Origin of the sequence: Bradyrhizobium sp. CCBAU 11434 (genome assembly GCF_028128895.1) — a bacterium.
In the GTDB taxonomy this organism is placed as follows: Bacteria; Pseudomonadota; Alphaproteobacteria; order Rhizobiales; family Xanthobacteraceae; genus Bradyrhizobium; species Bradyrhizobium zhengyangense.
The window spans coordinates 57,672-285,630 of record NZ_LBJX01000001.1; the positions used below are offsets into that span (position 1 = coordinate 57,672).

Consider the following 227,959-nt stretch of genomic DNA (forward strand, 5'->3'; position numbering starts at 1 on the left):
GGTACGACGCTGCGGCTCACGGCCAATCTGTCCGACAAAGACATCGCGCATTCCAACAACGATGCAGGCACGCCGATCTGGGGCGGCGCGGCCGGCGACCGACTTCCGCCCTGGTCGGTGGTTTGGCATCTCGGAGGTTGATATGCCTTCCGCGATTCCTCTTGCGACCTACCGGCTTCAGCTCACCGCGGATTTCGACTTCGACAAGGCCGCTGCGGTCGTGCCTTACCTCAAGGCGCTCGGGATCACGCATCTCTACGCCTCTCCGGTGATGAAGGCACGCAAAGGCTCGACCCATGGCTACGACACCGTCGATCACAGCCAGTTCAATCCCGAGCTCGGTGGCGAGGCCGGCTTTGCGCGGCTGAGCGAGACGCTCGCTAAGCACGATCTCGGCCTCATCATCGACTTCGTGCCCAATCATGTCGGCGTGCATTTCGCCGACAATCCCTGGTGGCTGGACGTGTTGGAATGGGGCCAAGCCTCGCCGCACGCCGTTTCCTTCGACATCGATTGGGATCAATTGCCCTATCGTGCCCGCGGCGGCGTGCTGCTGCCGATCCTCGGTACGTCTTATGGCGAGGCGCTGGAACGCGGCGACATTGAGCTGCGCTACGATCCGGATGAGGGCAGTTTTTCTGCCTGGTATTTCGAGCACCGCCTGCCGATCGCGCCGGAACGCTATGGCGAGATCCTGCGGATGATCGTGAAGGAGGCGGATGCCGCCGATACCGTCGCCGGCAAACGCCTGCTCTCGCTCGCCGCGCACACCACCGGCCTGCGCCGGCCGAACCGCAAGGAAGCGCCGGGCTTCAAGGCGGAGTTGAAGGAGATCACAGGCAGCGCCGACATCATCATCCACGGCCTCGCCGCCTATCGCCCGGCAAAAGATCGCCCGGCGCAGACGCTGGCGCTGCATCACTTGCTGGAACGGCAGAACTACAAGCTGGGCCATTGGCGGCTGGCGTCCAGCGACATCAACTATCGCCGTTTCTTCGACGTCAACGGGCTCGCGGGCCTCCGCGTCGAGGACGCGAGCACGTTTGCCGCCACGCACCGGCTGGTGAAGCAGCTCGTCACCGACGGGAAGCTGCAAGGCATCCGCCTCGATCACATCGACGGCCTGCGCGACCCCGCGCAATATTGCCAGCGGCTACGCCGGCTGGTGCGCGACGCGCAAGGCAATGCAAAGCCGTTCTACACCGTGATCGAAAAGATCCTGTGCGAGCACGAGAAGTTGCCGCACTTTGCCGGCGTCCAGGGCACCACCGGCTATGAATGGATGAACGCGATCACCCAGGTGCTGGTCGATGCCAGGGGGCTGGAGGCGCTGGACGAAACCTGGCGCCAGATCAGCAACCGGCCGCCGCGGCTCGCGCCTTACGTGAAGGATGCCAAGAGGCGCGTGCTGGAGACGCTGCTGACCAGCGAATTCATCGTGCTGACGCGTCTGCTTGCCCGGATCGCCAACGGGCACTATTCGACCCGCGACTTCTCCGCCGACAGCCTGCGGCAGGCACTCGAGCTCTACGTGCTGCACTTCCCGGTCTATCGCACTTACCTGACCCATAGCGGCCCGACCGCGCTGGACCGCAAACTGATCGACGACACCATCGCGCGTGCCCGCGCAGAGTGGTTCGCTGCGGATGAAGGCATTTTCGACTTCCTGCGCGATGCGCTGACCATGGACCTGCTCAAACCCGGCCGCCCGCCGCACAGCGCGCCGCGCGTGCGCCGGTTTGCGCTGAAGGTGCAGCAATTCACCGGACCGATGATGGCGAAATCGCTGGAGGACACCGCGTTCTACCAGTTCCATAGGCTGCTGGCGCTGAACGAGGTCGGCGGCGATCCCGCCAGCAAAGGCCTCACCGTACCCGCCTTTCACGAGGCGATGCGAGCCCGCGCCAGGGAATGGCCGCAGGGGATGACGGCAACGGCCACCCACGACACCAAGCGCGGCGAGGATGCGCGGGCGCGGATCGCGGCGCTCAGCGAGATCTCAGGCGAATGGACCAGCGCGGTTTCGCGCTGGAAGGTGCTGAACGCGCCGCACCTTGCGCTCCACGCCAATCTGCGCGCGCCATCGGCAACGTTCGAATACATGCTCTACCAGGCCCTGCTTGGCGCCTGGCCGCTACAGGGGATGGATGCCAGTTTCGTCGAGCGCATCCAGGCCTATGCGCTCAAGGCGGCTCGCGAGGGCAAGGAAGAGACAAGCTGGCTCAATCCGCATGAAGCGTATGAAAATGGCGTCAAGAGCTTCATCGAGAAGATTCTCGATCCAGCACTGTCAGTCGAATTCCTGGAAGCGCTTGCCACTCTGGCTCGCCGCGTCGCGCTGCTTGGCGCGCTGAATTCGCTGAGCCAGCTCACGCTGAAGGCGACACTGCCGGGCGTGCCCGATTTCTACCAGGGCACCGAATATTGGGACCTGTCGCTGGTCGATCCCGACAACCGCCGCCCGGTGGATTTTGCCGCAAGGCAAGCGGCGCTGGATTCGCTGGAAACGCCGGACTGGGGCGGGCTGATCAAGACCTGGCCGGACGGCCGGCTCAAGCTGGCGTGGACGCGGCACCTTCTCAAGCTCCGTACTGAGCTTGCCGACGTTTTTGCGCAAGGCGGTTATCAGCCGCTGGAGGTGCGCGGCGCGCACGCCGATCATGTGATCTCTTTTGTCCGCCACCACGGCCGCGCTGCAGCCATCGTCGTGGTTGCGCGACAATTCGCGCCCTTCACGCAGGCGGGCCGCGAGTGGCCCGCGCTCGAAGCTTTTGACGCAACCGTCGACGTCAGCGGCTACGCCGCGCCGGGCCTTGCGGGCAACGAATTGCCGCTCGCGCAGGCGTTCGGTGATTTTCCCGCCGCTGTCATCGAGGCCCGCACGGCAAGCTCCATCAAGCCTGGACGAGAGCGCGTGCGCGCCTGACGCTCATTTCCCCTCATCCTTGGTCAGCAGCAATTGTCCGCGCTTGTGGATGGTCGCCTGCGCCATCTCGGCGAAGCGCTGCAGCAGCCACGGCAGCACCACCTCGACCTTCACATGATCGTCGGCGACATCAACCTGACCGCTCGCGATCTGGCCGAGGGCGCGGATGCGAAAGTTCATGGTGTCGCCGCTCCAGCGCTCCTCCTCGACCTGCATCACGGGAATGCTGGCGGCGGCGCGGCCGAGCCCGGTCTTGAGCCGGCGCACCGCCTCCTCGCGGCCGAGACGATGCGGAATGGAGACGACAAGCGGTGCTGACATGGCCCTGCCCTGTGGTGACTGATCCTCACATAGTGATGCCGGATGGAGACGCAAAGGTTCCATGCAAGTTGGAGCCGTCGCCCCGTTTCAAATCCGGAACTTTAAAACCCTGGGCAAGTTGCCCTCCGCACAACGGGACAGGTTGCAACGACCCTTTCGACAAAGGGCTGGAGGAGATTCTCATGTCTATCGGTACGATCATTCTGATCATCCTGGTTATCGCGCTGCTCGGCGGCTTCAGCGGCATCGGCGGCGGCCCGTTCTACGGCACCGGCTATTACGGCGGCGGCGGCCTTGGGCTCGTCATCGTCATTCTGCTGATCCTGCTGCTGATGGGCCGGATCTAGCACGAGATCGCGTAGGGTGGGCAAAGGCGCACTTGCGCCGTGCCCACCTTCCCTCTCCGTAACAGGCAGATGGTGGGCACGCGCCGCTTTGCCCACCTTACGGGAGTTGCGCCCGTAGCTCCGGCCTACTTCGTTTTCCCCGCCAGCTTCTTGATCGCCGCCTTGATCGACGCGGCCGCATCATCATAGCCCTCCCACGCCTTCGATCGCGCCAAAAGGCCCGGCACAGTCCGCACCGTGTAGCGCTTCGGATCGAGATCGCCCTTCACCTGGGCCCAGGTCACCGGCATCGACACGGTCGCACCATCGCGCGCACGCGGCGACAGCGGCGCCACCGCGGTGGACAGACGATCATTGCGTAGATAGTCCAGAAAGATCTTCCCGTTGCGCAGCTTCTTGGACATGTTGAGCAGGTAGCGCTCGGGATCGTCATCGGCCATCCGCCGGCAAACGCCTTGCGCGAAGGCTTTAGCTTCTTTCCAGCTCACTTTGTCGCGCGCGCCGTGGAGCAGCGGCACCACGACGTGGAGACCCTTACCGCCGGTGGTCTTGCAAAAGCTCTCCATGCCGACGTCGGCGAGCCGCTTCCTCATCTCCTTGGCCGCCTCGACGACATCGGCGAACTTCACATCCGGTGCCGGATCGAGGTCGAACACCAGGCGGCCCGGGGTATCATAGGCGTCAGGCGCGCAATTCCAGGGATGCAGTTCGACGCCGCCTATCTGCGCGACCGCAGCGAGCCCCTCGACGCGGTCGATCTGCAAATAGGGCTTGCGATCGCCCGAGACCTTGGCGAGCTCGAGCAGGTTCGATGTGCCCTGCATGGCGTGGCGCTGAAAGAACTTCTCGCCGGAGATGCCGTCGGGTGCGCGCAGGATCGAGCAGGGACGGCCCTTCAGATGTTCGATCATCCAGGCGCCGACGGCCTCGAAATAGCGCGCGAGATCGAGCTTCGTCACGCCCTCACCGTCGCCGCCGTCAGGCCACAGCTCCTTGTCCGGCTTCGAGATGACGACGCCCATGACCTCGGCAGTGCCGGAGTCCTTTCGCTTGTCGGCCTTCGGCGCGGCGCGCTTCCGGGCCGAGGGTTTTGCCAGATTGGTATCCACGGGCGTCTCCGCCTCGACCTCCGCGGCCGGCTTGTCCTGCCGCAGGCCCTTGAAGGCAGCCTGGCGGATATTGCCATCGGCCGTAAAGCCGGCGAACTCGATTTCGGCGACGAGCTCGGGCTTCAGCCAGTGCACGTCGCGAGTTTTCCTCGGCGCATTCTTGCCGCCGAAGGGACTTTCCTTGGCCTCCAGGGTCTTCAGCGACGGCATGATGCGCTTGACCTTGTCCGCACCAAAGCCGGTCCCGACCATTCCGACGAAGGCGAGATGATCGCCCCGATGCACGCCCGCCATCAGAGAGCGGAATTTTCCATTGGTGGTCTTGTAGCCGCCGATGACGACCTCGTGCCCGGCGCGACATTTGGCCTTCGTCCAGCTCTCGGTGCGGCCCGAACGATATGGCGCGTCCAGCTTCTTCGACACCACGCCTTCAAGCTCGAGCTTGCAGGCCGATTGCAACACCGCCTCGCCGCCGCTCTCGAAATGCTCGACATAACGGATTTGGCTCGCCTTCGTCTTGCGCGTCTCCAGCAATTCCTTGAGGCGTTCCTTGCGCTCGCCGAGCGGCAGGCGGCGATAGTCGAGGCCCTCGGCGAAAAGCAGATCGAAGGCGAAGAAGATCAGCTCCTCGGTCTTGCCGTCCGACAGGGCGGCCTGCAGCGAGGAAAAGTTCGGCGCGCCATTGTGGTCGAGGGCGACGATCTCGCCGTCGATCAGCGCGTCGGGCAACCCGTTCGCCTCCTTGGCGATCGATGCGAACTTCTCGGTCCAGTCGAGGCCCTTGCGCGTCTTCAGCGTCGCCTCGCCGTCCTCGACGCGCAGCTGAACACGGTAGCCGTCGAACTTGATCTCGTGGCACCAGCCATCCGACGCCGGCGGCCGCTCTACCGGGGTACAGAGCTGCGGCTCCACGAAGTCAGGCATCTCCGAGGCCTTCTTGGCCGTCGTCGCAGTCGTCGCTTTCTTCTTCAACGTTTTGCCGCTCTTCAGCGCCGCGCGGGGCGCAGGCTTGACCGTGCGCCCTTTCGTCTCTTCGGCCCGGTTGGATTGCCAGACCGCATCGGCCTTGCCCTTGCTCTTCGCCAGCATGAACGGTTTTGGCGCGCGCCCCTTCCCGCCTGCGATCTGTTCCATCGCACGGCCGGAGGCCACGGACTTGTCCTCCGCCAAAATATCCTCGTCCTCGCTGGCATAGTCGTCGCGGTGCTTGATCAGCAGCCAGTTGGTGCGCTTCTCGCCGCTGCGATTGCGCATGCGAACCAGCACCCAGCTGCCGTGCAGCTTGTCGCCATGCAGGGTGAATTTGAGGTCGCCCTTTTTGAAGCCGGCTTCGGGATCATCGGATTCCCAGGTGCCGCGGTCCCACAGCATCACGGTGCCGCCGCCATACTGCCCTTCGGGGATCGTTCCTTCGAAATCGCCATAGTCGAGCGGATGGTCCTCGACTTCCACCGCCAGCCGCTTGTCCTGCGGATTGAGCGAGGGTCCTTTGGTTACCGCCCAGGACTTGAACACGCCGTCGAATTCGAGCCTAAGGTCGTAATGCAGCCGGGTCGCATCATGTTTCTGGATCACGAAGCGCCGTTGCTTTGACGGCGCGACCGCTGCCTTGCCCGACGGTTCGGGCGTCTTTTCGAAGTCACGCTTCTTTCGATAGGTGGAGAGTTTTTGCAGCACGACCGGTCCCACATCCTCTAATCGCGTTGAAGCCTATCACGGCAAAAGTCCCACCCGGAACCAAAACCCTGGCGGGTGGTTGGAGTTCCAAAACGCGTTGAAATCACTGGAGAATGGAATGGCCCCGCGCGCCTATTGGAAGGGAACGTTGAAACTCTCGCTGGTCAGTTGCCCGGTCGTGCTCTATCCGGCGACCACGGCTGCCGAGAAGACACGGTTTCACATGATCAACCGCGAGACCGGCAACCGGCTCAAGCAGCAGATGGTGGATGCCGAGACCGGCGACGTCGTCGAGAGCGACCAGAAAGGCCGCGGCTACGAGTTGCGCAAGGGCAAATATGTCGAGATCGAGCCGGAGGAGCTCGAGGCCGTGCAGATCGAGAGCAACCACACCATCGACATCGAGAGCTTCGTGCCGAGCGAGGAGATCGATCAGCGCTATCTCAACCACCCCTATTACATTGCGCCCGAAGGCAAGGCTGCGATCGACGCCTTTGCCGTGATCCGCGACGCCATGAAGGACCAGGATCGCGTGGCGCTCGCCAAGATCGTGCTGACCAATCGCGAGCACATCATCGCGATCGAGCCGCTCGGCAAGGGCCTGCTCGGCACCACGCTGCGCTTTCCTTACGAGCTGCGCGACGAGGACGCGTTTTTCGACAACATCAAGAGCCCGAAGATCACCAAGGACATGGTCGAGCTCGCCGGCCACATCCTGCATACCAAGGCCGCGCATTTCGATCCCAGTAAGTTTAAGGACGACTACGAAACCGCGCTGAAGGCGCTGGTGAAGCGCAAGGCCAGCGGTAAGAAGATCGAATTGCCGGAGCCCGAGGAGCGGCCGAGCAATGTTGTCAGCCTGATGGATGCGCTGAAGCAGAGCTTGAAGGGGCGCGGCGGGAAGAAAACCGCGGCGAAGTCGCATGCGCGACGGGCGACGGGGCGGCGGCACGCTGCCAAGAAGACGCACCGATCCACAGCGCGGCAGAGGAAGGCGGGTTGATTTGCTCCGTCATTGTGAGCGCAGCGAAGCAATCCAGGATCGTTCCGCGGAGGGACTCTGGATTGCTTCGCTGCGCTCGCAATGACGATATGGAAGCAGAATCGCGTCCCAACAGGAAGTCAATCCCCCGCCTTCAGCCGGTACCCGATCCCCGTCTCCGTCAGCACATATTGCGGGCGCTCCGGATCGGCTTCGATCTTCTGGCGGAGCTGGCGGACGTAGACGCGCAGATATTGCGCGTCGGTCAGCTCGTCCCAGAGCTCCTTGAGCAGGAATCTGTGGGTCAGCACCTTGCCGGCATGCTGGACCAGCACGCGCAGGAGATCGTATTCCTTCGGCGATAGCTTGATTTCGCGCTCGCCGAGCTTGACGATGCGGCGGACGAGATCGACCGAGAGATCCCCAGTGCGAAACACCGGACGCTCACCCTGCACCTGCAACTGATGCCGTAGTGCGGCGCGCAGGCGCGCCAGAAGCTCGTCCATGCCGAACGGCTTGGTCAGATAATCATCGGCGCCGAGATCGAGCGCCTGCACCTTGCCGGCCTCGTCGCCGCGGCTCGACAGCACCACGATCGGCACGCTCTCGTTGCGGGCGCGGATGGTGCGCAGCAGCTCATGGCCCTGGATGTCGGGCAGGCCGAGATCGAGAATGATCAGCGCGGGCTCTTCGCTGAGCTTCTCCAGCGCGACCTTGCCGTTCGACGCCTCCAGGATCTCGTAGCCCTGCGTCGATAGCCCCATCCGCAACAGCTTGCGGATCGGCGGCTCGTCGTCGATCACCAAAACCTTGATCGGGGCAGCACTCATGCGGCGGTATCCAATGCTTTGGTCTGCGCCGGAACCGGCAGACGAATGGTGAGGATGGCGCCGCTGCGGTCGCTGCGATTGGCAGCCGAGATCGTGCCGCGCATGGCTTCGACGAAACCGCGCGAGATGGCAAGCCCGAGCCCGGTGCCGGGACGGACATGGTCGCCTTTCTGCACGCGATAGAACTTGTCGAACACGCTTTCGAGCTCAATGGGCGGAATGCCGGCACCCTCGTCCACGATATCAAGCACCACCTGGTCGCCCTCGCGCCGGCTCTTGATTGCAATGGTGGTCTCAGCCGGTGAATATTTTGCCGCATTGTCGAGCAGGTTGAACAGCACCTGCTCGAACAACACCGCGTCGAGCTCGAGCATCGGCAGATCGGCAGCCAGGATCAGCTCCACCTTGTGAGCTGTCAGGATCTTCGAGGCCCTCCGCAGTGCGCTGCCGACGATCTCGCCGAGATCGTGCAGCGCCGTGTTGGGCACGATGGCGCCGGATTCGAGCTTGGTCATGTCGAGCAGATTGGCAATGAAGCGGTTGAGCCGCTCGGACTCGTCGATCACGGTCGCCAGCAGATCGCGCTTCTCGGTGTCGGACAGCGCGCCGGCGAGATCGCGCATGGTCGAGGCCGCCCCCAGCACAGACGCGAGCGGCGTTTTCAGATCGTGGGAAATCGAGGTCAGCAAAGCCGAGCGAAGTCGTTCGGACTCGACGGTGCGCTTGACCCGGTCCATGTCCTCGACCAGCAGCACGCGCTCGATCGCGAGCGCGCCCTGGTCGACCAGCGCGTCCAGCAGCCGGCGCTGGTCCGGCGTCAGCAGCGGGCCGGTGCGATCATTGTCGATGCCGATCACGCCGATCGGACCGCGCCCGGTGCGCATCGGCAGGAACAGCCGCTTGGCGCCCGGCAACGTATCCGAGCCACGGCCGGCGGGGCGGTCATTGCTCCAGGCCCAGTTGGCGGCGGCAAGATCGGCCTGGTCGAGCTGGTCCTCGGGCGGATAGCCTGATTTCACCGTCAACAGGCCATCCTCCGGCAGCAGGAGCACCACGCGAACTTTCAGCATTAGCGCGATCTGATAGGCCGAGGCCCACAGCACGTCATCGAGCGTGGCCGTGCCGGCGAGCTTGCGGCTGAAGGCGTAAAGCTGCTCAGTGGTCCTGATGCGGCCGATCGCGGTGTCGGCCTGCGTGCGCACGCGCGCCGCCACATTGGACACCAGGATCGCGATCAGCATGAAGAAAAAGAACGCCGCGACATTGGTCGGATCGGTGATGGTGAAGGTGTAGACCGGCGGCAGGAAGAAGAAATTATAGGCCAATGAGGCTGCGATGCTCGCAAGCAGCGACGGCCACAAGCCGTAGCGCACCGCGACCGCGACCACCGCGGTGAGCAGCACGAGGTCAACATTCTCGATGCCGAACCGCGGTTGAAGCAGCTCTGCGGCGCCGAGGCCGACCAGCACGACACCGAGCGATTTGAGATAGGGCAGCGGATTGAACGGTTCGGTCCGCGCGGCGGTCTGCACGGCCGTCTTCGGCGCCGCCTCGTCCAACAGCTCGTCGCCGGGGATGACATGAACGCTGATATTGCCGGCACGGCGCACCAGATCGTGCACGACAGAGCCGCGCGCCATCTCGAACCAGCGCGAGCGGGTCGACTTGCCGATCACGATCTGGGTGACGTTGTTGCCTTGCGCGAAATTGATGACGTCGTCGGCGATGCGGCGGCCGACCGCGGGAATCGTCAGCGCCTCGCCGCCCAGCGATTCCGCAAGCCGCAGCGTGTCCGCCAGCCGGTCACGCTCCTGGTCCGAGAGCTGGAGCGAGCGTCGCGTCTCGATCGAGATCGCGGTGAATTGCGCATGCAGCCGATCGGCCAGCCGCTTGGTATAACGCACGAGCCCGGCCGCGCGCGGATCCTCGCTGACGCAGACGAGGATGCGCTCGCCCGCGGCCCACGGGCCTGCGATGGCGTTCGCCTGCATGTGATTGAGCAGCTGCTCGTCGACGCGCTCTGCCGTGCGCCGCAGCGCCAGTTCGCGCAGCGCAGTCAGGTTGCCCGGCGAAAAGTAATGCTCCAGCGCCCGCTCGGCCTGCTTGGGAACGTAGACCTTGCCTTCACGCAGGCGCTGGATCAGGTCGTCGGGCGTGAGGTCGATCAGCTCGATCGCATCGGCGCGGTCGAAGATCGAATCCGGCACGGTCTCGCGGACCCGGACATGGGTGATCTGGGCGACGACGTCGTTCAGGCTCTCGATATGCTGGATGTTGACGGCGGTATAGACGTCGATGCCGTGGGAGAGCAGCTCCTCGACGTCGAGATAGCGCTTGGGATGACGGCTGCCGGGGGCATTGGTGTGCGCGAGCTCGTCGACCAATGCGATCTTCGGCCGCCGCGCGATCACGGCATCGAGGTCCATCTCCTCGACGATCTGGCCGCGATAGTCGAGCCGCTTGCGCGGGACGACCTCCAGTCCCCGCACCAGCGCCTCGGTCTCGGCGCGGCCATGGGTCTCGACGAAGCCGACCACGACGTCGATGCCGGCCTTGCGCCGGGCATGGGCGCTCTGCAGCATCTCGTAGGTCTTGCCGACGCCGGGGGCGGCGCCGACGAAGATCTTCAGCTTGCCGCTCGCGCTCTCCTCCCGGCGCGCGGCTTCCAGCAGCGCCTCGGGCGATGGACGTTGTTCGGGATCGCGGCGCTGCTGAACCATCAGGCCAATATAATCATCCTGATATTGCCGGCCTAGACGCTACTTCGCGGACGCACGATCCAGCGCGAGATTCAGCGCCAGAACGTTAACCCTGGGTTCGCCGAGCAGGCCGAGCCAACGGCCCTCGGTGTTGGCGGCGACGAGTGTCTTAAGCGACTCTTCCGGAATATTGCGCGCCTTTGCCACCCGCGGCACCTGGAATTGCGCGGCCTCAGGCGAAATGTCGGGGTCGAGACCGCTCGCCGAGGTCGTGACCAGATCGACCGGAACGGGGGCATTCGGGTTCTCGGCCTTAAGCTTGTCCACATCCTCCTTCAGCCGGTCGGCCAGCGCCTTGCTGGTCGGGCCGAGATTGGAGCCGCCGGAATTGGCCGCGTTGTAGGGCGCGGACACTGTCTTGGTCGAATCATTGGGGTCCGGCGCCAGCGTCGCCGAGGGGCGGCCATGGAAATATTTATCGTCCTTGAACTCCTGCCCGATCAGGGCGGAGCCGATCACCTTGCCGTCCTTCTCGATCAGGCTGCCTTGCGCCTTGGCGGGGAAGATCGCGCCGGCGATGCCGGTCATGGCGAGCGGATAGGCCAGGCCTGTGATGGCGGTGAGCACCAGCAGAAGGACGATGGCGGGGCGGATTTCTCTGAGCATGTATTTTCTCCAGTTTCTCTCGTCATCGCGAGGAGCGAAGCGACGAAGCAATCCAGGCTGTCAACCGCGGAGACATTTCTGGATTGCTTCACTTCGCTCGCAATGACGAACTCAAGCCAGGTGCAAGGCAACGACGACGAGGTCGATTGCCTTGATGCCGATAAAGGGAATGACGATGCCGCCGAGGCCGTAGATCAAGAGGTTACGCCGAAGCAACGCGCCGGCGCCGACCGCGCGATAGGCGACGCCCTTCAGAGCCAGAGGAATCAGGCCGATGATGATAAGCGCGTTGAAGATGATCGCCGACAGGATCGCGCTCCGCGGGCTCGACAGGTTCATGACGTTCAGCACGTTGAGCTGCGGGTAGAACGCCAGGAACATCGCCGGGATGATCGCAAAATACTTTGCGACGTCGTTGGCGATCGAGAACGTCGTCAGCGCACCGCGCGTCATCAGAAGCTGCTTGCCGATCTCGACCACCTCGATCAGCTTGGTTGGGTTGGAATCGAGATCGACCATGTTGCCAGCCTCGCGGGCGGCTTGCGTGCCGGTGTTCATGGCGACACCGACGTCGGCCTGCGCCAGCGCCGGCGCATCGTTGGTACCGTCGCCGCACATGGCGACCAGCTTGCCCTTGGCCTGTTCCTCGCGGATCAGCTTGAGCTTGTCCTCGGGCGTAGCCTGCGCCAGGAAATCGTCGACGCCGGCTTCCGCTGCGATCGCGGCAGCCGTCATCGGATTATCGCCTGTGATCATGATGGTGCGAATGCCCATGCGGCGCAGTTCGGCAAAGCGCTCACGGATGCCGCCCTTGACGATGTCCTTGAGTTGGATCACGCCGAGCAGACGGCCGTCCTTCGCAACGGCAAGCGGCGTGCCGCCGGCCTTTGCGATCTCGTCGGAAATCGTCTGGATCTCCCGCGCGGTGTCCGAGTTGAGCGAAGGCTGAACGGCACGAACGGCATTGCCAGTTGCGACGGCCTGTGCTGCTCCGCCACCGATGTAGTTCAAGATTGCATCGACAGCGCCCTTGCGCACCGACGAGCCACCGGCATCAACGCCGCTCATACGGGTCTGCGCCGTGAACGGAACGAAGGTCGCGCCAAGCTCGGCCATGTCGCGACCGCGGATGCCGTACTTCTCCTTCGCCAGCACGACGATTGAACGACCTTCAGGGGTCTCGTCGGCGAGCGAGGCAAGCTGGCCGGCATCCGCCAGTTCCTGCTCGGTCACGCCGCGAACGGGACGGAACGCCGTCGCCTGGCGGTTGCCGAGGGTGATGGTGCCGGTCTTGTCGAGCAGCAGAGTGTCGACGTCGCCAGCGGCCTCGACCGCGCGGCCCGACATTGCCAGCACGTTGAAGCGCACCAGGCGGTCCATGCCGGCGATGCCGATCGCCGAGAGCAGCGCACCGATCGTGGTCGGGATCAGCGTCACGAACAGCGCGACCAGCACGATGATCGAGATCGAGCCGCCGGCATAAGCCGCATAGCTCGGGATGGTGACGGTGGCGAACACGAAGATGATGGTGAGGCCGGCGAGCAGGATGTTGAGCGCGATCTCGTTCGGCGTCTTCTGCCGCTCGGCACCCTCGACCAGCTTGATCATGCGGTCGATGAAGGTCGAGCCCTGTGCCGCGGTGATGCGGACGCGGATCCAGTCGGACAGCACCTGCGTGCCGCCCGTGACCGCCGAACGGTCGCCACCGGACTCGCGGATGACAGGCGCGGACTCACCGGTGATGGCGGCCTCGTTGACGGAAGCAACGCCCTCGATCACCTCGCCATCGGACGGAATCGTATCTCCCGCCTCGACCAGCACGATGTCACCGACCTTCAAGCTCGTGCCCGGCACAAGCTTGAAGTCATGACCTGCACCGTTAAGGAGCTTGGCCTGGCTTTCGGTGCGGGTCTTGCGCAGCGAATCCGCCTGCGCCTTGCCGCGGCCCTCGGCCACCGCCTCGGCGAAGTTCGCGAACAGCACCGTGAACCAGAGCCAGAGAATGATTTGAAAAGTGAAGCCGAGGTTCATCCCGCCCGTGACGAGGTCGCGCAAGAAGATCACCGTGGTGAGCGCAGCCACGACCTCGACCACGAACATGACGGGGTTCTTCACCATCAGCCGCGGATTGAGTTTGGCGAAGGACGCGCGGATCGCGGGCAGCACGATTTTCGGATCGAGCATTGCCGACATCGGGGCACGCTTTTGCAGTTTCATCGTATCCATGGAGGTCACTCCGGAAATCAGAAGAGGTTGCCGGCGTTCATCGCGAGATGCTCGACGATCGGGCCGAGCGCGAGCGCCGGGAAGAAGGTCAGGCCGCCCATGATGAGAATCACGCCGACGACGAGGCCGACGAACAGCCCGCCCGTAGTCGGGAACGTGCCCATGGACGGCGGGATCGATTTCTTCCCTGCAAGCGAGCCCGCGATCGCCATCGCCGGCACGATCATGAAGAAGCGGCCGACGAACATCGCGCAGCCCAGCGTGAGGTTGTAGAAGAAGGTGTTGCCGGTGAGGCCCGCAAAGGCCGAGCCGTTGTTGCCGGTTCCCGAGGTGTAAGCGTAGAGCACCTCGGTGAAGCCGTGCGGGCCGGCGTTCGCCATCGAGGCGACCGCCGCCGGATAGACCACGCCGACGGCGGTCCAGCCAAGGATCATCAGCGGCAGCACCAGGATGGCCAGCATCGCCATCTTGACCTCGCGCGCCTCGATCTTCTTGCCGACATATTCGGGCGTGCGGCCGACCATCAGGCCGGCGACGAAGATCGCCAGAATGACGAAAAGGAGCATGCCGTACATGCCGGCGCCGACGCCGCCGACGATGATTTCGCCGAGCTCGATGTTGATCAGCGGGATCATGCCGCCGAGCGCGGTAAAACTGTCATGCATGGCGTTGACCGCGCCGCAGGAGGCGGCGGTGGTGATCACGGCGAACAGCGAGGACGCGACGATGCCGAAGCGGACTTCCTTGCCCTCCATGTTGCCGCCGGTGAGGCCGAGCGCCTGCAGCGTCGAGGTGCCGCTTGCTTCCGCCCAATAGGTGACGGTGACGCCGGCGATGAACAGCACGCCCATCACGGCGAGGATGGCCCAGCCCTGGCGCTGGTTGCCAACCATGCGGCCGAACACGTTGGTCAGCGCGGCGCCCAGCGCGAAGATCGACAGCATCTGCACGAAGTTCGACAGCGCGGTCGGGTTCTCGAACGGGTGTGCTGCATTGGCATTGAAGAAGCCGCCGCCATTGGTGCCCAGCATCTTGATCGCGACCTGCGATGCCACCGGGCCGACCGCGATGGTCTGCTTGGCGCCTTCGAGAGCCGTCGCCTCGACATAGTCGCCGAGCGTCTGCGGCATGCCCTGCGAGACCAGGAACAGCGTGTAGACGACGCAGATCGGCAGCAGCACGTAGAGCGTACAGCGGGTGACGTCGACCCAGAAATTTCCGACCGTGCGCATCGAGGCACGCGAGAAACCACGGATCAGCGCCACGGCAAGCGCGATGCCGGTCGCGGCCGACAGGAAGTTCTGATGAGTCAGGCCCACCATCTGCACGAGATAAGAGATCGTGCTTTCGCCCCCATAGTTCTGCCAGTTGGTGTTGGTGATGAAGGAGATCGCGGTGTTGAAGGAGAGATCCTCGGCCACGGCGACCTGCCCGGCCGGGTTGAAGGGCAGCACAGCCTGCAAGCGCATTACGCCGTAGATGATGAGGAAGCCGCCGACATGGAACAGCAGCATGGCGACCGTGTAGGTCAACCAATGCTGCTCGCGCTTCTCGTCGACGCCCGAAATCCAGTAGATGCCGGCCTCGATCGGACGCAACACCGGCGAGAGAAACGTCTTCTCGCCATTGAACACGCGCGTCATGTAATAGCCGAGCGGCTTGGTCAGCGCGACGATGACAACGCAGAACAGAACGATCTGGAGCCAACCGATCACAGTCATGGCATTAACCCTTCAGGCTTGGTGTCCGGCGCAACAGCGGCAGCAGCACCGCAAGCAAGCAGCCGACGAGCGCAACGTCGGCCAGCAGCAATTCGACAAGCAGCAGCACGGCTCAGAATCGTTCCGGCCGCAGCAGCGCATAGGTGAGGTAGAACAGGAGCCCCAGCGAAACGACCCCAGCGAGCGAATAATCGAAGATCATGGTCCGCTCCCTCAAAGCCGTTCGCAAGCGTAGGTATAACCGATCGCGAGCGCGAAGAAGCCGAAGCCCAGCGCCAGCATCAGAATGTCCATCATGGGAAAACTCCTCGTTGCGCCCTGTTCAGGAGGCAACCATGTCTCTCTTTCCCGGCAGACAGCTTGCGTTGTATCAAGTGCAACGCATGTGCAACAGTTGCCAGCCGGGACCTTTCACCGCATTGAAGTGCCACCACGGACATAGGTTTTCGAGACGAGGGCTATGGCGAAGTTATAGGAATCTCATAAAGGGCGGACGGTGCGGTCGACTCGTAGTCGCACGGCAACCTCCGCTATCGTCCCGGACAAGCGAAGCGCAGATCCGCAACCCATACCCCAGGGAGATGTCTGGCGAGGACTCGTAGTGACCAGCCTGGTCCCACAACATCTCCCCTGTGGTTATGGATTCCCGCGTTCGCGGGGATGACGGCGGGGTATGGAAGCGCATTGCACCCCTCACCGCTCGTATCCCACCTTTATGAGATTCCTATATCTCCCACCCGCGCCCCATCTCGTTTTCCAATGCTCATCCCGCCATCCTGAAGAGGCCGGCCGACTGACCGACACCACTTCCAGGAGGCCTGACATGACCGTCGCTTTCCGACACTACGATTTCCCTTCGCTCAGCGACCATTTGCGCAATGCGCAAGGCATGACCGGTCCGCTGATGCGCGAGATCATGGACAAGGCCTGCCGACGAATCCCCTCGCTCCGCCAAAGCGAGCGCACCGCTCGCCTGATGCAGCTGATCGACGCCGAGGCCTGGACCGATGTCGCGCTTGCGCTGATGGAGCTCGAGCTACCGCTGTGGCACGTCCGCCGCATCGCCTATGACGAGGGTGAGTGGCATTGCGCGCTGTCGCGTGAACGCGAACTGCCGGACTGGCTCGATGCGGCCGTCGAGGGCTGCCATGGCGATCTCGCAATCGCGCTGATGTCGGCTTTCGTGGAAGTGCAGGCGCTGGCCGTGGAAGCCTCACGGCCAAGCGTTCCCAGCGTGCGCCCTGCCATCGACCCCCTCTATGAGCCGGTCGCCTGCGAGAATGTTAGCTGAACTGCTCGCGAGTCTTATGGCGTTCCTATGAGATCGCCGCGCGCTCTCTCTCGAAATCCTATCCATTGAGAAAGATATTGATCGGGCGATCAGCGGGACGAGATCCCGCTGCGCCCGTCAATTGGAAGGACCACCTCCGTGAAACTCGTCGAACCTCCTTCGTGCAGCTCCCTCTCCAGCATTGTCTTCATCGGCAAGAACCGTCGCGGTCAGTGGATCGCGCAGGAGCAGCACGGCCTCTATGGCGGCCTGTTCGTCAGCCGCGCAGAGGCCCTCAAATACGCCCTGTTCGAGAACGGACAGCACCCCGAGACCAACGTCGAGTTGCCGCGCGAGATCGAGCTCGAGATGGGCAAGAACCCCGGCGTCTCGCAGCGCGCCGCCTAAGCCGGCGCCTTCAGGCGACTCATCATGTTCATCCCTCCATCAGCCTGGTTCACCGGCTTCATTCCGGATCTGCCGACGCCGTTCGATGCGTCGGGTGCAATTGATCTGAAGGCGTTCGCCGCACTATGCGAGCGCCAGGTCGCGGCCGGTGTTCCCGCGCTCGTGGTCTGCGAGACGGCGGGCGAAGCGCCAACGCTTTCGCCCGCCGAGCGGGAGCTCGTCATTCGCACCGCGGTCGACGTCGCCCGTGGTCGCGTGCGAGTCATCGCGGGCGCGATGTCGAATGCGACCAGCCGCGCCGTCGAGCTCGCGCGCCGCGCGGAGGCCGCCGGTGCCGATGCCATCATGTCGGTGGTGCCCGCCTACAACAAGCCGATGCAGGAGGGCATGCTCGCGCATTTCCGCACGATTGCCGCCTCGACAGGACTGCCCGTGATCTTGCACGATGTTCCGTCCCGCACGCTGCGCCCGCTCGCCGACGAGACGCTGCTGCGTCTGGTCGAATCCCGCCAGTTCGTCGGCTTGCGTGACGGCAGCGGCGATGTCACCCGGCCGATGCGCCTGAACCGGCTGCTGCCGGCGGGCTTTCGGTTGCTGTCCGGCGACGATGCCACCGCCTTCGCCCATATCGCCGGCGGCGGCGACGGCGCAATCTCGGAGGTCTCCAACATTGCGCCGGATCTCTGCCGCACGATTTTCTCGCAAGTCAGGCAGGGCCGTCTGCAAACCGCGCGCTACCTGTATAAGCGCCTCGTTCCGCTGATCGCGTGCCTCAGCAAGGAGAGCCCGGCGGCACTCAAATATGCGCTGAACACGCTGGGCCTGATGTCGCCGGCGACCAGGCTGCCGATCGTACCGCTGGATGACGCAGCTCGGGCCGAGGTCATCAGGGCCTTCGTGGCGATTGCCGATGAAGAGCTGATCGACGGCATCGGCGCATAGGGGCGCCTTTATGACGCTCCTATACGACTACACCGCCGCCCGTCTCGCATTCCTATGCTGCAATGCGCATCATGTGAGGCAGGTTGGGGCGACTGTCGCGTCGCTCCTAAGACAAGGACTTCTGACATGTCGATGTTGACTCAGGGCTTTGAACGGCCCTCCGGCTGGGCTGAACGCCCGGCGCTGATCTCCAGGGAACGCAAGGCCCAGCTCAAGCATTTCGCACTGCGTGCGCTAGCCGTGCTCACGATGGGCGGTGTCCTAGCCGCGTTCATCGCGCTGAAGACCGCCATTTATGTTTGGCACCTCCACGCCTGACGGCAATGGAGACCACCAATGACCTTGCAGATGTGTGAGGAGGCCGCCATGGCCGCGATTGCTCTTCAAGCTGATCATCGCCAGCCGCGGCGGTGGGCTGCGACGGAGCTCAAGCCGCTGGACCCCGACATCGTCAGCGACGCCATTCCGGCCTTCTTCATCGGCCGCAATGCCGCTGGCCTCTGGGTCGCACGCGAGGCGCGCGGACGCATCGGCGGCCTGTTCCTGTTCAAGAGCTCGGCCGTCGACTTTGCCAACCGTCAGAGCGCGCCGGCACGATGCGCGCTGGTGTTTCCCGTCGAGACCTTCGAGCTCGATATCGAGAATCGCGGCAATACGCTTATCGCGCTTGCGGAACATGCCGGGCGGCTTCTGGCGCGCTTGGCTGCGAGGTAACGCGATATGATCGAGCTCAAGATCGCCGTGCTGCTCGTGCTGATGGCCGCGCTGCTGCTCGGCCTGCGCGCCACCGCTGCGCCCGCCTCGGACAGCTAGCATGCCGCTTCTCAAGGGACATCTCGAGCACGCGGTCACCACGACGATCCTGATCATGACGCTGAGCCTGATCTGGGGCGCGATCTTGACGATCGTGATCACGCTCGCGGCACGCGGGCTCGGCGTCTAGATCCGAATTGACCATGGCTGCCCACGAGGGGGGCAACATGGCACATACCGCAGTCGCACAGCCCGGCGAGGCCGTTTCGTCCCCTGCGGAAAACGCCCCGGCCGATCTGGCGCCGCTTCGCGGAACCGTGTTAGATCGGCCGCATGAGCACAAGCAGCGTCAACGTCGTCGCCCACCCCCTGGTCCAGCACAAGCTCTCGCTGATGCGGGAGAAGGACCGCTCGACCAAGAGCTTTCGCGAGATCCTGAACGAGATCGGGATGCTGCTCGGTTACGAGGTGACGCGCGATCTGCCGCTCGAACTGGTCGACATCGAGACGCCGATCGCCCCGATGCAGGCGCCCAAGATCGCCGGCAAGAAGCTCACGCTGGCGCCGATCCTGCGCGCCGGCGTCGGCTTTCTCGACGGCATGCTGGCGCTGATGCCCTCGGCCCGCATCGCCCATATCGGGCTCTACCGCGACCCTGAGACCTTGCAGGCCGTGGAATATTACTTCAAGGCTCCGCAGGACCTATCCGACCGTACTGTGATCCTGATGGACCCGATGCTGGCGACCGGCAACTCGGCCTGCGCCGGCGCCTCCCTGCTGAAGGATCGCGGCGCCCGAGACATCCGCTTCGTCTGCCTGCTGGCGGCCCCGGAGGGTATCGCGCAGTTCGAGAGCGAGCATCCCGACGTGCCGATCTGGACCGCCGCGATCGACGAGCGGCTCAACGATCACGGCTACATCGTGCCGGGTCTCGGCGATGCCGGCGACCGGATGTTCGGCACCAAGTAGACAGGTTTGCGCGATCGGGCTACTCCGGTGGCCATGCATGATGACGGTGTTTCACTGCATTCGCTGATCGGATCGGACACTACAGCCGATCCCGCCTTCGTGTTTGACGGTAGGCCGGTCTCGCGCGCGGAATTTGCTCGGAAGGTCGAGCAGACCACAGCCTGGCTTGCCGCGCAGGGTATCGGCAAGGGCGACGTCGTGGCGGTCTGGCTGGTCAACCGCGTCGAATGGATTGCACTGCTGTTTGCCGCCGCCAGGCTCGGTGCGATCGTCGCCGCCGTCAATACGCGCTATCGCAGCGCGGAAGTCTCGCATCTCCTGAAGCTATCGGGAGCAAAGCTGTTGGTGATCGAGACGGCGTTCCGCTCGATCGATTTCGCCGCCATTCTCGCCGATATCGCCGGGGACGATGTGCCCGCCCTGCAAAAGCTCGCGGTGGTCGGCGCGGATGCGATCCCTGCGCAATGGCCCTGTGTACGCTTCGACGCCTTCGACAAGCCTTGCCCCCCGGCTCCATCTCAGGATGACGTCGATCTGCCCGTGCTGCTCTACACGACATCGGGCACGACCAAAGGGCCAAAGCTGGTCGCGCATTCGCAGCGGACGCTTGCGACCCACGCCCACTCCGTTGCCACGGCGCTCCAGCTTTCGGCGCAACGTCACGCGCTGCTGGCGATGCTACCGTTCTGCGGCACCTTCGGCATGACGAGCCTGCTCGGCTTCTTTGCCGCCGGCGCCACCGTCCACGTGCTCGACGCCTTCGAGGCGGCGCCGGCGCTGAAGATCCTTGGCGAGCACAAGATCACCCACACCTTCGGCTCCGACGAGATGTTTCGCCGCATCCTTGCGCTGACCGACGCGCCGTTCCCGCATCTGGAAATCTGCGGCTTCGCGGCGTTCCAGCCTGGCTGGCGCGAGCTGGCTGCGGAGGCCGAGGCACGCGGCCTGCCGCTGTACGGCCTCTACGGATCGAGCGAGGTGCAGGCGCTGTTCTCGATCGGCCGCGCCAGCGACGCCTTCGCCGACCGCATCGAGGGCGGCGGCTGGCCGATGTCACCGGACGCAAAGGTCCGCGTGCGCGACACCGAGACCGGCGAGCTCACAGTCCCCGGCATATCCGGCGAGATCGAGATCAGCGCGCCGTCGCGCTTCCTCGGATATTTCGGCAATCCCGAGGCGACGCGCGATGCCATCAGCGCGGACGGCTTCTTCCGCACCGGCGATATCGGTCGCCTGCGCGGCGGCGCTTTTGTCTACGAGACCCGCGCAGGCGATGCCATGCGGCTCGGCGGCTTCCTGGTCGCGCCCGGCGAGATCGAGGACGAGCTCAAGTCCTGCGCCGGCGTTGCCGACGCGCAGGTCGTCGCGGTCGATCTGAAGGGCCAGGCGCGCTGCGTCGCCTTCGTCATTCCTGCAGGCACCTCGCCGCGTCAGGAGGTGCTGACAGCACACCTGCGCGAGCGGCTTGCCGGCTACAAGATTCCGGCGCGGATCTACGTCGTGGACGCCTTCCCCGTTACTGACAGCGCCAATGGCGTCAAGATCCAGCGCGCAAAACTCCGCGCCATGGCGATGGAGCGGATCGCGGCCGAACTAAGCTAGCGCCTGGCGTCCTCTGGTACGACTTGTTTTTAGTACGATTTGGCGAGCCCCAGCACCTTTTCCGCGATGAAGCTCAGTGCGAGCTGCGGACTGACCGGCGCGATGCGCGGGATCAGGATCTCGCGCAAATAGCGTTCGACGTGAAATTCCTTGGCATAGCCGAAGCCGCCATGGGTCATCACCGCCTGCTCGCAGGCGGAGAAGCCAGCCTCGCCCGCAAGATATTTGGCGGCATTGGCTGCCGCGCCGCAGGGCATGCCCTTGTCGTATTGCCAGGCCGCCGACATCACCATCAGCCAGGCCGCCTCGAGCTCGACCCAGTTTATCGCGAGCGGATGCTGAATACCTTGATTCTTGCCGATCGGACGATTGAACACAACGCGCGTCTTGGCGTATTCGGTCGCGCGCGACAGCGCGAGCTTGCCGAGGCCAACCGCTTCGGCTGCGATCAGGATGCGCTCGGGATTCATGCCTTCCAGGATATATTCGAAGCCGCGGCCTTCTTCGCCGATGCGGTCCTCCATCGGAATCTCAAAATCCTCGAAGAACAGCTCGTTGGAATCGACCATCTTGCGGCCCATCTTCTCGATCTCGTGGACCTTGATCTTCTTGCGGTCGAAGTCCGTGTAGAACAGGCTGAGGCCGTGGGTCGGCGAACGCACTTCCTCCAGCGGCGTGGTGCGCGCGAGCAGCAAAATCTTGTGCGCGACCTGCGCGGTCGAGATCCACACCTTCTGGCCGTTGACGATGTAGCGGTCGTTCTTGGCGACGGCGCGGGTTTTGAGCTGGGTGGTGTTGAGCCCGGTGTTCGGCTCGGTGACGGCGAAGCACGCCTTCTCGCGGCCCTCGACCATCGGCGGCAGCATGCGCTTGCGCTGCTCCTCGGTGCCGAACACGACGACGGGGTTGAGACCGAACACGTTGATATGCACCGCGGAGGCGCCGGACATGCCGGCACCTGACTCTGCGATGGTGCGCATCATGATCGCAGCTTCAGTGATGCCGAGGCCCGAGCCGCCATATTCTTCCGGAACGCAGATGCCGAGCCAGCCGGCGTCGGCCAGCGCCTTGTGGAAGTCGTGCGGGAAGCCGCCGTCGTGATCCTTCTTCAGCCAATAGGCGTCGGGAAAGCCTTCGCAGATCTTGGCGATGGCGTCGCGAATGGCTTCCTGCTGATCGGTGAGCGCGAAATCCATAGTCTTGGTCTCCTTGTTGGGAGCCGCGATGGCGCCATCTCCCGATCGCGTTCCCCGCGTAAAGGCCATGGCCGCCTGCCGCGCCCGACATGCCTTCGCTTCTCGTTCTTTAGCTCGAAAAACCGCATGCAGATACGTGAATTTGTCTATCAACTGTGTCTAACATGCATAGCGTCATGCGGCGCAAAGCTACGCGCGCGCCGTTATTTCGCAGGGAGGGAAACCGCGATGGCCGGACTCTATTTCGAAGACTTTTCCGTGGGCCAGGAGTTCAGGCATCCGCTGGCCCGGACCGTCACGGAAATGGACAACACCCTATTCAGCCTGCTGACGCTCAATCCGCAGCCGCTGCACATCGACGCGCATTTCGCCGAAAAGACCGAATTCGGCCAGCGCATTTTCAACAGCCTTTACACCCTCGGCATCATGATCGGCATGACGGTCTATGATACGACCTTGGGCACCACCGTCGCCAATCTCGGCATGACCGACGTGACTTTTCCAAAGCCGGTCTTCCATGGCGACACCTTGCGGGCGACGACGAAGGTGCTGTCGTTGAGAGAATCCAAATCGCGCCCGAAAGCGGGCATCGTCGAGTTCGAGCACCACGCCTTGAACCAGAACGACGAGATCGTCGGCAAATGCCGCCGCATGGCGATGATGCACAAGAGGCCAGTTTGATGCGTTCGATGCTGTTCGTACCGGGCGATTCCCCGCGCAAATTCGAGAAGGCCAGCGAAGGCAAGGCCGACGCGCTGATCATCGACCTCGAAGACTCCGTCGTCGCCGACAAGAAGCCGGAGGCGCGCAACCTGACGCTTGCGATGCTCAACAGCCGCCCCGGCCCGCACCAGCTCTATGTCCGCGTCAACGCGCTCGATACCGGCATGACGCTCACCGACCTTGCCGCGGTAATGCCCGGCAAGCCCGACGGCATCGTGCTGCCGAAATCGCAAGGCGGCGACGACGTGCGCCAGGTCGCGACTTGGCTTGAAGCGCTGGAAGCAGCATCCGGCATCACATCAGGCGCGACGCGCATCGTTTGTGTCGCGACGGAAACCGCCAGCTCGATCTTCGGGCTCGGCAGCTACAAGGGCTGCTCCCCGCGCCTTGCCGGCTTGATGTGGGGCGCGGAAGATCTTTCGGCCTCGCTGGGCGCCACCGAAAAAGCCTCGGGTGGCGTGTTCCACAGCCCCTATCGCCTCGCGCGCGATCTCTGCCTGATGGCGGCGGCCGCGGCGGAAGTGGCGCCGATCGACACTGTCTATACCGACATCGACAATCTCGCAGGCCTCGAGCAGGAAACCCGCGCCGCGCGGCGCGACGGCTTTTCGGCGAAGGCGCTGATCCATCCCAAGCATGTCGACATCGTCAATGCGGCATTCGCGCCAACGGACGCCGAGCGGACATGGGCGGAGAAGGTGATCGCGGCGTTCGCGAGCAATCCGAACTCCGGCACGCTGCGGCTCGACGGCCAGATGATCGACAAGCCGCATCTTCGCGCCGCGAAGAAGATCCTCGGCCAACTCTAGAGGATTGGTCGCGCGGACGGTGGACCGGCTGCGGCCGAAGATCGCCGCGGCCCTGGAGTCGTTTCAGTCGAACCCCTGAATGGGTGGCGTCGTGGTCGCCGCCGGCGCAACTTGAGCCGGTTGCACCACGGGAGCGGCTTGAACCGGCGGATTGCCGGCCGCCCTCATCTGACCGTTGGCCTCCATCGCCTCGCGCGTGCGTTGCGAGGAAGTGGTGGCGGCGGTCCCGTACGCCTCGCGGCGTGGCGGCTGCCGGTGTCTTGGCGAGCGCGAACCTCTCACGCCCCATGACCGGGCGATGGAAGGACCGGCGGTATAGCCGATCACCGCGCCCGCAACAGCACCGACCGGCCCCAGCACGACCGCGCCGGACACGGCTCCGAGCGCCGCAGAGCCCGCGCGCTCCTGCGCAACGGCGCTTGCTGGTACACCAGCCAGCATCACGATGGCAGTGATCAGAACTTTTTTCATCAGAGCGCCTCCCTCACCGAAGATCACTCTGACTCAAATATGGCCGCTTGAGGTTTGTTCGTTGCCCAACACAGGGCAGCGGCCGATGGAACTCGGGCAATTCAAAGGCCTCCGCCGTCCATCGTGGGGTCCAGCGGAGGCCGTCAACGTAGCGCAATCCGCGCTTCTCCCCGCAGGCGGGAAGAAGCAAGAAGTCAGACGATCCTGATCGACATGTCAGGCAAGCCCTCGAGCTTGCACAGGAGCACGTCGCCCTTCACGACCGGGCCGACATTCTCCGGCGTGCCGGAATAGATGATGTCGCCGGCCTTGAGCTCGAACGCTTCCGACAGTTTTGCGATCTGCTCGGCGACGCTCCAGATCATCTTGCCGAGATCGGAGCTCTGGCGCACGGTGCCATTCACCGCGAGCGAAATGGCGCCCTTCTCGAAATGGCCGGTCTTGCTCGCCGGGTGGATCGGGCCGAGCACCGCGGCATGGTCGAAGCTCTTGCCGATCTCCCAGGGCTTCTTCTCTGCGGCCATGCCGTTCTGGAGATCGCGCCGGGTCATATCGAGGCCGAGGGCGTAGCCATAGACGTGATCGAGCGCCTTCTCGGGCGCGATGTTGGTGCCGCCGGATTTCAATGCGGCGACCAGCTCGACCTCGTGGTGGTAGTTCTTGGTCAATGACGGGTAGGGGTGATCGGCGACCTCGCCGAGCGCGACATTCTGGATCGCGTCGGTCGGCTTCTGAAAGAAGAACGGCGGCTCGCGGTTCGGATCCGAGCCGCGCTCGATCGCATGCGCGGCATAGTTGCGACCGATGCAGTAGATACGGCGGACCTGGAACACATCCGTTTCGCCGACGATCGGAATCGTGACCATCGGCACCGCGAAGATCGGCTTGGGCGCGGCCTGTGCAGCGGCGGGCGCCGCTTCAGCAAGACCTGCGGCGGTCATCGCGGCCGCGGCCGTAAGCACGCTGCGTCGGGTGGTTTCTGTCATGGTTCTCTTCCCCCTCTGGCATTCTTGGGCGACGTCGTGCGCGCCATCTTGGCAGATAGCCGATATTCATTATGCCAGCAACGTCGCGGCCGGACATGCCCCGCCATCTTGCGAACCGCGCCATCGGCCCTAGCATGGAACTTGCATAAATTCTGGGCGATATGGACACCGCATGAACCTCATCAGTCTCGACATCCGCATGCTCCGGTCGCTGATCTCGGTGGTCGAGACCGGCAGCATCACCGAGACCGCGCGACGGCTGGGCCGCACCCAGCCTGCGATCACGCTGCAATTGCAGCGGCTCGAGGAGCTCACCGGCAAGCAGCTGTTCGAGCATGGCGGCCGCAGGCTGATACTGACGGACGACGGCACCACCGTCCTCACCTACGCCAAATCCATCCTCAGGTTGCATGACGAGCTGATCTCCCAGCTGGCCTCGCAGGAGATCGAAGGCCAGGTCGTGCTCGGCACGCCCGACCTCTATGCGGCGTTCATGCTGCCGCAAATCCTGAGCGTGTTCCGAAAGTCCTTTCCGCGCGTGCAGGTCGAGCTCAACTGCGCGCTGTCGACGCCGCTGGTCGGGCTCGTCAAGCGCGGCGATGTCGACATCGCGCTCGTCACCCGCATGAACGACTTTACGGGCGGCCAGGTAGTACGGCGCGAACAACTGGTGTGGATGACGGGCGAGCAATCCTCAGCGCATCAGGAACGCCCGATCCCTCTTGCACTCTTGCCGCCGGGCAACATCTATCGCGACTACGCCATCGACACACTGGAGCGCGCCAATTTGCGCTGGCGCATCGCCTGCGTCAGCGAGAGCGTGGGTGGATTGCAAGCCGCGTCCTTCGCCGGCATGGCCGTCACCGTGCTCGGCCGCAGCGCGCTGGTGCCGGCGATGCGCGAGATCGGCCCGAATGAAGGACTGCCGCCGCTGCCGAAGATCGAGCTGCTGCTCTACAAGTCCAGCGGCGCCACCTCGAAGGCCGCGACCGCGCTGCACGATTATCTCGCGCACTATCTGCGCCTCGACGAAGAGCTCAGCGGCCGCGGCGCACCGATCGAGCTATCATAGCTCCTGCGGGATCAGCGACGCTCGCCAGCGCCTCGCAAATCTCTTGACACGCAATTCCGGCTGCATATTTTCGTGTCGAGAAGACACGTTCTCACCCTCGAAAATTAAAGGATCTAACGCGACCGTCTGGAGAGACGACGATGCTCGACGAGAATTTGGCCCGCATTCGTGCACACCGAAACAACATCCACCGCTATCGGCGCCTTCTGAATACCAAGCTCTCTGAGCTCGAGCGCCAGTTCATCGAGAGACGCCTCACGGAAGAACGGTCGGCGCTCGAAAGCCTGACCGCAGCGACCTTCCCGCTCGCTCTCTCTGCCACCCAGGCGCCGATCGATATGAGGGGAGCAATGCAATGATCAGCCAGCGAGAACTGCTCATTCGCGGCAGCGAAAAGGTGATCGGCCACTACGAACGCCTCCTTGCAAGCGCAAAGACCGAGCAAGAGCGCGAGCTCTATCTTCAGCGGATCGAGCGTGAGCGACGGCTGATCCGCGACTTGCAAGGCGAGCAGGATCACCGCGCGGCTTGAACCGCAGTCATGCGGCTCGCCAACCTCGCAGGACCGGGCTATCGCCGCAGGGAAACCGGTCTCATAGTTGCCATGCCTAGGGGATACACCGCCGATGCTTCGGGGCCTCCCTTGCGACCGCTTCAACGAACGAGGCGATTGGGCCCTGCGAGGGCACTGCTGGATTCGCTCGCCGGCGCGATCCTGACGCTCACGGTGAGCGGAACGCCGCTACGCAAGACCGAGAGCCTCACATCTTCGCCGACGCGGGCAAGGCCGATGGTGTTGCGGAGCTGGGCGGCGGTGCGGATCGGGCGGTCGTCGGCTCCGGTGACCACATCCCCCTTGCGCAAACCTGCCCTTTCTGCGGGCGAATCCGCGGCCACTTCGGCAATGACGGCACCTTGAATCACTCCCTTGTTAGCCGACGGATGCACGTCGTTCAGCGAGATGCCGATACGGCCACGCTCGACGCGGCCGTTGGCGATGATCTGCTCCATCACCTTGCGTGCCATGTTGACCGGAATGGCAAAGCCGATGCCGACATTGCCGCCGGCGGGCGAGATGATCGCCGAGTTGATGCCGACGAGTTCTCCGCGCAGGCTGACCAGCGCCCCGCCGGAATTGCCCGGATTGATTGCGGCGTCGGTCTGGATGAAATCCTCATAGCCTTGCTTGCCGAGACCGGTCCGGCCCAAAGCGCTGACGAGTCCAGACGTCACGGTTTGACCGAGCCCGAACGGATTTCCGATCGCAAGCACGAAGTCGCCGACTTCGAGCGCGTCGCTGTCACCGAAGGCGAGCGCCTTGAGCCCGGTCGGGTTCTGAACCTGGAGCACAGCAACATCCGTAGGCGGATCCCGGCCGACGACCTTCGCGGAAAACTGCCGGCCGTCCTTGGTCGTGATCTGCACGGCGGAAGTACCCTCGACCACGTGATTGTTGGTCAAGACGTAGCCGCGCTGGGCATCGACAATAACCCCGGAGCCGGTCGCGCTGACCTCCTTTTCGATCTGCCGGGGGACTTCGAAGAACTCGCGGAACAGCGGGTCGCGGTAGAGCGGATTATCCTCCCGCACCCGCCCGTGTACGGAGATGTTGACCACAGCGGGCGTCACTTGGCGCACGAGCGGCGCGAGGGTCGGCAGCGAGCCACCCGTCTTCAGGTCGGGAATTTGGCCGGCAGCAGGCTGCGACGCCGTGAGCGTCAGCACCAGCATCGCCAGCGAGAGCCATCGTACAGCACGCATCTTCAGTACCTGCCACATCGTCTCGGAACGTGGAAACTCTGGCCTCAGATCTCGGCACGCGGCCCAATGATGAGGCCTTGCAGCGCCAGAAACGGAACGACGCAGACAGCCGAGGCCTGGCCAAGCAGCACGACTCCCAGAACCGTCTGCGTGAGCATCATGCGCCTTGCCCCTCTGCGGCGGCCCATGGCCGCCGCAGCCGCATCGGAACGCCGCCGCCGCGCGGCGGGTCGTCATTGTCGTTGTCCCCGTCGAGCCTGCGCAGGGCAGCCAAAATATCGGTGAGCCGAACCGTGTGGCTCATGCCGGGGATCTCGCGCAAGGCGGGACAGGATTCGACGGCGTACATGTCGGACGCCCAGGACGACAGGATGATCCGCTTCTCTGATGGAGAGAGCTCCTGTGCATTCAGAACGTCGGCAGGCGAGTCGTAGTGGGCCGCGGGATGAAACAGCGGATTGAGAGTGCCGGAATTGATATTCATCTTGGTCATTGGTGGTGCCTCCCTCATGCTCCTTTCCAAGGGACGGTTTTGTTGACGATGGGACGCCGGCAACCGCCGCCGCCCCGGTTGATGCTAGTGCGTGTTGATTGCGATGCGTTTGACGCCTTCGCGCGCCTTCTCGGACTTCGGCAGTGACACGGTCAGGACACCGTTCCTGAACGACGCCTCGGCCTTGTCCTCCTCGACGCCCTCCAGCGGGATCTGCCGCTCGAACGCGCCATAGTAGCGCTCAGTGAAGTACCGGCCCTCGCCGTTGCGCTCCGCCTTCTTCTCGCCGCGGACGGTCAGGACGCCATTGGCGATCTCAACCTGGACGTCCTTCTCGGTGAGGCCGGGAAGCTCGGCCGAGATGGTCAGCGTCTTGTCGGTCTCGCTCAGTTCGACCTTGGGCCAGCCAAAGCGGCCTTCCATCAGCGGCGACAGGCTGGTCGCACTGATGCCGCGGAAGATGTCGTCGAATAGACGGTTCATCTCGCGGTGAAGCTTCAGGAACGGATCGAAATTCTCGCGCGGCGGCGCAAGCTCCTGGTTTCTGGACCAGGGAATCAGATCACGAATAGCCATGGTTCTCTCCTTATGCATCGGGAGCGCGGCGCGCATCCGCACGCCGCGTTCCAGCACTGAACCGATCGAGCGCTTAAGCTGCTTTCTTCTGCTCGATCTGCGATGCCGCAGGAGGGCCGCCCGCGATCGGAATCCGGCGCGGCTTCATGGCCTCGGGAACTTCCCGGACGAGGTCGATGATCAGGAGACCGTCCTGGAAGGAGGCCTGCTTCACCTGGACATAGTCGGCAAGGTTGAACACGCGCCGGAATGGCCTGGCGGCGATGCCCTGATACAGGTACTCGCGCGCGGCGGTCTCGGGCTTCTTGCCCTCGATGGTAAGCGCGTTCTGCTCGGCCGTCACGTTGATATCGCCGGGACTGAAACCTGCCACAGCAAGGCTGATCCGGTAGTGATCTTCACTAGAACGTTCGATGTTGTAGGGGGGATAGTTATCCTCGGTCGCCTGGCGTAGCGTGCTATCGACGAGGTCGGCCAGGTGATCGAAGCCGATGGTGGAGCGCCACAGGGGCGCGAAGTCAAAACTGGTCCTCATAACCAAGTCCTCCAAAGAGCAAGATGGATACGAAGGAGCGCAGGACAGGGTCAGACGGGTCCGACGACCGGTCCGGCGCCCGCGCCGGGCCCGATCTGGCGCCCGGCACACCGCTCTCGCGGCGAAAAACGAATTATAAAAACGGCTGCTGATTTCAAGAGGGCGGCTCGAAAAATTTTTCGAACCGCGGCCGATAAGAGGCCGACCGGTTCCAGCCCTACGCCCTGGGCCACCCACGCAACGCAACCTGCGGCCAGAATTTGGCCCAGGGCTGCGCCTGCTCGAAGGCTGCGGCGATACGGAAGATCGTGGCCTCGTCGAGCCAAGGCGCAATGATCTGAAGCCCGATCGGCATGCCGTCGCGATCGAAGCCGCAGGGCAGCGTCGCCGCCGGAAGACCGGCGAGATTAATCGGCCAGGTGAAGGGCGACCAGCCGAGATGCGGATCGACCTCCTTGCCATCGACACTCTCGACGCCGATCTGCCCGGCCTCGAAGGCGGTTACCGCGACCGTCGGCGTCACCAGCACATCGACGCGCTCGAACAGTTTGACGAACGCATTGCGCGCCTGGCCGCGGCGGTAACTCGCTTCGATATAATCCGTACCGCTGTAGCGGCGGCCGGCGTTGACGACATTGCGATAGTCCGCCTCCGAGCCGGCGAGATCGGCGGCCGTCTTGGTCGCGACCGCGGCGGCCTGCTCCGTGAACGCGATCGGCTTCAACGTATGCTCGAGGATATCAGGGTCGAGACCTGGCCCATCCATGGTGACCTGCGCGCCGCAGGAATCGAGAATGGCGAGTGCCTTGCCAAAGGCCGCGCAGACATCAGGGCTGACAGCGGCATAGCCGAGATCGGCGCTGGCGCCGATACGAATGCCATCCAGCCGCCCGGGGTTGGTGTCGAACCGGCGCGCGGACACGGGAAGGCTTGCGGCGTCACGGAGATCGTAGCCAGCAATGATCTCCAATGTCAGCGCGGCATCCGCAACGGTGCGCGTGATCGGCCCGGTATGGGCGAGTGAGGCCCAGGACGGCGGCGAGAAGCCGGGCGAGCGCGGCACGAGGCCGAAGGTCGGCTTCAACCCGAAGACGCCGCAGAAGGACGATGGCACGCGGATCGAGCCGACGCCGTCGGTGCCGATCGCAATCGGACCGCAGCCGGCGGCCACACCGGCCGCCGCGCCGCCGCTCGATCCACCGCTGGTGCGACGGGGATTCCAGGGATTGCGCGTGATCCCGGTCACGGGGCTATCGGCCGTCAGCTTGTAGCCGGATTCGCAGGTCGTGGTCTTGCAGGTGATAATCGCGCCTGACGCTTTCAGCGCGGACACCACCGCGGCATCGGCCTCGGGCACAAAGCTCTTGTTCATCGGCGAGCCGGCATAGGCCGGCACGCCCGCAACAAAGACGAGGTCCTTGATCGTGACGGGCACACCCGCGAGCGGTCCCTTGGCCTCGCCCGCCCGCATCTCCTTTGTGACGCGGTCAGCATCCGCCCTCGCCTGCTCATACATCGGCGTGACCAACGCATTGCAGGTCTCGTTCGTTGCCTCCAGCGCGGCGATGGTGTCGTCGACCACATCGCGCGGGGTGAACGCCTTGCGCCGGTAGCCGGCCATGATCTCGGTTGCAGAAAGCGCGCCAAGGCCACTCGGCGCCGGCGGGACGGCCGCTCGGCCGGAACCATCAGTCATCATCAACCCTAACGAGCTAGCTGAGCGCCGCGTCGACGGCGCGCTTGGCCATCACCGTGACGAGATGCGCACGGTAATCGGCTTCGGCGTGGATATCGGAGGTGAGGCCATCATTGTCGATCTTGATCGCCGCGATGGCGGACGGCTCGAAGTTCTCCGACAGCGCCGCCTCCATCGGCGGAACGCGGAACACGCCGGGACCCGCGCCGGTTACGGCGACGCGGACAGCATCGGCGAATTTCGCGACGAACACGCCGACCAGCGCATAACGCGACGCCGGCGCCTTGAACTTTGCGTAACCCGCTTTCAGCGGGACGGGGAAACGGATCGCGGTGATGATCTCGCCCGGCTCTAGCGCAGTCTCGAACAGGCCGAGGAAGAACTTGTCGGCCGCGATCTCCCGCGTGCTGGTGATGACAGTGGCGCCGAGACCGAGCACACCGGCCGGATAATCCGCCGCGGGATCGTTGTTGGCGACGGAGCCGCCGATGGTGCCGCGGCTGCGCACGGCGGGGTCGCCGATCATCGAAGCCAGCGCAGCCAGCCCCGGGATTTTCGTTTGCACGAGCTTCGAGGCGGCCACCACGGCATGCGGCGTCATCGCGCCGATGGTGATGGTGGCACCGTCGTCGGTGATGCCCTTCAGGGAGCCGAGTTTGGAGAGATCAACCAGCGCAGGCGGGCTCGCCAACCGCTGCTTCAATGTCGGGATCAGCGTCATGCCGCCGGCGACGAGCTTGCTGTCCTCGATCGTGGTCAGAAGCTTGGCCGCGTCGGGAATCTGGTCGGGCTGGTGATAGGCAAATGGTTTCATCGTTGTTGTCCTCCCTATTCCGCGGCGACCGGCAGCGACGCGTTTTGCAGCAGCCGCCAGATCCGGTTCGGCGTCGCCGGCATGTCGACATGGGTGACGCCGAGATGCGACAGCGCATCGACCACGGCATTGATGACGGCGGCCGGCGAGCCGATGGTGCCGACCTCGCCGCAGCCCTTCACGCCCATCGGCGTATGCGTGCAGAGCGTCGAATGGGTCGCGACCTTCATCATCGGCAGATGGTCGGCGCGCGGCATGCAGTAATCCATCAGCGAGCCCGACAGCAGCTGGCCGGAGCCTTCGTCATAGACCGCATTCTCGAACAGCGCCTGACCGACACCCTGCACGATGCCGCCATGCAGCTGGCCCTCGACGATCATCGGGTTGATGACCGTGCCGACATCGTCGACCGCGGTGTAGTTGACCAGCGTCACCGTGCCGGTTTCGGGATCGACCTCGACCTCGGCGATATGGCAGCCGCCGGGATAGGTGAAATTGACGGGGTCGTAATAGGCCTGTTCCTCCAGCCCCGGCTCCAGCACTTCGAGCGGATAATTATGCGGCACATAGGCCGCGCCCGCGATCTCCTCGAAGGTCTTCATGCGGTCGGTGCCGGCAACGGAGAATTTGCCGCTCTCGAAATGGATGTCGACTTCAGCCGCCTCGAGCAGATGGGACGCGATCTTCTTGCCCTTGGCGATGACCTTGTCGGTCGCCTTGGAGAGCGCGGCGCCACCGACCACCAGGGAGCGCGAGCCATAGGTGCCCATGCCGAACTGTACGCGGTCGGTATCGCCGAACACGATGTCGACATTCTCAAAGGCGACGCCAAGCTTGTCCGAGACGATCTGCGCAAAGGTCGTCTCATGGCCCTGGCCATGATTGTGCGTGCCGATCATGACCGTCACCTGGCCGGTCGGATGCACCCGCACCGTGGCGCTTTCGTAGAGACCGCCGCGCGCGCCGAGCCGGCCCGCAAAGCGCGACGGCGCCAGGCCGCAGGCCTCGACATAGGTGGAGTGACCGAGCCCACGAAATTTGCCCTTGCTGGCGGAGGCCGCCTTGCGCACGCCAAAGTTCTTCACGTCGGCGGCCACCAGCGCACCGTCGAGGCAACCCATGGGATCGCCGGAATCGTACTGCACCAGCACCGGCGTCTGGTACGGATAGGCCTCCTTCGGGATCATGTTGCGGCGGCGAATCTCGACGCGGTCGATACCCATCTCGCTGGCGGCGACATCGACGATGCGCTCCAGCACGAAGGTCGCCTCGGGCCGGCCTGCACCGCGATAGGCGTCGACAGGCACGGTGTTGGTAAAAACCACCTTTACATTGCAGTAGATCGCCGGCGTGGTGTAGACGCCGCCGAGCAGCGGACCATACAGATTGGTCGGGATGTTCGGCCCGAAGGTCGAGAGATAGCCACCCATATTCGCGAGCGTGTTGACGCGGAAGGCGAGGAATTTTCCGTTTTCATCGAGCGCAAGTTCGGCCTCGGTAACGTGATCGCGGCCGTGGCGATCGGAGACGTAACCCTCGGAGCGGCTGGCCACCCATTTCACCGGCCGCTTCACGCGCTTGGCGGCCCAGGTGATCACGGCCTCCTCACCGTAATGGAACTGCTTGACGCCGAAGCCGCCGCCAACGTCGGGCGCGACCACGCGCAGCTTGTGCTGCGGGATGTTCAGCACCAGCGCCCCCATCAGGAACCGCACCACATGCGGGAACTGGCTGGTGGTCCATAGCGTGAAACGGTCCGTGCCCGGCTCGTATTCCGCGATCGCCGCACGCGGCTCCATGGGATTGCCGATCAGGCGGTTGTTGACGAGGCTGAGTTTTGCCACATGCGCGGCCTTGCGAAAGGCCGTTTCCACCGCGGCCTTGTCGCCAAGCTCCCAGTCGCAGCAGATGTTGTTCGGGACGTCGTCGAACAATTGCGGCGCGCCGGGCCTGACGGCTTCGAGCACGCCGACCACGGAGGGCAGCACCTCGTAGTCGATCTTCAACAGTTCGGCCCCGGCATTGGCCTGCTCCGGTGTTTCCGCGATGACGAAGGCCACCATGTCGCCGACGAAGCGCACCTTGCCCTGGGCCAGCATCGGAAACGGAGGTTCTTTCATCGGCACACCCTTGGCGTCCGAAATGCCCCAGCCGCAGGGTAACGAACCCAGCTTATCCGCTGCGGTATCCTCGCCGGTCAGCACGGCGATCACGCCCGGTGATGCCAGAGCCGCCGCCTTGTCGATGCCGCGCAAGACTGCATGCCCGTGCGGCGAACGCACGAACACGCCCGCCGTCATGCCGGGGCGCTTGATATCGGAGACGTAATTGCCGCGGCCAGTCAGGAAGCGCTGGTCTTCCTTGCGTTTCGGTGAGGCGCCGATGCCGATCACATTGCTCATGGTCAGTCTCCCTTGGCGGCGTTCATGGCGGCAGCCCCGGCCAATACCGAGACGACGATGTTCTGGTAGCCGGTGCAGCGGCAGATATTGCCTTCGAGGCCGTGACGGACATCGGCTTCAGTCAGGTCCGGCTTCTCCGCCGCGAGCGCCACCGCGGTCATCAGCATGCCGGGCGTGCAGAAGCCGCATTGCAGGCCATGATGCTCGCGAAACGCCTCCTGCATCGGATGCATCAGGTTCGAACCGGGCGCGCCTTGCAGGCCTTCGATGGTGAGCAGCGTCGCGCCGTCGAGTGCGGGAGCGAGCAGCGCGCAGCTCTTCACGGGAAGACCATCCAGATGCACCACGCAGGCGCCGCACTGGCTAGTATCGCATCCGATATGCGTGCCGGTGAGGCTCAGTTGCTCGCGCAGCAGCTCGGTGACGAGCGTTGCCGGCTCGACATCGACAGTGGTTAGCCGGCCGTTGAGTGTGAAGGATATCTGCACGGTCATACTCCTGTGCGCGACGGGTGATTAGGCGAGGGGAAGCGCGCTGCCGGTGGCCCATGTGGCCATGACGACATCGCCGACGGTGAAAGGATCCGCAAAGAAGGTCTTTTCCGGCACGTAGGCGACGAACTCGTCGTCCGGCACGGTGTCGAGCATGACCTTGACGAAATAGCCCTGGTATTCGATCGCGAGCACGCGGCTCGGCAGCGAGGTTGTATAGCCCGGCGGCAGGTCCCTGCCCGGCCTGACAAGTGCGACATCGTCGCGGCGCACGGCGATATCGACCTGGTCGCCGACGTTGATAGTGGGTCGTGCCTGAAGCGGCACCTCGATGCCGGAAGGTGCTGCGAGCGTGAAGCTCGCGCCATTGACCTTCTCGACGCGGCCCGACAGCACGTTCTGACCACCCATGAACTCGGCGACGTAGCGGTCGTGCGGATGGGCGTAGACATCGCGCGCCGCGCCGGCTTGCTTGATCTTGCCCTGCTCCATCACCACAACGAGATCGGCCAGCGCAATCGCCTCGAGCTGGGTGTGGGTGACATGGATGAAGGTGATGCCGAGCTCCTGCTGCATCCGCCTGAGCTCCTGCCGCATCTGGACGCGAAGCTGCTCGTCCAGCGCCGACAGCGGCTCGTCGAGCAGCAGCACCCGCGGCTCGGTGATCGCAGCACGCGCCAGCGCGACGCGCTGCTGCTGACCGCCGGAGAGCTGCGCCGGCAGACGGTCGGCGAACTGGGTCAGCCGCACCTTTTCAATCATGGCGTCCGCCGCACGCAAGCGGTCGGCCTTGGACTGGCCGCGGACGCGCAAGGCGAAGGCGATGTTCTCGCGGACGGTCAGGTGCGGGAACAGGGCGTAGGACTGGAACATCATCGCGGTGCGGCGCTGCACCGGCGCCAAGCCGACAACGTTCTGGCCACCGATCACGATCTCGCCGGCGGTCGGGTCCTCGTGGCCGGCAATCATGCGCAGGATCGTGGTCTTGCCGCAGCCGGAGGGGCCGATGAAGCAGCAATAGGCACCGTCGTCGATCCTGAGGTTGACGCCGTCGACCACATTCGTCACGCCGTCAAAGCTCTTGCAGACGCCAGCCAGTTCGATATCGCCGCGATCGCTTTTCATTCCAGTCAACCCTTGCTCAACCCTTGCTCAAACCCTTGGCCTGGCTGCCGCGCTTCTTCTGAATCAGCACGATGGTGCCGAGGCTTGCGCCGATGACGACGAAGGAGACGACGGTAGTCACCGTGCCCAGCGCGTAGAGCGAGGGCGAGGTGACGTTCAGCGTCATGCTCCAGATCTCCAGCGGCAGCGTGTTCAGCGAGCCCGCCGTCTGGAGGCTGCGTGCGAATTCGTCGTAGGAGAGCGTGAATCCGAACAGCGCAACCGCGACGAGGCCTGGCGCCAGAACCGGGATCATCACCAACCAGATCGACTGCCAGCGGCTGGCACCCAGATCATAGGCCGCTTCCTCCCAGACATGATTGAAGCGCGACATCACCGCGAACATGACCAGCACGCCGAACGGCAGCGTCCAGGACAGCTGCGCGCCGAGCGCCGAGGTGTACCAGCTCGCATTGAGCCCGAGTGCCTGGAACAACAGGCCCGTGCCGAGGCCGAGCACGAGGCCGGGCGCCACCAGGCTGCCGATCATCATGTAGAAGACGACGGTGTCACCGCGGAAGCGCTTGCGGAAGCCGAGCCCGGCCAGGAACGAGACCACGACGGTGATGATGGTGACGATGACGGCCAGCTTGATCGAACGGTCGAACGAGCCCTTGACGTCGCCGGTCCGCACCTGGGTGAAGAGATCGACGAACCAATGCAGCGATTGTCCCTTCATCGGGAACACGAGGCCACCGCGGATGTCCTGGAACGACAGGATGTAGATGCAGAACATCGGACCGTAGAGCGCGATCACGTAGGCCGCGAACAGCGTTGCCAGCACGTAGAACGTCCAGGGACGGCTACCTTTGCTTGGCGCGATCGCCTTGGTCGATGCAGGCGCCCCCATCTTGGAGGTTTCGGTTTTGGGCATGTCAGCGAGCACCGCGCTCATTGCGTGATCTCCTGCCTGATATCGACGGTGCGCAGGATCAGCGAGACGATTGCGACCAGCACCAGCGTCAGCAGCACGGCGCTGGCCGCCGCGGTCGGATATTGCAGCACACCGACGTCCTCGTAGAAGGCGCTCACCACCGAGGCCGAGCCGCCGCCGGACATCACCTTGACCACGAAGAAGTCGCCCATCACGATCGAGACCACGAAGATGGTGCCGAGCGCGATGCCGCTCTTGGACATCGGCACCACGATCAGGCGCATGATGTCGAAACGGCTGGCACCGGCATCGATCGCGGCCTCGATCAACTTCTTGTCGATCCGCGCCATGGAATTGAAGATCGGCACGATCATGAAGATCGTGAGCTGGTGGACATAGGCGATGACCACGGCGAGGTCGGAGAACAGCAGAATTTCCAGCGGCTGATGGATCACGCCCATGGCGAGCAGCGCCTGGTTGATCAGGCCTTCCTTGCCCAGCAGCGGGATCCAGGAAATCATTCTGATGATGTTCGAGGTCCAGAACGGCACGGTGCACAACAGGAACAGGCCGATCGCCAGCAGCTGGTTGCGGACGTGAAACACCAGGAAATAGGCGACGAAGAAGCCGATGATCAGCGTGAAGATCCAAGTCAGCACGGTGAACTTGATGGTCGCCAGATACAGCTTCAGCGTCAGCGCCGAATGCAGCACCTCGATATAGCTTGCCGGCGTGAAGCCGGGCGTCAACCCGCCAAAACCATCGGTGGCAAAGAAGCTCGCGGTCAGCACGACCAGGATCGGCGCCACGAAGAATGGCACGAGCACCAGAACCAGCGGCGAGACGTAAAGCCAGCCGGCGAGATTGGAGCGCGAGGAACCTAATTGTGGACTTGGACTGGGCTGCATATCAGCAATGGCCTCGAAGTCGGTCTTATCGGCACCGGCGCGTGACGGCGCCGGCGCCTCTTGACGTCAGGGAAAAGCAGGTTTTAGGCCACCTTGAAGTCGTTCCAGCGCTTGTTCATGTAGGCGGCCTCATCCATCAGCGTGTTCCAGCACGAGATGTTCTTGACGCGGTCAAGGAACGAGCCGCCGTCACGCTTGGTGCCGGCCTTCTCCATCGGCACGCCGTAGGGATCATTGACCACCTCCGGCGCGGGCTGGCCCTCGTACCAGAACGCCCATTCGGCCGGGGTGAGGAATTTCTTCGCGGTCGACGGCACCGGGCTGTAATAGCCGTAGCGCGCGACAAAGCCGCCCTGCCAGCCGGAGAGGTACCAGTTGAGATATTCGTAGGCAGCGTCGAGCTTCTTGCCGGAGAGGTGCTTCATCAGGCCCATGCCGTTGCACCAGCCGCGATAGCCTTCCTTGCCGTTCTTGACATTGACGGGCGCGTAGACGCAGGGGATCTCCTTGACGCGCACCGCGGCGACCGCCGGCGACCACATCGACTGGATCACAACTTCGCCTGCGGCCATCAGTTGCACCGACTGGTCGAAGGTGGTCCAGGTCGCGCGGAACTGGCCTTCCTTCTTCAGCTCGATCAGCTTGTTGCAGGTGAAGTCGATCTCCTCCTTGGTCATGTTGCCCTTGTTGCCGTACTTGATCAGTCCGGCACTCTCGAAGCAGAGCGCCGCGTCCATGATGCCGATCGCGGGCACGTCGAGGATCGCGGCCTTGCCCTTGAACTTGGGATCGATCAGGTCCTTCCACTCGGTCACTTCATGGCCGACGAGATCGGGCCGATAGCCGATGGAATCGGCGTTGTAGACCTGCGGCAGGAAGGTCGCCCATTCGGTGACGCCGTCGTTCAGATCGGTCGCATCAGGCTTGGCGATGTACATGGCCTCATAGGGCGAGATGCCCTGGCGCGGAATCTTGTGGCCGTCGATCTCGCCCTTGGTGAAGATCGGCAGGATATTGTCGAACTCCTTGATCTTCTTGACCTCGATGCCCTGGATCACGGAGCGCTTGGCTGCGAGCTTGGCCTGCCAGCCCTCCAGGTCGGCGATGTCGACCGTATTAGGCTGGCTTATGAAGCGGTTGATGGCGGCCGAGGTGTCGAGGTTCTGCATCGTCACCTTGAAGCCGAGATCCTTGGCGGCCTGGTCGCCGATCGCCTTCACCACCGAATAGGACACGCCGACATGGCGGAGCTCGATGTCCTTGATCTCCTGCGCCCAGATGGTCGGGAATCCGCGGATCGCATCCGACCCTGCGGCCGCGCCCGCGACGGCGGCCGCACCCTTTAACAGCGTGCGCCGGCTCAGCTTTTTCACAGGCTTCGCCGCCGTTCCCGCCGGATCGGAAGTGAATGTCCCCTTCGTCTCATCAGACATGGCAACCCTCGTTGGTTACGATGAACGCTCGCACCGATCGCCATTGATCGGCTGCGGATGTGATCCATACGTGCGAGGCTAGGGTCGGGATTTTGCGAAGTAAAATTGGAAGTAAAAATTCGCCACATAAACGCGGCTAATGGTTCTGCCGGCTGCATTCGCTTTTGGCAGCGCGCATAAGAAGGCGTCAGGACGTGCATACAAGGCGATGGCTTCAAACATGCGACCACATGCACGCGCTCGTTGCGGCGATGATGGCGCTATTCATTGCTGTCACGCCGCGCGCGGCCGGCGCTGGCGATCTCTCCATCGCGCCGACGGACATGAAGGCGATCGGCACGGTCGATGCGCGCTTTCAATCCTACAACGTCGAGATGGTGGAAGTGACGGGCGGACGGTTCTGGAAACCCTATGCGCGAACGCGACGCGCCTTCGACGAACGAGATCGCTATAGCGAAAGAGCGCCGATCGATCTTGCCAATGCACGCCTGCGCAGGCTGGCAGCAGCATTATCGCCCGCTTATCTGCGCGTGAGCGGTACCTGGGCCAACACCACGTTCTTTGCCGATGCGCCGCGCAAACCGCCGCCGGGTTTCGACTCCGTGCTCAGCCGCGACCAATGGCGCGGCGTCATCGACTTCGCGCGCGCGGTCGATGCGGAGATCCTCACCTCCTTCGCGATCAGCTCCGGCAGCCGCGACGCCAATGGCCTGTGGAGGCCGGACCAGGCGCAGCACCTCATTGATGTCACGCGCGCGTTGGGTGGCCGCATCGCCGCTGCCGAATTCATGAACGAGCCGACGCTTTCCGCCAGCAATGGCGCACCAGCAGGATACGATGCGAACGGCTATGGCCGCGACTTCGGGGTGTTTCGCGACTGGATGAGTCGCGCTGCGCCGGAGACTCTGATTGTCGGTCCCAGCTCGGCCGGCGATGTGGCGTCACCGTCCGGGTCGGGCATCACCACACGCGACCTGCTCGCCGCCTCCGGCCCCGGTCTCGACCGCTTCTCCTATCATCACTACAACGCAGTCTCGCCGCGCTGCGGCGGCCGCGATGATCCATCGCAAGTACTGTCCGAGAAATGGCTCGCCCGCACCGACGCGACGCTCGCAATCTACCGGGACTTGCGCGACGAATTCGAGCCCGGCAAACCGATCTGGCTGACGGAGACCGCGGACGCGGCCTGTGGCGGCAACCCCTGGGACAAGACGTTTCTCGACACGTTCCGCTATCTCGACCAGCTCGGACGCCTGTCTAGGGCCGGCGTGCAGGCGGTGATGCACAACACGCTCGCCGCCAGCGACTACGGCCTGCTCGACGAGAAGACCTTCCGCCCTCGCCCGAATTACTGGGGCGCGCTGCTCTGGCACCGGCTGATGGGTACGACAGTACTCGACGCGAGTGTAGCCGCCGCGTCCGGTTTCCACGTCTACGCCCATTGCCATCCGGCACTTCACGGCGCGGTCACGCTGCTCGCGATCAACATCTCGCATGACGCCTCGCACTCGCTCGCTGTGCCGCTTCCCTCGAGTCGTTACACGCTCGGCTCGACCCGGCTACAGGCCCCGACAGTGCAATTGAACGGCCACACGCTCGCGCTCACGGCCAGCGGCAAGATGCCGAATCTCATCGATCGCCCGATGGCGGCTGGCTCGGTCCGTCTTGCGCCGGAAACTATCACGTTCCTCGTGATTCCCGCCGCCGCGAACGCCGCATGCTTCTGACGGCTCACGACCTCAGCGTGTCGCGCGCCGTCTCCGGCGTCATCAAGGTCGCGACGATGGTGATGACCGAGAGCGCGATGATGTAGAGCGACACCGGCCAGTACGTACCGGCCCAGGCGAGCAATGCGGTTGCGATCAACGGCGAGAAGCCACCGCTGAGCGCAGCCGCGACATTGGCCCCGAGCGAAGCGCCGCTGTAGCGCACCTGGGTGCGGAACAACTCCGGCATGAATGCCGCCTTCGGCCCGAACAGCAGCGCATGCGTCAGCGTCATGGTGACGACGAGCGCGAGCGTGATCAGCGCCGGCTCCCTGGTATCGAGGAACCAGAACAGGGGAAACGCCAGCGCCACCGTGAACACGCCGCCGGCAAGATACAGCGGCTTGCGGCCGAAAATGTCGGAGAGCCAGCCGGCGAGCGGCAGCGTCGCGAATTCGACGACCGCGGCATAGACCACCGCATTCAGGATCACCTGGCGCGGGACGCCGAGCTTGGCCGTGGCATAGACCACGACGAAGACGGTGAGGAGATAAGCGAGCCCCACTTCCGACACCGTGATGCCGATCGCCAGAAGAAAGCTGCGCCAATCGCTCCGCAGCACTTCCCACACCGGCTGCGCCAGAACCTCCTTGCGCTCGACGACCTCCTTGAAGTGCGGCGTCTCCGCGAGCTTGAGACGCACGATGAAGCCGATGCCGACCAGCAAAATGCTGATCCAGAACGGCACGCGCCAGCCCCAACTGAGGAAGTCGGCTTCAGGTAGTTGCGTCATCAGTCCGAAGATGCCGGTGGACGCGGCGACGCCGACGGGAAAGCCTATTTGCACCAGGCTGCCGTAGAAGCCGCGCCTGTTACCGGCGTGCTCGGCCACCATGACGACCGCGCCGCTCCATTCGCCGCCAAGACCGATGCCCTGGATGAACCGCAGGATGACGAGCAGGATCGGCGCCCAGACGCCGATCTGGCCGTAGGTCGGCAGGCAGCCGATCAGGAAGGTGCCGAGCCCCATCGCGATCATGGTCGCGACCAGCATCCTTTTGCGACCGAGCCGGTCGCCATAATGTCCGATGATGGCGCCGCCGATCGGCCGCGCGACGAAGCCGACCGCGTAGGTCGAGAAGGCCGCGAGCGTGCCCACGAAGGGGTCGAAGCTCGGGAAGAACAGCTTGTTGAGCACGAGCGCGGCCGCGGTGCCGTAGATCAGGAAGTCGTACCACTCGATCGCCGTACCAAGCGCACTGGCCCACACCACATGCGCCGTCGTCGATCGCTCCGTTGTGCCGGAGACTCCTGTCGCTGCCGTCATGCCATCCGCCCCTTATTCCAGTGGGCATCATGGCCAATCACGGGTGTGGTTGCAACTTGCGGGAGTGCCACTTCTCCCCAAGATCACCATGCGAGATTTTGGCGCTGCTCCTCCCACGCCCGTCATGCGAGAAGCTCGCGACAAAATTGCGCAGCAATTTTGCGCTGATGCGACGAAGCAATCCAGAGTTTCTCCGCGGAAACATTCTGGATTGCTTCGCTGCGCTCGCAATGACGGTGTTGGGACAGTTGCGCACACGTCTTGCGGATGTCGTCGCGCGACCCCGGAACCCCAGGCTGCGCCTCAATTCATTATTGACAAACCTATTAGCTAATATCTAATTTGCTGCCAGAACAAACGGTCGCGCCAAGCGGCCCAAAAAGAGAGGAAACTTCGATGAGAGGGCTTTTGGCCTGCGCCGTGCTCGCGGCCACGATGTCGGCTGCCATGACCACTGCCGCAAGCGCGCAAGTCTCCGACGACGTGGTGCGGATCGGCGTGCTGACGGATCTGTCGAGCTGGGGCCGCGACAATTCCGGGCCGGGCTCGGTCGAGGCCGCCAAGATGGCGGTGGAGGAGTTCGGGCCGACCGTGCTCGGCAAGCCGATCGAGATCATCAGCGCCGACCACCAGATGAAGACCGACGTCGGCGTCAATATCGTGCGCGGCTGGTTCGACAACAGCAAGGTCGATGCCGTCGTCGACATCCCCAATTCCGGCATCGCCATCGCCGTGCACAACATGGTGCGCGAGCGCAACAAGATCGCGCTGCTCTCCGGGCCCGGCGCGAGCTCGCTGACTGACGAGCTGTGCAGCCCGAACACCGTGCATTTCACCTACGACACCTACGCGCTGTCCAAGGTGACGGCGTCCGCCGTGATCAAGGAAGGTGGCAAATCCTGGTACTTCATCACCGCGGACTACGCCTTCGGCCAGCAGCTCGAGAAGGACGCCACGCGCTTCATCAACGAGATGGGCGGCAAGGTGCTGGGCGGCGTCAAGCATCCGACCAACACCGCGGATTTTTCGTCGTTTGCACTGCAGGCACAGAGCTCCAAGGCAGACGTCGTCGCTTTCGCCAACGCCGGCCAGGATACCGATAACGCCATCAAGCAGTCCGGGGAGTTCGGCCTGGTGCAAGGCGGCCAGAAGCTCGTCGGGCTCCTGATGTTCGACACCGACGTGCACGCGATCGGGCTCAAGTCCGCGCAGGGCACCTACATGACCACGGCGTCGTACTGGAACATGGACGAGCAGACCCGCGCCTGGTCGAAGAAGTTCTTTGCGCGCGCCAACGTGATGCCGACCATGATCCACACCGGCGTCTACGGCTCGGTGCTGCATTATCTCAAGGCCATCAAGGCCGCCGGCACCGATGATCCCGCCAAGGTGATGGCCAAGATGCGCGAGCTGCCGATCGAGGATACCTTCGTCCATGGCGGCAGGTTGCGCGAGGACGGCCGCGTCATCCGCGACATGTACCTCGCCAGGGTGAAGTCGCCCGAGCAGTCCAAGGAACCCTGGGATTATCTGGACATCATCAAGACGGTGAAGGGCGAGGACGCCTATCGCCCGGTCTCCGAATCCAAATGTCCGCTGCTGAAGAAGTGAGGTGAGACATGGCCGGCAACGAGCATAGCGCAAGCGAAACCTACGAGTGCGACGTGCTCGTGGCCGGATCGGGCTGCTCCGGCATGTCGGCCGCGATCACCGCGAGGTATCGCGGTCTCGACGTGCTGATGGTCGAGAAGGAGCCGCGCTTCGGCGGCACTACCGCGCGCTCCGGCGGCTGGCTCTGGATCCCCGGCACGTCGCTGGCGAAGGCTTACGGTATCGAGGAGGCGCCGGACCAGGCGCGCACTTACTTGCGGCACGAAGCCGGCAACAATTTTGACGCGGCACGCGTGGAGGCGTTCCTCAGCGCTGGTCCCGAGGCCGTCGATTTCTTCACCACCAACACGGCGCTGCGCTTCGACATGCCGCTCGTGTTCCCGGACTATCATGCCGAGGCGCCCGGCGGCGCGCAGGGCGGCCGCTCCATGGTGACGCGCCCGTTCGACGGCCGCGAGCTCGGTGATCTCATCAAGACGCTCGGCATGCCCCTGCCCGAACTTACCGTGTTCGGCATGATGCTGGGGTCAGGCAAGGAGATCATCCATTTCATGCGCGTGACGAAGTCGCTGACTTCGGCGGTCTATGTCGCCAAGCGCCTGTCGCGGCATCTGATGGATGTGCTCCGCTACGGCCGCGGCATGACGCTCACCAACGGCAATGCGCTGGCCGGTCGCCTCGCCAAATCCGCGCAGGATCTGAAGATCCCGATGTGGCTGTCCTCGCCGGTGCGCGAGCTGACGGTCGAGAACGGCGCAGTCACCGGTGCGATCATCTCGCGGGAGGGGCATGACGTGCGCGTCCGCGCAAGACAAGGCGTCGTGCTCGCCTGCGGCGGCTTTCCGCATGACGTTGAGCGGCGCAAGAAGATGTTTCCGCATGCACCGACCGGCGCTGAGCATTTCTCGCCCGGCCCAGCCGGCAACACCGGCGATGGCCTGCGCCTCGCCGAGGGTGCCGGGGGCCACATCGAGGATCGCCTGCCGAACGCGGCGGCCTGGGTGCCGGTGTCGCTGACCACGCGCAAGGACGGCTCGAAGGGCGTAATGCCGCATTTCATCGATCGCGCCAAGCCGGGCGTGATCGCCGTGATGCGTGACGGTAAGCGCTTTGCCAATGAAGGCAATTCCTATCACGATTTCGTCCAGGCCATGATCAAGGCCGCCAAGACCGGCGAGGAGATCGCGGCCTATCTCGTCTGCGATCACAAGACGTTGCGCAAATACGGCCTCGGCTGCGTGCCGCCGTTCCCGATGCCGCTCGGCCATCACCTTGCGAGCGGCTATCTCATGCGCGGCGACACGCTGGAGGCGCTGGCGGCGAAGGCCGGTATCGACGCCAAGGCATTCGCGGAGACCGTCAAGCAATTCAATGCGACGGCGCCGCTGGGTCACGACGCCGCCTTCGGCAAGGGATCGAAGGCCTATAACCGCTATCAGGGCGACGCCATGCATGGCCCCAACCCTTGCATCGCGCCGATCGAGAACGGCCCATTCTATGCCATCAAGATGGTGATCGGCGATCTCGGCACCTATGCCGGCATCGTCACCGACGAGAACGCCCGGGCGCTCGACGCCGAGGGCCGGGTGATTCCCGGGCTCTATGCCGCCGGCAACGACATGGCGAGCATCATGGGCGGCAATTATCCCGGCGCAGGCATCACGCTTGGGCCGGCGCTGACCTTCGGCTACATTGCCGGCCGTCATCTCGCCGATAGCGCCGCCAAGCGCGACGCGGCGTAATCCCAGCGCATCGGAGGCGCATGAAGAAAGAAAGCCGCGGCATCCAGTCGATCGAGGTCGGCGGAGAATTGCTCCGTGCGCTCGCCAAAACCGGCGAGCCGATGATGCTGCGCGATCTCGCGCGCGAGGCCGGCATGACCCCGGCCAAGGCGCATCCTTATCTCGCTAGCTTCTCCCGCATCGGGCTGATCGAACAGGACGAGACCACCGGCCGCTACGAGATCGGCGCACTCGCGCTGGAGCTCGGCCTGATCAGTCTGCGCCGCCTCTCCGGCGTCCGCATCGCGCAGCCGAAGATCGCCGCGCTCGCGAGCCAGATCGGACACGCCGTCTCGCTCGCGGTGTGGGGCACGCACGGCCCGACCGTAGTGCAGCTGGAAGAGCCCGGCCAGCCCGTCCACATCGTGATGCGCGCCGGCTCGGTGATGGCGCTGCTGGAAACCGCCACGGGGCGTGCCTTTGCAGCGTTTCTGCCGGAGAAGACCATCAACGCCGCGCTCGAAAGCGGGCTTGACCGTCAGGGCGTCGGCTACAATCCGAAGCGCCCGGTGAAAGGCGCCAAGATCGCCGAGATGCTCACGGAGGTCCGCAAGCACGGCCTCGCCCGCGCGCTCGGCGATCCCCTGCCCGGCGTCAACGCGTTCTCCGCACCAGTGTTCGATCATGCCGGCCACGTCGCGCTTGTGATCACCGCGATGGGGCCGGAAGGCACGTTCGACGCGCGCTGGGACAGCCCGATCGCGCATGCGCTGCGGGATTGTGCTGGCGGCATCTCGAAGCGGCTCGGCTATGGGATGACGGTGGCGGCGGAGTGATAGGCAAGTTGCCTCCCTCACAACAGGTGTCATGCCCCGCGCAGGCGGGGCATCCAGCACGCCGCGTCCTATCGATTCTATCGCTGCTGTCTCGGCGTACTGGATCGCCCGCCTTCGCGGGCGATGACAGCGAGTGTGTGATGACCTCCTCCGCTCCTACTTGTCCTTCACCGGCACCGTATAGTTCAGGATCAACCGGCCACCATCCGGATAGATGGTCTGTCCGGTGATGTAGGACGCATCGTCGCTGGCGAGAAACGCGACGACGGAGGCGACCTCGCTCGGCTCGCCACCGCGCCCCGCGGGCGTACGCGACATCACCGTCTTGCGCGCATCCTCCGAGGTGTAGATCGACGACGCCACCATGTCGGTCAAAATCGTGCCGGGGCCGACTGCGACGACGCGGATGTTGTGCGGGGCGAGCGCGACGGCCGCGACCGACGTCAGCTGCTTCATGCCGCCCTTGGACATGGCGTAGGTCGCAAGCGCCGGGATCGCCAGCAGCGCATTCACCGAGGACATGTTGATGATGACCCCGCCGCCGCCCTGCGCGATCATCTGCTTGGCCGCGGCCTGCACGCCGAAGAACGCGCCCTTCAGATTGATGCCGATGATCTCGTCGAATTCCGCTTCGGTAATTTCGAGGATGTCCCGGTTGCGCGCGACGCCGGCATTGTTGACCATGATGTCGAGCCGGCCGAATTCGCGGACCGCAGTCGCGACGGCACGATCCACGTCAGCGCGCCGCGCGACGTGACACGGCACGGCGTAGAAATCCTTGGGCTTGCCCAGCTCGTTGACCGTCTTCTCGAGCGCGTCCGTATCGACGTCCGAGATGACCACCTTGACGCCGTCGTCGAGAAACCGCTTTGCGCAGGCCTTGCCGATGCCGCGCGCTGCGCCGGTGATGACGGCGACCTTGCCGGATAGTTTCATGGGTCTCACTCCAGGATAGCTGCTTAACGCAGCGAGCTATCCCGAAGTGGACTCCGGTTCAAGCCGCCGCGAAGCCGAGATGAGCACGGAACCGGTTCTTGATAAAGACGGCATCGCGCGAGGGCAGCGAGCGCGGCGGATTTTCGGCCCTGACCTTGATGACAAACAGCCGCGGGCCAGCGGCCGGCTCGGCGATTTGTCCCGCGAGGCGCTGCACCTCCTCGAGCGTCCGCACCGTCGCGGTGGCCGCAAAGCCGCAGGCCGTGGCGATGGCAGTGAGATCGACACCGCGGCCGGTATGGCTCGCCTGCATCCCGGTCTCGCCAAAATGCTGGTTGTCGATCACGACGATGTCGAGATTGCGCGGCTGCGCGACGCCGATGGTGGCGATGCCGCCGAGGCCCATCAGCTGCTCGCCGTCACCGGTGAGCGCGAGCACGCGCTTGCCTCGCTGCGCCTGCGCAAGACCAAGACCGATCAGCGCAGCACCGCCCATGGCGCCCCAGAGATAAAAATTGTCGTCGCGGTCGCCAGTTGCATGCAGATCGTAGGTTGGCGAGCCCAAGCCGGAGACGACCAGCAAATCGCCGCGATCTTTCAGCAGGGCCGCGACGGCGGCGCGGCGATCGAGTTGGGACTCAACGGTCATTGCACTCACCACTTCTTCATGCCGATCAGGCGCTGCCCGATCAGCACCGCGATCTGCTGATCGGACTCATACGCGAGCGCTGCCGCGGCTTCGACAGTCTCGACCAGATCGTCCGCCGTCTCCGCCCGCATCACCTTCAGCCCGATCGCTTCCAGCGACGGCTGCGTGGCCCGGCTCATCGGCACCTGCCAGGGATTGAACTCGGCCCACTCGCCGCGCATCGTCACCAGCATCAGAAGCGGAAAGCGGCCGATCGCAGACAGCGACAGCATGTTAATGCAATTGCCGACCCCGCTCGACTGCATCAGCAGCACGCTGCGCTGACCGCCGAGCCAGGCGCCCGCGGCAACGGCTATACCCTCTTCCTCGGTCGTCAGCACGTTGGTGTTGACGTCGGCGTCGGCGGAGAACAGCCCGATCAGCTGGCTGTGGCCAGCGTCGGGCACGTAGGACATCTGCTTGACGTCGGCGGCTTTGAGGATGCGATAGAGTTCGCTCGGCCAGTCGATGTCGGGATTGGGCTTCGAATTGGGCTTGGGGCTATGCACCAGACGTCTCCGTGAAATTCAAGCAGCACGCTAGCGACGTTCGCGCGCGAGGGCTCTGACCATCTGGCACGAGCAGGTATTGAAGGATTGTATAGCTGGCTTTTGCTGGCCCAGAAACGCGATGGGAATGACTGCGTCCTCTCCCACAAGGGGCCCCTCCCCTGGTCGAGGGGCTAAATGGCATCGAAGGCATGGACTTCTGCCGCGGAAAGCGTATGCGGGTCCTTGATCGCGCACGGGTTGAGCGCTACGCTATCTCGCAATTTAGCTGATCTTAGAACCGCAACATCCCACTGATTGCGGAAGAATTGATTTTGCCGGCTATTGGAGCAGTCAGAAATCCGCGCCCGGCAGCGGGCGACACGGCGGCACAGCCGGGTCGCCAGTTCTCCTGGATACTTGGAACTGAAGTTTTGCTCGAAATGCGGATTTTTTCGCAGCTGGCTGGGTTGTTCAAACAGGGGCATTAGGCTTTACAGACATCAACTTTTGAATGTGCTCTCCGGACTTAACAATCCCACATTAACGCGATCGGTGTCGGCATTATTGGCATGACATCGATGGTGATAGGCCCCTGCGGTAGCTACTTCCCGGCCGTTTGGCTCTTAATGGGAGTGAGATCGTATGAGCAGAGATCATTTGGTCACGACCGGAATTGCGACAGGAGAGACTGCGGCAGAAGTTGTTGCCCTTTCCCGCGCCAACATCGGCATTCAATGGACTGCTAACGGATGTACGGATTTTGCGTGGGGAATATCAAATCTGGCGGGTGTTCCTTTTTTTGACCTGGAGGACAAGACCACCTCAGGTGATCCTACGTTACCACAGGATGTGGTCTACACGGTGCCACACGCCGACGGTACGTTCTCCGGCGCCAACACGTCGGGCGATGGCTGGACAACCCTGACATCAAACGGTTCGGACAACATCAATTCTGTTGCGACCTTGAGCGGCCTGCTACAGCCGGGAGACATTGTTCGAGTCTACGCTGCCGGCAACACGACTGAAACTTCCCTTCCTGTAAATGGGAAATTTCTTGCTCACGAGTTCATCGTCGTTAGCAACTCTGGGGGAAATATCCAGGTTGTAGATAATTGGTCGACTTCGACGTTTAACACGCAAGATAAGATCGTCCAGCATTCCTTTTCTGACATTACGGCGGCGTTTGCACCTTCTGGATTCTTTTACTCGGCTTACGTCTCACGTATCGATCCCACCTTTGTGACAACGAACTTCGATCAAACATCGCTTAGAGGGCATGGGTTCGGGGATTTCAGCGGCATCACGACAACCTCACCCCAGCCTGATCTGGTGATCGGGAGCTTGTCAGTCAGTTTACCTTCCGTCGCCGCCGGTGGCTCGGAGGCTATCAATTTCAGCGTCGCCAACGTCAACGGCACAGGGGCGACAGCCGCAGCCACCACTACCAAACTCTATTTGTCCCACGATGCATTTATAGACGGGAGCGATACACTCATCGGTACGTTTTCGACGCCGCAGCTGCTCGCAAATCAATCGTCAAGCGGCAGCCTCACGACAACTATTCCCGCGAATCTGGCGCCCGGCACCTACTATATCGTTATCGGTGCCGACACGGCGAATGTGGTGACCAACGAGGTTAGCGAGACCAACAACGTCTTCGCTCAATCCTTTACGGTCACGTCCGTCCCCCAGCCTGATCTGGTGATCGGGAGCTTGTCAGTCAGTTCGCCTTCCGTTGCCGCCGGTGGCTCGGAGACTATCAATTTCAGCGTCGCCAACGTCAACGGCACGGGGGCGGCGGCCGCGGCCACCACCACCAAGCTCTATTTGTCCCAAGATGCATTTATAGACGGAAGCGACACACTCATCGGTACGTTTTCGACGCCGCAGCTGCTCGCAAATCAATCGTCAAGCGGCAGCCTCACGACAACTATTCCCGCGAATCTGGCGCCCGGCACCTACTATGTCGTTATCGGTGCCGATACGGCGAATGTGGTGACCAACGAGGTTAGCGAGACCAACAACGTCTTCGCTCAATCCTTCACCGTCACACCTTCGCGGCCCGACCTCTCGGAATATGTGAGCGTCGCCAACACCACCGTCGCGGCAGGCCACAGCGTCACCGTCGATGCCTATGCAATGGATATAGGAGCCGGCCCATCGGGAGCCTCGACCGCAGGCATTTACCTGTCGAGTGACGCCACGATCACCACCTCCGATACACTGCTGACGACGGTCAGCTCCGGCGCACTGACCAGCGTCGGCCAGACCGGCTATTATGACCATCAGAGCCTGTCGGTCATGCTTCCGGGCAACCTCGCGCCCGGCACCTACTATCTCGGCGGCATCGCCGACTACAACAACCATGTCAGTGAGAGCAACGAAACCAACAACACCTACAACACCGTCAAGATCACGGTCACCGCGCCAGCCCAGCCTGATCTCTCGGAATATCTCGGCGTCGCCAACACCACCGTCGCGGCAGGCAACAACGTCAGCGTCGATGCCTATGCGATGGATATAGGAGCCGGTCCGTCGGGGGCCTCGACCGCGGGGATTTACCTGTCGAGCGACGCGACGATCACCACCTCCGATACACTGCTGACGACGGTCAGCTCCGGCGCACTGACCAGCGTCGGCCTGACCGGCTACTACGACCATCAGAGCCTGTCGGTCATGCTTCCGGGCAACTTCGCGCCTGGCACCTACTATCTCGGTGGCATCGCCGACTACAACAACCAGGTCAGTGAGATCAACGAAGCCAACAACACCTACAATACCGTTAAGATCACGGTCACCGCGCCAGTCCAGCCTGACCTCTCGGAATATCTCAGCGTCGCAAACACCACCGTCGCGGCAGGCCACAACGTCACCGTCGATGCCTATGACATGGACATCGGCAATGGTCCCGCCGGGGCCTCGATCGCTGGGATTTACCTGTCGAGCGACGCCACCATCACCACCTCCGACACGCTGCTGACGACGGTCAACTCCGGCGCACTGACCAGTGTCGGCCAGACCGGCTATTACGACCATCAAACCCTGTCGGTCATGCTTCCGGGCAACCTCGCGCCCGGCACCTACTATCTCGGCGGCATCGCCGACTACAACAACCAGGTCAGCGAGAGCAACGAAGCCAACAACACCTACAATACCGTCAAGATTACGGTGACCGCGCCAGTCCAGCCTGACCTCTCGGAGTATCTCGGCGTCGCCAACACCACCGTCGCGGCAGGCCACAGCGTCACCGTCGATGCCTATGCGATGGATATAGGAGCCGGGCCGTCGGGGGCCTCGACCGCAGGGATTTACCTGTCGAGCGACGCCACCATCACCACCTCCGACACGCTGCTGACGACGGTCAACTCCGGCGCACTGACCAGTGTCGGTCAGACCGGCTATTACGACCATCAAACCCTGTCGGTCATGCTTTCGGGCAACCTCACGCCCGGCACCTACTATCTCGGCGGCATCGCCGACTACAACAACCAGGTCAGTGAGAGCAACGAAGCCAACAACACCTACAATACCGTCAAGATCACGGTCGGCGCGCCAGTCCAGCCTGACCTCTCGGAATATCTCGGCGTCGCCAACACCACCGTCGCGGCAGGCAACAGCGTCACCGTCGATGCCTATGCGATGGATATAGGAGCCGGTCCGTCGGGGGCCTCGACCGCAGGCATTTACCTGTCGAGCGACGCAAACATCACCACCTCCGACACGCTGCTGACGACGGTCAGCTCCGGCGCACTGACCAGCGTCGGTCTGACCGGCTATTACGACCATCAAACCCTGTCGGTCACGCTCCCGGGCAACCTCGCGCCTGGCACCTACTATCTCGGCGGCATCGCCGACTACAACAACCAGGTCAGCGAGAGCAACGAAACCAACAACACCTACAATACCGTCAGGATCACGGTCGGCGCGCCGGTATCAATCACTCTTAACGATGACAATCTATGGAGCTCTGGCGCTCTCAACGTGGTCAACACGTTCACAAGCAATGGGGGCACCCTGACTTACTACGGTCCGATCACTGCGAGCGGATTCAGTATCACCAACGTTAATCGGACAGACTTTGCCGTGACGTCTCTCGACAAAACTTTTGCCGACAATTTCAACTATTTTTTCCACGAGACGCACACCCTCACTGTACCAGCGGGCGGGAGCGTTCCGACGGCAGATACTCTGCTTATTCAAGGTCAGAACGGTGGATTGTTCTCAGCGCAATCAATCGACCTGGATACTCTCTTCGCAGCAGCTGGGCAAATCGCAACCTTCACCGGTGTCAAAGCCGACAACAGCACGGTCACACAAACGTTTTCTCTTGATGGCGGTCAGGGGATGCAGAGTTTCCGTTTCGATACGACTTTTGTGGGCCTCAAATCCCTCCAGTTCGCACCAAGCATGAACGAGTATTTTGATAACTTGGTGCTTACACCCCCGCTCCTACAGAGCGACTATCACCTGGCATAGCGGGTGCGTGGAATAGTGGCTGCGATTAGCAAGCGCCGTCTCCATCCGGCGCTTCGCGCCACCTTCTCCCGCATCCGCCTTCGCCAAGGCTTCGGCGGACATGAGGGGAGAAGGGAAGAGAACTCAATTCGTCGCCAATCTCGCCGCCGCCGGCATATAGATCTGCGCGTAGCCTTCCTTGATCGCGGAGGTGATACGATCGAGACGGCGGTCGATGTGCTTCTCCAGCACCGAGACGCAAACCGCCTCATCGCGCGCCTTCAGGCCCTCGATCACCGCGCGGTGTTCGGCCTGGGTGTTGGAACGGTTTATGCTGTCCATGTCGATCCAGCGCACGAAGCGGATACGCGCGTTGACATTACGCAGCACGCGCAGCATCTCGGCATTGTTCGACATCGCCATCAGCCGCTCGTGGAAGGTCTCGTCCAGCTCGACGAGCTCCACCGACGTGCGGTCGCCAGGATCTGGGCCGGTGGCTTCGAGGAATTTCAGCAGCGCGTCGATATCCTCATCCTTGGCGCGCTTGATGGCGAGGCGGACGGAAGCGACCTCAATCGACTTGCGCAGCTCATAGAGGTCGAAGATCTCGTGGGCGTCGAGCTCGCGGCAGAAGAAGCCCTTGCCCGGGGTAAAGCGCAGAAAACCTTCGGTGTTGAGACGGTTGAGCGCTTCGCGCAGCGGCGTCCGGCTGACGCCCAGGCGTTTGGCCAGTTCGCCCTCGTTGAGCCGTTCGCCTGGCTTGAACTCATAGCTCACGGCCATCGCCTTGAGCTGTTCATAGACGCGATCGACGATACTGTCAGAGGCCAGTTCCACGTTGCTCATATCAACTGCATTCATGCCCGAACACAGCCCAATATACCGGGGCTGCCAGCGCGATTGCAATGCAAACAACAGCGGAGGTTGTGCGAGCCGTGGAATCAGCTGAAGGCGCGCGGGCGCAGTCCAGCATGAAACCAGGTGATCATGGAATAGATGTCGTAGACCGGCAACCCGACTTCGGCCTGCAACGCCGCCGCGTAAGGCGGCATGTTGGTGCATTCGAGCACGATGGCGCCGACGTCGGGGTTCTTAGCAACAAGCTCCTTGCCCGCCTCGACCACGTCACGTTCGGCCTGGGCCACATCCATGTCGTCCTTCTCAGCCTTGATCAGGACACGGAAGAATTCCTTGCCGTGCTCGGTGCCGACCAGCGGCGTATCGAGCGGCACGCCGGCACCTTCGAGATGAGCCGGCGTCAGGGTCGACCCTGATACCGTGACGAGGCCGACGCGCCTGCCGGGCGGCAGGGTCGCCTGCACCCACGGCACCTGCATCAGCGACGAGGTCGCGACGGGCACGCCGACCGCCGCCGCGATCTCCTTCTGGAACAGCGAGAGGAAGCCGCAATTGGTGGTGATCGCTTCGGCCCCGAGCCGCACCAGGTCCTTCGCCGCATCGATGAAGTCGGGCAGCAACCCCGCCGCGCCCTTCAGCACCACCTTCTCGGGCGACGCCCCACTCACCACGCGATAGAGCACGGGGAATGGCCAGGTCGTGCCGTTGCCCATGTCGCCGGGGATGCGCGGAAAGCGTGCTTCCAGCATCAAAATACCGAGCGGCGCGCCATAGATGGCCTTGCCGCCACGGGCGATGCGCGAGGACGAGTTGGCTGAAATGGTCATGGTACGATCTCAGAGGAAGCGATTGGGCGAAAACGGCGCAAGCGGAATTTCGGGCGGCTTGCCGCTCAGAAGCTGGGCGACGAGACGGCCGGTGCGAGCCGAACCGACCAGGCCGACATGACCATGGCCGAAGGCATAGACGATATCGCGCGAGGCGCGAGAGTAGCCAATGCAGGGACGTCCGTCCGGCATGCTAGGGCGATGGCCGAACCACATCTTGATGCGCGAGGCCGGAATGTCCCGCGGCAGTTTCGGGAACATGCTGAGAAGATGGTCGCGCAAAATTTCGGCGCGCTGCCAGTTCGGCGCAGCCTCAAGGCCCGCGATCTCGACCGTGCCGGCGGCGCGCAAGCCTTTATTGGTCCAGTTCGCCACCATCTTGGCGTCGGAGGCCATCATCGAACTGCGCGGACCTGACTCCGGGTTCTCGATCATGACGTGATAGCCACGCTCGGTTTCGAGCGGAAGGGAATCGCCCACCGATGCGGTCAGCCGTTTCGAATGCGCGCCGGCCGCAACGACGGCGGCATCGCAAGCGATCTCCCCGGTTTCAGTGACGACCGCGACAAGCTTGTTGCCGGAAAGCTTGAGACCGGTCGCCTTGGCATGAACCAGCCTGGCACCGCTCGCCAGCGCGTGCTGCGCAAGCGCTGCGACATAGGCGCCGGGATCGCGGCAGCGACCGGCCTCTTCCACCACGACGCCAAAGGTGTAGCGCGGATGCAGATCCGGCTCGCGCTGACGCATCTCGTCGGCGTTCAGCTCCATCCATTCGACGCCGACCTTCTTGCGCAGCCGCCAGCCGAGATCGTTGTCGAAATTGCCGCGCGAGGGAAATACATGCATCACGCCGTTGCGCTCGACCAGCTCGGGCACGCCGGCCTCTTCCGCGAGCTTCCGGTGCAAGAGCGGCGCGTCCTTCAACAGATCGCGCAGCGCGAACGCCGTCTTCTCGACCCGCGCCTCGGTCCAGCCGGAGAGCAGGTACTTGATCAGCCAAGGCAGTGCCTTCGGCAAATACGACCAGCGGATCGCGAGCGGGCCGAGCGGATCCATCAGATAACCCGGCACCTTCTTCCAGACGCCGGGCTCGGCCGGCGGGATCACCGAATGCGACGAGAGCCAGCCGGCATTGCCGTAGCTCGCCGCCTGCTCGCCACCGGGCTCGCCCGCGTCGATCAGCGTGACGCGATGCCCCTCGCGCAGCGCCTCGATGGCGCTGATCACGCCGACCGCACCGGCTCCGATGATGGCGACGTGGCAGCCCTGCGACATCGCTTACGCCTTCACCGCCGGGGTGAAATCCTTGCCGACCGAGATCGCGCGGGGATCGATGATGCAATGGAGGATCGACGGCTTGCCCGAGGCGAGCGCCCGCTCGAATGCCGGCGCGAACTCCTCAGTGCGCTCGACGCGCTCGCCATGGCCGCCGAACGCCTTTGCGTACATTGCGAAGTCGGGGTTTTTCAGCTGAGTGCCGACCACGCGGCCGGGATAGTCGCGCTCCTGATGCATGCGGATGGTGCCGTATTGCGAGTTATCGACGACGATCACGACGAGCGGCGCGTCATACTGCACGGCGGTCGCGAACTCCTGGCCGTTCATCAGGAAGCAGCCGTCACCAGCAAACGCGACGACGACACGGTCGGGATATTGCCGCTTGGCCAGCACGCCGGCCGGCACGCCATAGCCCATCGAGCCCGAGGTCGGCGCGAGCTGCGAGGCAAAGCTGTGGAAGCGGTGATGGCGATGGATCCAGCCGGCATAATTGCCGGCGCCGTTGCAGACGATCGCGTCCTTGGGCAGGCGATCACGCAGCCAGGTCATGACCTGGCCGTACTGGAACGTGCCCGGCAGCTCGCGCGCCTTGTCGGTCCAGGCGAGGTAATCGGCATGCGCCTTGGCCGCTTCGCCCTTCCAGGCAACGGCACCAACGGGCTTCAGGGTCTCCACAGCAGCCGCGAACGCAGCCGGCGTCGCCTGGATCGCAAGCTCCGGCTGATAGATGCGGCCGAGCTCTTCGGCGCCCGGATGTATATGGATCAGCTTCTGCTTCGGCGAGGGAATGTCGAGCAGCGTGTAGGACGAGGACGGCATCTCCGACATGCGGCCGCCGATCAGCAGAATGACATCGGCGTTGTCGATGCGCGCCTTCAGGCTCGGGCTTGGCCCGATGCCGAGGTCGCCGGCATAATGCGAATGGTCGGCGTCGATCAGCGAGGCGCGACGGAACGAGGTCGCGACCGGCAGGTCGAAGCGTTCGGCAAAGCGCGCGATGCTCTTGGTGGCCTCATCGGTCCAGCGCGAGCCGCCGAGGATGACCAGCGGCGCCCTGGCGCTCGCAAGCAGCGCACCGACGCGCTCGAGATCAGCAGGCGCCGGCCAGCTCACCGCCGGCTCGATGCGCATGGCATCCGCAACGGCGGCGGTCTCGGTCAGCATGTTCTCCGGCAGTGCGATGACCACCGGACCGGGGCGGCCCTGCATGGCGACGCGGAAGGCGCGCGCGACCAGCTCGGGGATGCGGTCGGGACGATCGATCTCGACGGCCCATTTCGCCATCGAGCCGAACACCGCCTTGTAGTCGAGCTCCTGGAACGCCTCGCGTTCGCGCATGCCGGTATCGACCTGGCCGACGAACAGGATCATCGGCGTGGAGTCCTGCATCGCGATGTGGACACCGTGGCTGGCATTGGTGGCGCCGGGACCGCGGGTGACGAAGCAGACGCCCGGGCGTCCGGTGAGCTTGCCGTAAGCTTCCGCCATCATCGCGGCGCCGCCTTCGGCACGGCAGATCACGACGTCGATTGGGCTGTCATGCAGCGCATCGAGCGCCGCCAGATAGCTCTCGCCCGGCACACAGGTGACGCGCTCGACGCCCTGCGCGACCAGTTGGTCGATCAGGATCTGGCCCCCGGTGCGGGTGTTTCTGATGGTCATGACAGCTCCCTGCAGGCTTTAGCGAATGCGCTTTTGTTCCGGGGTGGCGTAGGACAGGCGGACATCAGGTGCAAGGCCGATGCTGACAGTGCAGAGGCCATCGGTGCGCATGTCAGCGCCGCGCCGCGATTGCGATCACCTCGATGCGATAAGCAGGGTCGGCGAGCTCGACCTTGCCGCAAGCACGGCACGGCGTGTTGCCTGGCACGACCCAGGCATCATAGACCGCGTTCATCGCATCAAAATCGTCCATGGTCTTGAGCCAGAGCTGGACGCTGAGCAGCCGCGACTTGTCGGTGCCGGCACGCGCCAGCATGTCGTCGACTTTTGCCAATGCTTCGCGGGTCTGCAGGGTGATGTCAGCGGTCTTGGTGTCAGCCACCTGGCCTGCGAGGAAAACAAGGTCGCCGTAAACGGAGGCGCGGCTGCGGCGGGTGTTCTGGTCGATGCGGGTGATATCCGACATGGATGTCCTTTACTTGCCGGTGGCGATGATGCGGCGGCAATGATCGAGCGCAGCGCCAATGAGATTGTCGCTCGCCTCGGGCGTGCGGAACGCCGAATGCGCCGACAGCGTCACGTTGGGCAGTTTTGTCAGGGGATGGCCTGATGGCAGCGGCTCGATAGTGAAAACGTCGAGGCCGGCATGGGCGATGTGGCCGGAGCGGAGCGCGTCCAGCATCGCGTCCTCGTCGACGATGGCGCCGCGCGCGGTGTTGATCAGGATGCTGCCTTTGCGCATCTGCGCGATGCGTTCGCGCGACAGAAAACCCTTGGTCTCGTCGTTGAGCAGGAGATGCAGCGAGACGACGTGGCTCTCTGCCAGCAGTCTCTCCAGCGAGACGAACTCAACGCCCGGATGCGTCTTCGGCGTCCTGTTCCAGGCGATCACCTTCATGCCGCAGCCGGCCGCCATGCGCGCGGCTTCCGCGGCGATACCGCCGAAGCCGATCAGGCCGAGCGTCTTGCCGGTGAGCTGCACGGCATCGCAACGCAGCCAGTTGCCCTCGCGCATGCCGCGGTCCATCTCGCCGAAGCTTTTGGCCGACGTCCACATCAGCGCGATCGCGCACTCGGCCACCGCCGTATCGCCGTAGCCCTTGATGGTGTGGACGGCGATGCCGCGCTCGCTAAGCTCTTCCGGATTCATGTAGCTGCGCGCGCCGGTGCCCAGGAAGACCACGTGCTTCAGCGCCTTGCATTTCTTGGCGATCGCTGATGGCACCGCCGTGTGGTCGACGATCATGATCTCGGCGTCGCCGAGCAGGCCGGGGAGATCGTCGGGCGCGATAGAGGGGTTGCTGACGATGCTGACCGGCAGCTTCGCGGCACCCAGCAGCCTCTCGGTGACCGCGGCCAGGGTGTCGTTGGCATCGACGAAAACAGCACGCACGGACTTCCTCCTCTTATTTCCAAGCACCCGCCGGCCGGTCCACTATCCGGCCCGGCTTCACGGAATTTTCTCTCGCTTTGCCAAAGGATTAGGCTCTAACCTGCCTCATCGCTCAAATCCCCGGCAAAGCTGCAATACCATATTGCATTATGAGCTGAATACAGAAATAGTCCACCAGCCGGAGCCGATGGATCCCCATTCCTCAGGGAGTACTGACGATGAACCGCAGGGACGCACTCACCACCGTGGCACTGGCGGGCGCCGCAATGGCCGCGACCGCGCCAGTCAAGGCCGATACCGCGCCGACCTCCACGCTCGATCGCATCAAGAAGAGCGGCGTGCTCCGCATCGCGGTGATCGCCGGCCAGGATCCCTATTTCCACAAGGACCTCGCCACCAATCAATGGTCGGGCGCCTGCATCGACATGGCGAACGACATCGCTGGCAAGCTGGGCGCAAAGGTCGAGATGCTGGAATCGACCTGGGGCAACCAGATCCTCGATCTTCAGGCCGACAAGGTCGACCTCGCCTTCGCCGTGAACCCGACGCCCGAGCGTTCGCTCGTCATCGACTTCTCGACGCCGATCCTGGTGCACTCCTTCACCGTCATCACCAAGAAGGGCTTTGCCAAGCCGCAGACCTGGTCCGAGCTGAACAAGCCCGAGGTCAAGATCGCCGTCGACATCGGCTCGACGCACGAGACCATCGCGCGCCGTTACTGCCCGAAGGCTGATATTCTCGGCTTCAAGACCCGCGACGAGGCGATCCTGGCGGTGTCGACCGGCCGCGCCGACTGCAACATCTCGCTGGCGGTGCTGTCGATCTTCACACTGAAGAGGAATCCGACGCTCGGCGAACTCGCGATCCCGCGGCCGATCCTGACGCTGCCGACCAATCTCGGCATCCGCGCCGAGGCCGACCGCCGCTACAAGGATTTCCTCAGCGCCTGGGCCGACTACAACCGTTCGCTGGGCCAGACCCGTGAATGGCTGCTGAAGGCCTATCAAACCGTCGGCCTCAGTGCCGACGACATCCCCGGCGAAGTGCAGTTCTGATCGTCATTTTGGTCTTGGACGTCTCCAGCCGTGCAACAAGCCGCTGGAGACGTTTTGAGTCGATGTCACGAGACAGATTGACGCGGATGCCCTGAGCAAACCGGGACGCTGATATGCGCGCCGCCTTACGTGGGCCTTCCGGTGTTGACGCTGACACATGCGCGTTTAAGTAGGTGAGACAAAGACTGCAGGGATGGCGACGTTTGCTGGGCTGGTTCCCGTTGCCGTCACCTAAGCAGGACACATGACGACCTCGCCTCACGCGACCTCACCTCGCAATTCAGCGCCCCCTCATCTCGCCATCGTCCTGTTCTCGCTCGCAATGGGCGGCTTTGCGATCGGGACCACCGAATTCGCATCGATGAGCCTGTTGCCGTTCTTCGCGGCCGACCTTCATATCGACGAGCCCACGGCCGGACACGCGATCAGCGCCTATGCGCTCGGCGTGGTGCTCGGCGCGCCGCTGATCGCGGTGCTCGGCGCGAAGTTCGCGCGGCGCACGCAGCTCTTGGCGCTGATGGCCGTGTTCGCGCTCGGCAACGCCCTCACCGCGCTGGCGCCCGGCTTTGGTTCGATGGTCGCGGCCCGCTTCCTTTCGGGCCTGCCCCACGGCGCCTATTTCGGCATCGCCGCGCTGGTCGCCGCTTCGCTCGTTCCGCAACATCGCCGCTCGCAGGTGGTTGGACAGGTGATGCTGGGCCTGACCGTCGCCACCATCATCGGCGTGCCCCTGGCCAATCTGATCGGCCAGGCCGTCGGCTGGCGCGCGAGCTTTGGCCTCGTGTCGGTGCTGGCCCTGCTCACGGTTCTGCTCTGTGCGCTGTTCGCACCACGCGACCAGGCCGGCCGGTCGGACCCGCTGCGCGAGCTCGGCGCGCTCAAAAGCCGCCGTGTCTGGACGACGCTCGCGATCAGCGCCATCGGCTTCGGCGGCATGTTCGCCGTCTACACCTATCTGGCGACGACATTGATCGAGGTCACCAAGGTCAGCACCGAGGTCATTCCGTTCTTCCTGGCGATCTTCGGCATCGGCGCCACGCTCGGCAATTTGTTCGTGCCGCGCTTCGCCGACCGCGCCTTGATGCCGACGGCGGGCTGCATCCTGGTGTTTGCCACAATGGCGCTGCTGGCGTTTCCGGTTGTCGCCGGCAACCCCTGGCTGCTCGCGATCGACATCTTTGCGATCGGCGCCAGCGTCGCGCTGGGTGCCGTCCTGCAGACGCGGCTGATGGACGTCGCCGGAGACGCGCAGGCGCTCGCCGCCGCGCTCAATCATTCGGCGTTCAACACGGCCAATGCGCTCGGCCCCTTCCTCGGCGGCCTCGCCATTCGCCAGGGGCTCGGCTGGACCTCGACCCGTCCGGTCGGCGCGGGGCTCGCGGTCCTCGGCTTGCTGATCTGGTTCATCGCCTGGCGCGACAGCGGCCCTGCACCGGTCGAACACGTCTCAGGCAGCGACGCCGCGCCACGCGAGGCAGCTCCGCTGAAGCAGGCACCGCCGCTGGCGCCGCGTGAGCGGAGCCGTCCCAAGGAGCCGGTGGCCTGATTGCAACCCGCTCAGAACAGAGCGGCGTTGAGAGCCTGCCCGTAGATCATCGCGGCGACGAGCGAGACCAGTAGGCCCGCGCCCGAGAAGATCACGAGGATCTTCAGAGTTTCGACGTCGACATTGGTTCCCGTCGCGCGGGATATTGCTCTTGCCAGTGCAGCAATCATCGCCAGCTCCGAAGTCGGCCGCGTGGACACGGGGCCTGACTTCATCTAGCGCAGATTGGCGAGGCCGCCTGTGAAGCAGATTACAGGTGTTTTTGGCGATCGACCGGAACCTCAATGAGATCGCCGACGCGGAAGTAAGCCATGTGCGCGACCGCTTCGGCACTGTGGTAGTCCCCAAATTCCGCCGTGGCTTCCTTGCCGGCATACATTCGGGCAATTCCGGCGCCGCCGGGGTGATGGGGTGCCCACTCGGTAATGTCATAAACTTTCCCCGAGATGATGACCCAGCAATCGTCTCGGGTGTTGTGCCTGGCGACCTCTTCGCGCGTGACGCGGCGCGGAGCGCTGGCGGGAGAAGCTGGCTTCCATAGCGCGCCGGTCACCGTGGCGTAGTTGGTCTTGGCGGCGCGGCGGAAATCCCACGGCCCCAATCTCTTGTAAGGCAGCTCAGTGCCGATATTGCGGGCATCATAGGCGTAGATCCAGGAATCGTCCTCGCCGCCTCGCTTGTCGTGAGCAAACGCCGGGCTCACCCGCTCGTCCAGCTTCTCGAGCAGTGCCTTCTGCTCGGCGGTGTCCTTTGCTCGCAGATGATCGAAGGCGAATTTGGAGCCGAGTTGGAAGCGGGTGGCGCGGTAATGCCGCACGCGCTCGTAATGCAACAACGCTGTCGCGACATCGCCCTTGTGCAGCGTGAAGGCGCTGGCGAGCGCAGCCGCGTCCTCAAAGGATTGCGCAGCGCCCTGGCCGAAAGTTGGAAGCATTGGGTGCGCCGCATCGCCGAGAAGACAGATGCGGCCCTGGACCCAGGTTTCGAGGGCATCGCGATCGTAGAGGCCCCACTTGGTCGGGCGAACGATCGCCCCTGCAAGAGCGAGCAGGTCCTCGCGACTGGGGCTCCCCTCGAATGCCTCGCCCACCTCGCGAAGGATCTCTTCCCGACCGACGGGAAACCAGTCGCCCTCCTCTCGCTCGAACGCGGCCGAGTCGGGCTCGTAGCGGGCGATCCACACGTTCAACAACTCACCGCCGCGCACCCAATATGTCGTTGCCCCGCTCCTGTCATTGCGGTGGCGGTCCATGCTGAAAGAGTCGATCGGATTGTGGTCCAGCGCGCTGCCATCGGCCTTGCGGAGCGAGGCGACGACGGCTCGCGGAATGAGGCCACGAAAGCAGGTCACCTCGGTCCAGCGCTTGGGACGCGGGTTCGGCCACGCCAGTTGCAGCGTGCCGGAGTTGATGCCGTCCGCACCGACCAGGACCTCTCCGGTCGCGGTTTGGCCGTTCGAAAACGTCGCCGTGACCTCGCCGTCGGTCTGACGTAACTCGGTGAGCCGACAATCCATGTGCACAGTGATCGGGCACGGTGCCCCGCTATCCGGGCCGAATTCGAACACGCGCTTGTAGAGGCACATCAACAAGTCCAGCCTGTGCATGTGATGAAACCCGGCGCCGTCGCCCGCAGCGGTAACGTGATCGAACGGCCGCTTTGTCACGCTGCCATCCGCGTTGAACTGCCGTGTGGATTCCAGAATAGCCGCCCGGCCGCCGTCGATCGCCCCATCGGGGCCCTTGGGATCTCCCCCATCGAGGTCGACGCCCAGCCAACGGCATATCCGGGCCCCGTTGGGTGGAATGTTCAACCCGGCACCCGCGGTGCTCGGCACTTTCGTTTGCTCATAGACATGGATCGACGCGAACACGCCGGATTGTCGCAGTGCCAATGCCGACATCAACCCGCCCATCCCCGCACCGACGATGACAGCGCGCATCCTGTCTCCCTTCCGGGTTAAGCGACGCACCGATGTCCTGCCTCTCGGCGAGGGCAACGCGGATGCCGTCAAAACAGACGAGCAAGACTAGCCGCGAGCGAACCGGCGATAAAGCGGCTTCTCGCGTCGGCAGCGTATGCGCGCGCTGCACAATTGCGAAGGGTCAAATCCGGCTGAACGTCCGTCTCGGGGGACATCCTCCAGGGATCTGTGAGCCCCGCGCTAGTCGCGCGAAATCCGCGGCGTCGACGGCGTGACGTTGCCGGGCGTGTGGAACTCGAGCCGCGCCCGGTTCTCTTCGCGCACGCCCGAGATGTCGCCGAACTCGACATAGGTTTGCGCGTCCTGCTTCCATTGCGGCCATGGCGTTGCCGGCGTCGCGGGATTGCCTGATCGCGCGAAGGTCACGAGCGTATCCATCATGCGCTCGGACAACGCACGATCGAACTCGGTCCAGTTGCGCGTGGTGCGGAATTTGTTGAAGGCGTCCAGCGTTCCGAACCAGTAGGGCACATCAGAGGTGTGATAGGCGCCGATCCTCTGCGGGCTGTCGAAGAATTCGACACCCGGCGCGAAGGGATGCACGCGCGAGAACATGTACATGTAGAACGGCGCCTTTCCGGTCCTCGCCTGGGCCTCGGCCCAGTTGCGCGTACCGATCTCGACCAAGCCCTCGCGCGCGGCGAGCAGGCCCATGGCCTTCGCCTCGGCGTCCGTCTTGGCTGGATAGAGCGCGAGGAAACGATCGGCCTGATCGCCGTAGAGTTTTTTCGCAGCGGCGACGTAGGCCTCGAGCGTGCCGGCAGTGCGAAGGTCGTTCGAGCTCTCGTCGCTCGTGAAGCCTGCGACGGTCGCCACATCGTTCTGCTTGCCGGCCGCAAAGATGTTCGGGACGGTGTCAGGCAGCACGTAGCCGTCAATATCGAGCGGGACCGAGATCGTTCCGGCGCAGCCGAGCTGGCAATCCTTCTGGACCGCCAGGATCTTGTCAGCCTGGATCAGCCGCATCTCGGCCAGCGAGGACGCGCCGAGCGCCGACTGCACCTCGAGACCGATTTTCTCCGCGGCAGGAAGCGCCGGGAATTTAAACCTGACGTCGAACATGCTCAGACTCATCGCGAAGCCGCGATTGAACAAGCCCTTGGCCAGCGGGCTTGCCTCCAGCGCCGACACCGACATCGCGCCGGCCGACTGGCCGGTGATGGTGACGTTGTCAGGGTCGCCGCCGAACTGCGCGATGTTACGCTTGACCCATTGCAACGCCGCGACCTGGTCCATCAGGCCGTAATTGCCGGACGCGTGATTTTGCGATTCCGCTGTGAGTTCCGGATGGGCAAGATTACCCAGGATGCCGACGCGATAATTGAAGCTGACGAAGATCGTGCCCTTCTTCGCAACGTTCTCGCCGTCATACATCGCCATGCCGCTGGAGCCGAGCGTGAAACCGCCGCCGTAGATCCAGACCACCACTGGCAGCTTGGCGCCGGGCTTGGCATCCGCGCTCGCCCAGATGTTCAGATAAAGGCAGTTCTCGCTGGTCGCTTCCTCGCCGAAATAATGATTGAGATTGTGCCGGCGAAGCACCTGGATGCATTCCGGTGCCAGCCGGTCGGCATGATAGACGCCCTTCCACGCCTCGACCTTCTGCGGCGCGCGCCACCGGAGATCGCCGAGCGGCGGCGCGGCAAAGGGAATGCCGAAATAGGCCTTTACATTCGACGGCAGCACCTTGCCGGACACGGCGCCGCTGTCGATGCTGACGGGGTCGCCGGGAACGGGCGTCGCGACGATCTGCGCGGCGACGGGCGAAGCCACCAATATTGTCAGGAGCGAAGCGATCGAGATCGCGGACCACGGAGCGTTCTTGTTCAAAATGCTCATACGGCCTCCCTGATGTTCTTTTTATCGTTGTCGCCATTGCTCAGTTCCGCCCACAGGCGGGAGCGCACGCCTTCGTTGAGGGGAATAATATGAAACGGCTGGCCGAAAATGGCGAGCGGCTCCTTGCTCAGCTCGAACCGTGGCCAGGCTTCCGCGACATCGGGCTGGCCCGACGTCACGAAGCGCAGCAGGCTGGTTTGAAAGCGCGCCGCGACGTCTATATCGGCAGGTGTCATCGAGCCGCCCTTGCGCTTCAGGATCGGGCGGTCGATGAACTCAGGCAGATGCGCCCAGAGGCAGGCATTGTCGGCGCCATGCGTCGGTCCTTGCGACAGGAACGGCTCCAGCGCCGGGCGATGGTCGAACCGGCTGAGCCACACCATGCCGCCGGCGGCCGCGTGGCTCCGCGCGAGATCGGCCATCGGGCGATGCCAGAACGCGTCCGATAGCAGCGCCTCGTACGGATCTTCATCGGGACGCGCCGAGCCGCGATAGCAGGCCAGCAACCGTTCCCAGCCGGCATCACTGAGCGCGACACGCACGTTTCGCTCGGTGGTGCGGATCATCGCGGCCGGAGGCGTGCTCTTCAGGAACATCACCATCTCGTCGCGGCAGGAGCCGAGCCAGAGTGGAATGTCGCGCAAGGCGCCCCTGGCAAAGACTTCGCGCGGCTCGCGCGGAATCACGAGGCCATCGAGCACCGGACCGAACACGGTGCCGGAATCAGTTTCCTCCGCGATGCTGCGGCCGACGCGTTCGACGGCTGCGAAGAGTTTTGGCAGCGGCACGGATTCGATCGCACGCGGGTCTTGCTCGAGCTCGAGCGCGGCCAGCACGCGGCGCGCGACGATGTCGGCATGGTCGGCGCTCATGATGTTGCGGCCGGGCGCGCTCAGCGCCAGCGCGCGGGCGAACTTGCCCTTGGCCTGCGGCAGTGTCGCCAGCGCGATCACCATGGACGCGCCGGCGGATTGGCCCGACAGCGTCACATTGTCAGGATCGCCGCCGAAATTGGCGATGTTGGCGTGGACCCAATCGAGCGCAGCAAGTGAATCCGAGATCGCAAGATTGTTGGCCTCGGGCAAGCCGTGGCGATGCAGCTGCAGGAAGCCGAGCGGGCCGAGCCGATAATTGATGGTGACGATGACGGCCGGGCCGTGCGCGGCGAGGAAGCTGCCGTCATAATCAGCGCCGCCGCCGGTGACGAAGGCGCCGCCATGGATGAAGAACAGCACCGGGAGCAGGCGATCGGCGCCGACAGGTGTCCAGATATTGAGGCTGAGACAGGATTGCTCCGGCAGATCGAGATGTCCGGGCTGCGGCGCGTAGGGGCCGTAGTCGGTGCAACGGCGCGGCTCCGTCCAAACAATCGGCGGCGTCGCCTTGGCGAAGCGCCGCGCGATTGCGAACGGCACGCCCTTGAAAGCGCGGACGTGGCCCTGCTCGGCCCCGATAACAGGGCCGAGCGCGGTGGGAACAGCGTTGGTCAACATCGATCTCTGTCCCGTCATGCGCTCACGCGCGCCGCCTGCCGAGATCGGCGATGTCGACCTTGTGGGTCTCGCGCGCGGTTGATGCGGCCGCGGCCGAAGCAACGCAGCAGCCTGCGACGAAGATCGCAACCGGGATCCAGCCGTTCGGGCCTTCGCCGACGAGACTCGCGCTCACCAGCGGCGTGAAGCCCGCGGCGAGGAAGCCGAGCTGGGTGCCGATCGCCGTGCCGGAATAGCGCACGCGCGCTTCGAACATCTCCGCATAGAACGACGGCCAGATCGCGTTCGGCGCGGAATAGATGATGTAGAGGCCGATCGCGGCGGCGAAGATCGCAGGCGTGCTGCCTGACGTCACCAGCATGAAGTAAGGGAACAGCAGCACGGCGCAGCCGAGCACGCCGCCGATGAACACCGGCTTGCGGCCGATCCTGTCGGCGAGCAACGCCCAGAGCGGTTGCGCGAACAGCGCCACGACATTGCCGAGCACGCCGGCCCACAGCATGGTCGGACGCGCGACGCCGAACTTGCTGGTGGCATAGCCGAGCGTAAACACCGCGGTCATGGTGCTGACGGTCGCGATCAGCGCGCAGACGATGACGCGCAGCACATCGGGCCAGTAGTCACGCAGCAGCGCGACGACGGGAAAGCGCGCCACTTGCGCCTTGTCCTTGATCTCCTCGAACACGGGCGTTTCCGGCATGGTCCGGCGCACGAGGTAAGCGACCAGCAGCACCAGCGCCGAGAGCAGGAACGGAATGCGCCAGCCCCAGCTCAGCAGCTGATCTTCCGGCATGCTGGCGACGGGAATGAACACCAGCGTCGCCAGGATCGCGCCGGCCTGGGTGCCGCTCAAGGTCCAGCTCGTGAAGAAGGCGCGGTTGGAATTGGCGGAATGCTCCAGCGTCAGCGAGTTCGCCCCGCTCTGCTCGCCGGCCGCCGACAGGCCCTGCAACAGGCGCAGCAGCGTCAGGATGATGGGCGCGGCGTTGCCGATCGTCTTGGCGTCGGGCAACAGGCCGATCGCCAGCGTCGAGAAGCCCATCACCACCAGCGTGAACAACAGCACCGTCTTGCGGCCGATGCGGTCGCCGAAATGACCGAGGATGACGGCGCCGACCGGACGCGCGATGTAGCCGATGCCGAACGACAGCAGCGCGAGCAGAGTCCCGGTCGACGGATCGACATTGGCGAAGAACACTTTTGGGAAGATCAGCGCCGCCGCTGTGCCGTAGATGAAGAAGTCGTAGTATTCGAGCATGCTGCCGACGAAGCTGACCAGCGCGGCGCGCTTCGGCAGCTTATTTTGCGAAACGCCCGCGCTATCGGGCGCGTGCAGCGATGCAGTTGAGGTCAAGCTCATCAATCGTCCTCCCCGTGTGGCGGTCGCGGCTCGCGTCGTGCCCGTCCGGCTTTGCGCGCGTTTTTGCTTTTGGTTGCCGCAACCTTAGTTTCGATCCATAATGTACGAACTAGTACGTTTATGCAAGATCGCATCGAAAAACGTCGGATTGGGCGAAATTTGCCTTCACCTTCAAGGTGATCCATAGAAACGGGCGGGAGAAACAGTGATGCTCAAGCGCATGCCGGCCCCATCCAAGCGCACCAACGACCCCGAGCGCACCAAGCGCGACATCCTCGAAGTGGCGATGGCCGAATTCGCCTCGGAGGGTTATTCCGGCGCCCGCGTCGATGCGATCGCGGCGCGGACGCGCACGTCCAAGCGCATGATCTATTATTATTTCGGCGGCAAGGAGCAGCTCTATCTTGCGGTGCTGGAAGAAGCCTATCGCAGCATCCGCGCGCTGGAGGACCAGCTCGATATCGAAAGCTGCGACGCGCGCGAGGGCCTGCGCCGGCTGATCGAGGCGACCTTCGACCACGACGAGCGCAATCCGAATTTCATCCGCCTCGTCTCGATCGAGAACATCCACCACGGCAAGCATCTGAAGCAGAATTTGCAGCTGCGCCAACTCAACGCCAGCGTGATCGCGACGCTCGACAGCATCCTCAAGCGCGGCCGCAGCGAGGGCGTCTTCCGCGACGACGTCGACGCCATCGATTTGCATCTGGCCATCTCCTCCTACTGCTTCTTCCGCGTCGCCAACCGGCATACGTTCGGTGCGCTGTTCGATCGCGATTTGAGCGAGCCCAAGGTGCTGGCGAGGAGCAGGAGCCAGATCGTGGAGATGATTTTGGCGTGGCTGGAGAAGAAGTGAGCGCTTTGCAAAGACCTACGCGTTGAGACGCTGGTCGCCACACAATCTATGTCATGCCCCGGCTTGACCGGGGCATCCAGTACGCCGCGGCCGCTCGGTTCGACTACAACTGTCTCTGGAATACTGGATCGCCCGCCTTCGCGGGCGATGACACCGAGAATGGAGCCCTCACCCGCTCCTCTTCTGCCGCGCACTCGCCGCGAGCACCAGCAGGAACGACACCGCCGTCATCAGTGTCGAGATCGCCGCGATCGTGGGATCGATCTCGTCGCGGAGCGCGGTGAACATGCGCTTGGTCAGCGGCTGGTATTGGCCACCGGAGATGAACAGAGCGACGATGGTCTCATCCATCGCCGAGATGAAGGCGAAGATGCCCCCCGCAACCACGCTGGACTTGATCTGCGGCAGCGTCACCGCGAAGAAGCTGCGCAGCCGGTTCATGCCGAGGCTGCGCGCCACCATCTCCTGCGCGGGATCGAAGCTTTGCATACCCGCGAGCACCGAGATGACGACGTAAGGCAAGCCCAGCATCACGTTGGCCAGCACGAGGCTGGGCATGGTCGCGACCAGGCCGACCTTGGCATAGACGAAGAAGATGCCGATCGCGGTGATGATAACAGGCACCACCAGCGGCAGCAGCAATGCCATGTGGATGATCCGCGTGATGCGCAATTTCGACTGGCTGATGGCGTAGGCAGCGGCGACACCGCACGGCGTTGCGATCACCACGGTGAACAGCGCCACCGTCAGCGTCACGCGCGTCGCCTGCATCCAGGCGGGATTCGAGAAATACTGCTGGTACCAGCGCGTCGAGAACGACGGCGGCGGGAAGGTCAGGAAGCGCGCGCTGGAGAACGAGATCGGCGCGATGATCAGCACAGGCAGGATCAGATAGAGCAGCACCAGCGCGCTGATCACATAGAGGGCAATCCGAGCGGGCGAGATGCGTGTCATTTCTGCCCCAACACGCGATCGAGCGAGATGAACCGGCTGACGACGAAGAAGATCGCGAGCACGCCGAGGAGCAGAACCACCGCAACCGCGCTCGCCGCCCCGAACTGGTTGTAGAGCTCGACATTGCGGCTCACCAGCATCGACACCATCACGGTGCGGCCGCCGCCCAGCAATTCCGGCGTGATGTAGAAGCCGAGGCAGAGCACGAACACCATGGTGCAGCCGGCGAGCACGCCGGGCAGCGACAGCGGCAGGAACACGCGGAAGAATGTCAGCGACGGACTCGCGCCCAGGCTGGCGCCAGCCTGCATGAGATCGCCCGGGATCTTCTGCATGGTGGCGTAGAGCGGCAGCACCATGAATGGCAGCAGGATGTGCACGGTTGCGACCACCGTGCCGAAAGTGTTGTGGACCAGCGCCAGCGGCTCGGAGATCACGTCGAGATAGCGCAGGAATTGGTTGATCACGCCGGTGCGCTGGAGCAGCGCCAGCCACGCATAGGCCCGCACCAGCACTGAGGTCCAGAACGGCAGCACCACCAGCGACAGGATCAGGATGCTCCAGCCCTTCGGCACCGAATTGGCCAGATAGGCTACGGGATAGCCCAGCAGCAGTGCGATCACCGTCACTGCGAGGCTGATCTCGAAGGTCAGCGCGAAGCTGCGCCAGTAGATGTCCTCGGTGAAGACGCGGCGATAATTCTCCAGGGTAAAACCATCATGGTAGATCGACTGCCAGGCCAGCCAGCCGACCGGCAGCACGATCAGAGCCAGGATCACCAGCAGCGCGGGCGACACCAGCGCGAGCATCAGGCCGTGTTCGCGGCGCTGATGCTTTTGCGATGGATCTGGCACGGAAGTCGCCAAGGCTGACCTCGCCTACTTCTGCATGAACGACGCCCAGCGCTTCTCGGCAGCTTCACCCGCGGGCGAGGACCACCAGGCGTAGGACATCAACGCCTGCTTCGCCGCATTGGCCGGTTCGCTCGGCAATTGCGCGGCGCGCTCGGGCTTGATCACGTTGGTCTCGAACGCCTTGGGATTGCCCGGACCATAATCGATTTGCAGCGGCAGATTGGCCTGGTGTACGGGATCGACGGCCTCGTTGAGGAACTTGACGGCAGTGTCGAGGTTCGGCGCGCCCTTGAGGATGCAGAGCGAGGTGCTCTGCAAAATGCCCTGGTTGTAGGTGAAGGCGACCTTGGCGCCTTCCTTGGCGACGGCGCTGACGCGGCCATTCCAGGCCATCTCCATGTCGACCTCGCCGTCATTGAGCAGCTGCGCCGACTGCGCGCCAGAGGTCCACCACACCGTGATGGCAGGCTTGATTTCCTCCAGCTTCTTGAAGGCGCGGTCGACATCGAGCGGATAGAGCTTGTCGGGCGCAACACCGTCGGCCATCAGCGCCGCCTCCAGCGTCGCGAAGGGATGGTTGCGCAGTGCACGGCGGCCCGGGAATTTCTTCACGTCCCAGAAATCGGCCCAACTGTTCGGCGCGTCCTTCGGAAACGTCTTTTGGCTGTAGGACAGTACGCTGGAATAGAACTCATAGGAGACCGAATAGGGACTGCGATAAGACTCCGGCATCGCCCCGCCGTTTGGAATCTTCGAGAAGTCGAGCTTCTCGATCAGCCCCTGCTCGCCGCCACGCAGGCAGTTGCCGGTCGGAGTATCGACGACGTCCCAGATCGGCTTGCCGCTGCCGACCTGGGTCTTGATCGCGGGCCAGGCGTCGGGAATGGAATCCTGGTTGATGGTGATGCCGAGCTTCTTGGCAGAGGGATCGAGGATCGCCACCGTCTGCGCCTCTTGATAGGCGCCGCCTTGCGAGACGAAGGTGATCTGCTCGGCCGCGCTTGCCGAAGTGACCAATCCGATTGCGCTCAACAACGCACACCCAAATCCAAAACTCTGCTTCGTCATCATCCTCGCCTCCTTCAAAGTGATCTCACCGACCGATCGCATCGAGAAATTGGTACCAGCCGGCGACCATGCGCACGGCGGGCTCGCGCAGCGGATAGAACGGAATGGCCTTCATGCGGCTGACGTCGAGCAGTCCGACGTCGGGCGTCTCGCCGCGTGCGAAGGCGGCGAGATAGCGGCCCATCAGGCTCGACATCGCAACGCCCGCACCGTTGTAGCCCATCGAGACCAGCGTGCGATCGTCGATCCGGCCGATATGCGGCACCGAGTCCAGCGTCATCGCGACGAGGCCCGACCATTTGTATTCGAGCGGAACGTCGGCCAAATCAGGGAAGATGCCGACCATCGCCCTGCGCAGCGCGCCGAAGGCGGCTTGCGAGTCCTGCTTGCCGAAGGCGCCACGGCCGCCAAAGATGACGCGATTGTCGACCATGCGGAACCAGCGCATCATGCGCTTGGTCTCAGTGTAGGTGCGTCCCGTCGGCATCAGTTGCCCCGCGAGATTGCGCGGCAACTGCTCGGTCGCAATGAGGGCGCTGCGGAACGGGATCAGCGTGCGCTGCAGACGCGCGGTTGCATTGATCAGATCGGAATAGCTGTTGGTGGCGATGATCGCCTGTTTGGCGCGCACCGCGCCTTGTGGCGTTTCGGCGACGATGCCGCCCTGCTCGCGCCGGAGCCTGATCGCCGGCGATTCCTGGAAGATGGGAACGCCGCGGCGCGCCACGCCGTCGGCGAGACCGCGCAGGTAATTCAGCGGATGGATGCCGCCCGAGCCGGGATTGAGCACGCCGCCCACGAAGATGTCGGAGCCGGTCTCCTCACGCACGCCGTGCTTGTCGAGGATACGGACCTCGGCCGAGCCCATCTCGCGCGTCATCCAGATGGCTTCGTCGATCGCAGCCTTCAGCGTCGTCTCGTTATGCGCGGCCTTGACCTGGCCGGTGCGGGTCAGGTTGGCAATGGCAATGCCGTATTCGGAGACCAGCTCTTCGACCATGTCGGTCGATTCATGCGCGATCTCGTACATGCGCCTGGCCATGGCGCGGCCATGCGCGGCGTCGATCTCGCGGAACGACAGGCGAAACTTTGCGGTGATCACACCGCCGTTGCGGCCACTCGCGCCCCAGCCCGGCCTGACGGCCTCAAGCACAACAGGCGCGAGCCCGCTCTTGGCGATGTGGTGCGCGGCGGAGAGGCCCGTATAGCCCGCGCCGATGATCACCACATCCGCCTTGTGCTCGCCGGACAGCACCGGAAAGGCGCGCGCCGGCTCCGCTGTGGCTTCCCACAACGAGTTGGCCGATGGCAATGCGCTCCAGTCCCGTGTCATGCCGGCACTCATCCCTTACGCCGGCCCGATGGCGGCGTCAGCCAACGCCTTCAACGTCGGAAAGTGGAAGTCCGGCTTGGTCAGCGTTTCGACCGCGGGCGTACCGCCGAAACCAGCGATGCCCTGGCGGCGCTCGATCCAGCACACCTTATAGCCGAGTTTCCGCGCGATCCCGATGTCGTGGTACTGGCTCTGCGCCACGTGCAGGATGTCGGACTGCTTGTAGCCGAAGGCCGACTGACGGCCCCTGTTGTAGGCGAAGAATTCCGGGTTCGGCTTTGCCACGCCGGTGTCGTCAGCGCAGACGGTGTCGTCGAAGGGATTGCCGAGCGCATGCGCGTAAGCTGACAGCGCAACGCGGTCGGCATTGGTCATCGCCACCAGGCGGAATTTCGTGCGCAGGCGCTTCAGCGCCTCGACCGAATCCGAGAACGGCCCCCAGCGCAGCACCGAGAGCTGGAACATTTCGCAGGACGCATCATCCGCCGGCAGCCCGAGCTCGGTGGCGAGATGGCGATAGACGTGGAACATGACTTCGCTGGAGCGCTCGTAATGCTTGTCGCGGCCGCGCTTGTATGGCTCGAAGATCTGCTCGTCGCCAAGCTCGGCGGGGGTCTTGCCCGAGATCTTGCGCACCGCGTTGAGCACGCCGGTCTCGAAATCGATCAAGGTGCCGACGACGTCGAAGGTGAGAACCTTGAAATTGCTGAACGCGGCTTGGGTCGACATGTGCTTCTTCTCTCAGGTTGCAACAAGGTTTCAGTCCACCCGGGGCACGACGATGGTGTCCTCGGGGTGGAGAGTGACGGTGAGGCTGCCGCCGAGCGGCGGAATGCGGCCATAGGCCTGGTGATAGCTGGGCTGGCGCAGGCTGAGCGCGATCCCGTCGGCGAGCGCCAGGAAGATGCGCAGGCTCTCGCCCTGATAGATGATGTCGGTGACCGTTCCGGTCAGCCGGTTGCAGGCGGCATCCTGTGCGCCGTCGTCGATCAGCAGCTTTTCGCTGTGTACGGCGAGCATCAGTGCGTCGCCATTGGGAATGGCGCGGGCACTGCGCAGCAGCGCGTTGCCGAGCGCGACGCTTGTGGCGTCGACGCGGCGTACCGGCAGCATCGTCGCTTCGCCGATGAAACTGGCGACGAAGGAATCGGCGGGGTGGTCGTGCAGGCGCGCCGGCTCGTCGATCTGAATCAGCCTTCCGTCCTTCATCACGGCGACGCGGTCGCTCATGGTCAGCGCCTCGCGCTGGTCATGGGTGACGTAGATGATGGTCGCGCCGATGCGCTTGTGCAGCGTGCGCAGCTCGATCTGCATGGTCTCGCGCAGCTGCTTGTCGAGCGCCGAGAGGGGCTCGTCCATCAGGATCAGGCGCGGCTCGAAGATCATGGCGCGCGCCAGGGCCACGCGCTGGCGCTGGCCGCCGGAGAGCTGCGCGATGCCGCGTTCCTCGTAGCCGCCAAGGCCGACCATGCTGAGCGCCGCGCGCACCTTGTCAGGCCAGCTCGCTTTCGGCAGGCGGCGTGCGCGCAGGGGGAAGGCGACGTTCTCGCCGACGCTCATATGCGGGAACAGCGCGTAGTTCTGGAACACCACGCCGATGTCGCGCTTGTGCGGCGCCATGTAGGTGACGTCGCGGCCACCGAAGAGAATCGTGCCCGAGGTCGGCAGGATGAAGCCGCCCAAGATTCCAAGCAGCGTGGTCTTGCCGGAACCGGAGGGACCGAGCAGCGAGACGAACTCGCCGGCGCCGACATTGAGGGACACATCGTCGAGGGCGCGAACGGCACCATAGGCCTTGCTGGCCGACCTGATCTCGACGCTTTCCGCTCGTTTGTCCAACGATCGACCTCGCGCAATCCCGCAATGGCGTGCCTCACTGCACGCCATAAGCCTGCTTTATAGACAGGGTTTTGGAGCATTCGGAGGCGCGGCGTGCACCGCACCAAATCTGCTCTCACAGGCCCTGTGTTTAGGCTGTCAGGTCAATGACACCAGACTTGCGAAAATCCGGCAATTGCCAAATTCTCACGCGCCTCATAACATGACGTTATGCCTGAGCTCCGCCGCATGCTGCCCTCCAGCAACGCCCTGTTCGTCTTCGACGCGGCGGCGCGCAATGGCAGCTTCACGGCTGCCGCCGCCGAATTGAACGTGACGCAGCCGGCGGTGAGCCGCATGCTCGGGCAATTCGAGGAGCATCTCGGGGTCCGCCTGTTCGACCGAAAAGCGGGCCGCGCGGTGCTCACCGAGGAAGGCGAATTACTCTATCGCCGCGTGCTCGAGGGCTTTCGCAGCATCGAGACCGGGCTCACCGAGATCGAGCGGCGCCGCAAGGGCACCGAGACGGTGACGCTGTCGGTCTCCTCCGCCTTCACCACGCATTGGCTGATGCCGCGCATCGACAAGCTGCAGAAGCAGTTTCCGCAAGTCGATCTGCGCTTCCAGCTCATCTCCGGCGCGCTGCGCGGCGCGGTCGAGAATGTCGATCTCGGCATGCGCTTTCGCGATCGCGACGAGCCGTCCTCAGGCGGCATGCTGGTGATGAAGGAGGTGATGCTGCCGATGTGCAGCCCTGCCTATCTCGGCGAGACCGATCCCGCCGAGGGCAACACCATCATCCGCCTCGCCGAGACGCCGGGCGACTGGGCCGCGGATTACGCATCGCTGCTCACCGGACGCCGCGGCGCGGCCAAGGGGCTGAGCTTCACCGATTATGCCGTCGTGGTGCAGGCCGCCCTGCTCGGCCAGGGCATCGCGCTCGGCTGGCTCACGGTCGCCTCGCACTGGCTTTTGACCGGCGCGCTGGTGCCGGCCTCCGACAGGCTCACCACCACGCGCCGCATCTGCGAATTCCTGCCGCCGCGCAACCGCCCGATGCGCCCCATCGCCGCCGAGATCCGCGACTGGATCATCGACCAGATGCACAGCGAGATCGCGGCGATCGACAAGCTCTATCCCGAGCTCGGCGCGATGGCGGCGTGCTATTGAGAGCAACCGGCTGGTGGTCCGCTCGCGGACCGCAGCGACTTTCTCGCCCGAAGCGCGATGAGATTAGGATGGCCCGCCGGGTACTCTCGGCGCCGTCCTTCAGCTCGCATCCAGCGGCCATTTCGGGCGCCGGATCTTGCGGTATGGCAGCGAAGTGATGTCGCGGGCCACGACGCCGGGCGCGTCGACCATGATGACGCGCGTGGCAATCGGCTCGAAGGACGCGCGGAAATGCTGCGATGACTTGACGACGACGATCTTGCGCTGCGCGGGATCGAGCCCGAGCTGGGTGAAAAGGTCGACGCCGAATGCCTGGCAGCGGTAGGTCGAGAGCACGACCTCGACGCCGTCAGAGGCGATCAGCGCGCAGTCGCCGAGCTTCGCCGGCGTTCCCGCAAGTCCCGTCATGACCATGTCCGGCTTGAGCGCGCGGATCTCCCAGACGGCATCGACAGGATCGCCCGACAATGGCCCGATCTTGCCGCCGATGCGTAAAGCGAGGCGCGCGCCGACGCCGGCATCGAAGGCGATCCGGACCGCGCCCGGATCCCACAGCGGCCCGAGACAAGCGCTCGCGACGTTGCGATCGATGAGCCGCCGCAGGATATAGGTCGAATCGCCGGGTGCGCCGCCGCCCGGATTGTCGCTGCCATCGCCGAGCACCACCGTGCCATCAGCGGCGAGCGCGGCGTCGATCGCGGCATCGATTCCGGTCGGCCGCTCGTTCAGCGCCTCGCGCAGGTTGCACAGCTCGCGTGCCAGGCGCCGCGCCACGTCTTGTCCCCGTGCGCCGTCCGGATCGACGGCGGCATCGCTATAGACCAGCATCTTGGTGCCCATGTCAGGCACGTCGCCCGATGCAAAGCCGTGCACGGGGGAGATGGAGACGATGCCGTCCTTGCCCTCGCGTGCGCGCACGCGGTTCACAAAACTCTTGCCCGGCTCGCGCGTGGTGTGCAGCGACGCGATCATCCCGGTGTCGATAACAGCGACGCGCAGCTCGAGGCGCTTCTCGGCCAGCGCCGCGCAGAATTCGACGAGTTCCCGCGCCCGCTCCAGGATGTCCGTGTGCGGATACTCCTTCCAGCAGATCAGGAGGTCGGCATTTCCAACCATCGCGTCGCTGAGATGGGTATGCGGATCGAGCGTGCCGCCAACGACCGTATCCGGTCCCACGATCTGCCGGACGCGCGCCAGGAGGTCCCCTTCGCAATCGTCATAGCCGTCGGCGACCATGGCGCCGTGCATGCCGAGCAGAACCATGTCGACGGGAAGCGCCGCCTTGAGATCCCCGAGGAGCTGGTCGCGGAGACTTTCATAGGCTGCGCGCGTCACGATGCCGTTCGGCACGGCTGCCGCCACCAGACCCTCGATCAGCGTCCAGCCGCGCGACGGCCCGACCTCCCGCGCGGCCCAGAGCGGGCCGCCATGCATCTGCATCGCATCGGGATGCTTCCCCGCCGGATAATAGGCGCGCTCGTGAAACGCCGACACGCCCGTCGGCATCGGCGCAAAGGTGTTCGTCTCGGTGGCAAGGGCGGCGGAAAAGACGCGCATGGGATGTCACTTCTCACATTGAGAAGCGCAATAACGCCCGCTATGGCGGCCCGGCGCAACCGTCTTTAATGCATGATCGCCCGGATGGCGCCGCGCAACTCAGCAAGGCCGCGCAGGCGGCCGATTGCGGTGTAGGGGGACCGCTCTCTCCACGTCATTGCGAGCGCAGCGACCTGTCCGCCGAAGCCTTGGCGAAGGCGGAAGCAATCCAGAGTCGTTCCGCGGAGAGATTCTGGATTGCTACGCTGCGCAGGGGAAAGGTAGGTTCGAGGTTGGACAGGCAGTCCCTTTTCGCTGGTGCGCCACAGAGGACCTGAGATGCTCAACCAAAGACTCAACGCTCACTATTCGGTTCTTGCGTTGCTGAGTCGCGTGGGCTTCTGCGGCGGCCTTGCAGTGATGCTTTGGTTTGTTGCCGCCCAGATGAGGAGCCAAAACTGGTTCACCGTGACCAGCTACATTGTGGCTGCAGCGATGGCATGTGCAGCCCTTGCGTTTTCTTATCTGTTGCTAACGGCGAGGGGCCAAGTCGTCGTTTCGATCGACGAGACGGGGTTCAGGGACGAGCGACTAACGTCCACAGCCATACCCTGGAACGTGATCCAGTCGGTGTCGCCGTACATTCCCAGCAGATCAAGGAGCGCAACCGGAATCGAGCTTGTGATAGAGCCCAAATTCAGGCAAACGATTCTTATGCGGCCGGCCGGTAGGCTCTTCGGGTGGGTGACCCGCTACAGTATTTCGGGGCCAGCCATTTGTTTGGACACGAGCATCTTAGATGCTGAGTGCGACGAAATTTCTCGCATTGCAAACTCTTACATGTCGGGCCGATCCTAAGCGAAGAGCCCTCATCCTTGCGCGGTGCCGGGCTGGACGAGACAATCAGTTCTGCATGCCCGCTGTTTGCTTATCGCTGCCGCAGCCCACGGCTGAGGATGTGTCGGCTGTCAGGGGTAGACCGGACCTAACGTAAACCGAGCCAAAACGTCGCTCATGACCCAAAGCGGATCTTTGCGCTGGCAGTTCTCGGCAGCTATGATGCCAGCCCATGAAGACAGCATCTGACATAGCAACGAGGCTTGTCGTCGATGAGACTAGTGTGCGTGTTCCTGTTGCTTGCATCGATGCAGTCCGTCGGTGCGCAGCAGCAAAGCTCGAAAATAACTTTACGCTGCACTGGAACGAGTAGGTTGGTGGGTAAGCCCGGAGCAGAGTTGGAATTTACGCCCCTCTCCAATCTCAGCATCATTGTGAGCGACGTCGATCGAACAGTGTCGTTCCAGGATAACATCGTACCGATCACGAAGATTACTCCCTTGCTTGTCGGGTTCAGCAGCCAATACGCGAATGGGAGGCCGACCATCTCTGGCCGGATCGATCGGCTGACCAAGAGCGTCGAAATCGATTGGACGTACGAAAACGTCGGCGAGAACACCCATTGGGAGCTTAAATGCCGTCCCGAAGGTCCCTTTCGTGATTGGGGATGAGCAGCTTTACCTAGTGAGTCGGTTCATCCTGACCGGGCATCATAGGGCGCGGCTTATCGATGATATCTGGGCCGACGTGCCACTTTCCGTTTCTGGCCCATCGCAACATATTGCGCTACCGCACGAACTTGTCGCTATAGGGGGCAAAGCGGACGCTGCTTTCGTCGCATCAAGCCGCCGCGTTTATGGGTCCGCGGCCTACATTCTCCCTCTCCCCGTTCTTACGGGGCCGGGACGAGCTCCGCTCGCCCTGAGAGGGTTGGGGTGAGGGGCTGCTTCCGCAATCATGGTGAGAGATGGACTCGCGGAGAGTCCCCCTCACCCGGAATCCGCGCTTTCAGCGCGCATTCCTCTCCCCACACGCGGGGAGAGGCGAAGTTCACCGATGCCCGATCGCCCTGATCGCGCCGCGCAGCTCAGCAAGACCGCGAAGGCGGCCGATTGCGGTGTAGCCGGGATTGGTGCGTTTGGTCGCAACGAGATCGTCCAGCATGCGGTGGCCGTGGTCGGGCCGAAACACGATCCTCTGATCGGCTGGGCGCCGCGCGTTCTCCTTCAGGAGGGCCTTCAGCACCGCAATCATATCGACGTCGCCGTCGAGATGATCTGACTCGCGGAATGAGAGCCCGTCGGCCTCGCGCCTGGTCGCGCGCAGATGGGCAAAGGCGATGCGCGCGCCGAAACGCTCGGCCATCTCAGGCAGGTTGTTCTCCGCGCGCACGCCGAGCGAGCCCGTGCACAGGCAGATGCCGTTGGCCCTGGACGGAACGGCGTCGAACAGCGCCTGATAATCCTCGGCAGTCGAGGCGATCCGGGGCAGGCCGAACAGCGGCCGCGGGGGATCGTCGGGGTGCAGCGTCAGCGAGACGCCGAGTTGCTCGGCGACCGGCGCGACGCGGGTGAGGAATTCGACGAGATGCTGCCGCAGGATTTTTGGCGTGATGTCGCGATAGGCATCCAGCCGGTCGCGGAATTGCGGAATGGTCAGCGGCTCGGTGGTCGAGCCGGGCAGCGCGCTGGCAATGACCATGATGAGATAGTCGATATCGGCCTGGCTCATCTTGTCGAACAGCGCTTTTGCGCGCGCCTGCTGCGCAGGTGAATATTCCTGCGGCGCCGCCGGGCGCTTCAGGATATGCAGCTCGAACGCCGCAAACCGGTCCTGATCAAAGCGCAGGGCGCGGGCACCATTCGGCAGCTCCCATTCGAGATCGGTCCGGCACCAGTCGACCACGGGCATGAAATTGTAGCAGATGATCTTGATGCCGCAGGCGGCCACCGCCTCCAGGCTGGCGATCCAGGCGTCGATGGATTTGGTCGCCTTAGCCCCGAGCCGCTTGACGTCGTCAGGGATCGGAATCGATTCCACCACCGACCAGATCAATTGCGAACGGCCCGGCTGGCCGTTCTCGATAAAATTCTTGCGCTCCTCGACGGCCTTGCGTGTCCAGGCCTCGCCGATCGGCACCTGATGCAATGCCGAGACGATATCGCTCGCGCCGGCCTGCCTGACATCGTCCAGCGACACGGGATCGTTGGGCCCGTACCAGCGCCATCCCTCGCGCATCATGCGTTGTCTCCAATCAGTTGGCGGTCAACACGACCTTGACGCTCTGCGAGCGGTCGAGCGCCAAGCGCAGGGCGTCGGGCGCGGTCGACAGCGGCCGCTCGGCGGTGACCAGCGACAGCACGTCGACGCTGCCCGCGCCGATCAGTTCCACCGCGGTCAAGAATTCGAGCCCGAAGCGGAATGAGCCGCGCAAATCGATTTCCTTCGCCATCACGGCATTCGACGGCGTCGGAATCTGGCCACCCGGCAGATTGCCGATCTGCACCACGACACCGCCGCGCCTGACGATGCCGATGGCGCTGGCAAGACCCGCGGCGGTGCCCGAAACTTCGAAGGCAACGTCATACGGACGTGACGCGGCCTGCGCCTTTAGGTCCTCTTCGCCGCCAGAGACGTTCTCGACATGGGACGCCCCGAGCCTGGTCGCAAAAGCCAACGGCGCTGGCGCGATGTCGGCCACCGTGATGTCGGCCATGCCGGCGCGGCGGGCGGCGAGCATGGTCAGAAGCCCGATCGGGCCGGCACCAAAGATGATGCCACGCTTGCCCTGGACGTTGCCGGCGCGCGCAACGGCGTGCAGGCAGACCGCGAGCGGCTCGGCGAGAGCCGCAGCCTGATAGGAGACGTGATCGGGGATCTTCACGCACTGCGCCGGAACCGCGTCGAAATAGTTGGCAAAGCCGCCCTGCATGTGCGGCGTCTTCGAGGCCGATCCCATGAAGTAGATATTTTCGCAGAGATTCTGCCGGCCCTCGCGGCAAGCTGTGCAATGGCCGCACCAGCGCGACGGATTGACGGCGACACGATCCCCGACCTTCAGGTTCGCGGCCGTGCCTGCGATCTCGACGACCTCGCCCGAGATCTCGTGACCGAGCACCAGCGGCGACTTCACCACGAAATCACCGGTCCGGGCGTGGCGGAAGTAATGCATGTCCGAGCCGCAGATGCCGCCGGCGCCGAAACGGATGCGCACCATGCCGTCGGCAAGTTTATCGAGCGGATGCTCGATCATGCGCAGATCTTCAGGTCCGAACAGGGTTGCGGCGAGAGCGGTCGAGGTCATCGATCAAATCCCATTGTGTCTGCAGCTTCGTTCACCCGTCCCGAAAATGAGACGAGCCATCTCATCGTCGCCGCGCGCTGCCGTTCTTGGGCTGCACGCCAGACGGTCGTTTTGGCTTCGCCGGCTGACCTTCGGATCGCGCCGCCCGCTTCCGTGCCGATGGCGCTCCTGCTGATGCCTCGGCACCAAAGCTCTGCGCAAAGCGCTCCTGCGAATGCGCGAGATGATCGCGCATGGCGTCGTGAGCCGACATTGGCCGGCGCGCCGCGATGGCGTCGCGCACGGCGCGATGCTCGCTCAGCGCCGCGAGCCAGGTGCCGGGGTTTTCGAAATAATGCGCAAGCTGCGTGAAGTAGGGATTGAGCCGCTGGTCGAACATCTCGCCGACCACGCGCACCAGCACGGCGTTGCCGAGGCATTCGGCGATCGCGACATGGAAGGCGCGGTCGTGGACCATCGAGGCTTCGCTGGGATGCTCGACGTCAGCCATTGCGACAAGGGCCGCGTCGATGCGGGCGACATCGTCGCTGGTCGCCACGCGGGCGGCCTGCTCGGCGATGGCGCTTTCCAGGAATTCGCGGGCGCGCAGCAGCTCGAACGGCCCCTCGAGGACGGCCGAGGGCACCGGCGCGGCGTCGACGGGCTCGGTCACATAGATGCCGGAGCCGACGCGAATGCGAACGCGCCCCTCCACTTCAAGGGCAATCAGGGCCTCGCGCACTGTCGGCCGCGAGATCTTGAGCTGCTCGGCGAGATCGCGCTCGGTCGGCAAGCGGCTGCCGACCGCGTACTCGCCGCTGTCGATCAGGCTTCGCAATTGATCGGCGACCTGGCGGTAAAGCCGTCTCGCCTCCACAGCTTCCAGCGGCACGCTGGCCTCCCCGTAGGGTCTCGCCGGGAAGGGTTGCTGCCCGGCGGCCCCGCCCATTTTGGATAATTGGCCTTACCAATTGACCTGATACGGCCGCCATGTCAAGCAGCGGCCACACAGAGGGGAGATGACCATGCGGCTTGGCCACGCCAATCTCGACCGGATGCCGCCGGCCATCCGTCGCCCGGCCTATGACCGTTCCCTGATCACGCCAGGCATCGTGCATCTTGGTCTCGGCGCGTTTCATCGCGCCCACCAGGCTGTCGTCATCGACGATTGCCTTGCCGCGGGTAGCAACTCATCGGTCAGCTCTTGGGGCATCGTCGGCGCGAGCCTGCGCAGCCCCGATACGCGCGACGCCCTCGCCCCGCAGGATCATCTCTACACGGTCGCCGCGCGCGCCGCCGAAGGCACCGCGCATCGCGTCGTCGGGGCACTGCTGGACAGCGTCGTCGCGCGCGAGAAGCCGGCCGCGCTGGTCGAGCGGATGGCCGATCCCGCCATTCGCATCGTCTCGCTGACGGTGACCGAAAAGGGCTATTGCCACACGCCTCAGTCAGGCGATCTCGACGAGCGCCATGCCGATGTCGTGCACGACCTCAACAATCTCGACGCGCCGCGCTCGGCGCCGGGCTTCATCGTGGCGGCGCTGGCCCGCCGGCGAGTGCTGGGCATTGCACCCTTCACCGTGCTGTGCTGCGACAATCTCGCCGCCAACGGCCAAACCGTGCAGCGGATCGTGACGCAATTCGCCGCGCTCCGCTCAAAGGAGCTCAGTCAATGGATCGCTGATACGGTCACCTTCCCCTGCACCATGGTCGACCGCATCGTGCCCGAGACAACCAATGCCGATCGTGACGCGGTCGCTACGGCGCTCGGGATGCGTGACGCCTGGCCCGTGATGACCGAGCCGTTCACGCAATGGGTGGTCGAGGATCGCTTTGCCGCAGGCCGGCCTGATCTCGCCGCAGCGGGCGTCGAGCTCGTCAGCGACGTCAAGCCGTTCGAGCTGATGAAGCTGCGGCTGCTCAATGCCAGCCATTCAGCGCTCGCCTATCTCGGTTACCTCGCCGGGTACGAGACCATCGCCGACACCATGCAGGATCCGCATTTCGCGCGCCTCGCCGCACAAACGATGGAAGACGCCGCAGTGACGTTGACGATGCCAGAAGGCACCGATCTTCCCGCCTATCGCGCCTCCCTGCTCAAGCGTTTTGCCAATCCGGCGCTGCATCACCGCACCTGGCAGATCGCGATGGACGGTTCGCAAAAACTGCCTCAGCGCCTGCTCGGGGCGATGCAGGATCGTCTCGCCAAAAACCTGCCGATCGCGACGCATGCGCTCGCGGTGGCCGGCTGGATGCGCTACGTCACCGCGTCCGACGAGCAGGGTCGCACCATCGACGTGCGCGATCCCCTCGCCGCCGAGCTGGCGGCGCTGGCGCGCGAGGCAGGTCCCGTCGCGGAACGGCTTGCACCCGCGTTGCTCGGCGTCACAAAAGTGTTCGGGCCGCTTGGTGGCGAGCCGCGCCTGCGCGAGGCTGTGACCGCAGCGCTCGGACGTCTCTACGCGGAAGGTGCGCGGCGCGCGGTGGAGACGCAGATTTCGGCGTGACCAGAAAGTGGGCAGCGATGTTGCGCTGCGTTCAAAGTCGGACTGAAGTCGCGCTTGATTTTTGCCTCCCATTGCCCCACCCGAGAGATATGGCAAAGGACAACAAGGTCATCGCCGCGAACGCGGCTTTCTACGCCGCCTTTTCGACGGGCGATTTTGACGGCATGAAGCGGATGTGGGCGGATGACGATGCCATTTCCTGCATTCATCCTGGCTGGCCCGCGATCGTCGGCCACGCCACGGTGATCGGAAGCTGGCGCGACATCCTGCAAAACCCTGAGAGGCCGCAGATCGTCTGCGCCGAGCCGCAGGCGATCGTCGACGGCGACAGCGCCCGCGTGCTCTGCATCGAGATCGTCGACGGAACCGCGCTGGCCGCCGCCAACCATTTTCGCCGCGTCGGTGACGACTGGCGCATGGTGCATCACCAGTCGAGCCCGATCGCACAGATTGTCGAGCAGGCTGAGGACGATAGAGCAAGCCACCGGGTGCACTGACGGCAACCTTCACGCCGGCGTGATGTACTGTGCATGGGGTTGTTTTTCAGTGTCGTGTTCGTCGGTGAGTTCCGACAGCTCGTCCAGCACGAACCGCGCCGCGCTGAAATCATCATCCCTGAAGTAGATGCTGCGCGTGATGAGTACGGGAATGTGGGCTCGCGAGGCCGCGACCAGCCCGTTGGCGGAATCCTCGATCGCGACGCAATCCGAAGGCGCCAGCCTCAGCCGCGCCTGGACCTCGAGATAGACATCCGGCGCCGGCTTCTTGTGCCTGACATCATCGCCGGCAACGATCGCCTCGAAATCAAGAGCCCAGCCCGCCCCCAGCGCACGCGACAGCAGCGCATCGATATTGCCGTGCGAGGTCGTCGTCGCAATCGCGATCTGCTGCCTACGCGCCTTTGCAGCCGTGAGCAGCTCCGCCACGCCGGGCCTTAAGGGGCAGCAGCCGGTTTCGATCAGCTCGGCGTAATGCGCGGTCTTGATGCGGTGAAGCTCGGCGATATCGGCGTCCGACAAGGGCGGGGCGACCTGTTGCCTGGCGTGGAAGGCGCGGATGCGCTCCTTACCGCCGGTCACCCGCAGCAGATCGCGGTAGGCGGCACGGTCCCAGTGCCAGTCGAGACCATGACGGGCGAAGGCGTGGTTGAAGGCGCGCCGGTGCAGTTCCTCGGTCTCGGCAAGCGTCCCGTCGACATCGAAGATCAGCGCGACCGCGTTCCGGATCAGTTCTGCTGCGCCCGCTGGAGCGATCGCTTCCGCCTGCATGGTCGACGCCTCCCGTGAACGGATGAGCATCGCCTGCACCGGCGGTCGCGTAAAATCGCAATATCTTTTGCCGGACCCAAAAATCTCTTATGAGCGAGGACGCGCGGGCTCGCGCGAACGGAACTCGGACCACGGAAGACGCATGCGGCTCTTTATCCTCGGCCTCGGCTATAGCGCCCGGCACTTCATCCGCAGGTTCAGCGGCAACTTCTCGCATGTCGCCGGCACGGTGCGCGATCCGGCCACGCGAGACGACCTCGTCGGCATCGAGCTGCATGGCTTTGCCGGCAGCCGCCCCGCTGACGCGACGGTCGACCTCATCCGCGAGGCCGATATCCTGCTCGTCTGCATCCCGCCCGGCAGCAGCGGCGACCCCGCACTCGCGGCGTTCGGCGATGTGCTGGCGGAGGGCCGCCGCAAGGTCATCTATCTCTCCACCATCGGCGTCTATGGCGATCACGCCGGCGGATGGGTCGACGAGAGCACGCCGCCGCAATCTTCCCTCGATCGCGCGCGGATGCGCGTCGCGGCGGAGCAGGCATGGACGGAGACGGTGCACGGCAATGTTGCGATCCTACGGCTTGCCGGCATCTACGGACCTGGCCGCAACGCGCTGGTGACGCTGCATGGCGGCACCGCCCGGCGCATCATCAAGCCCGGCCAGGTCTTCAACCGCATCCATGTCGATGACATCGCGAGCGCCATCATGGCCGCGATCAACCACAGAAATGGCGGCACCTGGAACATCTGCGACGACGAGCCCGCACCGCCGCAGGACGTGATCGCCTATGCCGCGCAGCTGATGGGCATTGCACCGCCGGCCGAAGAAGCGTTCGCAACGGCCGACATGTCGGCAATGGCGCGCAGCTTCTATGCCAGCAGCGCCCGCGTCTCCAATGCGAAACTGAAGCGCCAGCTCGGCGTCACGCTGGCCTATCCGACCTATCGGCACGGCCTCGATGCGCTGTGGCGCGATGACGAATTGCGAAAGTAAGAGGGCGGCCAATCGGCCGCCCTCTTCGAATTCGGCGTCAGCTCAGGACGCCATATTTCTTGAACCAGGCTTGCGCCTGCGCCCAGGCATCTTCCGCCGCTTCCTTGCGATAGCTGCCGCGATAGTCGGCATGGAAGCCGTGCGGCGCTTCCGGATAGATCTTGAACTCGGCCGTCTTCTTGTTCTCCGCGAGCGCGGCCTTGAGCTGCTCGACCTGGGCGACCGGAATGCCGGTGTCGGCGCCGCCATAGAGGCCGAGCACCGGCGCCTTCATCTCGGGCGCAAGCTGCATCGGGCTCTTCGGCCACAGCGGATTGGGCGCATCGACCGGCGGACCGTAGAAGGCGACGCCGGCCTTGAGCGTGCCACTATGGGCGGCATATTCCCAAACCGTGCGGCCACCGCGGCAGAATCCGATGATGCCGAGCTTGGCAGTGTCGCCGCCCTGCGATCCCGCCCAGGCCACCGTCGCATCGAGATCGGACAACAGCTCGGCGTCCGGCTTGGCGTTGACGATCGGCAGCAAGTCTTTGATGTCGGTGATCTTGGTGAGGTCCGTGCCCTTGCGGAAGTAATAGTCGGGCGCAACCGCAAAGGCGCCGAGCTTGGCGAGGCGCCGCGTCACATCCTTGATGTATTCGTGCAGGCCAAAGATCTCCATCGCGACGATGATCACCGGCGCCTTGGTGTTGCCGGCGGGCCGGGCAAAATAGGCCGGCATCTCCTCGGAACCGACCTTGATCTTGGCGTCGCCGGCCTGGAGGCCGCTGGTGTCGGTCGTGATCACCTCGGCGCGGACGGGACCTGCCGCAAGCGTGTAGCCGGCGGCGACGGCCGCGGTGGCGCTCATGAATCCGCGACGCGAGACCGGGGCGACTTTCGTCAACCCGACCACGTCGGCCGTCATGGTGGGTTCAATGCTCATTGGTCGATCCTTCCTGATGCCTTGCCCTGGTATCTTGCCCTGATCCTTCAGGCGACGCATTCGCCGACAATTGCCGCCGAAACGCAAATCACCAGCCTGCGAGCTTTCGCCCGGTCAGGTTCTCCGGGTCTTCGCCGGCGCGGTCTCGGGCATCAGGCTCATCGCCACAAGCCCGACGATCCCCGCGAGCAGCAGGTACCAGGCCGGCGCCAGCGGATCTCCGGTGACATGGAGCAACCAGGTGACCACGAGTTGCGCCGTGCCGCCAAAGCTTGCGATCGCAACCGCATAGACGGTAGCGAATACGCCGCCACGGATGTTCTGAGGCAGCGCCTCGGAGAACGTCGCATAGAAGGCCGTGAACGGCAGCGAGCCGATGACGGAGAGCAGGCCGAAGCCAGCCAGCAGCGACAATGTGCCGGGCACATGGACGATCCAAAGGAAGACCGGATAGGTCAGCAGCAGCGCTGCGAGCTGCGGCCAGATCATCACCGGCTTGCGGCCGAGACGATCAGCCAGCCCGCCGCCAACCAGCGCGCCCACGAACTGAATGCCGTTGCTGACGAGCGAAACCGCAAACGCCAGGGTCGACGAGACATGCAGCGTGTTCTGCGCATAGGTCGTCATGTATTGCGTGACATAGGTCGAGATCGTGCCGCTGGCCAGAACCATCAGCGCCAGCATGATCAGGCCGATGTGACGGCGGGCCAGCGAGAGATGGCCCGTGCTTTCCTTCGCCACGATTCCGGCTTCCGCCTGCGGGATGGTCTCCGGCAAGGTCCGACGCATCCAGACGCCGAACGGCAGGCAGACCGCGCCGATCAGAAAGGCCACCCGCCAGCCATAGAGGTCGAGCATCTCCGGTGCCATGGTCTTGCTGAGGATCACACCGACCAGGGCGCCTGCCGTCGCCGCGATCTCCTGGCTCGCCGGCTGCCATGCCACCACCAGCGCCCGATGTTCAGGCGGCGCGATCTCGATCAGATAGGCGGTGGTGGGCCCGACCTCGCCGCCGAGTGCAAAACCCTGCACCAAGCGGGCCGCGATCACGATGACCGGCGCAGCAAGCCCGATCGAATTGTAGGACGGCGTGAACGTGATGGTCAGGATCGCAACCCCCATCAGCGCGAAGCTCAGCAGCATGGCCGGCCGCCGGCCGACCCGGTCGGAATAGATCCCAAGCACGATGCCGCCGATCGGCCGCGTCAAGAAGCCCGCGCCGAAGGTCGCCAATGACAACATCAGGCTGCCGTACTCGCTGCCGGTTGGGAAAAAGGTGTGGCCAATCTGGATCGCGAAGAAGCTGTACGTGATGAAGTCGTAGAACTCGAGCATGTTGCCGACAGTGGCAGCCAGCGCGGCGCGTCTAACGCTGAACGGTTCGATTTGCTCTGTTCCTAACGACACTTGTGAATTTCCCGGTACGATTGTGTGCCCGATTTAACCGGGTAGCCGCATTGCGTCGCAACATCCATTAACCGAAAAAAGGGGTTCTCGCGCCCCTCACCGTCCCGTCCCGAGTTGCACATTGTGTGCATCTTCGCGCAATTCGAAACGTTTCAATGCAAAAAACGGGCGCGATCGTGGCCACAGCGACACATGATGTTGCCCGAAGACAGCGGGCCCGCGCCATTTGACTGAAATTTTCGGATCAGTCGAGCCTTGCAGTTTACTCGAACTTTCTTTGTGACGATCTAGTTCCACTCGCGAATGTTCCATCTCCAGAACGGAGAGAACCAAGCGCGGCATGTCATTCGTCTCGCGCGAATCAACGCTCATTCTGACCTGCAGCGATTGCGCCCTCGAACGCTCAATTGAATAAAGCTTTATCCGATCTGGCATTGAAATGAATTTGGCTCGCGAAGCGATTGAATTGTTGGGACAGGTGGCGCGGATCCTGTGGTTTGAAGGCACCAAGCATGGCATGCGCGATCGCGAGTGGATGGCGCTGCGTTTCCTCTCCCGTGCGAACCGGTTCTCACGGACGCCTTCGGCGCTGGCAAGCTATGTCGGTACGACGCGCGGCACCGCCTCGTTCATCATCGGCGAGCTCGAACGTCTCGGTTACGTGGAGCGAACACGCTCGTCCAAGGACAAGCGCTCGGTCATGCTGAGCGTGACGCAGCAGGGCAAGAAGTTTCTTGCGCGCGATCCGGTCAACGGCTTGGCCGACGCCTTCGCCGTCCTCGATGACGACAGCAAGCTCCGCTTTCGCGACACGTTGCGACACCTGCTCGATCAGGCGGATGCCGCCGAACAGAGGCATCATACCGACGTCTGCAAGCGATGCATCTTCCTGCGGGAGGATCGCACCGCTTCCGAGATCAAGTCGACAGTCGAGTTCACCTGCCGGCTGTTTCGTGCCTCGATCGCCGAGGCCGAGATCGAGCTGCTATGCACCAGCTTCGAGCATCACCGACAATAGAAGCGTCCGCCGCTTACTTGCGCGCCGAATAGACGACACCCCCGCCGCTGGTTTCCACCACGAGACGGCCGTTCTCGTTCCTGATCTCCTCGATCCGACCGAGATTTGGGACCTGCTGGCCGAGCACGGCCTCGACGACGCCGTTCGGGCCCTGCAAGATCGCAATGCCCTCATAGGCCTGGCGGACCGACCAGCCCTTGACAACCTTCCGCGGCGCTGAGCTCCGCTCGACCGGAGCCACCGAGCCCGTGGTCTCCGGCGCGGCAACCGACGCCATCACCGGCATCGCTGGCGACGGCTGCGCGGCGACTTGCACCGGCGCCTGGATTTGGGCCTGAGCAAGCCGGTCGAGCTTCGCCGTCGAAGACGAGCTGACCCGCTCGATACGATCCAGATTCTCGGCAAACCGGCCGAAACGATCGCTGGTTGCCTTGCTCGACTGATCGACCGCGGTGCGCAGGCCATCGAGATTCTCCGATACGCCGGACAATTGCTTGCGCAGCTGGGCGACCGTGTCGCGCAGATTCCTGATCTCCGCATTGGCCGCGACATTGGTCTGGCCCGGCTGCGTCGTGAGATAGGCGATGACGCCGGTGCACGCGCAAACCACCAGAATGGCGGCAACCGCCAATGTCGCGAGCGGCGCGACCCATGTGGGGCGCGGCGGCGGCGGCTTGGCCACGATCACCGCCGGCTTGATCACCACCGGCGCAGGTTTCGGTATTGCCATCTTATCAAGGCGCGCCTTGGCACGAATGCGCTTCAATCCCTCGAGCGCCTCTTTCGCTGCGGCTTCGTCGCTCGACACTGATGCAGGCTTCGCCCCTGCCGCGGGCTTGGCCGCGCGCGCATTACTATTGGGCTTTGTATCGCGTGTTTCCGGAGCAGGCTTCGCCGCAGCGGTCAAATCCGCCGCTTCAGCGGGACGCGTTTTTCCATCGGACAACATTTGAAAATGCTCCGTTCGTTTCGATCCGTCGAACGAAGCTAGTTGGCGAAGCTTGCCTGAAACGTGCGCATCGGAAATCTTTCGTCGCGCATGATGCACGCGCGAGCCTGACGCATCATGCGTGAGTCAAAAGTGCGACTCGAAAGACACACACTCGCCAAGATTTTGCCAAGCTGGAGTCTCGCCGCCATACGTGAGTCGAATTGTCGCACGTGAGTGCATGGCCAAGAGAGTCAATCCGGGGTTGAAAATCCTCGGTATGACGGCGCGGTGACACGACTCAAAATGGCTTTATTTATACGGGTATAGGAACTTTATAACCGCCACAGTGCAAACTGGTTCGGATTTTAAATCAACTGATACGTTCGAACATACAAAGAAACAACTGGAAACAAACCAACAGCATCAAGCACACGTAGCAAACGCTTTGTTCCGCACGCTTGATCGGAAATCGGCAATTGTTACGGTCTGTCTCAAGTGATTCTCGCCCGTTGGCGAGGAGATCGACTGAGTTCAGTGGCGTTCGGACGCGATGAGCAACGTAACGCAACTGTACCAGGTCGCGGTCTCAATTCGCCCCGCAAGGTGATCCGTAAGACACCCGCCGGGCTTCACGCAGTAAGCGTTCAGTATCGAGTCGAAGTAGCAGGCCCACACACGTGGGCACTGAATGCGTAGGGCTGCCCGCGAATATCGAAACCACAATAACGGTTCGCGGGAGGGAATATCGTCAAACAGCATGGCTGCCGAGCCGGGGCATCACAACAAACCTCCCGGCCACAGCAAGTGCGAAACAGGGGCGAAAGACTGATGTATATTATCGTTGATGATCGCGAGAGCGTCACGAACAGCTACGTAGGAGGGCTCGTTCGCGAAGGCGTATCGTCGATCGGCTTCTCCTCCGGAGAATTCTGGGACTGGCTGCAATCCGCGAGTGAATCGGACCTGGCAGCCGTCGATGCCTTCCTTCTGGGGGACTGCGATGCCCGCGGAAGCCTGCCACGGGCGATGCGCAAGCGGTCTACGGCTCCGATCATCGCCATGAGTGGCCAGAAGATGCTCAAGAACACGCTGGAGCTGTTCGAATCCGGCGTGGACGACGTCGTCCACGTTCCGATCCATCTGCGTGAGATCCTCGCCCGAACGGCCGCGATCGCTCGCCGCCGGGTGGGCGAGTTGCCGAGGCCCTGCGAGACCAGGATCCAGGTCTTCTTCAACGGACGTGACCCCGAGATCGCGGGCCACGCCCTGACGCTGCCCCGCCGCGAACTGCGCATTCTCGAATATATGGTCAGCAACCACGGCAGGTGGATCACCAAGACGCAGATCTTCAACGCGGTCTATGGCATCTTTGAATCCACCTTCGACGAGAGCGTGATCGAGAGTCACGTCAGCAAGCTGCGCAAGAAGCTCCGCGACCGCCTCGGTTTCGATGCGATCGTGGCACGCCGCTATGTCGGATACCGGCTCAACATCCCGGCCAATGAGACCATCGACGAGCCGATGCAGGAGCTCGACGAAGTCGGCATCCTCCTGAACCGGGCCCATGCCGCCCCGGCGGCCTACCCGGCCGGCAACTGAAGCAGCGAGCCCGGCTCACAAACGACCACCGGCCCCTGCGGGACGCTCCCGCAGGGGCCGGTTTGCTTTTAACGGCAGAGATGTCGTGCTGCCGGCGCGACTTCGCGGACCAGCGCACTACGGCTTTTGCTGGAATTCTTCCTTGGAGACGTAGTTGAAGTCCTCGACCAGGACGTCCTGGACGACGTCGGCCTGCATGCGCTCGTTGACGCGCTGCTTGATCGCCGAGGTGAGGCCGGAGAGATCGTAACGGGCAAGCTTCCTGAAATCGAGCTTGTCGTCAGCGTAGATCCTGCGGAAGGCCTCGTCGACCACGAACGGCTCCGGCGGGACGGTCAGCTGGTGCATAGTCTTCGCCTCGACGGTGTAGACGAAGCGCGCGACAATGTAGCCCTGCACGGCGCCGCCCTCGACCATGGGCACGCTCAGCGCCCGCGTCTTCTGGTATTGCAGTCCGTCGAGATATTCGTCCTTCGCGGGCAGCAGGCTGCCATTTTCCTTCCAATAGGCAACGCCGTAGCTCGTGCCCGCGGTAAGGATGCATACCCAGAGCCCGGCCAGCACCAGCTTGATCATTTTCCGTCCTGCGCTGCGCGACCGGTGTACGTGCCGTCGGATTCAGCCTCCTTGATCGCCCTGACGATGATGCTCGCGACCTCGCGCACGGCGTCGTAGTGCATCTCGAGCAGAGAGCGGTTTCGCTCGAGTTTCTCGCGCAGCCGCTGGATCTCCTCGGTGATTTCGATTTCTCGGCCGAGATGCATCCGCGCCCGCATCAGCCGGACGAATTCCAGCATGCTCCGGCTCTTGCGCGCGCTGAAATCGTCGAAATCGACCTTCTGCCCCGTCGCGAGCGCAGTGGTCTCCTCCTCGATGATGTCTTCGAGCCGGCGAATGGCGACCAGCAATCCGGCGACCTCTTCGGACCGCATCGCCTCCAACCTTGCCGCATCGGCATCGTCGGGCGTCATGCCGCTGCCGACATCAGGCAGGAGCGCCGGCAACAGAACGTCGCGCGGCTCAGCCTCCGTCACGGCCTCGATGTCCAGGACGTGTTGCTCAACGACCGGCTGCTCCATCACCTGGGTCGTCGCGCCTTGTTCTACCTGCATAGCAAATTCACCCCTCAAATTTCGTCACCCATGTCCCAGATTCATCAGCCCGACTTGCCCGCGACCTCCGGGCCTGCCGGATGCGCAGAGGCGAGTTGCTTGGCAATTCCGATCCCCTTGCCCTTCGCCAGCTGGGCGCCGAGCTGCTCGGCCAGCATCGATTTCCAGATGCCGCCCGCGGTGCCCTTGCCAAACACCTCCTCCGACTCCTTCGGCAGCATCGTCTCGACGAAGGTCTGGAGGACGAATGCCTCGAACTTGCGATAGACCTCGTCCGGGCCCGGCTTCTTGATCACCTGCACCGGCGGTCCGTTCACCACGCCCGATTGCGCCTCGGCCACCCTCGTCGCGGCTTGATCGGCCGCCTTGCTGGCCGCCGCATCCATCGTCGCAGCAAAATCGGCGTCCGACGATTTCAGCGACTCGAGCTTCGCAGTCGCCGTCCGCTGCGCAACCGGATCGGCGGCATCGAGGACATCGAGAACGAGGTCGGATGTCGGTGTCACAATCATGTCTTGGTCCGCCTGGCTGGCCGCGGCGTCAGATCGCGCGCGGCGGCGTGTGTTCCCACCATGTCTTCGAGCGAGCGCTTCTCGGCGTCGCGCAGCTTGTCGGCGAGCGCCGCCTTGGCGACGTCCTCGAGCTGCTTCACGCGCCGGGTCTCCGAGCGGACCTTGTCGAGCTGCATCGCAGCGCGCTCCTGCACGGCGCGAGCGCCTACGCTCGTCCTGTTGAGGCGCCGCGCGATCGAATCGCTCGACGAGCCCGCCGGCGCCTTGCCTTCGTTCAAGGTCCCCACCAGCCATGCCTGTTCATCTTGCATGGCCTGCTCCTCCTGGCGCATTTGCGCGAGCTGCCATTCGGACAGCCGGAGCTGAAGCTTCACCAGCGAGACGATGCGACTGAGCTTGTCGGCGCGCGAGGTCATGTTTCGTCATCCCGCCAGCCATGACGACAGGCCGAGCATGAACTGCGCCAGCAGTTCGTCGCTGGTCAGGTAAAGCAGCAGAAAACCACCGAACAGGACGAATGGCACCGAGACGAAATACACCGGTATAGCCGGGGTCAGCTTGTTGATGAGACCGACCGAGAAATTGACGATGACGGAATAAACGATGAAGGGGCTGGTGATCCGCAGCGTCAGCACGAACGCGTCGGCGAGACGGCTCACCAGCTGGTTCAGGGCCATCTCGCTGGTCAGCTTCTCGCCGGGATGCCAGACGTCGTAGGAGTTCATCAGCCCGCGCAACACCTGCCAGTGCTGGTCGGTCAGAAAGAACAGCGTGGTGACGGCGGCCATGATCAGCGGCACCACGGGCGGCGCCGGATCGGTGTCGCCGACAGGCGTGCCCGGGATGCTGCTGAGCCCGATCGCGCTCGCCATCACGGTGAGCATGGTCTGGAGTGCGAGGAAGAACACCCGCCCGCCGAGGCCGATGACGCTGCCGACCAGAAGCTCTGTGCCGATCAGCAGCGCCAGCGTCAGCGGCGAGGCGCCGTCGACGAGCGGTTTCAGGATGGCGATAAGGATCGGCGTCAGTGCGAAGGTCGTGACCAGGGCAACGAACAGGCGGATCTGCGGCGGAACGTTCACGCTGGAATAGCCGGGCACCAGCATCAGGCAGGCGCCGATACGGCAGAACACGATGAACGTGGCGAGCACGTTGTCGGTGAGGCCGCCGATCACGAAATGGCTCCAAGCGCGCGGATCTCGGCGCTGCGAGCGACCTCGACATGCGACAGGATTGGCAAGGTGGGGAACACCCGCTCCAGAATCATGCGGACATAGGGCCTGGCTTCCGGCGTGACCGCCAACACCACGCTGGTGCCGTCCTCGGTGAACTTCCGGACCGCGGCGCTGACTTCGGTCGCGAACTGCTCGATCAGCCGCGGGTCGGCATCGAACTCGACGACGTCGCCCTTGGCGTCGCGTTTCAGACTCTGATGGAAGGCAAGGTCCCAGCGATTGCCGAGGCGAAGGACGTTGAGCACGCCGTTGTCGGAGAGGTCGCCGCAGATCTGCTGGGCAAGACGCATCCGCACGTGCTCGGCGACTTGCTCGGACCGCCGCACATGCGGCGCGATCTCGGCGATCGCTTCGAGGATCAGATGCAGGTTCCGGATCGAAACCCGCTCACCCAGCAGGATCTTCAGGATCGCCAGCAGGCCGGAATAGGAGATCTGCGATGGGCAGAGATCGTCGACCAGGCGCTTGTACTCGGGCTCGAGCCGGTCGAGAAGCCCGCGCATGTCCTTGTAGGACAGCAGCTGCGATAGGTTAGCCCTCAGCACTTCGCTTAAGTGCGTGAGCAGGACCGACAGATTGTCGACCGGCTTGCAGCCCTGCCGCTTGACCTCTTCGGTGAAGGCTTCCGTCACCCACAGCGCCTTCATGCCGAACGCGGGTTCGATCACCTCGTCGCCGGGCACGTCCGGTTTGCCGTCCTTGTCCACCAGCACCATCACCTCGCCGATGCGGAGCTCGCCATGGGCGACGCGCGTATCGTGGATCCGGATCTGGTATCCCTTGGGGTCGATCGACAGATTGTCAGACAGCTTGATCTCGGGAATGACGAAGCCGTACTGCTTGGCGAACTTCTTGCGGATCTTGGCGACGCGATGGGCAAGCTCGTTGCGCGAACCGAGCAGGTGAACCGACAGATGGCTCCCGAGCGACAGCTCGATCTCGGCGGTCTTGAGCGATTCCTTGACCGATTCCTTGGCCTCGTTCTGGGCGCGCTCTTCCGCCTTGCGCGCGTCTTCTTTCCGCTCGCGCGCTGCCTGCCGCTTCGGCAGCGAATAGCCGACGAAAGCCATGACGCCGCCCAGCAGCACGAACGGTGCCATCGGCAGCCCCGGCATCAGGGCAAGCACGAACATCATCAAGGAGGCCGCCGACACCGCGCGCGGATAGCCACCGAGCTGCCGCAGCACCGCCTGCTCGGCGGAGCCCCTGGTGCCGCCCTTGGACACCAGGAGGCCCGCCGACAGCGACACGATCAGCGCCGGCATCTGCGTGACCAGACCGTCGCCGACCGAGAGTTTTGTGTAGACGTCAGCGGCGCGCGACAGGGTCAATCCGTGATGAGTTACGCCGATGATGATGCCGCCGAAGATGTTGATCGCCGTGATGATCAGGCCGGCGATGGCATCGCCGCGCACGAATTTCGAGGCACCATCCATCGCGCCGAAGAAGGAGCTCTCCTCCTCGAGCTCGCGGCGCCGGCGCTGGGCTTCCTTGTCGTCGATCAGGCCCGCGGAAAGGTCCGCGTCGATCGCCATCTGCTTGCCGGGAATGGCATCCAGGGTGAAGCGGGCGCCGACTTCGGCGATACGCGTGGCGCCCTTGGTGATCACGACGAAATTCACCGTGACCAGGATCGCGAAGATGATCAGACCGATGACGAAGTCGCCGCCCATGACGAACTTGGAGAAGCCGGCGACAACGTGGCCGGCAGCGGTCTCGCCCTCCCCGCCGCGCGACAGGATCAGGCGGGTGGTCGCGACGTTGAGCGCGAGCCGCAGGATCGTCGCGATCAGGAGCACTGTCGGGAAGGCGGAAAAATCCAGCGGTCGCTGGATCCACAACGCGACCATCAGGATCAGCGCCGCCAGCGCGATCGAGAAGGCGAGGCCGAGGTCGATCAGAACAGGGGGAATCGGCAGGAACAGGATCGTGAGCATGGTCACGATACCGCCAGCGAAGAAGGCGTCCGCACCAAAGCGTCGCGGGTTCGGCAGGCTAGCAGCTAATGTATCGGCCATAGGTCACCGGGCGGCAGGGTCCGCCCTGCAATCTGCCCCGCAAAGCTTACGCGAGGGTGGTGGCCGGGCCTGGCCTGCGGATCAGAAGCCGTGCTCGATCCGCGAATAGACCATCTCCGTGAAAGTGGAGAGATGGGCGCCGATGAAGGAGCCGGAGATGGCCACGACCACCAGGATGACGATGATCTTCGGAACAAAGGTCAGCGTCGCCTCCTGGATCTGGGTCAGGGCCTGGATCAGCGCGATGACAATGCCGACCAGCATCGCCGCGCCGACTGCGGGTCCGCACGCAACGAGGATGGTCCAGATCGCTGCCTGGACGAGGTCGAGGGCGTCCCGCTCGTTCATGGCTAGTTGCTGATCGTCAGACCAGGGCCGACCGCGACCTTGGTGCCGTCCTGGAGGGTCGCGACGGAGCCGTTGCTGTTGATCGAGATCGACGCGACCTTGCCGGTGAAAGTCGCGCCGGTCGAGTCGGTGAAGCTGACGTTCTTTCCGATCAGCCCGTCCGCCTGCGACAGCGATTGGGAGGACAGCAGCGAATCCAGCTTCGTGTTGGTTTGCATGGCCTGCTCGACCGTCGACAGCTGGGCGAACTGGCTCATATATTGCGACGTATCCGTCGGATTGGTCGGATCCTGGTTCTTCATCTCGGCGATGAGGAGCTGAAGGAAAGTGTTGTAGTCGACACCGCTGCTCGACGGCGTCGAACCGGACGAGGTCGAGCTGGTCGAATTGGTGCTTGTGGTATCGGTCACGCTGGGAACGTTCATGAGCCTCTCCGCTGTCAGGCAGCCTTGATTGGAGATTCGGTGGTGGTGCCGGCCAGGATCGCCTCCTCCAGAGGGAACAGCGCCCGGATGCGCTTGAGCGCCTCGAAGTAGCGGGATCCGCCGACCATCTCGTCGATCGCAGCGAGCCCGTCGAGCATCTCGCGGTTCTCGCACACGGCCAGCAGGGCTGCGTGGTGCTGCCCATAGAGCGAAGCGGCGGCAGCCACGTCCGTCGGATTCATCAGCATGAGCTGAACGATGAAATAGAGCTGGCGCATCGCCGTGGTGGCGTCGGCGGCCTGCATCACCTGCCCTTCCAGCAGGAACATCACGTCATTGACGAGCTCCAGCGAGACCTTGCGGTCCACGCGCAGCACCGCGCCGTTGATGTAGACCCGTTCGCCGGCCCGCAAGGAGATCTTCATTAAAGCGCGTCTCGGATCAGGCGGTTGATTTCGACGAGCTGCATCACGTCGTTCGATCGTTCCTCGCGAAGGCGATCGGCTTCCTTGACGACCCACAGCCCGATCGAGATGATGTCGGCGCGCAGCTGCTCGGGCAGCCCGTTCTCGGGATGCGCGAGGTCCTCGATGAAGATGGTCCACAGCCGCCGAACGTAGAGCAGGCTCTGGACCTGATCCTCGATGCTGAAGCGCTGCTCCTTCTGGAGCCGCTCCAGCCGGTCGATGCCGAGGCTGAGCGCCTGGCGCTCGCGCCCTCGCGCCTCGTAGCCGCTGTCTTCAACAACCGTCTCATAGGCTTCAAAAGTCATCCGTAATACTCTGCGCAGGAAATTGCAGGAAACTGAAAGCGAACGCGACCGCCCTTGGGCTCAGAGATAGTTGATGAGGCTGATCTTCTGGAGCTGCGAGGTCAGTGCGAGTGCCGTCTGGATCTGGGTCTGCAGCGTGTTGACGCGCACAGACGCTTCGGTCGGATCGACCTTCTCCATGCCGACGATCTGATTGTTCAGAATGTCCTTCTGGGTCTTCAGCTTGTCGGTCGCGTTGGTGATCCGCTGCTGGACCGTGCCGACGTCGCCGCCGAGCGTCGCAAGGTCCGTGATGGCGCTGCCGACGAGGCCGATGGCCTTGTCCACCACCACCTGGAACGTCGACTGGTCGAGGTTCGCGTTCCCGAGATCGGCCATCATGGTGTAGGCCTCGGCGAGCTTGCGAAAACCGGTCTGGTTGGCGCTGACGGACGTATCGGCGATCTCGGTCGTCGAGATGCGGCTTTGCATGACCTGGTCAGTGGCCGACGACCAATTGGTGTTCCAGGCCGGGCTTGCGAACTCGGCGTCGAACGGGCCGTTGAGGAATGTCTGCATCTGAGCAGGCGTAATGGTGTTCACGCTGGCCGAGGATTGCGTGAAGCCGAAGGCCGCAACGAAATCGGCATCGACTTTGTTCTTGCTGGCCGAGCCGGCCTGGTAGGCCGTGATCGGCTGGTTCTGCGTGTTGATGCCCGAGAACAGGTACGAGCCGTTATAAGAAATGTTCAACGCGCCGATCAGGTCCTGGAGATTGGAGGACGCCGGCGGCAGGATGATCCGCCCGCCACCGTCGGTGCTGCGGGCCGCGATCAGGTCCTTGAGGAAGTCAGTTGCGGTCGTGCTGAGCTGGGTGATGCGGTCCTGGGTCACGTCCAGGCGCCCCCCGACGAGGCCGTTGGTGTCGACGAGCTGATCGCCGAAGCTCAGGTCCGCCCGCAGGGTGACGTCGCCACCCGTCGTCGCACCGAGCTGGAGGCCGACATCGGCGAAGCGGCCGGTGGTCGCTTCCGTCGACGCCTTGCTCAGCGCAGCCTGATTGTTCGTGATCGAATACCTCAAGGACGAGTGTAGCACGAGGGTGGAAATGTAGTTGGCGCTCATCATCACGGATTCCCCACGGCGGCTAGCAAGGCTTGCAACATTTGGTCGACGGTCGAGATGATCTTCGACGACGCCGAATAGGTACGCTCGACCTGGAGCATCAACGACATTTCGTCGTCCATGTTGACGCCGTTGACGTTCGACAGCGCTGTCGTGCTGCGGTCCAGCAACGTGTTCTGGTACTGGGAATTGTCGTTGGCGGTCTTGCGCTGGTTCTCGATCCAGCTCGTCGATGACGACGCGTAGTCGATCAGGCTGCCGTTCGGCTTGCCCTGCGTTGTGGCATCGAACGGCTGCGACGCATCCATGTTGCCGATGAGCTGCTGAAGCCGGGCCGAAAAGCCGCCGCTACCTGCCGTGTTATAGTTATAGGCCGGGCTTCCGCTGATCGCGCCGTCGCGCAGCAGATTCGGGTTGCCGCCCTGGGCGGGATCGACCGACGCGGCGACCGAAATCGTGCCGGCCAGGCCAACCGAAACGGTGGCGCTGGCGGGCATCGTCGGTGAGCCAGGATAAGTGAAGAGACCGGGAACGTCGGGCAGCGCCGCGCCGGATTGGTCGCTTTCCTTGAAACTGTTGATCAGGCCGCGCGCGATCTCGTCGAGCTGGCTCTGATAGGTGACCGTATCGGTGTCGCGCAATTGGGCCAGGCCGGCGAGCTTGCCTGATTTGATCGGCATCACCGAATTGGCACCAGTCACGGGCACGCCGTCGATGAAGACCGCGTTACCCGTTGTGCTCGCCGAATAGGCGTTGGTCGGAGCGAAAGTCACCGCCCGCGCCGTCTTGTCGAAGAGCACCGCGCCGCTGTCGGCGTAGAGGGCAGCATCGCCGTTGGTGCGGATCGCCATCGTGACGCCGACCTCCTGCGACATTTGCGAGACGATGCTGTCGCGCTGGTCGAGATAGTCGGTCACGTCGTCACCGGCGATCGTACCCTTCACGATCGCAGTGTTGACTGTCTGGAACTGGGAGAGCAGCTGGTTGATGTTCTGGACCGACGTTTTCATGTCGGCGTCCGCGCCCTCGCGCACCGACTGCACGGTCTGGGTCGCCTGGTTGAGCGCGGTCGCCATGTCTTTGGCGGACGTCACGGCGGCCTGCGCCAGCGTGGTGTTATCAGGCGCGTTGGCATATTGCTGCAGCGCCTGCTTCAGCGCATTAAGCTGCGCCGTCGGTGACTGGTCGAGCTGCGGATCGTCCACCGTGGCAGCGGCGATCTTCTGGAGACCGGTATAGATCGCGCTCTGCGTGGCGGCTGCCGAGGTCGCGGTCAGAACGTTGCTGTACAAGCCCGAAGAGGCGGCGCGCTGGATCGCCGCGACATAAACGCCAGCGCCGGGAAGATTATCCAGCTCGGTGATCTTGCGCGAATAGCCGGTCGAACCGGCACCGGCGATATTGCGCGAGATCGTCGACGACTGGATGCCCGACGCCATGAGCGAGTTGCGGGCGGAGTCGAGCGCTGAGGTAAGGGACATGGCGTGCTCTTGAACGTTCTCTTGCCCGGGATCGGCGCCGCAGGACTCAGCGCTTCAGGTTGACGACGACGTCAAGCAGATCGGCGCCGGTCTGGAACGACTTCGAGTTCGCGGTGAAGCCGCGCTGCGCCGAGATCATGTCGGTCAGCTCGCTCGCAAGATCGACGTTGGAGTCTTCGAGAGCGCCGGACTGGATGGTTCCGAGGCCACCCTGCCCGGCCAGACCGACCTGCACGTTTCCGGATTCGAGGTTCGGCGAATAGACATTGCCGACCTCCGGCGTCAGGTGATCCGGGCTCGGCACGGTGGCGAGCGCAACCTGGAAACTTGGCAGCTGGGTGCCGTTCTTGAGCACGGCGGTCACCACGCCCTTGCTGTCGATATTGACTTTCTCGACAGCGGACGGCGCGTTGCCATCGACGGTCGCCTTGAAGTCGAAGCTGGAGGCGACCTGGGTCATGACCGAGAGGTCCATGGTGAAGGCCGAGCCGCCGGGAACGTTGAACGCGAGCGTCTTGGGGCTCGCTGCAGCCAGCGCGCCCTTGCCGGCCGCGGTGACGTCGAAGCTGAATGCGGTCGCGGCTGAGGGACCGCCCGTCAGCAGGCTGGCGCCGTTGTAGACTTCAATGTCCCAGGTGTTCGCGCCAGTTTTCGCCGCATAGACGTCGAGCGTTACGGCGTTGCCGATGTTGTCGTAGGTCACCATCGACGTTTTCGAGGTGTAATTGCTCGGACCAGCTGCAGCAAGCGGGGAAGCGACATTCGCAGCGCTCGGGTCAAGATTGGCGGCCACGGTCGCCTTGGTCGAGGGCGAGGCCTGCAGTGCCATCTGGTTGACGTTGATAACCTGGAGACCGCCGAAGCCGTTAGCGGCAACGTTGGGCGCGGCACCGTTCTGGATGTTGTAGCCCATCAGCTGGAAGCCGGCGGTGTTGACGAGATTGCCGGTGCTGTCGGGCACAAATGAGCCGGCACGCGTGATGAAGTTGTTGCCGTTCGCATCCTGCACGACGAAGAAGCCGTTGCCCTGAACCGCGAGGTCCGTCGTCGAGGTCGTGAACTGAAGATTGCCGGGATCGGTGATGGCGTAGCGGACCGTGGTCTCGACCGCACCGGAGTCGTAGTTGCCGGAGCCGCTCTTCAGGATCAGCGAGGAAAATTCCGTCGAAGCGCGCTTGTAGCCGACCGTGTTGACGTTCGCGATGTTGTCCGAGACCGTCGACAGCTTGTTGGATTGCGCATTCATCCCGGAAACGCCGGTGCGCATAACACCATACAGGCTCATGTAGTAGGCTCCTTTGGTAGATTGTCGTTACAATGGGGGGTCTTGCTTGCGCGGGGCTGATGGTTGGCGGCGATGCACAACTTCATACGATGGCTTCGTCAGCTCACGTCGTCTTCGGCTGGCAGAACGAGCGCGCCTTGTCGGTCCACGCGCCGAAGCCGCTGGAGACGAGATGCGCAACGATGTGGCAGACGTAGCGCTTCTGCGCCGGTTGATTGTTCGGACCGGCATTGTAGCGGGCGACCGCCATGGTCCAGCTTCCCTCGCGCTGCTTCAGCTCTTTCAGGAAGCGCGCGGCGTAGTCGACATTCTTCGCCGGATCGAACATCGCCCGCACCGATGTGAACTTGTCGCCGTGAAAATAATGGTTGATCTGCATGCAGCCGAGATCGATCAACTTGATGCCCCTGGCCCGCATCGCCTCGAAATTCGCGATCGCATCGTCCATGTCCTTGGCGAACACGGTCTGGCCTTCGGCACCGAGCGCGTAGGGATAGAGCGCGCCGCGACGGCCGGTCTCGGTGAGGCCGACGGCATAGAGAATGCCGAGCGGAATTCCGTGCTGCTGCGAGGCGCGCGCCATCTCGCGCTCGCAAGGTCGCACGGTGTCCGTCGCCGCCGCGGCGGCGCCGACGTCACAGATAAACAGGGCCGCGACGAGACTGCGGCGCCACGTCCTGGTCATGGCGTGCCTCCTGGTTGGGCTGCTGGTTCTGCCGGGCTTGCCTGGGGCCGCTGTCGGACTGACCGGCCGACGTGCCCGCACCGCCGAACGCGCTTTGCGACTGCGATGATTGCTGTTGTTGGCCCGAGAGTTGCTGCTGCGACTGGCCCGACCCGGCCTGGAATCCGTCGAGCGAACCGTGCTGCACCGGCGCGACGTCGGCGACATAACCCGCCGACTGCATCAGGTCGCGGATCTGGTCGCGCTGCTGATCCAGCATCGTGCTGGTGTCCTTGCGTTCGGCGGCAAGCTGAACCGACACCTCGTTGCCGACGAGACGAAGACGCACGGTGACATTGCCGAGATCAGGCGGCTCGAGATTGACGGTGAGGATCTTGAGCGGCCGATCCGGAGAATTGTTCTGTGCGCCCGCGAGATCTGTCGCGGCGGACGCCGCCGGCGCGGGCGCGTCCTTGAGCTCCGACACGACAGCGTTTGCGACCTGCTGGGTCGCGCTCAACTGTCCCACGGGAGGCAGATGGGTCTCCTGCTGAACCACCGTGACCTTGGTCGTCTCAGGCAAGGCGTCGCGGCCCGCAGACTTTGCGGCACGCTCGACATTCGCTGCGACGGCTTCGAAGCCCGGTGTTGCCGGTATGGCATTCATCTGAACGGCGCTTCCCTGTGACATCGGCGCAGCCTGTGCGCCTGCGGCTGGCTGTCCGTGCGCGTGGGACGTATCGCCGCCGGAACGTGCCATAGCCGAAGGAGCGGAGGCGAATTGGCCGACGTCTGCCGCCGCCTTTGCGTCGCCAATACCTTGCTTCGCCACCGAGGGACGCTCGTCCCGGGTCGACGCCTCCCTCTTTTCGCCGGACGGCCGTGGTGTCTGCACTGTCACCGCCTGCGCGGCGGCAAGCTCCTGCCCCATGATCGCCGGAAGGCCCAATCTGGTCGAGACATCCGACTTCGCGACCTGATCGACCTGCTCATGCTTGTTCGACGATTTGGTCTCCTCGGTGCGTTCATGCACCGGTTCGTCCTTCGACGTGTCACGCTCGGTCAACTGGGTCACGCGCGGGCGTGCTGGGGCAGCCTTCGCGGTCGTGTCAGCTCCCTGATCGTCCAAGGCCCGCTTGGCCATGTTCGAGACGGTGTGGAGCAGATCGTGAAACGAGGAATCGTCGGCGGTCTTGGCGCCTGATGTTGCCGCGCCTTTCGTCGACCGGGTCACCCCGCGCGCAAGGCTTTCGGCGAGACCAGCGAAGAGTTGTCCGGAGGTTCCACTGAGCTTGGTCATGGGCGGTGATCCCTGGTGAGAAGCTCCAGTTCGCCGAGCTGCGACTTCGCACGCGCGAGCATCGCGTTCGACGAGGCGAGATCGATCCGTGCCGGCGTCGGCGGCGGCTTGTCGGCCGTCATGACGGCAGCCGGACCCGTGATCGACTTGCGAATGTCGAGGGCGAGCTGGAGGGTTGCGTTGAGGAGCAGGACATCGCGCTCCGCCAGCTTCGACCGGTCGAGCGCCTTCAGCTCGGCAAAGCCGCCGTCATATTCGTCGGTGAGCGCGCGGGATGCGCCGCGATAGAAATGTGCTCGCTCCCGATCGGGCGTGGCGTCGGCGCTGAGCGTCAGCGCTCGCTCGGCCGCGAGGCTGACGACGGCGAGCTTGCCACGGATCAGCGCCCCGCGCGCGATCACCAGATAGAGCTTGAGGCGGCTGGCGCGATCGACCTGTTCCAGCAGCGCCGAGACCCGTGCAAAGCGACGATCGTCCAGCGCAAGATTCGATTGCGTCAGGCCCGTGGAGAAACGCTGCCAGAAATCGCCTGCATAGACCGAGTTACGGTAATGACGGATATAGGCCAGCGTCAGGAACTCGAACTTGTCGAAATCCTCGGCCTGCCCGACCAGAAGGATCTCGCGCCGCAGCGCCGCCTCTTCGACCAGCGTACCGGGCAGCAGCAGGCGTGCATCGTCCAGACGCTCGATCGCGAGCGAGGCCTCGGACCGGGCGAACAGCGCGCCCTGGACCAGCGCCACCTGCCCGCCCATGCCGGACGCGATCGTCCGCGGCTTGACATCCTTGAGCAGCTCCCTCGCCTCGTCCTGCCGTCCCTCGACATAAGCGAGCGCGCCGTCAAACAGCGCCTTGTCGACGTTGATCTTGTCGCGCGGCAGCTTGCGGACGATCTGTGGCGCGCCGCCGGACAGCAGATAGATCACGAGCGCCTGACCGTTCTGTGGGCTGCTCCACACGGTCGGATTTGCGGCGAGAAATTTTTCGCCAATCTGGCGGATCAGTGCGATGTGGCTGCCATGCGCCGCGGTATCGCCATTGGCGATGCCGTCCTGTACCGCCTGCAGCGCGCGGACGAGCTCATAAGGCTCGCCGGACGATGGCGCTGGATCGGAAAAGGCACGGGTCGCCGCCAGCGACAACAGCATCAACAGCACAGTGCGGAGCAGCGGTCTGGTCAAGGATGCTTCTCCCGGATCAGGATCTCGATCCGTCGATTTTGCGCAGCCCCAGGATCGTGCGGAAGTTTTGGCCGCCGGTCGGCATATCCTTCGACATGCTCGATCCGCTGCGCATCGATGCCGGAGCGGACCAGCATGTAGTAAGCCATCTGCGCGCGCGCCGTGGACAGCCGCCAATTGTCGTAATTGTCCGATTTGTAGGGCCTGTTGTCGGTGTGACCACGGACGATGATCATGCCGCGACGCTTCGCGATGAGCGGGCCGATCTTGTCGATGACGCGGACCAGTTCAGGCCGCGGCTCGGCCGAGCCGACCGCGAACATTCCGAAACTCGCATCATCGGTCAGGCTGATCAGCAGGCCCTCCTCGACCTGGCGGACCTCGGCGACCGGCCCGGCGCCGGCCTTGATGTCCGACAGCGCATCAGCAATCGCGGACTGAAGCTGCTTCACGGTCGGTTGCTGGGTCTGGGCGGTGTCGCGCGCCTCGGGCTCCTTCGAGGCATCGGTCGGGCGCGCCTGCGGCGCGGCGTTGGCCCGGACATTCGCTTGCGGGCTCGGCTGCACGCCCGCGTCGCGCGCAGACGATGATGGGGCCGGCCCCGGCGGCAGCAGCGGCGACATGCTCGTGGACGACGCCTGAGCGTCGGGAGCCACGCTGCCGCCGGCATCATCGGTCCTGCCACGGCGCGGCTCGCCCTGATTTGTGTTGGCCGGATTGTCACGCGCCGAAGCACTCGTCTTCGGCTCGCCCTCCATGATCCTGTCAGCTTCCTTCGACGCCTCGGGCGCAAGCTTCCAATAACCGGGGTCGAACGGATCACGATAGGCGTCGCCGCCCTTGAGGCCGTCCTCTTCCGCAGAGGTCAAGGCGCCGGCGCGCCGCTGGCCGGAGGCCTGGTTGGAGCTTGCCGCGATTTCGGCGAGCGTCGCGTAGGGATCGCGGAAAAGGACCTTCTCTTCGTAGAAGGGCGGCTTCTCGGCGGTCGGGGAGTCGCCGCGACGCTCCTCGTTCGGGCCGGCCGGCTGGCGCTTGCCGTCCTGACCGTCGAAATTCGTCGGCTCCTTCTTGGACAGATCTTTCAGGCCCTTCGGCGCGGGCGCGTTCTCCGCAAGCTTGATCGGGTTGAAATAGCTCGCGACCACCTGCTTCTGGTCCTGGTTCAGCGCGTTGATCAGCCACATCACCAGAAAGAACGCCATCATCGCGGTCATGAAGTCCGCATAGGCGATCTTCCAGACGCCACCGTGCGCCTTCTCGTCTTCGAAGGCGCTCCGCCTGCGGATGATAACGAGCTCGTGCTTGACCTCCTCCATGGTGTCGCTACCGGCGTGCCTCGTTCAGCCGGTCGACCCAGGTCGAGATCTGCGTCTCGATCGTGGTCTGATCGGCGAGGACACGCACCTCGACAGTGTCGGCGGACTGGTATTCGATGCCGGTACGGCCGGCGAGATTGAGTTGCGTCCTGACGAGATCGATGAGCTCGCTGGGTCCGGTGACGCGGAACACCGACACGGGCGAGTTCGAGGTCAACGCCGCGATCTGCTCGACCAGTGATCCGATCGCCTTGTCGCGGACGGCTTCGGCGAGGAACGGCAGCAATATCCGAGCCACCGAGCTTGCGATGTTGCTCTCGATCTCGCGGCAGGCGGCGTCGAAACCGTTGACGATCGCGACCGCCTGCTGGTCCGACCATTTGGCTCGCTCCTCGCCAAGCCGGATCGCGCTGCGGACCCGCTCTTCGGCGAGCTTGGCTTCGCCCTCCGCAACACCGGCAGCATGGCCGCGCCGATAGGCGTCTTCGAGAAGATTGACCGGAGCTGCTTCCGGCGCGGGCGGCGGTTGAAGTTGCGGCTGCGATTGCGCCTGGCGTTCCTGGCGCTGCGGTTGAGGCTGTGGCTCGCGCCGGACCTCCTTCTGCTTCGTCAGCACGTCCTGGATCTTGGGCGGCGGAGGCGGCGGCGACTTGGTCCGCCCGTTAGCGTCGAATTGCGTCAGGAGTTTTCCAATTGCCGCGTTCATGCCGCCTCCTCGCGTCGCATCCAGTCCTTAAGGATTGCCGCCGCCTGCATCTGATCAAGGCGAACGATCTGCTCGAGCCGCTTCTGCGGCGTACGCTGCATTTTGCCTTCGAGGTCTTCGACAAGGTTGAGCTCGGGATCCTGGCCCTCAGCCAAGGCGAGGGCCGTGGCAGCTTCGAGCTCAGCGGCTTCGGCCGCCTCGCTCTGCTCCTGCGCCGCGCGATGGGTCAGGATGCCGTTGACCGCGGGCCGAAGCCCGAACCAGACCAGCATGGAAGCGACGGCCAGGATCGTCACCGCGTTGATCACGCTGCCGAGTTGCTTGTTCATCATCTCGACAAAGCTGATCGGCGGAACCGGCGCCAGATCGCGCGAGCCTTCCACGAAGTCGACCGCCGTCACCTGGATCTGGTCGCCGCGCGCCTTGTCCAGTCCGCCGGCGGTTGCCGCCAGCTGGCTGATCTCGGCGAGCTTGCTGTCGACGATGGCCTGGTTGGTCTTGTCGCCGAGGTCGGCGACCAGCCGCGCCCGGTTGACCAGCACGGCAATGAAGAGCTTCTTGACCGAATAGCCGTCACTGACCGTCGTCGTGGTCTTGGACGAGACCTCGAAATTGGTGACGTCTTCGCGGCGGGTCTTGTCCTCGCTGGAGTTCTTGGTGCCGCCTGCGTTAACCTGCTGGTCCGGCAGGTTTTGCTGGACGGTCGTCGGCGTCGAGCGGTCGGCGTTCGATGACTTCTCGTTTTCGCGAACGTTGCGTACGGAACGCTCGGCGCGTGTCTCTGGATCGTAGACGGTCTCGTTGATCTGGCGCTTGTCGGTCGAGAGCTGCGGCGAGACGCTGACCTCGAAATTGTCCAGTCCCAGATAGGGCGTCAACGCCTTGCGGATGTTCTCCTGCACCATTCCGCCGACGGTCTTCTGAAGGCTTGCCATCTTGGTCGGTGCGGCACTGGCTTCGTCTTCTTCCGCCAGCAACATCGAGCCGTCGGCATCGAGCACCGTGACCTTGTCGCGCGTCATGCCGGGAATGGCGGCCGCGACGAGGTGGCGGATCGACTGCGCCGTCCGCGCCTCGATCGCACCATCGGTGCGCAGCACGACCGATGCAGAAGGCGGTTGCTGCGTCGCGCGGAACGAACCGCGCACCGGCATCACGATGTGCACCCGCGCCGCCTTGACGCCCTTCATCAGCTGTACGGTGCGTGCGATCTCGCCTTCGAGTGCCCGCAGCTTGGTGACCTCCTGCATGAACGAAGTGAGCCCGAGCGAACCGATCTTGTCGAACAGCTCGTAACCGGAATTGGCGCTCGTCGGCAGCCCCTTCTCGGCGAGCAGCATTCGCGCCTGCGCGGTCTGGCTCGGTCGCACCGACACGGCATCGCCGGCCGCATTGATGTCGAAGCTGATGTTCTGCTCGCGCAGCGCGGCCCCGATGCGCGTCACGTCTTCGCGCGTGAGACCAGTGTAAAGCGTTTCGAATTCCGGCCGGCTCAGATAATAGGCGCCGCCGACCACGGTGACGAGGACGGCGAAACCGATCAATCCCAAGGCCATCAGACGTCGCGGCCCAAGTTCCAGCAGATTGTTGAGCAGCTGCTGTAGCTGCGCGCGACTGAGCATGTGACCTCGTACCAATGCGAATGGTGAGGACACTCCGCTGCCAACCTTGTCTGAAGGTTGCGCGAACACGCGAATATGTCGCTTCGCGGGCGAGGCGCTGCAATTTTACTGGAAGTTCGGACGCCGCAACCGATTCGACGGCGAGGCGCGAGCGCCGACGCGGACGGCGCGTTGCCTTGACGTCCGACGTCAGGAAATCAATTGCGCGCACATCATGTGCCGTCACGTCCGCCGATCACGGCGGGACCGTGCTCCCGGGGGAGCACGGTCCCTTTCGAAGCCGAAGCTTACTTGAACAGCGAGAGGATGCTCTGGCTGTTCTGGTTGGCGATCGAGAGCGCCTGAACACCGAGCTGCTGCTGGGTCTGCAGCGCCTGCAGGCGGGTGGATTCCGCGTTCATATCGGCGTCGACGAGCTGGCCCACGCCTCGGGTCACCGAGTCCATCAGGGTCTTGACGAAGTCCGTGTTGGTCGCGAGGCGGTTCTTGACAGCGCCGAGGTCGGCGGCGGCCGAAGCCACCGAGTTGATCGCGGCAGTGACCTGCGTGATGTAGCCATCGAGCGTGGTCTGGTCAGCTGCCGAGTCGGTCAGCGTGCTGATGCTGATCGTGTCGACCGATGCGCCGGCACTCACCTTGTCCAGGATGCCGCTGGTCGACGAAGTATAGAGCGAATAGTTCGAGATCGTCAGCGTGATGGAGCCGATGGTCGGCGTTCCACCGACGCGCGAGAACGACGACACCAGGTCGAAGGTCGCGGGCGTCGCCGTCGTCGTGCTCAGCCAGTTGACGCCGTTGAAGGTCGCCGCCGCGGCCGTGCCCTTCATCTGCTGCTGGATCTGGGTGATGTCGGCCTGGATCTTGGTGCGGTCGATACCGGCGGTCTTGGCTTCGACCAGCAGCGACTGCAGCTTGGTGAGGCCGCCGGTGCTGTCACCGACCACGGCGGTCAGCGCGGTATATTCGGTGTCGACGGTCGCGGCCGACAGACCGAGCGAGTCAGAGACGGCGGAGAGCGCGGCGTTGTCGGCGCGCATCGAGGTTGCGATCGACCAGTAGGCGGCGTTGTCCGACGCGGTGGCGACGCGCTGACCGGTCGAGATCCGGTTTTCGGTGGTCTGCAGGCTGGAGCTGACGTTGCGCAGCGTCTGCAGCGCGGTCATGGCGGCGGAGTTGGTGAGAAGGCTAGAACTCATGTTTTGACGTCCCCTGAAAACGAATTGAAATTGTTGGGACATACCGGGCTTGCACCGGTACGACGGGACGGCATCATGCCTTTGGGCTGTAAAAAAGCGCGCTCAACCTGTCGTAACGGCGGCGATAGCACGCGAAGTTTGCGCGAAGCTTGTGGCGCTGTGACCGTACTGGACTGGACTGGAGCGGCAGTTCGAGGCGCCAAGTCGATATTCTTCTCCCGCGCGAACAACGTACCCCGAAATGAAAGAGCCGCGCTTCGCGAGAAGCGCGGCTCGCTCAGATCGTTTTCAGACTTAGCGGAACAGCGAGAGGATGCTCTGGCTGTTCTGGTTGGCGATCGAGAGCGCCTGGACACCGAGCTGCTGCTGGGTCTGCAGCGCCTGCAGGCGGGTGGATTCCGCGTTCATGTCGGCGTCGACGAGCTGGCCGACACCGCGGTTGACCGAGTCCATCAGGGTCTTGACGAAGTCGGTATTGGTCGCGATGCGGTTCTTGACGGCGCCGAGATCGGCGGCGGCCGAAGCCACCGAGTTGATCGCAGTGGTGACCTGCGCGATGTAGCCATCGAGCGTGGTCTGGTCGGCCGCCGAGTCGGTCAACGTGCTGATGCTGATCGTGTCGACCGACGCACCGGCGCTCACCTTGTCCAGGATGCCGCTGGTGGACGAGGTGTAGAGCGAGTAGTTCGAGATCGTCAGCGTGATCGAGCCGATGGTCGGCGTGCCACCGACGCGGGAGAACGACGACACCAGGTCGAAGGTCGCGGGCGTCGCCGTCGTCGTGCTCAGCCAGTTCACGCCGTTGAAGGTTGCCGCATTGGCGGTGCCCTTCATCTGCTGCTGGATCTGGGTGATGTCGGCCTGGATCTTGGTGCGGTCGATGCCGGCGGTCTTGGCTTCGACCAGCAGCGCTTGCAGCTTGGTGAGGCCGCCGGTGCTGTCACCGACGACCGCGGTGAGAGCGGTATATTCGGTATCGACGGTCGCGGCCGACAGACCGAGCGAGTCGGAGACGGCGGAGAGCGCGGCGTTGTCGGCGCGCATCGAGGTTGCGATCGACCAGTAAGCGGCGTTGTCCGACGCGGTGGCGACGCGCTGGCCGGTCGAGATCCGGTTTTCGGTGGTCTGCAGGCTGGAGCTGACGTTGCGCAGCGTCTGCAGCGCGGTCATGGCGGCGGAGTTGGTGAGAAGGCTAGAACCCATTTTGATGTCCCTTGAAGATCGAGTTGTTTTGGGGACATACCGGACTTGCACCGGTACGACAGGGCGGCGTCATGCCTTTGGGCTGCGCAATAGCGTTGAGGGCCCAACCTGTCGTACGGCGACCGTAGCGCTCGAAGCTTGTGCGAGGCTTGTGGCTCTGTGTCCTCACCGCAACAGGGAAGCCAAAGTTGCGGCGTGCCCTGGACGTCACGTCAAACGAAAGGGCCGCGCTTCGCGAGAAGCGCGGCCCCCTCAGATCGTCGTCAGTCTTAGCGGAACAGCGACAGGATGCTCTGGCTGCTGCTGTTGGCGATCGAGAGCGCCTGAACGCCGAGCTGCTGCTGGACCTGGAGGGCCGACAGGCGGGTGGACTCCTGGTTCATGTCGGCGTCGACGAGCTGGCCGATACCGCGGGTCACCGAGTCCATCAGCGACTTCACGAAGTCGGTGTTGGTCGAGATACGGTTCTTGACGGCGCCGAGGTTCGCGGCAGCCGAAGCCACGGAGTTGATCGCGCCAGTGACCTGCGCGATGTAGCCATCGAGCGTGGTCTGGTCGGCTGCCGAGTCAGTCAGCGTGCTGATGTCGATCGTGTTGACCGACGCACCGCCGCTCACCTTGTCGAGGATGCCGCTGGTGGACGAGGTGTAGAGCGAGTAGTTGGCAACGGTCAGGGTGATGGCGCCGGTGGTCGGCGTGCCGCCGACACGGGAGTACGACGACACCAGATCGACCGTCGTCGGGGTGGCCGTCGTGGTGCTGAGCCAGTTCACGCCGTTGAAGGTCGCCGCAGACGCGGTCGCCTGCATCTGCTGCTGGATCTGGGTGACGTCCGCCTGGATCTTGGTGCGGTCGATACCAGCCGTCTTGGCTTCGACCAGCAGCGACTGCAGCTTGGTGAGGCCGCCATTGCTGTCACCGACAACGGACGTCAGAGCTGTATATTCGGTGTCGACCGTCGCGGCCGATAGACCGAGCGAGTCGGAGACCGCGGAGAGCGCGGCGTTGTCGGCGCGCATCGAGGTTGCGATCGACCAGTAGGCGGCGTTGTCCGAAGCGGTCGAGACGCGCTGACCGGTGGAGATGCGGGTCTGCGTGGTGGCGAGCTGCGAGCTCACAGACCGGAGGGTCTGGAGAGCGGTCATCGCGGTCGAGTTCGTAAGCAGGCTTGACATTGCGAATGTCCCTTTATGTACGCGTTACATTTTCACGAGGGGACATACCGGGCTTTCACCGGTACGGAGGGGCGGCATCATGCCTTTGGACTGAATGTGGGTGGGGTCCAACCCGCCGTGACGCTTCGCTAACACGCCGAATCTTGCTTCCGAATTAAGGCCAGCTTGAATTCTTCAGCCAAATCATATGGTTAATATTACTCTTTACTAACCTTAACGATTCCGGTGGACCGATGACCGCTCTCAAGAGAACGACCGGACCAATCCCGAGGCAAGCAGATTCCACCCGTCAATCAGCACGAAAAACAGCACCTTGAACGGTAGCGCGAGGATCGACGGCGGCATCATCATCATGCCCATCGACATGGTCAGCGTCGCCACGATCATGTCGATGACGAGGAACGGCAGGATGATGAGGAAGCCGATCTCGAACGAACGCCGGAGCTCGGAGATCATGAAGGCCGGGATGATGACGCGCATATCGACGCGCTTGTCGTCGAACTTCTTGCGGAAGCTTTCCGCTGCGAGCGACTCGAACGTCTGCAGATCCTTGTCACGGACGTGTGCCAGCATGAACTCGCGGAACGGATCGCTGATCTTCAGATAGGCGTCCTCCTCCGAGATCTCGTTCTTCATCAGCGGCTGCACGCCGGTCTCCCAGGCACGATCGAACGTCGGCGCCATGACGTAAAAGGTCATGAACAGTGCGAGACTGATCAGCACGAGGTTCGGAGGCGTCGTCTGAAGGCCGAGCCCGGCGCGCAGGAACGACAGCGCCACAGCGAACCGCGTGAAGCTCGTCACCATGATGAGCAATCCCGGTGCGACGGACAGCACCGTTAGCAGCGCCATCAGCTGGATGATGCGGCCGCTGGTCGAGCCATTGCCCGGCGGCAACAGCGAGTTGAGATCCGGGATCTGGGCGAATGCCACTTCGGGCAGCACAACCAGCAACAACGCGAGCAGCAGGACTTTCAATTTCACTGGATCACCAACGTCTCAATGATCAATTCGCGGACCTTGCCGGACGAGCGGATGCTGGCGCGTTCGGACAGGTCATCGCGCAAATGCTGAAGTCCGCGCGTGCCTTCGAACTGCGTCACCGAAGCTGACCGCAGATAGGTGACGATGTCTTCGCTGATATGGGCAGCGAGGATGCCGGCATCCTCGTCACTCATGCTGTCGGTCACCATGGAGGCCTCGACCCGGGCCCAGTTGTTGGCCGGCGCCGCAAGATTGGTCACGATCGGCGACAGCTTTCTGAGCCGCGCGCTGCCTGAATAGCTCGACGCAATCGGAGGCGGGATGGCGCCTTTCTTTGCATCGGCGACGCGCTCGGCAGCAGCGAACAGATGCAGGCCCGCAAGCGCGCCGGCGCCAATCGCGACCAGGGTCAGCACGACGATGGCTGCGATCAGGCGCATGACGCCCCCTGCTTCCATGACGCGTGAGCCTCAGAACGGTGCCACGGCATCATAGATCCGGTGTCCCCATCCTGGTTGCTGCACGTCAGACAGATTTCCACGGCCGCCATAGGAGACGCGCGCCTCGGCGATCTTCTCGTAGGAGATCGTGTTGGTCCGCGAAATATCCCGTGGACGCACGATGCCGCCGACATTGAGCACGCGCATCTCCGTGTTGATGCCGAATTCCTGCGAGCCGCTGATCATCATATTTCCGTTTGGCAACACGTCGGTGACGACGGCCGCGATGGAAAGCTTGATGTCTTCGGAGCGGTCGATCTGACCGTTGCCTTTGATCTGCGTATTGGTGTTGAGGTTGGCGTTGGCTTGGCCCTTGTCCTGCCATCCCGCGACGTCCATCAGCCAGTTCAGCCCGAACTGGACCTGCGAATCGCGCGAGCGGCCGGTCTTGTTGTCGAGCTTGGCCTTGTCCTGCATCGAGATGATCACTGTCACGACGTCGCCGACGCGGCGCGCACGGGGATCGCGATAGAGATCGGTGCCGTCGTCCCACGTCGAGCGATAACTGACGGGCGTGCGCATGCGGGGCGTCACCGGAATAGGCTCGGCTGGCGTCCTCAATCCGCTGCCCACGGGCGACAGTTTCGGGCCGGTCAGGATCTCCGCGGGATCATGGGAGCACCCGGCAAGGAGCAACAGCGACAGGATGAGGAACGGCGTCTTCATTTACTTGGTCTTCCCGTCATCCACGCGACGCATTCCACCGAGCAGGTCAGCAAGATGCGCTGCGCGCCCGGTCTCCATCTCGTTGAAAATTGCGCTCGAGCTCCTCGGGCTCAGCTTTGCGAGAACCGCCGCGGCAGTCTCGTCCGCCATGCCGGCGATCTGGGTCGCGGCCGCGTCGGGCTTCATGCGCGAATAAATCTCGACGACGCTTGCTTCGGCCTTCTTCAGGAAGTCGTCGCGCAACGCCATCCACTTCTCGTACTCGACCCGCTTTGCCTCGACTTCCGCGATCCGCTCCCGCAGCAGGCTTTCGGCTTTCTCCAGCTCCTTCAGCTGCCAGGCGAGCCTGGCGTCGACGGCGGGATCGGCCACATTGCTACAGAATAGCGCCACTTCGTTGTCCGGAGGCGCGCCAGCCTGGGCGGGCGCTGGTTTCGGCGGCGCCGTGACACTGCCGGACTTCGCCGGACGCGTCGGCAGAGGTGCGGGAGCCGGTGCTGGAGGAGCCGCCTCCGGCACTGCGCCGGTGGTTGCAGGCCCTGCATCCTCAGCCGCCCAGGCCGTGGCCCGCGAATTATCGCCTGGAACAGACGTAGCCTGCGCATGCGCCTTCTGCGGTCCGGGCGCACGGGCGCGTGCAAACGAGAGCAGATTGAGCGGCTTTGACGGCTTCGGTTCGTCGAGCGCGAACGCAGGCAAAGTGTTCGCGAGCACGAACACCGTCGCCAGAAGGAGTTGCGCTTTGTGATCCAGCTTCAGCATCGGCCCGCGTGCGATTCTCGGTCAGGACCTGAGCATTGAGCGACCAAGCTTGCACGACGCTTATGCATCATTGCACGATGACTTCAGCCTGCAGCGCGCCGGCCGTCTTGATAGCCTGGAGGATCGCGATGATGCCTGATGGTTTCAGTCCGATCTGGTTCAATCCGCGCACAAGACGCTGGAGATCGACACCGCTCAGGATCGCCACCTGCGATCCAGCCTCGTTGGCTTCGACCACGGTCTGGGGTACGACGACCGTCTGGCCTTGCGAGAACGGCGCCGGCTGGGACACGACGGGCAGTTCGGTGACACGAACCGTCAGGTTGCCGTGCGTGACGGCGACAGTCGATATCCGAACGTCGCGCCCGATAACCACCGTGCCGGTACGTTCATTGATCACAACCCGCGCCGGCGTGTCTGGCTCGACGGTGAGCTCTCCGATCTCGGCGAGAAAGCGAACGGGGCCGACATAGCGCGGCTTGGACAGCACGATCGTCCGATAGTCGCGCTCAAAGGCGATCTGGGCACGGTACCGTCCACCGGCATAGCGGTTGACGGCATCGAGGATCCGCGTCGCGGTGACGAAATCGGGGTTCTTCAGCTCGAGCACCAGGAACTCCATCTCGTGGAGACTGCCCTGTACCTCGCGCTCCACCAGAGCGCCATTCGGAATGCGGCCCGCGGTCGGCGTGCCCTGGCTGAGGTTTTGGGCCTGGCCTCCGACGCTGTAGCCGGCGACGGTGACCGCACCTTGCGCCACCGCGTAGACCGCACCATCGGCCGCGCGTAGCGACGTCATTACCAGCGTGCCGCCGAGCAGCGAGGTCGCATCGCCCAGCGACGACACCGTGACGTCCATCCGTTCGCCCGGGCCGATCGAAGGCAGCAGGTCCGCGGTCACCATCACGGCTGCGACATTGCGCGTACGCAGGGTCGTCGGCCGCGACTGACTATTCGTGCTGCTCGTCTCGTTGCGGACATTGATGCCCATGTTCTCGAGCATCGACTGCAACGATTGTTCCGTGAACGGCGCGTTGCGCAGAGTGTCGCCGGTGCCGTTGAGGCCGATCACAAGGCCGTAGCCTACGATCTGGTTCTCACGCAGGCCCTTGATGTCCGCGATGTCCTTGATGCGGACGGCAGCGTGGGCGCCGGCGGCGGAGAAGATCAGCAGGAGCGCGATCAGGACTCTGGTCATGTTCCGTCTGCAACCTTGACAGTGCCGTCCGGCTGGACGATGGCCCTGATGATCACGCCCGTGTCGGTGTTTCGCACGGTGATGAGCGAACCCGGCGCACCGGATTGCATCGCCGATCCGTACGTCACAATCGACAAGCCGGAGTCTTCGACAACCACCTTCACCATGGCGCCGCGGGCGATGGTCCAGGGATCCTCCACTGAATTCGTGGGGATCGGCTGGCCCGGCAACAGCGCCCGTCGCGCCATCCGGCCGACGAGGACCTGACGCCCTTCGACGAACATCGCGACACCGAGCGCGTTCTGATCGAAGTTGCGTTCGGTGATCATGTCCTCCCTGATCAGCTCGCCGGCGCGGATCGATACCGCCGGCACGGGAAGCCGCTTCTCGTCTGCGGCGGCACACCGCGTGAAGACGAGAACCAGCAGCGCGGCGGCCAACGCGCGCACGATCAGGCCTACCCTGTTCAACATGGACACACCGAACTAGCGACTGAGACCCTTCGATACCGTCTGGGCCATGTCATCCGACGCCTGGATGACCTTGGCATTCATCTCGTAGGCGCGCTGTGCCGAGATCAATTCGGTGATCTCCTTGACGGGATCGACGTTCGAGGCTTCGAGATATTGCTGGTTGATCTTGCCGTAACCGGCATCGCCGGGCAGGCCAACCACCGGCGCACCCGACGCTGTGGTCTCGCGATAAAGGTTGCTGCCGAGCGGCTCGAGGCCTGCCTCGTTGGCGAAATTGGCAAGGTTGAGCTGGCCGATCTGGCGCGGATTGACCTCCGTATCCAGCTTGGCGAACACCTGCCCGGTCTGGTTCACGGTGACCTGCACCGTGCCCTGCGGCACCGTGATGTTGGGATCGAGCAGATAGCCGTCCATCGTCACCAGCTGGCCGGTCGCGTTGGTGTTGAACGAGCCTGCGCGGGTGTATTGCACCTCGTTGTTCGGGCCCAGCACCTGAAACCAGCCCCGGCCATTGATCGCGAGATCGTACGGATTACCGGTCTGCGTCAGCGCGCCCTGGATGTGCAGCTTGCGGATCGCCGCCGACTTGACGCCGAGACCGAGATTTGCGCCTTCCGGAATCGGCGAGGAGCCGTTCACGTTTGCAACGCCCTGCATGCGGTCCATCTGGTAGAACAGATCGGTGAATTCCGCACGCGCACGCTTGAACGACGTGGTGTTGATGTTGGCGATGTTGTTCGCAATGACTTCGATGTTGGTCTGCTGGGCATTCATGCCCGTAGCCGCGATGGCGAGCGATTTCACTTAACCCACTCCTTCAGATCAAATCGACATCCGAACGACTTCCTGGTAGGCCTGCACGACCTTGTCGCGAACTGCGACCGCCGTCTGCAAGGCCTGCTCGGCCGACATCAGCGCTTCGACGACCCTTCGCGTCGATTCCTTGCCTTGCATCGCCGAGATCGACGCTGCCTCGCCCGTCTTCAGCGTCCCGATCGCGTCCGTGGTCACCTGCTTCATCACGGAATCGAAGCCGACATCGTCGGCGGATTGAACGGCGGACGTTCCCGTAGGCGCGATGGTCTGCGTCTCGCTGGCGCGAGAGGCCGCCTGCCCTGCGGTGATCGCGGTGGATGAAATTGCTTCCAGCAATGTCAGCTCCTCAGCAGATCGATGGTCATGCCGAGCATCGATCTCACCTGCTTCACGACCTGGAGATTGGCCTCATAGGAGCGATTGACTTCGCGCATGTCCGCCATCTCGATCATCATGTTGACGTTGGGCATCTTGACGTAGCCGGCCTTGTCGGCAGCGGGATGACCCGGGTCGTACTCGACGCGATACGGCGTGGTGTCGACCCCGATTTCCTTGACTTTCGCCAGCTGTGTGCCGGAGGCCCGATCGAGCGCGGCATCGAAGGTGATGGTCTTGCGCTGATAGGGGTCGGCCCCCGCGCTGCGCCCGGTCGAGGTCGCATTGGCGAGGTTTTCTGAGACGACGCGCATGCGCGTCGATTGTGCCTCGAGCCCCGAGCTCGCGACGGTCAATGAAGCCGATAGAGGGTCAAGCATGTCGGTTCACCTCAGGTCTTCGCGCTGGTCAGGACCATGCGATTGAACGAGCGCACGATCGCCGAATTCATCGAATAGTCCCGATTGACGTCGCTACCCTTGATCATTTCCTGCTCCAGGCTCACGGAGTTTCCGGAGTGGACGACGTCCCAGCTGTCCTTCTTGGCGGTGGCCCGCGTGTCGGTTTCGGCGGGGGACAGCTGCATGTGGGCGGGCGAGGTCGTGGCCAGCCTTACCGGCACCGCATCGAGCACCTTGTTGAACGGTTCGACATCGCGCGCCTTGAAGCCCGGCGTATTGGCATTGGCAACGTTGGTGGCAATCGTCGACTGACGAAGCTCGAGCCAGCGTGCCTGCGACGATGCGAGTTCGAAGAGAAACAGTGGTCCCACGACAGCCCCATTTTGGTTCATTGGAAAGAACCCTAGAGCGTTAAGCTTTCGTCAAGCTGTTGCGCGGAGCACCATCCCAGGGATTCTACTGAACCTTCGCGGGCCGCGGCGCCTGCTTCGATTGCAGGAAATAGATGATCTCGGCGACGGGGCGGAAGAATTCGGCCGGGATCACCTGATCGACCTGCACCGCTTCGTAGAGCGCGCGGGCGAGCGCCTTGTTCTCGATCACCGGGATCTTGCTTTGCTCGGCGACCTCGCGAATCTTCAGCGCGATCACGTCTATGCCCTTGGCCACCACGAGCGGCGCCGGGTTTTCGTCGCGGTTATAGCGCAACGCGATCGCGAAATGCGTTGGGTTCGCGATCACCAGCGTCGCGCGCGGCACGGAGGCGATCATGCGTTGGCGCGAGCGGTCGCGCGCGAGCGAACGCAGGCGCGCCTTGATCAGCGGATCGCCTTCGGCCTGCTTGTGCTCGTCCTTGATCTCCTGCCTGGTCATGCGCAGCTCGCGCCGCCAGTGGAAGCGCGCCCAGGCGAGATCGATTGCGACCAGTACGATCGTCGCGATGCAGATCGCCGACACGATCCGCATCGCGATGGTGAGGATCATCTCGGGCAACGCGACCGGATCGGTGTACATCGCCTCGAACGCCCTCGCCTCCGACGAGCGCAATACGAAGCAGACGACCGATGTCACCGAGACGAGCTTGAACATCGACTTGGCGAACTCCACGAGACCCTGAGTTCCGAAGATTCGGCTCCAGCCGCTCGCCGGCGAAATCCGGGAGAAGTCGGGCTGAATGCGCTCCAGCACGAGGCGCGGCGCATTCTGCAGCAGCGACGCTGCGAGCCCGAACACTGCCAGGATCACGACCGGTGGCACCAGGAAGCGCAGGGCCTCGAGGCCGACCACGGTGAGCAGGTTCTGTGCGTCCGCACCGGTGCTGAGAGGGAAGCCATCGGGCTCGTCGAGAAAGCTCTTCAAGGTCGGGGTCAGCTGCTGTACGCCCTGGCCGATCAGGAAAGACATAATCACCATCAGCGCCGCGATGGACGCGAACAGGGATGCCTCCCGAGAGACCGGAATCTTGCCCTGTTCGAGCGCATCGCGGACTTTCTTCTCGGTCGGCTCTTCTGTCTTGCTCTCCTGGTCGGATGTCTCTGCCATGCCCGTTCAGCGGTCAGCGGAAGACCAGCTCGTCCTCCTGATCGGGGTTGAGCTCGATTTCACCCTTCTCGGCGAGGTCGAGCGCGAGATCGGTGATCACGCGGCGCGCCTCCAGCACGTCGCGCTGGTTCGACGGCTCGCCGATGGCGAGCTCGGACTCGACGACGCGGCGAACGCGCGAAGCGACCGCCGACAGGATCAACTCGCGGAAATGCTTGTCGGTGCCCTTCAGCGCCACGACGATGCGATCGGTCGGCACCTGGTCGAAGATCATGGTGCGCGCCTTCGGCGCCAGATTGATGACGTCGTCGAAGGTGAACAGCAGCTCCTTCAGCACTTCGGCCGATTTCGGCCGCTTCTCCGACAGGCTCTTCAGCATGTCTTCGATATGACCGCGCTCCATCTTGTTGATGATGTCGGCGACGCGGGCGTAGGTATCCGCGCCGAGGTTGCGGGCGAAGTTGAGCGTCAGGTCTTCGTGCAGAGTCTTCTCGAGGACCTTCATCGCATCGTCGACGATCGGCTTGAGGCTGAGCACCCGCCGCATCAATTCGTTGCGCAGGCTCGACGGCAGCTGGCTCATCACCTTGGCGGCGCAGGACGGTTTGACCTTGGACAGGATCAGCGCCGCGGTCTGCGGATGCTCCTTCGATAGGTAGGTCGCCAGCGAGTTTTCCGACACCGACGAGACACGGTCCCACACCGATCGGCTCGAATTGCCGAGCAGGTCCGACATGATTGCCGTGACCTGGTCGGCCGGAAGCACGTCGCCGAGCACGGCTTCGAGGCCGCCGAGGGTGCCGAGAATGTTGGCGCCCATCGAGAATTGCTGGGCGAACTCCTCAACGATCGACTCGAGCTCCTGGGCCGTGATCGGCCGCAGCTCGGCCGCGGCCTTGGTGACGATGCGAATGTCCTGCGGCTCGAACTGCGCGAGCACGCTGGCGGCCGCTTGGCGGCCCATGGCCAGCAGCAGCGCCGCGACCTTTTCCGTTCCGCCCAGCGTGGCAACGCCGCGCTGCTTGATGGGAGCGACCGGTGCCGCCATGGTCAGGAATCACCCTGCCCCAGCGGTCCGACAATCTCGGTCAGCGAGACGCCGAAGCGGGAATTGTCTTCCTCGACGACGACCACTTCGCCGCGGGCAACGACGCGGCCGTTGACCACGACGTCGACGGGCTCGCCGACGCGGTGATCCAACGGGACGACGGCGCCACGGCCGAGCTTCATCAGATTCGCCACCGGGATGGTGGCCGATCCCAGCACCACCTGCATGGTGACGGGAATGCGCATGATGGCATCCACATTGGCGAACTTGCCGGTCTCCTCGGCGGTGCGGGCGGCAATCTCCGCCAGCCGCTCGAGCGGAGAAGTCTCGGCATCGTCGGATGCGGTTGCGGATTCGTAGTCGAAGGATTGCGCCATCTGGTATCGCCTCTTGGTAGTTCCGCTCCCGGAGCGTCGCAACGCTCCGATCTAACTCTTCGGCCGCTTCGGGCCCTAATGCTTGTTGGCCTCAGGACCATTCGCGGTCACGGCGCCCTGCAGCCCAGTGCGTGCATCGAGTGCCGCGATCGCCTCGTGGGCTTGATCGATCTTCGCGCTCAACACATTGGCAAGCCGGCCCAGATTTGCGGTGGAATCGTGCGCCGCGGTAATCACGGTGTCGAAGGCGCCGGCGGTCTCGTGAACGATGGTCGAGAATTCGCCCTGATAGCTGCGCAGCTTCGCGAGCTCGCGGTGCATCCGGGTCACCCGCATGCTGGTGAAGGCCAGCGCGATCAGCAGCACCGCATCAACGAGATAGGATATCATCGACGAACTCCCGCTTCTGATCGACGGGATCTGCCACCTGCATGGCGTAGTAGCCATCGAGCTGGCCGATCTGGCACCAGAACAGCACCTGGTTGTTGCTCTCGAGCCGCGCCAGCGTGCGCGGCGTGGCCTCGAGCTCCAGGATCTGCCCCACCTTGAATTTGACGACGTCCTCGAGGGTGATCATCTTCTCGTCGAGCACAGCGCTCAGCGTCACCTCGGTGCGGTGAACTTCGCTCTCCATCTGCTCGCGCCAGCGCGGATCGGCTGCGCCGCCCTCGCTGACGACGACGTGGGCAAGCTTTTGCCTGAGCGGGTTGAGCGCGGAGTGCGGTATGATGAGGAACATCTGGCCGCCGCGATAGAGCGCCTGCAGCATGATGTTCGCGCAGATCGACATGTTGCCGCTGCGCCCGATCGCCAGCGACGCCATCGCCGTCTCGACCCGCTCGACGCGGAAGGTGACGTTGGAGGTGCCGGCGAAAGCGGCTTGCAGCGCCTTTGCGAACCGATCGAACAGCGCCTGGACCAGGCGGATCTCGATGTTCGAGAAAGTGCGTTCGACATCGAGCGGGGGCTCGGCGCCATCGGAGCCGAACATCGCCTCGACCATCGTGAACACGAAGTCACGGTCGAGCATGATAATGACGCGCGAATCCCACTGCTCGGCATAGAGCACGGCGGCGACCGCATTGCCTTCGTAGTCCTTGATAATGTCGCCGACGCGGTCGTTGGTGATGCCGTTGACCGAGAAGTAGCAGGGCGTGCCGGCCATCGGCTGCAGGCTGTCCGTGCACGATGCCGCCATGCGATCGAAGATCACATTGAGCATCGGCATGCGTTCGATCGAGATGCCGGCCGCGTCCAGCAGGTAGTTCGGCAACTGCTTGCGCTGATCGACCTCGACGTCTTCCATCCTCATGCGCGTGCAGCCTTGGGTTCAGCGTCGGTCACGACGGCCTTGGGACCTGCGATCGTCTCGTTCTCGACGACATCGATCGACGGCCGCTCGGAGCTCGCGATCATCTTGCGGCCGTGCTCGACGGCGATCTGCGGCATGGCGCCGTTCATGAACGCCAGCAGGGTCTGCTTGACGATGATGTAGGGCCGGCACTTCTTCTCGCGCGTCATCTTGATCTTCAGCGCGAAGGGCGAAATGATGCCGTAGGACAGGAAGATGCCGGCGAAGGTGCCGACCAGCGCCGCGCCGATGAAGCCGCCGAGCAGCTTTGGCGACTGGTCCAGCGCGCCCATGGCTTTGATGACGCCGAGCACCGCCGCGACGATGCCGAGCGCCGGCAGCGCCTCCGACACCACCACCAGCGCATGATAGGGCGTCAGCTTGCTCTTCACGATGGTGTGGATCTCCTCGTCCATCAGCGCCTCGATCTCATGGGTACGGGCATTGCCCATGATGATGAGGCGCACATAGTCGCAGATGAACTGGAGCAGGGACGAGTCGCCGAGCACGCTCGGGAACGCCTTGAAGATCTCGGAGGACGAGGGATCGTCGATATGTGCCTCGACCTCGTTGCGGCCCTTGCCGCGCAGCTCGCGCATCAAGGCATGAAGCGCGCCGAGCAGGTCAAGATAATAGCGCTGGCCGGGCACCGCGCCGGTGACGGCCTGCATGCAGGCGACCCCGGTATCCACCACCGTCTTCCACGGATTGGCCACGATGAAGGTGCCGACCGCAGTGCCCATGATGATCACGAACTCCCACGGCTGCATCAGCACGGCCAGGTGCCCGCCCATGGCGGCAAATCCGCCAAGCAGTGCTGCCACCGTGATGACAATCCCCACGAAACTGCCCAACGCGCCGCTCCATCGCCGATCCCATCGGGAATATCTAGTTGGCGACGCTTGCGCGAAGCTGGCTTGCACACCCCTTCCGGCCTCGCCAGCCCCGCGCAAGCAATTCGCGGCAGCTTGAGACGATGTCGCAGCAGCGACCAGAGGGGCGCGTGCCATGCTATCCACGATCGCGGATTACACCAGGCTGACAACCGACATGAGCAAGTCGCTGACTCAGGTTGAGCAGCAACCGGACGTCAGCCGCGATACCGCCTACTATCTTGCCAATATCGGCAAGGTGAAGAGCATCGACGATTTCCTGAACAACTATAAGCTCTACTCCTATGCAATGAAGGCTTTCGGCCTGGACGACATGATTTACGCCAAGGCGTTCATGCGGAAAGTGCTGACCGAGGGCGTCGCGACATCGAACACCTTCGCCAACAAGCTGAGCGACAGCCGCTACCGGGAGTTCGCCGCCGCCTTCAACTTCGCGGCGCTCGGCGCCAATGCGACCCAGAGCACCGCGGCCACATCAGGCACGACCAGCCAGTATGCCACCCAGACACTGGAGCAGGACGCCGGCGACCAGAATGAGGGCCTGCGGCTGGCGCTCTATTTCACGCGCAAGGCCGCCTCGATCACGAGCCCCTACCAGATCCTCGCCGACAAGGCCCTGACCCAGGTGGTGCAGACCGCGGAGGGCTGGTCGTCGATGATCAGCTCGTCCGATATCGACATGCAGGCCAAGATGATCACGGACAAGATCAACCTTGCCGATTTCAAGGACCCGACCAAGGTGACCAAATTCGTGCAGCGCTTCGCGGCGATGTGGGATGCGACCCAGGCCCAGAGTGATAGCTCGACCAACCCCGCGCTGGTGCTGATCACCGGCGCCTCGACGTCGTCGGCAAGTCTCGACACCGATATGCTCACGACACTTCAGAACATCAAGTTCAGCAGGTAAGTCATGCAATCGGCTCTCTACGTCGGATTGTCGGCCCAGGTCGCGCTCGAGAAGCGCCTCCAGACGATCGCCAACAACGTCGCCAACGTCAACACGTCGGGCTTTCGCACCGACGTCGTGAAATTCGAGACGGTGCTGTCCAAGGCCGGCGCCAACCCGGTCGCGTTCTCCTCGCCCGGCGACAACATCATCTCGCGCGAGCAAGGCAACATCACGGAGACCGGCAACCCGCTCGACGTCGCCGTGGTCGGACAGGGCTGGATCGCCTTCGCCGGCCCCAACGGCACGGTCTATACCCGCGACGGCCGCCTCCAGATCGCCGCCAATGGCGACCTTCAGACGGTGTCGGGTTTCCCCGTCATCGATTCCGGCGGCGCGCAGCTCACGCTCGATCCCAACGGTGGACCGGTCTCGATCTCGCGCAGCGGCGCGATCACCCAGGACAACAACGAGATCGGCACCATCGGCCTGTTCAATATTCCCGCCGATGCCAATCTCGATCGCTACGGCAATTCCGGCGTCACGCCCGACCGGCCCGCGACCGCCATCGCCGATTTCAGCCGCGATGGCTTTAAGCAAGGCTATGTCGAGGGCTCCAGCGCCAATCCGATGATGGAATTGACCAAGCTGATGTCGGCCTCCCGCGCCTTCGACAGCACCAACTCGCTGATCGACGGCACCGAGAGCGCGCTCCGCAACGCAATCCAGACGCTGGGCGATCCTAGCAAGTAGACGTGCGCGTCGCGCGTAATTTTGGGGTGGACTGTTTCCTTGAACGCTCTTCGGCAACTTGAGTGGGCGATGCTCGAGCTCGAGCAGAGCACGCCATTGGCAAGCATCAGCGGCGCGATCTCCGAGATCGCGCCGACGCATTTTCGTGTCTCCGGCCTGTCGCGCTCGGTCAAGCTCGGCGAGCTGATCGGCGTCAATACCGGGGCCAAGCCCCAGATCGGCGAGGTGGTGCGGATCGACAGCGACGGCATCGTGGCCAAGCCGTTCGACCGGCATTTCGCCGGCGGGCTCGGCGCGGTCGCCTACCGCATGCCGCCGCTGTCGTTCGCGCCGGGTTCGAGCTGGAAGGGCCGCGTTATCAACGCGCTCGGCGTGCCACTGGACGGAATAGGGCCGCTCACGCCAGGGTCGAGGGCCGTTTCGGCCGAGGCGGAGGCGCCGCCGGCCATGAAGCGGGCGCGCGTGCACAAGCCGCTGCGCACCGGCGTCCGCGTCATCGACCTGTTTGCGCCGATCTGCGCCGGCCAGCGCGTCGGCATCTTTGCCGGCTCGGGCGTCGGCAAATCGACGTTGCTTGCCATGCTCGCCCGCAGCCAGGGCTTTGACACCGTCGTGCTGGCGCTCGTCGGCGAGCGCGGCCGCGAGGTGCGCGAATTCATCGAGGACGTGCTCGGCAACGACCGCAACCGCGCCGTGACCATCGTATCGACGGGCGATGAAAGCCCGATGATGCGACGGCTGGCGCCAAAGACGGCGATGGCAGTGGCCGAATATTTCCGTGACCGCGGCGAATCGGTGCTTCTCATCGTCGATTCGATCACCCGCTTCGCCCATGCCGCCCGCGAGGTCGCGCTGGCGGCCGGCGAGCCGGCGGTGGCCCGCGGCTACGCCCCGACGGTCTTCACCGACCTGCCGCGGCTCTTAGAGCGCGCCGGACCCGGCGAGGAAGGATCCGGGACCATTACCGGCATCTACTCCGTGCTGGTCGATGGCGATGATCACAACGAACCGATCGCCGACACCATCCGCAGCACGCTGGACGGGCACATCGTGCTCTCCAGGCACATCGCCGACCAGGCGCGATATCCGGCGGTGGACGTGCTGGCCTCGGTTTCGCGCCTTGCTCACAACGTATGGGACCCTGAGGAGCGCGAATTGGTGAGCAAATTGCGCTCCCTGATCGCCAAATACGAGGACACTCGCGACCTTCGCCTGATGGGCGGGTACCAGTCGGGACGCGATTCGGGGCTCGACCAGGCTGTCGACATGGTGCCGCGAATCTACAACGCCATGCGCCAAGACGCCTCGGCGCCGGCGAGCGCGGATCCGTTCCGCGAGCTCAGGGACATGCTCAAGGGCGACTAGCGGCACGGCTTGCCGGCCGCGCGCGGCGCGTGCCCTCGCTTCCTGCCTGCGACCCGCGCATCGTGGCACAAACTGCATAGGCGCTCGTTCGCCGGCGATGTCAGTCGCGCGAATCTCAGCCGTTAGGATGAGACGATCAGCATGGTCGCGGAAGACGACACCCGGATGATGCTCCAGGCATAATCCCGCGACAACCGCCGCGTGCATTCCCTGCAAATTCCCCTGACGCTGCGTTGGCGATTTCCGAAGCAGATCGCAGAAGTTGTGGATGACTTTCGTGTTGCGCGTCGCCTGTCCTGCACAAGCTTCGATCAACTGCATCAACGACAGACAGCAATATGCGTGCAATCCGGCACGCGTAGAACTACGTGATCTGGCTTGTTTCACTGCGTATTGCGTTCAACTTCATGTGTCCCAGAGAGCGAGATTGTCTTGAACATTACATTGGTCTGCAACGACATTCGTTCTCGAGTACTCTCTCTACTTGATTTTGTTGAGAAGCTCATTCATCGTTTCGATGGAACATAAGAAACGTCTGCGTGTGACTTGAACTCAGGGGCTTCGGTTGAGCAATTCCGATCCATCGTCCAGAAGTGACGGCAACTCGGGCTTGCGTACGACGACCTTGCGGTTGGCATGGCATCGGCGGCACCGTTTCTTGCGCAGCATCCTGCGACGCTCATCAGTCCGGGGCGAAAGCCTCGCCATCCAGGCCTTTGTGTTGGGCATGAGGCACTCATCGGACGCGGCTGAGCATCCGGCTTTGCGCAAGATATTCGTGCGCCATGGTGGAAAGCGGCTTCGGGGCGCCGCACACGCGATTCCCGGGGCAAGGTAGGAATTTATGCCGTTGGCACGCGAAGCAGTCGAGCTGCTGGTTCAGGCGGCCAGAGCCTGGTACTTCGAAGGTAATCAACACGGATTGCGCGATCGGGAGTGGATGGCGCTGCGCTTTCTCGGCCGCGCCAATCGCTTCTCGCGCACGCCGTCCGCGCTTGCCGGGTTCATTGGCGCGACCAGAGCAACCGCGTCGCAGATCGTGAAGACGCTGGAGAGCAAATCCTTCCTGGTGCGAAAGCCGTCGCAGGAAGACAAGCGCTCTGTCGTTCTGCACGTCACGCCGCAGGGCGAGAAATGCCTGAACCAGCATGACCCGATCAATCACGTGTTGAATGCGGTCAATTCGCTCGGCACCGAGGAATGCGTAAGGCTCCGCGACTCGCTCCGCGAGGTTCTCAATCATCTCGATGCGGCCCATCAGCGGCTCGACGCCAGCATCTGCCGCGATTGCATGTTCCTGGCCGAGCGCAGCCCCGGCACGGGCAAGGGCCGCACCACCGCCGAGTTCATGTGCCGGCTGTATCGTGCGCCGGTCTCGCTCGAGGAGACCGAGCTGCTGTGCACCAGCTTCGAGCGCACCCGCGACCGCCCCAAGATCGAAGATCATTTCGATCGCGCGCGCGTGGCAAGCCAGGGGTGAGGCTGTAGTGCGGGAGGGTGGGCAAAGGCGCAAAGCGCCGTGCCCACCATATGCTTGTAGTAGGCACGCTTCCGCTTTGCCCGTCCTACGATATCGTCGCCTGCGGCAAGCAGCTCCAATCACGGACACACTTTCGCAGCATCGCGGCGCGTTTGCCCGAGCTTTGCTTGATCTCTCCACCCTCTCAATCGAGAGGGCGCAGGGAAGACCGGGTGCCGGCGCGGTCTGCTGCGCGAAAAATGTAGCGCAAGAAGACCGCACAACAGCATACAGGTGAAGCCCAACACACGGCCTTCCCTGCGCGATGGTTTGACGGCTTATGCCGTGCTCTCCCGGGAGCCGAATTCCTTCTGGCCTCCCTCGCCTCGCGAATTAGCGATGTGGTTGATCCGGTTGGACGCTCCACACCTCCGCGACAGGCTTGACCGTAGCGACGACGGCCGAGACCACACGGTTTTGCCGTACGCGCGCTCGCCAGCGCCACAGAGGCTTTCGGCAGTGTGCACACGCGCCGCAAAGCATGTTGGCACGACGAACTGACAGCGCCGCTCGTCCACACGCGGCTTCGGGCTCACAGGGACTACCCACCCTGCCCGCGCCATCTCGTGCCGACGCTGCCGCATCCACCGCAAGCCCGGCTCGCGAAGCGTGACGACGTACGATCGCCCCTCAAGGTGAACCGGGATGGGCGACACATACGTCATTTCCGAATTTCGGTAAAACGAAATATTTTCACCGGCGCGGATTGACAGCCCTTGCGGGTGTTTTGCCGTTGGGGCGCCCGCCCCCGGATGATCGAGGCGCGCCGTTACTGCGCGCCCGATCCGCCCTGCACGATCTTCTCGTTCAGCTTCTGGTCGACGGTATCGACCGTGCGGTCGATCTCGGCATTCGGCGCACCGAGCTGGTGCGAGATCAGCTTCACCAGCAGGTCGACGCGCTCGATGAAGGGCGCGCCGCTCGCGACCGCCCGCGCCGCCGATGACGGCTTCAGCAGGCTTTCGGCGGCCTTGGCGTATTTCGCAAACGGCACCTGGTCCGCGGGATCGGCGCCGAGGCGGCGGGCGATGGCATCGACATGGTCATAGATCGTCTGCGAGCGCTTGAGGTCACCGTGCACGGCGTCGCGGATCGACTGCGGTTCGTTCGGCGTGATGCAGCGGTAGTTGCCGGTGAGCAGCATCGACCATTTGGCCAGCGGCACGAACAGGGAATCAAACACCTTCAGCTTGACCGGCACGTCCTTGCCGTCGAGCGTCACCGCGTCGATGTCGGCCTCGAGCTCGCGCAGCACCTTGTTGTGCTTCTCGTCGGCAAAGACCGAGGCCTTGAAGTTGGTGGGCAAGCCGACATGCAGCACGTTCGCGGCTTCCTCCGGCGGACGGAAAGCCTGCGGATCGGGCGAGCACAGCGTCACCAGCCCCGGCTCGAACCGCTCCCACACCTGCGCATTGGTGTAGGCTTCCTCGAGATCCATGTCTGACAGCGCCGGGATACGCTTGAGATAAGGTAGCGGCGGCATGTTCATGATCGACAGGCACGGCAACTTCGCCGCGGCGATCTTGACCATGAGCATGCGAACCGTGTGGTTGGTGTATTGCGGCTCCTGCATTGCAAGGCCGACGAGATCATAGCGGGAGACGTCCACATTCTGCGGCGTCACGGCGTCGAGCTTGCCGGGCAGGTCGCGCGAGAAAATGGCGCGGTGGACCGCCTCGTCGCGCAGCTTGATGCGCACCTCGGTGCCGTCGCGGTTGATCAGCTCCGCGGTCTTGGCGCGGCAGACCAGGGTCACGTTATGCCCGGCCATCAAGAGCTTGGTGCCCAGCAGGGAACCGTAGGAAGCTCCCAGAATCAGAACGTTGCGCGCCATGATCGTCCCCTCGAAAATGTGTGTGATTTTTGAGCCCCGGCCGTTGTCCGCGGGTGCGTTGCAGCATCTAAGGCAAACTGGGCGGGGATGGCAACTGGGATAATGCATACAAGGAGCGCCCGATATTCCGCTGTGCGGATAGCGCCGGCAGGCCGATTCACTTCACCAAATGCGATTTACCCGAAATATGGATGCATCGCTGATCCCGCCGTCATCCCAACCCGCACTTCTACGGCTTTCAAATCCCAACAGAAATTCCGCCGTGGGCAACGCGACGTGTTCCCTCGTGTTTCGCTCGACGCGTCCCGCTTCGATTGATAAGCCGCTGTCCGCGAATGACGGGGCTTGAGTCGGGGACATGACGGTTGCGATCGAGATGGGTCTGACCACGGCGGGAGCCGGGGCGGCCATGGACCTCGAAGAATTGCTGGCGACCCGTCTCCTGGTGCAGGGCAATTCCGGCTCCGGCAAGTCGCATCTGCTCAGGCGCCTCCTGGAGCAGAGCGCGCCCTGGGTGCAGCAGGCCATCATCGATCCCGAGGGCGATTTCGTCACGCTGGCCGAACGCTTCGGCCATCTGGTGATCGACGCCGAGGATCACACCGAGCGCGGCCTGCAGGTGGCGGGCGAGCGCGCCCGGCTGCATCGCGTGTCCACCGTGCTCAATCTCGAGGGGTTGGACGCCGAGAATCAGATGCGGCGCGCGGCTGCGTTCCTTGGCGGCATGTTCGACGTCGAGCGCGACCATTGGTACCCGATGCTTGTGGTGGTCGACGAGGCGCAGCTGTTCGCGCCGGCGGTTGCCGGCGAGGTGTCGGACGAAGCGCGAAAATTGTCGCTGGGCGCCATGACCAATCTGATGTGCCGCGGCCGCAAGCGCGGCCTTGCCGGCATCATTGCGACGCAACGTCTGGCCAAGCTCGCCAAGAATGTCGCGGCCGAGGCGTCGAACTTTTTGATGGGCCGCACCTTCCTCGACATCGACATGGCGCGCGCCGCTGATCTGCTCGGCATGGAGCGGCGGCAGGCCGAAGCCTTTCGCGATCTCGAACGCGGGCAGTTCATGGCGCTGGGACCGGCGCTATCGCGCCGCCCCTTGCGCCTGAATATCGGCCCAACCGAAACATCCCCGCGCAATTCGACGCCGCGGCTGATGCCGCTGCCCGAAGCGACGCTGGAAGATGCGCGCGCCGTGATCCTGGCTGCGCCGCCGCCGGACGCCAGCCGGCCGCAGCGCCGGCCTGCGCCTGATCTGCTCGAGCAGCTTCGTGCGGCCAAGGCGGCAGCGCCTGAAATCAGCACTGAAGAGGTCGAGGAGCCGGTCAGTGCCGCAGAGCTCGCCGAACGGCGCGAGCGCGTGGACCGGACGTTGCGCGCGGTGCTGGCCGCGCCCGATGCCGGCTTCCGCGCCATCGGCGTGCTCTATCAGGAGTTCGTGGTCCGCTGCCGCATCGAAGGCCTCGGCGCGTCCGTGCCTGACCTTACCGAATTCCGCCGCATGCTGACGCATGCGCGCGCGGGCCTCGGCACGGACATTGCCGGGGACGATTCCTGGCGGGAGGTGACGCTGCGCGCCTCGATCCTGCCCGACGACATGCAGGGCGTGTTCATGATGCTCGCGCGCGCGGCCAAGGAAGGCTGGCCCTGCCCCGGCGACATCGCCATCGCCCGCGCCTATGGCTCGCATTCGCTGCGCCGGGCCCAGCGCCTGCTTGGCTATATGGAGGAGCAGGGCCTGATCGTCGTTCAGCTCGACGGCGGCGGCCGCCGAATCGTCACACTGGTGGAATTGGCCTGGGCGACCGCACCTGGCGATCCCAACGGCGACGATCAGCCGGCCGAGCAAATGCCGAGCGCGGCGTCGGCCTGACGCCGTCACGCCGCCGCGAACATACGGCGATAAAGTAGGCTCGAGACGAGCCAGGCGATCCCGAACAGCGCGATCACCGCGAAACCGACATTGGCGAGCGACTCGTTCAGGCTATCGACCAACGCCCACACGCCACCATTAAGTCCAAGCCGGTCGCTGATCAGGCCAAGCGCCTCGATGCCGCCGATCAACAGCGCGACCGCGACGGACGCGCCAGTGATCGTGAGGTTGTACCAGAGCTTGCGCATGGGATCTACGAAGGCCCAGCGATAGGCGCTGACCATCAGCGCGGAGTCGGCGGTATCGACCAGCGCCATGCCTGACGCGAACAGTGCGGGGAAGACCAGGATGTCGGCGAGCGAAGCACCACGTGCCGCTTCGGTGGCGGAGATGCTGAGCAGCCCGACCTCGGTTGCGGTGTCGAAGCCGAGGCCGAACAGCAATCCGAGCGGAAACATGTGCCATGGCTTCGTCACCAGGCGGAACATCGGGCCGAGCAGGCGCGCGAGAAAGCCGCGATGCGCGAGCAGCGCCTCGAGCCCGGCGGCGTCATGAACGCCCTGCTCGCGCGCGGCGCGAAAGGTTCGCCACAGGCCGGCGAAGATGACAAGGTTGATCGCGGCGATCGCCAGCAGGAACAGCGCCGACACCGAGGTGCCGATCAGGCTGCCGATATCCTTCAACAGGCTGCCACCGCCAAGGCTGACGACGCCGAGCGCGAGCAGCATGGTCGCGATCACGACCACAGTGGAGTGACCGAGCGCGAAATAGAGACCGACGCTGCGCGGCGCATCGCCCGCCTGCATCAGCTTGCGCACGACATTGTCGATGGCGGCGATGTGGTCGGCATCGACGGCGTGGCGCAGGCCGAACACCCAGGCGAGCAGCGCAGTCGCCATCACCGCCGGCAGCTCGCCGAACGCCGCGAAAGCCCAGGCCCATACGGCGACATTGGCGGCGACGAGGCCGCCGAACAGCAGCACCATTCCGGGCTCAGCCGCCCGCACAGACCATCTCGTCACGTCACGCATTCCGCCGCGCGCCCCATTGCGTCAACGGTATGATCTTTTCAGATAATTGTCACACTGACCAGCGCAAAACCCGAACCGCCGAGGCGGCATTCGCGCATAGCCGCCTTACGCGGCTTCGCTGCCGCCGAGATAGGCGTCGCGCACGCGAGGGTCATCCTTCAGCGCGCGCGCCGGGCCCGAGAGCACGATCTTGCCGGTCTGGAGCACATAAGCCTCATGCGCGATTTCGAGCGCAAGGCTGGCGTTCTGCTCGACCATGAAGATCGAGACGCCGTCCTGGTTGATGGTGCGGATCAGCTCGAGCACGCGGTCGACATAGAGCGGCGACAGGCCCATGGTCGGCTCGTCCATCACGATCAGGCGCGGACGGCTCATCAGCGCGCGCGCCATCGCCACCATCTGCTGCTCGCCGCCTGACAGCGAGCCCGCGCGCTGCGACAGCCGCTGGCCAAGCTTCGGGAACAGCGTCAGCATCTTGTCGAGATCCTGCGCCACGGCGTCGCGGTCGCTGCGCACGAAGGCGCCCATCAGGATGTTCTCGCGGACGCTCATGTCGGCGAACAGCCGCCGCGCCTCGGGCACCGAGGCAATGCCACGGCGGACGATCTGCGGCGTGGTGAGGCTGATCAGCGAGGCACCGTCGAACGTCACCTCGCCCGAGCGTGGCTTCACCAGGCCAAGAATGATCTTCATCGTCGTCGACTTGCCGCTGGCGTTGCCGCCGAGCAGGCAGACGATGTGGCCGCGGCCCACGGTGATGGACAGGTCGAAATGCACCTGGGCCTGGCCATAGAACGTGTTGACATCAGTCAACGCCAGCAGTGGTTCGGGTGCGCCCGTGGTCATGCCGCACTCTCCTGCTCCGCTGTTCCTGACAGCCCGTGGCCGAGATAGGCCTCGATCACCTTGGGATCGCCACGCACCTGCTCGCCCGGCCCTTCCGCGATCTTCTTACCCTCGTCCATGACGATGACGCGATCGGAGAGCTGCATCACCATCTCGAGCTTGTGCTCGATCAGGAGAATGGTCAGCCCTTCTGCTTTCAATTCGGCGACGAGCGCCTGCATCTCCGCGGTCTCGCTCGGGTTCATGCCGGCGGTCGGCTCGTCGAGCAGCAAGAGACGCGGCTTCAGCGCGAGTGCGCGCGCGATCTCGACGCGGCGGCGGTTGGCATAGGACAGGCTGTAGGCCGGCTGGTCGATCCGCGGCAGCAGCCGCTCACCGAAGCGGGCGAGAATGGCTTTGACGTCTTCGCGCAGCCGCTCTTCCTCGGCCTTGACGCTTGAAGGACGCAGCAACGCCAGGCCCAGCTCCAGCAGCGGACCGATCACAGGCACGGCCGGCTTCACGGCACGCAAGCGTGTGTGCGCGCCGATCAGGACGTTGTCCATGACACTGAGATTGCCGAAGACGCGGCCGAGCTGGAACGTGCGCGCGATGCCCTGCGCGGCGAGCCGCTCCGGCGAAAGGCCCGTGATGTCCTGCCCTTCGAAGCTGACTGTGCCCCCATCCGGCCGATCGAGCCCGGTGACCAGATTGAACAGCGTGGTCTTGCCGGCGCCGTTCGGGCCGATGATGCTGACGAGCCCGCCCTTGGCGAGATCGAGATCGATGCCGTCGACGGCGGTGAGGCCGCCGAAGCGGCGCGTCAGCCCGCGCAGGGACAACAGCGGTGCGAGCGCCTCCGCCATCAGATCGTCCCCAACAGGCCTTGCGGCCTGAATCGCACGAGCAGGAGCAGCACGATGCCGTAGATCAGAATGCGGTACTCCGCCGCGATCCGGAACACTTCGGGCAGGCCGACCAGCGCCACTGCGCCGAGAATCGCGCCGACGACGTTGCCGAGGCCGCCGAGGATCACGACCGTCAGCGCCAGGATCGATTGCTGCGTGTTGAAGGTCTCGTGATTGATGTAGGAATAGAGATGCGCGGCGATGCCGCCACTGACGCCCGCTGCGAAGCCACCGAAGATGAAGGCGAGCGACTTGTAACGGTTGAGGCTAAGGCCATAGGCGCGCGCGGCGATGTCGTCATCGCGGATGGCACGAAAGCAGCGGCCGAGATGCGAGCCCAGCAGGCGCGCCTGAAGCAGCGCGAGCACGACCATCACGGCGAAGGCGAACCAATATACCGAGGCCGGGCTGATCAGGTCGTAGCCGAACAGCGAGAGCGGCGGGATGCCGGAAATGCCGATCGGCCCGCGCGTGACGCTTTCCCAGTTCAGGATCACCAGCGACACGATCTCGCCGATGGCGAGCGTCGCGATCGAGACGTAATGCCCGCGCAGGCGAAAGGATGGCGAGATCAGGATCGTGCCGAGTGCGGCGCTCATCAGGCCGCCGGCCATGATGGCGAGGCCAACAGGCACGTTCAATGTCAGCGACAGCAGCGCGGACGTATAGGCACCGATCGCGAGCAGCGCGGCGTGTCCGAGCGAGACCTGGCCGATCGTGCCGGCCACCAGCGTCAGGCTGAGCGCGAGCATACCGAGCAGCCAGGCGTTGATCAGCGTCTGGAGGATGTAGAACGACACCGGCAGCAGCGGCAGGATCGCCAATGCGACGATTGCGACAGCCAGGGCCCAGCGCGGAATACGCACTGGCCGGCTCGGCGCGATAAAGGTGCCAGTGAGTGGCTCCGGCGGCGCCTGCCGGGCGCTGGCAAACAGGCCGTTCGGCCGCAGCACCAGCACGACCACCAACAGCAGGAAGGCGAACAGATTGCGATAGCTGGTGCCGAACACGGCGACGCCGTAGCTCTCGACAAGGCCAAGCAGCATGCTGCCGATCACGGCGCCGGGCACATTGCCGGCACCGCCGACCACCTCAGCCACGACGCCCTTCAGCGTCGCCTGCAGGCTCATCGCGGTGTCGATCTGGTTGTAATACATGCCGACCAAGAGGCCAGAGACACCACCGAGCGCCGCTGCGATCCCGAACACCGTCTGGTTGACGCGGTTGACATCGACGCCCATCTGCATCGCGGCGTCGCGGTCCTGCGAGGCGGCGCGCACCGCCCAGCCAAGCTTGGTATAGCGCAGGAACACGAACAGCAGCAGCGCGCTGGAGATCCCGACGCCGGCGATCAGCAGATCCAGCGGCCCGATGGTTCCGCCGCCAACCTGAAATCGCACATCCGGCAACTGGCTCGGCAGCGCGCGCGGATTGGGCGAGAAGGTCAGCATGACCAGCTGATCGAGCACGAAGCTGATGCCGATGGTCGCCAGCAGCGGCGCGATGCGCACCGAGTTCTGAAGGGGCCGAAGGCCGAACCGCTCGATGATCAGCCCGACGACCGCGGCCACCACCGCGACGACAATGATCGTGAGCGGCAGCGGCGTGTGCAGCTGCACCACCGCGACCCAGCCGATATAGGCGCCGACGAGGTAGATCGAGCCCTGCGCGAAGTTGATCAGCCGGCTGACGCCGAAGATCAGCGCGAGCCCGACCGCAACCAGGGCGTAGACGTTACCGACGATCAGCCCGTTGATGGTGTAGTCGAGCCAGGAAGACACGCAGGGTTCCTAATGAAGGGAGAAAGGCCGGAGCTGGAGCTCCGGCCAAGAGATCAGGTCGGCTTGCCGTCCCAAAGCGCGAACTGGCCCTTGCGTACGACGAGCTCGGCATTCATCGCGCCCTTGACGCGCCGGGTGGCGACGTCGAACGTCGCGGTGCCGAAGATCACGCTCGGGACGTCCTTCACCTTGGCGAAGGCATCGCGGATCGCCTTGCGATCGGTGCCGCCGATCTTCAGCACGGCCGCGGCCATGTTCATGGCGTCATAGGCGTAGGCGTTGAAGGCATCGGGCTCGAGACCATTGTACTTCTTCTTGAAGCCGGCGATGAACTTCTGCACCTCGGGCCGCGGATCTTCCGGGAAGTAGCGCGTGCCGACATGGACGTCCTCAACGGCATCACCGCCAAGCTCGATAAACTTAGGTGAATAGACCGAGCTCGCGGCGCAGATCACCTGCTTGAGCCCGACCTGCCGCGCCTGGCGCGCGATCAGCGCACCGTCGGAGTAATAGGAGATCAGGACCAGGCCATCGGGATTGGCATCACGCACGCGCACCAGCGTGGACCGGAAGTCGCGCTCTTCGGCGATATAGCCTTCGGTGACGACGATCTCCGCGCCATATTCCTTGGCGGCGTTGTTGAAGTAGTCGCGGCTGGTGCGGCCCCAATCGGTGTTGAGATGCAGTACCGCTAGCTTCTTCAGGCCGAGGCTCTTCACCGCATAGCGCGCCAACAGCGGCTGCTCGTCGGCCTGGCTGACCGACGTGCTCCACATGAAGTCGCCGCCCTTGGTGAAGTCGGGATGCGAATTGGTAAAGCCGAACTGCACCAGGCCGCCGCGCTGATAGATCGGCGAGGCTGCCATCGAGGCGGGGCTGGAAAAGTCGCCGAGCTCCAGGACGATCTTGGGATCGGACACGAATTTCTGGGCGATCGCGACCGATTGTCGTGGATCGCTCTGGCTGTCCTCGAACTGATAGGCAAGCTTGCGGCCATTGATGCCGCCGGCGGCCGTGATCTCGTCGAGCGCGAGATCAAAGCCCTGCTTCCATTGCGTGCCATATTGCGCGTTCGGCCCGGTCAGCGGACCGCTGACGCCGAGCATGATCGGATCGGTGTCGGCGAAGGCGCTGCGGGAGGAGACTGCGCCCGCCATCATGGCGGCCAGTGAGCCCTTGACCAGGGTTCGGCGATTGATGTTGCTCATGCACGGCTCCATCCACTCAGGTGTTGAAAACAAGCAGCAAGTCTTGTGCCGGTGAAATTGCCTATTTCGAGGGCTCGCCCAGCGACAGCATGAGCCGGTTCGCCCAGTTGAAGAACGAGGCGCCGTTGATGACGTCGACGATCTCGGCATCGTCAAGGCCCGCACTGCGCAGCTCCTTGATGTTGTCAGGGCCAAACGCGATCGGCGTCGCGGCCAGCGCCACCGACGCCTTCACCACGGCGTTCCAGCGTTCGCCGAGATCGGCCTTGACGCCTTCATCGAGCAGCTTCTGCACGTCCTCGCGGCGCTTGGAATAGGTGCTGGCGAAGCGCGCATGCACCGAGGCGCAATAGATGCAGCCGTTGTAGCGCGAGGTCGCGGCCGCCGCGAGCTCGCGCTCGGCGCGCGGCAGGCCGTCGGCGACGTTGTAGAAGATGTCCTTGTCGGTCTTGGTGCGGGCTTCCAGCACCTCGGGATCGCGCACCAGCAGGCGGAAATATTCCGACTTGGCGCGGGCGCGGTCGACCAAGCCGTTGAAATGCCGTTCGGTGAGCTCGGCCTCCGGCAATGGCTCGATCCAGGAGACCCAGCCGAGCTCATCCTGGGTAAAGACGACGGGCGGATTGACGGTGGCGCTCATGATGGCGGCCTCCTCTTATGCGTTCGCGGCGGCAAGCGTGCGCAAGCCGCTGACGACCCGCACCTGGAACGACAGGAACGCGACGAGTTGGGAGAAGGTGACGATGCCGGTGGTCGACCAGCCGGCGGCGAGCAACGCCTTCATGTCGCTGGATGCCGCATCGCGCGGCCGGAACACGAGCAAATGCGCATGCTCGAGTGCCGCGACCAGCCGGGGGCTGAGGGCGGACTTGCTCGCGGCGTCCACGCGATAAATCAGGCCTGCCGTGTTCTCGATCGAGAGCGGTCCCGCCGGAAACGAGCCATAGGGGCCGGAGGTCTTGCCGCGTGCAATCTCGGCGTCGATCGCCTTAACCAGAGCCGCGCCGCCGGCGGTCGCGGCAAGCTTGTCGCGATAGAAGCTGGCAACGGGAGACTCGCCATGGAGTCCGGTCACGAAGGCCGCGACCGCGGCGCGTTCGAGCAACGAAAAATCGCCGGCATCGATCGGTTCGAACAGCGAAAGATAGCTCTTCTGCGCGTTTTCGCGCGCTTGCATGCGCTTTCCGCGAATGGCGTCCAGCGCCGATCCCGGCTCGATTCCGACAAGCGTGTCGATGATGTCAGGCGTACTCATCATAAAGCCTCATGCAATCCATCAAATCCGACTAGCCGGCCAAGGCCACTTCGGGCGCTGTCCTGGTCCAGCCCAGCGCCGGCGCAACCTTCTCCGCGACCAGCTCGATCGAGCGCAGCACCTGGGGGTGCGGCGCATCGACGGAATGGACCTGGAAGACGAGGTCGGTGATCCGCTCCAGCGTGGCGTCCGTGCGCAGCGAGGCGATCACCTCGCTAGCGCCGCCGACATGGGTGTCGAACGCCGTGATCATCTCCTCCAGTGTCTCGCCCGGGGGAAGGTGACCGCTCTTCATGAATTGCGGGAGCGCCCGGCGTAGCCCGATATCGGCAAGCCGCATCGCTTCGCGATGATCGTCCGCGACAAAGACGCTGCGCGAGGCCATGATGCGCGGCTCGGCCCCTGATGGCAGCGCTTCGAGATAGGCGTCGATGATCGGATTCTGGATCTCGGCGAGGGTAGCGTTTGGCGCATCCTTGGTCCGCGGCTGGGTACGCGAGAGCAAGAGGCCGTCGCCGGCCTTGCCGGCGCGGGCGCCGCCCGCCACCGAGAAAGTCGCCTGCCAGATGCGCTTGTCCAGTTGCGGCCGCTGCGGGTAGAGCGTGTCGCCACCGTCGAGCGGCTTGCCGGTCAGTGCCTTGCGGACCACCTCCAGATTGCGCGCAAAAATCTCGTTGCGCTGAGTGCCATCGAGGCCGAAGGCAGCGAACGCCGATGGGTTACCACCGGTGCCGACCCCGAGCTCGAAGCGGCCGTTGCAGAGTAGATCGAGGACAGCTGCGTCCTCCGCCACCCGCACCGCGCTCTCCAGCGGCAGAGTGACGATGCCGGTGCCAAGGCGGATGCGCGAGGTCTGGGCTGCGACATAGCCGAGGAAGGCGAAGGGCGACGGCAGGCCGCCCTCACGCTCGTGAAAATGGTGCTGCGCGATCCACGCGGAATCGAGACCGGCCTTCTCGGCGCGCACGATCTGCTCGGCGGCATTGCGATAGCGCTCGGCCGGCGGGGCCTCATCAAGCAGGCGCGTGAAGAATCCGAGGCGTTTCAGGTTTGCAAAGCGTTTCATACGACCCCGTCGGGCGAGAATGGGTCCCGATGATGTCGGTTGCTGGAGCAGGAAACAAGCGGGCAATGTGCAAGGCTGCCCGCCGGGATCGGTACCCCACGCAGAACTTTGGCTAGGCAGGCTGCCTACCAGCTCGGCAGCACCGCGCCCTTGAACTTGGTGAGGACGAACTCCTTGATCTCGGGTGTGTGGTAGCTGTCGACCAGGGTCTTGACCCAGGGCTTGTCCTTGTCGGCGCTGCGCACCGCGATCAGGTTCACGTAGGGTCCCTTGGGGTCCTCGCGCAGGATCGGATCCTTGACGGGATCGAGGCCCGCCTGGGTTGCATAGTTGGTGTTGATCGCGGCGGCGTCGACGTCGTCGAGCGCGCGCGGGGCCTGAGCAGCGTCGACCTCGATGAATTTCAGCTTCTTGGGATTCTCGGTAATGTCGAGTACGGTCGGCTTGAAGCCGACACCGTCCTTAAGCTTGATCACGCCCTTGTCCCGCAGCAGCAGCAGGACGCGGCCGCCATTGGTCGGATCGTTGGGGATCGAGACCTTGCCGCCTTCAGGAATGTCGGCGAAAGCCTTGTGCTTCTTGGAGTAGACGCCGATGGGGAAGTTGACGGTCAGCGCGACGGACTCGATCTTGTAGCCGCGATCGGCCTTCTGGTTGTCCAGGTAAGGCTGGTTCTGGAAGGAATTGGCCTGGATCTCACCGGCATCGAGCGCGGCGTTCGGCACCACATAGTCGGAGAACTCGATCAGCTGGATGACGAGCCCCTGCTTGGCGGCGATCGGCTTCACGGCCTCCAGAATCTGCGCATGCGGACCCGGCGTCACGCCGATCTTGATGGTCTCGGCTGAGCTTGCTGCCGACCAGGCGGCGAGCACGGTTGCGAGGATCAGGGCGGGGCGAAACGACATCTTGGTCTCCATGACTCAGCGACAACAATTGGAACCGTATTCGCTTCTCCGCCGGACGAAATCAATGAAATGGAAATTCATATTTGGCACCGGCGGCGGGCAACGCTTCTCCGTTCGCCGCGAAATGGGAAATGAACGCAAACTGAGGCAGGGGCGAGCGGCGCGCAACCCTTCCTAGGCGCGCGGCTCGGCGCGCCAGGTCGACGGTGACAGCATGATCCATACGCAGATCGCAGCGTAGGCCGCGAGCGATACCGTGACCATGGTGGCAAGCCCGGTCATTCCTGCCCCGAAGCTTGCGACAGCGATCCAGCCGCCACCAGCCGCAATCAGGATGCGCGCGATGGAGCCGGCGAGCGGGCCCAGCGCGCGGCCCGTGCCCTGGACCGCGAAGGAGGTCACGAAACCAAAACCCAGCGCGGCATAGGCCGGCGCCACGATGCGCAGGTAAGTCATGCCTTCGCTCACGACGCCTGTGTCGTGGCTGAACAGATGCAGCCAGGCGGTCGGAAAGATCGCCACCAGTAGCCCTATCGAGCCGGTCATGATCATGCCGGCGGCGCCGCTGACCCAGCCGATCCGTTGCGCGCGCGCGGTCTGGCCCGCGCCCATATTGACGCCGACCATGGTCAGCGTCGCCGTGCTGATGCCGAACAGCAGCGGAATCATGATGTAGTCGAGCCGCGAGGCGATGCCGTAGCCGGCAAGCGCGGAGGTGCCGAACAGGCCGACCGCACCGGTGACGAGGATGACGGTGAGGTTGGTCAGCACGGCATTGAACGCGGTGGGGATGCCGACCTTGAGCATGTCGCCAAAGATCTTTGCACGCAACGGCGCGATGTGCAGCCGCAGGCCGGATGCGCCCGAGGACATGTAACGCAACAGGAACAGCATCGCCGCACCGTAATAGAGACCGAAGGCAATGCCGGCGCCGCCGATGCCGAGGCTTGGGACGGGTCCGAAGCCGAAGATCAGCAAAGGCGAGACGGGAATGGTCACGATCGCGCCGATCAGCGTCACCAGCGCAGGCACCTTGACGTTGCCGGAGCCGCGCAGCGCGGCGGCCTGGAGGTTCACGATCCACACCGGAATGGCGCCGGCGAACAGATAGCTGGAATAGGTGACGGCCGCATCGAGTGCGCCGTCTCGGCCGCCGAGCGTTCGGAACAGCGCCGGACCGCCGAAGTGCACCCCAAGCGTGAACAGCCCTCCCGCAATGATCGCAAGCAAGATGGCGTGGAACAGCGCCGCATCGGCATCGTCGCGGCGCCCGGCGCCAACCGCGCGTGCCACCGACGAGGCGACGCCGGAGCCGAACCCGCCATTCGACATCATGGTCATCAGCATGAAGATCGGAAACACCAACGCGGCGCCCGCCAGCGCATCGGTGCCGAGATAGCCGACATAATAGGCTTCGGCGATGTTCACCGCCGTCTGCGCCACCAACACCATCACCGTCGGTGCCGCGAGCTTGATCAGCGTCGGCAGGATCGGCGCGGTCAGAAGCGCGGCGCGCCGCGGGTCCGCGGACGTCACTGCCGGGCGAGGCGCTGCCGCGCTACGCGCCGGGACCTCCATGGTCGGCATTGATGATGCGGCGACGTCCTCGACTGACATTCCTGAGGTCCTGTTCCGTTCCGAGGCTGCCGCAGCAGCTATTGAATTATAATCATAATGTATTATTATGATCGTAATGCAATAGCTAATCGCTCACGATGTCGTGGCCATGGATTTCAGGCCGGGCATCGGGAGGGAGTTGAGGCCATGCGCTACGAAAAAGGACACAAGGACGAAACCCGCCGGCACATCCTCGATGTCGCCTCCGCCCAGTTCCGCGAGAGCGGAATCGCCGCGGTCGGCCTCGCCGGCATCATGTCGGAGGCCGGTCTCACCAACGGCGCCTTCTACACCCACTTCGCCTCCAAGGAGGATTTGGTGCGGGAGGTGCTCGTGGACGTGCTCACCCGGCGCCAGGAGCGCCACAAGGCCAATCTCGAGAGTGGCATCGCGGTCGAAACCGTGATCCGCGACTATCTCTCAGCGCGTCACCGCGATCGCGCCGACAGCGGCTGCCCGACTGCCGCGCTGGTCGCCGAGATCGCGCGGCATCCCAAGGCAACACGCGATGCCTTCACCGGCAAGGTCTCCGACATCGTCGGGCTGATGGCGGAGCAGATCAGGCAAGGCACCGCAGACGAGCGACGGCGCAAGGCGATCACGATCTATTCGACCATGGTCGGCGCACTGCAATTGGCGCGCGCGGTCAACGACAAGCAGTTGTCCGATGAGATCCTGGAGAATGCGGTGGACGCCGCGGTGACGATCGCGAACGCGCGCTGACGCGCTCGCACGTTCGGCTGCCATGTGTGGCTACACCGGATCAAACGCCCGGATCGGCGGCAGGTTGCCGGTGAATTTCTCCAGCTCCACCGTGGTGAGCTGGCCGGTGCAGCCCTGCGCGAAGGACGAGGTGCCGATGTCGCGGGTGAGCACGTTGGGATTGCCGTGAACACAAAGCGGCGCGTCGTCCTCGGGGTCCATCGGGTCGTACCACGCGCCGGTCGGCAATTGCACGACACCGGGCGCGATGTCGTCAGTGACATGCACCGCGGCCAGGCACGCGCCGCGCTCATTGAACAGGCGAATGATGTCGCCGTTCTTGATGCCACGCGCGTCAGCATCCCGAGGATTCATCCGCGCGACTTCGCGGCCGCGATGCTTGGCGCCGAGCGAATGTCCGCCGAAATCAAGCTGACTGTGCAGCCGCGTTACCGGCTGGTTAGCGACGAGGAAGCACGGCGCCCCAGGTTTGGGCATATCGGTCTTCTCGAGCCACACCGGATGGCCCGGACAATCCGCATCGCCATGGCCGGCGATCTTCGCGGAATAGATTTCGATGCGTCCGCTCGGCGTCGGCAGCGGATGCGCGACCGGGTCCTCGCGGAAACTGCGCAAGCGGCCACCATCGTCGGGCTGCTGCGGCACCACCAGGCTGCCGCGCTTCCAGAATTCCTCGAAGCTCGGAGCCTCCAGGCCGCGCTTGGCGAGCGAGGCGCGGGTCGGCTCGTAGAGATGCTCCAGCCATTGCCGCGAGCTGCGTCCCTCCGTGAAGGGCTCACGGGCGCCGAGGCGATCGGCCAGATCGGCGAAGATCTCGTAGTCGTCGCGCGCGAGCCCAAACGGCTCGGCGATGCGGTGCATCGCGACCATCAGGGGATCGTTGCTGGAGTAGCCGATGTCCTCGCGCTCAAGCGTCATAGTCGACGGCAGCACGATGTCGGCATGGCGCGCGGTCGCGGTCCAGGCGAGCTCGTGCACGACCAGCGTGTCGAGTTTCGCAAAGGCCTTGCGCAGGCGGTTGATATCCTGGTGGTGATGGAACGGATTGCCGCCGGCCCAATAGACCAGGCGAATGTCCGGATAGGTGCGCGTCTCGCCATTGTAGCGATAGGTGTTGCCGGGACTGAGCAGCATGTCGGCGATGCGCGCCACCGGGATGAAATCCCTGACACCATTCCGGCCCTGCCCCAGCGTCGGCCCGGGCACGTCGTTGACGCGGCGGCCGTAATAGCCGATTGCGCCAAGCGAATAGGCGTAGCCGCCGCCGGGAAGGCCGATCTGGCCCAGCGCTGCCGCCAGCACCATGCCCATCCAGACCGGCTGCTCGCCATGCTCGGCGCGCTGGAGCGAGTGCGAGACGGTGATCAGCGCGCGCTTGCCGGCAAGCCGGCGCGCCAGCACGCGGATCGCGTCGGCATCGACACCGCAGATCGCGGCGGCCCATTCGGCATGCTTTGGCTGACCATCGCTTTCGCCGGTGAGGTAACGCAAAAACACCGGCCACCCTTCCGTGTAGCGGTCGAGGAAGGCCTGATCGTGTAGGCCTTCGCTGACCAGCGTGTGGACCATGCCGAGCATCAGCGCGGTATCAGTGCCGGGGATGCAGGTCATCCATTCGGCGCCGGCCTCGACAGGCAAATCCTCCCGCAGGGGGCTCATCAGGATGAACTCGCAGCCGCGCTTGCGCGCCGCTTGCATTGCACCGCGTTCGACATGCTTGCTGATCGAGCCGCCGGCCACCATCGAATTCTTCAGCGCCATGCCGCCGAATGCGAGCACGATCTCGGTCTCTTCAGCAATCTGCTCCCAGGTGACGTTGCGTTTGGTGATGTCCTCGTAGCCCGCCATGATCTGCGGCAACAGCACGGAAGAGGCGCCCGACGAATAGGAATTCACCGAGCGGACATAGCCGCCCATCGCGATGTTGAGGAAACGGTGGACCTGGCTCTGCGCATGATGCAAACGTCCGGCGCTCGACCAGCCGTAAGAACCGCCGAACACGGCGCCGGGGCCGCGCGTGTCGCGGATGCGCGCCAGCTCATCGCCGAGCAGATCCAGCGCCTTTTCCCAGCTGACGGAAACGAATTCGTCGCGGCCCCGCCTGTCATCGGGACCGGGCCCGCGTTCGAGCCAGCCCTTGCGGATAGCGGGCTGCGCAATACGGGCCTGATGGCGAAGAGCGCCGGGGAAATTGTCGATGATGCCATTCGGATCGGGATCGCCGCCATAGGGTCTGACCTCGAGCCCGGCTTTGCCGTTGCGCGCCGAAAACACGCCCCAATGCGAGGTGTGCGGCTTGAATCCATCCGACAAATCGAGGCCGGGGTCGGGGAAGCCGATCGTATCGTCCATCGCGTGGCCCTCAATCGCGGAGCGCCGCGCAGGCAGCTCCGGTTGCATCGTTCGCCAATATAATGAGGCCCGCGCGTGCAGGGCAACGGAATACCGATGCGCGGAACCGCGCGCATGGCCGCATCCCACGGATCGCACGACAACGTGCGGCACGTTCCATCTAAATCCGTCATCCCCGCGCAACGGCGAAGCCGTGTCGCTGGGGTGACGTCAGGAACTTTGGCTCGCAGCCCCAATATCGGCGTTGAGAGTGCGGAGAGCCTCAACTCTGCGCGTCAACATGGCTCGTCCGACCGGACGACGCCGCCTGCTGCGCGGCGTAAGCGGACGCAGCCGAGGATGTCGGTGAATATTGCGCGAAGGATTCGGTGAGCTCCTCGGCCGCCTCGGTGAGCTCTTTCATCACGCTGGCGCTGTCCGATGCCTGATTGCCGGAGGAGTGAACGACCTCGAACGAATATCCATTCGGGAGATCGACATGGATCTTGTCGAAGACCACGGTATCGGGCGTGTCGTCATTCTGCCTTTGGGCGGTCGCGGAGGACGAACTTCCCGATACCTGCCGGTCGGCGAAATGTTGCACGAACTCTTCGATGGATTTGAGCGCGCTACTATCCAGGCCGCCGCCGCCGAAATGGACGAGGCCGACCGATATGCCGTTCGGTAGGTTGACCTTCACTTCATCATATGGCGTCCCGTCGTTCATCAGCGAGGCGAAAGTCGAGACGTCCCCTTGCGAACCGTCGGTCGATTTCGACGGGCTGGCGGATGACGACGAACTCGCCGCGCTTCCACCGACGATACTGCTCGTGCCGCTAACGCTCATTCCAAAACTCCACTGTCACTGCGAACGCACGTTCTGCGTGCAATGCGCATGCCAGAAGCGAGAGCGCTTGCAATCAAGGGGTTATCATGAATTCCGGGCAACAGATCTTTCACGCCGGCAAATCCGTCCCGGCAGAAGCTGCCGACCTGCAGACACATGGCCCACTCGAATTCGCGCCTGCTATTTCGCCGCGGGCTATTCGCACTTTGTGGGCATTGCCGCCTCGCGCCCGATGCAACATGATGGGTCCGCCGGTGACGACTGTTCTTGTGGCAGGTGGAGGTCATCTGATGGACGAAAACGATATCCGCGGGCTCATTGCGGAAGTGAAGCAGGGCACGCTGTCTCGACGCTCGTTCATCCAGAGCTTGGCCACGGTCGGGATCACGGCGCCAATTGCGAGCCAGATCCTGCTCTGGAACGACGTGGCGATGGCTAACGCCACACTGGCCTACAAGCCGACGAAAGCCGGCGGCGGCGGTCCGCTCAGGATGCTGGTCTGGCAGGCCCCCACCTTGCTCAATCCGCATTTCGCGCTCGGCACCAAGGACCAGGTCGCCTCACGAATCTTCTTCGAGCCCCTCGCCGGCTGGGACAAGGAAGGCAATCTCATCCCCTGTCTTGCCGCCGAGACCCCGACCAAGGCGAATGGCGGCCTCTCTGCTGACGGCACCACCGTGATCTGGAAGCTGAAGCAGGGCGTGAGATGGCATGACGGCAAGCCCTTCACCGCCGACGACGTCGTCTTCACCTGGACCTATGCCGCCGATCTCGCGACGGCCGCCTACACCACGGGCTCTTACAAGGACATCCTTGTCGAGAAGATCGACGACCACACCGTCAAGGTCACCTTCAAGGCACCGACCCCGTTCTGGGCCGACCCCTTCGTCGGCGCGGTCGGCCAGATCCTGCCGAAACATCATTTCGGCGACTATGCCGGTGCGAAATCGCGCGACGCGCCGGGCAATCTGAAGCCGGTCGGCACCGGTCCCTACAAATTCGTCGAGTTCAAGCCAGGCGATTTGCTCAGGGCCGAACGCAATCCCGACTATCACGTCAAGAACCAGCCTTTTTTCGACACGTTCGAGATCAAGGGCGGCGGAGACGCGGTCTCCGCGGCGCGCGCCGTGCTGCAGACCGGCGAATACGACTACGCCTGGAATTTGCTGGTCGAGGACGAGATCCTCAAGCGCATGGAGACGGGTGGCAAAGGCAGGGTCGAGTACACGACCGCCGGCGGCATCGAGTTCATCATCCTCAACACCACGGACCCCTGGACCGAGGTCGACGGCGAACGATCCAACGCCAGGACGAAACACCCGACGCTGTCCGATCCGGCCGTGCGCCGGGCCCTCAACCTGCTGATCGATCGCGAGGGAATCCAGAAATTCATCTACGGCCGCGCCGCGATCGCCACGGCGAGCTTTGTCAACCAGCCCCCGCAATTCAAATCAGGCAAGCTGAAATACGAGTTCAACATCGACAAGGCGAACAAGATTCTCGATGAGGCCGGCTGGAAGATGGGCGCCGACGGCATCCGCGCGAAGGATGGCAAGCAGCTGAAATACGTCTTCCAGACCTCGATCAACGCACCGCGCCAGAAGACGCAAGCCATCATCAAGCAGGCTTGCCAGAAGGCCGGGATAGAGATCGAGCTCAAATCGGTCACCGCGTCGGTGTTCTTCTCATCGGACGCCGGCAATCCCGACACCTACACGAAATTCTATTGCGACATGGAGATGTACAATGCGACGCAACCGCAGCCCGATCCGGAGCGATTCCTGAACCAATGTGTCTCTTGGGAGATCGCCAACAAGGACAACAAATGGCTCGGCCGCAACGTCTCGCGCTGGTCCGATCTGGACGCTGACAAGGCCTACAAGGCCGCGCAGAACGAGCTCGACCCGGTCAAGCGCGCCGCGCTGCTGATCAAGGTCGACGAGATCTTCTGCGAGGCCAACATCTTCCTGCCGTTGCTCTCGCGCTACATCGTCGGCGGCGCCGTCAATGGCCTGATGACAGATATCTCGGGATGGGACGTCACGACGTGGAATATTGCGAGCTGGTATCGGAGCTGACGGCACGCGGCTGCGAACCCGGCTCTCTCAAAGCGCCGGGTCGCATGCCGTATTTGCGCATGATGGCCTTGCTCAGGGCACTTTCGGATGCGTAACCGACTTCATGGGCGATCTTCGCGATCGGGTCTAATGTGCCGGCAAGGCGCTTGCGTGCGACCGCCAGTCTGAGATCGGACAAGAACGTCATCGGCGCCGCGGCTGCGCGCTTCTGAAAGGCGCGCACCAGCGTCGCACGCGAGGCGATGGCAACCTCAGCCATCTCGTCGAGCGTCCAGTCGCGGGCGAGATCGCCAAGGATCGCCAACACGACCCGGGCCGTGGTGCGGTCCTGCAAAAGCGAAAGCGTGCCGTTGCCTGAAGCCTGCCCGGTCAGGTGGTCACGAAGCATCATGACGAACAGCGCCCTCGCGAGATCGGCCGCGACCATCTCTGAGCCTGCCCGCCCCGCATCCAGTTCTTCGCGGATGTCGAGCAACAGTCGCCGAAACCTCTCCAGCAGCGGCTCCCCGGCCGTGCGCAAGATAATCTCGTCGGGAAGAGCCGCGATCAGCGGATTCTCATCCGAGGTTTCGAACAGGAACCGGCCGCAGAGCAGCTCGGTATCGACCGCAGCATCGACCGTGGCGCGCTGACGCACTCCATTGCGGATTTCGGTCGACACCCGCCCTACAGCGCCCTTCACCTCGCTCCGCACCAGATGACTGTCACCGTGAGGCAGCAGGAGAATGTCGCCGGCCTCCAGCCTTTGCGGACCCAAGCCCGGCCTCTCGACCACGCAGGAGCCACGCGTCACCATATGGAATTGCGCCCATCCCCTGCCGTTCGCCGCGTGGGGTGACGCCCAGCTGCCGCCGAACCGGCAGGAATCCTCGATCACCGGGCGGATCCTGAACAGCGGCACCATGGCATTCAACAGTTCGGCTGCTTCAGCCTCCGACATCAGCACTCCTTGATCCGCCCAGACATGAGCCCGAGCCGCCCGGCCATATCCGTGAGCGGCACGCGCCCGCACATTCGAGGCAACAACACCAATGGAGGTTAACATGGCAATGCTCGACTGGAACACCTATCGCCGGCAGCTTGTCGCCGGCGTCGGCGAGATCGGAAAGCTCTCGCCGGAAACGGTCAAAGGCTACGCGACGCTGAGCGGCGCCGGCGTCAAGACCGCCCATCTCGACGCTAAGACGCGCGAGCTGATCGCGCTCGCCGTCGCCATCAGCCTGCGCTGCGACGGCTGTATCACTGTCCATGCCGCCGAAGCCAAGAAGCACGGCGCGACCGAAAGCGAGTTGGCCGAAGCGCTTGGAACCGCCATCTCGGTCAACGCCGGCGCGGCTCTGGTCTATTCGACCCGCGCGCACGAGGCGTTCAAGGAAGCTTGAACAGCGCAAAATGAGGGAGCGCGCCAGGCTCACTCCTTCTAACACAACCTAACAAGCAATCTTCACAGCGTGCGGTAAACGTCGCGCAATGGACGCGATCGGAATTTCCAAAAAGCACGACGACCGATGGGAGATCGTATGACGTTCAAGACGCCAATCGAAATGTTGTCACGGCCTGCGAATATGTCGCGCCGCGGCTTCGTAGGAGGACTGTCGGCTGGCATTTTGGGCGTGGCCGCGACCGAGGCGGCCGATGCCGAATCGCTGGCGGATGTCCCCGATCGCGGGCCCGGAGCCGAGCTCGGCACACACAGCGAACGATCCCACTTCGTCAAGATTGATCGCATCCCGGAGGCCTCGCCAGGCAAGCGCAATATCGATCCCAGCGACGCCATCAATTCCAAGACGCCGCATCAGAAGCTGGTCGGCAACATCACGCCGACCGATCTGCATTACGAACGCAGCCATTCCGGCGTGCCCGATATCGATCCCGCACAGCACCGGCTGCTGATCCACGGCATGGTGCAAAAGCCGCTGGTGTTCAGCGTCGACGATCTCAAGCGGATGCCGTCGATCTCGCGTGTTGTCTTCATCGAATGCACCGGAAACGGCTGGGAAAACTGGAAGAAGGCCGACCCTGAGCTGACGGTGCAGAGCACGCATGGCCTCGTCAGCACCAATGAATGGACCGGCGTACCGCTCAAATTCCTGATCGACCTCGTCGCCAAGGACAAGGGCTCGACCTGGATGCTGGCCGAGGGCGGCGACGGCGCCGGCGTCGACCGCAGCATTCCTCTCACCGACGAGATCGTGAACGAGGCCTTCGTCGCCTACGGCCAGAACGGCGAGCCGCTGCGGCCCGCGCACGGTTTTCCGATGCGGCTGGTGATGCCGGGCTTCGAGGGCAACCTCAACATCAAATGGCTGCGCCGGCTCAAATTCGGCAACGCGCCATGGATGACGCGCTGGGAGACGGCGCGCTACACGCAGTTGCTCGCCGACGGCAAGGCACGGCAATTCCAGCTGCGGATGGACACCAACTCCGTCATCACCCAGCCCTCGGGCATGATGCAGATCCAACCAGGATACGTCAGGATCTCCGGCCTTGCCTGGAGCGGCCATGGTAAGATCGCAAAGGTCGAGATCTCGACCGACGGTGCCAAGACCTGGAAGCAGGCGCAGTTGAGCCTGCCGGTGCTTCCCAAGGCGCAGGTTCGCTTCCAGATGGATTGGGTGTGGGACGGCAAGCCGACCACGATCGTCAGCCGCTCCACCGACGACCAAGGCAATGTCCAGCCGGACCGGAAATCCTTCATCGCCGCGATGGGGACGAATGCGCTGTTTCACTACAATGCCCAGCAGAGCTGGAGCATCGACGAGGCCGGGAGGGTCCGCAATGTCCTCGCATAGCAAGGTGCTTCACGCCGGCCTCCTCACCGCAGGCCTTCTCGCGGCGCCCGCGCTGGCCTTCGATTTCGGTCGTCCGGCAACGCCTGACGAGATCAAGCTGTGGGACATCGACGTCGGTCCCGATGGCAAGGGCCTGCCTGCTGGCAGCGGCACCGCAACGCAAGGTAAACAGATTTTTGCCGACAATTGCGCGGCCTGTCATGGCGAGAACGGCCAGGGCGGCATCAAGGATCGTCTTGTCGGCGGACAGGGCACGCTCGCCTCCAACATGCCGGTCAAGACCGTCGGCAGCTTCTGGCCCTATGCGACGACGCTGTTCGATTACATCCATCGCGCCATGCCGTATCCGACGCCGGGCTCGCTCAGCACCGATGAGACCTACGCCGTCACCGCCTACATTCTGAGCTTGAACGGCATCGTTCCGGCAGACGGCAAGGTCGACAAGGACTCCTTGCCGAAAATCAGGATGCCCAATCGCGACGGTTTCGTTCCGGATCCGGAATTCGACCCGGCGAAGCTGTTTCACAAGAAGTGAGCGCGTGAGCGTGAAGCTGTCGACATTGATAGGTATCGTCGCGCTGATTGCAGCGACATGTTTATGGGAGACGCAAGCCATGGCCGCGGACGGACTCATCTCCATCAAGAGCAATTTTGGACCTGAAGACACGATGAAGCGGCTCGAGGCCGAGGTGAAGGCCAGGGGCCTCACCGTGTTCGCTCACATCGATCACGCCGCGGGTGCGGCCGCCGTCGACCTGACGCTGCGACCGACCGATCTGCTCATCTTCGGCAATGCCAAGGTCGGCACGCCCTTGATGCAACAAGCGCAGACTGCCGGCATCGACTTGCCGCTTAAGGCCCTGGTCTGGCAGGACGAACAGGGCGCGACCTGGCTGTCCTACAACGATCCGGCCTTTCTCGCACAACGTCACGGCGCCGGCGAGCCGGCCACGCCCGTCGTCGCGGCGCTGACCGGCGCGTTGCATGCGATCGCGACCAAGGCCACTGCGCCATAGTGTGAGGAGGAATCCATGACCAGCACCGACCATCGACCGGCCGTCGCGCCGTCGGGCTCTGAAGGCGGCAAATTTGCCAGATGGGCCGTCATTGCAGTGATGTGCGCACTACTCCTTGCAGCCTGCATTCTCGGCTATCTCGGCTGGACCAGCACGGATACCAGGGTTCCGGAAGCAGGTTATGTCGCATTGGCGCTCGGCGCCGTGTTCTCGCTCATCGTCGGCGCCGGCCTGATGGCGTTGGTGTTCTACAGCAGCCGCCAGGGCTATGACGAGCCGGTAGTGCTGATCTCGGAGCCAGAGAGCGATCCGGAAAACAGACGCGACGCTCAGCGCTGACGAGGCGCCTCGACACATGATTGCGGCGCGGAACTGGGCTGCGCTGCAGCCTCTTGGATTTTCGCCAGATCACAGGCTAGGTCAGGCTCGATCCGGAATGCTGGGAAGGCCTCGGTGTCAATCGAGGCTTTTTTTTCGTGACCGGGCGTGTCCCACTGCAATCGTTCGACATGAAGCTATACGACAACAGAGCCTGGTTCCTGGTGCTTCCTGCGCTGGTCATCGTGACCTTCGTCGGAATCGTGCCTCTGATTGCCGTCACCAATTACTCCTTCCAGGACCTGTTCAGCCTGAACAATCCGTATTGGGTCGGCGTCGACTGGTACCGGAACATCGTAACCTCGGAACGATTCTACGCAAGCCTCGGACGCAGCTTCCTGTTCTCGGCGATCGTGCTGTCGATTCAGCTTCCACTCGGCATCTGGATCGCGCTGCTGCTGCAGCGTTCCAACCAGTTCATCGTCAGCACCGTCCTCGTTCTGATCACCGTGCCGCTGGTGGTGCCCTGGAACATGATCCCGGTGATCTGGCTCAACTTCATCAATCCCAATGCGGGTCTCGCCGGCAAAATGCTGGCGTGGCTGGGCGTCGGCTTCGATTACAAGTTCAACGCCTTGCACACCTGGATCGTGCTCGTCGTGATGGACACATGGCACTGGCTGGGGCTGGTCGTCGTGCTCGCCTATGCCGGCATCTCCAGCATTCCGCCCGCCTACTACCAGGCCGCCGCCATCGACGCCGCCTCGCAATGGCAGGTGTTTCGCTTCATTCAGCTTCCGAAGATGAAGACCGTGCTGTCGATGGCCGTGCTGCTTCGCTTCATGGACAGCTTCATGATCTATATCGAGGCGTTCCGCATCAATGCAGGCGGCCCTGACAGCGCCACCGCATTTCTCAGTCTCGACCTCGGCGAGGAGATCCTGTCCTTCAACTACGGACCATCAGCGGCCCGCTCGATCGTCTACTTCCTGATCGTGCTGACGGTCGCATGGACCTTCAAGGCGGCGACGAGCGCGCCAGCGCCCGCGGTGCCGCCGACCCAGGAGCTCACCACGTGAGGGCGCCGTCGTCGTGGGGGCGGATCGCCCTGTTTGCCGTGATCGGCGCCTTCATTCTTGTGCCGCTGGCGCAGACGATCATCACCAGCTTCGTCTCGACGCTGCCGAGAGCCGGGATCGCGGAGGGGCATTTCAGCCTCGTCAACTACCAGAACATCCTGCATTCGGCCGCTCTGAAGGACTCGATCGTCAACTCCATCATCTATGTCGTGCTGAATGTCGCGCTGTGTCTCGGCGTCGGACTGCCGGCCGCCTATGCGTTCGCGCGCTACGGCTTCGCCGGCGATCGCCAGCTGTTCTTCCTGCTGCTGGTGTTCCGGATCACGCCGACCGTCGTGCTGTCGCTGCCGATCTTCGTCCTGTTCGCTCAGATTGGCCTTGCAAATACACCGGTCGGCATCGCGCTGGTCCATTGCGTCTTCAACATACCGATCTCGATCTGGATCCTGGAAGGCTTTATCTCGGCGGTGCCGCGCGAGTTCGACGAGACGGCGTTTCTGGATGGCCATTCGCTGCCAAGCTTCTTCTTTCGCCATCTCATTCCGGCGATTGCGCCCGGCATCGGCGTCGCCGCGTTCTTTTGCTTCGTCTTCTCCTGGGTGGAGGTGGTGCTGGCCCGCATCCTGACCACGACCGGCGGCAAGCCGATCACCATGGCCATCAACGGCCTGTTCGGTTTTCGAACCGATTTCGGGCTCGTTATGGCCATGACGGTGCTCGCTGTCCTGCCGGGAATCGCGATGATCTATTTTGTGCGCAATCACCTTGCGAAGGGTTTTGTGATCCGGACTTGACGTCGTGGACTTGTTCGTGGGGGCTTGGTCAGCACCAACATCTAACCAATTGAAAAAGCTGAATTCTCTCGCCGGCTCATCACGGACGCTTTTATTCTCCCTTAGGTTGCGAGATCGCCCGCAGGAGACCTCTGTTGCATGCCGGTGTGCTCGAATGCGCATCGCTTTGCGTCGTCGGGTCGGCCGTCCGTTGACGAGATTGAGGCAAATGATACGATTTAACGGTGCCCGGCCTTGTCGATCGAACCGGGCGCTGGAATGAAGGCGTGAGGGGCCAGCCCTGTCGTGCCAGACGTCGCATGTGCGTTCTGCCCGTCATGCGTCCCGCACGCGGAAAAAGAAACGGTAACGGCGCGTATCGGGGCGGCCTATTGGAGGGTGAGGCAAAGTACCGGGGGAGCCCCGCTTCGGCTCGGACTTGAGCTCGCGCTTGGGCTCGGCGGCGGCATGGTCTACCGACATGAACCTTTCATCGTTTATGGGTACCGGCTGGGCCCACGGTCCGCAGGTTCTTTGCGACGAAGAAGGGATTCTGCTGTGCCGCACCTCCCGCGAACGCATTGACGGTGAACGGCAGGTTGTGCTGGCCGTCGTTCCCGCCGCCGAGCATCCAAGCCCGCAAAGCCTCGACCGGCTGGCTCACGAATTTGCACTGAAGGACGAACTGGACAGTGCCTGGGCGGCGAAGCCGCTCGAGCTGCTGCAGGATCACGGCCGCACCATTCTCGTCCTCGAGGATTCCGGCGGCGAGCCACTGACCTGGCTGACCGACGCCCCCATGGAGACGGGCAGTTTCCTGCGCCTCGCGGTCCAGATCGCCGCCGCGCTCGGCAAGGTCCATCAACAGGGACTGGTGCACAAGGATATCAAACCGGCAAATATCCTGGTGAGCCGCAGCAACGGCAGCGTGCACCTCACCGGCTTCGGCTTCGCAACCCGCCGCCCACGCGAACGGCTGTCCGCAGCCGCGCAAGAGCAGATCGCCGGTACGTTCGCCTACATGTCCCCCGAGCAGACCGGGCGGATGAATCGCTCGATCGACTCCCGAAGCGATCTCTACTCGCTCGGCATCACGCTCTATCAGATGGTCACCGGCTCGTTGCCATTCGTCGCTGGTGATCCGATGGAATGGGTGCATTGTCACGTTGCAAGAGAGCCGGAAGCCCCGGCCAAGCGATGCGGCGACGTCCCCCGTGCGGTGTCCAGGCTGATCATGAAACTGCTCTCCAAGATGGCCGAGGAGCGCTACCAGACCGCAGGCGGCGCCGAGAGGGACCTGCAACGTTGCCTTTCCGAATGGGAGCTTAGGCATCGCATCGAAGACTTCCCGCTGGGCGAGCACGACACGCCCGATCGGCTCCTCGTTCCCGAGAAGCTGTACGGACGAACGGCCGAGCGCGAGATGCTGTTCGCCTCGTTCGAGCGCATCGTCAGAAGCGGCGCGCCCGAGCTTGCGCTGGTCTCCGGATATTCCGGCATCGGCAAATCCTCCGTCGTCAACGAGCTGCACAAGGTGCTGGTGCCTTCGCACGGCTTGTTTGCGTCAGGCAAATTCGACCAGCACAAACGCGACATCCCCTACGCCACGCTTGCCAAGGCATTCCAGGGCCTCGTCCGACCCCTTCTCGGCAAACGCGAAGCCGAGCTAAGCGAGTGGCGCCAAGCCCTGCAAGACGCGCTAGGTCCAAACGGACAGCTCGTCGTGGATCTGGTCCCGGAGCTGAAAGCCGTCGTCGGTGAACAGCCGCCTGTCCCGGAGCTGTCGCTCCAGCACGCGCAAAGCCGCTTTCACCGCGTACTCGAGCAGTTCATCGGCGTGTTTGCGCGGGCCGAACATCCCCTGGTGCTGTTCCTCGATGATTTGCAATGGCTCGATATGGCGACGTTCGAGCTGCTCGAGGACATCCTGACCCGGTCAGAGCTGAAGCACCTGATGCTGATCGGCGCTTACCGCGACAACGAGGTGGATTCCGCTCATCCGGTCATGCGCATGCGCGAGGCGATCAAGGCGCGCGGTCGACAGGTGGTGGAGATCACGCTCGCGCCTCTCGGCCGCAGGCATCTCGGCCAGTTGCTTGCCGATACGCTACGTTGCGAGCCCAGACAAGCAGCGCCATTGATCCAGCTCGTGCACGAGAAGACCGCAGGCAATCCGTTTTTCGCCATCCAGTTCATGTTCTCGCTGGTCGACGAAGGCCTGCTTGCCTTCGACCATGATGCGATCAGCTGGTCCTGGGATCTCGAGCGCATTCACGCCAAGCGATACACCGACAATGTCGTCGACCTCATGCTGGGGAAGCTCACCCGGTTGCCCCTGCCGACACGCACGGCTCTGCAGCAGATGGCCTGCCTCGGAAATGTCGCCGAGGTGCCAGTGCTTTCGGTCGTGCTCGGCACCTCCGAAGATCAGGTCAACGAAGATCTGTGGCCCGCCGTTCGCCAGGAATTCGTAGAGCCGCAAGCTGGCACCTACCGCTTCGTCCACGACCGGTTTCAGGAGGCAGCCTATGCGCTGATTCCGGAGCAGGAACGGGCTGCGGCGCATCTGCGCATCGGCCGCTTGTTCGCAGCGAGAGCCGCGCCTGATACCGTCGAGGACGACGTCTTCGAGATCGTCAGCCAGCTCAACCGCGGCACGGCCTTGATTACCGCACCCGACGAGCGCGTCAGGCTGGCGGAGCGCAATCTGCTGGCTGGTCGCCGCGCCAAGGCCGCGACGGCCTTCACCATGGCGCACGCTCACTTCGCGGCTGGCGAGGCCATGCTACCCCGGGATCGCTGGGAGCAACATTACACGCTCAGTTTCGCGCTGGCCCTCCAGCGCGCCGAATGCGAATTCCTCGCAGGCGACCACGCGGCTGCGAACTTGCGTCTCGTAGAACTGGCTGAGCGGGCCGCCACCCTGCCCGATCTCGCGGCAGTCACCCGGCTGCGGATGGAGCCAAGCGATCGCGACGTCGAGACCGCGCTCGACTATCTGCGACGCGTCGGTATCGACTGGTCCGCGCACCCAACGCCGGATGAAGTCCAGCGAGAATATCAGCGGATGTGGCAGGCGATCGGTGACCGTCCGATCGAGGCCCTGCTCGATCTGCCGCAGATGGCCGATCCGGTCGCGCGCGGAACCATGGATGTCCTTACGGTGCTGGTTTCGCCAGCCTGGTACATCGACGAGGGCCTGCGTCGCCTGATCATCGGACGCATGGCCAATCTCAGCCTGCAATACGGCAACTCCGACGCGTCGTGCCTCGCCTATATCGTGCTCGGCACAGTGCTCGGCCCCGACTTCGACGACTACGCTGCCGGCTATCGTTTTGCCAGGCTCGGCCTCGATCTGGTCGAGACGCGCGGACTGGACCGGTTCAAGGCCCGCGTCTATCTCGGCTTCGGCAGCTGGACGCGAGATGTGAGGACAGGCCGCCCGTGGCTGAAGCGCGCCTTTGACGCCGCGCAGCAAGTCGGCGACGTGAACTATGCGAGCTTCACCCGTCATCACTTCCTGACGCACCTTCTCGCCTGCGGCGACCCCCTTGCCGAAGTGCAACAGGAGGCCGAAGCGGGGCTCGATTTCGCACGCCGGGCGCGTGTCGACCTTGCGGCGGATCGAATTATTGGGCAGTTGCAACTCATCCGGTCGCTGCGCGGCCTCACCACGAAATTCGGCAGCTTCGACGATGCCGCCTTCAACGAGGCGCAGTTCGAACGTCGTCTCGAGACGGAGCCGTACCTAGAGCAGGCCGGATTCTGGTACTGGACCCGCAAGCTGCAGGCACGTGTGCTTGCCAACGATCCCGCCGCCATCGCCGCCGCAGCAAAGGCCGACAAGCTCTTGTGGACATCGAAAGCACTGTTCGATCGGATTGACTTCCACTTCTATGCGGCCTTGGCCGAAGGCGCGTGTTGCGAGGTCGCCGCCCCGGGCGATCGAGCCCGGCATCTCGACGCACTGATCCGCCACCACCGCGAGCTTCAGCAATTGGCCGAGATCAGCCCGGAAGACTTCACCGACCGCGCCGCTCTCATCTCGGCTGAAATGGCGCGCATCGAAGGTCGCGAGCTCGATGCGATGCGATTCTACGATCGGGCGATCGCCGCGGCGCACGCAAACGGCTTTCCTCAGAATGAGGCCATCGCAAATGAGCTCGCCGGGCGCTTCTATACGACGCGCGGCTTCGACAAGATCGCCAATGCTTATCTGCGCGACGCCCACTACGGATTCATTCGCTGGGGAGCCGAGCCGAAGGTCAGGCAGCTCGAACACCTCTATCCTCGGCTCCACGTCGCCGAAGATACCGGCTCCGGAAGCCGGCTGACCATTCAGCATATGGACGTCACCACCGTGGTGAAGGCGTCTCAGGCCGTCTCAAGTGAAATCGAGCTGCCGAAGCTGATCGAGACGCTGATGAAGATCGTGCTGCAAAACGCCGGCGCCGATCGCGGCCTGCTGATCTTGTCGCGGCACGACGGCTTCCGCATCGAGGCGGAGGGCCAATCCAGGGGCGACGAGTTCACGGTCGCGATGCGTCAAACCTCGCTCTCGACACCGGATTGTCCGGAGGCCCTGTTGCGCTACGTCATTCGCGCGCAAAAGCCTCTCATCGTCGACGACGCGACGCGGCCCGATCCGCTCTACGGTGACGACTATGTGCGTCGCCGACATCCAAGATCAATGCTTTGCCTGCCACTGCTGAAACAAGCCAAGCTCATCGGCTTGCTGTATCTGGAAAATACGCTGACGACGCACGCCTTCACGCCGGATCGTGTGGCGGTGCTGGACCTGCTCGCGGCCCAAGCGGCGATTTCGCTGGAGAACACGCTGCTCTACCGCGACCTTCAGGAGCGCGAGGCACGCATCCGCCGGCTCGTCGATTCCAACATTATCGGCATCCTGTTCTGGGACGGCAGCGGCGACATCAGCTACGCCAACGATGCCTTCCTGAGCATGACCGGATATTCCAGGCAGGACCTGGTCTCGAACGCCATCCGCTGGAACGATATGACCCCGGCGGAATATCGCGACGAAGACGCGCAGCGGGTCGAGCAGCTCAGGACATCGGGGCAGACCGCCTCGCGGGAAAAGGAGTTCATCAGGAAAGACGGCAGCCGCGTGCCTATTCTCATCGGGTCCGCCTCGCTGGCCGGGTCGTCCGATCAATGCGTCTCGTTCGTGCTCGACCTCACCGCGCGAAAGCAGGCCGAGGAAAAATACCGCCTGCTGATGGAGCAGGCGCACGACGCGATCCTGGTTCTTGACCAAAGCGGCCGCGTGATTGAGGCTAACCGCACGGCTGGTGTGATGCTGGGGCGGGCTCGGGAGCAGATCATCGGCCTGCCGTTCCGATCCATCCTCGTTCCGGCTGACGCAGCCGAGGTTGCCAGCCTGCTGGCGCCGAATTCGACCGGCCTGCTGCAACTTCGCCTGCACGGCCCCGACGACAAGGGCCTCGATGTCGAAATGTCTGCCGCTCACGTCTCGACGGGCGGCCAGGAGCTGATCATCGTGATCGGACGCGACATCAGCCAGCGTCTGCGCCTCGAGCAGCAGCTGCGCCAGGCGCAGAAGATGGACGCGGTCGGCCAGCTCACTGGTGGTGTCGCCCATGACTTCAACAACATCCTGACTGTTATCACCGGAACCATCCAGATCCTGATTGACGGGCTTGCGGATCAGCCTGACCTCGTCGCCATTGCACATATGATCGACGACGCCGCCACCCGCGGCGCCGATCTGACGATGCAGCTCCTCGCATTCGCGCGAAGGCAGCCACTGCAACCCCGCAACGTCGACGTCAACAATCTCATTGTCGATACCGCAAAGCTGCTACGGCCAACGCTGGGCGAGCACATCGAGGTCGGCTCCACGCTGCAAACGGATTGCTGGCAGGCGTTGATCGACCCGGGCCAGCTCTCGACCGCCCTGATCAACCTCGCCGTCAACGCCCGCGATGCAATGATAGGCGGAGGCAAGATCTCCTTCGGCAGCGCTAATGCCAGCTTTGGCCCGGACAATTCGGGCCCCGACGACACTATCGGCGACTTTGTCCTCGTCACGGTGAGTGATACCGGCACGGGCATTCCCAAGGCTATCCGGGACAAGATCTTCGAGCCCTTCTTCACGACCAAGGAGCTTGGCAAGGGAACGGGCCTCGGCTTGAGCATGGTGTATGGCTTCATCAAGCAGTCCGGCGGACATATTAGAATCGACACCGAAGAAAGGCTGGGAACGACCTTCAGCCTGTACCTGCCCCGCTCGACGCAGGCCGCAGCCTCCGCGAGCGTGATGACGAAAGGCGAGCTGCAACGCGGCAGTGAAACCATCCTTCTGGTCGAGGACGACGAGCTGGTCCGCAACTACGTCGAAGCGCAGCTGAAGAGCTTCGGCTATCGCACGATCGCGGCCGCTAACGGCCCGGAGGCCCTCGCGCTCGTCGACCAAGGCACGGCCTTCGATCTGCTTTTCACCGATGTCGTCATGCCCGGCGGGATGAACGGCCGCGAACTTGCCGATGCCGTACTCCAGCGGCGCCCTGACGTGCCCGTGCTCTATATGTCGGGCTATCCGGAAGCCGCCATGATGCATGACGGTCGACTCGACCCGGATATCACCCTGCTGAGCAAGCCGTACCGGCCCGCAGATCTGGCGCATGCCATTCGCCAGGTCCTCGACTCGCGAGGACGTCCCGGCCCTACACGTTGAATACCACAGCGATCGACAACTCCTCCGCTCGCACCTACCCAAGCTTTGCCATCCTCAGCTCGCGGACAGATGAATCACATTCCACGACGCCGGCTTGAGCGTCGTCTGCAATCGTCCACCATCGAACGACACATCCTGCAGCGGCGCCGGCTTGACCTTAGTCGGCGCGGTCTTGGTATTCGTTGCCTTGAGATCATCATGCCGGAGCTCGAGCCGCTCGCTCACCGTCAGCCTGCCGAAGCTTCTCGCCTCGACGCTCACCTCCATCTCCTGCCTCAGATCCCGATTGAGCAGAAACAGCGACAGGCCGCCATCCTCTGCCGCCACGGCCGCGATCTTCAGATAGGGCACGTTAGGCACGGGAAAAAATTGCTCCTGGGTGCCACGGGGATCGTAGTAGTGGGAATCGTAGGTTTCGGACTCCGCCTGCGCGCGCAAGACCTTGCCGCGGCCGAAGCGGGTCATGTGCGCGAACGGAAAGAAGGTGGTCTGGCGCCACGCGCCGCCGCCCGTCTCGGTCATGATCGGTGCGATGACGTTGACGAGTTGCGCGAGGCAGGCGACCCTGACCCGATCGGCATGATTGAGCAGGGAGATGCAGGCGCCACCGAAGGCGAGCGCGTCCTCCATCGTGTAGATTTCCTCGAGGATCGGCGGCGCCACCGGCCAGCCTTCCTTGACCCGGTCGGCGCGATTGCGCCGCGTTCGGTACCAGACGTTCCATTCATCGAAGCTCAGCATCAGGCGCTTGCTGGAACGCCGCTTGGCGGCAACCGCGTCGGCGATCGCAACGACCTCGTCGATGAAGCTGTCCATCAGGTCGGGGCTGGCGAGAAAGGACGCCGTGTCCTGCTTGTAATTGTTGAGATAGGTATGAAGGGAAATGTAGTCGACGTGATCGAAGGTATGCTCGAGGACCGTGTCCTCCCACTGGCCGAAGGTCGGCATGTTGCGGCCCGACGAACCGCACGCCGCGAGCTCGATGGTGGGATCTATCCAGCGCATCATCTTGGCGGCTTCGCGGGCGAGTGCGCCGTAGTCGGCTGCGCTCTTGTGCTCCATCTGCCAGGGCCCGTCGACCTCGTTGCCGAGGCACCACAGCTTGATGTCGTGCGGCTTGTCCCAGCCGTGGGTGCGGCGCAGCTCCGACCAGGCCGTGCCGCCCGGATGATTGCAATATTCGACCAGATTGCGCGCAGCATCGCCGCCGCGGGTGCCGAGATTGACAGCCATCATCGGCGCGACGTCGGCGGCCCTGCACCAGTCCATAAATTCATTGGTGCCAAAACTGTTCGGCTCGGTGCTGAACCAGGCGAGGTCAAGACGGGCCGGCCTCGTCTCCAGCGGGCCAACGCCATCCTCCCAATTGTAGCCCGAGACGAAATTACCGCCGGGATATCGGATGAGCGTCGGGCCAAGCTCCTTCACCAGCGCGAGCACATCCTTGCGAAAGCCGCTTTCGTCCGCGGTCGGGTGGCCGGGCTCGTAGAGGCCGCCATAGACGCATCGACCGAGATGTTCGACGAACGCACCAAACAAGCGAGGGTCGGTGTGACCGATGGCGAAGTCGCGGTCGATCAGAACTCTGGCTTTTCTCATGCTCTCCTCTCAGGTGCTCCGGGGCTGAGACCGTTCATGTTGGGCGTGACGATCGCCGGGGCGCTGGCGACCTCAGGCAATAGCACGGCTTCGCGCAACTGGCGCGTATAGGGATGCCGGGGCGCCTTCAGCACCGTTCGCGCATCACCGCTTTCGACGACGCTGCCCTTCTGCATGATCATGATACGATCGCTGATGTAGTAGGCGGTCGCCAGATCGTGCGTGACATAGATGATCGATATCCCCAGCTCATCCCGCAACGTCTTGAACAGATTGACGATGGACATGCGCAAGGACGCATCGATCATGGAGACCGGCTCGTCCGCCACGATCAATTTCGGCTCGGCCAGCAGCGCACGGGCGATCGCGACCCGCTGAAGCTGTCCGCCGGACAGCTCGTGCGGGTACCGGCCACCCACCTCCTTGAGCGACAAGCCCACCTTGTGCAACGCCGCATCGACGGCCACCGCAGCCGTGCTCTCACCTGCCGCGCCAGCAAATCGAAGTCGCGTCATAAGCAGATACCGCTCAACCCGCTTCAGCGGATTGAAGGATTCAAACGGATTCTGAAAGATCGGCTGCACCTTGTGCATGAATGCCAACCGAGCAGCACTGCCGCCCATCGCCGCAAGATCAGTGCCGTCGAGCACCAGTCTGCCGCTGGTCGGTGTCTCCATGTTGAGGATCATTCGGGCAAGCGTCGTCTTGCCGCTACCGGATTCGCCGATGATCGCCAGGATCTCCGGCTGCCCGGCCGCAAGCTGCATGCTCACCTTGTTCACCGCAACGATCTTCTCCCGCGATAGCAGCCTTCCGCGGGCGAAAGTCTTGCTGACCTCCATGACATCGAGCAGCAGGTCATTCATGCGCCGTCGCCCCCGTTGACGGCGAAGCACGCCACGCGATGCCCGGAGCTCGCTTCACGCATGACAGGAACCTCACGCCAGCAAATCTCGCTTGCGAGCGGACATCGCGGATGGAAGCGGCAGCCCGACGGGGGATCGGCCAGATTTGGCGGAGCGCCGGCAAGCCCCGCGCGTGGCGCGTCCTCGCCGATGCGCGGAAGGCTGGAGATGAGGTTCTTGGTGTAAGGATGCAGCGGGTTCCGGAAGATCTCCGCGGTCGCGGCCTCCTCCACGAGGCGTCCGGCATACATGATGGCGAGACGGTCGGTGATATGCGCATGTACGCCCATGTCATGCGTGACGAACAGAACCGACGAGCCGGTCTCGCGCTGAATGCCGCGGATCATGCCGAGCACCTCCTTCTGCACCACCACGTCGAGCGCGGTGGTCGGCTCGTCGGCAATGATAAATCCGGGACGGCAAATCGTCGCGAGCGCAAGCGCGGCGCGTTGCCGCATCCCGCCCGAGAGCTCGTGTGGAAAGGCTGTTAGCACTGACGGATCGAGTTTGACGCGAGCCAAATGGGCGACCACCAGTTGCTCGAACTGCTTTAGGCTGCCGCCGATATGCGGATAGGCGAAATCGACGAACGAGGATCTGACACGACGCACCGGGTTCAGAACGTTCATTGAACCCTGCATGATGTAGGACAGGTGCCGCCAGCGAATCCGCTCCAATTCCGCCCGCGCTGCACGGTGCAATCCGCCATAGCCTGAGAGAAACGCAAACTCCATGCTGCCGCCCACGATCTCGAGCGGGGGCTTGATCGCACCGGCAATGCTCTTGATCAGCGTGGTCTTGCCCGAGCTCGATTCCCCGGCCAGACCATAGATCTCGCCGCGGCGCACGGTGAAGCTGACACCATCAACCGCCCGGATGCCGCGCCTGACGCCGGCATGGCTGGTCCGATAATAGGCTTGCAGATCGCGAACGACGAGAAGCGGCTGAGCCTCTTGATCCCCGTGCGGCTGCTCGACGCTCGCGTGCATCACGACGCCTCTCCCGTGCTCCAGAGGCGGCTTCTCGGATCGATATGGGCGTTCACCGAGACCGCGAGCAGGAACAGCCCGATGAACGCCATGATCACCGCGATGGTCGGAAAGGCGATCCACCACCAGATGCCCGCAACCATCGCCGTGTGCTGGTTGGCCCAATAGATCATGCCGCCGATCGTCGGGGTGTTGATGTCGGTGAAGCCGAGCACGGCAAGCGTCACCTCGAGCCCGATCGACCACACCATGTTGTTCATGGTGGTGGAGAACAGGATCGGCACGACATAGGGCAGATGCTCCTCAGTCAGGATCTGCCGCGTGGTCATTCCGGAGAACAGGCTGGTCTGGGTGAACTCACGCTGCCGCAAGCTCATCACCACCGAACGGATCAGCCGCGCATCGTAAGCCCAGCCGAAACAGGCCATGATCAGCGCCAGCATCAGCCAGGAGATGCGGTCCCGCATCACGAAATAGAACAGCACCAGGATCGGCAGCAGCGGGATGACGATGAAGGTATCGTTGACGGACATCAGCGCGCGATCGACCCAGCCGCCCTTGTAGCCACTGACGAGCCCGACCGCGAGCGCCACCAGGCGGCTGACCAGGGCCACCGTCCCGCCAAACAGCAGCGTATTCCGGATGGCGAAGCTCACCTGCCAGAATACGTCCTGGCCGCGCGACGTGGTGCCGAACCAGTATGTCAGCGACGGTGGTAAATCGGGCGGCACCACGTAGACGCTGTCAGGCGGATATGGCGAAAAGCTCGCCATCATGGACAGCAGCAGGACGACGGCAACCAGCGCGAGCCCGATCCGGAATTCGGTCCTGTAGCGCAGGAGCTCGCGGATAAAGGCGACCATCAGCTGACCTTCACCCGGGGATCAAGCAGGGGGTACAAGAGATCGATCGCGAGCACGCCAACGGATACACTGAGAATCGAGATGGTGGTGACGCCGAGGACCAGGCCGTAATCACCGGCATAGACGGCATCGACCAGGAGCGAGCCAAGACCTGGATAACCGAACACCTTTTCGGTGATCACGGCCCCGTTGAAGATTCCACCGAGCGACATTGCGAGGCCCGTCACCTGCGGCACGAGCGCATTGCGCATCACATAGGATGTCAGGATGCGCCAGGAGTTCACACCGGCAAGCTCGGCATAGACGACGTAGTCCTCGGCGAGGACATTGGAGACCAGCGAACGCATGCCGAGGAACCAGCTCCCCACGCCGATCAGGATCAGCGAGAGCGCCGGCAGGACGGCGTGTTGCAGCACGCTAAAGACGAATTCGGGTGTCAGGGTCTGCGGCAGATTCATCGTCGCCCCACCGCTGATCGGGAGCACCGGCCAGATGAAGCCGAACAGGATCAGCAGCAGCATGGCCAGGATGTAATAGGGGATCGGATGAAGGCCCATGGCGATCACCCCCATCAGCTTCAGCCCGCGGCTCTGCCGGTAATAGCCGGCAAGCCCCCCCAACAGATTTCCAAGCACCCAGGCGATGAGGGTCGAAACCGTGAGCAGGCACGCCGTCCAGGGCAGCGCACGTCCAATCAAAGTGCCGACGGGGGTCGGAAATGCCGACAGCGACGGGCCGAAATCGGCGCTCAGGATTCGCTTCCAGAACGTCAGATATTGTTGAACGGGCGTGCCGCCGAGACCATAGAGCTCGCGCAAGGACTTGCGCATCTGCTCGATCGCATCAGGCGCCGTGTTGCCAAAGGAGGTCACCGCCGAGATCGATTGCTCGACCGGATCGATCGGCGATGCATGCGTGACGACATAGGCGATGTTGATGCCGATGAAAACAACGAGCAGGAACTGCGCGAGCCGGCGGCCGACATAGTCGGCGTATCCGCTCATGGCAGCACCTGCGATGCTCGACAAGGTCGCCACGGCAGATGCGGGCGCTGCGGAATCATCGCGTCCTAGCTTGCCGGCTTCAGCCGGACGAACATGTAGCGCGAATTGCCCCAGTTCGGCACGGGATTGGTGTAGGGATTCTCCGAGGTCGGGAAACCGGTCCAGTAGGTCTGGTCCATCGCGGTGAACACGTTGTAGGCCATCAGCGGAATGGTCGGCATCTCCTTCACCGCGAGCTTGATGTAGTCCTTGCCGAGCTCGATCGACTTGGGATCGTCGAAACCAACGGTACGGATTTCCTCGATGATCTTGTCGAGTGCTGGACTGGACCAGCGCTGCCAGTTGCGCAGCGGTTGCGGCTTGCCCGGCTCGGCGACGAATTGCGAATGCCAGCTGTCGAGGAAGTAGGACAGGTCCGGGTGGCCGCCCAAGGTCTCGACGCTCCAGCCGATGAAAGTGTCGAAATCACCGGCGGCCCGCCGCGTCGGCAGCGTGCCTTGCGCGACGTCGATCTTGGCGTCGATGCCCGCCTGCTTCCACAGCTGCACGATCATCGTTCCGGCCCGCGTCATCACCGGACGCAAATCGCCCTCGACCATGACGCGGACACTGAAGGGCTTTCCATCAGGCGTGATCCAGGCGCCGCCGCGCTTGCTGAAGCCGGCCTTCTCCAGAAGCTCCTGCGCCGCGACCGGATCCGTCCTCCACCAGCCCCGGCCGAACGCCTTGGCGATCTCTGCCGGATCGGTCGGGATCTGCTCGCCCATGGACGGCCGCAGCATGTCGGCAATCTGCTTGCCGATGGTCGGATCGTACGGCTTGATCTTGCGTTTTCCGGTATCGATCTCGAAATTCTTGAGCCAGTCTTCCATCGGCGCGTGATAGGTGGCCGGATGAGTTCCTGTCGGCGGCACGCCGATCGCCGATATGGTGGCAGCGCCGCGATAGGCCGCCATCGCCACGGCCTTGATGTCGATCAACAGCGCCAGCGCCCACCGCACATCAGGATTTTTGAAGTTCTCATTCTGGGTGTTGAAGATCACCGCGGGAAGCGTCGGATCGGGATGGCCATAGGGGAATCCCTTGAACCAGGCCCGCGTCGTCTTGCTCTGCTTGGCGAGGGCAAACATGCCCTCAGGCGCCATATCGTGGATCACGTCGAGCTCGTGGTTGAGTTGAGCGATCACCCGCTTGTCGGGCGGCCCGGGATCGACATAAGCGAGATATCTCGGACCCGGTTTGCCGAAGCGCGCCAGCGTGGTGCGCTGCCAGTCGTCGCGGAGCTGCCAGATGTACCATTTGCCGTCGGGATCATAGCTGTGCAGCACATAGGCGCCGAGCGAGACCGGCTTGTTGAAATCGAATTTGACGGGATCCTCGACCTTGTCGAAGATGTGCTTGGGCAGGATCCACACCGCGCCCCAGCGCACCGTGAAATTGGTGTGGAAGCGCGAGTTGGGTTTTTTGAGCTTGAACACGACGGTGTGCGCATCCGGCGCCTCGATGGAGGCGACGTTGCTCGTCAGCACCGCACTGAAGCGCATGGCCGGATGCTTGATCTGGGTCATCACGGTTGCGACGACGTCGTCGGCCGAAAACTCGACGCCGTCGCTCCAAAAGATGCCGCTGCGCAGCTTGACCGTCATTTCAGTGAAGTCGGCGTTGTATTGCGGCTTGTCGGCGGCCAGCGAGTTGTCCCAGACGCCGTCGAGACCGCTCTCGGGATCGATGTACCAGAGCGTATCAAGCGCAACCTGCTGCAGCCCATTGGACTGCGCGCTGGCGTTGATCACCCAGATGTTGAACCAGCCGGCATTCTTGACGGTGCCTTCCGGGTTCTCGAGGATCAGCAGTTCCTTCCTCGGAATGTTTTGCGGAATACCCTGCGCATGACCAGGTTCCACTGATGCGAACAGCAGCGATCCCAGCACACAAGCGGCCAGCAGCAATGCACTGATACAGCGCATGATGTCCTCGCGGCAAATTTCGTCCCGACGCCTTTTGCTTTGTCGGGATGCTAGAGGCGCCGGAGTCGCGCGACAACAGGAATCTTGTATGGGGGCGAACCTGCGCCGACGGCGTCTAGCCCAAATCGAACGCTTTTCGTCCCGCTGACAACGCCATTCGTCCCAGCACGCGTTCCTTCATCCCTGCTCCGGAGCCGGCGCCCCCCCAATCCTTGTCCGCCCGAACGGTTCGATCACAGTCGGGCTTCCCTCTCCGGGAGAGACCGGCGGTAGGACCAACGGTTTGACCAGCAGCAGCGGCAGGGTGCGAGACAGATGCAGGCAGGATACATCCCCCGAATTGGGCAGGGCATGATGGCCGTGCTCGCCACGCTCGTCGCGGTGCACGCCTTGCGATACTACGCCACGTTGGAAAACGTCTGGCTCGGCGTCGATCCTGATATCAAGGCCGTCATGTTGCGGGCGCCCCTGCAAGCGCTAACGCATATGCTGATAGCTCCTGCCGCCTTGCTGCTGGGACCGCTCCAATTCCTGCCGGGGCTCCGCGCCCGCCATCCGGCGCTGCATCGCTGGTCCGGCCGAGCTTACGTTCTGGCATGCGTCGTGGCCGGAGCAGGCGCATTGGCGACGTCACCATTTGCCTCGGGGGGATGGGTGGCTGGTCTCGGCTTCGGCATCCTCGCGGTCGTGTGGATCGGCACGACCGTGGCCGCCTGGATTTCAGCCGTGCGAGGAAGGCTCGAATGGCATCGCCTGTTCGTGCGCTTCAGCTACGCGATGACTTTTGGAGCCGTTGTCCTTCGCCTGCAGATTCCGATCGGTTACGCGTTGGGGTACGCCAGCTATGCCAGCATGTCTCCGGTCCTGGCGTTTACCTCGTGGGTACCCAACGTCTTGATCGTCGCTCTGTATTCCATCTTGGATGCACGGCGGGCTCGATCGCTATCCCGACCAGTGCCTGGACCCGCAGCATCGCCGACGGCCGGCTGAGCTGCTCGATCGTAGCGACAATCCCTTTCTGGCCCGACATCGGCGGATCGAGGAGGCTGCATCCCCTCCTCGATAACGTGATTCCGCTTCGCGAAGGCGCGGTCGACAACTCAGGTCCTTAACCCGCGCCTCGTTACTCCCGCGGTGTCCGATCGCTGCGTGCGGGCTCGTCGTAACCCTTGCGGCGGCTATAGAACATCAGTGCGGTCAGGCCGACGCCGATCACAAGCATCAGGATGGCAGCCACTCCGAGGATGACATTGCGGTAAAGCGGCATTGGTGACGTGGCTTGCCACACCGACGCGCAGTACCAGGTTGCCAGAACAAGAAGAGCTGCCAGAGCCGCAGAAAGGAGCCAATGCTTCGTGTTGCGCACAATTGCCTCCGTCATGGTGGCTCAGGATCCGCACAAACTCCGTGACATATCTGCCGCCGGGATCTGAGACCTTCGCGACAGCGTTCCTATCGCCACCGCCATCCGCAATGACGACGACCGCGGTGCCACCAGCAAACCCAGCGACGCTGGCGCCGGCGCGGCGGCGGGGGGCCCCAGCCGGGACCAGGTCCCCAGCCTGGACCCCAACCAGGACCGGGTCCCCACTGCGCCTGCGTCAGGGGGTCCGACTGCGTGGCGGCCTTGGCAAGGTCGGGAGCCATCGGCATCGCTTCTGCTGCCTCGATGAAACGAACCCCGATCGCGCCGATCGCTGCGGCGGCAACGGCGTTCCGGGCAAAGCCAAGGAAAGCTCGACGGTTGGGAGTGTCCATCATCTTTCTCCTCTTGTTACGCAGTCCTTCGCACAGCGTGAAGCGCGTAGAGCAGCCAGGCGAAGCCGTGCGAGATCAGATCGACGCCCAGCAGGAAGCCGAGCGCCCAAGCGCTGATGGTGGGAAAGCCAAACAGGATGAGCAGCCCGGCAAGGAGTGCGAAGAGACCGGAGACCAGCATCATCCAGCCGTTCTGCCGCCAATAGGCGAAACTCAGCACGCATCTGATGACGCCCGATGCGAACAGCGCGGCGCCGAGAAAATAGGTCAGGATCAGGGCGCCGGAAGCGGGCTCCGTCAGAAGCACAAGTCCGAAGGCGACATAGAGCGTGCCGAGCAGAGTCTGCCACAGGAACCCGCCCCACCCCCTGGTCCAGAAGGCATGGGCGATCTCGAACGCGCCCGCTGCAATTGCCGTCAACCCGATCAGCTTGACGCTGATGACAGTCGCGAACGCCACATCGCCGAGCGCCGCGACACCAGCACCGATCATCACGATGCCGAGGAGGACGCAGACCCACAGTGGAGGAGGACCCAGCGCTTCGATGCCGGACCGGCTGTCGTAGACCGTCATGCCATCCTCCTGATGCGCGCGATCATCTCCCTGGCATGGTAACTTCGAACTCGTACCCTCGACATCCGACGAAACCCTGAGCAAGGAAGCGGGAAATCCAACCAACGTCGCTCGCAGTCGCTCTGCTATCGCGTGCCGCGTGGACCCAACGTCAGATTGGTGACGCCGGCCGCGAGATTGATCCCGATCGACCGCTCGATCGACAGCGGTTGCAGCATGATGCTTCGGCGCGAACCGCCAATCAGAACGTTGGCTCCGAGGCCGGGTCCAAGGGCGATGGCGCCGCTCGCTCCCACGTAGTTCCCGCGCAGGGTGGCGGGGCCGATCCGGGAATTCCTGGCGAGGACGGCCCACGACAAGGTGCCTGCGGAGGTCACGCCAAGGTCGAGACCGATGCGCCTTATGCGTCCCTCATAGATATACTGCCGCTGTGACCTTCTCGCGTAGAACACGCAGCGCAGCGATTGCGCCGATCCCAGGACCAGCCCCACGCGCGGCTCGCTGAAGCACAACAGTCGGCCGACCCGGAATGCGTCGGCGCGGGCGGGCAAGACGGTGCACAACAAGACGAACGTGCCGATGAAGAAGAGCCGCATTGTTCGCATTCAAGCCTCCCTTTGGTTGTTGATGGCCCTTGTCGCTGGCGGTCTGTCCTGGCGAAGCCAGAACGTAATGCCGAGGCCGATCAGCAGCACGGCACCCAGCAGGAAGAAGAAGACGGACTGCTTCAGCCAGGATATCGCCGGGACGGCCACGCCCATCGCAAGGCCGAGGAAGGAGATTTGCAGCGACAGAAGGCTGACGCCCGCGAGGAACGTGCCGAGGGCGAGCAACGTCAGCAGGACGAGGCCCGTTGCGGGCGTCGGAAGCAACTGCTGCACGCCCGCCACCAGCATGATGTTCATGGTGACCAGGACGGCAACCCAATGCAGCGCCTGGGTCCAGATCAATCGGAGCTGGGCCTCCTTGCTCTCGGTCTCCGGCCATTTGGTGACGACGCAGACCACGCCGATGGACAGCGCCAGGAATTCCCAGTAGCCGACAAGAGGCTGGTGGGACACGTTGGTATAGGCGACGCCCGCGATGGCGAGCACCAGCGCCACGACATAGGGCAATTGCTGCCACAGGAAGTGAGCCATCCCCGAACGCGATGCGGGGCTCTCCATGCCATCGTTACGTTCGACATCGACGTCGCTCATGATCATCCACTTACAAATGTTTGGCGTTCAACGTCTGCTTGGGATCAGCGTCGAGCCAGTCCTCGACGTAGAACCGGATGATCGCAACCCGCCCGACGGCGACCAGGGGCATGGCGAGCGCGATGCCCATGACGCCGAACATCGCGCCCAGCAGGACGATCGCAACCAATGTCCAGGCAGGAGGAATTTCGACGGCCTGGCGCTGGATCAACGGGCCAATGACATAGCCTTCGACCGACTGGATGATGGTGTAGACGACGATGGCCCAGATCAGCAGTGAGGCGCCGAGCGGCATCGCCACGAGGGCGATCGGAATCGCGGCCACGATCGGCCCGAGATACGGGATGAAATTGGACAGACCCGCCTGCAATCCGAGCACGAAGGGACCGGGGAGCCCGATCAAGTAGAGCGCGATCCACACACACAGCGTCATGAGGATGATGCGGATCAATTGCCCGACGAACCATAGCCGCATGACGGCGCCCATCTCGTCCATGACAGCGCTTGCCCGCGCGCGATACGATCGCTTCATCAGCATGACGAGGCTGTCGCGGTGGCTGGTCGGATCAAACGCAAACAGGATCCCGAGGAACAGGATCACGAGAGCGCCGGTCAGCAGGCTCGATGCTCCGCCCAGCACGATCTGGGCGTGGCTGATGAACCTGCCCTGGTCGGAGAAAAGCCATTGCGAGAAATTGCGGCCGCCTTCCGGACCAAGCAGCTCCACGCCGTACGACAGCAAATGCGCCTGGACGATGTCGAGTTGGGTATCCATCACCTTGATCAAGTTCCGCGTCTGCTCCGGCAGCTTGCCCGCACCCCAGTCGAGGCCAAACCCCGCGATGGCCGATAGCAGCAACAGCACCAGCGTCAGCCGCCAGGCACGATTGAGCGGGATGACCGGCGCCAAGGCCCGCGCTGACGCATCGAGAAACGCCGCACACAGCACACCCGCGAAGATGAGGAGAAGGCTGGAGACCGTCTGCCAGATCAGGAACAGCGCGACGCCAGCGGCAAGCAGGCTCAGTCCCGTCCCCAAAATGCTGCGCGGTCCGGCATCGCGGGGACGATCAACCGGCTCGTCGCGCCGTGTGACCTCGGAATCTCTCTCGCCTGTACGCGCGTCGTTCATGGGTCGACCAATGCGCTGGTCCTATTGCGGCGCCTGAACCTGGCTGCGGACGCGGCGGCTGCCAAAATGCGGATGCGTGCCGCCGCGATGACGCCAGTAACGGTGCTTGGTCGGGGTCATATTGGTATTGGGCGTCGCGGTCTTCGTCTCTGACTTCATCTCGGATTTGGGCGCGGACGTGCCAGTGTCCTGCGCAGCGGATGTGGCGGGAGCATTCGACTGGGCCAAGGACAGGGTCGGCGGTGTAGCCGCCGCCATCCCGACCAGAATCAGGACCCCGTAGAGTGTGACTTTCATGTTCGCCTCCCAATGATCAGAGGTCGCTGGAATTCAGATCGATATGGCTCCGGTCGCGAGTGCATAGATGCCGGCGCACGCGGCGATCGCAATCGCCGCAAACAGGATGGCCTCGAGCGGTGTGAAGGTCGCTTCCTTGCGTTCGCGCTTCGCCAGAAAGAAGAGCAAGGTGCCGGGCACGTACAGAATGGACGACAGCAGCAGAAATTTGGGCCCGCCGGCGTAGATCATGCCGACCGCGTAAAGCGTCGCGATCATCGAGCGGATCCAGTCGACTACACGCGCCCGCTCGAAGGCCTTGTAGGTCTCGCCGCGCGAGGCCAGCTTCAGGCCATAGGCCGCGACAAGGAAGTACGGAACCAGCGTCATCGCGCTCGTCATCTTCAAGGCGAGCGTGAAGGCGTATTCCGCAAACCAGGTCACGAGGAGGAAGAGCTGGATGACGCAGTTGGTGAGCCAGAGCGCACCGGAGGGAACGTCGTGCACGTTTACGCGGGCGAGAAAGGAGGGCATGGTTCGATTGACAGCCGCAGAATGCAGGACCTCGGCAGCCAGCAGCGACCATGAAAGATAGTTGCCGAGGATCGAGATCAGCAATCCGACGCTGATGAACACGCCGCCCCAGCGACCAACCATCGCTTCCATGACGCCCGCCATCGACGGCGTCGGGAGGCCCGCCAGGTGTTGTCGTGGCAGTACGCCGTACGACAGCAGCGTCACGAGGACGAGAAGGCAGAGAACAGTCAGAAACCCGACCACGGTTGCAAAGCCGATGTCGGCGCGGTTCCGGGCATAGCGGGAATATACGCTTGCACCCTCGATACCGACGAAGACAAATACGGTCAGCAGCATCGTGCTGCGGACCTGGTTGAACACGTCAGAAAAATCCGGCGTTGCCGTTCCCCAGAAATTCCCGGCGAACAAATCGCCGTCGAGGGTGATCGCGGCCACGATAATAAACAAGAATATCGGGATGACCTTGGCGTAGGTCGCCACTGTGTTGAGCGCGGTCGCGCCCTTGATGCCGCGCAGCACCAGCACGTGTACGCTCCACAGCAGCACGGTTGCGGAGGCAATGGCGATCGGTGTCGAGCCGTCGCCGAAGACCGGGAAGAACGTCCCCAGGGTCGCCTTGATCAGAATGAGGCAGGCGACGTCTGCAAGACAGCAGCCGATCCAGTAGCCAACGGCCGAAGCGAACCCGATATACTCCCCGAATCCAGCCTTGGCGTAGGCGTAAATGCCGGCATCAAGGTCAGGCTTGCGCTGGGACAGCGATTGGAACACCAATGCCAGCATGAGCATGCCGGTGCCCGCGATCGCCCAGGCGATGATCGCTCCGAATGCGCCAGTGGCTCGTCCGAAGGATGCTGGCAATGCGAAGATGCCAGAACCGACCATCGACCCGATCACAAGGGCGATGAGCGCGTTGCGGGAGAGCTTCTGATTGGCCTCGTTCGTCGAAGGAGCCATGAGGACGGCCTTCCAAATCCGGGACGGAAGCCGGCACGGATGCCGGCCAATCCCGGTGAAGAGCCTAGAGGCACCCCTCACCTTCGGACATCAGGGATTCTCTGTAGAAGCCAGAGCCGGAAATCGGCCCGTGCCGGAGCTCTGTGAGCGGCCATCAGATCTTGGCGGCGCGGCAGCCGGGCCCTCATCGCGACAGCATGATGGCGATCCGGGAAGAGCGGCACGAGCTACGAATACGACACCGGCGCGGAAGAATTCGCCGGCCTTCGCGAGCTCGGCGGCGATCCGCTGGGCGTGCAGAACGGCTGCGTCATGATTGACATGGTCACATCCGATGCCATCGGGACAAAGACCGTATTTGTCGACGATATGGAAGAAGAAGCGCATGCCGCCGAATTAAGCCGGATCGCGGCCGGCTTCCAAGTGACAAAGCCGTAAGAGACCTACACCAAAGGGATGAGAAACGGCGCCGGATTGCGCATTGGTAATGAGCGGGATGGCTGCCGCGAAGGGCGGGGCGGCGGGCGGTTGCAGCCGCATACGTGGTTTTCGCCACCGGCACTCGGGTGATTGTCCGATGCCGTCGCGCGGGTGTGGAGGCTAGCTTGGCCGGGCTCCGCGAGTTCAGGAGGAGGCAAGCTATGACCAACTTCGATCAGAACCTTTCGAGATCAGGCGCGATCGGTGGCGGCACAACTGCGGTGGACGCCGGATTGCGCAATTACATGATGCGCATCTACAACTACATGGCTGCGGGTGTCGGCCTCACCGCTGTCGCCGCGTGGTTGACCTACCAGCTCACCGGCCCGGCGTTGCTGCAGAACCCGTTGATGTGGGTCTTTATCCTGGCGCCGCTGGCACTGGTGTTCTTCATCAGCGCGCGCATCAACACGCTTTCGGTATCAACGGCGCGCCTGCTGTTCTTCATTTATGCAGCGCTGGTCGGCGTATCGCTCTCGACCTTGTTCCACATCTATACGAGCGCTTCGATCACACGCGTATTCTTCATCTCTGCCGCGACGTTCGGGGCGCTCAGCGTCTTCGGCTACACGACGAGGCGCGACCTCTCCGGCCTCGGCACCTTCCTGTTCATGGGGCTCATTGGCGTCATCATCGCGAGCCTCGTGAACATCTTCCTGCAGTCAACCGGACTCGACTGGCTGATTTCGGTCGTAGGCGTCGGCGTCTTCGCCGGGCTTACGGCCTACGACACGCAGCGGATCAAGGCGATGTACGATGCCGGTGACGATGAAACCTCGGCAGGCCGCAAGTCGGTTATTGCGGCGCTGTCGCTCTATCTCAACTTCATCAACCTGTTCATGATGATGCTACGCCTGCTCGGCGGCCGGCGCTGAACGGCTGAAGGCATCCGTTCAGGCCGCTGGCCGCTCCGCGGCGGCGCTTGCGAGCGCGTCGCGCAGAGCCTGTTCCTTGGCATCGTCCAGCGACGTCTTCAGCACCGTCCCGCCGGCGTCCTTGATCTCCTTCAGCACCTTGTCGGCGGTCATATTCTTGATCAGGACGAACAGGGCGGCGTTGCCGGTGTGCAGTGAGCCAGACAGCTCCTTCATGAAGGCGTCGTCGATGCCGAAGTCGGTCAGCGCGCCGCCGAGTGCGCCGGATGCCGCGCCGACCGCGACACCAAGGATCGGATTGAGGAAAATCACGCCGATCAGAAGACCCCAGAAGCTTCCGGTCATCGCGCCCATCGCCGTCGTGTTGACGAGTTGATTGAGCTTGATGCCGCCGGACTCCGTTTTCACGGCGATGACGGCGTCGCTTATCGTGATCAGATACTCTTTCTGCAATTTGAGGAGGCGCTGACGTACCTCTTCGGCTTTCGCTTCGGACGGATACACGATCGCGACGAGATCGGACATTGAGACCTCCGTTTCCATTGGGGCAGGTCCGCTCAGGGCCGACTGGCCCCGACCGCACAGAGCGAGATCAAGAATAGAGCGTGAGCCGCCGACCCGGCATCCGACAAAACCCCGGGCGCGCCGGATGTTTTTCCGATCCGTTCAATCCGCTCCAAACATTGAAGCAGCGAGCAGCACCGTTACGGCGAGCATGCAGATGCCGGCCACCGGCCATTGACGAAGGACGCGATCACCCCGTTCGACAAGGCCGCCAAGCCCCAGACCCGCGCGCCGGAAAGGACCGAGCACGCTCGCCAGATCTTTCCAGGCCATCGTACCGACGAGCGGATGTGGCCAGGGACTGAGCAGGATCGCGAGCGCGGTACCTCCGAGCACGGTTATGAGCGATTTGACGAGCGATTCGACGCCAAACAGCTTCGATTCCAGAGCATACGGGATCGGCAAGTACGGCTGCCAAGGCAGCAGGCCAAGCAACAGCGAGCAGAGCGCCAAGGCAAGTGCCGCTAAATCGCTGCCGCGTCGCGGCCTCGCCGCGAGGGCAACCGGCTGATCCGGAGGCGAAAGCGCGTGGACAAGTACCAGCAAGACATAGGCGGCCGTGAACATCCCGCCAAACTGGAGCGCGCCAGCCCACCACCACTGTCCCGTCCTCGCAGTCTCCAGGAGCAGCAATTCCTTCGCCAGCGAAGCACCGCCCGGCTGAAGTCCCATCAGTGCGAAGCCGGCCAACGCGAAGGTCATGACGCTCAGGGGCAGAGCGCGCGCGGTGCCGCCGATCCCGGTGATGCGGTCATGGCCCAGGCCGGCGTAGATCGACCCGACTGCCATGAACATCGCCGCTTTCGCAGTGGCGTGGGAGATCGCCTGTATCAATCCACCTGCCAGCGCCGGTCCGGTGTCGAGTCGGCCCTGACCATCGAGGGCGAGTGGAAACAGTAGGAAGAGGTACCCGATCTGGGCCAATGTCGAATATGCGACGAGCAGCTTAAGCCGGTCCTGCCGCAGGGCGACGATGCTCCCCACCACGATCGCGCCAGCCCCCAGCGTTGCCAAAATCTGTGCAGCGGCAAAGCCCGGCAAGGCGAGCAGCACGTCGAACCATAGCCGCAGGAGGATGAAGAACGATCCCTTCACGACCAGTCCGGACAGGATTGCGCTCGCTGCGGCCGGGGCACCGGCGTGAGCGGGCGGCAGCCAGAGGTGCAGCGGAAACAGCGCGGTCTTTGCGAGGAGGCCGGACGTCATCAGCGCCGCCGCAATAAGCACGCCGGGTTCCGCGGAGACGCGATGCGACAGCAGCAAGATATCGAGCGTACCGTAGAGGCCATAGAGCAGAGCGGTGCCCATCAAATAGAAGACCGACCCGACCAACGCGAACAGAAGGTAGCGCAACGCGGCCCGAAGCGTGTCCGCGCGGCCCTCGAGAGAGACCAACGGCACCGCCGCGAATGTCAGCAGTTCCAAGGCAACGTAAAGGGTGAAGAGGTCGCCGCCGACAAAGATGGTGTTCAGCGCTGCCCAGATCGCCATCAACAGAACCCAAAATGCGAATGGTACCCGCCGGCTTCCTGCTGCAGGAGGAGAATCGGCCGCTGCATACACGCCGACCGCACAGATGATGATCGCCGTGGCCGCGAGCATCACCGCAGACAATCCGTCCGCGCGCAACGCCACTCCCAGCGGCGGCGACCAGGCGCCAAGAAGATAGACAATGAAGCCATCGCCTCGCGGCAAGGCAAGGAGAATGGCCATTGCGATTGCCGCTCCGACCGGCATGACGGCAAGGGCGATCTGCCGGACGTAGCGCTCGCTCAGCACGAACGACAACAGCACGCCCGCGACAGGCACAACGATCGACAGCACCAACAGATGGCCATCCGCGGTCGTCGCCAGCAAGGTCGCAGGGGCCGGCATCAACCACCAAACCGATCGGGGCGCGGCCTCGTCGGCGCGTCGCTATCCAGCGTGGCCGAGCCGGCAGTGTCGAACAGCCGCAGTAGCAAGGCGATGGCCAGGGCGGTCGCCGAGAACGCGACCACCACGCCAGTAATCACCAAGGCCTGCGGCACCGGATCACTGCCTATCCCTGCGACCGCTCCCCGCCGCCCAATCACGCCAAACAGGAGGAATACGCCGCTGCCAAGCAGATTGAAGGCGATGATCTTGCGGAGGGGCTGCGGATTGGCGATCACGCCGTAGAGACCAAGTCCGACTACGGCAGCAGCGCACAGTCCAAACACCGTCACGGTGCCCATGGCTCCGCGCTCCGTTCCGGCGCGCCTGACAGCAGCAGGCCGAGGGTTGTCGCGATCGTCAGAACCATCGCGACCTCGATCCCGAGGATCAGGGGCTTGGCCAGCGCCGGCGCATAGGACAGGAATGCAGCGCCGAACAGAAGGCCCGCGAGGCCGACGATGAGGAACAGGCCGGAGCCGGCCACCAGAATAAGCCGTAGAGGTCGGCTGCTCACGGGTGGCGTGTCCGCCAACCCGGCCATGGTGGCCAGCAGCCACATCGACGCGAGAATCGCGCCGCCCTGGAAAGCTCCGCCGGGATGGTTCGCGCCAGTCCAGAAGACATAGATCCCGACGACAATGCCGACAGGCGACAGCAGGCGTGCAAGAAAAGCGAGAACACCATATGGATCGGCCCGGTGGCGTGGCCCCGGACGGCCGCCCCAAGCGCTATCAGGTGCAAGCGACCAAACGCCGACGATGGCCAGCACGAGCACGACCTTCTCAAGCATGGTATCCATCGCCCGGAACGCCATCAGAACGTTGGTCACGGGATTGGACAGGCCTGTTGCCCAGGCATTTGCGACAGAAGCTGGAGCAAGCGACGGAGCAGGATCGGGCAGCAGCAGGACCGTGCCGGCGAGAGTTGCGGTCGTCAGCACCGACAGCGCTGCCGCGGTTGCCCGCAGCAATTTGCCCGGCGCCGCTTCCGCCATCGGTTCGGCATCGCGCAATCGCGCGGCCGCACCCAACAGCAAGACGCCGCTGAGCCCTCCGCCGATCGCCGCTTCGGTCAGTGCGACGTCAGCAGCATCGAGACGTACCCAGATGAGCGCGACCAGCAGTCCATAGGCAACGAAACCGACCGTCGCCGAAAAGGTCTCGCGAACCACAATCGTCCAGATGCCGAGGCCCAGCAAGACCGCAGCGAGCATGATTTCGAAAGCCGTCGCGATGCTCATCTGATCGATCCGCCTTGGCGCGCGGCGCGCGCAATCAGTTGCGAGACCGTCGCGCCTGCGAGCAGCCCGAGCAGCCAGATACTGACCAGCTTCAGCGCGTCTCGAAGACTATCTGCTTGCGGAAGCAATCCGAGCACGACGAGACCCAGGCCAAGATTGTCCGCCTTGGTGAGCGCGTGCAGGCGCGTCAGCGTATCGGGAAAGCGAAGTAGACCGACGGTACCGGCCAGAAAGAAGAACGCACCCGCCGACACGGCCGCAATGCTTATCATGTCGCGCACAAGGCTCATTCGTTCTCCGTTGATGCGGTCCCGTCGGCTTCGAACCGGGAAAGCCCCTTCTTGACGAACGCGATGGAAGCGAAGGTTGCCAAGAGCGCCAAAGTCAGCGCCACGTCGACTGCCGCAGGGACGCCCGCGACAGTGCCGAGCAGTAGCAGCGCCGCAATACCTCCGGTTCCGATCAACTGCGTCGCCATCACACGGTCGGCGTCTCCTGGGCCCCGCAGGATCGACACCAGCCCAAGCGCCAACATGGCCAGGATGAAGCCGACCGCGGCGGTCAGAAACTCAGTCATTGTAAAGCGCTCGAACCAAGGCCTCCTCCTCCGCAGCAAGCTCCGCAATCACGGGCCGTTCGACGTCGAGGCAGTGATAGAAGATCTGCGCGTTCTGATCTCCCGCAGGCACGGTGCCAGGAAGCAGGCTGGTGAGCGTTGCGAACACATTGCGACGCGGACCAGGCGGCAGGCCGGTTGGATAGGCGACAAATCCGGGGCGCAGCGGCAGCCGCGGATCGAGCGCGCGCCTTGCGACGTCCGCTCCGGCAACGATGGAGTGATACAGAAAGAGCAACACCAGCCGGCCGAGCGCGCGAGGCGAGAGCCGCGAGCTGCCAGGCGCCAGGAAACGCAGGCTCGTCCAGGTTGCCGCGCCGACAGCGGTCGCTGCAGCGGGAACGTCATCGAGGGTGGCGCCGGCAAGGACGAGCCAAAGGCAAAGAAACCATGCCGCGCGGGACGCCACGCTGACTCGGGCTGCGACGTGCGCACGCACTTCTCGTCTCCCCTGAGGATCCTACCATTGCGCGCGAAACGTTGCGCTCTTGATCGCACCTGCGATATCGGGTGATCGCCTGACTGGGTGTCGGGAATTCCCTAAAACGTCGCCGGAGCGCGTTGTTCACGCGCGCGCGCCGTCATTTGTCTGCGTCTTGTTAGCCGCGATTGCATCCAGCCACACCGGGTAGATTTACCGATGTGTGCGACCGATCCCTTGGGCAAAGCTACCAACGGGAGAGCCCGCGGAATCCCCAACCTCGGGAAAGCCTGGTCGGCAACATTTCCGCAAGTTGAGGGGCTGATGATCATGTGCAACCGCCGAACGACATCTCGGCAAGTCTTTGCACCAATCCTGATGGTTGCGGCCTCCGCGCTGATCCTGGCAGCGTGTGGACGCGATACGGAAACCAAGGAATCGCCGCCGCGTCCGGTCCGGACCACGACGATCGAGAAGCGCGAGAGCCTCGTGCCATTGACCTTCACAGGCCGCGTGGAGGCTGAGGACGAAGTCAGCGTCGCCTTCCGGATTTCGGGACGCCTGCTTGCGAACGACATCAAGGTTGGTGACAGGGTTGAGGCCGGGCAATTGCTGGCCGAACTGGAGCCGCAAAACGAGCTGAGCGGATTGCGGCAGGCGAAGGCTGCTCTTTCCGCCGCGCAGGGCCAGTTGACGCAGGCGCGCAACCATTACGAACGCCAGGAGACACTGTTGGCGCAGGGATGGACCACGCGCGCCAATTTCGAGGCGGCAACGCAGGCGCGGCAAACGGCCCAGTCGCAGGTCGAGGCGGCGGAGGCACAGTTAAGTTCTGCGCACGATCTCGTCAGCTTCACCGAACTGCGAGCCGACGCGGCAGGCAAGATCATCGCGACCGGGCCACCCGCCGGCGAGGTCGTTCAAGCCGGGCAGATGATCGCAAGGATCGCCAGACAGGACGGCCGCGACGCCGTCTTCGACATTCCCGCTCAGATGGTGAGATCGGCGCCGGCAGGCGTGCAGGTCACGGTCAGCCTGACGGATGATCCCAACGTTACGGCACAAGGCCGTATTCGTCAGATCGCAGCGCAAGCCGATGCCGTTACCCGCACGTTTGAGGTCAAGGTCGGTTTGACGGATCCGCCGGCGGCGATGCGGCTCGGCGCGACAGTCAACGGCCGAGTCGAAATCAATTCCGGGCCGACGATCGACATACCGGCAACCGCGTTGACGCGGATCAACCAACAGCCGGCCGTGTGGATTCTCGACCCGTCGACGAACGTCGTGGCTGCACGCAACGTTGAAATCCTGCGCTCCGACCAAGCACAGGTGACTGTCTCGCAAGGATTGGATGCCGGAGAGATTATCGTCACCGCGGGCGTTCAGGCCCTGCATCCGGGCCAGAGGGTGCGCGTGCTCGGGTCAGAGCCATGACCGGACTCAACCTCTCCGAATGGGCGCTCAAGCATCGCTCGCTCGTCGTCTATGTCATGATGGTTGCCGTGATCACGGGGGCCCTGGCGTATTTCCGGCTTGGTCGAAACGAGGATCCTTCGTTCATCATCAAGACCATGGTCGTTCAGGCGGCCTGGCCGGGGGCAACGGCTGAAGAAACAATGAAGCAGGTGACGGAACGGCTCGAGCGTCAGTTGCAGCAGACCCCCCATCTGGACTTCCTGCGCAGCTCCACCCGGGCAGGACTGGTCACGATCTTCGTCAACCTGGAAGGAAGCGCGAACGCAAGGCAGGTTTCCGATGCCTGGTACGAGGTGAGGAAGAGCGTCGGGGATATGCGCCATACCCTACCCTCAGGGGTCATCGGCCCAGGCTTCAATGACGATTTCGGTGACACGTTTGGTATCGTCTACGGCTTTACCAGCGATGGCTTCACCCAGCGGGAGTTGCGCGACCGTGTCGAGGATATCCGCTCCCGATTGCTTCGCATCCCGGACGTGTCGAAGATCGAGTTGATGGGCGCACAGGATGAGGTGATCTTCGTCGAATTCTCCAAGCAGGAACTTGCCACCCTGGGCATTGATCGGACGGCCCTGCTCGCCGCGCTACAAGCGCAAAATATCGTCCATCCGGCCGGGATGATCCAGACCAGCAAGGAAAGCATCTCCGTTCGGGTTTCAGGCAGCTTTCAGTCGGAGCAGGACATTGCCGCCGTCAACTTCGTCGCGGGCGGTCGCACCATTCGCCTGAGCGACATCGCGCAGGTGCGGCGGGGATATGTCGACCCGCCGCAACCGATGTTCCGGGTCAATGGCCAACCCGCTATCGGGCTGGCCATCGCCATGCGCGATGGCGGCGATATTCTAGCACTCGGCAGGAACATCAAGAAGGTGATGGAGCAGATCACCGCCGACCTCCCGATTGGAATCGAGCCGAGTCTCGTCGCCGATCAGGCCGTTGTAGTCGAAGGCGCGATCGGCGAATTCATGACGTCGCTGTTGCAGGCCATCGCCATCATCATGGTCGTGAGCTTCATCAGCCTCGGAATCCGTCCCGGCCTTATCATCGCGCTTGCCATCCCGTTGACGCTGGCCATCGTATTTCCAATCATGGAGATGGCCCGCATCGACATGCAGCGGATATCGCTGGGAGCGCTGATCATCGCGCTCGCACTGTTGGTCGACGATGCGATGACGACGACCGATGCAACGCTCACTCGGCTGGCGCAAGGCGACAGCAAGGTCGACGCCGCGACGTTCGCCTATCGCAGCCACGCCTTTGCCATGCTCGCTGGAACGCTGGTGACAATCGCGGGCTTCATTCCGGTTGGCTTTGCGGCGAGTTCGGCCGGCGAATATACGTTCTCGCTGTTTGCCGTCGTCGCGATCGCGCTCCTCGTGTCGTGGTTCGTTGCCGTGATCTTCACGCCGTTGCTGGGCGTGCTCATTCTTGTTCCACCGAAGCAGAAGAACTCCGCTGAGCCCGGCAGGATATTCCGCCTTTATCGGAGCTGTCTCACGCTGGCGATGCGCGCCAAATGGTTGACGATCGCGGTCTCGCTGGCGCTCTTCGTCGCCTCCGTTCTCGCGCTTCCGTTGATACCGCAACAGTTTTTTCCGTCGTCCGACCGGCCTGAATTGCTTGTGGATCTCAGCCTGCCCCAGAATGCATCGATCTTTGCCAGCGAAGCCGCAGCGAAGCGTCTGGACGCGGCTCTGGCCGGCGACCCGGACGTGCATCACTGGAGCACCAATGTGGGACGTGGTGCAATCCGCTTCTATCTTCCACTCAACGCAGAGCTTCCGAACGATTTCTTCACACAGGCGGTCGTCGTGGCAAAGGACGTTGCAGCGCGCGAGCGCCTGCATGTGAAACTGGAGCGTCTGCTCGCGGAGGAATTTCCGGCTGCGGTCGCGTCGGTTTCGCCGCTCGGCCTCGGCCCGCCGGTCGGATGGCCCTTGCAATATCGCGTGAGCGGACCCGATGTCGAGCAGGTACGTGAGTTCGCTCTCAAGGTAGGGCAGATCCTCGCTTCCGATCCCCGGACCAAGAGCATCAATTTCGATTGGATGGAGCCGGCGCGCGAGCTGCGCATTCGCGTCGATCAGGATGAAGCGCGTCGTCTCGGACTGAGCTCGCAGGCGATATCGACCGTGCTGAACACCGTGATTTCAGGCGCAATCGTCACCCAGGTTCGCGACGACGTCTATCTGGTCGACGTGGTGGCCCGCGCAGTCGACGAACAGCGCATCTCGCTGTCCAATCTGCGGACGCTTCAAGTGCCGCTGCCTGGTGGAAGGACCGTGTCGCTCAGCCAGTTTGCGACGTTCGAATTTCAACAGCAAAATCCGCTGATCTGGCGACGCGACCGCGTTCCGACGTTGACAGTGCGTGCCGACATCAACGGAGGATCGCTGCCGAATTCGGTGGTGGATGCTCTATCGCCAGCCATCGAACGGTTGAGAAAGACGCTACCCGCTTTTTACGAAGTGGTCGTCGGCGGGACCGTGGAAGAAAGCCGGAGATCGCAGGCGTCCGTACTCGCCGTGGTGCCCATGATGCTGTTCGTCATGTTCACGGTTCTGATGGTCCAGTTGCAGAGCTTTCCGCGGCTATTGATGGTCGCAAGCGTGGCGCCACTCGGCATGATCGGCGTCGTCGCCGCCTTGTTGCTCTCCGGCAGACCGATGGGCTTTGTCACGATTCTGGGCGTTCTCGCCTTGCTTGGCATGATCTGCAAGAACGCTGTGATCCTGATTGGCCAGATCGATGCGGAGCGCGCGCAGGGCAAGAGTCCCTGGGAAGCGGCGGTGGATGCCAGTAGTTCCCGCTTCCGTCCTATCATGCTGACGGCGGTATCGACGGTTCTCGGCATGATCCCGATTGCTCCAACCGTATTCTGGGGACCGATGGCCGTTGCCATCATGGGCGGCCTGCTGGTTGCGACCGTCCTGACCTTGGTCCTGCTGCCGACAATGTACGTGGCCTGTTTCGGCGAGAAGGAACGCGCCGGGGCACCTGCAGCGTCGCCGTCTTGAACCGTTGTTTCCGGCGAGGGAAATCCCGGCCCTCGACTAGGTGATCACCCGATATTCCGGGCTCCCCCCAAGGCGCATGGTGCAGCGACCGGGCTAGTCTATCGGCCAGGATGTAGCGCACCCGCGTGTCGCGAGGTCTTCCCATGACTGGGACGCCGTCAATCCAAAAGCTCTCTCTGTTCGCGTTGACCGCGATGGTGGTCGGCTCGATGGTCGGCTCGGGCATCTTCTCGTTGCCCCGCACCTTCGGCATCGCCACCGGCCCGTTCGGCGCCATCTTCGCCTGGTGCATTGCCGGCGGGGGCATGTACACAATGGCCCGCGTCTTCCAGTCGCTGGCGGAACGAAAACCCGATCTCGACGCCGGTGTCTATGCCTATGCGAAGGCAGGATTCGGCAATTATCCGGGATTCCTGTCCGTGCTCGGCTACTGGACGGGAAGCTGCATTGGCAACGTCTCCTATTGGGTCCTGATCAAATCGACGCTGGGCGCGTTCTTTCCGGTGTTTGGCGACGGCAATACCGTCGTCGCGATCATCGTGGCATCGGTCGGGATCTGGCTGTTTCACTTCATGATCCTGCGCGGTGTGCAGCAAGCCGCGGCAATCAACACCGTCGTCACGGTCGCCAAGATCGTGCCGATCCTGGTCTTCATCGTCATTCTCGTGTTTGCGTTCAAAGGCGACATGTTCCGCGCCAATTTCTGGGGCGGCGAAGGCATGCCTGACAAGGGTCTCTTCGACCAGATCCGCGCGACCATGCTGGTCACGGTGTTCGTGTTCCTCGGGATCGAAGGCGCCAGCGTCTATTCACGCTACGCCAAGGAACGATCCCACGTTGGCGCGGCGACGATTTTGGGCTTTGTGATCGTCACCAGTCTCATGGTGCTCGTCACCATGCTGCCTTACGCGGTGCTTCCCCGCGCGGAAATCGCCGAGATGCGGCAGCCGTCCATGGCGACGGTGCTCGAGGCGGTGGTCGGGCATTGGGGCGCGGTCTTCGTCAGCATCGGGCTGCTTGTCTCGGTGCTCGGGGCCTATCTTGCATGGTCCCTGATCTGCGCCGAGGTGCTCTCGGCGGCCGGCCGGACCAGGGACATGCCTGCCCTGTTCGGCACCGAGAATGCGAACAAGGTCCCGGCCGCGGCACTGTGGCTGACGAATGTGATCGTCCAGCTCTTCGTCATCAGCACCTACTGGTCCCGGGACGCTTTTGCGCTGATGCTCAATTTGACGAGCGTCATGAACCTGATCCCGTTTTTTCTGGTCGCCGCCTACGGTCTCCTGCTGGTCAGGCGGGGCGAGACCTACGAGAAGCGTCCTGACCAGCGCCGACGCGACATGATCTTCACCGGCATTGCCGTTATCTACACGCTGTTCCTGATCTATGCAGCCGGAATGAAATACCTGCTGCTGGCCGCCATTCTCTACGCCCCCGGCACGGCACTGTATTTCTGGGCACGCTTCGAGCAGAAGGCGAAGGTCTTTACCGCCGTCGAGTGGGGCATCTTCGTCGCAGTCGCAGCCGGCGCTGCTGTTGGGATCCACGGATTGGTCACTGGCTACATCACCATTTGAGCAGGCAACACCCGGGAGACTCCCCATGGTAAAGCAGACATCGGACACCTCGGTTCGGTTCGGGGTCCATTCAGAGGTCGGCCAGTTGAGGAAAGTGATGGTCTGCTCGCCCGGCCGCGCCCATCAGCGCCTCACGCCGTCGAATTGCGACACCCTGCTGTTTGACGACGTGCTGTGGGTCGAAAACGCGAAGCGCGATCACTTCGACTTTGTGCAGAAGATGCGCGACCGCGGCGTCGACGTCGTCGAGATGCACAACCTGCTGGCGGAAACGGTCGCGATCCCCGAGGCCAGGAAGTGGATTCTCGACAACCAGGTCGTTCCCGATCAGGTCGGTCTTGGTCTCGTCGACGAGCTCCGCTCCTACCTCGAAGGCCTCAAGCCGCGCGACCTTGCGGAAACGCTGATCGGCGGCGTGTCGACCCATGATTTCCCGGACGCGCATGGCGGCGAGACGCTCAAGCTGGTCCGCGAAGCGGCGGGCATGACCGAGTATCTGCTGCCGCCATTGCCGAACACGCTGTACACGCGAGATACGACCTGCTGGATCTACGGCGGGGTCACGCTCAACTCGCTGTATTGGCCTGCGCGCCACGAAGAGCCGATCCTCACGACGGCGATCTACAAGTTCCACCCGGACTTCGCCGGGAAGGTGAATGTCTGGTGGGGCGATCCGACCAGGGATCACGGACTGGCCACACTCGAAGGTGGCGACGTGATGCCGATCGGCAAGGGCAATGTGCTGATCGGTTTGAGCGAACGCACCTCGCGTCAGGCGATCAGCCAGCTCGCTGCGGCTCTGTTCAAGCAGAAGGCAGCCGAGCGCATCATCGTGGCTGCCATGCCGAAGTTGCGCGCCGCGATGCATCTCGACACCGTGTTCACCTTCGCCGACCGCGACTGCGTGCTGCTCTATCCTGATATCGTCAACAACATCACGGCGTACTCCTATCGGCCGGCCAACAATGCCACCGGCATCGAACTGCGGAAGGACGAAAAGTCGTTCGTGGACGTCGTGGCCGAATCGCTCGGCCTAAAGAAGCTGCGCGTTGTCGAGACGGGCGGCAACGCCTATATGCGCGAGCGAACGCAGTGGGACAGCGGAGCCAACCTTGTTTGCGCGTCGCCGGGTGTCGTGTTCGCCTATGACCGCAACACCTATACCAACACGCTGTTGCGCAAGGAGGGGATCGAGGTGATCACCATCGTCGGCGCCGAGTTGGGGCGGGGCCGCGGAGGAGGACACTGCATGACCTGTCCGATTACCAGGGACGCGGTGGACTATTAGGCGGATCGCATGGGATCGGCCGTGGCCGGGGTGTTACGGCCGCGCGCTGCTTCGGCATGCAGCGGAGCGCACCATCTCCGCGTGTCGTTCGCGAAGACCATTTGCAGCACTTGCGCGTCTATTTCATCGCATTTGAATTTCACTGTCGGACTGCGGCACAAACTGCATACTCGAACCTGACGGATGTCACAGATTCGAGAACTCGGTCCTGCAGCAGTGCAACTTTATTTGTATCATCAACCTAACGGTGTATAACAGCGGTGCCCCACGGGCGCGCATTCGTTCGCTTCGCCCAATTGGGCAGGTAGGAGACGCTCGATATTGAGATTCAGTGTCGAACGTCGCCGGGGACGTGAGTGCGTGCCGTGAAGCCACATAGCTCTTCCTCCAGCGAGATCGATCGTCCGGGCGTCAGGGAGTGGCTGCGGCTTGGGTCGGAACATACCAGCGACCGCCTGTACTGGATGTCCTCAGCCGATCTTCTCTTTGCGGTACGTCCCTCGCCTGGAGGCGACTTCGTGTACGAGGGGATCAATCCGGCGTTTGAGGCTCAGCTCGGTATTTCGTCGGAAGCCATCCGGGAGATGGACGTCTCCGATTGCCTGAGCAAGGAAGACGCCAGAACGGTTTGCAAAACCCTTCGCACCTGTCTCGCAGAAGGAACGGAGGTCAGGACTTGTCATCGTCTTGGATTCGGCAGTCAGCGGCAGAATATGGAGACGACCATCGTTCCGGTCACGGATCCCCTGACCGGGTCTACGGCCACCCGGTTGATCGGCAGCCATCGCCTCGTGCGCAATGGCGCCTTCGAAAACGCGACCGGACGCGTGGAGGGCACGCCGTCGAGTTTCAATTTGGCGTCCATTCAGGAGGATATCCAGCAGCGGATTGCTTCCGATCTGCATGATTCGACATGCCAGCATTTGATCGCTGCGAGCCTGGGCCTGATGCGAATCCGGCGGAGCCTGGGCGATCCGGTGAGAGCTGAGCGGCTTTGCCAGGAGATCGACGCATCGATCGACGAAGCGCTGAGGGAAATTCGCGCCTTTGCCTATCTGCTGCATCCGCAGGATCTGACGCTCGAGAGGCTGAAGGCCACGATCGAGCACTACGCAGATGGTTTCGCGGCGCGCACGTCGCTGCGGGTCACGACCAGAATCGCGTCAGACGTCGATCTGTTGCCTTACGAAAAGCAGCGCTCGATCCTGCGAGTCGTTCAGGAGGCCCTCACGAACGTGTTTCGTCATGCGAAGGCGACGGAAGTGGGTATCGTCCTTGATGTGGCCGAGAGCGAACTTCGGCTGACGATCAGCGACAACGGGTGCGGGCTTCACGCGGACCACGCCAAGCCGGGCGCGAAGGCGATATCGATCGGCGTTGGAATTCCCGCAATGAGAGCGAGACTCCAGCAAATCGGAGGTTCGCTCGACATTTGCTCCGATACGACAGCGCGCCGCTCCGGCACGATACTTCGCGCGGTGTTTCCACATGGACTGACGACGAACAGGCGCAACAAGCGAAAGGCCAGCACTGGCATACGAGAACCACAAGAACGCTATGAGGGAAGAAGAACACTGAACACCGGCGGCAAGCGAAAATAGAGCAGTTCAAGCCGGGCCGCCGTGTGAATGACCCTGGAGTCCTCTGACATGAAGCGTTTTCTTATCGCTGATGATCACGATGCCGTGCGATCGGGCTTGCGAGCGGTGCTCGAACAACGAACGGACTGGGAAGTGGTCGCCGAGGTGAACGACGGCGGCAAGGTGTTGAGCGCCGCAATCGAAAGTCAGCCGCATGTCGCGATCGTGGATTTCTCAATGCCGCGAATGACCGGCGTGGAGGTCGCGAGGCGGATCAGAGAATATCCGTTGCAGACGGAAGTCTTGATCTTCACGGTGCACAACTCCGGCCTGCTTGCAGAGCAGGCATTCGAGGCCGGTGCACGCGCGTTCCTGGTCAAATCGGATGCGAACAGATTGCTGCTGGCGGCCGTCGAATCGCTTCTGGTGCACAGGCGGTTTTGCAGCGTGAGTTGCCCGAATGGGGCGAACCGGGCATCCTGCGGCAATGCCGACAAGTATCACGGGCTCACTCCGCGCGAGCAGCTCGTCGTCAAGCTGGTCGCCGAGGGTTACAGCAACAAGAGCATCAGCGCGATCCTGAACCTCAGTGTCAAGACGACAGAGGCGCATCGGGCGGCGGCTATGCGCAAGCTGGACGTGAATTCAACTGCCGGCCTGGTCCGATACGCCGTACGGGCGTCACTCGTCGAGGCGTGAGGGCGCATTGGCCCCGGAGATGTCAGGGGCAAACGCGCCAGCTGAGTACATTCGCAGAGGCATTTCAGGGTTTTGTAGGATAACCCTGCGGCGGACGATCGATAGGATCGTTCGACTTTGCCGCCGCCGGTCATCTGCTCGATTGTGACTGGAAAGAACGACGCCCGTGAAACGCATCTTGATTGCGGATGATCATGAAGTCGTGCGCTCCGGGCTTCGCGCAATCGTTGAAATGCAGTCGAACTGGATTGTTGCGGGCGAAGCCAGCAATGGAGAGCAGGCCATTGCGTTGGCTTTGGAGGCGAGGCCCGACATCGTGATCGTCGACTATTCGATGCCCCTCATCAACGGACTGGAGGTCAGTCGCCGTCTCAGGGCGCTTCATCAGCGTACGGAAGTCTTGATCTTGACGATGCATGAAGACGAGGAACTGCTGACGGAAGCGGTTCTGGCCGGCGTACGTGGCTTTCTGTTCAAGTCGGATGCCAAGAAGCACCTCATTTTCGCAATCGAGGCGCTGCTCGACGGGAGACCCTATTTTACCAGCGCCCTTGTGGAGAAACTCCTGCACGACTACCAGCTCAACAAGCAGGGCAAGTCGGGCATGCTGCTAACGTCGCGCGAGCAAAGCATCGTCCAATTGATTGCGGAAGGGCATACCAACAGATCCATAAGCGTCATTCTGAAGCTGAGCGTGAAGACGGTCGAGACTCATCGTGCCTCGGCAATGCGCAAGCTCGGGATGTCGTCAACGGCCGAACTGGTCCGGTATGCCATCCGCAAGAAGCTGGTTGTGCCGTGACTATTAGATCTGCCCGTCGTTCAGACGATTGACAGGGTGGCGGGTGTTTTGCTCGACGAACCAAGATTGCAGTGGCCGAACGTATACGGTCAGGTGGCGCCCGCTGGGCGCAGCGTGATCCGGGTCAACTCGGAGGGGCGACCGAGCCGCAGCGCAAAGCCCGGCCACAAGCCGGTGCCGTTGTTCACATAAAGCGTCATCCCGTCGACATCGTAACGACCCGATACGAAGCCGGCGTTGGCGCGTGCGGCCAGCCGGTCGATCCCGAGGATCAATCCGCCGTGCGTGTGTCCGGACAGTTGCAGAGCCACGCCGAGCTTCGCAGCGTGCCGCGCGTCGCTCGGCTGGTGATCGAGCAGGATGACGGGGACGCCGTTGGGAACATCCTCGAGAGCGGCAGCATGATCCCTGACAGGCCCTCTGTGGCGCGACGCCCGGTCGGTGATCCCTGCGACAGCCAGTTGGCCACCGTCGCGATCGAGAACGATGCTCGTGTTTTCGAGCGACAGCAGTCCCAGTTCGGCGAAGCGCGCCATCCATGGGCCGTAGCCAAAGATGTACTCGTGATTGCCCGAGATCACATAGACGCCGTCGGTCGCCTTCAGATCCCGCAGTGGCTCAATGTCGGCGCGTCGCGCATCGAGCGTGCCGTCGATCAGGTCCCCTGTGATCGCGATCAGATCGACGCCGAGCTTGTTCGACCGCTCGACGACGGCGCGCGCCCATGAGGCGGGAAACAGCCGGCTGATGTGGAGATCGGTCAATTGCAGAATTGTGTATCCGTCGAATTGCCGCGGAAGTCCGCGGATACCGACTTCGATGTCTTTCAGCGGCGGAATCCGCATCGCCTGATGGACGCCGATTGCCGCTGCGACGCCGGCCAGCCCCGCCAATCCGTAGCGGACGCCATCGGGCGCGCTCACGATGCCGCCATGGATCAGCATTCCGACCAGAAGTCCGGCATCGAGCAGCAATTGCAGCAGCGCCAGCAGGACGATCGCGCCGAACGCCCAATTGAAGAGAGCGACCACTGGACGCGGAAACTCCGGAGAGAACACTGAACCCGACGAGAGCTTGCTCCACCGGTGAAACTGCAACGCGACCAAGATGAGCGCCGCCGCCACGATCTTGATCGAGAGCGGCAATTGTAGCGGCCAAATAAAGCGCGTCAGGATCAGCAGGTAGGCCAGGCCGAATATGAGCTGGGGAATCGGTTCGCTCCGGATTTGATCAGTGTGTAGTATGTAGGATTGGTAGAGCGAAGCGAAGCCCAACAAGGGTCTGTCCGCGGACGAGGGATGATGGGTTTCGCAAGTGCACGCCTCATCCTGAAGGGTCGGCGAAGGATGCGGTTCGCCGTCCCCATGGACGATCGATCGGGCCAGTGAGCAGATCGACACCGATTTCCCGAAGCGCGGAGCACGCCGCATCGATCTCAGTGACCGCTGATGGTCAACAGCACGCGTGGCCCTGTGGACGACGGCCTAACCGGCAACGGCGCGACGAGCGGAGGTGCGCGGGATGCGGCGCGTTCGTGCGTCAACGTCAGAACCGACGCTCCATGCAAGCAGACCCGGCGCCCTGCATCAGGTTCGGGTAAGGCCTATCAAGTTATCAAGTCGGAACTTGGGGAGATGATTGGTAGCGGGAGAGCGCTACCGCCTTTCCCCACACCAACCAAATCTACAATATCTCATCCATTCCTTAGCATGAGGCAGTTCTTGACCCCGAGGGTAAGCGCAGTTCTAAGCTCGTATGAAGCGATGTTGTAGGAGGTCTTGCCGGCGGTAGCGTTGAAGCGACCCTTTCTCGCGAGAAATCGAAGGCGCGCAATTTCGGTCTCGCTATCGGCTACGACTAGGACGCCGTAGCGGACAATGGTTACCAAATAGGGTGATGAAGAGCGGCCTAGTAGCGGAATCAGCTTTGCGAGATTGCGGAGGTTTGCGCCGTTGCGGCAAGGAGGAACTCGTCACGAGCGCCGAAGTGGTTTTTTGGCGGATGAAGTCGCCTGAAAAGAAGCGAGGGCCCGAGGCCCTCGCAGTCAGGGAGGAACTAGCGTTCAGAGATTCGATGGGAACTTCTCCTACGACATTGTCGGCATGACGAATTCGGCACCGGCTCGCATCCCAGTTGGCCAGCGGCTGGTGACCGTCTTCATTCGAGTATTGAAGCGAACGCCCTCGGGGCCGTGCATGTGGTGGTCGCCGAAAATCGATGCTTTCCATCCACCGAAGGAGTGAAAGGCCATTGGCACCGGAATTGGAACGTTGATGCCGACCATTCCGACCTTGATCTGATGGGCGAATTAACGCGCGGCATCGCCATCACGCGTGAAGATGGCGGTACCATTGCCAAATTCGTGTTCATTGATTATGCGCGCAGCTGTCGCGTAGTCCGGGGCTCGAACCACTGACAGCACAGGTCCGAAGATCTCTTCCTTGTAGATCTTTATGTTCGGCTTGACATGATCGAACAGGGTGCCGCCCACGAAGAAACCATTCTCGTAGCCCCGCATCCTGAACTTGCGTCCATCAACCAGCAACTTTGCGCCCTCGGCGGACGCCGGCATCGATATAGCTGCGGACCTTCTCCAGATGTTGCTTCGTAACGAGAGGCCCTATCTCCGCTTCGCGGTCGGTACCCGGCCCGACCTTCAAGCCTCGAACCTTGGGTTCGAGCGCGGAGATCAGCTTGTCCCCGGTCCCCTCGCCGACCGGCACGGCAACCGGGATCGCCATGCAGCGTTCGGTTCGCCGGCGGAGCCATAGGCGGCCCCTATCAACGCATCGACCGCCTGGTCCATATCGGCGTCGGGCATCACGATCATGTGGTTCTTGGCGCCACCAAGGGCCTGACAGCGCTTTCCGGTGTTTGCGGCCGTCGAATCGATGTACTGTGCGATCGGCGTGGAGCCCACGAAGTTGATCGCCGAAACATCGGGGTGATGCAGCAGCGCATCGACCGCCTCCTTGTCGCCTTGCACCACGTTGAACACGCCGTCCGGCAGACCTGCTTCCTTCAACCACTCTGCCATGACGAGCGACGCCGAAGGGTCGCGCTCAGAAGGCTTCAGAATGAACGCATTTCCGCAGGCGAGGGCGACCGGAAACATCCACATCGGAACCATGACCGGTAAATTGAAGGGCGTGGTTCCGGCGACAACACCGAGCGGCTGGCGGGTAGAATAGCTGTCGACGCGGGTACCGACATTTTCGGTGAGCTCGCCCTTGAGGAGCTGGGGAGCGGCCGTGGCAAACTCGACCACCTCCATTCCGCGCTGAACTTCCCCGAGCGCGTCGGAGTGAACCTTGCCATGCTCGGAGACGATCACGTCCGCAAGCTCACCTGTGCGATCCTCGAGGATTCGCAGAAACCGATTGAGCACACGTGCACGCCGTAAAGGCGTCGTTTCGGCCCATCCCTGCGCTGCCCTGCTGGCGGCGGATACCGCGTCTGCCGCCACCGCCCGGTCGGCGGCAACAACACGGCCCGTCTGCTCGCCCGTTGCCGGGTTGAAGACGGGCAAACTGCGTTCAGTGCCGCCCGGGACCTGCTTGCCATTGATGAAATGATTGATTTGCGTGATCACGAACGTCTCCTTCCTATTTCTGATCAAACCCGCGCCCTCAAGTCAGGCGGCTTTCATTCCCGCCATGTACTTGCCAATCAGGCGCTTGTCGGCGCCCTCGGCTAACACTTCATGGACGATGCGACCCGCGCTCATGACGAGGACCCTGTCGACCAAGCCAAGCACTCGTCGAGATCCTCCGAGATGAGCAGCACTGCGGCTCCGCCGTTCCGGGCCTTGAGGATCCGACGGTACGTTTCTTCGCACGCAACGAAGTCAAGACCGAACGTCGGATTCGACGCGACCAGCAATCGAACGTCCTGTGTGAGTTCTCGCGCCAGCACAGCGCGTTGAACATTGCCACCGGATAGGGCGCTCATGCTTGCGTTCAGGCCAGGGACCTTGACACGAAATTGTGCCACCAGCCTCTCGGCCTGCTCGGCGAGCGCGCCATAGTTCATTGCGATACCACGGCAGAGCGGCACCCGATCGAAATTGCGCAGGGCAAGGTTCTCGGCCAGCGACATGCGATCGATGCAGGCGTTCTTCAGGGGCTCTTGCGGCAGTCCATAGACGCCGAGGCGGGCGATTTCCTGTCGCGTACCGTTGAACGGTGAGCCGGACACGGTCATCGTGCCGCTGCGATCCCGCTGCCCCATCAGGGCCTCGACCAACTCCAATTGTCCATTTCCGGATACCCCGGCAATCCCGACAATCTCGCCTTCCCGCACCTCGAGCGAGAGATCTTTCACGGCGGGAAGACCATTGTCGCCGTTCACGCGGAGGTCGCTGATGGAGAGGACAACATCGGACTTTGGCGGTGATTTCGGCGCGTGCGGCAGCATCTTGCTGACGGGCTCTCCGATCATAGCTTCTGCCAGAGCGTCATCAGTCAAATCGGCGACGGCGCCCGTTCTCACCGACGCGCCTCGACGCAACACCGTCACGTCGTCGGCGAATCGGCGCACTTCATGGAACTTGTGGCTGATCAGAATAGCGCTGAGTTCGCCCATTCGTGTCAGGCTGCGAACATGGCCGAGCACTTCATCGGCTTCTGCCGGCGTCAGTACCGACGTCGGTTCATCCAGGATGAGTAGCTTGCGCCCGAGATAGAGCTGCTTGACGATCTCGGCCTTCTTCTCGCCCGCAGAGAGCTGCGAGACGCGTACGCCGAGTGGCACATGAAAAGGAAGCTTCTTGGTGACTTCGGCCAGCCGTCTCAGCTCGCTTTGCCAGTTGATGTAGGCGGGCAATCTCGCACCGCTGACGACGAGATTCTGCGCCACCGTCATCGACGGCACGAGAGTAAAATGCTGATAAACCATGCCGATGCCGAGTGCATCGGCGTCCTTGGGCGAGTTCAGCCGGTGCTCGCGCCCATCCACCTGGATGTGACCCTCGTCCGGATGGTAAAAGCCGACCAGGCATTTGACCAACGTGCTCTTCCTAGCGCCGTTCTCCCCGAGCAGCGCGTGGACGGTGCCCGAGCGGATCAGCAGCGATACTTTGTTCAGGGCGAGGTTCGCCCCGAAACGCTTCGTCATGTTCTTGAGCTCGACTTGCGGAACGCTCATCGGACTATCCTCCAAGGATGAATTCTCGTCACGGCGCTTCTCACCGGTGGAGCTTGAGCTCTCCCGGCGCATCGGCGAACGGAGCAGCCCGCGACGTCGACGCAACCATGATTGCAAGGGTCAGAATGTAGGGAGCCGCATTAAACAGGTAGTAATAGCCGGTCACGCCAATGCCCTGGAGCGCAGGACCAAGAGCGCCCGCCCCGCCGAACAGCAGCGATGCGCCAAGGGCGTTGATCGAACGCCAGCGCGCAAAGATGGCGAGCGCGACGGACACATGTCGTGCTCCGCTACACACGCTGGGGATTTGCCCTGCGAGTGGTCGGCGGAAGTGCCCGGGTCGCGAGGATGATCGGTCTTGCCGTGAATCGCTGGATCATCGGCGCCTCGGTCGTGGCAGGTGCCATGGCGGGAGTTGCCGGTGCAATCGAAGTGGCGGCCGTGCAGGGAACAGCCAACTCGTCACTCATGCCACTCGACAGGCCTTCACTCCAGCTCCCCGGATACGAAAGCGACAGGAAGCTGCCGCCAATGCCCGCGAGAAAGCCGCCCGCCATGGTCGCTATGATGCGCACCCGCAATACGGGAAAGCCAAGTGCGCGTGCCGCATCCTCGCTGTCTCCCACCGTACGCAGCATCAGCCCCCAGCCGGTCCTGATCAGGAAGACGTAGACCGCAAAGGCCAATGGAATTCCGACGAAGAACAGCGCGTTGACGTCCAGCGCAGCTCGCACCTGCGGTACGCTCGACCAGAATCCGAGCGCGATCGAGGGAAGCGGCGGCGCCTTGGGCTCGATCAACGGTTGCGCATCGAAGTCGGCGCCCAAGCAAACGGGCCTCCATAAATCCTCACAATCGTATCATTCGTCCCCATTATCCGAGGCGCCACCATCGGGGTGGCGGAAGATCGTAGATTGGCGTGCAAAATCGTACGATTGGTAGCGAGCGCCGCGAGGGCACTTGCTCTGAGACGTCGTTTCAAAGTATCGCGGAGCAGCTCAATGCAGCAGGTATCGAATAGCTGGATCGATGTGTGGAAGATTGAGGCTGAGCGAGCGCTGTTCGTCGGATACAACCGGGCGCTGACGAACTACTATGCGCGTGCTGAAGGAGGAGCGGGGCCGCGACCATCTGCCGAAACAGGAATTGGGAATGGACAAGGTCGTCTGTATTGAGGGCGCGTTTCACAACGGCGGGCTGCCGAGCTTTTGGAGTGAGCCCAGCGAGCGTACTCCGATGACGAAGGCGCGAGCGGGAGCACGGCGCGGTGCTCTGCCAAAGGCCCAACGGCCTCGGGAATCGCACCGGGTCGGGGCCCATCGGACGACGATCATGGCTGCGCTCGAGGCCTCGCCCCGATAGCACTATCGATGAACTGCGGCACAGCTTGAGCAAAGAGGGCCTATGCTTTGGCTATGGCACGATCCGCCGCTTCTTCGAGCGTCACAAGATCACGCGCAAAAAGAGACTCCCATGACGCAGAGCAAGACCGTCCGGACGCTTCGAAGGGCGCCGAGGCTTGCGCGAGAGCCAGGACAAGGTCGACCGGGATCGTCTCGTCTTCATGTGTGAGACCTAGGCATCGACCAAAATGGCGCGAACACATGGTCGCTTCAGGCGCGACGAACGCCTGCGGGCACCATGCCTCATGGCCACTGGAAAACGTGTCGTAGCCGCTCTCGCCAGATCGTGCGGCTCCAGTCTCTCCGATTGGACTTGGTGCTACTCGACGCCCGACTCCGGGCGGATCGACCGATCATCCTGAATTTGGGGGAGGGGTGGATCAGCCTTGCGCCTGAGCCCTTTGCCCCATCTGCATCGGGAGTGACGGTCGAATTGCGGTACAATGACGGGAGGAAGCGCAAGGAGTCGTCGACATCACGGACAGGCAGATCGTCGTCCGCTTGCCTGCGGCGCGCTTACCGCGGGTTCAGGTTCGCTAGATGTTTAGCCCCTGCCTTTGATGGGGCATCCTTATCGCACCATTGCAAGGAAGCGCCATGGGACATGATCTGAGGCCAGAAAACTGGACCATTTGTGATTAGAGTATTCGAAACTCTTGCGTCATGACGCTTTGCAACGATTACTTCGCGTGGCCGGCCGAAATAGGGACTTCGTCTCACGCATGCTTCAGGACGTCGCGGGAATACGATCCTTTAGAAGCACTATATAGTGGACCAAAGGCAGCCGGCCCAGGAGCACAGAGGCAATCCCCGAAGCTTGGAAAAAACGCTGTGGAAGCGCCGTCAAAAAATGCTTACGCTATCACCGTCAGTCAAAGGTCGTTCAAGCACGAAATTCGCTGGAGCCGATCCCCAGCACGTCCTCCAAAACAGGCGCCACAAAACTTACGACGGGAGATCGGTAACACTCGATGGTGTCATACCGAAGGAACAGACCGTGCAGGATATGAAAAAACGTCGGCTATTCGCGCGGCACATCGGCCGCTTCGTTCGGGAAGTATCAATGCGTTCGCTTGCTGCGTCAGTCGCCTTCACGTGCTTCTCATTTTCGCCTGCCCCGGCTTGGTGGGACGAAGGGCATATGCAAATCGCCTATCTCGCTTACAATGAACTTGTCCGGTGGTCAAAGAACACGGCGACATGCTCCTGAAACTACCGGATTACGCAAACTGGATCGCAGGCGCGCCCCAGGGCGCGGAAAAGCTGTACGCCTTGGTGCATGCCGCTACATGGGCCGATGATATCAAACGAAGGACGATTACTACGACGATCAAGTTAAAGATTCCACGGCGAAACAGATCGTCCCATATGGCCACCTCAAGCATGCCTATTGGCATTTCAAAGACGCTCTGTACACGCCGGACGGTACGTCCCTCCCGCAGCCGGATCCGGTTGATGCTGTCACGCAGCTCAAGGCTCTATTCGCTAAGCTGCCAGCCTCAGAGAGTGCTTGGGATGCTATGCGTTCCTACAGTCTCGCCTGGACACTTCATCTGGTTGGCGATCTACACCAGCCGGATCATGCAATTGCCGTTACACTGCGCAACTGCCCGACAATCGTGGCGACCGCGGCGGTAACGCAGAAAAAGATACCAGCCACGGGCGAGACGATCCTGCTTCATGCTTATTGGGATAGCTTGTTCGGCGGCTATTCGCCAGTGTTCGGAGCGATCACCGACGCCGAGGACAAATTCAACGGCCTCAAAAATGTCGTGCCAGATTCCGCGAAGGCTCAGATTCTCGATCCTGCCACCTGGGCCCGGCCAAGCAGAATGCTTATGCAGCTCCCATCCCGAATGACACGACACCGGTTCAACTAACTCGAGATTATGAGACCAACGCTCGCAACGTAGCTCGCAATCAGGCTGCGCTTGCCGCGGCACGATTGGCCAATCTGCTGAACCAGATGTTGAAATGAATTCGAGCGTCACACGCTGCGCTGCCAGGCGTTCGCCAAAGGAAAGCGGCGAGGCGGGTAGTCGCGCTGAGTGTTCGGCGCATATCGCCTTGCCTGCAAGTGTTCCTGGTATTGCGAAACGTTGAAGAATACTCCTCCTCCCCAAGCACGAGGCCGTGGCGGTTTGCATGCTGATCTCCTATCGAGCTGATTAGGCTCCATAGGAAAGACCGAAATTATGTGCAATTCGCCAGCCGGACGTCGTCCGAGAATCCCATAGATACAGGCTCCTGTTGCGCGAGCTGCGCACAATCACGGGGGTGTGCCTAATCCCGCTTATGTCGAGATTTACATAAGCGCGACGACCGGCCCTTCGCCGGGTTCCCGCCGCCGGCGGCGGTGATTACGCCTCGAGCGACCCACAAAGCGAGCATCCCCAGATGCATCTGGCGGTCTTCGCCGGCGTCCTGCAAGCCGGTTGCTACAAAGCCGATCAGAGAATTTTGCTTTCCGTTTATTGTCGGCGTCAGCTTACGGACAGCTAAGCTGCTTATCGGCGGCGTCAGGTCTAATGACCTGAACACAATGCAACAGCCATAGGAGTGTGGTCGCCATGGGCGGTCGAATTAACAATTGGTCGGATGCTCCATCCGCTGATGAGTATCATTACGCGAGCTCCCCGGAGCACAGGAATGCTGACTATTTCGCGGACGCGTTCGGTAGAATGGGATTGCAGGATTCGGGTGCCAGCTCATCCTCGCAGCCGAGTTATTACCTCACTTCAAGATCTCCCGTTGTTGAGATCGACCAAGCCGAATTCCGGGAACGGGTGAGGAGTTTTCATGGTGACGAGATCAATCATATCGCCAACAATCCGGAGGAATACTCAGAATTTGTATCCGAAAGAGCCAGGCGCACCGCGGATGTCGCTAGCAGTTACGCGATACGAAGGGATTCTGATGCCGCGCGATATTACAGCTACCAACTGGGAAATAGGAGCGTCGGCCTCCAACGAACGGAAGCCGGATTTCCTATGGCGACTGAGTTCACCAGCCAACGGTGGCGAGAACAGTTCCCCGGACGAACTGACGTCACATCAATCGTGGATTTTCAGGTTGCTCATCCGCTCGTCGGCAACGCCGGCGATATTCTGCTTGAGCACCAACTACAGCAAGACGGCGAACGGCCGCTGGTGAACTGGCGTCCTGCTAATGATGAAGCGAGAGCCCGTGCAGAACAAATGGGCTTCGTTCATGTAGATCACAATGATATGGTACTCGATCCCACCCAGTCCAGACAGTGGAGATACAGGGATGGTGAATGGCAACGTGCAACCAATTCTCCGATGTATCTCTCCAAAATCAAAACGCCGAGTGATGATGAACCTTCACCAGAGTCCGATTCGGATGGAGACTTTATGTGACGTGAGATCTCCACCAATCGATTGAGGTGGAGCAGGAGCGCAGACCAACCGACACCTGCGGCTTACGATCGAGCGTTGGACGGAACGAAGCCGAAGTCAAATTCGGCTCAATCCGGAGGTGCGCTGTACTGACCGCACCGCGGCAGTTTAGGAGAGTTGGTGCCTGTAACAGCAAAAAAGAAAATCCCGGCTTCCAACCGGGGTTTTCGACTTTGGCCCGGGCGGGAGAAGCGGATTGCCTATGACATGCGCGAGCGCCATTGCGTCCGCGCCATCAGAATTGCGGGTACCACGCATCATCATCGGGCAGCTCCCATTCCCGCAGGCCGGCGACGTATCTGGTCAGAGCGATCACGCCCACGATCGTGGCTGGCTTCGAACGGATGAGCACATTTGCATGCTCCGTGAGAGCCAGGTTCGTTTGGCCGGTGACTTCGTCGGCGGCAGCAAATTCGGCACCATCCTCGAGCATAGCCGAAAGCGACGCCGCCGCATCGTAGTGCGCGGACAGCTCGCGGTGGCGCTCGATTACTACGAAGATCAGATCCCGATCGGCTGCAGCAACCGACGGCGTGTAAATTTCTTGCGATGACAATGTTGGCCCCGAGCAAATATGAGGCGCCCGTAGCCCTTGCCGGGGAAGGCTATGAATGTTTGACCGTCCCCAGGCACTACACGTAACTTCAGATCGAGCGTGAGGGCCGCCATGCCAATCCTTTGAACGGGAAAATTGAAGGCGCCGAAATCGTCGAACAATCCAAACAGGCTAAATCTCGCCAAAGCCGTCGGTCGTGTTGCAGACACCGATACGGAGTCAACCGACGCAGCCGCGACGTTAGCAGCGCTGTCATGACTAAAGTCGGCGCACATTACTCGTTGTGCGCTGGTTTCTGCGCAGCCAAGCGCTGTCAGTATGATCATCGTCGATCCGATCTCGGCGTATATGGGCGGCAGCGATGGCAACGGCAACGTCGAGACCCGGGAAGTCCTGGAGCCGTTGGCCGACATGGCTAACCGCCTGGGCATCGCCGCGGTCGCCGTGACGCACCTCAACAAAGGTGGAGGTGGGAGCAAACAGAGCGCCCTGAACCGGTTCGCCGGGTCGGTCGCGTTCGTGGCTGCAGCTCGAGCTGCGTTTGCCGTGATTGAAGATCTCGATGACGACGAGCGGCGGTTCTTGCTCCAGGCCAAGGACAACCTGGGGAAGAAGTGCAAGGGGCTGACCTTTCGGCTCTAGCGGCGCCTGGTCGGCGACGACGTCATGTCATCGAACGTCATGTTCGAGGGCGACCACGTCAGCAAGTCGATCGACGAGGCGCTGTCTGCCTCGGAGAACCGCGGAGCCAAGAAGGGCCGCGATCATTTTTTATCAATCGAGCCCGTCTGCAGGCGCTGTCTGCTCTTTACCCGAGTGTCCCGCTGGGGCATTTTCCGCGTGTAGTACGCGCGGGAGAGAACGCGCTAGGGCACCTCAAACTCCCGGGCTGTCCGAATTGTCGGATCACCATGAGATGGTTTCGGTCGGAGTTGGTGCGAGACACTCCGGAATCGATAATTGCCCACCTTTTTGTCTGCCCAAATTGCAGGCGCGCTCAGCGCGACCGATACAACGCACGCCGGTTCCGTTTCGCCGTACAAAAATGGGCGCCCTCGTTTCCGTGTGATCGAAGGGGGACTGTAAGGTCGCCGCCTTAGCCGTCTATCGGCCTCGGTCCACGTCAGACCGATCACCTCGCTCCTCCGGCAGCCGGTTATCTGGCGGATGATGTCGGCCGTCGTGACGTACTTCCCGTCCTTTTTGCTGCTATTTCGCAGTATCTCGCCAATTATCCGATATTTCGGCTTCTCTGAGCCGGCGGCTCCGCACGTTGTCCGGCTTTCTCAGACCAGGGATTGATGGCGATGATTCCCGCCTCGACGGCGTACGTGAGAATGCCGCCAAGAAGCCCGACCGTCCGCGTTGCCACTGCGAACAATGACTTTCCCGCGTAGCTTTTTTGTCTTGACCGAGGCTCGCGTCTTGCCGGCCATGATATCCTTCAGTACCTTTGATGTCGGCCTTGGTTTGTCCTTCACGCGCCGCCTGCTGAGAAGCGGGATGATCTGGCGCTCGAATGCGGCGGGTATCGGTGATGATGGTACTGGGCTTCTTCGGCCGTTCACCCTTTCCTAGGATAGGGCCGGCGTTCAGATCGTTGAGATAAGAGCGCAGAGCTCCTTGACGGTGATCGCCTTGCGATCGAGCTGGCGTTCCTCCGCCGGATTGTCGCTCTGTGCGGCACGCCCCAATTGGACCTTCCCCTCCTGCCTCGGCTTTTGGGCGGTCCAGACGCCATGCAAGCCAATGGTGTGGCGGCGCGAGCGGCCTAGTAATCTGTATTGGATGACGCAGCTACGCTTGGCCGGAAGTGAAGATGCGCAGACCGAAACCAGCAAAGGTCACGTCGTGTCGCGGATCCAACACGATCTCCAGATCGTCGTCCTTGCGCCGGCTCAGAGCGGTGTTGCTCATGCTCGCTCCATCCGTCGCATCGGGCCACGGCGTTGCGTCGGACCAGACCGCGGCAGCGCGCGCACGCCGCGCCTCCTCCGCGTTCAGGCCGGCGAACGCTGGTCTCGCCCCTGAGGGTCGCTTCGGTAGCGGGTGGCTGAGGTCTGGTAGTACCGCGTGGACATGGCCGCCACGGCCTCGATTAACGATCCCCACGGCGCCGGAAAGCACTCTTCCGCCGTCACCCGGTACAGCATGCGCGTATAGCCGGCCAGCTCGTCGTTGAGGAACTCCACCGCAGGCATAGCTGGATAGCGCTGAAGCAGCAGGATCGCCGCGTTGTCGGCCTCGCCGGCCAACGTGTCCTTGTCGCGTCCGTGCAGATCGTTCTGCAGGCGCCCTATCACAGAGATGAGTCGCAGGACCTGGCGAAACGCCGGACGCGCGCGCAAGGTCGCCATGTCCAGCCCCCACAGCAACGACAGGCAACAGAACACGTTGGCGTAGGCTATCGAATCGATGCCGTTATGCAGGTACTCGGCGTAGGACCAGCGTTCCGGCCCTGCCGCCCGCGCGTGTCCGGCGCGGAGCGCCGCGCAGTAGCGCCTAGTATCGGCGAGAAGCTGAGCATAGTCGCGATGATCGTAGGCTAGCGCGGCCAGCGAAGCGCGCAGCACAGCGCAGCCCTCGAATCCGGGGAGCGCGCACGGCTCGCCCTGCCCCAGCGCCAGCTCTACCGCGGCGAGCTGCTCCGGCACGATCAGGCCAAGGTCGTTGCAATCGTCGAGCCAGAACAGCAGCGCCAGTTCGCGATAGAACGCCACGATAAGTGTTTCGTCCTGCGGATCGCGACCGGTGCGGGCGCTGATGTCACGCAGGCTCGAGCGGATATGCTGCAGAATGTACTGGCCGCCGCTGACCGCTTCCACGGCATACTCGTCAGCGAACCCGGTCAGGGAACGCCCCCACTCCAGCACCTGATGCAGCGCGCGTTCTGCCGGGATCATGGGGTCGTTCCTGCTCTCTCGGTCAGGACGCGCCGCCCCCAACGAAGCGCCAGCCACAAGCCGGCGAGTTCGGCCACGCGCACGACCCGAGTGGGGCAATACAGTTCCTTGCCGATCCACAATGGCGTTTTCGGCAGTGCATGCGCCGCATGGCGGGCGAGCATCCACTCTAGCGCACGCGCCACCACCTGTGCGATGCGCCGGCGCCCTGTGGTTTTTTCTCTCTCGTCCATCACGCGTAATGCGAACAACGCATAGGCGGTTTCCTCGAATGTGGACGCGCGACCGGCGCCCCAGCCGCCGTCGCCGCGCTGCGCCTGCAGCAGCGCCGCCAGCGCGCGCTCGTCCCGCCACTGGGGCTTGCCTTGCGCCAGCGCAGCGACCGCATGCGCGGTGGGATACAGCCACGAAACGTGCCATTTTTCCTTGTCCCAGAGACCGTGCGGGTTGCGATTGGCCTCGACGTAGGCGCTGCTGCCGGCGGCGGACTTTCCCAAGAGTCGCAACGCATGCAGGGCGTGGATGTTGGTCGACAGCGATGCATTGCGCTCGCCGGGGAAGGTGACGAACAGCTCGCCGATTTCAAAATGGCGCAACGCATCGACCGCCGCGTCGCGGCCTGCAAGGTGCAAGACGCATAGCGCAACGGCCGTGTCGTCCGCATCAGCCGCGAAATGCAAGGCCGGACCCAGACCGCGCACGCTCAGGCGGGCGTCGAGCTGCGCGACAATCACGCGGACCGGCTCGGCGAGCGCGGGATGCGCGAACAGCCCGGCCAGATGAAGGGTGTACAGCGACCAGCATGGCTCGAACACATTGATCGGCCACACGTTGGGAACGACGCCTTCGATGCCGCTGCGCGTCGCCCGCGATGCCATCTGGAGATACGCATCCGCGCGCCCGACCTGTGGCGTGCTTCCCCGCGTCACGGCGTACGCACGCCACGCGGCGGTGGCCGCCGGACTGATGCCGATGCTGCCCTCGTCATCCGGGTATGCGGTCGTCGGCGACGTCCCCCAGGCTTCCCAGGAGTGCAGCAACGGATGACCGCTCGGCAACATCGCCAATGCCCGCAGCTTGTCCAGGCACGCTTGTCGCAACGGCAACAGCGCTGGATGGCGCGGAAACGCCGCGTCACCCAGCAAGGATGCGGCCTCACCGCAAAACTGCGGCAGGATCAACTCCGCGCCGATCGGCGCGTCTTCCGGCACCGCATGCGCGTAGGGATCGGGTTGGACCTGGAGGAACCGGATTGCAGCCCGGACAGCGTCGGCAGCACCGGGAAGAGGATCGGCACGCTGCAATGCCAATAACGCTGCCCAGGTGGGCACATGCCGGAACAGCGGGAAGTCCGCGCTTCCCCATCCGCCGTCGGCCTGTTGCTGCGCGATGAGCCACGCGTATGCGTCCTGCCGACCGGTGACGTTGCCGTGGAAGCGCAGCGCCCGCGCCGTGTCGTAGACGGACGGACCAACGCTGCCGCCATCGCTCATTTCGCTCAGCAGGCCGCGCAATTCGGAAAGAATCTGTTCGGACAGCGCGTTCACGATGGATGTTCCTTATGCAGACGATTGAAGAGAACCGGAATCGGGCAGACGCAGCCCATGTCGCCCGCATGCTCGTCGCGTAGGCAGCGCCGGACGCCGCCCTGCTCCGGCGCGGCGAGGTCCCCGATGCTCGCGCCGGTCCGCCGCGTAGGCTTGCGCGCGGGGCGCCGCGTGCGCCGGGGCGGGCGATCCGCACCGCGACTCGGACAAAGTGCAGCATGTATCTCTCGCCGGTCATCGCAGCGGCACGAGGGCGCCTCCATCCGGACGGGCGCGCTCATGCGCATGGCGCGTGCTTGAAGAGATACGCGTTGGCCCGCTCTAGGAGTTGCGCCAACCGTTCCGCACGCGGCCCCAGCGGCGCGATGGCCTCCCCGGCATCGCGCAACAGATCCAGCGCGAACTGGCGTGCTGCCTGCAGTCCCATGATCGACGCGCAGGTCGGCTTCTGCGCCGCCGCGTCCTTGCCGGGGGTCTTGCCCAGCATCGCGGCATCCGCTGTCACGTCGAGAATGTCATCGATCACCTGCAACGCCAGGCCGAAACAGGCGCTGTAGTGATCGAGCGCACAGTACAGCGCAGCGTGCGCGGCATTCTCCGCGAGAGCGCATAGAGCGCCCATGCGAACGGACGCGCGCACTAGCGCTCCGCTCTTCATCCGGTGCATCGCCACGATCCTGTCCAGTTCGACGTGCTTTCCCACCAGAGACAGATCCATGGCCTGCCCGCCGGCGGCACCCTCGGCTGACACCGCCCGCGCCAGTTCGCGCACGAGCGCAATACGGTTGTCGCCCGGCGCGTCCAGGCTCGCCAGGGTCAGGAAGGCGTGCGCTTGCAGCGCATCGCCGACCAGGATCGCTGTAGCTTCGCCGAACTTGACGTGCACGGTCGGAAGGCCGCGGCGAAGCACGTCGTCGTCCATCGCGGGCAGATCGTCGTGGACCAGGGTGCAGGCGTGTATCATCTCGATGGCGGCGCCAACGTCATCGAGCATGTGCGCCGGCGCGTCGGCCAGTGTGCCGGCAGCCAGACAGAGCAAGCCGCGGGTGCGCTTCCCGCCATGCAAGGTGGCGTAGCGCATCGCCGCCATCAGCTCGGTCTCACCGTCGTGTTGGGCGCAGAGAAGACGCGCCAGCACCTGTTCGACCCGGTTTGCGCCCTCATGCATCCAGATTTCGGGCAGCAGCCCGCCGGATGCGCCCCGCGCCCGCGCGCCCCATCCGCCGAGCGCGGAATCACCACTTCTGTCATCCTGTGGCGTAGAACCGGTCTGCATGTTGTTCATGTCCTTGTCCCTGACAGGCGAGCTGCCGCGGTGTTGTCTGCGTCGCACCGAGCGCGCGCCGAGTGCAGCAATCCCGCGCCTCGCCAGCGCCGCTGCCTCACCACAGGGGCATGTGATGCCAGCTCATGAGAATCCGATGCGGATAGTCATGGACGGATGTGCGGTCGGGTAATAGCGCCGGCCTTTTTCGACGCCGTTCAGCAACCGCGGCCGCGTCCCGCCCTCGTGCATGGTCAGCGCCAAGGCGATGCAGAACTGCACCAGTTCCAGACAAGCCAGGTGGTAGCCGACGCAGACGTGTGGGCCGGTACCAAACTGCAGCATGTCCACCGGCCGGATAGGCTCGGTGCGTTCCAGCCAACGCGCCAGGCGAAACTGATGAGGCGCCTCGTACAGCAGCTCCGAGGTCGAGAAATGCAGCACCGGGATGCATAGATCAGTGCCCGCGGGAATGCGCCGTTGGCCGAGTCGCAATTCACGCACTGCGCGACGCACCAGGAGCGGCGTCGGCGGATGCATGCGCAGCGTCTCGCGGAACAGCGATTCGGCGACCGGACACTGCGCCAAGTCCGCGTGCCGGGTCGGCACCGCGCCCACGCGTTGCGCCTCCTCGACCAGAGCGTCCCACAGCCCAGGCTGCCGCGCCAGCTCGATTACCATCCACGCCATAGTCGACGCCGTGGTGTCGTGACCACCGAGCAGCAGCAAGCGGATATTGGCGACTAGGACCTCATCGGAGGGCGCATCGTCGCTCCGATCGAAGGCGCTCACCATGTCGTTGATCAACCCGGTGGGCGCGGCATGTTCGCGCGCGTCGCGAACGAACTCGTGCAACCGCGCATCGATCCAGTCTCGGGCGGCGCGACCGCGCCGCAAGGGCAGTCCGGGCAGGTCGACCGGGGGCGCGACGATCAACTGCAGCAGTTGCCGGTACTTGCGACGCCATTCCGGCAGGTCCTGCGCGGGGATTCCCATGAGGCTGAAGATGAGTTTGAGCATTAGATCGCCGGTTTCTCGCAGGATGGTTACGTCGCCCCGGTCGCGCCACCTCTGCACCCGCGCCCGGATGACGGGCGCGAACAGCTCACCGATGCCGGCCTGGGTCAGCGCCGTGGGCAGGAACGTCGCCTGGATCGCGCCGCGCGCCTGCCGGTGCGCGCCGCCGTCCTGGGCGACCAACGTTCCACGAAACAATTCGGGCGCGATATCTTCGATCAGCGCCGAGGACACGTCCTTGTGCCGGAGCAGTGCGATCGCATCCGGATCCAGACAGGTCACCATGTGTCCGGCAGGGCCGAAGTCCAGCCAGAAGTGGCTGCCCAGCGTCCGTTCCGCACGCCGCAGCAGGCGCGGTAGGTCGCAGACGATAGCGGGAAGGTGCCCGACCAAGGGGAAAGCGCCGGGCACGACCGGGATGTCGTGCCGCAGCCGATCTCGACGGTTCAGCGGGTTGAGCAGCATGTCCATCACCAGCGCGGCGACGCAGCCGCTTCGGCGGTCTCGCCGGAAGGCGGCGCGGCGCGGCTGTTTCCACCGTCGGCGTACGTCGGCACATGCGCCAGCATGCCGCCGTCGATGCACACCACTTGGCCGGTGATGAACGCAGCATCGTCAGAGAGTAGGAACGCCACCAGCGCGGCCACGTCTTCGGGGCGGCCGACGCGCGGCAGGAGCTGGTGCCGGCGCAGATGCCGTTGCGTGCACTCGTCCAGCTTGGCCAGGAGACGCTCGGTCATGATGAGACCCGGCGCAACCGCGTTGCAGCGGATCTTCGCATGACCGTACTGGGTGGCGAGCGAGGCCGATAGCATGTTAATCGCCGCCTTCGATGCGGCGTAGGACGTCAGTGTGGTGTCACCGCTGAGCCCCTGGCACGACGACATGTTGACAATCGCGCCACCGCCGCGGGCGATCATCCCTGGGATGGCCCGCCGGCAGCAGAGCAATGTGCCGCGCAGATTGGTTGCCATGGTCTCATCCCAGACCGCCAGGTCCAGGTCGAGGATCGCCCGGTCGCGCGGAGTCAGATGCATCGCGCCCGCATTGTTCACCAGGAGATCGACCGCACTGAAGTGCCGCTCCGCCGCATCGAACAGCGCTGCCACAGCCTGCGACTCGGCGATGTTGATGGCCAGAGCCAGCGCGTGGCCCGCCTCGCCCGCGATTTGGGCGGTACAAGCCGTGGCCGCCGAACCATCGACGTCGGCGACCACCACTTTGCCGCCCTCGCGCGCGATTGCGAGGGCGCATGCCTTGCCGATCCCGGCGCCGGCGCCGGTCACCACGGCCACCTTGCCTTCAAACCGTCCCATTGTGTCCTCTTGGATTGCGTTGGTCTCTCGCGGCATGCCGCTCCGCGTCCGCCGGAGAAGGCGCACTGTCGGCGCTGGTGCGCTCGTCACGGCTAGCTTCGCTTTTGATGACCCGAATGGCGGCGACCGGGCACTGGCTGGCTGCGAGCCGCACGGCCGCGTGCAGCGCCTGCGGAACTGTCGCCGCCCCGCACACTTCGGCCACGCCGTCCGATTCGCGCTGGCGAAAAATACCCGGTAGCGTCACCGCGCACTGTCCGCTGGTTCCGCACAGATCCTGGTCGACTAAGACTCGCATCGCAGCCCCTGCGCATGCAGCAGCACCGGCAGCGCGCGGAACGTCCTAAGGAATGCGGAGGGCTCCCGGGTCGGCAGCCCGGCCAATGTCAGCGTGGGGAAGCGCGCCTGAATCCGCGGCAAACTTTCGGCCAACTGCACCCGGGCCAGTTGCGCACCGAGGCAGAAGTGGATGCCGTGGCCGAAGCTCAGCATGATCTTCCCGTCGGTCGACATGCCGGGACTAGTGCCGTAGAACCGGGCAGGATCGAAGCGGTCGGGATCGGCGAAGGCGTCGGGATCGCGATTCCCAGACGCGATCAGCACGCGCACGTCCGCGTTCTTCGGGATCACCACGCCGCCTAATTCGATGTCGTGCTGGGCGATACGCGGAATGGAGCTGAACATGGCGGGCGCGTCGCAACGCAGGACCTCTTCGACGAATGCCTTCACCCGCATGGCGTCTCCCTGCAGCCAGTGCCGCTGTTCGGGATAGGCCAGCATCGCCAGGACCGCATGGTCGATGGTCGCAGCAGTGGTGACGAAGCCACCCAGCAGCATGCCCCACAACATGCTGATCAACTCCGCATCTGAAAGCGTGTCGGCATCATCGTCGTGTGCGAGGACCAGCATCGACACGATGTCGTGGCACGGATCGGTGCGCTTACGCTGTATGAGAGCGCCGAAGTAGGCCTTCACTTTGGCACTGGCCGCGTCCGCCGCGGCGAGCCGGGAATCGCGGCGTGTGGGCTCAGGCCTTCCAGAATGGCGCCGATGCCCGCGGCGAGCCCGAACATGTCGTCCTGGGGCATGCCGAACAGTTCGGCGAAGACCAGTATGGGCAAGGCCAGCGCGAATTCCCGATGCAGGTCCACGGCCTCCCCGCGCTCCAGCGCGGGCGCCATGCCGTCCAGCCGCGCTTCGACGATACGCGCGATGCTCGGCCGCAGGTTGTCGATCTGGCCCATGGTGAAATCGCGCGAGATCAGCCGCCGCAGACGCGTATGCGTCGGTGGGTCTTTCATCGCCAGCGTGGAGGCCAGCAGATTGAGCGACAGGCTGGTCGCCGCATGCGGAAAATAGCGCGCCAGTTCGCCCGGCGCCGGTCCCCGAAACGCATCGCCCGTGGCCTTGAGGGCCCAGTAGATGTCGGCGTGGCGGCTCAACAGAAAGAGGCCCGACGCCGCGCGATGCACCGGGTCGTGCTCGCGCAACCACCGCATGAACGGATACGGGTCGTGGATCCACGCTGGCGACGCCAGTTCGGCGAACGCGTCCCGGCATGCTGCCGTGGTTTCTTGCACGTCCATCTTCGTTACCTGTTGGCTGGCTGATCTGAGCGGTGCAGGCAGGTGCGCCGGCAAACCGCGGACACGATTGCGCCCCCCAGCGGCGTCCGCACATCACCAGAAAACCGGGAACTCCTCGAACCCGCCAGTGATGATCTCCTTGCGCAACTTCAATTGTTCGGGCGCGACGGCCAAGCGCAGCGCGGGAAAGCGCTGGAAGATCGAACCGAACACCGCCTTGAGTTCCAGCCTGGCCAGCTCTCCGCCGATACAGGAGTGCGGACCGTAGGAGAACGCCAGGTGCGGCTTTTCCTGGCGCCCGATGTCGAAGATTTCCGGCGCGTCGAAATGGCGCGGATCGAACGACGTTGCCGGCAGGCCGACCAGCACCTTGCTCTCGGCGGGAATATGCACGCCCGCGATGGTCACGTCGGTTTTCGGATAGCGCATGACGCCGTCCCAGCCCGCGCCCGGCGGATACATGCGCAGGATTTCCTCTACGGCCTTATCCACCAGGGATGGATCGCCGACCAAGCGTTCGCGCTGTTGCGGATGGCGGAACATCGCCAGCAGGCCGCATTCGATCTGCGCGACGGTGCTCTCGTGCCCCGCCACCAGCATGCCTGCCGCCAGGCCGATCGCTTCTTCCTCGGTAGCCTTGCCCTGGTCGACCGCCGCGAGCAGATCCGTCAGCAGGTTGTCGCCCGGATTCTGGCGCTTGTCCCGCATCTTGTCCCGAATATAGGCGCGCAGTTCTTCCCAGGCCAAGCGCGACGCTCTGCGCGGGCCGCTTTCATGCTGGTGCGTCATCACCTCGTCGGACAGCGGAGCGAAAAAGGCGTGATCCTCGTAGAGCAGGCCCAGCAGGGCGCTGATGACCATCGCCGGAAGCGGAAACGAGAGGTGGCGCCGCAAGTCGGCGGGCTGGCGCTGGGCCGCCAGGTTCTCGAACAACTGCGCAGCGATCGCCTCGACATGCGGCGTCAGCAGCTTCACCCTGCGGCTGCTGAAGGCCGGCGCGACGAGCGTGCGTAGCCGGACATGCTCGCCCCCCTCGTGCGACACGAGCCACCCCGGCGAGCCAAGAATCACCGAATCCGGGGTAAACGCCGTCGGCGGCATTCCCGCCGGCCGGAACGCCGCGTCGGACAGCGCCGCCTTGGCCTCGTCGTAGCCTGTCACCCACCAGCCCTCGTGCCCGGACGGGAAACGCACGCGGTGTATCGGACCGTTGGCGCGTAGCGCCAACATCTCGGGCGAGGGCTCGATGTGATCGACGCGCCACATCGGCAGCATCGGCAGGGGTTGTTCGGACACGGTAGCACTTCACTCTCTAAGCGATTGGGGGGGCGCAAGGTGCCCACAGGCGCTACGGTCACCGACTTTACGTGCGCTTGCGTTCACTTCTGTTGTTCGATGATGCCGCGGGGAAGGAGACCAAATCCTAGGGCGTCAAGTTGGCTTTAGCCAGCTACCAAATCTTGTAGTAGCCTCCTAAGCTAAGCGCCTGGTGCCACAAAACATATGCGGAAACTCTGTCGCTACGCGCTACCATACGGAAACCTATTTCAGATGGGTATCCGCCTATGTTGGTTGGCGTCATGCGCGTCTCAGAACACGGACCTGCAGCGCGATGCGCTGCTCGGCTCGCCATCGTGACCTCGCTAGAAGGACAATTGGGTGGCGTTCCACTCGCTGACCGAGAACCTGCACGGCGACGCCCTCGGGCGAATTCCTGTTCCGGGTGCACCGCGCTAGCACAGAGCGCGCTTTAATCTAGGACCACGTTGCCAGCTACTTGCGCACGTTCGCGTTGGCACCATTGCCAAACTCGAGAACCGCGTTCTCGTCGATGAAATACGCGGTTGCGGAATCCGGCGCGGCGCAACCTCGCCCGCCTCAGCTTCGTCATCGAACCCAAGGGCCGGCTAGCTCTGCCAGCGCCCGCTTCAGACACGGCGTGAGATACGGGCACCCTCGCTACGGCTTATTCGAGCGCGGCCTCAACCTGATCGTGCGTCGGCGGTGGAAAATCCTCGACAACCTCCTCGGCCGATTGCCCATGGGCGAGGGCGTCCACCATAGACGGGAACTCTCGTGGTTTTAATGATGGGTTGGTTGCGATCACCTCCGACTTGTACCCATCGACGCAGTTCAGACGATGAACACGGCTTTGAGGTCGGCGTCGATCTTGCCAAGATCAAGGACTAATTCGCCAAAACGCGCCTCGGTGCGAGTCGAACGACAGCTGCCGGATCGCTTCATACAGGCGAGCCGGGTAAGATCTCTGAAGGTCCATGAATGCCTGGCTCAGCCCGCAGGAAATAGCTACGGAAACACCAACCCAACGGCAGCTCGACGGACTGAAGCGGCTGAGTGGAATTGCCCGCGTCCCAAATAAATCCGAAGCCGTCACGTCAAAAGAGGAAGCGGAGAAGCTCTACGGGAGCGACTAAAACTGGCAGTTTTCTCGCATATTGACTTGCGTCTATCTCGACGACCTCCAACGGAGAGCCTTCATGTACATACCAACCCACTTTCGAGATGACGACATCGAGAATATTCGAGCGACAATCCGCTGCGCCCGATTGGCCAACCTAGTCACAGCGACATCAGATGGGCCACTTGCGACGCCTCTTCCGCTCTTCCTCGACGAGAGCGAAGGCGAACACGGCGCACTATACGGGCACCTGGCGAAGGGCAATCCGCAATGGCGCACGGCCCGATCGGAGAAGCTCTGGCGATCTTTACTGGCGCAGAGGCTTATGTGACGCCATCCTGGTATCCTAGCAAGCGACAAGCTGAACATGTGGTTCCGACATGGAATTACATCGCGGTCCACGCCCATGGGCCGATTGAGTTCTTCGAGGATCCCACTCGCCTGCTTGAGGTTGTGACGCGTCTGACGAATATCCATGAGACATCACGTGCGACGCCCTGGGCCGTCAGCGATGCTCCCGCGGATTTCATCGGCGGCGCCCAGTTGCGTGAAATCGTCGGCGTGCGCATCCCGATCCCCATGGTCGAAGGCAAACGCAAGATGAGCCAAAACCGCCCCACGCCTGATCGTATTGGTATCGCCACCGGCCTAGCGGCGAGCAAACTGGCACGGGACCAGGAAGTTGCAGCTCTTATCTTGGTTCAGGACTGAGACGAAAATGTGCATGACCAGCAGCGCCGCAGCCATCTTACATCTACAGCTCTCACGAATCCCAGCGGTCGGGCCATCAATTAACTCGCGAAATTCACGAACGAAAACGTCAGCTCGGGCTTGCCGCACTGTGCAGGCACTTGTCCGTATTCTGACAGAGGCACAATCTGGTGTCACGTCCAGCACAACGCGCATAGTAAGTGTCCAGACTTTCGAAAGCCCATCCGACTCTGCGGCTCCCTGCGCCGCCCGGGATGGCCATTGCTCAAAACAAAGCAATCCAGAAAAGAGCCGCGGAGGCAGCAATGCTCACGCTCTGCAAACTCCATCTCGCCCCCCGGAAGCAATTACATTGTTGAACCAAGTCGCGCACAAGTGACAACGACTCGGAATGGAGACTCACGTCAGCGACATTTTGACAGTTGCGCGCCGCGCAACTCAGTCTAGGAGCATGAGCAAGCAAGAGCCGCGACGCTTGTATATGCAGGCCAATGATTAGTCCCCAGAAAGAACCGTCATCGTCATAGTGAGCGATATGCCAGTTGAGACGGAACTTGCCCGCAATCTCGGTCTCGTCAACGTATCAATCGTGGGATGATATGTTTTCGAGGCGCGCTTCCGCGCGGCAGGGCCGGACTACATAATTCATGACCACCATAAACTATTGCCAACTCAAGATCTGCCGTTTGCTCGCTCCTGCTGTCGCTTCGCGATGCTTGCGTTTTGCTTGGCACGATGCTTGCTGAAGATCATTTGTCCCAAGGGGTGAGGAAGAACTGCAAGGGCTTGGAAAAGTAAGATGAGCACAAACGCTTTGATCGGAGGCGCCATTCCGAGCACCGATGTTGTGAAACGTGCAGCGCGCATCGGCGCCGAAGTCAAAAATATCAAGCTATCAGGCGACCTACCGGACCACACGATCGCCGCGATCAACAGCTTACTGCTCGAGCACAAGGTGATCTTCTTCCGCAATCAAGGACATCTCAATGACGCTGAGCATGAGCGCTTTGCCGCTCGTCTCGGAAAGCTAGTGCCACATCCGATGCTCGGTGCTACCAAGGGAATGGCGTCGCTCCTCGAACTGGACTCCACTCGCGGCGGCGGTCGTGCCGACGTTTGGCATGCGGATGGGACCTTCGCCGACGCCTATCCCAAGATTTTGGTCCTGCGGGCCGTTGTAATGCCAACGTTCGGAGGCGACACCGTATGGTCGAACACCGCTGCCGCTTATCTTGGTCTGCCGCCGCCGCTACAACGGCTTGCCGAGGCCCTCTGGGCCGTTCACAGCAACGTCTTCGATTACGCCGGGATCGCGCGGGTCCGCGAGGTCGACAAGAAACATTTTGACGAGGTGTTCACCAGAACAGTTTTTGAGACCGAGCATCCCGTCGTACGCGTCCATCCCGAAACGGGCGAGCGGACGCTAGTGCTCGGCGCCTTGGTGAAGGACTTTATTGGAATCCGCAAATACGATGGACAAAAGCTGTTCGATCTGCTCCAGTCTCACATCACTGCGCCCGAAAACACTGTGCGTTGGAATTGGTTAGAGGGCGATATTGCGCTGTGGGATAACCGCGCAACGCATCATTACGCGGTCAACGATTACGGGAACCAGCATCGCGTCGTACGTCGGGCCACGATCGAGGGTGACGTGCCTCTCAGTGTCGATGGCCGGAGCAGTGTAACGCGAAAGATGACCGAATAACTGCACGTCGACGCCCAGCGCCCCCCGGCTGAAAACTGGGAAAAATTGGTAATCGGAGTTGTTTCGGGCAAACTCGAAAACACACTTTGCGACGCCATATCTCAGCTCTTGATGCCAACTCGGCAGCGCTTCGCTGTGCTGGCAACTATTTAGCGTGGGCAACGGCTTCGAGGAAACCACGAGCATCACTGTCCTTCGCCGGCGGCCGGTACGTGACCTTCACGTTTCAGTTTAGAAAATCCGCGGTCAGTAGCCATGAAACGCGCCAGCATGGGCGCGATCAGCTTCGTAGGATCGACGCGTTGCCCGTTTTCGCGTACCAAAGCCTCTGCATAGGCAACGAGATCCCGATGCACCGCTGCCGGAAGCTCAGTGGTGACCTTGACCGGCTTGTCGTCTGGAAGCGCTCCTATTCTAAGTTTCGGCATCGCTCATCCTCCGTATGGCGGAAGTATGAGGTCGCGATTGACGAGAACGCGAACCGGGAAACCAGGTCGTACGGTCAGCGTGGGCTGGATGTTGAGACTGCGCCGAACCACCTGCTGTCCGGTCTGGTTCAGCGAGTCCGAGGCGCCGTGCCGCAATGCCTGGATGATTGCGCTGTCGTTGCTGTTGGTGTCCGAGCCGGCACCCAGTTCGGTTCCGACAGCCAAAAACGTCGAAAGTGCCGCAGCCTTGAACAGCTCACCCCAGTGATTGTCGACCTCGTCTTCGAGGCCTGCATATCCGGCAGTGTCAGCACCAGGCTGACGCTCGAGAACGATAGAACGTCCATTCGGCATGATCAGCCGTGTCCAGACCAGCTGGACGCGGGATTGGCCGAAAGCGACCTGGCTATCGTAGACCCCGATCAGACGCGCTCCCTGGGGCACAAGCAGAAAGCGGCCCGTCGGTGTGTCAAAAAGATTCTCGGTGATCTGCGCGGTCACTTGGCCTGGAAGGTCCGATCGGATTCCGGTGATCAGGGCTCCCGGAATAACCGTCCCAGCCTGCACGATATACGGTGAGACTGGCTTGGTGACGCGATCAGGACTGACTGTGCGACGGTCCACAGAGGCGTTCACGAAGGCAAGCTTGCGGTCCTGACCGTTTTGCGCATTTCCGTCGTCCCCGGTGCCCGTCGCGCTCGCAGGCACTACGCGCTCGTTTCCAACCGCCGCAGCAGCGGACGGACGCACTTCTCGACCATTGGCCGAAGCGAACAGGTGACTGATGCGTGCTGCTTCGGTCTCTTGATCCCGACGTTGCTGATCCGGATCAGTGCCGATCATCGGCGACTGGCCTTGAGCGGCAAGTATCGGTCGACTGAGGTCCCCGGGGAGTGGCGGACCAAGTTGCGGGATTGGCTGGCGCGGAACGCCAGCATAGTCCTTCGGCAGCGTCGTAATGCCGTCGGCAACATTGTGGTGGTCGGTGCTGTAAAGCTCATCGGCCGCTTGATTACGGGAGCGAGTGCTCTGTAGCGACCACAGGACCGCTCCGCCGATGACAAGTAGGGCAACCGCGCTCCCGCCGGCTAAGACCTTCCGCGACAACCGTGTCACGCGCGGATGCTCTGCCCTCAAGCGGAAGCTCCTGGACTGCTCCTCCTGTGTAGCCGGCGGAGCAGCTCGCTGGTGATCGGCTTCATTCCGGGTATTCATGACGACGGCCTCCCGTCGGTCCTGACAATCCTAACCTTCTGCTGGTGTTCACCGCCAAGCCGCAGTTCGGCGGCCGCAAACAGCCGATCGACGATCAACACGTTGCCGTAGGCGCGATAGTTGACGAGTTCGGTCTTGCCTTCCGGGCCGATGACAAAGAGCGGCGGCATCTCGCCCTGCACGATGCCTTGCGGGAATTCGACATAGGCCTTGCGGCCATCGTCATATGCGGCGAGCGGCCGCCAGGGAGGACTGTCCCCTTCGATGGCATAGCGGAAGATACGCTGTGCCGGATCGGGAAGAACGGGTTTCAGAGCGACCGAACGCGATCGTTCGCGTACCGTTTCAGGATAGTACCAGGCAACGGATGGCATGTATGGCCGCTCGCGCGAGCGGAGCTCAATCAGATACGTGCGCCGGTCAGTATTGACGACGAGATTGGTCTCGATCGACGCTCGGGTAGGCTTGACTAGGATATGGACGCGTCGTGTGTCGCCGCTCCCGCTCTCGGTATCGCCCACCACCCAGCGTACGGTATCTCCAGCCGCGATCGGCCCTGATCCCGTCAACTGTTCTCCCTCCTCGAGCGCGATATCCGTGATCTGCCCAGGCGCGGCGTAAATCTGATAGAGCGCTCCCGGACTATAGGCGTAGATTTGCGCCGCATTGAAATACCCCCGCTTGCGCGGTTCGACGCGGGCTGCGTTGTTTGCAGTCTCAACCCGGCTCACGGGTTCGGCGTCTTCCTTTCCTCCCGGCTTGCCTCCAAGAGCCGGCTTCCAGAGGGGTGGAACGTGAAGTGGTCGCGATCTGTCGTCGAGAGTCACCGGCGTCACCGGTAACGGAGGCACTTCAGCGTCATAGCTGATCTCCGGCGGGATATAGGTCGCGCACCCGCCAAGCATTGACGAATAAAGCAGGAGAGCGTGCAGACATGCTCGCTTCGCGGTCACAGAATTGAGCCCACCTTGCACGAAGGGGTGCTTCGAATGAACGTGAGACGGCGTCTTGGTCACTGGTTCAACTCCTTCGACCAGTTGATGGCGCGGACGTAGACGCCAAGGGGATTCTTGCGCAGCCGTTCGGCATCGCGCGGCGTCTCGATCACGATGGTGAGAATGGCAGTCCAGCGCTCAGTCGAACTCAGCGAGCCGTTGTCATAGACGCGCTGGGTCCACGCGATGCGAAAGCTCTCCGACGATGCTCGAATGACGCTCGATACGTCCACTGAGATTTGGGACTTGCCCAGCTTGGCAAAGGGGTCATTATTGCGCGCATAGTCGTTGAGCGCAGCCGCACCGCGATCGGTTGTAAAATCATAGGCCCGGAGCCAGTTTTGGCGCAGAACGATGCCGTCGGCCGGTAGGCCTCTGACATCCTCGATAAAGCGCGCCAAATGGTAGGCGATCTGCGCATCACTCGGTTGATAGTCAATGTTGGCCGGCGCGACCCTTTGGGCCTGGCCGAGATGATCCACTTCAACCACCCACGGCGTGATCGAGCCTTGGCTCGATTGCCAGACAAGGCCACCCCCGAGACCGGCCGATAGCATTAAGCAACCGAACGCCATCAGGCGCCAGTTCTTGGCCTGCACGCGGGCAGATCCGATGCGCTCGTCCCAAACCTGCGCTGCCTTCTGATAAGGCGTGATCGGCTCGGGCATGGGCCCGTAGTGTACTGATGGCCGTTTGAACATCGATAGTTGCCCCTGAGATCAAGTGATCGCTTTCGAGTGGTGCGATGGAAGGGTTTGAGACGTTGTGCTGTACAGCGGAGGTGCAGTGGTGCGTCTCAGCGCTCTCCTTCGGACAAATCGACGGAGGAGCCGCTGCCACCATGATCGCCCGAGCGGACGGCCTGGCTAGCGGCGGAGGCACCATGCCGAATAGCCTCGGCGCGCTTCATGCGTCGCGCCCAATCGGGCTGCCCTTCGGCCGAGGTGCTCGCGGTCTGCGCACCGGCTTCCCCACCCCCGCCGAGCGCAGCCGCTGCACGACGCAACGGGCTCATGGTAGCGGAGGCACCAGCTTCGGCGACGCCGGCGAAGCCGCTAGTCCGGTAAGCGGATTTTGCTCCGCTCATGACAGCGCCGCCACCGCGCGCGGCACCTGCGATCGCGCCGCCAGCGAGACCGGCACCGCCGCCGGCGAGGCCCGCGCCCGCCGCAACAATGCCGCCGGCAGCAAGGCCTGTTCCAATCGCGGCGCCAGCGCCGAGTTGCGGTCCGCCTGACACAAGGCCGTTTGCGATACCCGGACCGAAGATTCCGAGACCCAGTAAGGATAGCGCCGCGAGCACCAGTGTCATCGCGTCTTCAATGGTCGGCTGTGCGCCGCCGAAGCCCGCGGTGAACTGTGAAAACAAGGTCGAGCCGATCCCAACGATGACGGCCAGGACCAGGACCTTGATCCCTGAAGAGATGACGTTGCCCAAGACCCGCTCGGCCGCGAAGGCAGTCTTGCCAAACAAGCCAAAGGGAATGAGGACAAAGCCGGCCAGCGTGGTGAGCTTGAACTCGATCAGGGTAACGAAGAGCTGGATCGCCAGAATGAAGAAAGCGAGCAGCACCACGATCCAAGCGAATAGAAGGACGACAATCTGGACGAAATTCTCGAAGAAACTGATGTAGCCCATCAGGTTGGAGATTGATTCGAGCAGCGGTCGGCCGGCGTCGAGTCCTACTTGAGCGATCTTTCCCGGCCTCATGAAATCGGATGCGGACAGGCTTGCACCCGATGCTTTCAGCCCAAGACCGGCGAAACTCTCGAAGACGATGCGCGCCAAGCTGTTCCAGTTGCCGACAAGGTAGGCAAAGACGCCCACAAAGAGCGTCTTCTTGACGAGGCGCGCGATGATGTCTTCGTCCGGCCCCCAACTCCAGAACAACGCGGCAAGCGTGACGTCGATCGCGGCAAGGGTCGCTGCGAGATACCCGACGTCGCTACCGAGCAATCCGAGACCGCTGTCGATATAACGCGTGAACGTTTCCAGAAACTGGTCAATGATCCCCGCACCCGTCATGGCTTGCTCGCCTCAGGTGTCGCCAAGTTCGGGTATCCCTGTGGAATCCGGCTTTGGTCCTTTGGAGCAAGCGCAACGCCAGCGGCGGCATCGTCGTGGCCAGGAGCTGCGGCACTACCTATCTTGCCAAAGAAGCGACGGCGGTTTTCGTCCCAAACGCCCTTACAATGCCGATAATCCGCTGTTTCTTCCGGAGTGACGCCGCGGCAGCGCGCGAGGTCGGAGCTGGTTGCATCGGTCGTCTGCTCCGCCTTCGGTGCCGGCGGAGAATTGTCTCCGCCACGCAGCTGAATCGTGCAAGCAGCGACGGCCACTAGGCCGATTGTCGTAAGCAGCGACAGAGCCTTGAATGCCTTTACGTCGGTCATTAGTGGAACATCTGCACGTTGAATGATTGATAGCCCTGCCCAGGTGTCAGGAAGCGCCGAAGTTGTTCTCGGGCCTGATCCTGGGCCGAGGCGCGCTGAGCCGATTCAAGGCTCTGCGCCCTGCCCTGTGCCGTCACGACAGCAGTGAGGTCGGCGAGCTGCTGCGCGTTCAGCGCAAGGATTTGATTGCCAGCCTGCATTGCCTGCAGCGCGCCGCTTGCGGCTTGGCTAGACATTACGAGCGCGGACGTCTGGATGCGGTTTGTATCGAGGTTGCCAACGATTCCTGCCTGGACGCGAAGCGCGTCCTGCGTTGCTGCGTAAGTATTTTGCCACCGCGATTGAGCGTTGGTGACTAGCAACTGGCTGGATTGGTTGCCAGCGGCCGGCGCGTAGCTGGTCGAGAAGGCGCGATCGATCTGCTGGATGTCGTAGGCAATGCGCTGGGCCTGGGCCAGCAATTGCTGAGTGCGCTGGATCGAAGATTGCAGTTGCCGTAGCGACGAGTACGGCAGGTTTGCCAGATTCTTCGCCTGATTGATCAGCATCTGCGCCTCGTTCTGCAACGAGGTGATCTGATTATTGATCTGCTGCAGCTCCCGCTCGGCCGTCAGGACGCTCTGAAGGTAATTGTTGGGATCGAAGACGATCAGCGCCCGCGCAGGCCCGGCGACGCCGAGCGAGAGAGCGATGGTGCCAGCGATCAGAAATGAACCAAGTCGTCTCATAGCGATCTCTCCAGATTGACGAGATTGGGGATCAGGTCGAGAGCCCAGGCGACGCCACGGTGTTGAAGCCAGGCCGGCACGAAGCCGTCAGGTCCATATTCGGCGAGCAGTTGCGCGATGGCAGCCTGGTCTGTCTTGGAAGAGGCTGCGGTAAAGGCGAGCGCGACCTCACCAAGGCCAAGTTCGAACATCCGGTTGCCCCGACGCGACTGGCAATAGTAGTCGCGCTTTGGCGTTGCCCGGCTCACAAGCTCGATCTGGCGGTCATTGAGGCCGAAGCGGCGGTAGATGGCGGCGATCTGCGGTTCGATTGCCCGTTCGTTCGGCAGCAACAACCGTGTTGGACAGCTCTCGATGATCGCCGGAGCAATCGCAGATCCATCAATGTCCGAAAGCGACTGTGTGGCGAAGATGACGGACGCGTTCTTCTTCCGAAGCGTCTTCAGCCATTCCCGGAGTTGCCCTGCAAAATCCTCGTCATCAAGGGCAAGCCAACCTTCATCGACAATCAGGAGTGTGGGCCGGCCATCGAGATGATCACCAATACGATGGAAGAGGTACGCCAGCACGGCCGGCGCAGCACTCGTTCCGATCAAGCCTTCGGTCTCAAAGGCCTGGACCGACGCCTCGCCGAGACGCTCGAATTCAGCATCAAGCAAGCGCCCGGAGGGTCCGCCCAGGCAGTATGGTTGCAGGGCCCGCTTCAGGGAGTTCAATTGAAGCAGGACGGACAGGCCCGTAAGGGTCCGTTCCTCCCTCGGCGCCGAAGCGAGAGATGTCAGCGCCGACCACAGATGATCCTTGACCTCCGGGGTGATCTCGACCTTTTCCCGAGCAAGGATTGCGCAGATCCATTCCGTGGCCCATCCGCGTTCGGAAGGATCATCGATCCAGGCCAGCGGCTGCAGGGCGACGGGTTGTTCACCTCCGTCGGACAGTGCGCCACCGAGATCATGCCAGTCACCTCCCATCGCAAGGGCGGCCGCCCGGATCGAAGCACCGAAGTCAAACGCAAAGACCTGAGAGTTCGGATAACGCCTGAATTGTAGCGCCATCAGCGCGAGCAGCACTGACTTGCCAGCGCCTGTCGGTCCCACCACAAGGGTATGGCCGACGTCACCGACGTGGAGTGAGAATCGGAACGGCGTTGATCCCTCGGTCTTGCCGAACAGAAGCGGCGGCCCCTTAAAGTGGAGGTCCCTCGCCTCACCGGCCCAAACGGCCGACATCGGAATCATATGGGCGAGGTTGAGAGTTGAGATCGGCGGCTGCCGCACGTTGGCGTAGACGTGGCCCGGCAGACTGCCGAGCCAGGCTTCGACGGCGTTCACCGCCTCGATCATGCAGGTGAAATCGCGACCCTGAATGACCTTCTCGACCAGCCTCAGCTTTTCATCGGCAGCATTGGGATCGCGATCCCAGACGGTAATGGTTGCCGTGACAAAGGCCTGTCCGATCTGATCAGACCCCAGTTCCTGCAACGCCGCGTCGGCATCAAGCGCCTTGTTGTGGGCGTCGGTATCGAGCAGCGTCGACGCCTCGTTCGTCATGACCTCTTTGAGGATGGTGCCGATGGATTTTCGCTTGGCAAACCACTGCCGACGAATCTTGGTCAGCAGCTTGGTGGCATCGGTCTTGTCGAGCATGATCGCTCGGGTCGACCAACGATAAGAGAATGGCAGGCGATTCAGATCATCCAGAATTCCCGGGGTCGTCGCGCCCGGAAAGCCGACAATCGTCAGAACTCGCAGGTTGGCTTCCCCCAGCATCGGCTCAAGCCCGCCGGTCAGCGGCTGGTCCGCCAACAGCGCATCGATGTACATCGGAATTTCGGGCACGCGAACGCGGTGACGCTTGGTGGAGATCGCCGAGTGCAGGTAGGTCAGCGTGTCCTGATCATCGAGCCAGGTGCATTCCGGCATGAACCCTTCGACGAGTTGCAGCACGCGGTTGGTTTGATCGACAAACCCGCGGAGGGCCTCGCGCGCGTCTGCTCCAACGGTCCGATCGCGGCCCTCATAGAGCAGGCGCTCTGCCTTGGCGGCTCCCTCCTCCGGCGGCAGATAGAGGAAGGTCAGAAAGTAGCTGGACTCATAATGGGCCCCCGCCTCTTCGAATTGAGCTCTGCGCTCGGCGTCGACCAGTGCGGACGCGACATCCGGGAAGGTGTTCGGAGGATAGGCCCCAGCAAAATGACGCTGCGCCTCAACAAATAAGGCCCAACCAGATCCCAGACGGCGCAGGGCGTTGTTCAGGCGACTGGCGGCGCCGACAAGCTCTGCCGATACCGCGCTGTCGAGGTCAGGCCCCCGGAACTTCGCCGTCCGCTGGAACGAGCCGTCCTTGTTGAGGATAATTCCCTCGTCGACCAGGGTCGCCCAAGGCAGGAAGTCGGCAAGGCGCGCGTTGGAATGGCGATATTCGGCAAGATTCATCATGACAGAGGACTCAGGTGTTGAGATGTTCGGGAATGCGCAGATGTCGACGCACCACATCGACAAAGGCGGGATCGCGCTTGGCGGCCCAGACAGCGGCCATGTGGCCGATGAACCAGAGGACAAGCCCAGCAATCCAGAGCCGAAGTCCGAGCCCTAGGGCTGCCGCGAGCGTGCCGTTGACGATCGCGACCGACCGCGGCGCGCCGCCCATCAGGATTGGCTCAGTGAGCGCGCGGTGAACGGGCACGACAAAGCCTGCCACCTGATCATCCATCAGATCACCACGCCGCCACCGAAAGAGAAGAACGACAGGAAGAAGCTCGAGGCGGCAAACGCGATCGACAGCCCGAACACGATCTGGATCAGCCTGCGGAAGCCGCCCGACGAATCTCCGAACGCGAGGGTCAGCCCGGTCACAACGATTATGATGACGGCAATGATCTTGGCGACCGGCCCCTCCACCGACTGCAAGATCTGGTTGAGCGGCTGCTCCCACGGCATGTTCGAGCCAGCCGCCCGCGCCGGCGGGGGTGCCACAAGCACCGCGCCGAAGGCGGCCAGCGATGCACCTCGAAGAAACCGAAATTGCTGACGCATGTCAGTCTCCTGCTGTTGAAAGGTTGTAGTCGCCGGCGGCCCCGAGCCCGGTGACGAAGGCGAGCTCAGCGAGGCGACGATCACCGCCGCGCCCCACAAGCACAGCGACGAGGTTGATGGTCTCCGCGATCAGGGCGCGCGGAACCGTGATGACGGCTTCCTGGATGAGTTGCTCGAGCCGGCGCAGCGCCCCAACCGCGCTGCCCGCATGGATAGTCCCGATGCCACCGGGATGACCGGTGCCCCAGGCCTTAAGCAGGTCGAGCGCTTCGGCACCGCGAACCTCGCCAACCGGAATACGATCCGGACGCAATCGCAGCGATGAGCGAACCAGGTCGGAAAGTGTGGCGACGCCGTCCTTGGTCCGCAAAGCTACAAGATTGGGCGCCTTGCACTGAAGTTCGCGCGTATCTTCGATCAGCACGACCCGATCAGCAGTCTTTGCCACCTCGGCCAGGAGCGCATTCGTCAGTGTGGTTTTGCCGGTCGATGTCCCGCCGGCGACGAGGATGTTCTTCCGTGCGGCGACCGCGTCCTTCAGGGTCCTGCCCTGCTCCGAGGTCATGATGCCCCTGGCGACGTAGTCGTCGAGCGTAAACACGGCGACGGCCGGTTTGCGGATAGCAAAGGCCGGGGCCGCAACGACCGGAGGCAACAGACCTTCGAAGCGCTCCCCGGTCCCAGGCAATTCGGCCGAGACCCGTGGCGAGCCGGCATGCACCTCCGCACCTACGTGGTGCGCTACCAGACGAACAATACGCTCGCCGTCCGCTGCGGAGAGAGTTTCGCCTGTGTCGATCAAGCCATTCGACAACCGGTCGATCCACAACCGCCCATCCGGATTGAGCATCACCTCGATTATCGCTTCGTCTTCGAGGTAGCTGGCAATCGCAGAGCCAAGCGCGCTGCGCAGCATTCGCGCGCCGCGCGAACTTGCTTCCGATTGAATGGAATGGATTGCCACCGTTCGCCCCCACCGAATGAGGACGTCCAACGAGCGTCCTCATATGGGGATGATTAGAAAAGGCACCGATGGACTTGGC

General features: G+C 63.3%; 213 protein-coding genes and 7 pseudogenes (1 of these 220 running past the window's edge). 66 read left to right on the forward strand and 154 right to left on the reverse strand.

All coding sequences use genetic code 11. The features are described from left to right. Together treZ and treY are read left to right on the forward strand one after the other, a co-directional pair. Window positions 1-141: the final stretch of a malto-oligosyltrehalose trehalohydrolase gene (gene treZ, locus XI06_RS00240; RefSeq protein WP_271604355.1), read on the forward strand. The gene continues 1,614 nt to the left of window position 1, outside the view; only the last 141 of its 1,755 coding nucleotides appear in the window; the start codon falls outside the window, past its left edge; the stop codon is at window positions 139-141. A gap of 1 nt (window position 142) precedes the next feature. Then, complete coding sequence (treY, locus tag XI06_RS00245; protein WP_271604356.1) at window positions 143-2,926, forward strand: malto-oligosyltrehalose synthase; 2,784 nt, start codon at window positions 143-145, stop codon at window positions 2,924-2,926. A gap of 3 nt (window positions 2,927-2,929) precedes the next feature. Here treY and XI06_RS00250 read toward each other — a convergent pair whose 3' ends face one another. Further along, the gene (locus XI06_RS00250) at window positions 2,930-3,247 is read right to left on the reverse strand and encodes a polyhydroxyalkanoic acid system family protein (RefSeq protein ID WP_271604357.1); all 318 of its coding nucleotides are present in this window, start codon (window positions 3,245-3,247) and stop codon (window positions 2,930-2,932) included. 182 nt (window positions 3,248-3,429) lie between these two features. Here XI06_RS00250 and XI06_RS00255 point away from each other — a divergent pair, with 182 nt between their 5' ends. Further along, window positions 3,430-3,594 carry a DUF3309 family protein gene (locus tag XI06_RS00255; RefSeq protein ID WP_018318514.1) on the forward strand — a complete coding sequence of 55 codons (165 nt, stop codon included), beginning with the start codon at window positions 3,430-3,432 and terminating at the stop codon, window positions 3,592-3,594. Between the two features lie 125 nt (window positions 3,595-3,719). Here the strand turns inward: XI06_RS00255 and ligD are convergent, their stop codons facing one another. After that, window positions 3,720-6,380 (reverse strand): DNA ligase D, encoded by a 2,661-nt coding sequence (ligD, locus tag XI06_RS00260; protein WP_237873820.1) that lies wholly within the window; start codon window positions 6,378-6,380, stop codon window positions 3,720-3,722. Window positions 6,381-6,498: 118 nt separating this feature from the next. Between ligD and ku the strand changes: the two genes are divergently transcribed. Continuing rightward, window positions 6,499-7,383 (forward strand): non-homologous end joining protein Ku, encoded by an 885-nt coding sequence (ku, locus tag XI06_RS00265; protein ID WP_237862640.1) that lies wholly within the window; start codon window positions 6,499-6,501, stop codon window positions 7,381-7,383. Window positions 7,384-7,502: 119 nt separating this feature from the next. On the opposite strand, the gene XI06_RS00270 is transcribed toward ku, so the two are convergent. The 6 genes from XI06_RS00270 to XI06_RS00295 all read right to left on the reverse strand — a co-directional run bounded on the left by XI06_RS00270 (window position 7,503) and on the right by XI06_RS00295 (window position 15,706). Continuing rightward, window positions 7,503-8,192 carry a response regulator gene (locus XI06_RS00270; protein WP_237862641.1) on the reverse strand — a complete coding sequence of 230 codons (690 nt, stop codon included), beginning with the start codon at window positions 8,190-8,192 and terminating at the stop codon, window positions 7,503-7,505. Next, window positions 8,189-10,912 (reverse strand): sensor histidine kinase, encoded by a 2,724-nt coding sequence (locus tag XI06_RS00275; RefSeq protein ID WP_237862642.1) that lies wholly within the window; start codon window positions 10,910-10,912, stop codon window positions 8,189-8,191. Before XI06_RS00275 ends, XI06_RS00270 begins: the two co-directional genes overlap by 4 nt. A 39-nt stretch (window positions 10,913-10,951) precedes the next feature. Continuing rightward, on the reverse strand, window positions 10,952-11,557 hold the full coding sequence (locus tag XI06_RS00280; RefSeq protein WP_237873827.1) for a K(+)-transporting ATPase subunit C: 606 nt from the start codon (window positions 11,555-11,557) through the stop codon (window positions 10,952-10,954). A gap of 111 nt (window positions 11,558-11,668) precedes the next feature. Beyond that, a complete protein-coding gene (kdpB, locus tag XI06_RS00285; RefSeq protein WP_271604358.1) occupies window positions 11,669-13,783 on the reverse strand; it encodes a potassium-transporting ATPase subunit KdpB in 2,115 nt (704 codons plus the stop codon). A gap of 17 nt (window positions 13,784-13,800) precedes the next feature. Then, a complete protein-coding gene (gene kdpA / locus XI06_RS00290) occupies window positions 13,801-15,504 on the reverse strand; it encodes a potassium-transporting ATPase subunit KdpA (protein ID WP_271604359.1) in 1,704 nt (567 codons plus the stop codon). A gap of 112 nt (window positions 15,505-15,616) precedes the next feature. Further along, window positions 15,617-15,706, reverse strand: coding sequence for a K(+)-transporting ATPase subunit F (locus tag XI06_RS00295; protein ID WP_007595755.1), 90 nt, complete (start codon window positions 15,704-15,706; stop codon window positions 15,617-15,619). Window positions 15,707-16,327: 621 nt separating this feature from the next. Between XI06_RS00295 and XI06_RS00300 the strand changes: the two genes are divergently transcribed. From XI06_RS00300 to XI06_RS00335, 8 genes are all read left to right on the forward strand, one after another. Further along, a complete protein-coding gene (locus XI06_RS00300; RefSeq protein WP_237873829.1) occupies window positions 16,328-16,795 on the forward strand; it encodes a hypothetical protein in 468 nt (155 codons plus the stop codon). Window positions 16,796-16,933: 138 nt separating this feature from the next. Then, window positions 16,934-17,182 carry a hypothetical protein gene (locus XI06_RS00305; protein WP_271604360.1) on the forward strand — a complete coding sequence of 83 codons (249 nt, stop codon included), beginning with the start codon at window positions 16,934-16,936 and terminating at the stop codon, window positions 17,180-17,182. Between the two features lie 24 nt (window positions 17,183-17,206). Continuing rightward, the gene (gene dapA / locus XI06_RS00310; RefSeq protein ID WP_237891394.1) at window positions 17,207-18,124 is read left to right on the forward strand and encodes a 4-hydroxy-tetrahydrodipicolinate synthase; all 918 of its coding nucleotides are present in this window, start codon (window positions 17,207-17,209) and stop codon (window positions 18,122-18,124) included. 126 nt (window positions 18,125-18,250) lie between these two features. After that, the gene (locus XI06_RS00315; protein WP_237891393.1) at window positions 18,251-18,442 is read left to right on the forward strand and encodes a hypothetical protein; all 192 of its coding nucleotides are present in this window, start codon (window positions 18,251-18,253) and stop codon (window positions 18,440-18,442) included. Window positions 18,443-18,460: 18 nt separating this feature from the next. Beyond that, window positions 18,461-18,838 carry a hypothetical protein gene (locus XI06_RS00320; RefSeq protein WP_271604361.1) on the forward strand — a complete coding sequence of 126 codons (378 nt, stop codon included), beginning with the start codon at window positions 18,461-18,463 and terminating at the stop codon, window positions 18,836-18,838. Between the two features lie 100 nt (window positions 18,839-18,938). Next, entirely contained in the window at window positions 18,939-19,067 is a 129-nt protein-coding gene (locus tag XI06_RS00325) for a hypothetical protein (protein WP_271604362.1), read from the forward strand. 143 nt (window positions 19,068-19,210) lie between these two features. Continuing rightward, window positions 19,211-19,846, forward strand: a complete 636-nt coding sequence (gene upp, locus XI06_RS00330; protein WP_128950108.1) for a uracil phosphoribosyltransferase — start codon at window positions 19,211-19,213, stop codon at window positions 19,844-19,846. A gap of 33 nt (window positions 19,847-19,879) precedes the next feature. Then, on the forward strand, window positions 19,880-21,448 hold the full coding sequence (locus XI06_RS00335; protein ID WP_271604555.1) for an AMP-binding protein: 1,569 nt from the start codon (window positions 19,880-19,882) through the stop codon (window positions 21,446-21,448). Window positions 21,449-21,477: 29 nt separating this feature from the next. Here the strand turns inward: XI06_RS00335 and XI06_RS00340 are convergent, their stop codons facing one another. Further along, window positions 21,478-22,644 carry an acyl-CoA dehydrogenase family protein gene (locus XI06_RS00340; protein ID WP_237873865.1) on the reverse strand — a complete coding sequence of 389 codons (1,167 nt, stop codon included), beginning with the start codon at window positions 22,642-22,644 and terminating at the stop codon, window positions 21,478-21,480. A gap of 228 nt (window positions 22,645-22,872) precedes the next feature. Between XI06_RS00340 and XI06_RS00345 the strand changes: the two genes are divergently transcribed. Both XI06_RS00345 and XI06_RS00350 read left to right on the forward strand, forming a co-directional pair. Further along, window positions 22,873-23,325: a MaoC family dehydratase gene (locus XI06_RS00345; protein WP_237862652.1), complete on the forward strand. Its 453-nt coding sequence runs from the start codon at window positions 22,873-22,875 to the stop codon at window positions 23,323-23,325. After that, window positions 23,325-24,176, forward strand: coding sequence for an HpcH/HpaI aldolase/citrate lyase family protein (locus XI06_RS00350; RefSeq protein ID WP_237862653.1), 852 nt, complete (start codon window positions 23,325-23,327; stop codon window positions 24,174-24,176). The genes XI06_RS00345 and XI06_RS00350 overlap by 1 nt, the downstream gene beginning before the upstream one ends. Before the next feature lie 63 nt (window positions 24,177-24,239). Here the strand turns inward: XI06_RS00350 and XI06_RS00355 are convergent, their stop codons facing one another. Both XI06_RS00355 and XI06_RS00360 read right to left on the reverse strand, forming a co-directional pair. Beyond that, entirely contained in the window at window positions 24,240-24,647 is a 408-nt protein-coding gene (locus XI06_RS00355; RefSeq protein WP_271604363.1) for a hypothetical protein, read from the reverse strand. A 194-nt stretch (window positions 24,648-24,841) separates the two neighbouring features. Beyond that, complete coding sequence (locus XI06_RS00360) at window positions 24,842-25,633, reverse strand: fumarylacetoacetate hydrolase family protein (protein ID WP_237873839.1); 792 nt, start codon at window positions 25,631-25,633, stop codon at window positions 24,842-24,844. Window positions 25,634-25,805: 172 nt separating this feature from the next. Between XI06_RS00360 and XI06_RS00365 the strand changes: the two genes are divergently transcribed. The 3 genes from XI06_RS00365 to XI06_RS00375 all read left to right on the forward strand — a co-directional run bounded on the left by XI06_RS00365 (window position 25,806) and on the right by XI06_RS00375 (window position 27,237). Beyond that, window positions 25,806-26,705 carry a LysR substrate-binding domain-containing protein gene (locus XI06_RS00365; protein ID WP_237862656.1) on the forward strand — a complete coding sequence of 300 codons (900 nt, stop codon included), beginning with the start codon at window positions 25,806-25,808 and terminating at the stop codon, window positions 26,703-26,705. Between the two features lie 140 nt (window positions 26,706-26,845). Beyond that, on the forward strand, window positions 26,846-27,064 hold the full coding sequence (locus tag XI06_RS00370) for a hypothetical protein (RefSeq protein WP_237862657.1): 219 nt from the start codon (window positions 26,846-26,848) through the stop codon (window positions 27,062-27,064). Beyond that, window positions 27,061-27,237 carry a hypothetical protein gene (locus XI06_RS00375; RefSeq protein WP_271604364.1) on the forward strand — a complete coding sequence of 59 codons (177 nt, stop codon included), beginning with the start codon at window positions 27,061-27,063 and terminating at the stop codon, window positions 27,235-27,237. The genes XI06_RS00370 and XI06_RS00375 overlap by 4 nt, the downstream gene beginning before the upstream one ends. Window positions 27,238-27,359: 122 nt before the next feature. Here XI06_RS00375 and XI06_RS00380 read toward each other — a convergent pair whose 3' ends face one another. The 12 genes from XI06_RS00380 to XI06_RS00435 form a co-directional block, all read right to left on the reverse strand. Next, entirely contained in the window at window positions 27,360-28,466 is a 1,107-nt protein-coding gene (locus XI06_RS00380) for a trypsin-like peptidase domain-containing protein (protein ID WP_442869395.1), read from the reverse strand. Window positions 28,467-28,623: 157 nt separating this feature from the next. Beyond that, the gene (locus XI06_RS00385; protein WP_237862660.1) at window positions 28,624-28,959 is read right to left on the reverse strand and encodes a hypothetical protein; all 336 of its coding nucleotides are present in this window, start codon (window positions 28,957-28,959) and stop codon (window positions 28,624-28,626) included. An 84-nt stretch (window positions 28,960-29,043) separates the two neighbouring features. Continuing rightward, entirely contained in the window at window positions 29,044-29,535 is a 492-nt protein-coding gene (locus XI06_RS00390; protein ID WP_237873846.1) for an Hsp20/alpha crystallin family protein, read from the reverse strand. 73 nt (window positions 29,536-29,608) lie between these two features. Further along, a complete protein-coding gene (locus tag XI06_RS00395; RefSeq protein ID WP_271604365.1) occupies window positions 29,609-30,070 on the reverse strand; it encodes an Hsp20 family protein in 462 nt (153 codons plus the stop codon). A gap of 217 nt (window positions 30,071-30,287) precedes the next feature. Continuing rightward, window positions 30,288-31,766 carry an amidase gene (locus XI06_RS00400; RefSeq protein ID WP_271604557.1) on the reverse strand — a complete coding sequence of 493 codons (1,479 nt, stop codon included), beginning with the start codon at window positions 31,764-31,766 and terminating at the stop codon, window positions 30,288-30,290. 16 nt (window positions 31,767-31,782) lie between these two features. Next, window positions 31,783-32,580: an FAD binding domain-containing protein gene (locus XI06_RS00405; RefSeq protein WP_271604366.1), complete on the reverse strand. Its 798-nt coding sequence runs from the start codon at window positions 32,578-32,580 to the stop codon at window positions 31,783-31,785. Window positions 32,581-32,594: 14 nt separating this feature from the next. Continuing rightward, window positions 32,595-34,982, reverse strand: a complete 2,388-nt coding sequence (locus XI06_RS00410) for a xanthine dehydrogenase family protein molybdopterin-binding subunit (RefSeq protein WP_271604367.1) — start codon at window positions 34,980-34,982, stop codon at window positions 32,595-32,597. A gap of 2 nt (window positions 34,983-34,984) precedes the next feature. Then, entirely contained in the window at window positions 34,985-35,476 is a 492-nt protein-coding gene (locus tag XI06_RS00415; RefSeq protein ID WP_271604368.1) for a (2Fe-2S)-binding protein, read from the reverse strand. 21 nt (window positions 35,477-35,497) lie between these two features. After that, window positions 35,498-36,598 carry an ABC transporter ATP-binding protein gene (locus tag XI06_RS00420; RefSeq protein ID WP_237891385.1) on the reverse strand — a complete coding sequence of 367 codons (1,101 nt, stop codon included), beginning with the start codon at window positions 36,596-36,598 and terminating at the stop codon, window positions 35,498-35,500. A gap of 16 nt (window positions 36,599-36,614) precedes the next feature. Next, on the reverse strand, window positions 36,615-37,532 hold the full coding sequence (locus XI06_RS00425; RefSeq protein ID WP_271604369.1) for an ABC transporter permease: 918 nt from the start codon (window positions 37,530-37,532) through the stop codon (window positions 36,615-36,617). After that, window positions 37,529-38,419, reverse strand: coding sequence for an ABC transporter permease (locus tag XI06_RS00430; protein ID WP_237862669.1), 891 nt, complete (start codon window positions 38,417-38,419; stop codon window positions 37,529-37,531). Before XI06_RS00430 ends, XI06_RS00425 begins: the two co-directional genes overlap by 4 nt. Window positions 38,420-38,502: 83 nt before the next feature. Further along, window positions 38,503-39,852, reverse strand: a complete 1,350-nt coding sequence (locus XI06_RS00435) for an ABC transporter substrate-binding protein (RefSeq protein WP_237862670.1) — start codon at window positions 39,850-39,852, stop codon at window positions 38,503-38,505. Between the two features lie 230 nt (window positions 39,853-40,082). Between XI06_RS00435 and XI06_RS00440 the strand changes: the two genes are divergently transcribed. Further along, window positions 40,083-41,579, forward strand: a complete 1,497-nt coding sequence (locus XI06_RS00440; protein ID WP_271604370.1) for a hypothetical protein — start codon at window positions 40,083-40,085, stop codon at window positions 41,577-41,579. Window positions 41,580-41,583: 4 nt separating this feature from the next. Here XI06_RS00440 and XI06_RS00445 read toward each other — a convergent pair whose 3' ends face one another. Continuing rightward, window positions 41,584-42,885, reverse strand: coding sequence for an MFS transporter (locus XI06_RS00445; RefSeq protein ID WP_271604371.1), 1,302 nt, complete (start codon window positions 42,883-42,885; stop codon window positions 41,584-41,586). 396 nt (window positions 42,886-43,281) lie between these two features. Between XI06_RS00445 and XI06_RS00450 the strand changes: the two genes are divergently transcribed. From XI06_RS00450 to XI06_RS00460, 3 genes are read left to right on the forward strand one after another with little or no spacing between them, the layout of a single operon-like run. After that, entirely contained in the window at window positions 43,282-44,496 is a 1,215-nt protein-coding gene (locus XI06_RS00450) for an ABC transporter substrate-binding protein (protein WP_271604372.1), read from the forward strand. Between the two features lie 8 nt (window positions 44,497-44,504). After that, window positions 44,505-46,238, forward strand: a complete 1,734-nt coding sequence (locus tag XI06_RS00455; protein ID WP_271604373.1) for an FAD-dependent oxidoreductase — start codon at window positions 44,505-44,507, stop codon at window positions 46,236-46,238. A gap of 20 nt (window positions 46,239-46,258) precedes the next feature. Beyond that, window positions 46,259-47,053 carry an IclR family transcriptional regulator gene (locus tag XI06_RS00460; RefSeq protein WP_237862675.1) on the forward strand — a complete coding sequence of 265 codons (795 nt, stop codon included), beginning with the start codon at window positions 46,259-46,261 and terminating at the stop codon, window positions 47,051-47,053. 156 nt (window positions 47,054-47,209) lie between these two features. On the opposite strand, the gene XI06_RS00465 is transcribed toward XI06_RS00460, so the two are convergent. From XI06_RS00465 to XI06_RS00480, 4 genes are all read right to left on the reverse strand, one after another. Further along, window positions 47,210-47,989 (reverse strand): SDR family NAD(P)-dependent oxidoreductase, encoded by a 780-nt coding sequence (locus tag XI06_RS00465; RefSeq protein WP_271604374.1) that lies wholly within the window; start codon window positions 47,987-47,989, stop codon window positions 47,210-47,212. A 58-nt stretch (window positions 47,990-48,047) separates the two neighbouring features. Then, window positions 48,048-48,638 (reverse strand): thiamine pyrophosphate-dependent enzyme, encoded by a 591-nt coding sequence (locus tag XI06_RS00470; protein WP_237862677.1) that lies wholly within the window; start codon window positions 48,636-48,638, stop codon window positions 48,048-48,050. A gap of 5 nt (window positions 48,639-48,643) precedes the next feature. After that, window positions 48,644-49,186: a thiamine pyrophosphate-binding protein gene (locus tag XI06_RS00475; RefSeq protein WP_271604375.1), complete on the reverse strand. Its 543-nt coding sequence runs from the start codon at window positions 49,184-49,186 to the stop codon at window positions 48,644-48,646. A gap of 173 nt (window positions 49,187-49,359) precedes the next feature. Continuing rightward, window positions 49,360-49,653 (reverse strand): hypothetical protein, encoded by a 294-nt coding sequence (locus XI06_RS00480; RefSeq protein WP_237891380.1) that lies wholly within the window; start codon window positions 49,651-49,653, stop codon window positions 49,360-49,362. A 157-nt stretch (window positions 49,654-49,810) separates the two neighbouring features. Here XI06_RS00480 and XI06_RS00485 point away from each other — a divergent pair, with 157 nt between their 5' ends. After that, the gene (locus XI06_RS00485; protein WP_271604376.1) at window positions 49,811-53,644 is read left to right on the forward strand and encodes a CARDB domain-containing protein; all 3,834 of its coding nucleotides are present in this window, start codon (window positions 49,811-49,813) and stop codon (window positions 53,642-53,644) included. A 123-nt stretch (window positions 53,645-53,767) separates the two neighbouring features. Here the strand turns inward: XI06_RS00485 and XI06_RS00490 are convergent, their stop codons facing one another. From XI06_RS00490 to XI06_RS00515, 6 genes are all read right to left on the reverse strand, one after another. Continuing rightward, entirely contained in the window at window positions 53,768-54,469 is a 702-nt protein-coding gene (locus XI06_RS00490; RefSeq protein WP_237862681.1) for a GntR family transcriptional regulator, read from the reverse strand. Window positions 54,470-54,564: 95 nt separating this feature from the next. After that, window positions 54,565-55,308: an aspartate/glutamate racemase family protein gene (locus XI06_RS00495; RefSeq protein WP_271604377.1), complete on the reverse strand. Its 744-nt coding sequence runs from the start codon at window positions 55,306-55,308 to the stop codon at window positions 54,565-54,567. A gap of 9 nt (window positions 55,309-55,317) precedes the next feature. After that, window positions 55,318-56,583: an NAD(P)/FAD-dependent oxidoreductase gene (locus XI06_RS00500; protein ID WP_271604378.1), complete on the reverse strand. Its 1,266-nt coding sequence runs from the start codon at window positions 56,581-56,583 to the stop codon at window positions 55,318-55,320. Between the two features lie 3 nt (window positions 56,584-56,586). Beyond that, the gene (locus XI06_RS00505; RefSeq protein WP_237862684.1) at window positions 56,587-58,248 is read right to left on the reverse strand and encodes a thiamine pyrophosphate-binding protein; all 1,662 of its coding nucleotides are present in this window, start codon (window positions 58,246-58,248) and stop codon (window positions 56,587-56,589) included. Window positions 58,249-58,360: 112 nt separating this feature from the next. Further along, window positions 58,361-58,714, reverse strand: a complete 354-nt coding sequence (locus XI06_RS00510) for a RidA family protein (RefSeq protein ID WP_237874278.1) — start codon at window positions 58,712-58,714, stop codon at window positions 58,361-58,363. Between the two features lie 9 nt (window positions 58,715-58,723). Continuing rightward, complete coding sequence (locus XI06_RS00515) at window positions 58,724-59,641, reverse strand: NAD(P)-dependent oxidoreductase (protein ID WP_271604379.1); 918 nt, start codon at window positions 59,639-59,641, stop codon at window positions 58,724-58,726. Between the two features lie 218 nt (window positions 59,642-59,859). Between XI06_RS00515 and XI06_RS00520 the strand changes: the two genes are divergently transcribed. Both XI06_RS00520 and XI06_RS00525 read left to right on the forward strand, forming a co-directional pair. Next, window positions 59,860-60,696: a transporter substrate-binding domain-containing protein gene (locus tag XI06_RS00520; protein ID WP_271604380.1), complete on the forward strand. Its 837-nt coding sequence runs from the start codon at window positions 59,860-59,862 to the stop codon at window positions 60,694-60,696. A gap of 244 nt (window positions 60,697-60,940) precedes the next feature. Then, a complete protein-coding gene (locus XI06_RS00525; RefSeq protein ID WP_271604381.1) occupies window positions 60,941-62,242 on the forward strand; it encodes an MFS transporter in 1,302 nt (433 codons plus the stop codon). An 11-nt stretch (window positions 62,243-62,253) separates the two neighbouring features. Here XI06_RS00525 and XI06_RS00530 read toward each other — a convergent pair whose 3' ends face one another. The 5 genes from XI06_RS00530 to XI06_RS00550 all read right to left on the reverse strand — a co-directional run bounded on the left by XI06_RS00530 (window position 62,254) and on the right by XI06_RS00550 (window position 68,918). After that, entirely contained in the window at window positions 62,254-62,412 is a 159-nt protein-coding gene (locus XI06_RS00530) for a hypothetical protein (protein ID WP_200469582.1), read from the reverse strand. Between the two features lie 80 nt (window positions 62,413-62,492). Beyond that, window positions 62,493-64,256: a cytochrome b5 domain-containing protein gene (locus XI06_RS00535; protein ID WP_237874283.1), complete on the reverse strand. Its 1,764-nt coding sequence runs from the start codon at window positions 64,254-64,256 to the stop codon at window positions 62,493-62,495. A 150-nt stretch (window positions 64,257-64,406) separates the two neighbouring features. Further along, window positions 64,407-66,065, reverse strand: coding sequence for a carboxylesterase/lipase family protein (locus XI06_RS00540; protein ID WP_271604382.1), 1,659 nt, complete (start codon window positions 66,063-66,065; stop codon window positions 64,407-64,409). Then, the gene (locus XI06_RS00545) at window positions 66,062-67,558 is read right to left on the reverse strand and encodes a carboxylesterase/lipase family protein (RefSeq protein ID WP_271604383.1); all 1,497 of its coding nucleotides are present in this window, start codon (window positions 67,556-67,558) and stop codon (window positions 66,062-66,064) included. Before XI06_RS00545 ends, XI06_RS00540 begins: the two co-directional genes overlap by 4 nt. 22 nt (window positions 67,559-67,580) lie before the next feature. Beyond that, window positions 67,581-68,918: an MFS transporter gene (locus XI06_RS00550; protein ID WP_237874288.1), complete on the reverse strand. Its 1,338-nt coding sequence runs from the start codon at window positions 68,916-68,918 to the stop codon at window positions 67,581-67,583. A gap of 208 nt (window positions 68,919-69,126) precedes the next feature. Here XI06_RS00550 and XI06_RS00555 point away from each other — a divergent pair, with 208 nt between their 5' ends. Further along, window positions 69,127-69,774: a TetR/AcrR family transcriptional regulator gene (locus tag XI06_RS00555; protein ID WP_237891370.1), complete on the forward strand. Its 648-nt coding sequence runs from the start codon at window positions 69,127-69,129 to the stop codon at window positions 69,772-69,774. Window positions 69,775-69,942: 168 nt separating this feature from the next. Here XI06_RS00555 and XI06_RS00560 read toward each other — a convergent pair whose 3' ends face one another. The 6 genes from XI06_RS00560 to XI06_RS00585 form a co-directional block, all read right to left on the reverse strand. Next, complete coding sequence (locus XI06_RS00560; protein ID WP_271604384.1) at window positions 69,943-70,728, reverse strand: ABC transporter permease; 786 nt, start codon at window positions 70,726-70,728, stop codon at window positions 69,943-69,945. Then, entirely contained in the window at window positions 70,725-71,537 is an 813-nt protein-coding gene (locus XI06_RS00565) for an ABC transporter permease (RefSeq protein ID WP_237872643.1), read from the reverse strand. The genes XI06_RS00560 and XI06_RS00565 overlap by 4 nt, the downstream gene beginning before the upstream one ends. Window positions 71,538-71,606: 69 nt before the next feature. Further along, window positions 71,607-72,653, reverse strand: a complete 1,047-nt coding sequence (locus XI06_RS00570; protein WP_237862695.1) for an ABC transporter substrate-binding protein — start codon at window positions 72,651-72,653, stop codon at window positions 71,607-71,609. Window positions 72,654-72,675: 22 nt separating this feature from the next. Continuing rightward, on the reverse strand, window positions 72,676-73,983 hold the full coding sequence (locus tag XI06_RS00575) for an NAD(P)/FAD-dependent oxidoreductase (protein WP_271604385.1): 1,308 nt from the start codon (window positions 73,981-73,983) through the stop codon (window positions 72,676-72,678). A 15-nt stretch (window positions 73,984-73,998) separates the two neighbouring features. Then, window positions 73,999-74,712: an HAD family hydrolase gene (locus tag XI06_RS00580; RefSeq protein WP_271604386.1), complete on the reverse strand. Its 714-nt coding sequence runs from the start codon at window positions 74,710-74,712 to the stop codon at window positions 73,999-74,001. A gap of 30 nt (window positions 74,713-74,742) precedes the next feature. Next, on the reverse strand, window positions 74,743-75,822 hold the full coding sequence (locus XI06_RS00585; RefSeq protein ID WP_271604387.1) for an ABC transporter ATP-binding protein: 1,080 nt from the start codon (window positions 75,820-75,822) through the stop codon (window positions 74,743-74,745). A gap of 210 nt (window positions 75,823-76,032) precedes the next feature. Between XI06_RS00585 and XI06_RS00590 the strand changes: the two genes are divergently transcribed. Beyond that, window positions 76,033-76,971, forward strand: a complete 939-nt coding sequence (locus XI06_RS00590; protein WP_271604388.1) for a LysR family transcriptional regulator — start codon at window positions 76,033-76,035, stop codon at window positions 76,969-76,971. Between the two features lie 99 nt (window positions 76,972-77,070). Here the strand turns inward: XI06_RS00590 and XI06_RS00595 are convergent, their stop codons facing one another. Next, window positions 77,071-78,528, reverse strand: coding sequence for a M81 family metallopeptidase (locus XI06_RS00595; RefSeq protein ID WP_271604389.1), 1,458 nt, complete (start codon window positions 78,526-78,528; stop codon window positions 77,071-77,073). A 1,193-nt stretch (window positions 78,529-79,721) separates the two neighbouring features. On the opposite strand from XI06_RS00595, the gene XI06_RS00600 reads away from it, so the two are divergent. Beyond that, the gene (locus XI06_RS00600) at window positions 79,722-80,015 is read left to right on the forward strand and encodes a hypothetical protein (RefSeq protein ID WP_271604390.1); all 294 of its coding nucleotides are present in this window, start codon (window positions 79,722-79,724) and stop codon (window positions 80,013-80,015) included. A 379-nt stretch (window positions 80,016-80,394) separates the two neighbouring features. On the opposite strand, the gene uxuA is transcribed toward XI06_RS00600, so the two are convergent. From uxuA to XI06_RS00615, 3 genes are all read right to left on the reverse strand, one after another. Continuing rightward, window positions 80,395-81,585, reverse strand: a complete 1,191-nt coding sequence (gene uxuA / locus XI06_RS00605; protein ID WP_271604391.1) for a mannonate dehydratase — start codon at window positions 81,583-81,585, stop codon at window positions 80,395-80,397. Between the two features lie 13 nt (window positions 81,586-81,598). Then, complete coding sequence (locus tag XI06_RS00610) at window positions 81,599-82,648, reverse strand: L-idonate 5-dehydrogenase (protein ID WP_271604392.1); 1,050 nt, start codon at window positions 82,646-82,648, stop codon at window positions 81,599-81,601. Window positions 82,649-82,709: 61 nt separating this feature from the next. Further along, window positions 82,710-83,519: a FadR/GntR family transcriptional regulator gene (locus XI06_RS00615; RefSeq protein WP_237862705.1), complete on the reverse strand. Its 810-nt coding sequence runs from the start codon at window positions 83,517-83,519 to the stop codon at window positions 82,710-82,712. 133 nt (window positions 83,520-83,652) lie between these two features. Here XI06_RS00615 and XI06_RS00620 point away from each other — a divergent pair, with 133 nt between their 5' ends. Both XI06_RS00620 and XI06_RS00625 read left to right on the forward strand, forming a co-directional pair. Then, entirely contained in the window at window positions 83,653-85,134 is a 1,482-nt protein-coding gene (locus XI06_RS00620; protein WP_271604393.1) for a mannitol dehydrogenase family protein, read from the forward strand. 89 nt (window positions 85,135-85,223) lie between these two features. After that, entirely contained in the window at window positions 85,224-85,631 is a 408-nt protein-coding gene (locus XI06_RS00625; protein WP_128950075.1) for a nuclear transport factor 2 family protein, read from the forward strand. Between the two features lie 9 nt (window positions 85,632-85,640). Here XI06_RS00625 and XI06_RS00630 read toward each other — a convergent pair whose 3' ends face one another. Continuing rightward, window positions 85,641-86,402 (reverse strand): HAD family hydrolase, encoded by a 762-nt coding sequence (locus tag XI06_RS00630; RefSeq protein WP_442869398.1) that lies wholly within the window; start codon window positions 86,400-86,402, stop codon window positions 85,641-85,643. Window positions 86,403-86,544: 142 nt separating this feature from the next. Between XI06_RS00630 and XI06_RS00635 the strand changes: the two genes are divergently transcribed. Beyond that, window positions 86,545-87,396 (forward strand): SDR family oxidoreductase, encoded by an 852-nt coding sequence (locus tag XI06_RS00635; RefSeq protein WP_271604395.1) that lies wholly within the window; start codon window positions 86,545-86,547, stop codon window positions 87,394-87,396. A gap of 37 nt (window positions 87,397-87,433) precedes the next feature. Here XI06_RS00635 and XI06_RS00640 read toward each other — a convergent pair whose 3' ends face one another. From XI06_RS00640 to XI06_RS00650, 3 genes are all read right to left on the reverse strand, one after another. Next, on the reverse strand, window positions 87,434-88,321 hold the full coding sequence (locus XI06_RS00640) for a dienelactone hydrolase family protein (protein WP_237862708.1): 888 nt from the start codon (window positions 88,319-88,321) through the stop codon (window positions 87,434-87,436). A 114-nt stretch (window positions 88,322-88,435) separates the two neighbouring features. Further along, window positions 88,436-89,656 (reverse strand): MFS transporter, encoded by a 1,221-nt coding sequence (locus XI06_RS00645; protein WP_237863333.1) that lies wholly within the window; start codon window positions 89,654-89,656, stop codon window positions 88,436-88,438. 168 nt (window positions 89,657-89,824) lie between these two features. Continuing rightward, window positions 89,825-90,100, reverse strand: a complete 276-nt coding sequence (locus XI06_RS00650) for a hypothetical protein (protein ID WP_237862709.1) — start codon at window positions 90,098-90,100, stop codon at window positions 89,825-89,827. A gap of 67 nt (window positions 90,101-90,167) precedes the next feature. Here XI06_RS00650 and XI06_RS00655 point away from each other — a divergent pair, with 67 nt between their 5' ends. Beyond that, on the forward strand, window positions 90,168-90,746 hold the full coding sequence (locus tag XI06_RS00655) for a MarR family winged helix-turn-helix transcriptional regulator (RefSeq protein ID WP_271604397.1): 579 nt from the start codon (window positions 90,168-90,170) through the stop codon (window positions 90,744-90,746). Window positions 90,747-90,759: 13 nt separating this feature from the next. Here XI06_RS00655 and XI06_RS00660 read toward each other — a convergent pair whose 3' ends face one another. Continuing rightward, on the reverse strand, window positions 90,760-91,695 hold the full coding sequence (locus XI06_RS00660; protein ID WP_271604398.1) for a hypothetical protein: 936 nt from the start codon (window positions 91,693-91,695) through the stop codon (window positions 90,760-90,762). Window positions 91,696-92,505: 810 nt separating this feature from the next. On the opposite strand from XI06_RS00660, the gene XI06_RS00665 reads away from it, so the two are divergent. Next, window positions 92,506-93,276, forward strand: coding sequence for a response regulator transcription factor (locus tag XI06_RS00665; protein ID WP_271604399.1), 771 nt, complete (start codon window positions 92,506-92,508; stop codon window positions 93,274-93,276). Window positions 93,277-93,393: 117 nt separating this feature from the next. Here the strand turns inward: XI06_RS00665 and XI06_RS00670 are convergent, their stop codons facing one another. From XI06_RS00670 to motA, 38 genes are all read right to left on the reverse strand, one after another. After that, window positions 93,394-93,852 carry a hypothetical protein gene (locus XI06_RS00670; protein ID WP_271604400.1) on the reverse strand — a complete coding sequence of 153 codons (459 nt, stop codon included), beginning with the start codon at window positions 93,850-93,852 and terminating at the stop codon, window positions 93,394-93,396. Further along, on the reverse strand, window positions 93,849-94,388 hold the full coding sequence (locus XI06_RS00675; RefSeq protein WP_237862713.1) for a flagellar biosynthesis protein FlgN: 540 nt from the start codon (window positions 94,386-94,388) through the stop codon (window positions 93,849-93,851). The genes XI06_RS00670 and XI06_RS00675 overlap by 4 nt, the downstream gene beginning before the upstream one ends. Before the next feature lie 44 nt (window positions 94,389-94,432). After that, complete coding sequence (locus XI06_RS00680) at window positions 94,433-94,900, reverse strand: rod-binding protein (protein WP_237891095.1); 468 nt, start codon at window positions 94,898-94,900, stop codon at window positions 94,433-94,435. Continuing rightward, window positions 94,897-95,316, reverse strand: coding sequence for a hypothetical protein (locus tag XI06_RS00685; RefSeq protein WP_237862715.1), 420 nt, complete (start codon window positions 95,314-95,316; stop codon window positions 94,897-94,899). Before XI06_RS00685 ends, XI06_RS00680 begins: the two co-directional genes overlap by 4 nt. Window positions 95,317-95,322: 6 nt before the next feature. Then, window positions 95,323-96,075: a flagellar biosynthesis protein FliR gene (gene fliR / locus XI06_RS00690; protein ID WP_237862717.1), complete on the reverse strand. Its 753-nt coding sequence runs from the start codon at window positions 96,073-96,075 to the stop codon at window positions 95,323-95,325. After that, on the reverse strand, window positions 96,072-98,153 hold the full coding sequence (flhA, locus tag XI06_RS00695; RefSeq protein WP_237862718.1) for a flagellar biosynthesis protein FlhA: 2,082 nt from the start codon (window positions 98,151-98,153) through the stop codon (window positions 96,072-96,074). The genes fliR and flhA overlap by 4 nt, the downstream gene beginning before the upstream one ends. Before the next feature lie 81 nt (window positions 98,154-98,234). Further along, the gene (gene fliQ / locus XI06_RS00700; RefSeq protein WP_220004841.1) at window positions 98,235-98,501 is read right to left on the reverse strand and encodes a flagellar biosynthesis protein FliQ; all 267 of its coding nucleotides are present in this window, start codon (window positions 98,499-98,501) and stop codon (window positions 98,235-98,237) included. Between the two features lie 2 nt (window positions 98,502-98,503). Beyond that, entirely contained in the window at window positions 98,504-98,926 is a 423-nt protein-coding gene (gene flgD / locus XI06_RS00705) for a flagellar hook assembly protein FlgD (protein ID WP_237862719.1), read from the reverse strand. A 14-nt stretch (window positions 98,927-98,940) separates the two neighbouring features. Continuing rightward, entirely contained in the window at window positions 98,941-99,351 is a 411-nt protein-coding gene (flbT, locus tag XI06_RS00710; protein ID WP_237862720.1) for a flagellar biosynthesis repressor FlbT, read from the reverse strand. Further along, window positions 99,351-99,698, reverse strand: a complete 348-nt coding sequence (flaF, locus tag XI06_RS00715) for a flagellar biosynthesis regulator FlaF (RefSeq protein WP_237862721.1) — start codon at window positions 99,696-99,698, stop codon at window positions 99,351-99,353. The genes flbT and flaF overlap by 1 nt, the downstream gene beginning before the upstream one ends. Window positions 99,699-99,758: 60 nt before the next feature. Further along, window positions 99,759-100,805 carry a flagellar hook-associated family protein gene (locus XI06_RS00720; RefSeq protein WP_237862722.1) on the reverse strand — a complete coding sequence of 349 codons (1,047 nt, stop codon included), beginning with the start codon at window positions 100,803-100,805 and terminating at the stop codon, window positions 99,759-99,761. Continuing rightward, window positions 100,805-102,283, reverse strand: a complete 1,479-nt coding sequence (flgK, locus tag XI06_RS00725) for a flagellar hook-associated protein FlgK (protein ID WP_271604401.1) — start codon at window positions 102,281-102,283, stop codon at window positions 100,805-100,807. Before flgK ends, XI06_RS00720 begins: the two co-directional genes overlap by 1 nt. Before the next feature lie 46 nt (window positions 102,284-102,329). Beyond that, on the reverse strand, window positions 102,330-103,568 hold the full coding sequence (locus XI06_RS00730) for a flagellar hook protein FlgE (RefSeq protein ID WP_271604402.1): 1,239 nt from the start codon (window positions 103,566-103,568) through the stop codon (window positions 102,330-102,332). 103 nt (window positions 103,569-103,671) lie between these two features. Continuing rightward, window positions 103,672-104,253 carry a transglycosylase SLT domain-containing protein gene (locus XI06_RS00735; RefSeq protein WP_237862725.1) on the reverse strand — a complete coding sequence of 194 codons (582 nt, stop codon included), beginning with the start codon at window positions 104,251-104,253 and terminating at the stop codon, window positions 103,672-103,674. After that, window positions 104,204-105,532, reverse strand: coding sequence for a flagellar hook-length control protein FliK (gene fliK / locus XI06_RS00740; RefSeq protein ID WP_271604403.1), 1,329 nt, complete (start codon window positions 105,530-105,532; stop codon window positions 104,204-104,206). The genes XI06_RS00735 and fliK overlap by 50 nt, the downstream gene beginning before the upstream one ends. Further along, window positions 105,529-106,713, reverse strand: a complete 1,185-nt coding sequence (locus tag XI06_RS00745; RefSeq protein WP_237862727.1) for a chemotaxis protein — start codon at window positions 106,711-106,713, stop codon at window positions 105,529-105,531. The genes fliK and XI06_RS00745 overlap by 4 nt, the downstream gene beginning before the upstream one ends. Beyond that, the gene (locus XI06_RS00750) at window positions 106,710-108,029 is read right to left on the reverse strand and encodes a MotB family protein (protein ID WP_237891091.1); all 1,320 of its coding nucleotides are present in this window, start codon (window positions 108,027-108,029) and stop codon (window positions 106,710-106,712) included. The genes XI06_RS00745 and XI06_RS00750 overlap by 4 nt, the downstream gene beginning before the upstream one ends. Window positions 108,030-108,036: 7 nt before the next feature. After that, window positions 108,037-108,735, reverse strand: a complete 699-nt coding sequence (locus XI06_RS00755) for a hypothetical protein (RefSeq protein ID WP_271604404.1) — start codon at window positions 108,733-108,735, stop codon at window positions 108,037-108,039. Continuing rightward, a complete protein-coding gene (fliF, locus tag XI06_RS00760; RefSeq protein ID WP_271604405.1) occupies window positions 108,732-110,357 on the reverse strand; it encodes a flagellar basal-body MS-ring/collar protein FliF in 1,626 nt (541 codons plus the stop codon). The genes XI06_RS00755 and fliF overlap by 4 nt, the downstream gene beginning before the upstream one ends. 287 nt (window positions 110,358-110,644) lie before the next feature. Further along, complete coding sequence (locus XI06_RS00765) at window positions 110,645-111,553, reverse strand: flagellin N-terminal helical domain-containing protein (RefSeq protein ID WP_237862733.1); 909 nt, start codon at window positions 111,551-111,553, stop codon at window positions 110,645-110,647. Between the two features lie 294 nt (window positions 111,554-111,847). Beyond that, window positions 111,848-112,756: a flagellin N-terminal helical domain-containing protein gene (locus tag XI06_RS00770; protein ID WP_237862735.1), complete on the reverse strand. Its 909-nt coding sequence runs from the start codon at window positions 112,754-112,756 to the stop codon at window positions 111,848-111,850. A 269-nt stretch (window positions 112,757-113,025) separates the two neighbouring features. Continuing rightward, on the reverse strand, window positions 113,026-113,931 hold the full coding sequence (locus XI06_RS00775; RefSeq protein WP_237862737.1) for a flagellin N-terminal helical domain-containing protein: 906 nt from the start codon (window positions 113,929-113,931) through the stop codon (window positions 113,026-113,028). 243 nt (window positions 113,932-114,174) lie between these two features. Beyond that, complete coding sequence (gene fliP, locus XI06_RS00780) at window positions 114,175-114,915, reverse strand: flagellar type III secretion system pore protein FliP (RefSeq protein WP_237862738.1); 741 nt, start codon at window positions 114,913-114,915, stop codon at window positions 114,175-114,177. Then, window positions 114,912-115,355: a flagellar basal body-associated FliL family protein gene (locus XI06_RS00785; RefSeq protein WP_237862740.1), complete on the reverse strand. Its 444-nt coding sequence runs from the start codon at window positions 115,353-115,355 to the stop codon at window positions 114,912-114,914. Before XI06_RS00785 ends, fliP begins: the two co-directional genes overlap by 4 nt. Window positions 115,356-115,385: 30 nt before the next feature. Continuing rightward, window positions 115,386-116,081, reverse strand: coding sequence for a flagellar basal body L-ring protein FlgH (flgH, locus tag XI06_RS00790; protein WP_237862742.1), 696 nt, complete (start codon window positions 116,079-116,081; stop codon window positions 115,386-115,388). Then, window positions 116,082-116,843, reverse strand: coding sequence for a MotE family protein (locus tag XI06_RS00795; RefSeq protein ID WP_271604406.1), 762 nt, complete (start codon window positions 116,841-116,843; stop codon window positions 116,082-116,084). It abuts the gene before it with no gap. Window positions 116,844-116,910: 67 nt separating this feature from the next. After that, window positions 116,911-118,041 carry a flagellar basal body P-ring protein FlgI gene (gene flgI / locus XI06_RS00800; protein WP_271604407.1) on the reverse strand — a complete coding sequence of 377 codons (1,131 nt, stop codon included), beginning with the start codon at window positions 118,039-118,041 and terminating at the stop codon, window positions 116,911-116,913. After that, complete coding sequence (gene flgA, locus XI06_RS00805) at window positions 118,038-118,514, reverse strand: flagellar basal body P-ring formation chaperone FlgA (RefSeq protein WP_237862750.1); 477 nt, start codon at window positions 118,512-118,514, stop codon at window positions 118,038-118,040. Before flgA ends, flgI begins: the two co-directional genes overlap by 4 nt. 12 nt (window positions 118,515-118,526) lie before the next feature. After that, entirely contained in the window at window positions 118,527-119,318 is a 792-nt protein-coding gene (gene flgG / locus XI06_RS00810) for a flagellar basal-body rod protein FlgG (RefSeq protein ID WP_237862752.1), read from the reverse strand. An 18-nt stretch (window positions 119,319-119,336) separates the two neighbouring features. Continuing rightward, the gene (locus XI06_RS00815) at window positions 119,337-119,666 is read right to left on the reverse strand and encodes a flagellar hook-basal body complex protein FliE (RefSeq protein WP_237872430.1); all 330 of its coding nucleotides are present in this window, start codon (window positions 119,664-119,666) and stop codon (window positions 119,337-119,339) included. A gap of 2 nt (window positions 119,667-119,668) precedes the next feature. Further along, window positions 119,669-120,085, reverse strand: a complete 417-nt coding sequence (flgC, locus tag XI06_RS00820) for a flagellar basal body rod protein FlgC (protein ID WP_237862754.1) — start codon at window positions 120,083-120,085, stop codon at window positions 119,669-119,671. Between the two features lie 11 nt (window positions 120,086-120,096). Next, the gene (gene flgB, locus XI06_RS00825) at window positions 120,097-120,498 is read right to left on the reverse strand and encodes a flagellar basal body rod protein FlgB (protein WP_237862755.1); all 402 of its coding nucleotides are present in this window, start codon (window positions 120,496-120,498) and stop codon (window positions 120,097-120,099) included. A gap of 64 nt (window positions 120,499-120,562) precedes the next feature. Then, window positions 120,563-121,648 (reverse strand): flagellar biosynthesis protein FlhB, encoded by a 1,086-nt coding sequence (gene flhB, locus XI06_RS00830; RefSeq protein WP_237872432.1) that lies wholly within the window; start codon window positions 121,646-121,648, stop codon window positions 120,563-120,565. Window positions 121,649-121,661: 13 nt separating this feature from the next. Then, window positions 121,662-122,696 carry a flagellar motor switch protein FliG gene (locus XI06_RS00835; RefSeq protein WP_128950035.1) on the reverse strand — a complete coding sequence of 345 codons (1,035 nt, stop codon included), beginning with the start codon at window positions 122,694-122,696 and terminating at the stop codon, window positions 121,662-121,664. 2 nt (window positions 122,697-122,698) lie between these two features. Continuing rightward, complete coding sequence (gene fliN / locus XI06_RS00840; RefSeq protein ID WP_237862757.1) at window positions 122,699-123,073, reverse strand: flagellar motor switch protein FliN; 375 nt, start codon at window positions 123,071-123,073, stop codon at window positions 122,699-122,701. A gap of 75 nt (window positions 123,074-123,148) precedes the next feature. Next, on the reverse strand, window positions 123,149-123,463 hold the full coding sequence (locus XI06_RS00845; protein ID WP_237862758.1) for a hypothetical protein: 315 nt from the start codon (window positions 123,461-123,463) through the stop codon (window positions 123,149-123,151). Next, on the reverse strand, window positions 123,444-124,385 hold the full coding sequence (locus XI06_RS00850) for a flagellar motor switch protein FliM (protein ID WP_271604408.1): 942 nt from the start codon (window positions 124,383-124,385) through the stop codon (window positions 123,444-123,446). The genes XI06_RS00845 and XI06_RS00850 overlap by 20 nt, the downstream gene beginning before the upstream one ends. Next, window positions 124,382-125,278, reverse strand: a complete 897-nt coding sequence (gene motA, locus XI06_RS00855; RefSeq protein WP_237862760.1) for a flagellar motor stator protein MotA — start codon at window positions 125,276-125,278, stop codon at window positions 124,382-124,384. Before motA ends, XI06_RS00850 begins: the two co-directional genes overlap by 4 nt. Window positions 125,279-125,432: 154 nt before the next feature. On the opposite strand from motA, the gene XI06_RS00860 reads away from it, so the two are divergent. From XI06_RS00860 to XI06_RS00875, 4 genes are all read left to right on the forward strand, one after another. Beyond that, window positions 125,433-126,224, forward strand: a complete 792-nt coding sequence (locus tag XI06_RS00860) for a DUF1217 domain-containing protein (RefSeq protein ID WP_271604409.1) — start codon at window positions 125,433-125,435, stop codon at window positions 126,222-126,224. Between the two features lie 3 nt (window positions 126,225-126,227). Next, window positions 126,228-126,956, forward strand: a complete 729-nt coding sequence (flgF, locus tag XI06_RS00865; protein WP_237862763.1) for a flagellar basal-body rod protein FlgF — start codon at window positions 126,228-126,230, stop codon at window positions 126,954-126,956. Between the two features lie 39 nt (window positions 126,957-126,995). Then, window positions 126,996-128,321, forward strand: a complete 1,326-nt coding sequence (gene fliI, locus XI06_RS00870; RefSeq protein ID WP_271604410.1) for a flagellar protein export ATPase FliI — start codon at window positions 126,996-126,998, stop codon at window positions 128,319-128,321. An 844-nt stretch (window positions 128,322-129,165) separates the two neighbouring features. Continuing rightward, window positions 129,166-129,801: a MarR family winged helix-turn-helix transcriptional regulator gene (locus tag XI06_RS00875; RefSeq protein WP_237862766.1), complete on the forward strand. Its 636-nt coding sequence runs from the start codon at window positions 129,166-129,168 to the stop codon at window positions 129,799-129,801. An 808-nt stretch (window positions 129,802-130,609) separates the two neighbouring features. Here the strand turns inward: XI06_RS00875 and XI06_RS00880 are convergent. Continuing rightward, window positions 130,610-131,674, reverse strand: coding sequence for a ketopantoate reductase family protein (locus tag XI06_RS00880; RefSeq protein WP_271604411.1), 1,065 nt, complete (start codon window positions 131,672-131,674; stop codon window positions 130,610-130,612). A 358-nt stretch (window positions 131,675-132,032) separates the two neighbouring features. Between XI06_RS00880 and XI06_RS00885 the strand changes: the two genes are divergently transcribed. Further along, window positions 132,033-133,544, forward strand: a complete 1,512-nt coding sequence (locus tag XI06_RS00885; protein WP_237872439.1) for an ATP-binding protein — start codon at window positions 132,033-132,035, stop codon at window positions 133,542-133,544. Between the two features lie 5 nt (window positions 133,545-133,549). On the opposite strand, the gene XI06_RS00890 is transcribed toward XI06_RS00885, so the two are convergent. From XI06_RS00890 to XI06_RS00935, 10 genes are all read right to left on the reverse strand, one after another. After that, window positions 133,550-134,530: a HoxN/HupN/NixA family nickel/cobalt transporter gene (locus XI06_RS00890; RefSeq protein WP_442869399.1), complete on the reverse strand. Its 981-nt coding sequence runs from the start codon at window positions 134,528-134,530 to the stop codon at window positions 133,550-133,552. Window positions 134,531-134,680: 150 nt separating this feature from the next. After that, window positions 134,681-135,421 carry an ABC transporter ATP-binding protein gene (locus tag XI06_RS00895; protein ID WP_271604413.1) on the reverse strand — a complete coding sequence of 247 codons (741 nt, stop codon included), beginning with the start codon at window positions 135,419-135,421 and terminating at the stop codon, window positions 134,681-134,683. Then, a complete protein-coding gene (locus XI06_RS00900; protein WP_237862771.1) occupies window positions 135,418-136,266 on the reverse strand; it encodes an ABC transporter ATP-binding protein in 849 nt (282 codons plus the stop codon). Before XI06_RS00900 ends, XI06_RS00895 begins: the two co-directional genes overlap by 4 nt. Then, the gene (locus tag XI06_RS00905) at window positions 136,266-138,089 is read right to left on the reverse strand and encodes an ABC transporter permease (RefSeq protein ID WP_237872447.1); all 1,824 of its coding nucleotides are present in this window, start codon (window positions 138,087-138,089) and stop codon (window positions 136,266-136,268) included. The genes XI06_RS00900 and XI06_RS00905 overlap by 1 nt, the downstream gene beginning before the upstream one ends. 53 nt (window positions 138,090-138,142) lie before the next feature. Then, window positions 138,143-139,297, reverse strand: a complete 1,155-nt coding sequence (locus tag XI06_RS00910; RefSeq protein WP_237872449.1) for an ABC transporter substrate-binding protein — start codon at window positions 139,295-139,297, stop codon at window positions 138,143-138,145. A gap of 61 nt (window positions 139,298-139,358) precedes the next feature. Then, entirely contained in the window at window positions 139,359-139,937 is a 579-nt protein-coding gene (locus XI06_RS00915; RefSeq protein ID WP_237862775.1) for an alkylhydroperoxidase domain protein, read from the reverse strand. Window positions 139,938-139,952: 15 nt separating this feature from the next. Next, window positions 139,953-140,552, reverse strand: coding sequence for a CMD domain protein (locus tag XI06_RS00920; RefSeq protein ID WP_237862776.1), 600 nt, complete (start codon window positions 140,550-140,552; stop codon window positions 139,953-139,955). A gap of 31 nt (window positions 140,553-140,583) precedes the next feature. Beyond that, window positions 140,584-141,618, reverse strand: coding sequence for a putative FMN-dependent luciferase-like monooxygenase (locus XI06_RS00925; RefSeq protein ID WP_237872451.1), 1,035 nt, complete (start codon window positions 141,616-141,618; stop codon window positions 140,584-140,586). A gap of 125 nt (window positions 141,619-141,743) precedes the next feature. Then, window positions 141,744-142,538, reverse strand: a complete 795-nt coding sequence (locus XI06_RS00930; RefSeq protein WP_237862778.1) for a MetQ/NlpA family ABC transporter substrate-binding protein — start codon at window positions 142,536-142,538, stop codon at window positions 141,744-141,746. A 162-nt stretch (window positions 142,539-142,700) separates the two neighbouring features. Next, a complete protein-coding gene (locus XI06_RS00935; protein WP_237891068.1) occupies window positions 142,701-144,143 on the reverse strand; it encodes an MATE family efflux transporter in 1,443 nt (480 codons plus the stop codon). A gap of 147 nt (window positions 144,144-144,290) precedes the next feature. Between XI06_RS00935 and XI06_RS00940 the strand changes: the two genes are divergently transcribed. Continuing rightward, window positions 144,291-144,866 carry a TetR/AcrR family transcriptional regulator gene (locus XI06_RS00940; RefSeq protein WP_237872457.1) on the forward strand — a complete coding sequence of 192 codons (576 nt, stop codon included), beginning with the start codon at window positions 144,291-144,293 and terminating at the stop codon, window positions 144,864-144,866. Window positions 144,867-144,896: 30 nt separating this feature from the next. On the opposite strand, the gene XI06_RS00945 is transcribed toward XI06_RS00940, so the two are convergent. Beyond that, window positions 144,897-147,218, reverse strand: a complete 2,322-nt coding sequence (locus XI06_RS00945; protein WP_237891067.1) for a molybdopterin guanine dinucleotide-containing S/N-oxide reductase — start codon at window positions 147,216-147,218, stop codon at window positions 144,897-144,899. 262 nt (window positions 147,219-147,480) lie between these two features. Further along, on the reverse strand, window positions 147,481-148,044 hold the full coding sequence (locus XI06_RS00950) for a hypothetical protein (RefSeq protein ID WP_271604414.1): 564 nt from the start codon (window positions 148,042-148,044) through the stop codon (window positions 147,481-147,483). Window positions 148,045-148,334: 290 nt separating this feature from the next. Here XI06_RS00950 and XI06_RS00955 point away from each other — a divergent pair, with 290 nt between their 5' ends. Further along, entirely contained in the window at window positions 148,335-150,122 is a 1,788-nt protein-coding gene (locus tag XI06_RS00955; RefSeq protein ID WP_237872463.1) for a peptide ABC transporter substrate-binding protein, read from the forward strand. Here the strand turns inward: XI06_RS00955 and XI06_RS00960 are convergent. Continuing rightward, a complete protein-coding gene (locus XI06_RS00960; protein WP_237862787.1) occupies window positions 150,085-151,062 on the reverse strand; it encodes an AraC family transcriptional regulator in 978 nt (325 codons plus the stop codon). The two genes, XI06_RS00955 and XI06_RS00960, sit on opposite strands and share 38 nt — an antisense overlap. Window positions 151,063-151,165: 103 nt before the next feature. On the opposite strand from XI06_RS00960, the gene XI06_RS00965 reads away from it, so the two are divergent. The 8 genes from XI06_RS00965 (at window position 151,166) to XI06_RS01000 (ending at window position 162,818) form a co-directional block, all read left to right on the forward strand. Next, window positions 151,166-151,504 carry a carboxymuconolactone decarboxylase family protein gene (locus XI06_RS00965; RefSeq protein ID WP_237862789.1) on the forward strand — a complete coding sequence of 113 codons (339 nt, stop codon included), beginning with the start codon at window positions 151,166-151,168 and terminating at the stop codon, window positions 151,502-151,504. A 138-nt stretch (window positions 151,505-151,642) separates the two neighbouring features. Beyond that, window positions 151,643-152,914, forward strand: a complete 1,272-nt coding sequence (gene soxC, locus XI06_RS00970; protein WP_237891065.1) for a sulfite dehydrogenase — start codon at window positions 151,643-151,645, stop codon at window positions 152,912-152,914. Next, a complete protein-coding gene (locus XI06_RS00975; protein ID WP_237891063.1) occupies window positions 152,901-153,449 on the forward strand; it encodes a c-type cytochrome in 549 nt (182 codons plus the stop codon). The genes soxC and XI06_RS00975 overlap by 14 nt, the downstream gene beginning before the upstream one ends. Before the next feature lie 79 nt (window positions 153,450-153,528). Beyond that, window positions 153,529-153,930 (forward strand): DUF302 domain-containing protein, encoded by a 402-nt coding sequence (locus tag XI06_RS00980; RefSeq protein ID WP_249803555.1) that lies wholly within the window; start codon window positions 153,529-153,531, stop codon window positions 153,928-153,930. A 15-nt stretch (window positions 153,931-153,945) separates the two neighbouring features. Then, window positions 153,946-154,269: a hypothetical protein gene (locus tag XI06_RS00985; protein WP_271604415.1), complete on the forward strand. Its 324-nt coding sequence runs from the start codon at window positions 153,946-153,948 to the stop codon at window positions 154,267-154,269. Window positions 154,270-154,439: 170 nt separating this feature from the next. Then, window positions 154,440-155,327, forward strand: a complete 888-nt coding sequence (locus XI06_RS00990; protein WP_271604558.1) for a carbohydrate ABC transporter permease — start codon at window positions 154,440-154,442, stop codon at window positions 155,325-155,327. Continuing rightward, the gene (locus tag XI06_RS00995; protein WP_271604416.1) at window positions 155,324-156,121 is read left to right on the forward strand and encodes a carbohydrate ABC transporter permease; all 798 of its coding nucleotides are present in this window, start codon (window positions 155,324-155,326) and stop codon (window positions 156,119-156,121) included. Before XI06_RS00990 ends, XI06_RS00995 begins: the two co-directional genes overlap by 4 nt. 460 nt (window positions 156,122-156,581) lie before the next feature. Continuing rightward, window positions 156,582-162,818, forward strand: coding sequence for an AAA family ATPase (locus XI06_RS01000; RefSeq protein ID WP_271604417.1), 6,237 nt, complete (start codon window positions 156,582-156,584; stop codon window positions 162,816-162,818). A gap of 54 nt (window positions 162,819-162,872) precedes the next feature. Here XI06_RS01000 and arfA read toward each other — a convergent pair whose 3' ends face one another. The 6 genes from arfA to XI06_RS01030 all read right to left on the reverse strand — a co-directional run bounded on the left by arfA (window position 162,873) and on the right by XI06_RS01030 (window position 170,145). After that, window positions 162,873-164,417 carry an arabinosylfuranosidase ArfA gene (gene arfA / locus XI06_RS01005; RefSeq protein WP_237872479.1) on the reverse strand — a complete coding sequence of 515 codons (1,545 nt, stop codon included), beginning with the start codon at window positions 164,415-164,417 and terminating at the stop codon, window positions 162,873-162,875. Then, on the reverse strand, window positions 164,414-165,283 hold the full coding sequence (locus XI06_RS01010; protein WP_271604418.1) for an ABC transporter ATP-binding protein: 870 nt from the start codon (window positions 165,281-165,283) through the stop codon (window positions 164,414-164,416). Before XI06_RS01010 ends, arfA begins: the two co-directional genes overlap by 4 nt. Next, the gene (locus tag XI06_RS01015) at window positions 165,280-166,311 is read right to left on the reverse strand and encodes an ABC transporter ATP-binding protein (protein ID WP_271604559.1); all 1,032 of its coding nucleotides are present in this window, start codon (window positions 166,309-166,311) and stop codon (window positions 165,280-165,282) included. The genes XI06_RS01010 and XI06_RS01015 overlap by 4 nt, the downstream gene beginning before the upstream one ends. Next, complete coding sequence (locus XI06_RS01020) at window positions 166,311-167,174, reverse strand: ABC transporter permease (RefSeq protein ID WP_237862801.1); 864 nt, start codon at window positions 167,172-167,174, stop codon at window positions 166,311-166,313. Before XI06_RS01020 ends, XI06_RS01015 begins: the two co-directional genes overlap by 1 nt. Then, the gene (locus XI06_RS01025) at window positions 167,174-168,178 is read right to left on the reverse strand and encodes an ABC transporter permease (RefSeq protein ID WP_271604419.1); all 1,005 of its coding nucleotides are present in this window, start codon (window positions 168,176-168,178) and stop codon (window positions 167,174-167,176) included. Before XI06_RS01025 ends, XI06_RS01020 begins: the two co-directional genes overlap by 1 nt. A gap of 65 nt (window positions 168,179-168,243) precedes the next feature. After that, the gene (locus XI06_RS01030; protein WP_271604420.1) at window positions 168,244-170,145 is read right to left on the reverse strand and encodes an ABC transporter substrate-binding protein; all 1,902 of its coding nucleotides are present in this window, start codon (window positions 170,143-170,145) and stop codon (window positions 168,244-168,246) included. Between the two features lie 351 nt (window positions 170,146-170,496). Here XI06_RS01030 and XI06_RS01035 point away from each other — a divergent pair, with 351 nt between their 5' ends. Continuing rightward, the gene (locus tag XI06_RS01035) at window positions 170,497-171,135 is read left to right on the forward strand and encodes a DUF2306 domain-containing protein (RefSeq protein WP_237872483.1); all 639 of its coding nucleotides are present in this window, start codon (window positions 170,497-170,499) and stop codon (window positions 171,133-171,135) included. Between the two features lie 133 nt (window positions 171,136-171,268). Here XI06_RS01035 and XI06_RS01040 read toward each other — a convergent pair whose 3' ends face one another. From XI06_RS01040 to XI06_RS43620, 8 genes are all read right to left on the reverse strand, one after another. Next, on the reverse strand, window positions 171,269-171,526 hold the full coding sequence (locus XI06_RS01040; protein ID WP_237872485.1) for a hypothetical protein: 258 nt from the start codon (window positions 171,524-171,526) through the stop codon (window positions 171,269-171,271). 393 nt (window positions 171,527-171,919) lie between these two features. Next, window positions 171,920-172,477 (reverse strand): HdeD family acid-resistance protein, encoded by a 558-nt coding sequence (locus tag XI06_RS01045; protein WP_271604421.1) that lies wholly within the window; start codon window positions 172,475-172,477, stop codon window positions 171,920-171,922. A 125-nt stretch (window positions 172,478-172,602) separates the two neighbouring features. Next, the gene (locus XI06_RS01050) at window positions 172,603-173,082 is read right to left on the reverse strand and encodes a DUF992 domain-containing protein (RefSeq protein ID WP_237862807.1); all 480 of its coding nucleotides are present in this window, start codon (window positions 173,080-173,082) and stop codon (window positions 172,603-172,605) included. Next, on the reverse strand, window positions 173,083-173,676 hold the full coding sequence (locus XI06_RS01055) for a hypothetical protein (protein WP_237862808.1): 594 nt from the start codon (window positions 173,674-173,676) through the stop codon (window positions 173,083-173,085). It lies immediately after the preceding gene. Between the two features lie 10 nt (window positions 173,677-173,686). Continuing rightward, window positions 173,687-174,808, reverse strand: a complete 1,122-nt coding sequence (locus tag XI06_RS01060) for an AI-2E family transporter (RefSeq protein WP_237862809.1) — start codon at window positions 174,806-174,808, stop codon at window positions 173,687-173,689. A gap of 21 nt (window positions 174,809-174,829) precedes the next feature. Continuing rightward, the gene (locus tag XI06_RS01065; RefSeq protein ID WP_237862810.1) at window positions 174,830-175,105 is read right to left on the reverse strand and encodes a hypothetical protein; all 276 of its coding nucleotides are present in this window, start codon (window positions 175,103-175,105) and stop codon (window positions 174,830-174,832) included. 33 nt (window positions 175,106-175,138) lie between these two features. Then, window positions 175,139-176,578 (reverse strand): basic amino acid/polyamine antiporter, encoded by a 1,440-nt coding sequence (locus XI06_RS01070; protein WP_271604422.1) that lies wholly within the window; start codon window positions 176,576-176,578, stop codon window positions 175,139-175,141. A gap of 90 nt (window positions 176,579-176,668) precedes the next feature. Next, window positions 176,669-176,947 (reverse strand): hypothetical protein, encoded by a 279-nt coding sequence (locus XI06_RS43620; protein ID WP_377803186.1) that lies wholly within the window; start codon window positions 176,945-176,947, stop codon window positions 176,669-176,671. On the opposite strand from XI06_RS43620, the gene XI06_RS01075 reads away from it, so the two are divergent. Beyond that, on the forward strand, window positions 176,891-177,016 hold the full coding sequence (locus XI06_RS01075; RefSeq protein WP_271604423.1) for a hypothetical protein: 126 nt from the start codon (window positions 176,891-176,893) through the stop codon (window positions 177,014-177,016). The two genes, XI06_RS43620 and XI06_RS01075, sit on opposite strands and share 57 nt — an antisense overlap. A 203-nt stretch (window positions 177,017-177,219) precedes the next feature. Then, window positions 177,220-177,933 (forward strand): Bax inhibitor-1/YccA family protein, encoded by a 714-nt coding sequence (locus tag XI06_RS01080; protein ID WP_237862813.1) that lies wholly within the window; start codon window positions 177,220-177,222, stop codon window positions 177,931-177,933. A gap of 18 nt (window positions 177,934-177,951) precedes the next feature. Here XI06_RS01080 and XI06_RS01085 read toward each other — a convergent pair whose 3' ends face one another. The 7 genes from XI06_RS01085 to XI06_RS01115 form a co-directional block, all read right to left on the reverse strand. Next, window positions 177,952-178,458, reverse strand: coding sequence for a DUF1269 domain-containing protein (locus XI06_RS01085; RefSeq protein ID WP_237872493.1), 507 nt, complete (start codon window positions 178,456-178,458; stop codon window positions 177,952-177,954). Window positions 178,459-178,599: 141 nt separating this feature from the next. Beyond that, window positions 178,600-180,321, reverse strand: a complete 1,722-nt coding sequence (locus tag XI06_RS01090; protein WP_271604560.1) for a complex I subunit 5 family protein — start codon at window positions 180,319-180,321, stop codon at window positions 178,600-178,602. Window positions 180,322-180,371: 50 nt separating this feature from the next. After that, the gene (locus tag XI06_RS01095) at window positions 180,372-180,713 is read right to left on the reverse strand and encodes an NADH-quinone oxidoreductase subunit K (RefSeq protein WP_271604424.1); all 342 of its coding nucleotides are present in this window, start codon (window positions 180,711-180,713) and stop codon (window positions 180,372-180,374) included. Beyond that, on the reverse strand, window positions 180,701-181,654 hold the full coding sequence (locus XI06_RS01100; RefSeq protein WP_271604425.1) for an MnhB domain-containing protein: 954 nt from the start codon (window positions 181,652-181,654) through the stop codon (window positions 180,701-180,703). The genes XI06_RS01095 and XI06_RS01100 overlap by 13 nt, the downstream gene beginning before the upstream one ends. Continuing rightward, the gene (locus XI06_RS01105; RefSeq protein WP_237872498.1) at window positions 181,651-181,944 is read right to left on the reverse strand and encodes a monovalent cation/H(+) antiporter subunit G; all 294 of its coding nucleotides are present in this window, start codon (window positions 181,942-181,944) and stop codon (window positions 181,651-181,653) included. Before XI06_RS01105 ends, XI06_RS01100 begins: the two co-directional genes overlap by 4 nt. Then, window positions 181,941-182,231 (reverse strand): monovalent cation/H+ antiporter complex subunit F, encoded by a 291-nt coding sequence (locus tag XI06_RS01110; RefSeq protein ID WP_237872500.1) that lies wholly within the window; start codon window positions 182,229-182,231, stop codon window positions 181,941-181,943. Before XI06_RS01110 ends, XI06_RS01105 begins: the two co-directional genes overlap by 4 nt. Then, window positions 182,224-182,709 (reverse strand): Na+/H+ antiporter subunit E, encoded by a 486-nt coding sequence (locus tag XI06_RS01115; RefSeq protein WP_237872502.1) that lies wholly within the window; start codon window positions 182,707-182,709, stop codon window positions 182,224-182,226. The genes XI06_RS01110 and XI06_RS01115 overlap by 8 nt, the downstream gene beginning before the upstream one ends. 360 nt (window positions 182,710-183,069) lie before the next feature. Between XI06_RS01115 and XI06_RS01120 the strand changes: the two genes are divergently transcribed. The 7 genes from XI06_RS01120 to XI06_RS01150 all read left to right on the forward strand — a co-directional run bounded on the left by XI06_RS01120 (window position 183,070) and on the right by XI06_RS01150 (window position 193,130). After that, entirely contained in the window at window positions 183,070-184,125 is a 1,056-nt protein-coding gene (locus tag XI06_RS01120) for an efflux RND transporter periplasmic adaptor subunit (RefSeq protein ID WP_442869396.1), read from the forward strand. Beyond that, complete coding sequence (locus XI06_RS01125) at window positions 184,122-187,184, forward strand: efflux RND transporter permease subunit (RefSeq protein ID WP_271604426.1); 3,063 nt, start codon at window positions 184,122-184,124, stop codon at window positions 187,182-187,184. Before XI06_RS01120 ends, XI06_RS01125 begins: the two co-directional genes overlap by 4 nt. Before the next feature lie 143 nt (window positions 187,185-187,327). Continuing rightward, window positions 187,328-188,761, forward strand: a complete 1,434-nt coding sequence (locus XI06_RS01130) for a basic amino acid/polyamine antiporter (RefSeq protein WP_237872507.1) — start codon at window positions 187,328-187,330, stop codon at window positions 188,759-188,761. Between the two features lie 25 nt (window positions 188,762-188,786). Beyond that, window positions 188,787-190,049 carry an arginine deiminase gene (gene arcA / locus XI06_RS01135; protein ID WP_237862818.1) on the forward strand — a complete coding sequence of 421 codons (1,263 nt, stop codon included), beginning with the start codon at window positions 188,787-188,789 and terminating at the stop codon, window positions 190,047-190,049. Between the two features lie 356 nt (window positions 190,050-190,405). Further along, window positions 190,406-191,650 (forward strand): sensor histidine kinase, encoded by a 1,245-nt coding sequence (locus XI06_RS01140; protein ID WP_271604427.1) that lies wholly within the window; start codon window positions 190,406-190,408, stop codon window positions 191,648-191,650. 48 nt (window positions 191,651-191,698) lie between these two features. Then, on the forward strand, window positions 191,699-192,328 hold the full coding sequence (locus XI06_RS01145) for a response regulator (protein ID WP_237863337.1): 630 nt from the start codon (window positions 191,699-191,701) through the stop codon (window positions 192,326-192,328). A 166-nt stretch (window positions 192,329-192,494) separates the two neighbouring features. Further along, the gene (locus XI06_RS01150) at window positions 192,495-193,130 is read left to right on the forward strand and encodes a response regulator (RefSeq protein WP_237872513.1); all 636 of its coding nucleotides are present in this window, start codon (window positions 192,495-192,497) and stop codon (window positions 193,128-193,130) included. An 89-nt stretch (window positions 193,131-193,219) separates the two neighbouring features. Here the strand turns inward: XI06_RS01150 and XI06_RS01155 are convergent, their stop codons facing one another. The 5 genes and pseudogenes from XI06_RS01155 to XI06_RS01175 form a co-directional block, all read right to left on the reverse strand. Continuing rightward, window positions 193,220-194,341 (reverse strand): metallophosphoesterase, encoded by a 1,122-nt coding sequence (locus tag XI06_RS01155; protein ID WP_271604562.1) that lies wholly within the window; start codon window positions 194,339-194,341, stop codon window positions 193,220-193,222. A gap of 112 nt (window positions 194,342-194,453) precedes the next feature. Further along, complete coding sequence (locus XI06_RS01160; RefSeq protein ID WP_442869400.1) at window positions 194,454-194,564, reverse strand: VOC family protein; 111 nt, start codon at window positions 194,562-194,564, stop codon at window positions 194,454-194,456. A gap of 652 nt (window positions 194,565-195,216) precedes the next feature. Further along, window positions 195,217-196,722 (reverse strand): annotated as a pseudogene (locus XI06_RS01165) (CoA-acylating methylmalonate-semialdehyde dehydrogenase). Window positions 196,723-196,764: 42 nt separating this feature from the next. Next, window positions 196,765-198,275: pseudogene (locus XI06_RS01170) on the reverse strand (ABC transporter ATP-binding protein). Window positions 198,276-198,315: 40 nt separating this feature from the next. Beyond that, entirely contained in the window at window positions 198,316-198,552 is a 237-nt protein-coding gene (locus XI06_RS01175) for a hypothetical protein (protein WP_442868382.1), read from the reverse strand. 41 nt (window positions 198,553-198,593) lie between these two features. On the opposite strand from XI06_RS01175, the pseudogene XI06_RS43625 reads away from it, so the two are divergent. Beyond that, window positions 198,594-198,668, forward strand: a pseudogene (locus XI06_RS43625) (hypothetical protein); the annotation flags it as partial. A gap of 137 nt (window positions 198,669-198,805) precedes the next feature. On the opposite strand, the pseudogene XI06_RS43630 reads toward XI06_RS43625, so the two are convergent. Then, window positions 198,806-199,009: pseudogene (locus XI06_RS43630) on the reverse strand (ABC transporter permease subunit); the annotation flags it as partial. A 267-nt stretch (window positions 199,010-199,276) separates the two neighbouring features. Between XI06_RS43630 and XI06_RS01185 the strand changes: the two are divergent. From XI06_RS01185 to XI06_RS01195, 3 genes are all read left to right on the forward strand, one after another. Next, a complete protein-coding gene (locus tag XI06_RS01185; RefSeq protein ID WP_271604429.1) occupies window positions 199,277-199,450 on the forward strand; it encodes a hypothetical protein in 174 nt (57 codons plus the stop codon). 1,586 nt (window positions 199,451-201,036) lie between these two features. Beyond that, entirely contained in the window at window positions 201,037-201,558 is a 522-nt protein-coding gene (locus tag XI06_RS01190; protein WP_271604563.1) for a S1/P1 nuclease, read from the forward strand. Between the two features lie 690 nt (window positions 201,559-202,248). Then, complete coding sequence (locus tag XI06_RS01195) at window positions 202,249-203,058, forward strand: effector protein NopP (protein ID WP_271604430.1); 810 nt, start codon at window positions 202,249-202,251, stop codon at window positions 203,056-203,058. A gap of 274 nt (window positions 203,059-203,332) precedes the next feature. Here the strand turns inward: XI06_RS01195 and XI06_RS01200 are convergent, their stop codons facing one another. Then, on the reverse strand, window positions 203,333-203,653 hold the full coding sequence (locus XI06_RS01200) for a hypothetical protein (protein ID WP_271604431.1): 321 nt from the start codon (window positions 203,651-203,653) through the stop codon (window positions 203,333-203,335). A gap of 318 nt (window positions 203,654-203,971) precedes the next feature. Between XI06_RS01200 and XI06_RS01205 the strand changes: the two genes are divergently transcribed. Then, entirely contained in the window at window positions 203,972-204,295 is a 324-nt protein-coding gene (locus XI06_RS01205) for an AAA family ATPase (protein WP_271604432.1), read from the forward strand. A gap of 24 nt (window positions 204,296-204,319) precedes the next feature. Beyond that, window positions 204,320-204,499 (forward strand): hypothetical protein, encoded by a 180-nt coding sequence (locus XI06_RS01210; RefSeq protein WP_271604433.1) that lies wholly within the window; start codon window positions 204,320-204,322, stop codon window positions 204,497-204,499. A gap of 260 nt (window positions 204,500-204,759) precedes the next feature. Here the strand turns inward: XI06_RS01210 and XI06_RS01215 are convergent. The 9 genes and pseudogenes from XI06_RS01215 to XI06_RS01255 form a co-directional block, all read right to left on the reverse strand. After that, window positions 204,760-205,555, reverse strand: a pseudogene (locus tag XI06_RS01215) (integrase); the annotation flags it as partial. Between the two features lie 98 nt (window positions 205,556-205,653). Continuing rightward, entirely contained in the window at window positions 205,654-206,556 is a 903-nt protein-coding gene (locus tag XI06_RS01220; RefSeq protein ID WP_271604434.1) for a terpene synthase family protein, read from the reverse strand. Beyond that, window positions 206,553-208,103, reverse strand: coding sequence for a hypothetical protein (locus XI06_RS01225; RefSeq protein ID WP_271604435.1), 1,551 nt, complete (start codon window positions 208,101-208,103; stop codon window positions 206,553-206,555). The genes XI06_RS01220 and XI06_RS01225 overlap by 4 nt, the downstream gene beginning before the upstream one ends. Before the next feature lie 277 nt (window positions 208,104-208,380). Beyond that, window positions 208,381-209,379, reverse strand: coding sequence for a polyprenyl synthetase family protein (locus tag XI06_RS01230; RefSeq protein WP_271604564.1), 999 nt, complete (start codon window positions 209,377-209,379; stop codon window positions 208,381-208,383). Window positions 209,380-209,511: 132 nt separating this feature from the next. After that, window positions 209,512-210,855, reverse strand: a complete 1,344-nt coding sequence (locus XI06_RS01235; protein WP_271604436.1) for a cytochrome P450 — start codon at window positions 210,853-210,855, stop codon at window positions 209,512-209,514. Further along, window positions 210,855-211,700 carry an SDR family oxidoreductase gene (locus XI06_RS01240; RefSeq protein WP_271604437.1) on the reverse strand — a complete coding sequence of 282 codons (846 nt, stop codon included), beginning with the start codon at window positions 211,698-211,700 and terminating at the stop codon, window positions 210,855-210,857. Before XI06_RS01240 ends, XI06_RS01235 begins: the two co-directional genes overlap by 1 nt. Further along, entirely contained in the window at window positions 211,687-211,998 is a 312-nt protein-coding gene (locus XI06_RS01245; protein WP_271604438.1) for a ferredoxin, read from the reverse strand. Before XI06_RS01245 ends, XI06_RS01240 begins: the two co-directional genes overlap by 14 nt. Then, window positions 211,986-213,286: pseudogene (locus XI06_RS01250) on the reverse strand (cytochrome P450). Before XI06_RS01250 ends, XI06_RS01245 begins: the two are co-directional and overlap by 13 nt. A gap of 93 nt (window positions 213,287-213,379) precedes the next feature. Continuing rightward, on the reverse strand, window positions 213,380-214,582 hold the full coding sequence (locus XI06_RS01255) for a cytochrome P450 (RefSeq protein ID WP_271604439.1): 1,203 nt from the start codon (window positions 214,580-214,582) through the stop codon (window positions 213,380-213,382). 980 nt (window positions 214,583-215,562) lie between these two features. On the opposite strand from XI06_RS01255, the gene XI06_RS01260 reads away from it, so the two are divergent. The 3 genes and pseudogenes from XI06_RS01260 to XI06_RS01270 all read left to right on the forward strand — a co-directional run bounded on the left by XI06_RS01260 (window position 215,563) and on the right by XI06_RS01270 (window position 218,121). Continuing rightward, window positions 215,563-215,721 carry a hypothetical protein gene (locus XI06_RS01260; RefSeq protein ID WP_271604440.1) on the forward strand — a complete coding sequence of 53 codons (159 nt, stop codon included), beginning with the start codon at window positions 215,563-215,565 and terminating at the stop codon, window positions 215,719-215,721. A gap of 63 nt (window positions 215,722-215,784) precedes the next feature. Further along, window positions 215,785-216,416: pseudogene (locus tag XI06_RS01265) on the forward strand (FMN-binding negative transcriptional regulator). A gap of 799 nt (window positions 216,417-217,215) precedes the next feature. Further along, window positions 217,216-218,121 (forward strand): TauD/TfdA dioxygenase family protein, encoded by a 906-nt coding sequence (locus tag XI06_RS01270; protein ID WP_271604441.1) that lies wholly within the window; start codon window positions 217,216-217,218, stop codon window positions 218,119-218,121. 185 nt (window positions 218,122-218,306) lie between these two features. Here the strand turns inward: XI06_RS01270 and XI06_RS01275 are convergent, their stop codons facing one another. The 11 genes from XI06_RS01275 to trbB form a co-directional block, all read right to left on the reverse strand. Further along, window positions 218,307-218,549 carry a DUF2274 domain-containing protein gene (locus XI06_RS01275; protein WP_271604442.1) on the reverse strand — a complete coding sequence of 81 codons (243 nt, stop codon included), beginning with the start codon at window positions 218,547-218,549 and terminating at the stop codon, window positions 218,307-218,309. 3 nt (window positions 218,550-218,552) lie between these two features. Further along, window positions 218,553-219,764: a TrbI/VirB10 family protein gene (locus tag XI06_RS01280; RefSeq protein ID WP_271604443.1), complete on the reverse strand. Its 1,212-nt coding sequence runs from the start codon at window positions 219,762-219,764 to the stop codon at window positions 218,553-218,555. After that, entirely contained in the window at window positions 219,761-220,780 is a 1,020-nt protein-coding gene (gene trbG, locus XI06_RS01285) for a P-type conjugative transfer protein TrbG (RefSeq protein WP_271604444.1), read from the reverse strand. The genes XI06_RS01280 and trbG overlap by 4 nt, the downstream gene beginning before the upstream one ends. Further along, on the reverse strand, window positions 220,777-221,460 hold the full coding sequence (gene trbF, locus XI06_RS01290) for a conjugal transfer protein TrbF (protein WP_271604445.1): 684 nt from the start codon (window positions 221,458-221,460) through the stop codon (window positions 220,777-220,779). The genes trbG and trbF overlap by 4 nt, the downstream gene beginning before the upstream one ends. Window positions 221,461-221,555: 95 nt before the next feature. After that, entirely contained in the window at window positions 221,556-222,785 is a 1,230-nt protein-coding gene (gene trbL, locus XI06_RS01295; RefSeq protein ID WP_271604446.1) for a P-type conjugative transfer protein TrbL, read from the reverse strand. Further along, window positions 222,782-223,153, reverse strand: coding sequence for a putative entry exclusion protein TrbK-alt (trbK-alt, locus tag XI06_RS01300; RefSeq protein ID WP_271604447.1), 372 nt, complete (start codon window positions 223,151-223,153; stop codon window positions 222,782-222,784). Before trbK-alt ends, trbL begins: the two co-directional genes overlap by 4 nt. Beyond that, complete coding sequence (gene trbJ, locus XI06_RS01305) at window positions 223,153-223,881, reverse strand: P-type conjugative transfer protein TrbJ (RefSeq protein WP_271604448.1); 729 nt, start codon at window positions 223,879-223,881, stop codon at window positions 223,153-223,155. The genes trbK-alt and trbJ overlap by 1 nt, the downstream gene beginning before the upstream one ends. Further along, a complete protein-coding gene (gene trbE, locus XI06_RS01310) occupies window positions 223,878-226,319 on the reverse strand; it encodes a conjugal transfer protein TrbE (protein ID WP_271604449.1) in 2,442 nt (813 codons plus the stop codon). Before trbE ends, trbJ begins: the two co-directional genes overlap by 4 nt. Window positions 226,320-226,329: 10 nt before the next feature. After that, window positions 226,330-226,593, reverse strand: a complete 264-nt coding sequence (locus XI06_RS01315) for a VirB3 family type IV secretion system protein (protein WP_271604450.1) — start codon at window positions 226,591-226,593, stop codon at window positions 226,330-226,332. After that, complete coding sequence (locus tag XI06_RS01320) at window positions 226,593-226,916, reverse strand: TrbC/VirB2 family protein (RefSeq protein ID WP_271604451.1); 324 nt, start codon at window positions 226,914-226,916, stop codon at window positions 226,593-226,595. Before XI06_RS01320 ends, XI06_RS01315 begins: the two co-directional genes overlap by 1 nt. 1 nt (window position 226,917) lies before the next feature. Beyond that, entirely contained in the window at window positions 226,918-227,832 is a 915-nt protein-coding gene (gene trbB, locus XI06_RS01325) for a P-type conjugative transfer ATPase TrbB (protein WP_271604452.1), read from the reverse strand. Window positions 227,833-227,959 lie beyond the last annotated feature (127 nt).

Excerpts from the sequence above, each read along its gene's own strand:
- treY (WP_271604356.1), top strand. The coding sequence starts at position 143 with ATGCCTTCCGCGATTCCTCTTGCGACCTACCGGCTTCAGCTCACCGCG.
- XI06_RS00250 (WP_271604357.1), bottom strand. The coding sequence starts at position 3,247 with ATGTCAGCACCGCTTGTCGTCTCCATTCCGCATCGTCTCGGCCGCGAG.
- XI06_RS00255 (WP_018318514.1), top strand. The coding sequence starts at position 3,430 with ATGTCTATCGGTACGATCATTCTGATCATCCTGGTTATCGCGCTGCTC.
- ku (WP_237862640.1), top strand. The coding sequence starts at position 6,499 with ATGGCCCCGCGCGCCTATTGGAAGGGAACGTTGAAACTCTCGCTGGTC.
- XI06_RS00270 (WP_237862641.1), bottom strand. The coding sequence starts at position 8,192 with ATGAGTGCTGCCCCGATCAAGGTTTTGGTGATCGACGACGAGCCGCCG.
- XI06_RS00275 (WP_237862642.1), bottom strand. The coding sequence starts at position 10,912 with ATGGTTCAGCAGCGCCGCGATCCCGAACAACGTCCATCGCCCGAGGCG.
- XI06_RS00280 (WP_237873827.1), bottom strand. The coding sequence starts at position 11,557 with ATGCTCAGAGAAATCCGCCCCGCCATCGTCCTTCTGCTGGTGCTCACC.
- kdpB (WP_271604358.1), bottom strand. The coding sequence starts at position 13,783 with ATGGATACGATGAAACTGCAAAAGCGTGCCCCGATGTCGGCAATGCTC.
- kdpA (WP_271604359.1), bottom strand. The coding sequence starts at position 15,504 with ATGACTGTGATCGGTTGGCTCCAGATCGTTCTGTTCTGCGTTGTCATC.
- XI06_RS00295 (WP_007595755.1), bottom strand. The coding sequence starts at position 15,706 with ATGATCTTCGATTATTCGCTCGCTGGGGTCGTTTCGCTGGGGCTCCTG.
- XI06_RS00300 (WP_237873829.1), top strand. The coding sequence starts at position 16,328 with ATGACCGTCGCTTTCCGACACTACGATTTCCCTTCGCTCAGCGACCAT.
- dapA (WP_237891394.1), top strand. The coding sequence starts at position 17,207 with ATGTTCATCCCTCCATCAGCCTGGTTCACCGGCTTCATTCCGGATCTG.
- XI06_RS00315 (WP_237891393.1), top strand. The coding sequence starts at position 18,251 with ATGTCGATGTTGACTCAGGGCTTTGAACGGCCCTCCGGCTGGGCTGAA.
- XI06_RS00320 (WP_271604361.1), top strand. The coding sequence starts at position 18,461 with ATGACCTTGCAGATGTGTGAGGAGGCCGCCATGGCCGCGATTGCTCTT.
- XI06_RS00325 (WP_271604362.1), top strand. The coding sequence starts at position 18,939 with ATGCCGCTTCTCAAGGGACATCTCGAGCACGCGGTCACCACGACGATC.
- upp (WP_128950108.1), top strand. The coding sequence starts at position 19,211 with ATGAGCACAAGCAGCGTCAACGTCGTCGCCCACCCCCTGGTCCAGCAC.
- XI06_RS00335 (WP_271604555.1), top strand. The coding sequence starts at position 19,880 with ATGCATGATGACGGTGTTTCACTGCATTCGCTGATCGGATCGGACACT.
- XI06_RS00340 (WP_237873865.1), bottom strand. The coding sequence starts at position 22,644 with ATGGATTTCGCGCTCACCGATCAGCAGGAAGCCATTCGCGACGCCATC.
- XI06_RS00345 (WP_237862652.1), top strand. The coding sequence starts at position 22,873 with ATGGCCGGACTCTATTTCGAAGACTTTTCCGTGGGCCAGGAGTTCAGG.
- XI06_RS00350 (WP_237862653.1), top strand. The coding sequence starts at position 23,325 with ATGCGTTCGATGCTGTTCGTACCGGGCGATTCCCCGCGCAAATTCGAG.
- XI06_RS00355 (WP_271604363.1), bottom strand. The coding sequence starts at position 24,647 with ATGAAAAAAGTTCTGATCACTGCCATCGTGATGCTGGCTGGTGTACCA.
- XI06_RS00360 (WP_237873839.1), bottom strand. The coding sequence starts at position 25,633 with ATGACAGAAACCACCCGACGCAGCGTGCTTACGGCCGCGGCCGCGATG.
- XI06_RS00365 (WP_237862656.1), top strand. The coding sequence starts at position 25,806 with ATGAACCTCATCAGTCTCGACATCCGCATGCTCCGGTCGCTGATCTCG.
- XI06_RS00370 (WP_237862657.1), top strand. The coding sequence starts at position 26,846 with ATGCTCGACGAGAATTTGGCCCGCATTCGTGCACACCGAAACAACATC.
- XI06_RS00375 (WP_271604364.1), top strand. The coding sequence starts at position 27,061 with ATGATCAGCCAGCGAGAACTGCTCATTCGCGGCAGCGAAAAGGTGATC.
- XI06_RS00380 (WP_442869395.1), bottom strand. The coding sequence starts at position 28,466 with ATGCGTGCTGTACGATGGCTCTCGCTGGCGATGCTGGTGCTGACGCTC.
- XI06_RS00385 (WP_237862660.1), bottom strand. The coding sequence starts at position 28,959 with ATGACCAAGATGAATATCAATTCCGGCACTCTCAATCCGCTGTTTCAT.
- XI06_RS00390 (WP_237873846.1), bottom strand. The coding sequence starts at position 29,535 with ATGGCTATTCGTGATCTGATTCCCTGGTCCAGAAACCAGGAGCTTGCG.
- XI06_RS00395 (WP_271604365.1), bottom strand. The coding sequence starts at position 30,070 with ATGAGGACCAGTTTTGACTTCGCGCCCCTGTGGCGCTCCACCATCGGC.
- XI06_RS00400 (WP_271604557.1), bottom strand. The coding sequence starts at position 31,766 with ATGACTGATGGTTCCGGCCGAGCGGCCGTCCCGCCGGCGCCGAGTGGC.
- XI06_RS00405 (WP_271604366.1), bottom strand. The coding sequence starts at position 32,580 with ATGAAACCATTTGCCTATCACCAGCCCGACCAGATTCCCGACGCGGCC.
- XI06_RS00410 (WP_271604367.1), bottom strand. The coding sequence starts at position 34,982 with ATGAGCAATGTGATCGGCATCGGCGCCTCACCGAAACGCAAGGAAGAC.
- XI06_RS00415 (WP_271604368.1), bottom strand. The coding sequence starts at position 35,476 with ATGACCGTGCAGATATCCTTCACACTCAACGGCCGGCTAACCACTGTC.
- XI06_RS00420 (WP_237891385.1), bottom strand. The coding sequence starts at position 36,598 with ATGAAAAGCGATCGCGGCGATATCGAACTGGCTGGCGTCTGCAAGAGC.
- XI06_RS00425 (WP_271604369.1), bottom strand. The coding sequence starts at position 37,532 with ATGAGCGCGGTGCTCGCTGACATGCCCAAAACCGAAACCTCCAAGATG.
- XI06_RS00430 (WP_237862669.1), bottom strand. The coding sequence starts at position 38,419 with ATGCAGCCCAGTCCAAGTCCACAATTAGGTTCCTCGCGCTCCAATCTC.
- XI06_RS00435 (WP_237862670.1), bottom strand. The coding sequence starts at position 39,852 with ATGTCTGATGAGACGAAGGGGACATTCACTTCCGATCCGGCGGGAACG.
- XI06_RS00440 (WP_271604370.1), top strand. The coding sequence starts at position 40,083 with ATGCACGCGCTCGTTGCGGCGATGATGGCGCTATTCATTGCTGTCACG.
- XI06_RS00445 (WP_271604371.1), bottom strand. The coding sequence starts at position 42,885 with ATGACGGCAGCGACAGGAGTCTCCGGCACAACGGAGCGATCGACGACG.
- XI06_RS00450 (WP_271604372.1), top strand. The coding sequence starts at position 43,282 with ATGAGAGGGCTTTTGGCCTGCGCCGTGCTCGCGGCCACGATGTCGGCT.
- XI06_RS00455 (WP_271604373.1), top strand. The coding sequence starts at position 44,505 with ATGGCCGGCAACGAGCATAGCGCAAGCGAAACCTACGAGTGCGACGTG.
- XI06_RS00460 (WP_237862675.1), top strand. The coding sequence starts at position 46,259 with ATGAAGAAAGAAAGCCGCGGCATCCAGTCGATCGAGGTCGGCGGAGAA.
- XI06_RS00465 (WP_271604374.1), bottom strand. The coding sequence starts at position 47,989 with ATGAAACTATCCGGCAAGGTCGCCGTCATCACCGGCGCAGCGCGCGGC.
- XI06_RS00470 (WP_237862677.1), bottom strand. The coding sequence starts at position 48,638 with ATGACCGTTGAGTCCCAACTCGATCGCCGCGCCGCCGTCGCGGCCCTG.
- XI06_RS00480 (WP_237891380.1), bottom strand. The coding sequence starts at position 49,653 with ATGCCCCTGTTTGAACAACCCAGCCAGCTGCGAAAAAATCCGCATTTC.
- XI06_RS00485 (WP_271604376.1), top strand. The coding sequence starts at position 49,811 with ATGAGCAGAGATCATTTGGTCACGACCGGAATTGCGACAGGAGAGACT.
- XI06_RS00490 (WP_237862681.1), bottom strand. The coding sequence starts at position 54,469 with ATGAGCAACGTGGAACTGGCCTCTGACAGTATCGTCGATCGCGTCTAT.
- XI06_RS00495 (WP_271604377.1), bottom strand. The coding sequence starts at position 55,308 with ATGACCATTTCAGCCAACTCGTCCTCGCGCATCGCCCGTGGCGGCAAG.
- XI06_RS00500 (WP_271604378.1), bottom strand. The coding sequence starts at position 56,583 with ATGTCGCAGGGCTGCCACGTCGCCATCATCGGAGCCGGTGCGGTCGGC.
- XI06_RS00505 (WP_237862684.1), bottom strand. The coding sequence starts at position 58,248 with ATGACCATCAGAAACACCCGCACCGGGGGCCAGATCCTGATCGACCAA.
- XI06_RS00510 (WP_237874278.1), bottom strand. The coding sequence starts at position 58,714 with ATGTCGGATATCACCCGCATCGACCAGAACACCCGCCGCAGCCGCGCC.
- XI06_RS00520 (WP_271604380.1), top strand. The coding sequence starts at position 59,860 with ATGAACCGCAGGGACGCACTCACCACCGTGGCACTGGCGGGCGCCGCA.
- XI06_RS00525 (WP_271604381.1), top strand. The coding sequence starts at position 60,941 with ATGACGACCTCGCCTCACGCGACCTCACCTCGCAATTCAGCGCCCCCT.
- XI06_RS00530 (WP_200469582.1), bottom strand. The coding sequence starts at position 62,412 with ATGATTGCTGCACTGGCAAGAGCAATATCCCGCGCGACGGGAACCAAT.
- XI06_RS00540 (WP_271604382.1), bottom strand. The coding sequence starts at position 66,065 with ATGAGCATTTTGAACAAGAACGCTCCGTGGTCCGCGATCTCGATCGCT.
- XI06_RS00545 (WP_271604383.1), bottom strand. The coding sequence starts at position 67,558 with ATGTTGACCAACGCTGTTCCCACCGCGCTCGGCCCTGTTATCGGGGCC.
- XI06_RS00550 (WP_237874288.1), bottom strand. The coding sequence starts at position 68,918 with ATGAGCTTGACCTCAACTGCATCGCTGCACGCGCCCGATAGCGCGGGC.
- XI06_RS00555 (WP_237891370.1), top strand. The coding sequence starts at position 69,127 with ATGCTCAAGCGCATGCCGGCCCCATCCAAGCGCACCAACGACCCCGAG.
- XI06_RS00560 (WP_271604384.1), bottom strand. The coding sequence starts at position 70,728 with ATGACACGCATCTCGCCCGCTCGGATTGCCCTCTATGTGATCAGCGCG.
- XI06_RS00565 (WP_237872643.1), bottom strand. The coding sequence starts at position 71,537 with ATGCTCGCGCTGGTGTCGCCCGCGCTGCTGGTGATCCTGGCTCTGATC.
- XI06_RS00570 (WP_237862695.1), bottom strand. The coding sequence starts at position 72,653 with ATGATGACGAAGCAGAGTTTTGGATTTGGGTGTGCGTTGTTGAGCGCA.
- XI06_RS00575 (WP_271604385.1), bottom strand. The coding sequence starts at position 73,983 with ATGACACGGGACTGGAGCGCATTGCCATCGGCCAACTCGTTGTGGGAA.
- XI06_RS00580 (WP_271604386.1), bottom strand. The coding sequence starts at position 74,712 with ATGTCGACCCAAGCCGCGTTCAGCAATTTCAAGGTTCTCACCTTCGAC.
- XI06_RS00590 (WP_271604388.1), top strand. The coding sequence starts at position 76,033 with ATGCCTGAGCTCCGCCGCATGCTGCCCTCCAGCAACGCCCTGTTCGTC.
- XI06_RS00595 (WP_271604389.1), bottom strand. The coding sequence starts at position 78,528 with ATGCGCGTCTTTTCCGCCGCCCTTGCCACCGAGACGAACACCTTTGCG.
- uxuA (WP_271604391.1), bottom strand. The coding sequence starts at position 81,585 with ATGATGCGCGAGGGATGGCGCTGGTACGGGCCCAACGATCCCGTGTCG.
- XI06_RS00610 (WP_271604392.1), bottom strand. The coding sequence starts at position 82,648 with ATGACCTCGACCGCTCTCGCCGCAACCCTGTTCGGACCTGAAGATCTG.
- XI06_RS00620 (WP_271604393.1), top strand. The coding sequence starts at position 83,653 with ATGCGGCTTGGCCACGCCAATCTCGACCGGATGCCGCCGGCCATCCGT.
- XI06_RS00625 (WP_128950075.1), top strand. The coding sequence starts at position 85,224 with ATGGCAAAGGACAACAAGGTCATCGCCGCGAACGCGGCTTTCTACGCC.
- XI06_RS00630 (WP_442869398.1), bottom strand. The coding sequence starts at position 86,402 with ATGCAGGCGGAAGCGATCGCTCCAGCGGGCGCAGCAGAACTGATCCGG.
- XI06_RS00635 (WP_271604395.1), top strand. The coding sequence starts at position 86,545 with ATGCGGCTCTTTATCCTCGGCCTCGGCTATAGCGCCCGGCACTTCATC.
- XI06_RS00640 (WP_237862708.1), bottom strand. The coding sequence starts at position 88,321 with ATGAGCATTGAACCCACCATGACGGCCGACGTGGTCGGGTTGACGAAA.
- XI06_RS00645 (WP_237863333.1), bottom strand. The coding sequence starts at position 89,656 with ATGCTCGAGTTCTACGACTTCATCACGTACAGCTTCTTCGCGATCCAG.
- XI06_RS00650 (WP_237862709.1), bottom strand. The coding sequence starts at position 90,100 with ATGAGCGTTGATTCGCGCGAGACGAATGACATGCCGCGCTTGGTTCTC.
- XI06_RS00655 (WP_271604397.1), top strand. The coding sequence starts at position 90,168 with ATGAATTTGGCTCGCGAAGCGATTGAATTGTTGGGACAGGTGGCGCGG.
- XI06_RS00660 (WP_271604398.1), bottom strand. The coding sequence starts at position 91,695 with ATGTTGTCCGATGGAAAAACGCGTCCCGCTGAAGCGGCGGATTTGACC.
- XI06_RS00665 (WP_271604399.1), top strand. The coding sequence starts at position 92,506 with ATGTATATTATCGTTGATGATCGCGAGAGCGTCACGAACAGCTACGTA.
- XI06_RS00670 (WP_271604400.1), bottom strand. The coding sequence starts at position 93,852 with ATGATCAAGCTGGTGCTGGCCGGGCTCTGGGTATGCATCCTTACCGCG.
- XI06_RS00675 (WP_237862713.1), bottom strand. The coding sequence starts at position 94,388 with ATGCAGGTAGAACAAGGCGCGACGACCCAGGTGATGGAGCAGCCGGTC.
- XI06_RS00680 (WP_237891095.1), bottom strand. The coding sequence starts at position 94,900 with ATGATTGTGACACCGACATCCGACCTCGTTCTCGATGTCCTCGATGCC.
- XI06_RS00685 (WP_237862715.1), bottom strand. The coding sequence starts at position 95,316 with ATGACCTCGCGCGCCGACAAGCTCAGTCGCATCGTCTCGCTGGTGAAG.
- flhA (WP_237862718.1), bottom strand. The coding sequence starts at position 98,153 with ATGGCCGATACATTAGCTGCTAGCCTGCCGAACCCGCGACGCTTTGGT.
- fliQ (WP_220004841.1), bottom strand. The coding sequence starts at position 98,501 with ATGAACGAGCGGGACGCCCTCGACCTCGTCCAGGCAGCGATCTGGACC.
- flgD (WP_237862719.1), bottom strand. The coding sequence starts at position 98,926 with ATGAACGTTCCCAGCGTGACCGATACCACAAGCACCAATTCGACCAGC.
- flbT (WP_237862720.1), bottom strand. The coding sequence starts at position 99,351 with ATGAAGATCTCCTTGCGGGCCGGCGAACGGGTCTACATCAACGGCGCG.
- flaF (WP_237862721.1), bottom strand. The coding sequence starts at position 99,698 with ATGACTTTTGAAGCCTATGAGACGGTTGTTGAAGACAGCGGCTACGAG.
- XI06_RS00720 (WP_237862722.1), bottom strand. The coding sequence starts at position 100,805 with ATGATGAGCGCCAACTACATTTCCACCCTCGTGCTACACTCGTCCTTG.
- flgK (WP_271604401.1), bottom strand. The coding sequence starts at position 102,283 with ATGTCCCTTACCTCAGCGCTCGACTCCGCCCGCAACTCGCTCATGGCG.
- XI06_RS00730 (WP_271604402.1), bottom strand. The coding sequence starts at position 103,568 with ATGAGCCTGTATGGTGTTATGCGCACCGGCGTTTCCGGGATGAATGCG.
- XI06_RS00735 (WP_237862725.1), bottom strand. The coding sequence starts at position 104,253 with ATGACCAGGACGTGGCGCCGCAGTCTCGTCGCGGCCCTGTTTATCTGT.
- fliK (WP_271604403.1), bottom strand. The coding sequence starts at position 105,532 with ATGACCAAGCTCAGTGGAACCTCCGGACAACTCTTCGCTGGTCTCGCC.
- XI06_RS00750 (WP_237891091.1), bottom strand. The coding sequence starts at position 108,029 with ATGGAGGAGGTCAAGCACGAGCTCGTTATCATCCGCAGGCGGAGCGCC.
- XI06_RS00755 (WP_271604404.1), bottom strand. The coding sequence starts at position 108,735 with ATGAACGCGGCAATTGGAAAACTCCTGACGCAATTCGACGCTAACGGG.
- fliF (WP_271604405.1), bottom strand. The coding sequence starts at position 110,357 with ATGCTCAGTCGCGCGCAGCTACAGCAGCTGCTCAACAATCTGCTGGAA.
- XI06_RS00765 (WP_237862733.1), bottom strand. The coding sequence starts at position 111,553 with ATGAGTTCTAGCCTTCTCACCAACTCCGCCGCCATGACCGCGCTGCAG.
- XI06_RS00770 (WP_237862735.1), bottom strand. The coding sequence starts at position 112,756 with ATGGGTTCTAGCCTTCTCACCAACTCCGCCGCCATGACCGCGCTGCAG.
- XI06_RS00775 (WP_237862737.1), bottom strand. The coding sequence starts at position 113,931 with ATGTCAAGCCTGCTTACGAACTCGACCGCGATGACCGCTCTCCAGACC.
- XI06_RS00785 (WP_237862740.1), bottom strand. The coding sequence starts at position 115,355 with ATGCGCCTGATCGCAGCCATCGTCGTGCTGACCCTGGTCGCGATTGGC.
- flgH (WP_237862742.1), bottom strand. The coding sequence starts at position 116,081 with ATGAAGACGCCGTTCCTCATCCTGTCGCTGTTGCTCCTTGCCGGGTGC.
- XI06_RS00795 (WP_271604406.1), bottom strand. The coding sequence starts at position 116,843 with ATGCTGAAGCTGGATCACAAAGCGCAACTCCTTCTGGCGACGGTGTTC.
- flgI (WP_271604407.1), bottom strand. The coding sequence starts at position 118,041 with ATGACCAGAGTCCTGATCGCGCTCCTGCTGATCTTCTCCGCCGCCGGC.
- flgA (WP_237862750.1), bottom strand. The coding sequence starts at position 118,514 with ATGTTGAACAGGGTAGGCCTGATCGTGCGCGCGTTGGCCGCCGCGCTG.
- flgC (WP_237862754.1), bottom strand. The coding sequence starts at position 120,085 with ATGCTTGACCCTCTATCGGCTTCATTGACCGTCGCGAGCTCGGGGCTC.
- flgB (WP_237862755.1), bottom strand. The coding sequence starts at position 120,498 with ATGAACCAAAATGGGGCTGTCGTGGGACCACTGTTTCTCTTCGAACTC.
- flhB (WP_237872432.1), bottom strand. The coding sequence starts at position 121,648 with ATGGCAGAGACATCCGACCAGGAGAGCAAGACAGAAGAGCCGACCGAG.
- XI06_RS00835 (WP_128950035.1), bottom strand. The coding sequence starts at position 122,696 with ATGGCGGCACCGGTCGCTCCCATCAAGCAGCGCGGCGTTGCCACGCTG.
- fliN (WP_237862757.1), bottom strand. The coding sequence starts at position 123,073 with ATGGCGCAATCCTTCGACTACGAATCCGCAACCGCATCCGACGATGCC.
- XI06_RS00845 (WP_237862758.1), bottom strand. The coding sequence starts at position 123,463 with ATGATATCCTATCTCGTTGATGCGGTGCTGCTGATCGCGCTGGCCTTC.
- XI06_RS00850 (WP_271604408.1), bottom strand. The coding sequence starts at position 124,385 with ATGAGGATGGAAGACGTCGAGGTCGATCAGCGCAAGCAGTTGCCGAAC.
- XI06_RS00860 (WP_271604409.1), top strand. The coding sequence starts at position 125,433 with ATGCTATCCACGATCGCGGATTACACCAGGCTGACAACCGACATGAGC.
- flgF (WP_237862763.1), top strand. The coding sequence starts at position 126,228 with ATGCAATCGGCTCTCTACGTCGGATTGTCGGCCCAGGTCGCGCTCGAG.
- XI06_RS00875 (WP_237862766.1), top strand. The coding sequence starts at position 129,166 with ATGCCGTTGGCACGCGAAGCAGTCGAGCTGCTGGTTCAGGCGGCCAGA.
- XI06_RS00880 (WP_271604411.1), bottom strand. The coding sequence starts at position 131,674 with ATGGCGCGCAACGTTCTGATTCTGGGAGCTTCCTACGGTTCCCTGCTG.
- XI06_RS00885 (WP_237872439.1), top strand. The coding sequence starts at position 132,033 with ATGACGGTTGCGATCGAGATGGGTCTGACCACGGCGGGAGCCGGGGCG.
- XI06_RS00890 (WP_442869399.1), bottom strand. The coding sequence starts at position 134,530 with ATGGTGCTGCTGTTCGGCGGCCTCGTCGCCGCCAATGTCGCCGTATGG.
- XI06_RS00895 (WP_271604413.1), bottom strand. The coding sequence starts at position 135,421 with ATGACCACGGGCGCACCCGAACCACTGCTGGCGTTGACTGATGTCAAC.
- XI06_RS00900 (WP_237862771.1), bottom strand. The coding sequence starts at position 136,266 with ATGGCGGAGGCGCTCGCACCGCTGTTGTCCCTGCGCGGGCTGACGCGC.
- XI06_RS00910 (WP_237872449.1), bottom strand. The coding sequence starts at position 139,297 with ATGAGCAACATCAATCGCCGAACCCTGGTCAAGGGCTCACTGGCCGCC.
- XI06_RS00915 (WP_237862775.1), bottom strand. The coding sequence starts at position 139,937 with ATGAGCGCCACCGTCAATCCGCCCGTCGTCTTTACCCAGGATGAGCTC.
- XI06_RS00920 (WP_237862776.1), bottom strand. The coding sequence starts at position 140,552 with ATGAGTACGCCTGACATCATCGACACGCTTGTCGGAATCGAGCCGGGA.
- XI06_RS00925 (WP_237872451.1), bottom strand. The coding sequence starts at position 141,618 with ATGAAACGCTTTGCAAACCTGAAACGCCTCGGATTCTTCACGCGCCTG.
- XI06_RS00930 (WP_237862778.1), bottom strand. The coding sequence starts at position 142,538 with ATGGAGACCAAGATGTCGTTTCGCCCCGCCCTGATCCTCGCAACCGTG.
- XI06_RS00935 (WP_237891068.1), bottom strand. The coding sequence starts at position 144,143 with ATGTCAGTCGAGGACGTCGCCGCATCATCAATGCCGACCATGGAGGTC.
- XI06_RS00940 (WP_237872457.1), top strand. The coding sequence starts at position 144,291 with ATGCGCTACGAAAAAGGACACAAGGACGAAACCCGCCGGCACATCCTC.
- XI06_RS00945 (WP_237891067.1), bottom strand. The coding sequence starts at position 147,218 with ATGGACGATACGATCGGCTTCCCCGACCCCGGCCTCGATTTGTCGGAT.
- XI06_RS00950 (WP_271604414.1), bottom strand. The coding sequence starts at position 148,044 with ATGAGCGTTAGCGGCACGAGCAGTATCGTCGGTGGAAGCGCGGCGAGT.
- XI06_RS00955 (WP_237872463.1), top strand. The coding sequence starts at position 148,335 with ATGGACGAAAACGATATCCGCGGGCTCATTGCGGAAGTGAAGCAGGGC.
- XI06_RS00960 (WP_237862787.1), bottom strand. The coding sequence starts at position 151,062 with ATGTCGGAGGCTGAAGCAGCCGAACTGTTGAATGCCATGGTGCCGCTG.
- XI06_RS00965 (WP_237862789.1), top strand. The coding sequence starts at position 151,166 with ATGGCAATGCTCGACTGGAACACCTATCGCCGGCAGCTTGTCGCCGGC.
- soxC (WP_237891065.1), top strand. The coding sequence starts at position 151,643 with ATGACGTTCAAGACGCCAATCGAAATGTTGTCACGGCCTGCGAATATG.
- XI06_RS00975 (WP_237891063.1), top strand. The coding sequence starts at position 152,901 with ATGTCCTCGCATAGCAAGGTGCTTCACGCCGGCCTCCTCACCGCAGGC.
- XI06_RS00980 (WP_249803555.1), top strand. The coding sequence starts at position 153,529 with ATGGCCGCGGACGGACTCATCTCCATCAAGAGCAATTTTGGACCTGAA.
- XI06_RS00985 (WP_271604415.1), top strand. The coding sequence starts at position 153,946 with ATGACCAGCACCGACCATCGACCGGCCGTCGCGCCGTCGGGCTCTGAA.
- XI06_RS00990 (WP_271604558.1), top strand. The coding sequence starts at position 154,440 with ATGAAGCTATACGACAACAGAGCCTGGTTCCTGGTGCTTCCTGCGCTG.
- XI06_RS01000 (WP_271604417.1), top strand. The coding sequence starts at position 156,582 with ATGAACCTTTCATCGTTTATGGGTACCGGCTGGGCCCACGGTCCGCAG.
- arfA (WP_237872479.1), bottom strand. The coding sequence starts at position 164,417 with ATGAGAAAAGCCAGAGTTCTGATCGACCGCGACTTCGCCATCGGTCAC.
- XI06_RS01010 (WP_271604418.1), bottom strand. The coding sequence starts at position 165,283 with ATGAATGACCTGCTGCTCGATGTCATGGAGGTCAGCAAGACTTTCGCC.
- XI06_RS01015 (WP_271604559.1), bottom strand. The coding sequence starts at position 166,311 with ATGCACGCGAGCGTCGAGCAGCCGCACGGGGATCAAGAGGCTCAGCCG.
- XI06_RS01020 (WP_237862801.1), bottom strand. The coding sequence starts at position 167,174 with ATGGTCGCCTTTATCCGCGAGCTCCTGCGCTACAGGACCGAATTCCGG.
- XI06_RS01025 (WP_271604419.1), bottom strand. The coding sequence starts at position 168,178 with ATGAGCGGATACGCCGACTATGTCGGCCGCCGGCTCGCGCAGTTCCTG.
- XI06_RS01030 (WP_271604420.1), bottom strand. The coding sequence starts at position 170,145 with ATGCGCTGTATCAGTGCATTGCTGCTGGCCGCTTGTGTGCTGGGATCG.
- XI06_RS01035 (WP_237872483.1), top strand. The coding sequence starts at position 170,497 with ATGATGGCCGTGCTCGCCACGCTCGTCGCGGTGCACGCCTTGCGATAC.
- XI06_RS01040 (WP_237872485.1), bottom strand. The coding sequence starts at position 171,526 with ATGACGGAGGCAATTGTGCGCAACACGAAGCATTGGCTCCTTTCTGCG.
- XI06_RS01045 (WP_271604421.1), bottom strand. The coding sequence starts at position 172,477 with ATGACGGTCTACGACAGCCGGTCCGGCATCGAAGCGCTGGGTCCTCCT.
- XI06_RS01050 (WP_237862807.1), bottom strand. The coding sequence starts at position 173,082 with ATGCGAACAATGCGGCTCTTCTTCATCGGCACGTTCGTCTTGTTGTGC.
- XI06_RS01055 (WP_237862808.1), bottom strand. The coding sequence starts at position 173,676 with ATGAGCGACGTCGATGTCGAACGTAACGATGGCATGGAGAGCCCCGCA.
- XI06_RS01060 (WP_237862809.1), bottom strand. The coding sequence starts at position 174,808 with ATGAACGACGCGCGTACAGGCGAGAGAGATTCCGAGGTCACACGGCGC.
- XI06_RS01065 (WP_237862810.1), bottom strand. The coding sequence starts at position 175,105 with ATGAAAGTCACACTCTACGGGGTCCTGATTCTGGTCGGGATGGCGGCG.
- XI06_RS01070 (WP_271604422.1), bottom strand. The coding sequence starts at position 176,578 with ATGGCTCCTTCGACGAACGAGGCCAATCAGAAGCTCTCCCGCAACGCG.
- XI06_RS01075 (WP_271604423.1), top strand. The coding sequence starts at position 176,891 with ATGATTGACATGGTCACATCCGATGCCATCGGGACAAAGACCGTATTT.
- XI06_RS01080 (WP_237862813.1), top strand. The coding sequence starts at position 177,220 with ATGACCAACTTCGATCAGAACCTTTCGAGATCAGGCGCGATCGGTGGC.
- XI06_RS01085 (WP_237872493.1), bottom strand. The coding sequence starts at position 178,458 with ATGTCCGATCTCGTCGCGATCGTGTATCCGTCCGAAGCGAAAGCCGAA.
- XI06_RS01095 (WP_271604424.1), bottom strand. The coding sequence starts at position 180,713 with ATGGGCACCGTGACGGTGTTTGGACTGTGCGCTGCTGCCGTAGTCGGA.
- XI06_RS01100 (WP_271604425.1), bottom strand. The coding sequence starts at position 181,654 with ATGAGCATCGCGACGGCTTTCGAAATCATGCTCGCTGCGGTCTTGCTG.
- XI06_RS01105 (WP_237872498.1), bottom strand. The coding sequence starts at position 181,944 with ATGAGCCTTGTGCGCGACATGATAAGCATTGCGGCCGTGTCGGCGGGT.
- XI06_RS01110 (WP_237872500.1), bottom strand. The coding sequence starts at position 182,231 with ATGACTGAGTTTCTGACCGCCGCGGTCGGCTTCATCCTGGCCATGTTG.
- XI06_RS01120 (WP_442869396.1), top strand. The coding sequence starts at position 183,070 with ATGGTTGCGGCCTCCGCGCTGATCCTGGCAGCGTGTGGACGCGATACG.
- XI06_RS01125 (WP_271604426.1), top strand. The coding sequence starts at position 184,122 with ATGACCGGACTCAACCTCTCCGAATGGGCGCTCAAGCATCGCTCGCTC.
- XI06_RS01130 (WP_237872507.1), top strand. The coding sequence starts at position 187,328 with ATGACTGGGACGCCGTCAATCCAAAAGCTCTCTCTGTTCGCGTTGACC.
- arcA (WP_237862818.1), top strand. The coding sequence starts at position 188,787 with ATGGTAAAGCAGACATCGGACACCTCGGTTCGGTTCGGGGTCCATTCA.
- XI06_RS01145 (WP_237863337.1), top strand. The coding sequence starts at position 191,699 with ATGAAGCGTTTTCTTATCGCTGATGATCACGATGCCGTGCGATCGGGC.
- XI06_RS01185 (WP_271604429.1), top strand. The coding sequence starts at position 199,277 with ATGCAGCAGGTATCGAATAGCTGGATCGATGTGTGGAAGATTGAGGCT.
- XI06_RS01195 (WP_271604430.1), top strand. The coding sequence starts at position 202,249 with ATGGGCGGTCGAATTAACAATTGGTCGGATGCTCCATCCGCTGATGAG.
- XI06_RS01205 (WP_271604432.1), top strand. The coding sequence starts at position 203,972 with ATGATCATCGTCGATCCGATCTCGGCGTATATGGGCGGCAGCGATGGC.
- XI06_RS01210 (WP_271604433.1), top strand. The coding sequence starts at position 204,320 with ATGTCATCGAACGTCATGTTCGAGGGCGACCACGTCAGCAAGTCGATC.
- XI06_RS01220 (WP_271604434.1), bottom strand. The coding sequence starts at position 206,556 with ATGATCCCGGCAGAACGCGCGCTGCATCAGGTGCTGGAGTGGGGGCGT.
- XI06_RS01230 (WP_271604564.1), bottom strand. The coding sequence starts at position 209,379 with ATGCAGACCGGTTCTACGCCACAGGATGACAGAAGTGGTGATTCCGCG.
- XI06_RS01235 (WP_271604436.1), bottom strand. The coding sequence starts at position 210,855 with ATGGACATGCTGCTCAACCCGCTGAACCGTCGAGATCGGCTGCGGCAC.
- XI06_RS01240 (WP_271604437.1), bottom strand. The coding sequence starts at position 211,700 with ATGGGACGGTTTGAAGGCAAGGTGGCCGTGGTGACCGGCGCCGGCGCC.
- XI06_RS01245 (WP_271604438.1), bottom strand. The coding sequence starts at position 211,998 with ATGCGAGTCTTAGTCGACCAGGATCTGTGCGGAACCAGCGGACAGTGC.
- XI06_RS01260 (WP_271604440.1), top strand. The coding sequence starts at position 215,563 with ATGAATGCCTGGCTCAGCCCGCAGGAAATAGCTACGGAAACACCAACC.
- XI06_RS01270 (WP_271604441.1), top strand. The coding sequence starts at position 217,216 with ATGAGCACAAACGCTTTGATCGGAGGCGCCATTCCGAGCACCGATGTT.
- XI06_RS01275 (WP_271604442.1), bottom strand. The coding sequence starts at position 218,549 with ATGCCGAAACTTAGAATAGGAGCGCTTCCAGACGACAAGCCGGTCAAG.
- XI06_RS01280 (WP_271604443.1), bottom strand. The coding sequence starts at position 219,764 with ATGAATACCCGGAATGAAGCCGATCACCAGCGAGCTGCTCCGCCGGCT.
- trbF (WP_271604445.1), bottom strand. The coding sequence starts at position 221,460 with ATGTTCAAACGGCCATCAGTACACTACGGGCCCATGCCCGAGCCGATC.
- trbL (WP_271604446.1), bottom strand. The coding sequence starts at position 222,785 with ATGACGGGTGCGGGGATCATTGACCAGTTTCTGGAAACGTTCACGCGT.
- trbK-alt (WP_271604447.1), bottom strand. The coding sequence starts at position 223,153 with ATGACCGACGTAAAGGCATTCAAGGCTCTGTCGCTGCTTACGACAATC.
- trbJ (WP_271604448.1), bottom strand. The coding sequence starts at position 223,881 with ATGAGACGACTTGGTTCATTTCTGATCGCTGGCACCATCGCTCTCTCG.
- trbE (WP_271604449.1), bottom strand. The coding sequence starts at position 226,319 with ATGATGAATCTTGCCGAATATCGCCATTCCAACGCGCGCCTTGCCGAC.
- XI06_RS01315 (WP_271604450.1), bottom strand. The coding sequence starts at position 226,593 with ATGGATGATCAGGTGGCAGGCTTTGTCGTGCCCGTTCACCGCGCGCTC.
- XI06_RS01320 (WP_271604451.1), bottom strand. The coding sequence starts at position 226,916 with ATGCGTCAGCAATTTCGGTTTCTTCGAGGTGCATCGCTGGCCGCCTTC.
- trbB (WP_271604452.1), bottom strand. The coding sequence starts at position 227,832 with ATGCTGCGCAGCGCGCTTGGCTCTGCGATTGCCAGCTACCTCGAAGAC.